General features: G+C 71.3%; 131 protein-coding genes, 6 tRNA genes, 4 pseudogenes and 2 riboswitches. Of the genes and pseudogenes, 79 read left to right on the top strand and 62 right to left on the bottom strand.

The window, feature by feature from the left end; translation table 11 throughout:
* Positions 1 to 107, bottom strand: a 107-nt coding sequence (locus BLV01_RS26885) for an HNH endonuclease (RefSeq protein ID WP_254782667.1), incomplete at its 3' end; no start/stop codon positions are given.
* A gap of 552 nt (positions 108 to 659) precedes the next feature.
* A tRNA-Arg gene (locus tag BLV01_RS16675) sits at positions 660 to 736 on the bottom strand.
* Positions 737 to 1014: 278 nt separating this feature from the next.
* Between BLV01_RS16675 and ubiA the strand changes: the two genes are divergently transcribed.
* A complete protein-coding gene (gene ubiA, locus BLV01_RS16670) occupies positions 1015 to 1926 on the top strand; it encodes a 4-hydroxybenzoate octaprenyltransferase (protein WP_091802152.1) in 912 nt (303 codons plus the stop codon).
* 7 nt (positions 1927 to 1933) lie between these two features.
* Here the strand turns inward: ubiA and BLV01_RS25595 are convergent, their stop codons facing one another.
* Positions 1934 to 2290: a hypothetical protein gene (locus tag BLV01_RS25595; RefSeq protein ID WP_139178785.1), complete on the bottom strand. Its 357-nt coding sequence runs from the start codon at positions 2288 to 2290 to the stop codon at positions 1934 to 1936.
* Here BLV01_RS25595 and BLV01_RS16665 point away from each other — a divergent pair.
* The 3 genes from BLV01_RS16665 (at position 2289) to BLV01_RS16655 (ending at position 5927) form a co-directional block, all read left to right on the top strand.
* Positions 2289 to 3614, top strand: coding sequence for a GEVED domain-containing protein (locus BLV01_RS16665; RefSeq protein ID WP_139178783.1), 1326 nt, complete (start codon positions 2289 to 2291; stop codon positions 3612 to 3614). The two genes, BLV01_RS25595 and BLV01_RS16665, sit on opposite strands and share 2 nt — an antisense overlap.
* 166 nt (positions 3615 to 3780) lie before the next feature.
* The gene (locus tag BLV01_RS16660) at positions 3781 to 4290 is read left to right on the top strand and encodes a Rid family hydrolase (RefSeq protein WP_091802146.1); all 510 of its coding nucleotides are present in this window, start codon (positions 3781 to 3783) and stop codon (positions 4288 to 4290) included.
* Positions 4291 to 4487: 197 nt separating this feature from the next.
* A complete protein-coding gene (locus BLV01_RS16655) occupies positions 4488 to 5927 on the top strand; it encodes a short-chain fatty acid transporter (RefSeq protein WP_091802143.1) in 1440 nt (479 codons plus the stop codon).
* A 903-nt stretch (positions 5928 to 6830) separates the two neighbouring features.
* Here BLV01_RS16655 and BLV01_RS16650 read toward each other — a convergent pair.
* Together BLV01_RS16650 and BLV01_RS26880 are read right to left on the bottom strand one after the other, a co-directional pair.
* Positions 6831 to 7403, bottom strand: a pseudogene (locus tag BLV01_RS16650) (phosphoribosyltransferase family protein); the annotation flags it as partial.
* A 291-nt stretch (positions 7404 to 7694) separates the two neighbouring features.
* Positions 7695 to 7871, bottom strand: a pseudogene (locus BLV01_RS26880) (hypothetical protein); the annotation flags it as partial.
* Between the two features lie 585 nt (positions 7872 to 8456).
* On the opposite strand from BLV01_RS26880, the pseudogene bioB reads away from it, so the two are divergent.
* The 8 genes and pseudogenes from bioB to folE form a co-directional block, all read left to right on the top strand.
* Positions 8457 to 9422: pseudogene (gene bioB, locus BLV01_RS16645) on the top strand (biotin synthase BioB); the annotation flags it as partial.
* Positions 9423 to 9515: 93 nt separating this feature from the next.
* Positions 9516 to 10748, top strand: coding sequence for an 8-amino-7-oxononanoate synthase (gene bioF, locus BLV01_RS16640; protein ID WP_091802138.1), 1233 nt, complete (start codon positions 9516 to 9518; stop codon positions 10746 to 10748).
* 471 nt (positions 10749 to 11219) lie between these two features.
* A complete protein-coding gene (bioH, locus tag BLV01_RS16635) occupies positions 11220 to 12017 on the top strand; it encodes a pimeloyl-ACP methyl ester esterase BioH (RefSeq protein ID WP_091802134.1) in 798 nt (265 codons plus the stop codon).
* Between the two features lie 175 nt (positions 12018 to 12192).
* Positions 12193 to 13104, top strand: coding sequence for a malonyl-ACP O-methyltransferase BioC (gene bioC / locus BLV01_RS16630; protein WP_091802131.1), 912 nt, complete (start codon positions 12193 to 12195; stop codon positions 13102 to 13104).
* On the top strand, positions 13101 to 14093 hold the full coding sequence (locus BLV01_RS16625; RefSeq protein ID WP_254782664.1) for a multidrug resistance efflux transporter family protein: 993 nt from the start codon (positions 13101 to 13103) through the stop codon (positions 14091 to 14093). The genes bioC and BLV01_RS16625 overlap by 4 nt, the downstream gene beginning before the upstream one ends.
* 197 nt (positions 14094 to 14290) lie before the next feature.
* Positions 14291 to 15991: a sensor domain-containing diguanylate cyclase gene (locus tag BLV01_RS16620; RefSeq protein WP_091802128.1), complete on the top strand. Its 1701-nt coding sequence runs from the start codon at positions 14291 to 14293 to the stop codon at positions 15989 to 15991.
* 200 nt (positions 15992 to 16191) lie between these two features.
* Positions 16192 to 16536: a hypothetical protein gene (locus tag BLV01_RS16615; RefSeq protein ID WP_139178781.1), complete on the top strand. Its 345-nt coding sequence runs from the start codon at positions 16192 to 16194 to the stop codon at positions 16534 to 16536.
* A 283-nt stretch (positions 16537 to 16819) separates the two neighbouring features.
* Complete coding sequence (folE, locus tag BLV01_RS16610) at positions 16820 to 17413, top strand: GTP cyclohydrolase I FolE (RefSeq protein ID WP_091802121.1); 594 nt, start codon at positions 16820 to 16822, stop codon at positions 17411 to 17413.
* A 236-nt stretch (positions 17414 to 17649) separates the two neighbouring features.
* Here the strand turns inward: folE and BLV01_RS16605 are convergent, their stop codons facing one another.
* The 3 genes from BLV01_RS16605 to gltB form a co-directional block, all read right to left on the bottom strand.
* Positions 17650 to 18000, bottom strand: a complete 351-nt coding sequence (locus BLV01_RS16605) for a hypothetical protein (protein WP_091802174.1) — start codon at positions 17998 to 18000, stop codon at positions 17650 to 17652.
* 124 nt (positions 18001 to 18124) lie between these two features.
* Positions 18125 to 19657, bottom strand: coding sequence for an FAD-dependent oxidoreductase (locus BLV01_RS16600; protein WP_091802119.1), 1533 nt, complete (start codon positions 19655 to 19657; stop codon positions 18125 to 18127).
* A gap of 184 nt (positions 19658 to 19841) precedes the next feature.
* The gene (gene gltB / locus BLV01_RS16595) at positions 19842 to 24335 is read right to left on the bottom strand and encodes a glutamate synthase large subunit (protein WP_091802116.1); all 4494 of its coding nucleotides are present in this window, start codon (positions 24333 to 24335) and stop codon (positions 19842 to 19844) included.
* Positions 24336 to 24878: 543 nt separating this feature from the next.
* On the opposite strand from gltB, the gene BLV01_RS16590 reads away from it, so the two are divergent.
* Both BLV01_RS16590 and BLV01_RS16585 read left to right on the top strand, forming a co-directional pair.
* The gene (locus BLV01_RS16590) at positions 24879 to 26162 is read left to right on the top strand and encodes a TCR/Tet family MFS transporter (protein WP_091802113.1); all 1284 of its coding nucleotides are present in this window, start codon (positions 24879 to 24881) and stop codon (positions 26160 to 26162) included.
* Between the two features lie 89 nt (positions 26163 to 26251).
* Positions 26252 to 26488 carry a hypothetical protein gene (locus tag BLV01_RS16585; protein ID WP_091802110.1) on the top strand — a complete coding sequence of 79 codons (237 nt, stop codon included), beginning with the start codon at positions 26252 to 26254 and terminating at the stop codon, positions 26486 to 26488.
* A 210-nt stretch (positions 26489 to 26698) separates the two neighbouring features.
* On the opposite strand, the gene BLV01_RS16580 is transcribed toward BLV01_RS16585, so the two are convergent.
* From BLV01_RS16580 to BLV01_RS16555, 6 genes are all read right to left on the bottom strand, one after another.
* Positions 26699 to 27136, bottom strand: a complete 438-nt coding sequence (locus tag BLV01_RS16580) for a barstar family protein (protein WP_091802107.1) — start codon at positions 27134 to 27136, stop codon at positions 26699 to 26701.
* Positions 27133 to 27576, bottom strand: coding sequence for a guanyl-specific ribonuclease (locus BLV01_RS16575; RefSeq protein ID WP_091802104.1), 444 nt, complete (start codon positions 27574 to 27576; stop codon positions 27133 to 27135). The genes BLV01_RS16580 and BLV01_RS16575 overlap by 4 nt, the downstream gene beginning before the upstream one ends.
* A gap of 112 nt (positions 27577 to 27688) precedes the next feature.
* A complete protein-coding gene (locus BLV01_RS16570; protein WP_175486022.1) occupies positions 27689 to 28093 on the bottom strand; it encodes an I78 family peptidase inhibitor in 405 nt (134 codons plus the stop codon).
* 432 nt (positions 28094 to 28525) lie between these two features.
* Positions 28526 to 28828 (bottom strand): I78 family peptidase inhibitor, encoded by a 303-nt coding sequence (locus BLV01_RS16565; RefSeq protein ID WP_091802101.1) that lies wholly within the window; start codon positions 28826 to 28828, stop codon positions 28526 to 28528.
* 329 nt (positions 28829 to 29157) lie between these two features.
* Positions 29158 to 30360 (bottom strand): ribonuclease H-like domain-containing protein, encoded by a 1203-nt coding sequence (locus BLV01_RS16560; RefSeq protein WP_091802097.1) that lies wholly within the window; start codon positions 30358 to 30360, stop codon positions 29158 to 29160.
* Positions 30357 to 32831, bottom strand: a complete 2475-nt coding sequence (locus tag BLV01_RS16555) for a DEAD/DEAH box helicase (protein WP_091802093.1) — start codon at positions 32829 to 32831, stop codon at positions 30357 to 30359. Before BLV01_RS16555 ends, BLV01_RS16560 begins: the two co-directional genes overlap by 4 nt.
* A gap of 284 nt (positions 32832 to 33115) precedes the next feature.
* Between BLV01_RS16555 and BLV01_RS16550 the strand changes: the two genes are divergently transcribed.
* The 3 genes from BLV01_RS16550 (at position 33116) to BLV01_RS16540 (ending at position 36851) form a co-directional block, all read left to right on the top strand.
* The gene (locus BLV01_RS16550; protein WP_091802090.1) at positions 33116 to 34486 is read left to right on the top strand and encodes an Hsp70 family protein; all 1371 of its coding nucleotides are present in this window, start codon (positions 33116 to 33118) and stop codon (positions 34484 to 34486) included.
* Positions 34487 to 34680: 194 nt separating this feature from the next.
* Positions 34681 to 35322: a DUF938 domain-containing protein gene (locus tag BLV01_RS16545; protein ID WP_091802086.1), complete on the top strand. Its 642-nt coding sequence runs from the start codon at positions 34681 to 34683 to the stop codon at positions 35320 to 35322.
* A 104-nt stretch (positions 35323 to 35426) separates the two neighbouring features.
* Positions 35427 to 36851, top strand: coding sequence for a sialidase family protein (locus BLV01_RS16540; RefSeq protein ID WP_091802083.1), 1425 nt, complete (start codon positions 35427 to 35429; stop codon positions 36849 to 36851).
* On the opposite strand, the gene BLV01_RS16535 is transcribed toward BLV01_RS16540, so the two are convergent.
* On the bottom strand, positions 36761 to 37375 hold the full coding sequence (locus BLV01_RS16535) for a YiiX family permuted papain-like enzyme (RefSeq protein WP_091802082.1): 615 nt from the start codon (positions 37373 to 37375) through the stop codon (positions 36761 to 36763). The two genes, BLV01_RS16540 and BLV01_RS16535, sit on opposite strands and share 91 nt — an antisense overlap.
* The gene (locus tag BLV01_RS16530; protein ID WP_091802080.1) at positions 37372 to 37911 is read right to left on the bottom strand and encodes a GNAT family N-acetyltransferase; all 540 of its coding nucleotides are present in this window, start codon (positions 37909 to 37911) and stop codon (positions 37372 to 37374) included. The genes BLV01_RS16535 and BLV01_RS16530 overlap by 4 nt, the downstream gene beginning before the upstream one ends.
* A gap of 137 nt (positions 37912 to 38048) precedes the next feature.
* Between BLV01_RS16530 and BLV01_RS16525 the strand changes: the two genes are divergently transcribed.
* Positions 38049 to 38864 carry a nucleotidyltransferase domain-containing protein gene (locus tag BLV01_RS16525; protein ID WP_091802169.1) on the top strand — a complete coding sequence of 272 codons (816 nt, stop codon included), beginning with the start codon at positions 38049 to 38051 and terminating at the stop codon, positions 38862 to 38864.
* A gap of 135 nt (positions 38865 to 38999) precedes the next feature.
* On the opposite strand, the gene BLV01_RS16520 is transcribed toward BLV01_RS16525, so the two are convergent.
* A complete protein-coding gene (locus BLV01_RS16520) occupies positions 39000 to 39626 on the bottom strand; it encodes a thymidine kinase (protein WP_091802077.1) in 627 nt (208 codons plus the stop codon).
* Between the two features lie 273 nt (positions 39627 to 39899).
* Between BLV01_RS16520 and BLV01_RS16515 the strand changes: the two genes are divergently transcribed.
* The 12 genes from BLV01_RS16515 to BLV01_RS16460 all read left to right on the top strand — a co-directional run bounded on the left by BLV01_RS16515 (position 39900) and on the right by BLV01_RS16460 (position 47587).
* On the top strand, positions 39900 to 41882 hold the full coding sequence (locus BLV01_RS16515) for a UvrD-helicase domain-containing protein (protein WP_091802073.1): 1983 nt from the start codon (positions 39900 to 39902) through the stop codon (positions 41880 to 41882).
* A gap of 196 nt (positions 41883 to 42078) precedes the next feature.
* On the top strand, positions 42079 to 43104 hold the full coding sequence (locus BLV01_RS16510; protein ID WP_091802070.1) for a DUF4272 domain-containing protein: 1026 nt from the start codon (positions 42079 to 42081) through the stop codon (positions 43102 to 43104).
* A 59-nt stretch (positions 43105 to 43163) separates the two neighbouring features.
* Positions 43164 to 43664: a GNAT family N-acetyltransferase gene (locus tag BLV01_RS16505; protein ID WP_091802067.1), complete on the top strand. Its 501-nt coding sequence runs from the start codon at positions 43164 to 43166 to the stop codon at positions 43662 to 43664.
* Positions 43665 to 44003: 339 nt separating this feature from the next.
* Positions 44004 to 44089: transfer RNA gene (locus BLV01_RS16500), tRNA-Leu, on the top strand.
* 17 nt (positions 44090 to 44106) lie between these two features.
* A tRNA-Leu gene (locus BLV01_RS16495) sits at positions 44107 to 44192 on the top strand.
* Positions 44193 to 44209: 17 nt separating this feature from the next.
* Positions 44210 to 44296 (top strand) — tRNA-Leu (locus tag BLV01_RS16490).
* 24 nt (positions 44297 to 44320) lie between these two features.
* Positions 44321 to 44405 (top strand) — tRNA-Leu (locus BLV01_RS16485).
* Positions 44406 to 44422: 17 nt separating this feature from the next.
* Positions 44423 to 44509, top strand: a tRNA-Leu gene (locus BLV01_RS16480).
* A gap of 122 nt (positions 44510 to 44631) precedes the next feature.
* Positions 44632 to 45147 (top strand): GNAT family N-acetyltransferase, encoded by a 516-nt coding sequence (locus BLV01_RS16475; protein WP_091802064.1) that lies wholly within the window; start codon positions 44632 to 44634, stop codon positions 45145 to 45147.
* A gap of 92 nt (positions 45148 to 45239) precedes the next feature.
* Complete coding sequence (locus BLV01_RS16470; protein ID WP_217633526.1) at positions 45240 to 45713, top strand: RidA family protein; 474 nt, start codon at positions 45240 to 45242, stop codon at positions 45711 to 45713.
* A complete protein-coding gene (locus BLV01_RS16465) occupies positions 45710 to 46300 on the top strand; it encodes a hypothetical protein (protein ID WP_091802058.1) in 591 nt (196 codons plus the stop codon). The genes BLV01_RS16470 and BLV01_RS16465 overlap by 4 nt, the downstream gene beginning before the upstream one ends.
* A gap of 345 nt (positions 46301 to 46645) precedes the next feature.
* Positions 46646 to 47587 carry a 5'-nucleotidase, lipoprotein e(P4) family gene (locus tag BLV01_RS16460; RefSeq protein ID WP_091802055.1) on the top strand — a complete coding sequence of 314 codons (942 nt, stop codon included), beginning with the start codon at positions 46646 to 46648 and terminating at the stop codon, positions 47585 to 47587.
* A gap of 417 nt (positions 47588 to 48004) precedes the next feature.
* Here the strand turns inward: BLV01_RS16460 and BLV01_RS16455 are convergent, their stop codons facing one another.
* From BLV01_RS16455 to BLV01_RS16440, 4 genes are all read right to left on the bottom strand, one after another.
* A complete protein-coding gene (locus BLV01_RS16455; RefSeq protein WP_091802167.1) occupies positions 48005 to 49024 on the bottom strand; it encodes a Csu type fimbrial protein in 1020 nt (339 codons plus the stop codon).
* Positions 49021 to 51276: a fimbria/pilus outer membrane usher protein gene (locus BLV01_RS16450; RefSeq protein WP_175486021.1), complete on the bottom strand. Its 2256-nt coding sequence runs from the start codon at positions 51274 to 51276 to the stop codon at positions 49021 to 49023. The genes BLV01_RS16455 and BLV01_RS16450 overlap by 4 nt, the downstream gene beginning before the upstream one ends.
* A 118-nt stretch (positions 51277 to 51394) precedes the next feature.
* Positions 51395 to 52138, bottom strand: coding sequence for a fimbrial biogenesis chaperone (locus BLV01_RS16445; RefSeq protein ID WP_254782663.1), 744 nt, complete (start codon positions 52136 to 52138; stop codon positions 51395 to 51397).
* Between the two features lie 25 nt (positions 52139 to 52163).
* Positions 52164 to 52667, bottom strand: coding sequence for a Csu type fimbrial protein (locus BLV01_RS16440; RefSeq protein WP_091802046.1), 504 nt, complete (start codon positions 52665 to 52667; stop codon positions 52164 to 52166).
* A gap of 380 nt (positions 52668 to 53047) precedes the next feature.
* Between BLV01_RS16440 and BLV01_RS26345 the strand changes: the two genes are divergently transcribed.
* Positions 53048 to 54385, top strand: coding sequence for a hypothetical protein (locus BLV01_RS26345; protein ID WP_175486019.1), 1338 nt, complete (start codon positions 53048 to 53050; stop codon positions 54383 to 54385).
* 413 nt (positions 54386 to 54798) lie between these two features.
* Positions 54799 to 57501 carry a glycerol-3-phosphate 1-O-acyltransferase PlsB gene (gene plsB / locus BLV01_RS16430; RefSeq protein WP_091802043.1) on the top strand — a complete coding sequence of 901 codons (2703 nt, stop codon included), beginning with the start codon at positions 54799 to 54801 and terminating at the stop codon, positions 57499 to 57501.
* Between the two features lie 60 nt (positions 57502 to 57561).
* Here plsB and BLV01_RS16425 read toward each other — a convergent pair whose 3' ends face one another.
* Positions 57562 to 58170: a hypothetical protein gene (locus BLV01_RS16425; RefSeq protein ID WP_139178779.1), complete on the bottom strand. Its 609-nt coding sequence runs from the start codon at positions 58168 to 58170 to the stop codon at positions 57562 to 57564.
* Between the two features lie 139 nt (positions 58171 to 58309).
* On the opposite strand from BLV01_RS16425, the gene BLV01_RS16420 reads away from it, so the two are divergent.
* Both BLV01_RS16420 and BLV01_RS16415 read left to right on the top strand, forming a co-directional pair.
* Positions 58310 to 59410 carry a helix-turn-helix transcriptional regulator gene (locus tag BLV01_RS16420; protein ID WP_091802037.1) on the top strand — a complete coding sequence of 367 codons (1101 nt, stop codon included), beginning with the start codon at positions 58310 to 58312 and terminating at the stop codon, positions 59408 to 59410.
* 135 nt (positions 59411 to 59545) lie between these two features.
* The gene (locus tag BLV01_RS16415) at positions 59546 to 60847 is read left to right on the top strand and encodes a hypothetical protein (protein WP_091802034.1); all 1302 of its coding nucleotides are present in this window, start codon (positions 59546 to 59548) and stop codon (positions 60845 to 60847) included.
* A gap of 465 nt (positions 60848 to 61312) precedes the next feature.
* Here the strand turns inward: BLV01_RS16415 and BLV01_RS16410 are convergent, their stop codons facing one another.
* From BLV01_RS16410 to BLV01_RS16395, 4 genes are all read right to left on the bottom strand, one after another.
* Positions 61313 to 61936, bottom strand: a complete 624-nt coding sequence (locus BLV01_RS16410; protein WP_091802031.1) for a hypothetical protein — start codon at positions 61934 to 61936, stop codon at positions 61313 to 61315.
* 11 nt (positions 61937 to 61947) lie between these two features.
* Positions 61948 to 62592, bottom strand: coding sequence for a hypothetical protein (locus BLV01_RS16405; protein ID WP_091802028.1), 645 nt, complete (start codon positions 62590 to 62592; stop codon positions 61948 to 61950).
* Entirely contained in the window at positions 62589 to 63203 is a 615-nt protein-coding gene (locus tag BLV01_RS16400; protein WP_091802025.1) for a hypothetical protein, read from the bottom strand. Before BLV01_RS16400 ends, BLV01_RS16405 begins: the two co-directional genes overlap by 4 nt.
* A gap of 109 nt (positions 63204 to 63312) precedes the next feature.
* Positions 63313 to 63522 (bottom strand): YdcH family protein, encoded by a 210-nt coding sequence (locus BLV01_RS16395; RefSeq protein ID WP_091802022.1) that lies wholly within the window; start codon positions 63520 to 63522, stop codon positions 63313 to 63315.
* A gap of 130 nt (positions 63523 to 63652) precedes the next feature.
* On the opposite strand from BLV01_RS16395, the gene ttcA reads away from it, so the two are divergent.
* The 3 genes from ttcA to BLV01_RS16380 all read left to right on the top strand — a co-directional run bounded on the left by ttcA (position 63653) and on the right by BLV01_RS16380 (position 66658).
* Complete coding sequence (ttcA, locus tag BLV01_RS16390; RefSeq protein WP_091802020.1) at positions 63653 to 64555, top strand: tRNA 2-thiocytidine(32) synthetase TtcA; 903 nt, start codon at positions 63653 to 63655, stop codon at positions 64553 to 64555.
* Positions 64556 to 64725: 170 nt separating this feature from the next.
* Positions 64726 to 65637, top strand: coding sequence for a recombination-associated protein RdgC (locus BLV01_RS16385; RefSeq protein ID WP_091802018.1), 912 nt, complete (start codon positions 64726 to 64728; stop codon positions 65635 to 65637).
* 226 nt (positions 65638 to 65863) lie between these two features.
* Positions 65864 to 66658 carry a M48 family metallopeptidase gene (locus tag BLV01_RS16380; RefSeq protein ID WP_091802015.1) on the top strand — a complete coding sequence of 265 codons (795 nt, stop codon included), beginning with the start codon at positions 65864 to 65866 and terminating at the stop codon, positions 66656 to 66658.
* 132 nt (positions 66659 to 66790) lie between these two features.
* Here the strand turns inward: BLV01_RS16380 and BLV01_RS16375 are convergent, their stop codons facing one another.
* Together BLV01_RS16375 and hemH are read right to left on the bottom strand one after the other, a co-directional pair.
* Positions 66791 to 67657 (bottom strand): alpha/beta fold hydrolase, encoded by an 867-nt coding sequence (locus tag BLV01_RS16375; RefSeq protein ID WP_091802012.1) that lies wholly within the window; start codon positions 67655 to 67657, stop codon positions 66791 to 66793.
* Between the two features lie 360 nt (positions 67658 to 68017).
* Positions 68018 to 69010, bottom strand: coding sequence for a ferrochelatase (gene hemH, locus BLV01_RS16370; RefSeq protein ID WP_091802164.1), 993 nt, complete (start codon positions 69008 to 69010; stop codon positions 68018 to 68020).
* 467 nt (positions 69011 to 69477) lie between these two features.
* Here hemH and BLV01_RS16365 point away from each other — a divergent pair.
* The 5 genes and pseudogenes from BLV01_RS16365 to BLV01_RS16345 form a co-directional block, all read left to right on the top strand.
* Positions 69478 to 70185: pseudogene (locus tag BLV01_RS16365) on the top strand (lipid-binding SYLF domain-containing protein); the annotation flags it as partial.
* 457 nt (positions 70186 to 70642) lie between these two features.
* Entirely contained in the window at positions 70643 to 70873 is a 231-nt protein-coding gene (tatA, locus tag BLV01_RS16360; RefSeq protein ID WP_091802006.1) for a Sec-independent protein translocase subunit TatA, read from the top strand.
* Between the two features lie 38 nt (positions 70874 to 70911).
* Entirely contained in the window at positions 70912 to 71451 is a 540-nt protein-coding gene (tatB, locus tag BLV01_RS16355; protein ID WP_091802003.1) for a Sec-independent protein translocase protein TatB, read from the top strand.
* Positions 71438 to 72223, top strand: a complete 786-nt coding sequence (tatC, locus tag BLV01_RS16350; protein WP_091802000.1) for a twin-arginine translocase subunit TatC — start codon at positions 71438 to 71440, stop codon at positions 72221 to 72223. The genes tatB and tatC overlap by 14 nt, the downstream gene beginning before the upstream one ends.
* Positions 72220 to 72915: an RDD family protein gene (locus BLV01_RS16345; protein WP_175486015.1), complete on the top strand. Its 696-nt coding sequence runs from the start codon at positions 72220 to 72222 to the stop codon at positions 72913 to 72915. Before tatC ends, BLV01_RS16345 begins: the two co-directional genes overlap by 4 nt.
* Before the next feature lie 34 nt (positions 72916 to 72949).
* Here the strand turns inward: BLV01_RS16345 and BLV01_RS16340 are convergent, their stop codons facing one another.
* Both BLV01_RS16340 and BLV01_RS16335 read right to left on the bottom strand, forming a co-directional pair.
* The gene (locus tag BLV01_RS16340; RefSeq protein WP_139178777.1) at positions 72950 to 73882 is read right to left on the bottom strand and encodes a hypothetical protein; all 933 of its coding nucleotides are present in this window, start codon (positions 73880 to 73882) and stop codon (positions 72950 to 72952) included.
* A 70-nt stretch (positions 73883 to 73952) separates the two neighbouring features.
* Positions 73953 to 74678: a glutamine amidotransferase gene (locus tag BLV01_RS16335; RefSeq protein WP_256375608.1), complete on the bottom strand. Its 726-nt coding sequence runs from the start codon at positions 74676 to 74678 to the stop codon at positions 73953 to 73955.
* 117 nt (positions 74679 to 74795) lie between these two features.
* Here BLV01_RS16335 and glyQ point away from each other — a divergent pair, with 117 nt between their 5' ends.
* Both glyQ and glyS read left to right on the top strand, forming a co-directional pair.
* Entirely contained in the window at positions 74796 to 75728 is a 933-nt protein-coding gene (glyQ, locus tag BLV01_RS16330) for a glycine--tRNA ligase subunit alpha (protein ID WP_091801991.1), read from the top strand.
* Between the two features lie 120 nt (positions 75729 to 75848).
* Positions 75849 to 78032, top strand: coding sequence for a glycine--tRNA ligase subunit beta (glyS, locus tag BLV01_RS16325; RefSeq protein ID WP_091801988.1), 2184 nt, complete (start codon positions 75849 to 75851; stop codon positions 78030 to 78032).
* A 216-nt stretch (positions 78033 to 78248) separates the two neighbouring features.
* Here the strand turns inward: glyS and BLV01_RS16320 are convergent, their stop codons facing one another.
* Positions 78249 to 80984 (bottom strand): TonB-dependent receptor plug domain-containing protein, encoded by a 2736-nt coding sequence (locus tag BLV01_RS16320; RefSeq protein ID WP_254782665.1) that lies wholly within the window; start codon positions 80982 to 80984, stop codon positions 78249 to 78251.
* A gap of 548 nt (positions 80985 to 81532) precedes the next feature.
* On the opposite strand from BLV01_RS16320, the gene BLV01_RS16315 reads away from it, so the two are divergent.
* From BLV01_RS16315 to BLV01_RS16300, 4 genes are all read left to right on the top strand, one after another.
* Positions 81533 to 83497: an autotransporter assembly complex protein TamA gene (locus tag BLV01_RS16315; RefSeq protein ID WP_343124246.1), complete on the top strand. Its 1965-nt coding sequence runs from the start codon at positions 81533 to 81535 to the stop codon at positions 83495 to 83497.
* Positions 83498 to 83524: 27 nt separating this feature from the next.
* Positions 83525 to 87421 (top strand): translocation/assembly module TamB domain-containing protein, encoded by a 3897-nt coding sequence (locus BLV01_RS16310; RefSeq protein WP_091801976.1) that lies wholly within the window; start codon positions 83525 to 83527, stop codon positions 87419 to 87421.
* A 284-nt stretch (positions 87422 to 87705) separates the two neighbouring features.
* Positions 87706 to 87954, top strand: a complete 249-nt coding sequence (locus BLV01_RS16305) for a hypothetical protein (protein WP_139178775.1) — start codon at positions 87706 to 87708, stop codon at positions 87952 to 87954.
* A gap of 52 nt (positions 87955 to 88006) precedes the next feature.
* A complete protein-coding gene (locus tag BLV01_RS16300; RefSeq protein WP_091801970.1) occupies positions 88007 to 88561 on the top strand; it encodes a DinB family protein in 555 nt (184 codons plus the stop codon).
* A 1-nt stretch (position 88562) separates the two neighbouring features.
* Here BLV01_RS16300 and BLV01_RS16295 read toward each other — a convergent pair whose 3' ends face one another.
* The 3 genes from BLV01_RS16295 to mutM all read right to left on the bottom strand — a co-directional run bounded on the left by BLV01_RS16295 (position 88563) and on the right by mutM (position 93148).
* A complete protein-coding gene (locus BLV01_RS16295) occupies positions 88563 to 91385 on the bottom strand; it encodes a serine/threonine-protein kinase (RefSeq protein ID WP_091801967.1) in 2823 nt (940 codons plus the stop codon).
* Between the two features lie 126 nt (positions 91386 to 91511).
* On the bottom strand, positions 91512 to 92084 hold the full coding sequence (locus tag BLV01_RS16290) for an ECF-type sigma factor (RefSeq protein WP_091801964.1): 573 nt from the start codon (positions 92082 to 92084) through the stop codon (positions 91512 to 91514).
* 251 nt (positions 92085 to 92335) lie between these two features.
* Entirely contained in the window at positions 92336 to 93148 is an 813-nt protein-coding gene (mutM, locus tag BLV01_RS16285; RefSeq protein WP_091801960.1) for a bifunctional DNA-formamidopyrimidine glycosylase/DNA-(apurinic or apyrimidinic site) lyase, read from the bottom strand.
* An 86-nt stretch (positions 93149 to 93234) separates the two neighbouring features.
* On the opposite strand from mutM, the gene BLV01_RS16280 reads away from it, so the two are divergent.
* From BLV01_RS16280 to BLV01_RS16255, 9 genes are all read left to right on the top strand, one after another.
* Complete coding sequence (locus BLV01_RS16280; RefSeq protein ID WP_091801957.1) at positions 93235 to 94266, top strand: CHAD domain-containing protein; 1032 nt, start codon at positions 93235 to 93237, stop codon at positions 94264 to 94266.
* Between the two features lie 381 nt (positions 94267 to 94647).
* Positions 94648 to 95844 (top strand): DesA family fatty acid desaturase, encoded by a 1197-nt coding sequence (locus BLV01_RS16275; protein WP_091801954.1) that lies wholly within the window; start codon positions 94648 to 94650, stop codon positions 95842 to 95844.
* Positions 95845 to 96171: 327 nt separating this feature from the next.
* Entirely contained in the window at positions 96172 to 96336 is a 165-nt protein-coding gene (locus BLV01_RS26340; protein WP_175486013.1) for a hypothetical protein, read from the top strand.
* Between the two features lie 95 nt (positions 96337 to 96431).
* Positions 96432 to 96605: a hypothetical protein gene (locus tag BLV01_RS26335; protein ID WP_175486011.1), complete on the top strand. Its 174-nt coding sequence runs from the start codon at positions 96432 to 96434 to the stop codon at positions 96603 to 96605.
* A gap of 95 nt (positions 96606 to 96700) precedes the next feature.
* Entirely contained in the window at positions 96701 to 97084 is a 384-nt protein-coding gene (locus tag BLV01_RS16270) for an EF-hand domain-containing protein (RefSeq protein WP_091801950.1), read from the top strand.
* A gap of 227 nt (positions 97085 to 97311) precedes the next feature.
* A complete protein-coding gene (locus tag BLV01_RS16265) occupies positions 97312 to 98130 on the top strand; it encodes a kanamycin nucleotidyltransferase C-terminal domain-containing protein (protein WP_091801947.1) in 819 nt (272 codons plus the stop codon).
* Positions 98131 to 98352: 222 nt separating this feature from the next.
* Positions 98353 to 99339, top strand: coding sequence for a hypothetical protein (locus BLV01_RS26330; RefSeq protein ID WP_175486009.1), 987 nt, complete (start codon positions 98353 to 98355; stop codon positions 99337 to 99339).
* Positions 99336 to 100076 (top strand): ABC transporter ATP-binding protein, encoded by a 741-nt coding sequence (locus BLV01_RS26325; protein WP_175486007.1) that lies wholly within the window; start codon positions 99336 to 99338, stop codon positions 100074 to 100076. The genes BLV01_RS26330 and BLV01_RS26325 overlap by 4 nt, the downstream gene beginning before the upstream one ends.
* 165 nt (positions 100077 to 100241) lie before the next feature.
* Positions 100242 to 100342, top strand: a riboswitch (glycine riboswitch).
* A gap of 5 nt (positions 100343 to 100347) precedes the next feature.
* Positions 100348 to 100452: riboswitch (glycine riboswitch) on the top strand.
* Positions 100453 to 100615: 163 nt separating this feature from the next.
* Positions 100616 to 101221: a trimeric intracellular cation channel family protein gene (locus BLV01_RS16255; protein ID WP_091801944.1), complete on the top strand. Its 606-nt coding sequence runs from the start codon at positions 100616 to 100618 to the stop codon at positions 101219 to 101221.
* 1 nt (position 101222) lies between these two features.
* On the opposite strand, the gene BLV01_RS16250 is transcribed toward BLV01_RS16255, so the two are convergent.
* The 3 genes from BLV01_RS16250 to BLV01_RS16240 form a co-directional block, all read right to left on the bottom strand.
* On the bottom strand, positions 101223 to 101801 hold the full coding sequence (locus tag BLV01_RS16250; RefSeq protein WP_091801941.1) for a uracil-DNA glycosylase family protein: 579 nt from the start codon (positions 101799 to 101801) through the stop codon (positions 101223 to 101225).
* Between the two features lie 250 nt (positions 101802 to 102051).
* Positions 102052 to 103716, bottom strand: a complete 1665-nt coding sequence (locus BLV01_RS16245) for an MFS transporter (RefSeq protein ID WP_091801938.1) — start codon at positions 103714 to 103716, stop codon at positions 102052 to 102054.
* A gap of 232 nt (positions 103717 to 103948) precedes the next feature.
* A complete protein-coding gene (locus BLV01_RS16240) occupies positions 103949 to 105298 on the bottom strand; it encodes a DcaP family trimeric outer membrane transporter (protein ID WP_091801936.1) in 1350 nt (449 codons plus the stop codon).
* A gap of 368 nt (positions 105299 to 105666) precedes the next feature.
* On the opposite strand from BLV01_RS16240, the gene acs reads away from it, so the two are divergent.
* Both acs and BLV01_RS16230 read left to right on the top strand, forming a co-directional pair.
* Complete coding sequence (gene acs / locus BLV01_RS16235; RefSeq protein ID WP_091801931.1) at positions 105667 to 107619, top strand: acetate--CoA ligase; 1953 nt, start codon at positions 105667 to 105669, stop codon at positions 107617 to 107619.
* 343 nt (positions 107620 to 107962) lie between these two features.
* Positions 107963 to 108631, top strand: a complete 669-nt coding sequence (locus BLV01_RS16230; RefSeq protein WP_057945836.1) for a response regulator transcription factor — start codon at positions 107963 to 107965, stop codon at positions 108629 to 108631.
* Between the two features lie 127 nt (positions 108632 to 108758).
* Here BLV01_RS16230 and BLV01_RS16225 read toward each other — a convergent pair whose 3' ends face one another.
* Together BLV01_RS16225 and BLV01_RS16220 are read right to left on the bottom strand one after the other, a co-directional pair.
* A complete protein-coding gene (locus tag BLV01_RS16225) occupies positions 108759 to 109106 on the bottom strand; it encodes a hypothetical protein (protein ID WP_139178773.1) in 348 nt (115 codons plus the stop codon).
* A 61-nt stretch (positions 109107 to 109167) separates the two neighbouring features.
* Positions 109168 to 109566 carry a hypothetical protein gene (locus tag BLV01_RS16220; RefSeq protein WP_217633525.1) on the bottom strand — a complete coding sequence of 133 codons (399 nt, stop codon included), beginning with the start codon at positions 109564 to 109566 and terminating at the stop codon, positions 109168 to 109170.
* A 463-nt stretch (positions 109567 to 110029) separates the two neighbouring features.
* Here BLV01_RS16220 and BLV01_RS16215 point away from each other — a divergent pair, with 463 nt between their 5' ends.
* The gene (locus BLV01_RS16215; RefSeq protein WP_091801922.1) at positions 110030 to 110737 is read left to right on the top strand and encodes a 3-keto-disaccharide hydrolase; all 708 of its coding nucleotides are present in this window, start codon (positions 110030 to 110032) and stop codon (positions 110735 to 110737) included.
* Positions 110738 to 110779: 42 nt separating this feature from the next.
* Here BLV01_RS16215 and BLV01_RS16210 read toward each other — a convergent pair whose 3' ends face one another.
* Complete coding sequence (locus tag BLV01_RS16210) at positions 110780 to 114253, bottom strand: hybrid sensor histidine kinase/response regulator (RefSeq protein WP_091801919.1); 3474 nt, start codon at positions 114251 to 114253, stop codon at positions 110780 to 110782.
* Between the two features lie 761 nt (positions 114254 to 115014).
* Here BLV01_RS16210 and BLV01_RS16205 point away from each other — a divergent pair.
* Both BLV01_RS16205 and BLV01_RS16200 read left to right on the top strand, forming a co-directional pair.
* The gene (locus BLV01_RS16205) at positions 115015 to 116241 is read left to right on the top strand and encodes a trypsin-like serine peptidase (RefSeq protein WP_139178771.1); all 1227 of its coding nucleotides are present in this window, start codon (positions 115015 to 115017) and stop codon (positions 116239 to 116241) included.
* A 294-nt stretch (positions 116242 to 116535) separates the two neighbouring features.
* The gene (locus tag BLV01_RS16200) at positions 116536 to 117774 is read left to right on the top strand and encodes a trypsin-like serine peptidase (protein WP_175486006.1); all 1239 of its coding nucleotides are present in this window, start codon (positions 116536 to 116538) and stop codon (positions 117772 to 117774) included.
* A 707-nt stretch (positions 117775 to 118481) separates the two neighbouring features.
* Here the strand turns inward: BLV01_RS16200 and rpmG are convergent.
* The 11 genes from rpmG to BLV01_RS16145 all read right to left on the bottom strand — a co-directional run bounded on the left by rpmG (position 118482) and on the right by BLV01_RS16145 (position 126525).
* Complete coding sequence (gene rpmG / locus BLV01_RS16195) at positions 118482 to 118646, bottom strand: 50S ribosomal protein L33 (protein ID WP_057945843.1); 165 nt, start codon at positions 118644 to 118646, stop codon at positions 118482 to 118484.
* Positions 118647 to 118658: 12 nt separating this feature from the next.
* Positions 118659 to 118895, bottom strand: coding sequence for a 50S ribosomal protein L28 (rpmB, locus tag BLV01_RS16190; protein ID WP_057945844.1), 237 nt, complete (start codon positions 118893 to 118895; stop codon positions 118659 to 118661).
* A gap of 265 nt (positions 118896 to 119160) precedes the next feature.
* Positions 119161 to 119496 (bottom strand): lipid-A-disaccharide synthase N-terminal domain-containing protein, encoded by a 336-nt coding sequence (locus BLV01_RS16185; RefSeq protein WP_091801910.1) that lies wholly within the window; start codon positions 119494 to 119496, stop codon positions 119161 to 119163.
* Positions 119497 to 119509: 13 nt separating this feature from the next.
* Positions 119510 to 120235, bottom strand: coding sequence for a glycosyltransferase family 2 protein (locus BLV01_RS16180; protein ID WP_091801908.1), 726 nt, complete (start codon positions 120233 to 120235; stop codon positions 119510 to 119512).
* Between the two features lie 232 nt (positions 120236 to 120467).
* A complete protein-coding gene (locus BLV01_RS16175) occupies positions 120468 to 121433 on the bottom strand; it encodes an NAD-dependent epimerase/dehydratase family protein (RefSeq protein WP_091801904.1) in 966 nt (321 codons plus the stop codon).
* A complete protein-coding gene (locus BLV01_RS16170) occupies positions 121430 to 122215 on the bottom strand; it encodes a hypothetical protein (RefSeq protein WP_091801901.1) in 786 nt (261 codons plus the stop codon). The genes BLV01_RS16175 and BLV01_RS16170 overlap by 4 nt, the downstream gene beginning before the upstream one ends.
* 69 nt (positions 122216 to 122284) lie before the next feature.
* Positions 122285 to 122716, bottom strand: a complete 432-nt coding sequence (locus BLV01_RS16165; RefSeq protein WP_091801898.1) for a hypothetical protein — start codon at positions 122714 to 122716, stop codon at positions 122285 to 122287.
* 346 nt (positions 122717 to 123062) lie between these two features.
* Entirely contained in the window at positions 123063 to 123980 is a 918-nt protein-coding gene (locus tag BLV01_RS16160) for a ParB/RepB/Spo0J family partition protein (RefSeq protein WP_091801895.1), read from the bottom strand.
* A complete protein-coding gene (locus BLV01_RS16155; RefSeq protein ID WP_091801892.1) occupies positions 123977 to 124795 on the bottom strand; it encodes a ParA family protein in 819 nt (272 codons plus the stop codon). The genes BLV01_RS16160 and BLV01_RS16155 overlap by 4 nt, the downstream gene beginning before the upstream one ends.
* A 284-nt stretch (positions 124796 to 125079) precedes the next feature.
* Positions 125080 to 125745, bottom strand: coding sequence for a 16S rRNA (guanine(527)-N(7))-methyltransferase RsmG (gene rsmG / locus BLV01_RS16150; protein WP_091801889.1), 666 nt, complete (start codon positions 125743 to 125745; stop codon positions 125080 to 125082).
* Between the two features lie 195 nt (positions 125746 to 125940).
* Entirely contained in the window at positions 125941 to 126525 is a 585-nt protein-coding gene (locus BLV01_RS16145) for a 4'-phosphopantetheinyl transferase family protein (protein WP_091801886.1), read from the bottom strand.
* A 207-nt stretch (positions 126526 to 126732) separates the two neighbouring features.
* On the opposite strand from BLV01_RS16145, the gene BLV01_RS16140 reads away from it, so the two are divergent.
* The 9 genes from BLV01_RS16140 (at position 126733) to BLV01_RS16100 (ending at position 140036) form a co-directional block, all read left to right on the top strand.
* The gene (locus BLV01_RS16140; RefSeq protein ID WP_091801883.1) at positions 126733 to 128136 is read left to right on the top strand and encodes an AMP-binding protein; all 1404 of its coding nucleotides are present in this window, start codon (positions 126733 to 126735) and stop codon (positions 128134 to 128136) included.
* 204 nt (positions 128137 to 128340) lie between these two features.
* Positions 128341 to 129048 carry a hypothetical protein gene (locus BLV01_RS16135; RefSeq protein WP_139178769.1) on the top strand — a complete coding sequence of 236 codons (708 nt, stop codon included), beginning with the start codon at positions 128341 to 128343 and terminating at the stop codon, positions 129046 to 129048.
* A 100-nt stretch (positions 129049 to 129148) separates the two neighbouring features.
* On the top strand, positions 129149 to 129394 hold the full coding sequence (locus BLV01_RS16130) for a hypothetical protein (RefSeq protein ID WP_091801876.1): 246 nt from the start codon (positions 129149 to 129151) through the stop codon (positions 129392 to 129394).
* A gap of 212 nt (positions 129395 to 129606) precedes the next feature.
* The gene (locus tag BLV01_RS16125) at positions 129607 to 130230 is read left to right on the top strand and encodes a biofilm formation regulator BacA (protein WP_091801870.1); all 624 of its coding nucleotides are present in this window, start codon (positions 129607 to 129609) and stop codon (positions 130228 to 130230) included.
* Positions 130230 to 130934: a PspA/IM30 family protein gene (locus BLV01_RS16120; protein WP_091801866.1), complete on the top strand. Its 705-nt coding sequence runs from the start codon at positions 130230 to 130232 to the stop codon at positions 130932 to 130934. The genes BLV01_RS16125 and BLV01_RS16120 overlap by 1 nt, the downstream gene beginning before the upstream one ends.
* 91 nt (positions 130935 to 131025) lie before the next feature.
* On the top strand, positions 131026 to 131709 hold the full coding sequence (locus BLV01_RS16115) for a hypothetical protein (protein ID WP_091801860.1): 684 nt from the start codon (positions 131026 to 131028) through the stop codon (positions 131707 to 131709).
* Positions 131710 to 131782: 73 nt separating this feature from the next.
* The gene (locus tag BLV01_RS16110) at positions 131783 to 133831 is read left to right on the top strand and encodes a flotillin family protein (RefSeq protein ID WP_091801855.1); all 2049 of its coding nucleotides are present in this window, start codon (positions 131783 to 131785) and stop codon (positions 133829 to 133831) included.
* 102 nt (positions 133832 to 133933) lie between these two features.
* Complete coding sequence (locus BLV01_RS16105) at positions 133934 to 139279, top strand: DNA repair ATPase (protein WP_091801849.1); 5346 nt, start codon at positions 133934 to 133936, stop codon at positions 139277 to 139279.
* 10 nt (positions 139280 to 139289) lie between these two features.
* Positions 139290 to 140036 carry a phospholipase D-like domain-containing protein gene (locus BLV01_RS16100; RefSeq protein ID WP_091801844.1) on the top strand — a complete coding sequence of 249 codons (747 nt, stop codon included), beginning with the start codon at positions 139290 to 139292 and terminating at the stop codon, positions 140034 to 140036.
* Positions 140037 to 140169: 133 nt separating this feature from the next.
* Here BLV01_RS16100 and BLV01_RS16095 read toward each other — a convergent pair whose 3' ends face one another.
* The 9 genes from BLV01_RS16095 to BLV01_RS16055 form a co-directional block, all read right to left on the bottom strand.
* Positions 140170 to 141369, bottom strand: a complete 1200-nt coding sequence (locus tag BLV01_RS16095) for a CaiB/BaiF CoA transferase family protein (RefSeq protein WP_091801837.1) — start codon at positions 141367 to 141369, stop codon at positions 140170 to 140172.
* Positions 141370 to 141464: 95 nt separating this feature from the next.
* The gene (locus BLV01_RS16090) at positions 141465 to 143375 is read right to left on the bottom strand and encodes a glycoside hydrolase family 127 protein (RefSeq protein WP_254782662.1); all 1911 of its coding nucleotides are present in this window, start codon (positions 143373 to 143375) and stop codon (positions 141465 to 141467) included.
* A gap of 4 nt (positions 143376 to 143379) precedes the next feature.
* Positions 143380 to 145560, bottom strand: a complete 2181-nt coding sequence (locus tag BLV01_RS16085) for an SUMF1/EgtB/PvdO family nonheme iron enzyme (protein WP_091801832.1) — start codon at positions 145558 to 145560, stop codon at positions 143380 to 143382.
* Positions 145561 to 145629: 69 nt separating this feature from the next.
* Complete coding sequence (locus BLV01_RS16080) at positions 145630 to 146589, bottom strand: ribokinase (protein WP_091801824.1); 960 nt, start codon at positions 146587 to 146589, stop codon at positions 145630 to 145632.
* 28 nt (positions 146590 to 146617) lie between these two features.
* The gene (locus BLV01_RS16075) at positions 146618 to 147832 is read right to left on the bottom strand and encodes a serine hydrolase domain-containing protein (RefSeq protein ID WP_175486004.1); all 1215 of its coding nucleotides are present in this window, start codon (positions 147830 to 147832) and stop codon (positions 146618 to 146620) included.
* A gap of 329 nt (positions 147833 to 148161) precedes the next feature.
* The gene (locus BLV01_RS16070) at positions 148162 to 150444 is read right to left on the bottom strand and encodes a TonB-dependent receptor (RefSeq protein ID WP_091801818.1); all 2283 of its coding nucleotides are present in this window, start codon (positions 150442 to 150444) and stop codon (positions 148162 to 148164) included.
* Between the two features lie 346 nt (positions 150445 to 150790).
* Positions 150791 to 151684, bottom strand: coding sequence for a LysR family transcriptional regulator (locus BLV01_RS16065; RefSeq protein ID WP_091801815.1), 894 nt, complete (start codon positions 151682 to 151684; stop codon positions 150791 to 150793).
* A 117-nt stretch (positions 151685 to 151801) separates the two neighbouring features.
* Positions 151802 to 154228: a sodium:solute symporter family protein gene (locus BLV01_RS16060; protein WP_254782661.1), complete on the bottom strand. Its 2427-nt coding sequence runs from the start codon at positions 154226 to 154228 to the stop codon at positions 151802 to 151804.
* A gap of 199 nt (positions 154229 to 154427) precedes the next feature.
* A complete protein-coding gene (locus BLV01_RS16055; protein ID WP_254782660.1) occupies positions 154428 to 155300 on the bottom strand; it encodes an HpcH/HpaI aldolase/citrate lyase family protein in 873 nt (290 codons plus the stop codon).
* A 427-nt stretch (positions 155301 to 155727) separates the two neighbouring features.
* Between BLV01_RS16055 and BLV01_RS16050 the strand changes: the two genes are divergently transcribed.
* From BLV01_RS16050 to ubiB, 5 genes are all read left to right on the top strand, one after another.
* Positions 155728 to 156630, top strand: coding sequence for an alpha/beta fold hydrolase (locus tag BLV01_RS16050; protein WP_091801806.1), 903 nt, complete (start codon positions 155728 to 155730; stop codon positions 156628 to 156630).
* A gap of 8 nt (positions 156631 to 156638) precedes the next feature.
* The gene (oleC, locus tag BLV01_RS16045) at positions 156639 to 158294 is read left to right on the top strand and encodes an olefin beta-lactone synthetase (RefSeq protein ID WP_091801803.1); all 1656 of its coding nucleotides are present in this window, start codon (positions 156639 to 156641) and stop codon (positions 158292 to 158294) included.
* Positions 158295 to 158486: 192 nt separating this feature from the next.
* Positions 158487 to 159473 (top strand): 2-alkyl-3-oxoalkanoate reductase, encoded by a 987-nt coding sequence (gene oleD / locus BLV01_RS16040; protein ID WP_091801801.1) that lies wholly within the window; start codon positions 158487 to 158489, stop codon positions 159471 to 159473.
* 233 nt (positions 159474 to 159706) lie between these two features.
* A complete protein-coding gene (locus BLV01_RS16035; protein ID WP_091801798.1) occupies positions 159707 to 160366 on the top strand; it encodes a ubiquinone biosynthesis accessory factor UbiJ in 660 nt (219 codons plus the stop codon).
* A 169-nt stretch (positions 160367 to 160535) separates the two neighbouring features.
* Positions 160536 to 162227, top strand: a complete 1692-nt coding sequence (gene ubiB / locus BLV01_RS16030; RefSeq protein WP_091801794.1) for a ubiquinone biosynthesis regulatory protein kinase UbiB — start codon at positions 160536 to 160538, stop codon at positions 162225 to 162227.
* A gap of 1139 nt (positions 162228 to 163366) precedes the next feature.
* Here the strand turns inward: ubiB and BLV01_RS16025 are convergent.
* On the bottom strand, positions 163367 to 166180 hold the full coding sequence (locus tag BLV01_RS16025) for a M16 family metallopeptidase (RefSeq protein WP_175486002.1): 2814 nt from the start codon (positions 166178 to 166180) through the stop codon (positions 163367 to 163369).
* A 132-nt stretch (positions 166181 to 166312) separates the two neighbouring features.
* On the opposite strand from BLV01_RS16025, the gene BLV01_RS16020 reads away from it, so the two are divergent.
* Positions 166313 to 167065 carry a pseudouridine synthase gene (locus tag BLV01_RS16020; RefSeq protein ID WP_091801788.1) on the top strand — a complete coding sequence of 251 codons (753 nt, stop codon included), beginning with the start codon at positions 166313 to 166315 and terminating at the stop codon, positions 167063 to 167065.
* A gap of 137 nt (positions 167066 to 167202) precedes the next feature.
* Here BLV01_RS16020 and BLV01_RS16015 read toward each other — a convergent pair whose 3' ends face one another.
* Positions 167203 to 167940 carry a hypothetical protein gene (locus BLV01_RS16015; RefSeq protein WP_091801785.1) on the bottom strand — a complete coding sequence of 246 codons (738 nt, stop codon included), beginning with the start codon at positions 167938 to 167940 and terminating at the stop codon, positions 167203 to 167205.
* Between the two features lie 221 nt (positions 167941 to 168161).
* Here BLV01_RS16015 and arfB point away from each other — a divergent pair, with 221 nt between their 5' ends.
* Both arfB and BLV01_RS16005 read left to right on the top strand, forming a co-directional pair.
* Positions 168162 to 168566 carry an alternative ribosome rescue aminoacyl-tRNA hydrolase ArfB gene (gene arfB, locus BLV01_RS16010; protein ID WP_091801782.1) on the top strand — a complete coding sequence of 135 codons (405 nt, stop codon included), beginning with the start codon at positions 168162 to 168164 and terminating at the stop codon, positions 168564 to 168566.
* 22 nt (positions 168567 to 168588) lie between these two features.
* On the top strand, positions 168589 to 169263 hold the full coding sequence (locus BLV01_RS16005) for a 1-acyl-sn-glycerol-3-phosphate acyltransferase (protein WP_091801779.1): 675 nt from the start codon (positions 168589 to 168591) through the stop codon (positions 169261 to 169263).
* Positions 169264 to 169419 lie beyond the last annotated feature (156 nt).

Here is a 169419-nt window from a genome sequence, read left to right as displayed (position 1 = left end):
TGCCGACGCTGATTGCAGAGCCAGCAAGCGGCAGCTATGTTTTCCCTTCTGTTACGACCGCCTTCGTGACGAGCGATCAAGTGCTCCGCTGTGCATCGCCGCGACATCGCCCTGGACGGCCGCAGATCAAGTTCGGATGGAGATTGCAGCCACATGGCACGACCGCAATAGCAGCAGCGGCCTTGTTGGGCTACGAAGGCACGTTCGCGAAGACTTTGAAGGTTGGGCATAGCGGCTCCGTGAGGTAGGCAATCCTGTCTCCGCCATAGCGGAAGAGCAGGCACCTGGAGCCGATTGGCAATGCAGGCAAAACACCGGGGCGCGCAGCCGAGCCGGCACAGCACTTATAGTCCTGGTCTGAGGATCTCGCAAGCACGCATGGGCAGATGGTTTGATCCCGATTCTGAGGGGCATATATGCCATCAAACCGCCCTATTTGTACCAACGCTAAGTCATTGAAAAAAAAGAAAACGCGGAGTCGCGCGTTGGACTAAAAAACCAACGCCCTGAGAAAAGAGAGAGAAAAGTGGGGTTGATCTGCCCCGTTTCGGCCGAAATCGCGCCGACCTTGGTCCAACGCCAAAACGCGAAAACCGCCGAAAACAAGGCGTTTTCGACGGTCGCTGCTCTCGAAATAGAGAGGTTCGAACTGGGGAAGTTGGCGCGCCTGGAGGGATTCGAACCCCCGACCAATGGCTTCGGAAGCCACTACTCTATCCGGCTGAGCTACAGGCGCTTAGAGATCGCGGACGCCGGGTCGCGGCGTGCGGCCGTGCATCATAGCGGAATCCGCCGGTTTGGGTGAATCCGGCCGGTCGGCCGGCCACGACGGCCCGGGGCCCATGCGAAAGCGCTGAAGTCGCCAGCCGAGCCGAGGCCCAAACCCGCGCCGGGCCGACCGGTCCAGCGCCCATCAACCATCCGATCCAGCGCGCCAATCCGACAAGCCCGGCACGCCTTCAACCCCTCTGCAGGGGCAAGCACCCCGCCCCCGCCGCGCTACTCTATGCGGCTATGGATCGCGCCCAATCCCACCTGCCCGCGCCGGACTGGCGGCGGCGCCTGTCGCTGTATTGGAAGCTGACCCGCGGCGACCGCCCGATCGGGTGGCTGCTGTTGTTGTGGCCGACCTGGTGGGGGCTGTGGATCGCGGCCGGCGGGATGCCGTCGCTGTGGGTGCTGTTCGTGTTCTCGGCCGGGGTCTGGCTGACCCGGGCGGCGGGGTGCGTGATCAACGATTACGCCGACCGCTGGCTGGATCCGCACGTGGAGCGCACCCGGCACCGGCCGCTGGCCACCGGCGAGGTGCGCGGGCGCGAGGCGCTGGCGGTGTTCGCGGCCTTGATGCTGGCGGCGTTCGCGCTGGTGCTGACCCTCAACCGGCTGACCGTGCTGATGAGCGCGGTCGGCGTGGTGCTGGCGGCCAGCTACCCCTACCTCAAGCGCTACACCCATCTGCCGCAGGTCTACCTGGGCATGGCCTTCGGCTGGGGCATCCCGATGGCGTTCGCGGCGGTGCGCGGCGAAGTGCCGGCGGTGGCGTGGCTGTTGTACGTGGCCAACATCCTGTGGTCGACCGCATACGACACCTGGTACGCCATGGTCGATCGCGAGGACGATCTGAAGATGGGCTCGAAGTCGACCGCGATCCTGTTCGGCGAACTCGATCTGGTCGCCATCGGCGTGCTCTATGCGCTGATGTTCGCCGCGCTGGGCCTGGTCGGCCAGCGCGCCGGGCTGGGGCTGTGGTACTACGCCGGCCTCGCGGCGGCGGCGGGGTTGGTGGCGTATGAGTTCGTCATCGCGCGCGGACGCGAGCGCGAGCGCTGCTTCCGCGCGTTCCTGCACAACCACTGGGTCGGCCTGACGATCTTTGCCGGTCTGGCCCTGGACTACCTGCTGCGCAGCGCCACAACGGTTGCCTGAACATCGTTCAGGTTGGGACAGCGGGCGCGCGTCCCTGGACTGCGTACTTCAAGTGATGTTGACAGCCCGATTGGCACACTCGCGGCACGCCTAGGCAGGGGACAGGGCGCCGGACCTGCTCCTGCGCGCGGCCCGGCCGCACGGCGTTGTCCGTCCGCCGTTCGAACCGGAAGTCCGCATGACCCTCGTCCTCTCCGCGCGCCGCCCGCGCGCCCGTCTGGCTGCGCACGCCGCCGTGATCGCCGCCCTCGGCCTGGCCGCCCTGCTGTCGCCGCTGGTCGCGCAGGCCCAGTTCGCCACCGGCGGCGCCGGCCGCTTCCGGCAGAACATCTTGCGCGTCCGGCCCGATGGGCGTGGCGTTCATGGAGAACGCGACCCGCGCCAGCGTGCAGTTCCACGGCGGCGGCGGCTCGGCGGTGGCGGTCGGCGTGGTGGTGGTGGACTCCACCGACCACGGCGACGCGCCGGCCAGCTACGGCGACGCGGTCCACCTCGCCCAGTTCACCTGGACCGGCGGCACCCTGGCCGCGGGCACCACCACCGACATCCACGCCAGCGGTTTCGCCCTGGCCAACCTGGTGCCGCCGAGCACGCGCCTGGGCACCGCGCTGGACTCCGAATCGGTCGCCCAGTTCTCGGCCAACGCCGACGGCGACGATCTGCTCGGCAGCGACGACGAGGACGCCTTCGCCGCGCCGCTGGGCACGATCGCGGCGCTGCCGAGCACGACCTACACCTCGCCGGCGATCGCCTGCACCGGGCCCGGCACGGTGCGCGGCTGGATCGACTTCAACCGCGACGGCGACTTCAACGACGCCGGCGAAGCCTCCAGCAACAGCCCGACCTGCTCCGGCACGAGCACAGTCAACCTCAACTGGACCGTGCCGGCCGGCGTGCAGACCGGGCGCAGCTACCTGCGCCTGCGCATCGCCAGCAACGCCGCGCAGATCGCCACGCCGACCGGCAGCGCCAGCGACGGCGAGGTCGAGGACCACGTGCTGACCCTGGCCAACGCGCGGGTGACCTTGAACAAGCAGGTGGCCGCGCGCGCCAACGCCGCCGACCAGTTCACCGTGAGCCTGCTGCAGGGCGCCAGCGTGATTGCCAGCGCCGCCACCAGCGGCGCCGGCACCAGCGCCGGCACCGGCGCGCAACTGCTGGCGTCGGGCACCGGCTACACCCTGCGCGATGCGCTCAGCGCCGGCAGCACGCCGTTCTCGCGTTACCAGAAGAGCATCGCCTGTGTCGCCAACGCCGGCAGCGCGGGCGCAGTGCCGGTGCCCGGCGGGCCGACCGGCACCGGCCCGGTGGACTGGACGCTGACCCCGAACGCCGGCAACGACCTCACCTGCACCATCACCAACCGCGCGCTGGTGACCGCGTTGCGGATCAGCAAGAGCGACAACCAGGCCACCTACACGCCGGGCGACGCGCGCACCTACACGATCACCGTCAACAACGACGGCAGCGACGCGGCGACCGGCGCCCAGGTCAGCGACACCTTGCCGGCCGGCATGAGCCTGGCCGCGGTGTGGCAGTGCACCGCCAGCCCCGGTTCGGCCTGCGGCGCGGCCAGCGGCGGCACGGTCGGCGGCAACGCCGTGGCGTTGACGGTGGACCTGGCGCCGGGCGGCAGCGCGACGATCCAGGTGCCGGTGCGTTACAGCCCGAATCCGGGCGATTACTGATCCGCCTGGGCCGGGCGCGCGTTCGCGGCGGCGGCGCCCGCGGTGCGCTGCCGGCCGATGCGCGCTCGCGCATTCGCGCGCGCTGCACAACCTAATCGCGACGCCGGGCAAAGACGGTGCCGCCGCGCTGGTGCGCAATGGCCGCACCCGTTGCCGGAGCGCCGCCATGCCCAGATCCCTGCTGCCCGTGTCTTTGTTGTTCGCCTGCGGCGCCGCGCTCGCGGCGCCCGCCGGGTCCGACGCCGCCGCTGCGACCCGCGAACACTTCGCGCCGCCGGGCTGGGAAGGTTCGTACCGCGAGCTGCATTACTCGCCGGTGGTGCGCATCGGCGACCGGGTCATCGTGTCCGGCATTCCCACGCCGGACGGCGCGGACGACGAAGCCCGGGCGCGCGCGCTGTTCGTCGAGCTGCGCAAGCACCTGCGCAGCGCCGGCGCCGACCTGGACGACGTGGTCGAGCTGCAGAGCTTCCACGTCGCCCGCGACCAGGCCGAGTTCCGCGAGCGGATCGCGCCGGTGCTGAAGGTGCATCGCGAGTTCTTCAAGGACCACTACCCCGCGTGGACGGCGGTGGCGGTCAGCGCGCTGTATTCGAAAGGCGCGACGTTCGAGCTGCGGGCCGAGGCGGTGATCGGTTCCGGCAAGTCGCCGCGCGCCACCATCGGCACGCCCTGACGGTTCCCGCATGGCCTGCCTGTAGCAGCGGCGCAAGCCGCGACCGCGAACCCGCAACCGCGGCGCCGGCGCGCAATCGCCGCCGTCGCCCATGGCCCGCGCGCGCCGCCGCAGCCGGCGATTCCGACTAAAGTCCAAGTGGCCCGGGCCCGCAGCGCTCGGACAATCCCCAGGCCACCGCAGGACTTCGCACCGCCATGACCGCAGCCGCTCCCGTCGCCGACGGCCCGCTCGCCCGCTTCGCCCTGCGCAGCGCCGCCTGGGCCGAACGCTGGTTCCCCGATGCCTATGTGTTCGCCGCGCTCGGCGTGGTCGTGGTCGCGCTCGCCGCGCTGGCCTTCGGCGCCACGCCGACCGCCACCGCGGCCGCGTTCGGCGACGGCTACTGGAGCCTGATTCCCTTCACCATGCAGATGGCGTTCGTGGTCATCGGCGGCTATGTCGTGGCGACCGCGCCGGCGGTGGCGCGGCTGATCGACGCGCTGGCGCGTTTCCCGCGCAGCGGCCGCGGCGCGATCTGCTACGTCGCCCTGGTCAGCATGCTGACCTCGCTGCTGAGCTGGGGGTTTTCGCTGGTGTTCGGCGGCCTGCTGGTGCGCGCGCTGGCGCGGCGCGAGGACCTGGACATGGACTACCGCGCCGCCGGCGCCGCGGCCTACCTCGGCCTGGGCGCGGTGTGGGCGATGGGCCTGAGCTCCTCGGCCGCGCAGCTGCAGGCCAACCCGGCGAGCATGCCGCCCGGCCTGCTTGCGATCACCGGCGTGCTGCCTTTCAGCGAAACCATCTTCCTGTGGCAGTCGATCGCGCTGACCGCGGCGCTGATCGCGGTCTCGCTGCTGGTGTGCTTCGTCACCGCGCCGCGCGGCGCTTCGGTCAAGCGCGCGCGCGAGTTCGAAGGCGCCGACCGCCTAGCCGCCGACGAGCGCCACGCCGCGGCCTTGCCGCCGCGCACGCGCCCGGGCGAATGGCTCGAATACAGCCCGCTGATCACCGTGCTGCTGGCCGCGCTGAGCCTGGGCTGGCTGGCCTACGAGTTCGGCCACAAGCCGCTGGTCACCGCGATCGCCAGCCTCAATACCTACAACTTCCTGTTTCTCACCGTAGGCCTGTTGCTGCACTGGCGCCCGCGCAGTTTCCTCAACGCGGTCGCGCGCGCGGTGCCCAGCACCGGCGGCGTGCTGATCCAGTTCCCGCTCTACGGCGGCATCGCCAGCCTGCTGACCGCGGCCAAGGGCGCCGACGGCCAGACTCTGGCGCATCACCTGTCGAGCGTGTTCGTGCACATCGCCAGCACCGACACCTTCACCCTGGTGATGGGCGTGTACTCGGCGGTGCTCGGCTTCTTCGTGCCCTCCGGCGGCGGCAAGTGGATCATCGAGGCGCCGTACGTGATGCAGGCCGCCAACGACCTGCAGGTGCACCTGGGCTGGGCGGTGCAGGTGTACAACGCGGCCGAGGCACTGCCGAACCTGATCAACCCGTTCTGGATGCTGCCGCTGCTGGGCGTGCTGGGCTTGAAGGCGCGCGACATCGTCGGCTTCACCTTCATCCAGTTGCTGGTGCACATCCCGCTGGTGCTGGGCTTGCTGTGGCTGCTCGGCCTGACCCTGACCTACCACCCGCCGGTCATGCCCTAAGCGCAACGCGCGCGTTTGCGCAAGCGGAAAAATCCTACCCGCACGCGCGCCGACCGCCGACTGACGCGGCCGGCCGCGGCGCGCGATGCTGTGCGCCGTGGAGACGCCGCCGCGCTTGCGGCGGTGCGGGCAGGCAAGGACGCCGCGTCCGTTTCCACGCCGCGTTCCGGCCGATGCAGGCCGTCGCTGCGCCCTCAGGTCTCAATGTAGGAGACCTGTGTTGGCGACAATGGCGGCCTGCGGCGGGGAAGGGACATCCCGCCGGCAGCACACGCTCAAGGAGGGAGCGGATCGGGGGCCAGGGAACGCATCGCAAGCGACAAAGCATCCTCGTCGGTGGAGAACTTGCGATGCCGGGCCCCGACCACGGCAGGGAACGTCGGCCAAACGAACCCGCTCGATTCGATCAGGCGCGCCAGCAGGCGCGGCGCAGGGAGCATCGCCAGGGATGGCGGGCGATCGCGATCGGGGTTGCGCCCAGGACGGCGCGCGTGACGGCAGGGACGCCGTCACCGGGGTGGGGCCATGCAGGGCCCGGTTGGTGCGAGGCCATGGAGGGCATGGGGGCCGCGCGTCGCGCAGGAAGCGCGACGCGCGGAGCAGGGAGGCTCTTGAGTCCCGACGTTTTCGGCTCCGCGTGGGTCGAAGCCGCGCTGCGGTCGATTGAAGGCGTCGGGCCTGAAGGGCTTCGCTCAGGGATGAGGGCGTTGGCGGCGTCGGCCGGGTCGGTCGACGCGTTTCGCGCGCTATCGGTCGCGATAAGGGGTGCCGCGTCGCTGCGGCGCGGAAAGCGTCGGGCCCGAAGGTCCTTCCACGGCGCAGTGGGAGGGCCTTCGGGCCCGATGCTTTTGTTTCGGGTCGCTGCGAAAAGCGCCGGCCCCCGGACTTTTGCGCAGCCCGCACCTAGAGCGTCCGCGCGCACACCCAGGCATCCACGCGCTGCGCGCCGGCGCGTCGCAGCGCCCGCGCGGCGGCGTGCAGGGTGGCGCCGGTGGTCATCACGTCGTCGATGAGGATCGCGTGCGTCGGCGGCGCGGCGTTGCCGGTCCAGGCGAAGGCGTCGCGCAGGTTGCGCCGGCGCCGGGCGGCGTCCAGGCGCGATTGCGGCGCGGTGGCGCGGACGCGATGCAGGCCGCTGGCGGATAAAGCCAGGCCCAGGCGTCGCGACAGCGGGCGGGCCAGTTCCAGCGACTGGTCGTAGCCGCGTTCGCGCAGGCGCGCGCGGTGCAGGGGGATCGGTACCAAGGTCGGCGTATCGCCCGCGGCGGCTGCGGTTCGGCGCTCAGGTTCGCCGGCGGTATCGCGCGCCTGCGGGCGGTCGTCGGGCCACGCGCTGGGCTGCCGCGGCGCTGCGGTCGCGGCGTTCGCGATCAGTTCCGCCGCCCGCGATGCGAACGCCGCCGCCATGGTCGCCGCCAGCAAGCGGCCGGCGGCGAGGTCGCGATGGAACTTGAAGCGCGGCAGCAGGCGGTCGAGCGGCGCGCGATAGAAGGCCGCAGCGCGCACTTCGTGCAAGGGCGAGGCGCGGTCGTCGCGGCAGGCGTTGCAGCGGTCGTGAAGCGCGTCGGCGCCTGGGCGGGCGCGATCGTCTGGATACGCGCGATCGGCCTTGGGACCGGTATCGAGACCCGCATCGAAAATGGCATCGACAGCGGTCTTGCGGCTGCGATTGTCGCCACCGCCACCGCCACCGCCACCGCTGTAGCTGTAGCTGTCGAAGGTCCCGGCCCCGTCGTTCCCTCCGGCCGAATCCACGCGCAGCGGCATCGCGCATCCCAGGCAACTGCGTCCGCTGCGCGGCCATTGCGCCCAGCAGGCCGCGCACAGGTCGCAGCCGGGCAGGCCGGGTTCGGCGCAGGCCAGGCAGCGCGCGGGCCACAGCGACCAGCCCAGGCGCGACCAGAAGCCGGCCGGGGAGGCGAGGGCGAACGTGTCCGGGCTCATCGCCGCAGTGTTCGCGATGACGAAGCTGCGGGTTATCGGCGAGGCGGCGACGCGCGGGTCGGGAAACGCCGGGTGGGAGGGGCGGGGAAGTCCTGTGGGCGTGCGCCGGCGCGGCGCGGGCGTGCGGGTGGAGGTGCGTCTGCGCGCGAGGCCTCGGGACTAAGGCCCTTCGCGCTGACACGGGCTCGCTTCCAGGTCGTGGTGTTCCGCCCCGCTTCGCTCAAGCGACCGCCCTCGGCCGCGCTCGCCCAGGCGGCGTTGCCTTGCCCAATCGGTCCGTCGGTCGCGAAAACGCCACCGGGGACACGCTTGCGCTGCCGGTCGCTGCACTCCGCTACCCGTCCGCCTGCCGCCCGCGCCCCCACAACGCGCCCCATCGCGCCGCGAACTGGCCCCGAACGCCCCCAACCCGCCGACAACACCCGGCAAGATGCGCTCATCTGCCACTCCGAGCGCCGTCAACCATCCACGTGCTTCATCGGTTGACAGCCTCCCGGCCACTTCCCAGACTGCCCGCTCCGGTCGCGTTGCCTGCGTCCGGTTCCCTTTCGCCCGCCGTCAGTGCAGTCCGCTGGAGCCAGCCCGGTGCCCAACACGTCCCCCGAATCCACTCTCCGATACGACTGGTCCCGCGCCGAGGTCCGCGCGCTGTTCGACCTGCCGTTCCCCGAGCTGCTGCACCGCGCCGCCGGCGTGCACCGCGAGAATTTCGACCCGACCGAGGTCCAGGTCAGCACCCTGCTGTCGGTCAAGACCGGCGGCTGTCCGGAAGACTGCGCCTACTGCCCGCAGGCCCAGCGCTACCACACCGGCGTCGACGCGACCAAGCTGATGAGCACCGAGGCGGTGCTGGAGAAGGCCAGGCAGGCCAAGGCCGCCGGCGCCTCGCGCTTCTGCATGGGCGCGGCCTGGCGCTCGCCGAAGGACCGCGACATCCCCAAGGTCGCGGCGATGATCCGCGAGGTGAAGTCGCTGGGCCTGGAGACCTGCGCCACCCTGGGCATGCTGTCCGGCGAGCAGGCGCAGAAGCTCAAGGACGCCGGTCTGGACTACTACAACCACAACCTCGACACCGCGCCGGAGTTCTACAACGAGATCATCCGCACCCGCGAGTTCCAGGACCGCCTGGACACGCTGGAGCATGTGCGCGACGCCGGCATGAAGACCTGCTGCGGCGGCATCGTCGGCATGGGCGAGTCGCGCGAGCAGCGCGCCGGCCTGTTGCAGACCCTGGCCAACCTGCCCGCGCACCCGGATTCGGTGCCGATCAACCGCCTGGTCCAGGTCGAGGGCACGCCGCTGGCCGGGACCACCGAACTGGACCCGTTCGAATTCGTGCGCACCATCGCGGTTGCGCGGCTGATGATGCCCAAGTCGATGGTCCGTCTCTCCGCCGGTCGAGAATCGATGAGCGACGAGCTGCAGGCGCTGTGCTTCCTGGCCGGCGCCAACTCGATCTTCTACGGCGAGAAGCTGCTGACCACCGGCAACCCGGACACCGAGCGCGACCTGGCCCTGTTCGCGCGCCTGGGGCTGCGGCCGATGCAGGTCGTGGAGACCGCGGGCACCGTCCATGCGAGTATTGAAGACCACGAGGCACTTCCCGCCCACACCTGCGCCGCCTGAGCGGCGGAGCCACCTGCCATGAGCAGCCAGCGAATCCTTTGGCGCGACCGCGTCCATGCCGCACAAGCCCAGCGCGTGGCGGCCGCGCGCAGCCGCACGCACCGCGCGGTGACCCACCGCGACGGCGCGCGCTGCGAAGTCGAGGGGCGTTCGCTGGTCAATTTCTGCGGCAACGACTACCTCGGCCTGTCGCAGCACTTCGCGGTGATCAACGCGTTCCAGGACGCGGCCTCGCGCGAGGGCACCGGCGGCATCGCCTCGCATCTGGTCTGCGGCCACCACGCCCAGCACGAGGCGCTCGAGCGCGAGCTGGCCGACTGGCTGGAATCGCCGCGCGCGCTGCTGATGGGCAGCGGCTTCATGGCCAACCTGGCCGCGGTGCAGGGCCTGCTCGGCGAAGAAGACGTGTGCGTGCAGGACCGGCTCAACCACGCCAGCCTGATCGACGCCGCGCGCCTGGCCGGCTGCCGCCTGCGCCGCTATCCGCACGCCGATCCGGAAGGCGCGATCCGCCAGCTGCGCAACGTGCCCGACGGTCTGGCGATGCTGGCCACCGACGGCGTCTTCAGCATGGACGGCGACATCGCCCCGCTGCGCGACCTGGCCCTGGTGGCGCGCGCGCAGAAGGCGGTGCTGTACGTCGACGACGCCCACGGCATCGGCGTCACCGGCCCCGACGGGCGCGGCACCGTGGCCGCGGCGCGCTTGTCGGTGCAGGAAGTGCCGCTGCAGCTGGCGACCTTCGGCAAGGCCCTGGGCAGCTACGGCGCGGCGCTGCACGGCGACGCCGAACTGATCGGACACTTGGCCGAGACCGCGCGCAGCCACCTGTACACCACCGCGCTGCCGCCGGCGCAGGCCGCGGCGACGCGTGCGGCGATCAAGCTGGCGCGCAACGACCATTGGCGGCGCGAGAAGCTGGCCGACCTGACCGCGCACTTCCGCGAGCGCGCGACCCAGCTCGGCCTGGAGCTGCTGGCCTCGGGCACGCCGATCCAGCCGGTGATGTGCGGCGACGACCGCCGCGCGCTGGCGATGGCGCAGGCGCTGGAGCAGCAGGGTTACTGGGTCGCGGCGATCCGCCCGCCGACCGTGCCGGAAGGGCGCGCGCGGCTGCGGGTGACGTTTTCGGCGCTGCACACGCGCGAACAGGTCGACGGCCTGATCGAGGCGCTGGCGCGCGCGGCCGAGCGGGTGGCGATCGAACGCGCCGACGAGGCCGCGCTGGCGACGGCGGGAGCTGCGCGGTAAGGCTCGCGTCGGAAGCCGAGGATTCGATGGCGGCAGCGGGCGGCACAAGCGGCAACCCGTTGGCGACATAAGCATCGCCCCGTCATTCCCGCGAACGCGGGAAGCCAGGGCTTCACCGAGGCATGACGCTGAAGTCTCTGGATTTCCGCCTTCGCGGGGATGACGAGCAAAAGCGAAAGCGCCGAGTCGAGTAGAGACAGCGATACGAGCAACACCAGCGACGCAAGCGACAAGGCGACAAGGCGACAAGGCGACATAAGCGGCCCCGGCAAAACAGGCGAAGCCCCCACGGCGTCATTCCCGCGAACGCGGGAATCCAGGGCTTCACCCAGGCAGCACTCCAGGCTTCATCAAGACAGAACCGCAACGTCCCGAATCGCGCCGCATCAGCACGACGAAACCCCGCACCATCCGTCCCGCAGCGCCCCGCGCCGCGCCGGCGGCAACGCAACGCAGCAACACGGACCTTCCATGTACATCCAAACCGCCGGCGCTCCCGCCGGCAGCGGCCGCCCGGCGCTGGCGCTGATCCACGGCTGGGCCATGCACGCCGGCCTGTTCGCGCCGCTGGTCGAGCGCCTGGGCGATGCCTTCACCCTGCATTTGATCGATCTGCCCGGCCACGGCTACGCCCGCGACGACGCCACGCCGCTGGAGCCGAAAGCGCTCGCCGCCGAACTGGTGCGGCGCATCCCCGATGCCTACTGGCTGGGCTGGTCGCTCGGCGGCCAGGTCGCGCTGCGCGCCGGCCTGGACCACGCCGACCGGGTGCGCGGCCTGATCCTGATCGCGTCCTCGCCGCGCTTCGTGGTCGGCGACGACTGGCCGCACGGGGTGCAGCCGAGCCTGTTCCGCAATTTCGGCGAAGCGCTCGGGCGCGATTTCCGCGGCACCCTCGAGGGTTTCCTCGCGTTGGAAGCGCTGGGCTCGGCCAAGGCCCAGGAAGAACTGCGCCACCTGCGCCAGCTCGCCTTCGAGCGCGGCGACCCGGCGCCGCGCGCGCTGCAGGAAGGGCTGGTGCTGCTGGACGAATTCGACGTGCGCGCGCAGTTGCCGGGGCTGCGGGTGCCGAGCCTGTGGATCTCCGGCCGCCGCGACCGCCTGGTGCCGGCCGGGGCGATGCCGGCCGCAGCCGCGCTGGCGCCGCGGGGCCGCAGCGAGGTCATCGCCAGCGCCGGCCACGCCCCGTTCCTCGGCGCGACCGACGAAGTCGCCGCCGCGATCGAGGCGTTCGTGGCGCAAGCGCCGTCGCCGGCCGTCGCCGTTTGAACCCGCCGTGAGCCCTCGCCCGCTCCCGTCCGCCACCTCGGCCGCCGGCGCCGCGCGCCACGGCTCCGGGCGATCCTGCCGCCCCGGGCGCTTCCGCATCCTGCGTCCGTGAACCACCCGCTCCGGACCGGCCGCACTGCGCCGGTTGCGCGAGCCCGCCGCATTGAGTCCCGTCATGACCGATCTGTTCGACCACCGCCAAGTCCGCCGCTCGTTCTCGCGCGCCGCGCACGGCTACGACCAGGCCGCCGCGCTGCAGCGCGAAGTCGGCGCGCGCCTGAGCGAAACCCTGGATTACCTCGACGAGCGCGTGCCCGACGTGGTCGTCGACGTGGGCTGCGGCCCCGGCCACCTCAGCGCGTCGATGCAGCAGCGCTGGCCGCGTGCGCAGGTGATCGCGCTCGACCTGGCCCTGCCGATGCTGCGCGAGGCGCGCGGCCGCTTCGGCGAAGGCGGCTGGCGCCCGCGCCTGCTCGGCGGCGCGCGCCGGCCCGACGCGGTCTGCGCCGACGCGCGCGCGCTGCCGCTGCGCGACGCCAGCGTCGATGTGCTGTTCTCCAACCTGTGCCTGCAATGGGTCGAGGACCTGCCGGCGGTGTTCGCCGGATTCCGCCGCGTGCTCAAGCCCGGCGGCCTGCTGCTGGTGTCGACCTTCGGCCCGGACACCCTGTTCGAGCTGCGCGGCGCCTTCGCGCAGGCCGACGCCGCGCCGCACGTCAGCCCGTTCGCCTCGATCGCCCAGTTCGGCGACGCGCTGATCGCGGCCGGCTTCAAGAACCCGGTGCTGGACCGCGACGAATTCGTGCTCGGCCACGACGACCTCGGCCACCTGATGCGCGAGCTGCGCACGCTCGGCGCCACCAACGCCAGCGTCGACCGCCGCCGCAGCCTCACCGGCCGCGCCCGCTTCGCCCGCGCCGCCCAGGCCTACGAGCCGCTGCGCGGCGCCGACGGCAAGCTGCCGGCGACCTGGGAAGTGGTCTACGCCCACGCCTGGGGCCCGGAGCCGGGCACGCCGATCCGGGTCGGCGGGGTCGACGAAGTGCAGGTACCGGCGTCGAGCATCCGCGTGCGCCAGCGGCCGTGAACGCGCGCCGGCACGCGCTGTACGCGGTGCTGATCGCGCTGGCCTCGGCGCTGTTCTTCACCTGCACCTACGTGCTCAACCGCGCCGCCGCCAACAGCGGTGGCCATTGGGCCTGGACCGCGTCGCTGCGCTACCTGCTGACCCTGCCGATGCTGCTGGCGGTGATGCCGCTGCAGGGCGGGATCGGGCCGGTGTGGCGCGCGATCCGCGCCCATCCGGGGCCGTGGCTGGCCTGGAGCGCGGTCGGCTTCGGCCTGTTCTACCTGTGCCTGAGCTACGCCGCCGCCAGCGGGCCGTCGTGGCTGGTCGCCGCGACCTTCCAGCTGACCGTGATCGCCGGGATGCTGTGCGCGCCGTTCCTGTACCGCGACGAACGCGCGCGGGTGCCGCTGCCGGCGCTGCTGGTCGGCGCGGCCATCGTCGTCGGCGTGCTGCTGATGCAGCTCGGCCACGGCGGCGGCCGGCTCGACCGCGCCGGCTGGATCGCGCTGGCGTGCGTGGCGGTGGCCGCGGTCGCCTATCCGCTCGGCAACCGCGGCCTGCTGCTGCACCTGGAGCGGGCCGGGATCGAACTCAACGCCACCCAGCGCGTGTTCGGCATGACCCTGGCGAGCCAGCCGCTGTGGTGGGCGACCGCGCTCTACGCCGGCGTCGAGGCCGGCGCGCCGACCGCCGCGCAGGCGTGGCTGGCCGCGGGCGTGGCGCTGGGCGCCGGGGTGATCGCCACGATCCTGTTCTTCCAGGCCACCGGCATGGTCCGCAACGACCCCACCGCGCTGGCCGCGGCCGAAGCGATGCAGGCGGCGGAGATCGTGTTCGCCACCGCGATCGGCGCGCTGTGGCTGGGCGAGGCCTGGCCGCAGGGCCAGGCGCTGGCCGGGGCCGGGATCGTGGTGCTGGGCATCGTCGCCTTCAGCGCGGTGGCCGCGCGCGCCGCCGCCGGCAACGAGCGGCGGCTGCGGCGGTTGCGCAGCGATCGCGGCGGCTGAGCCGCCGATCCGCCAACGTTGATCGCGCCAGGCGGCACGTTCGCGGACGTTCGCCGCCGCTGGCGCCGCCGCGCCGCGCCGATGAACCGGGCGCGATGCGTTTACGCAGCGCGCGCCGGATGCGCGAACGCCGCCCCGCCTGCGCGCGCAGCGGCTAGACTTCGACGTTCTCTTCGCAGGCGGGAGCGGGCCGGGACATGCGCAAGGCGGTGTGGGCGCTGACGATCGCGTTGCTGTGCGCGCTGCTGGCGGGCATGCCGGCGGCCGCGCAATCGCTCAAGGTCGACGTGCTGCTCACCGAGACCGACCTGCAGACCCCGCCGATCGGCGCGCCGGTGCTGCGCAGCCTGGTCGCCGAGCGCCCGACCGACGCCATCCGCTTCAGCCTGCCGCGGCGCGAGGAAGGCTATTGGCTGCGCCTGACCAGCCAGCGCACGATCAAGCCCGGCGACGGCCAGATCCTGGTGGTGCGCGGGCTGCGCGCGTCCGGGCCGCTGCTGTACTACCCGCCCGGGGTCAGCACCGCGCGCGAGATCGAGGACGCCGAACACGGCGGCGTGCCGCTGATGCGGCGCGGCTGGGTGCTGCCACTGCCGAACGGCTGGCCGACCTCCTCGGTGGCCTACGTGCGCATCCAGGGCCGCGCGGCGATGAGCGAGATGCGCCTGAGCTTCGCCAGCATTCCCGAACTGGCGCGGCAGGAGCGCGGCGACGCGCGCTTCATGGCCGCCGCGTTCACCGCGATGATGCTGATGGCGGTGGCCATGGTCGGGGTGTGGGTGGCGTTCCGCGACTTCGTCTACCTCGGCTACGGCGCCTACCTGGCGTGCATGGCCACCTACCTGCTGCTGCGCTCCGGCGACGCCTCGGAAATGTGGGGCCTGGCCGGGATGGCCAACGAACCGGCGGTGGGCTGGGCGCTGGCGACCCTGGCGACGATCTTCCAGCTCGGCTTCAGCGTGCGCTTCCTCGACCTGCCGCGGCTGATGCCGCGCACGACCTGGGTGCTGCGCATCGTGCAGTGGGCCAACATCGTCTGGCTGCTGGTGTTGCTGCTGCTGCGCGAACACGTCTACGGCTGGTGGTACATCGGCGGCAACGCGCTGTTGCTGCTGGGCGTGCCGCTGATGCTGGTGATCGCGGTCGCGGCCTGGCGCAAGGGCGCGCCGTACGCGGGCTATTACCTGCTGGGCTGGACGCCGATGCTGGTGCTGGCGGCGGCGCTGGCGGCCAACATCCTCGGCCTGCAGGACGCCGAGTGGGCCGAGCGCGGGCTGGCGCTGACCGCGGTGCTGGAATCGGCGGTGCTGGCGCTGGCGTTGAGCCAGCACGCCGCCAACCGCCACCGCATCGTGCTGCTGGCGCGGCAGTCGGTCGAGCGCGATCCGCTCACCGGCGCGCTCAACGCCCAGGTGCTGGAGCAGATGCTGCAGGCCTGGTCGTCGCCGGGCAGCCTCAACGTCAACAACTACGCGCTGCTGCTGGTCGACCTGGACGGCTTCGCCGAAGTCAACGCGCGCTACGGCCGCGCGGTCGGCGACGCGCTGCTGCAACAGGCGCTCTCGCGCATGCGCGGGGTGCTGCGTCCGGACGACACCATCGCGCGCATGGAAGGCGATTGCTTCGGCATCGTCAGCGAATGCGAGCGCGCCGAAAGCGAGATGCTGGCGCGGCGCATCGGCGAGACCTTCGCCCAGCGCCCGTTCCGCATCGACAGCCACGAGATCGTGATGAGCGTGAGCATCGGCCTGGCCATGTCGCAACGCGGCGAGAGCGTGCCGGCGCTGTTCGAGCGCGCGCGGCTGGCCTTGCGCCACGCCGCGGCGGCCGGACGCAACGCGGTCAGCACCGCCCAGGGCGGCGGCCGCGACGTGGCGGTGGTGCTGCAGGCCGAATGAGCGCGCGCGGTCGCGGCGGCTGCGACGGCCGCAGCGCAATCTTCCTCACGTGGAACTAACGCAATGCAGGCCTTGAGCCGATCTCGGGCGGCTTGGCGGCATCCAGGCTGAACGTCTTAAGCCGCATCGCCGATCTTCACCTGCATTGCATCGGTCAGGGCCTAGCTTGGTCCACGGAGATGAGCAAGTCGATGCGAGCCATGAGCAATCACGACGAAACGGAGGTCGGCGCGGCGGCGTTCGTGCAGGCGATAGACCCGGGCGAATACCGCGAGCATTTCCATCGCGAATTCCGCTTCGCCCCGTACTACAGCGCCGGCCGGGAATGGCCCGATTACGAACCGGCGTATCGCTACGGATACGACCGTTACCTGCATTGCGGCGGGCGGCGCTTCGAGGAAGTCGAAGAAGCGCTGGGCCGCGAATGGAACCACTGCCGCGCCGCCTCGCGGTTGCACTGGACCGAAGCGCGCGAGGCGGTACGCGACGGTTGGCACCACATCGAACGCAACCTGCCCCACGCGCTCGATCGGCCCCTGCGCTGACATCACGCGCACCGGCCCACCGCTCCCCCGGCGCTCTCTCCCCCGGGGAGCCGACTGGTCGCCCGTAGTGGGGCGACCTTTTTTTTGAGCGGGGGAAACCAGCGACGAGGCGAGGCAAAGGCGTCGGCGGAGCGTGGCTGCGCAGCGAGCGTGCCCGGCGAAGCCCGTCCCCGGTTCCCGACGGTCCTGGCCTCCTGGGCTTGCCGATCCTGCCCGAGCCCCCACCGGCTTTGCCGGGCTTGATAGCATTCGGGTCCCCCCAAGCACACACAAGGCCCATCCCATGGCCGACACCCCCGACAAGCCCAGCCGCGAGCAAGCCGAGGCCGCGGTCCGCACCCTGCTGGCCTGGGCCGGCGAAGACCCGCGCCGCGAAGGCCTGCTCGACACGCCCAAGCGTGTGGTCACCGCCTACGGCGACTGGTTCAGCGGCTACGACGACGATCCGCGCGAGTACCTGGCGCGCACCTTCGAGGAAGTGGCCGGCTACGACGAGATGATCGTGCTGCGCGACATCGAGTTCGAGAGCCATTGCGAGCACCACATGGCGCCGATCATCGGCAAGGCGCACGTGGGCTACCTGCCCAACGGCAAGGTCGTCGGCATCAGCAAGCTCGCCCGCGTAGTCGAGACCTACGCGCGCCGCTTCCAGGTGCAGGAGAAGATGACCGCGCAGATCGCCCAGTCGATCCAGGACGTGCTGCAGCCGCTCGGCGTCGGCGTGGTGGTCGAAGGCGCGCACGAGTGCATGACCACGCGCGGCGTGCACAAGCGCGGCGTCAGCATGATCACCTCGAAGATGCTCGGCATGTTCCGCGACGACGCGCGCACCCGCGCCGAGTTCCTGCGCTTCATCGATGTGGGCCCCGGGCGCTGAAGCCGCCCGGAGTTACCCGCAGCGCTGAAGGCGCCTGGATTTAACCGCAGCGCTGAAGGCGCCCGGATTCACCCGCAGCGCTGAAGCCGCCCGGAGTTATCCGCGGCGCTGAAGCCGTGCGGATCTACCTGCGGCGCTGAAGTCGCCGGGCTCTGCCCACGATGCCGAAAGCGCCCGGTTCGATTCCCGGCGCCGGGCGCCGAAGGCGTTGCGCGTCGCCGCATCGGCCCTGGGCCTCATTTCAGCTTCGGATCCGGGAACGGCAGCTTGTCCTGGGATTGGCTCGGCATCGCGACCCAGCGTTCGCCGTTCCAGTAGAAGTCCGCCTGGGTCTCCGACGAGCCGGCGCCGGTCTGCACTTTGACGGTGCAGGCGGTCTGGCCGGCGTGCGTGGCTTCCAGCGCCGCAACGCAGGTGCCCAGGATCACGCTGGCGCCTTCGAGCAGGGAAGGGTCGCCGAACATATCGGCCAGGGCCGCGTGAGCCTGCGCCGCATCGGGCAGTTTCGACGGGGCGGGGCGCTCGTCGCGCGCGCAGGCGCCGAGCATGGCCAGGCACAGCGCGGCAACGGGTAAGGCGGTTCGCATCGGACGTTCCTTGTAGGTGAGCACCGCGCCGCATCCTTCGGCGTCCAGCGGCGCGCCGCCTGCGGCCGCGCGAGTGTAGCGCGGCCCAGGGCGGTGCCGGGACGAAGCGACGACGGCGCTGCGCTCAGCCGGTCCTGGCCAGCGCGGCGTCGCGCGTCGCCGCCAGCGGCGCGCGCTCGCGCAGCAGCGACACGATCCCCGCCGCCGCCTCGCGGCCTTCGAACGCGGCGGTGACCACCAGGTCGGCGCCGCGCACCGCGTCGCCGCCGGCGAACACCTTCGGGTTGGCGGTCTGGTACGGCAGCCCGGCCGCGGCCTTGCGCCGGGTCGCGCAGCTTTCGCTGGTCGCCAGCACCTTGATCCGGCCGTTGTCGGCCAACTCGATGCCCTGCTGCGCCAGCCACGCCGGCGGGTCGGGCTGGAAGCCGAAGGCGATCACCACCACGTCGGCGTCCAGGGTTTCCTCGCTGCCTTCGACGATCTCGGCGCGCTGGCGGCCGCGCGCGTCCGGCGCGCCCAGGCGGGTCTGGGCCACGCGCACGCCGCGTACCGCCTCGCCGTCGCCGAGCAGTTCCAGCGGCTGGCGGTTGAACAGGAACTGCACGCCTTCCTCGCGCGCGTTGGCGACTTCGCGCGCCGAGCCGGGCATGTTGGCCTCGTCGCGGCGGTACACGCAGCTCACCTGCGCCGCGCCGAGCCGCACCGCGCTGCGCACGCAGTCCATGCCGGTGTCGCCGCCGCCGAGCACGATCACCCGCTTGCCGCGCAGGTCGGGCAGTTCGATGTGGTCTTCCCAGCCGGCGATCGGCGCCGAACGCGCGCTGTCGCCTTCGCCGTGCACCAGCCGCCCGTTCTGGACCAGGAACGGCAGCGCCGGCAGCACCTGGCGCAGGTCCTGTCCCGGCAGGCCGCCATCGGTGTAGCGGTACGTGCCCAGGCCCAGGAACACCGCGTCGAATTCGGCGATGAGCGCATCGAAGCCGATGTCGCGGCCGATCTCGACGCCGAGGCGGAACTGCACGCCCATGCCTTCGAGCACTTCGCGGCGCGTGGCCATGACCGACTTTTCCAGCTTGAAGCTGGGGATGCCGAAGTGCAGCAGCCCGCCGATGTGCTCGTAGCGGTCGAACACCACCGCCTGGATGCCGGCGCGGGCGAGGCGGTCGGCGCAGGCGAGCCCGGCCGGGCCGGCGCCGACGATCGCGACGCGATGGCCGCTGGCGGTCACCGCCGACAGGTCGGGCCGCCAGCCGTCGGCGAGCGCGTTGTCGACGATGTACTTCTCCACCGCGCCGATGGTGACCGCGCCGAAACCGTCGTTGAGCGTGCAGCTGCCTTCGCACAGCCGGTCCTGCGGGCACACGCGGCCGCAGACTTCGGGCAGCGGATTGGTCTCGTGGCACAGCGCGGCGGCCTCGTGCAGGCGGCCTTCGCGCGCGAGTTCGAGCCAGTTGGGAATGTAGTTGTGCAGCGGGCAGGCCCAGCCGCAGTAGGGGTTGCCGCAATCCAGGCAACGGCCGGCCTGCTTCTTGGCCTCGACCTCGGCGAAGCGGCCGTACAACTCGCCCCAGTCGCCGTCCAGGCGCAGCTGCAGCGGGATGCGCGAGGGCATCTCGCGCGGGGCGTCGCGGAATTGGAAGACTTGCTTCTTGCTCATGCTTGTTGGACTCGATGGCGTTGTCGACACACGGCGGCGGAGGCGTCGAATACCGGCGACGCAAGCGGTTTTACCGAAGCGGTGCCGCGTTCGCTGGTAATTCGGATCATCGTCGTCGCCTCGGTGGGTGTCGTCGTCGTCCGCGTCGCCGACGCGGTGCGAAGCAAAACGGCCGCGCGCGCCATCACGCCGCGCTCCGCAGGGTTTCGGCCAGCGATTCCAGGCTCGCCGCCTTCGGCTTGACCAGCCAGAACTTGCCCAGGTAGTCGCGCATCTCGTCGAGGATGCGCCGCGCCCAGGCGCTGCCGGTCAGCGCCGCGTGCGTCTCCAGCAGGTCGTGCAGGTGCGAGCGGTGGTGCTCGAAGCCGTCGGCGGAGATGCGCAGGATGTCGATCAGCTCGTGGTTGTAGCGGTCGACGAAATCTCGTTCGACGTCGAGCACGTAGGCCATGCCGCCGGTGAAGCCGGCGCCGAAGTTCAACCCCGTGCGGCCGAGCACCGCGACCACGCCGCCGGTCATGTACTCGCAGCAGTGATCGCCGGCGCCTTCCACGACCGCGGTGGCGCCGGAGTTGCGCACGCCGAAGCGTTCGCCGGCGCGGCCGGCGGCGTAGAGTTCGCCGCCGGTGGCGCCGTACAGGCAGGTGTTGCCGAGGATCGGGGTTTCGTGCGCGGCATAGCGCACGCCCGCGGGCGGACGCAGCACGATGCGGCCGCCGGCCATGCCCTTGCCGACGTAGTCGTTGGCCTCGCCGGTGAGTTCGAACTGCAGCCCGCCGGCCTGGAACGCGCCGAAGCTCTGGCCGGCGGTGCCCTGGAAGCGCAGGGTCAGCGGCGCGTCGTTCATGCCGCGGTCGCCGTGGGCGCGGGCGATGCGTCCGGACAGGCGCGCGCCGATGCTGCGGTCGGTGTTGCGGATCTTGTAGCTGTACTCGCCGCCGGCCTTGTCGGCGATCGCCGCGGCCAGGTCGGTGTCGAGCTGCAGCGCCAGGCCCTCGGGACCGGCCGGCGGCGCCGGCATCCCGCAATGGCCGCCGTGGGCCAGGCCGGAACCGGCCAGCAGCGGCGACAGGTCCAGGCGTTGCTGGCGCACGCTGTCGCCGTCGCGCTGGCGCAGCAGGTCGGTGCGGCCGACGATTTCGCCGAGCGTGCGCACGCCCAGCGCGGCCAGCCAATGGCGCACTTCCTCGGCGAGCAGGCGGAAGAAGTTCTCGACCCGCTCGGGCAGGCCGGTGAAGTGGTCGCGGCGCAGCGCGTTGTCCTGCGTGGCCACGCCGGTGGCGCAGTTGTTGAGGTGGCAGATGCGCAGGTACTTGCAGCCCAGCGCGATCATCGGCGCGGTGCCGAAGCCGAAGCTCTCCGCGCCCAGCAGCGCCGCCTTGACCACGTCCAGGCCGCTCTTGAGCCCGCCGTCGGTCTGCAGGATCACGCGTTCGCGCAGGTCGTTGCCGATCAGCGCCTGGCGCGCCTCGGCCAGGCCCAGCTCCCACGGCGTGCCGGCGTAGCGGATCGACGACAGCGGGCTGGCGCCGGTGCCGCCGTCGTGGCCGGACACGGTGATCAGGTCGGCGCCGGCCTTGGCCACGCCGGTGGCGATGGTGCCCACGCCCGCGTGCGAGACCAGCTTGACCGAGATCAGCGCTTCGGGGTTGACCTGGCGCAAGTCGTGGATCAGCTGCGCCAGGTCCTCGATCGAATAGATGTCGTGGTGCGGCGGCGGCGAGATCAGGCCGATGCCCGGCATCGCATAGCGCAGCCGCGCGATCAGTTCGTTGACCTTGTGCCCCGGCAGCTGGCCGCCTTCGCCGGGCTTGGCGCCCTGGGCGACCTTGATCTGCAGCACTTCGGCGTTGACCAGGTATTCCGGGGTCACGCCGAAGCGGCCGGACGCGATCTGCTTGATCTTCGAGACCTTGTCGCTGCGGTAGCGCGCCGGGTCTTCGCCGCCTTCGCCCGAGTTCGAGCGCCCGCCGAGCCGGTTCATCGCGATCGCCAGCGCCTCGTGCGCTTCCGGCGACAGCGCGCCCAGGCTCATCGCGGCCGAGTCGAAGCGGCGCACGATCGCTTCGACCGGCTCGACGTCGTCGAGCGCGATCGCGCGCGACGGATCGGCTTGGAGTTCCAGCAGGTCGCGCAGCGCCGCGGTCGGGCGCTCGTTGACCGCTTCGGCGTAGTGCTGCCAATCGCTCCACTGCCCGCTGCCGACCGCGCGCTGCAGGCGGGTGACGACGTCGGGATTGAACAGGTGGTACTCGCCGCCGGGCGTGTACTTGAGCAGGCCGCCGATCTCCGGCAGCCGGTTCGGGTTCCAGGCGATGTCGGCCAGGGTTTCGTCGTCGCCCTGCAGCAGTTCGAAGCCGGCGCCGCTGATGCGCGAGGGCGTGCCGGCGAAGCACAGGTCCACGACGTCCCTGTCCAGGCCGATGATCTCGAACAGCTGCGCGCCGCGGTAGCTGCCGATGGTGGCGATGCCCATCTTGGAGATGATCTTGAGCAGGCCCTTCTTGATCGCGCGGCGGTAGCTGCGGCCGATCTGCGCGACCTCGCCGTGCTTGGTGCGCAGGATGCCGCGCGCGCCCAGGTCGTGCAGGGTCTGGTAGGCCAGGTACGGATACACCGCGGTCGCGCCGAAGCCGATCAGGCAGGCGAAGTGGTGCGGGTCGCGCGCGGTGCCGGTCTCGATGATCAGGTTCGCCTCGCAGCGCAGGCCGATCCGCACCAGGTGCTGGTGGATCGCGCCGGTGGCCAGCAGCGCGTGCATCATCAGCGCGTCGCGGCGCGGGCGGCGGTCGCTGACGATCAGCAGCACGATGCCTTCGCGGGTCGCGTCCTCGGCCTCGCGGCACAGCCGCAACAGCGCCGCCTGCAGCCCTTCCTCGGCGGTGTAGTTGAGGTCGATGTAGCGGTGCGACTGGTCGTAGGGCGCCATCGCCAGCAGCTGGCGCAGCTTGCGCTGGGCCAGCACCGGCGAGTTGAGATGGATGTGGCCGACGTTGTTCGGCCCGTCGACGAAGATGTTGCCTTCGCGCCCGATCTGGGTCGCCAGCGACATCACGCAATCCTCGCGCAGCGGGTCGATCGGCGGGTTGGTGACCTGGGCGAAGGCCTGGCGGAAGTGGTCGTACAGCGGCCGCACCTGCTGCGAAAGCACCGCCATCGGCACGTCGTCGCCCATCGAGCCGGTGGCTTCCTGTTCGATCTCGGCCAGCGGGCGCAGCACCTGCTCGCGCTCTTCGCGGGTCAGCTGGAACAGCTTCTGGAAACCGGCCAGGGTCTCGTGGTCGAACGGCTCGGCGGCCAGGTTCGGATCGATCAGCTCGCTGTGCAGGTAGGTCATGCCCTGCTTGAGCCAGCGCTTGTACGGCGCGCGCGCGCGGTTGACCCGGTCGATGGCTTCCGAATCCAGCAGCTCGCCTTGATACAGATCCGCGGCGATCATCTCGCCGGGGCCGAGCTTGCCCTTGGCTTCGATTTCCTCGGCCGGCAGTTCCCACACGCCGGCTTCCGAGGCGATCAGGAAATGGCGGTCGCGCGAGCGCAGCCAGCGCGCCGGGCGCAGGCCGTTGCGGTCGAGCGTGCACGCGGCGTAGCGGCCGTCGCAGGTGACGATGCCGGCCGGGCCGTCCCACGGCTCGGTGTTGAGCGCGTAGTACTCGTAGAACGCGGCGAGGTCGGCGTCCTTGTACTCAAGTGATTGAGTAGCAGGCGGGATCAGGATGCGCATCGCCTTGAGCAGGTCCATGCCGCCGGCCTGCAGCACTTCCAGCATGTTGTCGAGGCTTTGCGAATCCGAGCCGTCGACGCTGACGATGTGCTCGAACTCGCGCAGGTCCAGGTTCGGCGTGCGCCAGGCGTGCGCGCGCGCCTGCGCCCAGGCGCGGTTGCCGGCGATGGTGTTGATCTCGCCGTTGTGGGCGAGCAGGCGGAACGGCTGCGCCAGCGGCCAGCGCGGGGTGGTGTTGGTGGAGAAGCGCTGGTGGAACACCACCGCGCTGGCGGCCAGCTCGGCGCGCTGCAGGTCGGGATACAGCTGCATCAGCCGGTCGGGCAGGACCATGCCCTTGTAGCCGATGCTGGCCGAGGACAGGCTCACCACGTAGAAGTCGCGCTCCTCGTGCAGGCGTTGTTCGGCGCGGCGCCGGGCCAGGAACAGCGAGCGCTGGAACGCGGCCGGATCGAACGGCGCGGCGGCGTCGACGAACACCTGCTCGATCCGCGGCATGGTCTTGCCCGCGAGTTCGCCGCAGGCCTCCAAGTTGGTCGGCACCGCCCGCCAGCCGGTCACCCGCATGCCTTCATTGCGCAGGGTGTCGTTGAGGGTGTCGCGCGCGCGCGCGGCGGCGTCGGCGTCGTGCGGCAGGAACACCAGGCCGGCGGCGAAGTGCGCGCCCGGGCGGATGTTGGCTTCGCGCGCGATCAGGCGCAAGAACGCGTCGGGATGGCGGATCAGCAGGCCGCAGCCGTCGCCGCTGAGGCCGTCGGCGGCGACGCCGCCGCGGTGGGTCATGCGCGACAGCGCTTCCAGGGCGCGGTCGACCAGGGCGCGGCTGGGACGATCGTCGAGCTGCGCGATCAGCCCGAAGCCGCAGCTGTCGCGCTCGTCGCGAGGATCGTAGAGCCCATGCGATTCCGCGCGAGCGGCGTTCGGATGGCTCGGACTTTCTTGCCTGGCTTGCATCGCATCTCCGGGACGAAAGGTGTTCCGTGGATCGCTAGCTCGCTACCGCAGCGCGTTGTGTCGGCTCGTCCTGCCTCGGTCGGGACGCTGCCGCGCGCTGCGCGGCATGGCGTCGGGTTCCGGCGTCGGCTGTGTCCTGGAGTTCGCTTCCTGTGGGGTCCGCAACGCGCGTCGCGTTGGCGACGTCGCTAAAGTCTGGTGGCGTTTCGCGCGGAGACCGTCCACCGCTGGCGAAGACTTTCGTCCGCACCGCAGCGTTGGAAACCGAGCGTGTCCCGACTAAAGCACAAATTGTGCGATGCGGCAATTCGTCTGCGGGCGCGGAAATTCCAAGATTTGCGCGGCGTCGCGCTTGTGAGCGCACGCGCTCACAAGCGATTTCGTAAGTAATTCATCGTCAAGGAAAAATCGTCGATTCGTGACGGCATTAGTAACGTCAGAAACCATCCCGCGATGACATTCGTCCATGGCCGCGCCAGGGCCGCGCGCTAAACTGCGCGACGAGCATCCCACGCACTGTCTCCAGGCCGGCCGCCGAACCCCATGACCTCCGCTTCCGCTCCCGCACCGGGCGCGCGCCGCGCTGCGCTCGTCTTCATCTTCGTCACCGTGCTGATCGACGTGCTGTCGTTCGGCCTGATCATTCCGGTGCTGCCGCACCTGATCGAGAAGTTCGTCGACGGCGACACTGCGCGCGCGGCGTATTGGGTCGGCCTGTTCGGCACCGTGTTCGCGCTGGTGCAGTTCCTGGCCTCGCCGATCCAGGGCAGCCTGTCGGACCGCTACGGCCGGCGCCCGGTGATCCTGCTGTCGTGCCTGGGGCTGGGCCTGGACTTCCTGCTGATGGCGCTCGCCAACAGCCTGCCGCTGCTGCTGATCGGGCGGATCATCTCCGGCATCACCGCGGCCAGCTTCACCACCGCCAACGCGTACATCGCCGACATCACCGCGCCGGAACAGCGCGCCAAGAGCTTCGGCATGATCGGCGCGGCGTTCGGCGTGGGCTTCGTGATCGGGCCGCTGATCGGCGCCTACCTGGGCGAGGTCGACCTGCGCCTGCCGTTCTGGTTCGCCGCGGGGCTGGCGCTGCTGAATTTCTTCTACGGCCTGTTCGTGCTGCCCGAATCGCTGCCGCCGCAGCGGCGCAGCGCGCGCTTGGACTGGGCGCACGCCAATCCGTTCGGCTCGCTGCTGCTGCTCAAGCGCTATCCGCAGGTGTTCGGCCTGGCCGCGGTGGTGTTCGTCGCCAACGTTGCCCACTACGTCTATCCGAGCATCTTCGTGCTGTTCGCCGACTACCAGTACCACTGGGGCCTGCGCGAGGTCGGCTGGACGCTGCTGGTGGTGGGCGTGTTCAACGTCGTCGTCAACGTCGCCCTGATCGGACGCGCGGTGGCGCGCCTGGGCGAACGCCGCACCCTGCTGCTGGGCCTGGCCTGCGGCGTGGTCGGCTTCGTGATCTACGGCTTGGCCGACCACGGCTGGCTGTTCCTGCTCGGCCTGCCGATCAGCGCGCTGTGGGCGATAGCCACGCCGGCGACCCAGGCGCTGCTGACCCGCCAGGTCGACGCCGACGCGCAGGGCCGCATCCAGGGCGCGCTGATGAGCCTGATCGCGCTGGCCGGGGTGGTCGGGCCGGGGCTGTACGCCGGCAGCTTCGGCTACTTCATCGGCCCGCACGCGCCGGTGCACCTGCCGGGCGTGCCGTGGTTCATCGCCGCCGGCCTGCTGGCGCTGGGCTGGTTGATCGCCTGGCGCTATGCGCGGGTGCCGCCGGCGTCGGCCGAGCCGCCCGCCGTGGCCGGCACCGCCGAGGCGGCCGCCTGAACCGCGCCGCTCCCCACCTGACCGATGGCACAGGCCGGCCGGCGGCGCGCGGCGGCATCGTCGCGTTCGGTCCTCCAGGAGAAACCCCGATGCAGATCGTGCCCGCCTTGGCCGTTGCCGTCCTCGCCGCCGCGCTGAGCGCCTGCGGCGGGGTGTCGTATCGCGATACCAACGCCGCGGTCGACGCCCGGCCCGAATGCGCCAGCGGCCCGCTGCGCCCCGGCGAGACGCCGCCGACGTGGTGCGAGCGCAAGGTGCAGACGGAGTGGAAGTCCGACGGCGGCGGCGAGAAGGTCGACTTCAAGAAGAAGGACGACGAGCGCTGAGCGTTCGGGGCGTCGCGTTCGTTGTTGTCGCGGCGATCCGGAACAAGCGCGTCGGGCCTGAAGGCCCTCCCGCCAGAGCGCAGCGCCGGGCCGTAGCGGTGGCCGGGCCCTCGCGCTTGCGGGGCCGGCCGATGCCGCGTCGCTTTTCGGCACTTGTGGGAGGGGCTTGAGCCCCGACGCCTTCCGCTCAGCTCCCCGCGCAACTCCGGGCTACGGCGCCATCTGCGCCAGTTCCGCTTCCGGCAGCGGCAGCAGCGCCCAGAACGGCACCCGCGTCTTGGCCCAGTCCTGCGCGGCGTCGCCGAGGATCTCGACCAGGGTCGCCGCGTCGTCGGCATGGGCGGCCTGCCAGGCGCCGGCGCGCTCGATCAGCAGCAGGTAGCCCGGCGCCGGCCACCACGACAGGTCGTTGACGCTGTCGTCGAGCGCATCCCAGTTGCCGCCGAACCACGCCGGAAAACGCAGGCCCGCGGCGATGCGGGCGAGGGCGTCGTCCTTGTCGCGGCAGCCGGCGAAGTCGACCCGCGCCAGCGCGAAGCCCAGCTCGGTCGCGGCGTCGGCCAGCGCCTGGCCGTCGCGCGCGTCGATGAAGTAGGCGCCGGCCTGGGCCGGATCGGCGAGCAGTTCGCGCGGGTCGGTGGCGCTCATCGCGCGGCTCCTTGGGCGGGGGCTTCGAAGCGGCGGAAGCTGCGGTAGTGATCGTCGCTGTAGTAGTACTGCGACGGCGGATCGCCGCCGGTGACGATGCGGCGCGCGCCGCGATCGCCGGAGCCGGGCGTCTCCACGGTGTACTCGCGGTAATAGCCGCGCGGTTGCGGCGGCAGCCGGCGCTCGCGGTTCTGGAAGGTGCTGCCGTCCTGGCGATGCTCGAACGGGCCGCCGGCGGCGATCCGGCGCAGCACGTCGTGGGCTTCGGCGGGCAGGAAGGCGGGGTAGGCGGACTCGCCGCGCGCGGACGGCGCGGTGCGGGCGCCGTCGGCCACCGCGACCGGGCCGGACACGTCCGCGCTCGGGCGGTGGCCGAACTGGTTCCAGGCCCACAGGCCGATCAAGGCGATAACGGCGATCGGCCACAGATTGCGGCGCATGGCGAGGCTCCCGGGAAAGCCGCGAGTTTAGGCGAGTGGCCCGCGATTCGACATGAGCGGACGCGGCGCTTCGCTTGTGGCCGCAGCGGCGGCGCCCCGACGCGGCGGACGCTCAGCCGCAGCCGACATCGACGACGACGTTGCTCTCGTCCACGCGCACGTTGACGCGGCCGTCGAGGTATTCCTTGGTGATCGCCTGCCCGGGCTTGAGCACACGCACGGTGCGGCCGCCGGCCGCGGTGCGGGCGCGTTCGACCGTGGCGGCGTCGGCGTGCTTGCCGATCGCGCCGGCCTTGGCGGCCTCGGCGTTGCAGCTCGGACGCGGCGGCAGCGGCGCGGGCTGGGCCGGCGCGGCGGGTTCGGCGGGTGTCTGGCCGGCGGCGGCGGATTGTTCGGCGGAGCTGGGCATCTCGGCGGCCGGGCGCGCGCCGGCGCAGGCGCTCATCGCCAGCGGCAGTGCGGCGGCCAGGCACAGGGCGGGAAGAATGCGGCGGGCGGCGACGGTCGGTGCGGACATGGCGGACTCCTTCGCGAGGCGCGCGGGGCGCGCGATCAGGCGAGCCTGCGCCAGGGTGGCTGTGTCGCGAGTTAACGCATCAAGTCGCGTTGGCCGATCCGCGACTGCGCGCACAGCGCGGTGGATTGGCCGGGCAGGGCCTTGGGACCGGCTGCGTTTCGATTAGAGCGAGACGAAACGCAGCCGGTCCCAAGGCCCTGCCTCCTCCGCGGGTTTGCGCCATCGAAGGCGATCGTGGCTTGCGGGCCGATGCCTCAGATGGCGAGCGCCGGTTTGCGATCTTGTGTAACAGCAGCGTCAGGCGCCGCCGCGGGAGGGCCTCAGGGCCCGCTGCGTTTCGATTAGAGCGAGACGAAACGCAGCGGGCCCTGAGGCCCTCCCACCGTGGGCTCGAAGTCTTGGGCGACGAGCCGCGATTTTTGCGGGCGCGGCTCAGCCGCAGCGCAGGCCGGTGATCGCGCCGCGGTCGTTGACGTCGACGTTGATGCGGTCCTGGCGGTAGTCCATGGTCGCGGCCGAACCCGGGGTCAGCACGCGCACGTCGCGGCTGTGGGTCTCGGTGCGGATGCGGTCGACCGTGGCGGCGTCGGGCGAGCGGCCGATGGCCCAGCGCGCGGCCTCGGCGTTGCAGGTCGGGCTGACGTTGGTCGGCGGGATCGGGGTGGCGCAGGCGGACAGGATCAGGCCCAGCGCGGCGACCGGCAGCGCAAGGCGGAGGGAGATCGGAGAGGACATGGCGAGGCTCCTGCGTGAAGCATGGACGGGAGTGCCGCGAGCCTGGGGCCGGCGGCGTGTGCGGCGCATGAAGGCCGGCATCGCGGCAACGGCGCGGCGGCGAAGGCCATGTCTGGCGCGTTGCCGCGATGCGTCGCGACCGTGCCGTCGCTGCGAGGCAGGGCGAGTCTATACAAGCGCGATGAATACTCGTGTATCGATTGTTTACCGCGCGGTCGGCGTCTCGGTCGGGCCGTGCGGGAGAGGCTTCAGTGCCGAGGCTTTCGTTTCCGCCGCGATCGAAAAGCGTCGCGACTGAAGTCCCTCCCACGACAGCGCAACGCGCGGGCTCAGGATTCGGGCAGCGCCGTTTCGGCTTGCGCCTGCGCATACGCCTGCACCAGCCGCTGCATCAGTTCGGCCAGGGTGACCACGTCCTGGTGGTTGTGCGCGGCCACCCGCCGCAGCAGCGCGGACGAGCCGCCGCGCAGGAACTGCAGCCACGCCGCTGGCGCTTGCGAACCGGGCAGGTCGTCCTCGCGCAGGATCCGCAGCAGTTCGCGTTCCAGGGTCGCGAGCTTGCAGTTCTCCCACACGCCGCGGTACAGCCGCCGCGCCGGGAACAACAGGTCGACGTGATCCAGCCCGCTCAGCGGATTGGCGATGCGCGCCAGGCGATAGCGGGTGTTGAGCAGCGGGGCGTCGTAGCAGCGGCCGTTGTAGCTCGACAGCACCGTGTCCGGCGCCAGCCAGCGCGCGAACTCGCGCAACATCGCGGCTTCGGCCGAGAGCGTGGAGATCATCAGCTGGCGGATGCGCAGGCCGTCGCCGAGCACGGGATCGTCGTGCCAGTCGGCCGCGCCGATCATGAAGGCGCGGGTGCCGGTGCCGCCGGCCAGGCCGGTGGTCTCGGTGTCGAAGAACAGCAGCCGGCGCGGGTCGAGGCGGTCGTCGGGACGCTTGGCGAAGGCCAGCGACAGCGCCTCGCGCGGGCCGGGCAGGGGCAGGTGGGACTGGATCAAGTGCAGGCCGGGGGCGATTTCTTCGCCGGGCAGGCTGCGGTCGGCCGTCACCGCGCCCAGGCCGTGCGCGGGCGCGGCGTCGCGTGCGGTCGCGCGCGGCCGCGCCGCCGGATTGCGTTCGAGCGTCTGTGCGGCGCCGGCCGCGGCCGCGTTCGACGCGCCCGGATTCGCCGGCTTGCGTTCGCGCAATGCGATCAGGCGGCGCAGCGCGTCGAGGTCGGTGCGTTGCGGGCGGCTCGGTACGAGGCCGTCGGGGCCGAAAACGCCGTCGGCGCCGAGGACGCTGGAGGCGGCGTCGGCCGCAGCGTTGGCTGGGCCTGTCGCCGGCGAGACGGCGCCGACGACGATGGCCGGCGCGATCGCCGTCGGCGCGACAGCCGTCGTCGTCGCGGCCGCGGCTGGATAGGCGCGGCGCCGGTCGGCAATCGCCGCGCCCGCGTCGCGTCCCGCCGCCGGATCGTCCCGGGCCGGCGCATCGCTGCGCCCGGCTTGCCGTTGCAGCGCGCGCAGCCTGGCCAGGTCCAGGCTCATGCCTCGGCGTCCTCGAGCAGGCGCAGCACCTGCAAGGCCAGCGTGCGCGGCGTGGCGCCGACGCCGTCCTCGTCGCTGGCCAGGATCGGGCCGACGCAGGCCGGGCAGCCGGCGCGGCAGTCGCAGCCTTGCACCAGTTCGCGCGCCCGCGTCACCAGCTCGGCCTGGCGCAGCCACAGCGGTTCGCTCAGGCCGACGCCGCCGGGGAAATTGTCGTACAGGTACACCGTCGGCACGAACTGCTGCACTTCGCCGACCAGCGCCAGCGCCGCGCCGCCTTCGCCGCCGCCGTCGCCCGCGCGGATCTGCCCGCGCCCGTCCTTGTCCTGGGTCGCGAACCAGGCGCCGTCGCCGTTGCCGACCGACTTCTGCAGGTCGCGCGCGTCGGCCATCACCGCCACCGTGGCGACGATGTGCAGCGCGTGCGCGGCGCCGAGGAAACCGTCGAGCGCGTCCTGGCGCGAGTCGAAGCGCGACAGCAGCACGCCTTGCGGCAGCTGCCACCACAGCGCGGTGGTGTGCAGCTCCTGATCGGGCAGGTTGACCGGGCCGTAGCCGATGCTTTCGTGGGTGTAATAGCGGATCTTCTTGTAGCCGGCCACGCGCCGGACCACGTGCACTTCGCCGTGGTGGCTGTCGCCGCGGCCGGCGTCGCCGCCGTCGAAGCGTTCGAGCACCTTGAGCTTGGTGTAGTCGATCGAGTCGGTGTAGTAGTCGACGTGGGTGCGGGTGACGTAGGCCTTGCGGCCGTCCCAGTCCAGCCGCTCGACCTGGTACGGCACCGACTGGATCATGTGGATCGCGCCTTCGTACAGGGTCAGCGCCGCGGCCGAGTAATCGACCTCGGCGATGATGGCCTGGCGCCCGTCGCTGCGGTCGACCACGACGAAGTTGCCGTCGGCGACCGAGCGCAGGCTGACCGCGTTGGCCGGATAGCTGTCGGCGATCCACTCCCAGCGCTCGCCCTCGCGGTGGACCACGCCGGTCTCGGCCAGCGCTTCCAGGAACACCTCCGGATCGACCGGACCGAACGGCTCGCCCTGCTGGAACGGCAGCTCGAACGCGGCGCAGCGGATGTGGTCGAACAGGATCAGCGGCTGGTCGGGGGCGATGCGCGCGTGTTCGGGCGAAGCGTCGGCGAAGAAGTCCGGATGGCGCACGACGTACTGGTCCAGCGGCTGTGAGCTGGCGACCATCACCCCCAGCGAGGGCTGCTGGCGGCGGCCGGCGCGGCCGAAGCGCTGCCAGGTCGCGGCGACCGAGCCGGGATAGCCGTTGAGCACGACCACGTCGAGGCTGCCGATGTCCACGCCCAGCTCCAGCGCCGAGGTCGCGACGATGCCGTCGATGCGGCCGTCGCGCATCGCCCGCTCGGCCTCGCGCCGCTCCGTGGGCAGATAGCCGCCGCGGTAGGCGCGGATGCGCGCGGGCTTGCGCGGGTCGGAATCGAATACGTCCTTGAGGTACTTGGTCAGCACCTCGACCATCAGGCGCGTCTGCGCGAACACCAGGGTCTTGAGCCCGGCCTTGATCGCGATGCGGGCGATGCGGTTGCTCTGCGAACGCGCCGAGGCGCGCAGGCCGAGATCGGCGTTGATCACCGGCGGGTTCCACAGCAGCACGTGTTTGTCGCCGGTCGGCGCGCCGGAGTCGAGGATCGCGCGCACGGGTTGCTCGATCAGCGCCTCGGCGTGCGCCTGCGGGTTGCCGATGGTGGCCGAGCACAGGATGAACTGCGGGCGCACGCCGTAGAACGCGCAGATGCGCTTGAGCCGGCGCAGCACCCCGGCGACGTGGCTGCCGAACACGCCGCGGTAGGTGTGGACCTCGTCGATCACCACATAGCGCAGGTTCTCGAAGAACTGCGCCCACTTGGTGTGATGCGGCAGGATCGCCTGGTGCAGCATGTCCGGGTTGGACACGACGATGTCGCCGTGCAGGCGGATCGCCTGGCGCGCATCGCCGGGGGTGTCGCCGTCGAAGGTGAAGGCTTTCACGCCCAGGTCGCCGGCGCGGTTGAGCTCCAGCAGCTCGGCCACCTGGTCCTGGGCCAGCGCCTTGGTCGGGAACAGGTACAGCGCCTTGGCCCCGCAGGTCATCGCCGCGCTGACCACCGGCAGGGTGTAGCACAGCGACTTGCCCGAAGCGGTGGGGGTGACCACGGCGACGTGCTCGCCGGCCTGCGCCGCCTGCCAGGCTTGCGCCTGGTGGCTGTAGAGCCGGTCGATCCCGCGCGCGCGCAGCGCCTGCTTGAGCGGTTCGGGCAGGTCGTCGGGCAGCGGCGCGTAGCGGCCTTCGCGGCCCGGAATCGTGAAGTGCCCGGTGATGCGGCTGCGGTAGCGGCGCTGTAGGCGCTCGGCCAGGGCGGCGCCGTGGCGCGCCGGCAGCGGCGCGTCCTCGCCCTCGGGCTTGCGCGCGTTGGGGTGGGCGGGGACGAGGTCGTGGTGCGCGGGATCGATGAGGGCGGACATGGCGGGCTTGGTCGGAAGCGTGAGCGCGGGCGGGTGCAGTCTCGTTGTACGCGACCGGGGTCTCAGCGTGTGAGACGGCGGCGTGGCGGGCGCAGCGACTTTGCCGCTTGTGGCGGCGAGTTTTTGTGCGAGGGCCTTCAGGCCCGACGCTTTTCTGTCAGGTCGCCGCGACACGAGCGAAAGCGTCGGGCCCGAAGGCCCTCCCACAAAAGCGGAACCCTGCGGTTCACTCATGCCCCGGCCGCAGCCTGTATCCTTGCGCGCCGCGAATTCCAGGCCTTCCCATGAAGATCGGCATCGACTTCGGCACCAGCTATTCGGCCGCCGCCGCCGTCATCGACGGCCAGGTCCGCACCGTGCGCTTCGGCGAGGAGCGCCAATTCCGCACCACGGTGTATTTCCCCGAGGCCGTGCCCGACCTCGACAAGTTCGAACTCGACGACGCGATGGAGGCGGACGTCGAGGCGCTGGTGCGCAGCGCGCGCGCCGAGCAGAACCGCAACCCCGGCCAGGCCCGGCGCAGCGACCTCGAACTGCGCCGCGACGCGGTGCGCGCGGTGCGCCGGCAATGGCTGGAGCGGCAGGTGCGCGAGGCGCGCGCTTCGGCCGCGTCGCTGCAGAACGCGGTGTACGGCGAGGAAGCGGTCGAGGCCTACCTGATCGAAGGCTTCGGCAACCTGGTGCAATCGCCCAAGTCGATGCTCGGCTACCAGCTGGCGCCGCACGTGCGCCAGACCATCGTCGGCATCGCCGGCTACATCCTCGAACACATCCGCCTCAACGCCAGCCAGCAGTTCGGCGCCAACGTGCGCGCGGCGGTGCTCGGCCGGCCGGTGCAGTTCCGCAGCTCGATGGGCGCGGCCGGCGGCGACCAGGCGCTGGAGATCCTGCGCGAGGCCGCGGCCGGCGCCGGCTTCGACGAAGTCGACTTCCTCGAAGAACCGGTGGCCGCCGCGCTCGGCCACCATGCCCAAAGCGCGCAGCGCCACCGCGCGCTGGTGGTCGACATCGGCGGCGGCACCAGCGACATCACCCTGGCCGAAGTCGGCGGCGCGCAGCCGCCGCAGGTGCTGGGCTCGTGGGGCATCGCCCGCGGCGGCGTCGACGTCGACCTGGCGCTGAGCCTGTCGCGGTTCATGCCGCTGTTCGGCAAGGGCGCCACGCGCGTGCCGGCGCACCATTTCGTCGAAGCCGCGACCGTGCACGACGTGATCCGCCAACGCGACTTCCAGCGCCGCGACGCCTACCGCGACGTGCCCGATCCGTTCGGCCCGCGCCTGATCGCGCTGCAGGACACCGGCAACACCACCCGCCTGAGCCGCGCGGTGGAGGCGGCCAAGGTCGAGCTGAGCTCGCGCGAACGCAACCGCGCCGCGCTGGACTACATCGAGACTGGACTGTTCCAGGAAGTGCTGGCGCCGGACCTGAGCGCGGCGGCCGAAGGCTTCCTGGGCTTTTTGACCGAACTGCTCGGCGAGGTATCGGCGCAGATCGACGCGCCGCCGCAGGTGGTGTTCCTCACCGGCGGTATGTCGCGCGCGCCGTACGTGCGCGAAGCGGTGCAGCGCTGCTTCCCGCAGGCGCAGCTGGTCGCCGGCGATCCGTCGCTGGGGGTGGTATCGGGGCTGGCGTTCGCGGCGCGGGGCGAGGGCTGAGCGCGCAGCGGCCTTGGTGGTGAATCGAGCGCCTGCGACCTGATCGAAAGGCGTCGGGCCTGAAGGCCCTCCCACAACGGCGAACCACGCATGCGTTTGTGGGAGGGCCTTCAGGCCCGACGCTTTCCGCCCGGATCGCCGCGAACCGCGCCCGGTCCTGCTAGCGTGAGCGCTCCGCCGCCTTCCCCACCCCAATGACCGACCGCCCGTACTCGCCCTCCTGCGACCGCAACCGCGACCCCATCCTCGCGGTCCTGCGCGAACGCTTCGCCGAGCGCCGCGAGGTGCTGGAAATCGGCAGCGGCACCGGCCAGCACGCGGTGCATTTCGCCGCGGCGATGCCGTGGCTGCGCTGGCAGTGCTCCGACGCGGCCGCGTATCTGCCGGGCATCCGCGCCTGGCTCGACGCGGCGGCATTGCCGAACGCGCCGCCGCCGCTGGAGCTGCAGGCGGTCGTCGAGCCCGCGCCGGGCTTCGCCCCCGCGCCGCCGCTGCCGCACGGCCGCGACGGCGGCACGCGCGGTTTCGACGCCGCGTTCAGCGCCAACACCCTGCACATCATGGGTTGGCCGCAGGTCGAGGCGTTCTTCGCCGGGCTGGCGACGGTGCTGGCCGAGCGCGCCAGCGTGGTCGTGTACGGGCCGTTCAACTACGAAGGCCGCTACACCAGCGACAGCAACCGCGAGTTCGACGCGTGGCTGAAGGCGCGCGACCCGGTCTCGGGCATCCGCGATTTCGAAGCGGTCGATGCGCTTGCCGCCGCCATCGGCCTGCGCCTGGACGAGGACATCGCGATGCCCGCCAACAACCGCTGCCTGGTCTGGCGCCGCGACTGAACTGCGAGGTAGGCCACACGCGCCGCGGCTGCGACGCGGCGGCGCTTGACCGCGGCGGTGGCGCAGTCCGCACAATGACCCCGGTTCCGAACCGGCCCTGGCCCATGCATCCGTCGCTTCCGTCCGCGCTGTCGTGCGCGCTCGTCCTGGCCGTGGCGGCCTGCCAGCCGGCCGCGCCGCCGCCCGCGGCGGCGGTCCAGGGCGGGGCCGCCGTGGCTCCAGTTCCGCCGGCGCCGGCGCCGCAATGGCGCGTGTCCGACTGGCCGCTGCCGGCCGCCGGCGCGGCTGCGCAGCCGGATCTGATCGCCGCGCCCGACGGCGGCTGGCTGCTGTCGTGGATCGAGCCCGGCGAACGCGGCGGGCATGCGCTCAAGTTCGCCCGCGCCGGCCGCGACGGCGCCTGGGGCGCGACCCGCACCATCGCCCAGGGCCGCGACTGGTTCGTCAACTGGGCCGACACCCCGCATATCGCGCTGGCCGCCGACGGCGCGCTGTGGGCGCACTGGCTGCGCAAGTCGGCGCCGGCGACCTACGCCTACGACGTGGCCTTGAGCCGTTCGGCCGATGGCGGCGCCAGCTGGTCCGATCCGATCGAGGTCAACGACGACGGCACCGCGACCGAGCACGGCTTCGTATCGCTGTGGCCCGACGGCGCCGACGGCATCGGCGTGGCCTGGCTCGACGGCCGCCGCACCGGCGGCGGCGAAGGCCACGATGCCGCCGGCCATGCCGGCCATGCCGGCCATGCCGGCCATGCCGGCCATGCCGGCCACCGCGGCGCGATGACCCTGCGCGCCGCGCGTTTCGACGCGCGCCTGCGACGCTCGCTCGACACCGAACTCGACCCGATGACCTGCGACTGCTGCCAGACCGATGCCGCGCTCACCGCGCGCGGCCCGCTGCTGGTCTATCGCGACCGCGACGCGCAGGACATCCGCGACATCGCCGCGACCCGCCGCGAGGCCGGCGGCTGGACCGCGCCGCGGCACGTCTACGCCGACCGCTGGACCATGCCGGCCTGCCCGGTCAACGGCCCGTCGGTGGCGGCGCAAGGCGAGGACGCGATCGTCGCCTGGTACACCGCCGCCGGCGGCGAATCCAAGGTCCAGGTGGCGCGCAGCCGCGACGCGGGCGCTAGCTTCGGCGCGCCGGTCGTGCTCGACCGCGGCGAGCCGGTGCAGGGCCGGGTCGAGGCCGCGCTCGGCGCCGACGCCGCCTGGGTGCTGTGGCTGCGCGAGGACCGGCAAGACGGCCAGACGCTGTGGTTGGCGCGGCTGGCGCCGGACCTGTCGCGCGAACTGCAGCGGTTGCGGGTGGCGCGGCTGCAGGGCCGCGGCCGCGGCACCGGCTTCGCCCAACTGGCGGTCGGCGACGGCGCGGTCTACGTGGTCTGGACCGAACTGGCCGGCGGCGCCGCGCGCCTGCGCGGCGCCCGGCTTCAGCCCGAGGCCACCGTCTCCAGCAACGGCGAGTCGAACATCGACGCCGGCGAGACCACCGGCTCGTCCAGCGGCACCCGCGCGCCGTAGCGCTCGCGCAGCTTGGCCCGCACCGCCGGGTCGTCGAGTTCGAACTCGCGCAAGCGCTGCAAGCGGCCGATGCGCACGCCCATGGCGCGGTCGTAGAGCTTGTAGACCAGCTCGCTGCAGTAGATGCGCTGGTCCGACCAACCGAAGGCGAGGTCGTAATGTTTGCCGAGCAGCCGCTCGGCCTGCGCGCGCAGGCGCCGCACCTGTGCGGCGTCCGGCGGCGCGCGCAGGCGCTTGGCGACGTAGTGCCCGCCCTGGCCGCGCGCGATCCAGTCGGCGAGCGGCGTATAGCGCACCGGTTCCACCGCCTCGAACACATAGGCCCGGCCGCCGCGGTGCAGGACCACGCCCATATGGCTGTAGCGCGAGCCGGTCGCGCGCTGGATCGCCAGGCTCTGGGCCGAGCGCGAGGCGTGGAAGATCACGTCTCCGTCGCGCAGCGCCGGCGGCGCGGCGCGCGCGCAGGCCGCGCACGCAGCGAGCGCGGCGGACAAGGCCAGGCCGCGGGCGAGGGCGCCGATCATGCCGGCGCGGCGTCCGCGCCCGCGGCGACTTCGGCGGTCGCGTACAGGCGCACGTCGCGGTTCTCGGTGCCGTGCCGGATCGTGCCCTGCGCCTGCATGCCCAGGCGTTCGAGCACCTTGATCGAAGCGGCGTTGTCGGGATTGACGATCGCCAGCACCCGCGGCAGCGCCAGCGCCTCGCGGGCGTGGCGCAGCACCGCCTCGCCGGCCTCGACCGCATAGCCGCGCTGCCAGTGGCGCTGCAGGAAGGCGTAGCCCAGGTCGGGGTCGGGCAGGGTATCGCGGCGCAGCAGGCCGCAGATGCCGATGGGTTCGCCGCCGTCGCGCAGTTCCACCCGCCACAGGCCGAAGCCGTGGCGCGCGTAGCTGGCGGCGGGGCCGTCGTGGATGTAGCGCAGCGCGCCGTCGCGGTCGCGCACGCCGCGGTCGCCGATGCCGCCGAGGAAACCCGGCTCGTTGAGCAGTTCGAGGATGAAGCCGGCGTCGCCGTCGGCGAGCTCGCGCAGGGTCAGGCGGTCGGTGTGGATCGTCGGCATGGGCGGCGGCGCGCGGAAGGGTCGGGCAACGATACGACAGTGGCGGGGCCGGGTGAGGCGAGGATGAAGCCGCGCCGCGGCTACACTGGCCGGCCGTTGCCGCCGCCGTCCGCATCGCCATGGCCGAACCCGACCGCCTGCACGAGATCCACCCCATCGCCGAGGACAAGCGCCGCGCCGTGCTCGACGCGCTGGCGGCGATCGAGCGCGAGCACGACGTGCGCGTGCTCTACGCCTGCGAATCGGGCAGCCGCGGCTGGGGCTTTTCCTCGCCCGACAGCGACTACGACGCGCGCTTCGTCTACGTGCACCGGCAGCCGTGGTACCTGACCGTCAACGAACGCACCGGCCCGGGCGAGCCGCAGCGCGACGTGATCGAGCTGCCGATCGAAACCGACCTCGACGTCGCCGGCTGGGACCTGCGCAAGGCCTTGCGGCTGGTGTCCAAGTCCAACCCGACGCTGCTGGAGTGGTTGCGCTCGCCGGTGGTCTACCGCGAGGACGCGGCGATGAGCGCGGGGTTGCGCCGGTTGGCGGAAACGTTCTATTCGCCGGTGGCGACCTGGCACCACTACCTGAGTATGGCCCGGGGCAACTTCCGCGGCTACCTGCGCGGCGAGCAGGTGCGGACCAAGAAATACCTGTACGTGCTGCGGCCGGTGCTGGCCTGCCGCTGGATCGAATGCGGGCACGGCGCGCCGCCGATGGAGTTCGAACGGTTGCTGGAGCGCATCGTGCCGCACGGGCCGGTGCGCGAAGCGGTCGACGCCCTGCTGGTACGCAAGCGCCGCAGCGCCGAGATCGAGGCCGGGCCGCGGATCGCCGCGATCAGCGACTACCTGGAGGCCGAACTGGAGCGGATGCAGGCGCAGCCGCCGCAACTGGCGCCGGGGCACGGTTGCGGCGAGGAACTGGACGAATTCTTCCGCGCGGCGTTGCGGCAGGCAGGGTGATTGCGGGGAGCGGATCCGTTGTGGGAGGGCCTTCAGGCCCGACGCCCTTGTCCCAGTCCGCGACGGCCCGACCGAAAATCATCGGGCCTGAAGGCCCCGCCACAGAAGGCCTTCCCACGACCGCGCGACCGGCGCTCAGTTCGACAACGGCAACGGTTGCTGCAGCGGTTCGATCGTGCCTTCCCCGCGCATGACCTTCTTGTATTCCTTGCGCGAGACCGAGATGTAGCGGTCGTTGCCGCCGATCTCCACCTGCGGGCCGTCGAGCACGGCGCGGCCGGCCTCGTCCACGCGCACGTTCATGGTCGCCTTCTTGCCGCTGTGGCAGATGGTCTTGATCTCGCTGATCTCGTCCGCCCACGCCAGCAGGTACTGGCTGCCTTCGAACAGTTCGCCGCGGAAATCGGTGCGCAGGCCGTAGCACAGCACCGGGATGCGCAGCGCGTCGACCACCTCGCTGAGCTGCCAGACCTGGGCGCGGCTGAGGAACTGCGATTCGTCGACCAGCACGCAGTGCAGCGCGCCGCGCGCGGCGATGTCGGCGCGGATCAACGCCTCCAGGTCCTGGTCGCGTTCGAACGCCACGCCCTCGGAGCGCAGGCCGATGCGCGAGGCGACCACGCCGGTGCCGGCGCGGTCGTCCAGGCGCGGGGTCAGGATCGCGGTGCGCATGCCGCGCTCGCGGTAGTTGTGCGCCGACTGCAGCAGCGTCGTGGTCTTGCCGGCGTTCATCGCCGAATAGTAGAAATAGAGCTTGGCCATGCGCGCAGTGTAGGCCGCGCGGCGGCGCGGCTACAGACTTGACGCGGCGGGCCGGCGCGCTGCGGGGCGCGTACGGGCGCCGGTGCGGCCGCGCCTGCGCGTTCGGCGCGACGCGGCGCCGAGGCGGGTCCGGCGTCGCCCGTCCGCGATGGATGCCGCGTCCGGCGCCCGTAGCGTCTCAAGCGGCAGCGCGCCGTCGGCCGAGCCGCCGCCGCTGCCGGCGGCGGGTAGACTATCCGGCCAGCCCGGCCCCCGCCGGCGATGCGGCGTCCCATGCACGGTCTCAATCCCCCCCAACGCGCCGCCGTCCTGAACACCGACGGCCCCTTGCTCGTGCTCGCCGGCGCGGGCAGCGGCAAGACCCGCGTGATCGTGGAGAAGATCGCCCACCTGATCGCCACCGGCCGGATGCCGGCCAAGCGCATCGCCGCGATCACCTTCACCAACAAGTCGGCCAAGGAAATGCGCGAGCGCGTGGCCAAGCGCATCCGCGGCGACGCGGCCGACGGGCTGACCATCTGCACCTTCCACGCGCTGGGCCTGAAGTTGCTGCAGATCGAGCACGCCAAGCTCGGCCTGCGCCGCGGCTTCAGCGTGTTCGACAGCGACGACAGCAACGCCCAGATCAAGGACCTGCTGCCGGCCGGGACCAAGCCCGACGTGCTCGACGACATGCGCAACCTGATCTCGCGCGCCAAGAACGCGGGCCTGTCGCCGGAGCAGGCGATGGCCGAATCGCGCAGCCCGCGCGAGATCGAGGCGGCGACGCTGTACGAGCTGTACCAAAAGCGCCTGACCACGTTCAACGCGGTCGACTTCGACGACCTGATCCGGCTGCCGGTGCAGTTGCTGGAAGCCGACCGCGATGCGCAGCTGGCCTGGCGCGAGCGCATCGGCTACCTGTTGGTGGACGAGTGCCAGGACACCAACGACGCCCAGTACCGCCTGCTCAAGGCGCTGGCCGGGCCGGCCGGACTGTTCACCTGCGTGGGCGACGACGACCAGTCGATCTACGCCTGGCGCGGCGCCAATCCGGACAACCTGCTGGAGCTGGGCAAGGACTATCCGACGCTGGAGATCGTCAAGCTCGAACAGAACTACCGTTGCAGCAACCGCGTGCTGCGCGCGGCCAACGCGCTGATCGCGCACAACCCGCACGAACACCCCAAGACCCTGTGGAGCGACCAGGCCGACGGCGAGCGCATCCGGGTGTGGGAATGCCGCGACAGCGCGCACGAGGCGGAGAAGGTCGCCGCCGAGATCCACTTCCAGCAGCAGAAGCACAATGCGCCGTGGAGCGACTTCTGCATCCTGTTCCGCGGCAACCACCAGAGCCGCGCGCTGGAGAAGGCGCTGCAGCTGCTGCGCGTGCCGTACCACTTGAGCGGCGGCACCGCGTTCCTGGAGCGCGGCGAAGTCAAGGACGCGCTGGCCTGGCTGCGGCTGGTGGCCAATCCCGACGACGACGCGGCGTTCCTGCGCGCGGTCACCGCGCCCAAGCGCGAGGTCGGCGCGACCTCGCTGGCCAAGCTGGCGGAGATGTCGCGCCATGCGCAGCTGCCGATGTCGCGCATGGCCGAGTCGATCCACGCGATCAAGCAGCTCACCCCGCGCGCCGGCAACGCGCTCGACGGCTTCGTCAACATCGTGCGCTTCCTGCGCGACGAGGCCCAGCGCATCAGCCCCGGCGAGCTGGTCGGGGTGCTGGCCGAACGCAGCGGCCTGCTCGCCTCGATCCGCGCCCAGTGCAAGGACGAGGCCAGCTACCAGCGGCGCAAGGAGAACCTGGCCGAACTGTCGGGCTGGTTCGACGGCGGCCGCGGTTCGGGGCCGGGCGAGCTGGCCGCGCAGCTGGCGCTGCTGTCGCACGCCGACAAGGGCGAGGCCGGCAACCAGGTGCGGCTGATGAGCCTGCACGCGGCCAAGGGCCTGGAGTTCCGCTTCGTCTTCATCGTCGGCGTCGAGGACGGCAACCTGCCGCACGACGCCAGCCTCGACGAAGGCCGACTGGACGAAGAGCGGCGGCTGATGTACGTCGGCATCACCCGCGCCAAGGAGCAGCTGTACCTGTCGCACTCGCGCGAAACCCAGCGCTGGGGCGAGCGCATCCGGCTCAAGCCCAGCCGCTTCATCGAGGAACTGCCGCCGGGCGAGCTGCAGCGCGACGGCGCGGACCCGGTCGCCGACGCCGAACGCAAGCGCGAACGCTCGCTGGCCGGCTTCGCCGCGATCAAGGCCTTGCTGGAAGAAGGCTGAGTCTTGCCGGGCCGACAGGCCCGGCCGTGCCGCAGTGACGGGGCCTTCGGGCCCGATGGCTTGCGCTCGGCTCGCCGCGCACTCCCGGCGTCGCCCGCGCACCGATCCGAACCCGTCGCCGGAAGGCGCAACCGCGCACGCGACCGCGTCGCGCGAACACGCTAGGCTGGCGCGACTTCCCCCGAAGGCCGCGCCCATGCCCCTGCTGATCAACGCCTATTCCACGCTCGCCTCGCCGCCGCCGCCCGCGTTCCTGGCCCAGCCGCCGGCGCGCCGCGACCGCAGCGATCCGGAACTGGTGCCGCACCTGCAGGGCTTCGTCGGCTACGTGATGAGCACGGTCGAGGACGGCATGGACGCGCGCACCTTCGGCGTGTTGCGCCATCTGCAGCGGGTCCAGACCCAGTTCTGGTTCGAGGTGGACGAACGCGACTTCGACGCGCTCGCCGCCTGGGGCGAGGCCGCCAACGTGCTGTGCTTCCTGCCCGACGGCAGCGTGCGCGACGCCGCCGGCAACGTGCTGGCCAGCCGCGGCGAACCGCCGGTGGAGGCCGACGCCGCGCTGCCGTATCCGCCCGACGCGCGCGAACGCAAGCGCCGCAGCGAGGCCGAGCTGCAGCAGCTCGGCGCGGCGCCGCCCGCGCACCTGCCGCCGGTGCTCGGCGCCGGCGAAGTGCGCCTGCGCGAGGCCGGCGAGACGATGCGCCGCATGCTGGCCTTGTGCGCGGTGGCGGTGCGGGCCGAGTCGCTGAGTTCGCAGCCGCTGTCGGTCGAGGAAATCCGCGCCAAGCTCGGCCCCGGCGTGGCCGAGCTGAGCCCGGCCGAGCGCGCGTTCGTCGCCGCCGACAAACCCGATGAGGAAAGCTGGGCCAACCAGGGCTGGCGCTACGAAAGCGCCGCGTTGTTGCAATGGGCGCTGGGCCTGAGCGAGGCGTTGCCGGCGCCGACCGCGATCTGCGACGCGGGCCGGGTCGCGCGCATCGCCATCGACCACGCCGACGACGACGCCATCGCGCGCGCGCGCCTGCGGCCGCTGCCGGAACTGCTCGATGCGCTCGACGCGACCTATCGCCGGCACTGGCTGGTGCGCCAGGCGCGGTTGGACGACAAGCCCGCGCCGGCCGGCCTGCATCCCAGCGTCGTCTACGAACGCCACTACGCGCTGAACTGGCTGCTGCGTTTCGATGAGCAGGATTGGGACGAAGTCGGCACGCCGACCTGACGCCGCCGTCGCGCCCTTCCCACGTTTCCGCCGCGTTGCCCGCCGGACCTTCCCGCCGCATGGACCTGTCCGTCCGTCCCGCCACGCCCGCCGACCACGCGGCCGTGCTCGCGCTCAACCTGGAAGCCGAAGCGCTGATGAGCCCGATGGATTCGGCGCGCCTGCGCGCGCTGGATGCGCAGTCGGTCTATCACCGCGTGGTCTGCGACGGCGAGGCCGCGATCGCGTTCCTGCTCGCGTTCGACGAGCGCGCCGACTACGACAGCCCGAATTACCTGTGGTATCGCCAGCGCTATCCGCGCTTCGTCTACATCGATCGCATCGCGGTCGCCGCGAGCCACCGCAACCGCCGGATCGGCGGCTTGCTCTACGACGACCTGTTCGCGTTCGCGCGCGGCCGCGGTTTCGATACGGTCGCGGCGGAGTTCTACATCGTTCCGTTCAACGAGGCTTCGAGCCGTTTCCATGCGCGATACGGTTTCGGCGAAGTCGGGACGCAGTGGCTGGCGGGCGGCGCCAAGCAGGTGTCGTTGCAGGTCGCGCGCATCGCCTCGCGGTGATGCGATGCGCGCAGAAAAAAATCGCGCCGGCACTTGATTGCGCGATTTTGGTTTTGCTATGTTGCGCGCATGGACATCATCTCTCACCGCCGACTACGCCTGAGCGCGCGACTGCATCGTCGCGACGCTGGCGTGCGTTCGAGCGGAATCCGACTACGTTGAGCCCATCGTCCGATCCCAAGCGGATCGGCCGGGGCCGCTAGCGGTACGACTCGAAGGCGCCGAAAGGCGCCTTCGTCGTTTCCGCCTTCCGGCATCGCACCCACCTCCGACTTCGCTGCGCCTTCGCCGGCGCGGCGCGGGACGCTGCGCGCCTGCGTCCGCAGCCGCGGTATCCACGCCCGAATGACGTAATGGCAAACGTGCAGCCCTGAGATGGCTGTGGCCGCGAGGCCGTGCGGGTTCGAGTCCCGCTTCGGGCACCACTTCGCAACATCCATCCGCCCGGATGGCGAAACGGAAGACGCGCCGGCCTCAGAAGCCGGTGGCCGCAAGGCCATGTGGGTTCGATCCCCACTCCGGGCACCAACATCGCTACACGCTTCGCCCAAGTGACGTAACTGGCAACCGTGCCGGCCTCAGATGCCGGTGGCCGCGAGGCCGTGCGGGTTCGACTCCCGCCTTGGGCACCAACCCGATCGAAACGCGATCCATCCGCCCGGATGGCGAAACGGCAAACGCAACGGTCTTAAAAACCGTGGCCGCAAGGCGGTGCGGGTTCGAGTCCCGCTCCGGGCACCAACATCGCCACACGCTTCGCCCAAGTGACGTAACTGGCAACCGTGCCGGCCTCAGATGCCGGTGGCCGCAAGGCCGTGCGGGTTCGACTCCCGCCTTGGGCACCAACCCCCGCCGGCGCGCGCGGCGATGCCGCGCGGCGGCAAAGCTGCGATGATCGCGGTCGGTCCTGGTGTATCGGTTCGCGCATGATCGTGCGGCATCCTCCTTCGTCGACCGCAGCGCCGCGATGATGCCGGTCCTGGCCCGCGTCGGCCTGCACCTGCGCCCGATGGCCATGGCCGACGCGCCGGCGTGGTTCGCCTATCTGTCGCGGCCCGATGCGGTCGAGCACACCAGCTGGCGCCTGGACGGGATCGGCGCGCTGTATCCGCAGATCGCCGCGTCCAATCCGTTCCGCGCCGACGCGCCGGCGCTGTTCGCCATCGTCGACGACCTCGACGAACTGGTCGGCACGGTCGGCTTCCACACCGTGCTCGACGCGCCGCGCGGCGGCGAGATCGCCTACAACCTGCATCCGGCGCAGTGGGGCCGCGGCATCGCCAGCGAGGCGTGCGCGGCGGTGGCGCAGTGGGGGTTCGAGCGGCGCGGTTACCGGCGGGTGGAGGCGTATGCGCTGGACAGCAACGCGGCCAGCCAGCGCGTGCTGGACAAATGCGGGTTCCGGCGCGTGCGGCTGGAGCCGGGCCTGCGCGCGGTGCGCGGGCAGCCGCGCGATTTCTGGCTGTACCGGCGCGAGGCCTGACCGCGCCGCTGCCGCACGGCGACGCGCGCGGCTTGCCAGCGGCGCGGCGGCGGACGATGATCCGGCCACTTCATCGGACGAGGTCGACGATCATGCGCTGCTGCGTTTCCGCGATGGGCTTGAGCCTGTGTTTCGCCGCCGCCGCCGCGTGCGCCGGCGAGCGCCCCGAATTCCTCGCCTCGCCCGATCCGGCGGCGGCCGGGCTGCCGTTCTCCGAAGCGGTGCGCAGCGGCGAGCTGCTGTTCCTGTCGGGCCAGATCGGCACCGTGCCGGGCGCCGACAACGCGTTGGCGAAGGGCGGGATCGGGCCGCAGGCCGAGCAGACGTTGAGCAACATCCGCGCCGTGCTCGAACGCCACGGCGCGTCGATGCGCGATGTGGTCAAGTGCACGGTGTTCCTGGCCGACATCGGCGATTGGCCGGCGTTCAATGCGGTCTATCGCAAGCACTTCAGCGCGCCGTTCCCGGCGCGCAGCGCACTGGCGGCCTCGGGGCTGGCGATGGGGGCCAAGGTCGAGGTCGAGTGCATCGCGCAGGCGCCGCGCACGGCGGGCAAGCCGCGATGACGGCCGGATTCGTTCCGCGCGCGCGCCGCGCCGCGCAAGCGCCGTCGCGCGCGGCCTGGCTGCGCGCGGCCGCGCTGTCGCTGGCGTTGCTGCCGCTGGCGCCGTGCGCCCTGGCCGACGAGGCGGAGCGCTACGCGCCGCCCGGCGCCGCGCTGTCCGAGCCGCGCGCGCATCCGGACTGGCCGTGCCTGGCCTCGTTGCTGCAACAGATCGTCGACGACCAGGGCGCGCGCGGCGTCAACGCCCTGCATATCGGCCGGGTGGTGCGCGAGGACGACGACGGCAACGACTTCGTACGCGTGTACTGGCCGCAGCGGCGGGCGATCTTGCTGGTGTCGCTGAACCGCAACGGCTGCGCCGATCCGGGCTATCGCTACGATTCGCTCGGACTGGGCTGGTACCGGACCAAGGCGCGCATCGACCTGGACAGCCACGTGCGCGAAACCCAGGCCGAAATCAGCGGCAGCAGCTTCCTCGTCACCCGCGCGTGGGCGGACGCGGTGATCGCCGAGTGCACGGCGCACGGTACCGAACTGAAGCTGCGGCGCGCGCGCCAGCGGCGCAAGGACGAGGACGACGCGCTGTAGCGGCGCCTGCGACGGTCGCGGCGCGTCGGCCGCGACCGCGGCGTCGGGTTGCCCGCCGGGATTCCCGCCGACGCCTGCGGCGGGCCGCGCGAGGCCGGGGAATGGCGTCCTGACTGACCTGTCCGCACAAAGCTTGCCGAAACCGGGCATCGGCTTGGCCGAGCCTGTTGCCAGGCTGCAACGATCGGCTTTTCGCCACGCGGGGCGCTGTGCCGCTGCGCGACGCTCAGCCGGCACAGCTGCGCCCCGGGGCGCCCGACCGCAACCCTCGCGCCGCCCCGCGCATTCGACACGCTTTCGCGCCGCGGCCTACACTCCCCGCACTTTCCCAGGGGATTCCAGCGCATGCAGATCCGCGCCTCTCTCGCCCGCGTTCCCGTCGCCGCGCTCGCTTGCGCGCTGGCGCTGGCCGCGTGCAAGCCGCAGCCGGGACCGTCGGCCGATGCCGACGCGCCCGCGGCCGCCGCCCAGCCCGCCGCCGCGACGGCGCCGGCCGCCGTCGCCAAGCCGACCGGCGCCGACGACAACCTCAACGCGGTGCTGTGGATGCAGCGCTCGGTCGAGTACCGCGCCAGCGCCGAGACGATCTATCGCGCCGCCGCCGACAAGCTCGAGGTCGCGCTCAAGCAGCCCAACTGGGACGCGCTGGTGCCGGAAGAGCGCGGCAACGCCGCCAAGGGCCTCAAGCCCGCGGTGGTGATGGACGTGGACGAGACCGTGCTCGACAACTCGCCGTACCAGGCGCGGCTGGTGCGCGACGGCAAGGAATACGACGAAGTCACCTGGGACGCGTGGGTGGCGGAGAAGAAGGCCAAGCCGGTGCCCGGCGTGGTCGAGTTCGCCAAGGCCGCGCAGGCCAAGGGCGTGACGATCCTGTACCTGTCCAATCGCGCCGTGCACCTCAAGGACGCGACCCTCGCCAACCTGCGCAGCGCCGGCCTGCCGGTCGCCGACGACTCGGTGTTCCTCGGCCTCGGCACGGTGGTCGACGGCTGCGAACAGAACGGCAGCGAGAAGAACTGCCGGCGCCTGCTGGCCGGCAAGCAGTACCGCGTGCTGATGCAGTTCGGCGACCAGATCGGCGACTTCGTGCAGGTGGTGGCGAACACGCCCGAAGGCCGCGACGGCCTGCTGGAGCAGTACCACGACTGGTTCGGCGAACGCTGGTGGATGCTGCCGAACCCGAGCTACGGTTCGTGGGAAGCGATGACCTTCAACAACGACTACAGCCAGTCGCGCGACGCGCGGCGCGAGGCCAAGCGCAAGGCGCTGGACCTGGCGCCCTGACGCGTCTCAGGCTTCCGTGTGATTGTATTTCAAGGTAAATCAAATACTTACATCGCAATACTTCAGGTATTGCATTAACTCGGCTGCGGCGTTAGTCTGCCCGCATCCCGGCACGGCCGGGGCCATGCCACAACTCGTACTCTTCGGCGCAAGCCGGATTTGAAGGAGGCCTCGCGCCTCCTTTTTCTTTTTCGCGGTGTCTGCATCCCCTGCGGCAACGGCGCGAGCCGCGACCGCGGCGCACCGACGACGACGAACGCTGGATAAACAGTCGCCGCCCGCATGCGTGGGTTTTTCGATCGCTGTTGCGGCGCGGCGTCTTTCGGGCGGTTTCGTCGTCGTGCGATTGGCGCGGTCGCGGCTTGCGCCGCGCCTGTGGCCAGGCCATGCGGGTTACCGCGGTACGCGAAGGCCGCTTCAGTAGGTGACGGTCACCACGACGGTGTCGCTGTAGCTGCCTGGCGTGGCTACTTGCGGCGCCACCCGCCCATACACGGTTTGCGATTGCGCCGCGCCGGTGCCGGTGCCGGCGACCGTGTCGGTGCCCAGGGTCGTGCCCCAGCGTTGGCTGCGGCCGCTGTCGCGGTACAGCTCGTACGGCACGAACTGGCCGCCGGCGCTGCGCATGCGGCGGATGCTGCCGCTGGCGTTGAGACCGTTGCCGATGCCCAGCTGCCATGCGGTGCGGCCGGTGCAGGTCAGGCCGATCGCGGTGGTGCGGTCGAGGTTGGCGATGACGCGGCCGGGGACGCTGCCGAAGGCGAGGGTGGGCACCGGCTTGGGGCTCAGCGCGCAGCTGTTGGGGACCGAGCCGGTGACGGTGAAGGGGAAGCCGACCGGCGTACCGGTGCTGCCGCCGCTGATGCACGACGCCGGCATCGGCGGCGCGCCGATCAGCGATTCGGCGAACTGGAACTCGATCCGGGTGTCGGCCGCGCCGGTGAAGCGATTGGTATAGGTCCCCGCGTTGAGCGCGGCCTGGGCGGGGATGCGGCCGTACAGGGTCGCGGTGAGGGTCTGGCTGCCGCCGAGCAGCGGCACGTCGTAGTCGAACAGCAGCGGCAGGAAGTTGGGCACGGTGGCATTGCCGCGCGCGCCCCAGATCTGGCTGCGCGCGCTGTCGGTGTAGAGCTGCATCTGCATCGCATCGCCGGGCACGTTGATCATCCGCCGCGGCGCCAGGGTGCCGCCGCCGTCGGTGCCGCTGAAGATGCTCACGCACATGTTGACCCGCGCCTTGGCCAGCAGCGACAGCGCGCCGGTGGTGCAGGTGACGGTGAGGGTGGCGGTGGCGTCGACGACCGCGCCGGTGGTCGCGGCGAAGGCGAGGTTGGTCATGCCCGCGGTGCACGAGGTCGCCGCCTGCGCCGGCGCGGTCCAGGCCAGCGCGGCCAGCAGCGCCAGCGCGCAGCGCAGCAGCGCGGCGCGCGCGCTCACGGCGCGGCCTCGCGCACGCACGGCAACGGGCCGAGCCGGGCGATGCCGCGCGCGTCGGCGGGGTAGTCGAAGCGCACCACGCAGGCGCCGGCCGGCGTCAGCACGCGCAGCTGGTTGTGCGCTTGCAACTGTTCCAGGTAGGTCTCGCCGTCGTAGCCGACCACGGCCTGTTCGCCGTTGCCGGCGCGCACCGCGCTGCCCAGCGGCAGCGGCGCGCCGGCGTCGTCGCGCAGCGCCAGCACCGCGGCGCGGATGGTGTCGATCGCGAAGTGCACCACGGTGCCGGAACGGTCGCGCGGGGTGGCGTCGGTCTCGACCCGGTCCAGGCGGGTGTCGGCCGGCAGTTCCATCGGATCGATGCCGATGCGGTTGCGCTGCCAGGCGTTGAGCGGCGTCACCAGCAGCATGCCGTCGGCGTCGGTGCGGCCGAACGGGCGGTTCTCCAGCAGCACCGGCACGCCGGGCACGCCGGTGGAGACCACCGCGAACGCGTCGCTGACGTTGCGCGCGGCGAACACGTGCCCGCCCATCCACACCAGCGCGCCGCTGGCGCTGGCGTAGCCGTAGTCGCGCGAACCCTGGCGCGCGTAGCCGAGGTTGAAGCGGCCGGTTTCGGTCAGCCACGCCGCTTCGGCCAGCGCGCCTTCCTCGCTGTCGCCGCCGCGCGCCTGCAGGCGCCAGCCGAAGCCGCCGTCGCCGGGCACCGGGCGGGTCAGGTCGATCGCGGCCTGGTCGAGGCCGCCGGCGCGCTGCGCCGAGACGCTGAGCTGGGTGCCGGGGCGTCCCGGGTCGGGCTGCAGGTTGAGGTTGAAGCCCAGGTACACGGTGCGGTCTGCGCTGCGGTCCAGGTTCTGGTTGTAGGACAGGCTCAACAAGGCGCGGGTGCCCAGGTTGCGGCTCCAGGTGGCGCCGGCGTAGCGCGCCGGTTCCTCGCCGCGGTAGAGCAGGCGCACGTAGCTCAGGCCCAGGCTGCCCAGGCGCGCATCGCTCCAGCCGACCACCGCGCGCTCGCTGACCCGCGGCGCGCCCAGGCCGTAGCGCGAGGCGAGGTCGCGATAGTCGCCGTGGCTGCGCTGGGTGTCGGCGGCGAAGTTGAAACGGCCGTTGCTCCAGTTGTAGGCGGCGCTGTACTGCCAGCCGGCGGCGTCGCCGTCGCGGCCGTGGCTCAGCGAGGCGCCGAACACGCCGGCCTGGCCCAGCAGCCAGGCCGCGCCGACGCCCGCAGCGCTCACGCCGTCGCCGCCTTCGCCGTGGGCCTGCACGGTCAGCCGGTCGCTGAGGCCGTAGCGCAGGTCGGCGCTGGCCAGCGGCGCGCTGGCGTATTCGAACGAGCGCAGCGCGTAGTCCTGGCGCGCCACGCCCAGGCTCACCGACCAGTCCGACAAGCCTTTGGCCAGCAGTTGCTGCGCGGCGTAGAACGGGAAGTCGAGGGTGCGGGTGCGGCCGAACGCATCGGTGACCACCAGTTGCGCGCTGCCGGCGCCGGTGATGCCGGGAACGGTGGTCAGCTGGAACGGGCCGGGCTGGACCTCGCCGCTGTACTGGCGGATGCCGTTGACGTACAGGTCCACCGCCGAGGGCACCGCGACTTCGCCGGCCAGGGTCGGCAGCGGCGTGGTGATGCGGTAGGGCTGCAGGCCGAAGTCGCGGCCGAAGCGCACCCCGCCCAGGCGCAGCGGCCGGGTCCAGTCGAGTTGGCCGCTGATCACGTCGCCGACGGTGACGGCGAACATCGATTCGGGCTGCGACCAGCGCCAGCTGGTGTCCAGGCGGATCGAATCGGTGCGCCGCGGCGCGCCGTCTTCGCGGTAGTGGCGGATCACCCCAGTCTGGCTCAGCACGCTGTCGGCGAACGCGCCGCCGCCCAGGCCGAACGCACGCGCTTCGACGAAGGCGGTGGCGTTGTCGCTGCGGTCGTCGCGGCTGGCATAAAGGTCGTAGTTGAGCAGCAGGCCGGGCGAGGCGGTGGCGCGCGGCGCCTCGGCGTCGGGCGCGTTGAGGCGGCGCGTGCGCAGGTCGAGCAGCGACAGCGGCGCGTCGATGGCGACCCGCTGCTGGGCGGCGTCGAAGCGCACCGTGGTGCCGGCGAGTTGGTCCGGCGCGAGCGTTTCGGCGCCGTCGCGGCCGGGCAGGGCGAAGCCGATCGCGCGCAGGGTGGCGACGCTGGCGTAGAGCCGGCCGGCGCGCAGCTCGAACGGCTGCGGCGGGCCGAACGCGGTCTGGTTGAGGCTGACTTCCAGGTAGAGGTTCATGCTGGTCGCCTGCGCCGCCCCGGCCTGGGCCGCGCCCGCCTGGGCCAGCGGCGGCCGCGGCGGCGGCTCGGCCGGGAGGCCCGGCGGGGACGCCAGGAGCAGGCCGGCCGGCATGGCTTCAGCGAGCCGGCGGGTCCAGCGCCAGCGCCTGCGCGTCGGGTTCGCCATTGATCCTCGCTTCCAGGGTGCCCGGTCCGCGCAGCAGCGCGGCCGGCGCCTGCAGCGCCCAGCGCATGCGCTGGCCGGCGTGGGCGTAGCCGAGCAGGCCGGCGGCGATGGCGTGGCGCTGGCCTTGCGCGTCGACGAAGCTCAGGTCGGCCAGTTGCGCGTGCTGGTCGCCGCGGTTGTCCACCGCCAGGAACGGCCGCTCGCCCTCGAACTGCAGCTGCGCGCGCAGTCGCGGTGCGATCGGCGCGGCCGCGGCGGGGGCCAGGAACACCGGCACCGAATAGCGCAGCACGAACTGCAGGCCCGGGGCCTGGGCGGCTTCGGCCGGCGGCAGTTCGTCGACGATCAGGCGGTAGCCGGTTTCCTGCGCCGGCGGCGCGCCCAGCCGGATCACCCGCACCAGCTGGCGCGCGCCGGGCGCCAGTTCCAGCATCGGCGGGCTGACCGCCAAGCCGGGATCGGGGTCGAGCCGCTCCTGGCCGTCTTGCTGGACCCAGCGGAACACCCGCACCTGCGCGCGCAGCGTGGCCGGGCCGGTGTTGCTGAGCCACAGCGCGTCGGCCGGGCGGTCGCGGGCGAGGGTCAGCTGGGTCGGGGTGACCTGCAGGCCGGCGGCGGACGCCGGGCAGGCCGGCGCCGCCAGCGCCGCGCCCAGCGCCAGCCGGATCGCGAAGGTGCGGACTGCCTGTCGCAACCGGCCGCCGCCCATGCCGGGGCGGTCAGTAGGTGACCGTGGCGATCACCACGTCATTGTAAGTACCAGCGGGAAAGTTGGCGCTGGGCGTGCGCCCATACACCGGCAGGTTGACCGCCGCGCCGGTGCCGCTGCCGGCCAGCACGTTGCCGCCGGCGCCGACGGTGCTGCCCCACACGTCGGTGGGGCCGCGCGCGGCGGCGCGGTAGAGCTGGTAAGGCACCAGGTTGGCGCCGTTGGCCATCTTGCGGCTGTTCACGTCGGTGCCGTTCTGGCCGTTGTCCAGGCCGATGGTGTAGGCCGTACCCGGGGTGCAGTTGACGGTCAGCTGGCCCTGCTGGTCGACGTTGGTGGCGCTGGAGGACACGCTGCCGAAGTTGACCGGCAGCGGCGCGGTGGTGTGGATGTCGCAGACGCTGGTGATGGTGATGGTGACGTTGAGGTTGGCGGTGTCGGTCGCCGCGAACGCGGGACCGGCGGCGGCCAGGGCCAAGGCAGCGAGGACGCTACGGCTCGATACGGAACGCATGGTTCGTTCTCCTGCGCGCGGGGCGCGATGGTCGGGCGAGCTTTTGTGCCGGGTTTGCCCGTTTAGAACGCATAAAACATGCCAGCGCGGGCAACTTAGCCATGCCGTCGGGCCGCTGCGGGTGACCCCCTTCACAAGACGGCGGGCCGTACCCGTTCAGCCGCATATCTGGACGATCGCGCACAAACGCGCAGTGACGCGCTGCGTCTTCACGCTTCGACCCATGCCGTCGCTAACTGTGCGGTGGGGTCGCAAAGGTGAGCCAGGGTGAGCCCGCGGCTTGTGCCCCGCCGGAGCCGGGGCCAAGATGCCGGTCCGCGGATGCGCTCCGCGCCAGAGCCTCCGCCCGTATGTCTCTCGTTCGACGCGCCAGCGCCGCCGTGCTGACGACCGCCGTCCTGTTGGCGGCGGCCGGCTGCGGCCCGGATCCGGCCCCGGTCGAGACCGTGCCGACCCTGCCGGCGCAGGCGGTGACCCAGCTGGTGTCCGACCTGCGCCGCAACGACCTGGCCGGCTACGCCCGCCACGCGGTGCCGCCGGAGTTGCACCAGCGCCTGGAGCAGGCCTGGAGCCAGGGCCGCACGGTGTGGCCGCTGACCGAGCTGCCGCTGGACGACCGCTTTCCTTCCTTCATCTCGGCCCTGGCCGAGCAGGACGCCGAGCGCAAGCTGGTGGCGACCTACCGCCGCCAGTTCGCCGGCGCCGACGCCGAACTGCAGTCCGCGGCCAAGACCCTGGGCCTGTTCGCCAGCCAGTACGTGCGCAGCGAGCCGGGCTACAGCGAGACCGAGCGCGACCACCACGCCCAGTTGATCGAGGCGCTCAGCGGCTGGGCGCAGACCGCGCCGCTGGGGGACTCCAGGCGCGCGCGCGAGGCGATCCCGCAGCTGGTCTCGGCCGCGCGTGCGACCGGGCTGGCCGGCCCGGACGGGTTCGCCAAGGCCGGCATGGACCGCAGCCTGCGCCGGCTCGGCCCGTTCGTGGAGCGGCTCAAGCAGGTGCTCGGCGACTACGGCCTGGGCCTGGACGCGGCGCTGGACAGCGTCGACGCCAGCCTGGCCGAACAGACCGGCGACACCGCGCGGGTGCGGGTGCGCTACCAACTGGCCGGGCAGCCGGTCGACGCCTATGTGCTGGTCGAGCGCATCGACGGCCGCTGGTACCTCAGCGACGTGCTGCGCCACGCCCGCGCCGAGACCGAGGCGGCGAGCAAGCCGGCGCCGTCGGCGACGATGGCGCAGCGGCTGGCGGCGTTGGCCAAGGTCCAGGCGCGGGCGCCGTCGGCGCTGGCGGCCAAGCCGGCGGCGGCGCCTGCCGCGCCGGTCGCGGCGCCGGCCCCGCCTGCCGGCGGCCAGGCCGATGCGGGGCCGGCGGCCGTGCCGGGCGCGGCGATCGAAGAGGCCAAACAGGTGGGCGCGGCCCATTCGACGGCGGCTGAGGCCCGGTCCGACGCTGCGGGCAAGGCGACCGCGGCGCGGCCCGACGCTGTCGGCAAGCCGGCCGGGTCCCAACCTGGAGAGAGCAAGCCGGTGGACGGCAAACCCGCCGAGGCCAGGCCCGCCACCGTGGGCGGCCGCCCCGCGGCGGGCGCGAAACCCGCTGCGAGCGAGGCAAAACCTGCCGCCGCGGGCAAATCGTTCCCGGCCGATGTCAAGCCCGGCAACCGGCCCGCGGCCAAGCCGGCCGCGGCCGCGGTCGAGCCGCCGAAACCGCGCTGAGCGGGCTCGCCCGGAGCCGGTACCGCTGCTGTGGCAGGGCCTTCAAGCCCGACGCCGTTCGGTCGGATCGCGATGACTTGGCGCAACCGCGTCGGGCCTGAAGGCCCTCCCCCAACAGCGGCCGACCGCCGCGGCAACCGCCGCCGGCGCGGTGACGCCGGCGTCGCCACCCAGGGCACACATGCGTCCCGTCGCCGGCCGCCGCGCCGCGGCCCGCCGTCCGGGGCCCGGCCTGGGGCCGAATAGGCATAATGCCGGCAATGCCGAAACAGACGCCCCTGCCGTTCCCCGACGCCGTGCCGGCCGATGCCGCGCCTGCACCGGGCGACGCCGCGCCGGCCGCGACGGATCGACCCGATCCCGCCGCCGACCCGGAGCAGGGCCGCGCCAGCGCCACGCCAGCCCCATCGAACATGCCCCAAGCGTCCGACCCGAATCCTTCCGATCGTCCCGGCCCCGTGGCCGCCGAGCGCGGCGAAGCCGCGCCCGGCCGCACCGACCCGCCCGCCGCACCCGATCACGACCCGGAACAAGCCGAGTTGCCGATCGCGCCCGCCGCGGCGGCCGCGCCTGCCGCCGACCCGGCCGCGCCCGCGCCGCGCCCGTGGTGGGCGCGCCTGCTCGGCCAGCTGATGGCGCCGTGGGTCTCGCTGACCATCGAGCCGAAGAACCCACAGCAGCACATCGCCGAGCAATGGCACGGCCGCCCGGTCTGCTACGTGCTCGAGGACTACGGCCTGTCCAACGCGCTGATCCTGGAGCGCGCCTGCCGCGAGAGCGGCCTGCCCTCGCCGCTGCAGCCGCTGCCGGGCGATCCGCTCGGGCGCAAGCGCGCCTACGTCGCGCTGTCGCGGCGCAACGCCGGCACCCTGGCGCCGGCCGGGCCGCCGTCGGCCAAGACCCATTCGGGCTCGCTGGCGCGGCTGCTCGACGCGCACCGCGGCGACCGCGCCCTGGACGTGCAGCTGGTGCCGGTGTCGATCTTCGTCGGCCGCGCGCCGGACCGCACCAGCGGCTGGTTCTCGGTGCTGTTCTCGGAAAACTGGACCCTGGTCGGCCGCTTCCGCCGGCTGCTGGCGATCGCGCTCAACGGCCGCCACACCACGGTGCGGTTCTCGCCGCCGGTGTCGCTGCGCGGCATCGTCGACGAAGGGCTGGAGCCCGAACGCACGGTGCGCAAGCTCTCGCGCGTGCTGCGCACCCACTTCCGCCGCATCCGCGCGGCGGTGATCGGGCCGGACCTGTCGACCCGGCGCATGCTGATCGACCGCGTGCTCGCCAGCGACCCGGTCAAGGAAGCCATCGCCGACCAGGCCCGCCGCGACAGCACCGATGTCGCCGAGGCGTGGAAGAAAGCGCATGCGATGGCCTACGAGATCGCCGCCGACTATTCGCACCCGGTGGTGCGCTCGGCCAGCTTCCTGCTGACCCCGGTGTGGAACCGCATCTACCGCGGCGTGCTGGTCCATCACCTGGACAAGCTCAAGCAGGAAGCGCCCGGCTTCGAAGTGGTGTACGTGCCCTGCCACCGCAGCCACCTCGACTACCTGCTGCTGAGCTACCTGCTGTACACCAAGGGCATCGTGCCGCCGCACATCGCCGCCGGCGTGAACCTCAACCTGCCGGTAGTCGGCACGATCCTGCGCAAGGGCGGCGCGTTCTTCCTGCGCCGCAGCATCCGCGGCAGCGCGCTGTACTCGGCGGTGTTCTCCGAATACGTGGCGCAGCTGGTCGCCGGCGGCTACTCGATCGAGTACTTCATCGAAGGCGGGCGCTCGCGCACCGGCCGGCTGCTGCCGCCCAAGGGCGGCATGATCGTGATGACCGTGCGCGGCTTCCTGCGCCAGCCCACCCGTCCGGTGCTGTTCCAGCCGGTCTACATCGGCTACGAGAAGCTGATGGAGGGCAACAGCTACCTCGACGAACTGTCGGGCAAGCCGAAAGAGAAGGAATCGATCTGGCAGCTGCTGTGGGGCATTCCCAAGGTGCTGCGCTCCAACTACGGCCAGGTGGTGGTGAACTTCGGCGAGCCGATCAAGCTCGGCGACATGCTCGCCGAGCACGCGCCGCAGTGGGACGGCCGCCCGCTGGAGGAAGACGACAAGCCGCAGTGGCTGTCCGACACCGTCGATGCGCTGGCGCAGCGGATCCAGGTCAACGTCAACCGCGCCGCCGACGTCAACCCGATCAACCTGCTGGCGCTGGCGCTGCTGTCCACGCCCAAGCACGCGATGGGCGAGGCCGACCTGCTCGCGCAGATCGCGCTGAGCAAGACCCTGCTGGCCGAACTGCCGTACTCCGACCGCGTCACCGTGACCCCGCACACGCCGCAGGAAATCGTCGCCCACGGCGAAGAGATCAACGTGCTCGAGCGCATCGCCCATCCGCTCGGCGACGTGCTCGGCGTGGACGAGGACAAGGCGGTGTTGCTGAGCTACTTCCGCAACAACGTCCTGCACCTGTTCACCGCCGCCTCGTGGATCGCCTGCTGCTTCCAGCACAACCGGCGCATGAGCCTGGCCGGCGTGCTGCGCCTGGGCCGCAGCGTGTACCCGTTCCTGCAGGCCGAGCTGTTCCTGCCGTGGAGCGAGGACGAATTCGCCCAGCGCCTGGCGCGCACGGTCGAGGTGTTCATCCGCGAAGGCCTGCTGGAGAAAGTCAGCGACGACGACGGCGGCATCCTCGCCCGCAACGCCGGCCAGACCGACGAAGTGTTCCGTCTGCGTGCCATCGGCCACTCGCTGCAACAGGCGTTCGAGCGCTACTACATCGCCATTTCGGTGCTGGTGAAGAACGGCCCGGGCACCTTGTCGGCGGCGGAACTGGAGAGCCTGTGCCAGCTCGCGGCACAACGGCTGTCGCTGCTGTACGCCCCGGCCGCGCCGGAATTCTTCGACAAGACCTTGTTCCGCGGCTTCATCCAGAAGCTGCGCGAGCTGCGCCTGGTGTGGCCCGACAGCGAAAACAAGCTGGCCTTCGACCAACGCCTGGACACCTGGGCCAAGGACGCCAAGGTCATCCTCGGCCGCGAACTGCGGCATACGATCGAGAAGATCAGTCCGGAGATGGCGGCCAAGCCGGCGGCCGAGGGTACGCGGCCGGCATCCGGCGAGTAAGCGGGACCTGCAGGCGAGCCGTTGCCGCGACTCGCCTGTCAGGCGGAGTAGTGCCCGGCTTCAGTCTTCCTTGAGCCCGCACGCGGGCATGCCTTTGTTGACGCCGCGGGCGCCGCGGCAGCTGATCAGCTCGCCGCCGATCGGGCGGCACGCGCCTTGCGCGCGCTTGCGCTCGGCGAGGTCGTCGCGCACGCCGTAGACCGTGTACTCCGCTTCGACCCAACTTCTGCCATCGCCGAACTTCCCCTTCGGCGTCCAGGTGTACACGCCGACTCCACGCGGATTCGACGTCGCGCCCATCACCGAGGCGCGGTCGCCGCTCGCGGGCACGACCGAGATCGTGCGGATCGACGAGCGACAGTACTGATAACCGGTCGGAAGCTCGATGGAAATCCACGACTCCTCGCCCGCGCGCCTGGGCGCGGGCACCCGCGCCAGCGCCGCCGAGATCTCGCCAGGCTGCATGCCCAGATAACTGCCGCCGGCGTCGGCCAGCCCGCGGCAGGTAGCGTTGTTGGCGCATTCGACGAAAACGTCGATCGGGGTTTTGGGCGCCATCACCGAGTCGATGGTCTGACGAACCACGACGAACGGCGTGCTCGCCGCATGGCTGGTTCCAGCGCACACAAAAAGCACAAAAACGCTGAGTGAAAACATCGGCCTGAACATGGTCCTTTCCTCCTGAATCGACCGCGTTGGGGTGTCGGGACGGCGCGGGCGGTCGGAACTGCGCGCCGGCTTGCCGCGGTTGTAGGCCGGTGGCAGCATGGGCGCAGCTGGCGTTTGCTACTTGACAGGACGCACAGGCATGGCTTCGGACGGCGACTACGACAGACTGCTCGGCGATCTCTACGGCGCCATCGCAGACCCCGAACGCTGGCAGGATTTCCTGCGCGGCCTGTGCGCGGCTACCGGCAGCCACATCGCGCTGGTGCTGCAGCAGGATTTCAGCGCCGGAACCGCATCCATTCCCCTGATCTCCGGCGCCGGTGCGCAGGAGCTGTTGCGCTACGAAACCGAATTCGCGAGCGAGAACATCTGGTTCGAACGCGCGCTGCCGCATATCCGCACCGGCTCGGTCAATTTCAGCGACGACCATTGCCCCAAGCGCGATTTCAAGCGCTCGCGCTACTACGCCGATTTCCTGCGTCATGCCGATGTCTGCCACAGCGTCGGCATGTGCGCGCAACTTGAACGCGATCACGGCGCCTTCCTTACCTTCTGCCGATCCGAGCGCGCCGGCGCCTATGCGCACGAGCAACGCGCGCTGTGCGAGCGCCTGGCAGGGCATTGGGTCAACGCCCATGCCTTGTTCCGCCGGGTCGAAGGATTGCGCTTGCGTTCGCACTGGGCCGAGCAAGGCCGCAACGGTGCATTCGTGCTGGACCGGGACTTCCGCGTGGTCGACCGCAATCACGCCGCGGAGATCATGCACTCGATCGGGTGGTGGCGAAGCCGCGGATCGTCGGAACTGATGCCGGTGTGCGCGACCACTTGCGGGTACTGGCGCGCAGCCAAGAAGCAGGTCGGCGCCGGCGACACCGGTTGCTCGGCGCTGTTTCCGGTTCACGATGCGAGCCGGTGCGTGGTCGCATTCGCGAGCTTGCGCGCGTTCATCGGTGCCGGCGACACCGGCGTGCACTACCTGCTGATCGTCGCGCCCTTGCGCAGTGCCGAACCTTCGGTATCGGCGGCGCGCTTGAAGGCCTTGTTCATGCTGACCGATGCCGAAACCCGGCTGGCGCTGGCATTACGCGAACACGGCGACCTGCATGCCGCGGCCGACGCGGTCGGCATCGCCAAGGCCAGTGCCCGCGCGCGGCTGCAATCGATCTTCGACAAGACCGGGCAGCACAAGCAGGCCGATCTGGTGAGGATGATGGATGCGCTCTCGGCCATGCCGGACTGAACCTGGCCGCGCGCTGCGACGCCCATGGGGTGCGGGATTGGGTGAACCGCCGGCGGCGGCGCCTGATACTCGTCACTGCGGTGGCGCCCGCCAGTCGCGTTACCATCGCCGGAACCCGTTCGCCGCCCTCGCCGAATGACCTCCAGCCCGAGTTCCGCCGCCCTGCCGGCCTCCGCGTCCGGCGCAGCCAGTTCCATACAGGACGACGCCCCCCACGCCTGGCGCGAAATCCCGCTGCTGTCCGCGCGCCTGCTGTGGCGGCACTGGCCGGCGCTGGCGTTCTGGTTCTTCGCCCAGCGGGTCTGTTACGACCTGTTGATGGAACTGGCGGTCAAGCTCGGCGAGCGTTCGCTGTTGCTGTCGTTCGCGGCGCTGTCGGTGCTGATCGTGACCCAGCTGGCCGGCACCATCTTCATGTTCCAGTCGCTGCGGCCGTCGCTGCCGATGCTGGCCGGCGGCGCGGTCACGCCCGACACCCGGCCCGATTCGCGCGCGGTGCGCAGGCAATGGATCACCGCGCTGGCGATCGCGCTGCTGCCGTTCTTCGCGTACTACGTCGGCTGGGGCTTGATGGAGAGCCTGCGCCGCTATTTCGCCACCGCCTACATCTTCGGCGTGTGGGAGCGCGAGGACCTGCGCCACGTGCTGACGCTCAAGGGCCTGTGGATCGCGCTGGCGGTGGCCTGGGCGGTGCGCTGGTTCAGCAAGCGTCGCGCCAGCGCGTCCGGCCACGCCGCGTGGAGCGTGCTGGCGACGGTCTGCGAGGCCTATTGGGTGTTCGTCGGCGTGGCCGCGATCGGGCAGATGGCGAAGGCCGGGCAGGACTGGTGGCACCAGCGCGCGGTGTACGTGGCGGTGGGCGAGTGGTGGGAGAGCCCGACCGCGCTGTTCAAGTTGCTGGCGCCGGCCAAGCGGTTGCTGGCGCCGGTATGGGAGTTCGTCGCCACCGCCGGCGGCGCGGTGGCGTTGCCGCTGATCTGGCTGGCGATCACCGCGATTATCTACGGCATCGACTTGCGCAAGGCCCAGCGCATCGACGAAGCCGACGCGCCGCTGGAGCGCGCGGTGGCGCGCTTCAAGGCCATGCACTTCACCCTGCGCATGCTCGCCGACAAGGCCAGCGCAGGCTGGACCAGCAAGGGCGTGCCGGTAGTCAACAGCCTGCGCCTGGTGCTGCGCGCGGGCCTGCCGGCGCTGCTGACGCTGTGCGTGTGCTGGCAGCTGCTGGCGTACCTGGATTCGTGGTCGTGGCGCTGGATGCAGCAGTGGGTCGGGCCGACGGATCCGGGCTGGCAGCGGGTGCAGGGGCAGCTCTACGCCGTGTTCCTCAATACGCCGCTGTCGTTCCGCACTTCGCTGCTGACCGATGTGTTGCGCGTGGTGCTGCTGGCGGCGACCTTCGACCGGGCGATCGCGCGGCTGCCTCGGGTGCGGTGACGCGCAGGCGCTGGCGCGGCTTCGCGGCCGTGTCGCGATAAAGCCCTGGATCCCCGCGTTCGCGGGGATGACGGCTTGGTGGCGGCGGGGCGAAAACCCACATGTCGGCGTGCCTGCGAAGGCGGGCCTTCGGGGCGTCGCCCAGGCATGGCGCTCAAGTCTCTGGATCCCCGCGTTCGCGGGGATGACGGCTTGGTGGCGGCGCGGCGAAAACCCACATGTCGGCGTGCCTGCGAAGGCGAGCATTCGGAGCTTCGCCCAGGCATGGCGCTGAAGTCTCTGGATCCCCGCCTGCGCGGGGGCGACGGTTTGGTAGCGGCGCGGCGAAACCCGCCTATCGTCATGCCCGCGAACGCGGGCATCCGGGGCTTCACCGAGGCATGGAGCCGAAGCCTCTGCAACCCCGCCCGCGCGAGGACGACGGTGCGGACGAGCCGCTGCGAAACTCGGCTGCCGCCGCCGCGGCTACAGCGCGAACTCCAGATAACGCCCGCCGACTTTTTCCGAATTCTTCATCTCGATGCGCGCGCGCAACTCGCCCAGGCGCTGCCCGCGCGGCAGCACGAAGGCGTGCTGGAACGCGAACGGCCGGCCCGGCACCGCCAGCACCTGCTTGAAGGCGTCGTCGTAGCCGCTGCCGCAGGTTTCCGGCAGGCGCGGGCCGGACAGGCGCGGCAGGGCGGCGCCGCCGGTTTCCCAGCGCCGGCCCTGGGCGTCGACGATCGCGCCGCGGCAGGTGTCGAGATCGGCGGTCTTGGTGCCCGAGTCGGGGATCACTTCATAGCGCAGCAGGATCACCTCGGCGTCCTTGCGCAGCGGGCCGCGCAGGCGCGGGTCGCGCGCCGGCACCGATTCGGCCGCGACCAGCTTCCAGCGCGCGCCGGCGAAGGCGGTCCAGTCGTGCCGGTCCGCGGCCACCGCGATGCTGGGGTTGAACAGGCGGTACTGCCGCAGCGCGTCGCGGTACGGCAGCCACAAGGCCAGCGCGCCGAGCACGGCGGTGCCGGCCAGCCAGCCGGCGTTGCGTCGCCACCAGCCGGCCGCGGGCGTGGCGGTCGAAGCGGCGGCGGTGTCGTCGGTGCTCGTCATCGGCGTGGCGCTCACATGCGCAGGTCCAGGACCGGCTTGGCGTCGGCGAGCAGCTTGCCGGCCGCGGCCTTGTCCAGTTTCAGGTCGACATCGACCAGGCTGTCGCCGCCTTCGGGCAGCAGCAGGCCCCAGTAGAACTGCAGGTGCGCGCCTTCGAGCTTGTCCGGCGGCAGTTCGAAGAACCAGGCGCCGGTCTCGGCCAGGCCCGGCGCCAGCTCGCGCTCGCTGAGGTTGATGCCTTTGAGTTTCGGCCGCTCCTTGTTGGAGGCGACATACACCAGCCCGTCGCGGGTGCGGATCTGCGCGGTCAGGTAACCCGGGCGCTCGAGCGCCTCGACCTTGGCCAGCACCGACAGCCACACGCCGGGGCTGCGCAACACGCGGTCTTCGGGATGGCTGAAGTCGCCCTTGAGCAGGTAGGCCTGGGCGACCTTGAGCTTGCCGACCTCGACCGCGAAGTTGCGCCCGGCCGCGCGCGCGGCCGGCGCCGGTTGCAGCAGCGGCGCGTCGCGTTGTTCGTAGCTGGACTGGCCGTTGCGCAGCGCCACCACCGCCGCCAGCGCCAGCGCGATCCACAGCGCGTCGCGCCAGCGCCAACGCGGCAGGCGCCAGCGCGCGGGGGCCGGCGGCGCCGGGGCGGGCGAGGGCGCGCTCACGGCGCCACCAGCCGGTCGCGCAGGTCCTGCACGGGCAACACGAACTTGGCCTTGGGCTTGTCCTGCATCCAGCCGCCTGCGTCGTTGAGGTAGGCCTTGCTCTTGTAGTCGCGGCCGAACAGGCCGAACGCCTGGGTCGGCGCGTAGGCATAGCCCGGCGGCAGCTTCCACACCAGGTCCACGCGCTGTTTCAGGCGCGGGTGCAGGTCGCCCACGATGGTGTGGTCGTCCGCCGCCAGCGGCAGGTCGGCCTTCACCGCCTCCAGCGTGGGTCCGACCAGGATCAGGTCCTTGATCAGGTAGTCGTAGCTGCCGAAGCTGCGCCCGGTACGGTTCTCGATGTCGGCCTGCAGCACCAGGTACAGCTGGTTCGGCTCGATCCGTCCGCCGGGACGGTAGCGCGCCACCCAGGCGCGCAGCGGCGTCACCGCCATCGCCCCGGACTGCGCGCGCTGGCCGGCCGCGTACTTCGTCAGCGGCTTGGTCTTGCTCGGGGCCGGCTTGAATCCGCCCAGGGCGACGGTCGCCGCCAGCGCGATCGCGGCGACGGCCGCGGCGGCCTGCCACCACGGGTTGCGCGCTGCGCCGATCAGTTCGTCCTTGTTCGCCATGCCGGGGCCCGTTGCGAGTGCGCGCACCGTAGCACAGGGGCTGCGGCCGGCTGCACCCGGGGACGTCACCCGGCGCGCATGACAGCTGCCATGCGCGCGCCGCCGGCGCTCAGGCCGGTTCGTCGGGAATCAGCGCGCTTTCGAGCCGGGCGATGCAGTCCTTGAGCCACAGCTTGCGCTTCTTGAGCCGCTTGACGGTGAGCTCGTCGGCCTGCGGGTCCAGGCCGAGCCGGTCGATGGCCGCATCCAGGTCGCGATGCTCCAGGCGCAGGTCGGCCAGCTGGTGGGCGATTTCGGCGGCATCGGCGCTGACGGTCATGGCCTGAGCTTAAACCGCCGCCGTGTCCGCCGTCATCGCCCGTCGCGCCTCGCGCTGAAACCCGCGCGCGGCGGGCCTGGGCGCGGTGCGGGCCGTGTTCACCGACCCTTGGCGTAGAATCGGCGGCCTGATGAGCACCGTCCTGCCCCTAGCCGAACCCGTCCGCCGCGCCCGCGCCGACGCCGTCCCCGCCGACCTCGAACGCCTGGGCGCGCGCCTGCGCCACCAGGTCGGCCGCGCCATCGCCGATTTCGGCATGATCGAGGATGGCGACAAGGTCATGGTCTGCCTGTCCGGCGGCAAGGACAGCTACACCCTGCTCGACATCCTGCTGCAACTGCAGAAGAAGGCGCCGGTGAAGTTCGAGCTGGTCGCGGTCAACCTCGACCAGAAGCAGCCGGACTTTCCCGAACACGTGCTGCCGCAGTACCTGGACTCGGTCGGCGTGGCGTACAAGGTCCTCGAGCAGGACACTTACTCGGTGGTCACCCGGGTCGTGCCGGAAGGCAAGACCATGTGCTCGCTGTGTTCGCGCCTGCGTCGCGGCGCGCTGTACACCTACGCGGCCGAGCAGGGCTTCACCAAGATCGCGCTCGGCCACCACCGCGACGACCTCGTCGCCACGTTCTTCCTGAACCTGTTCTTCCACGCCAAGCTCAGCGGCATGCCGCCCAAGCTGCTGTCCGACGATGGCCGCCACGTGGTGATCCGGCCGCTGGCCTACGTGCGCGAGGACGACATCGTCGAATACGCGGCCGCGCGCCGGTTCCCGATCATCCCGTGCAACCTGTGCGGCTCGCAGGAGAACCTGCAGCGCAAGCAGGTCAAGCGGATGATGGACGCCTGGGAACGCGAGACGCCCGGGCGGCTGGAGATCATCGCGCGCGCGCTCGGCGACATCCGGCCGTCGCAGCTCAGCGATCCCAAGCTGTTCGATTTCCTCGGCCTGGGGCCGGCCGGCGGCGCGGCGTCGAAGGCGCCGGTGTGGCTGGACGAGGCCGGCTCCGACGATCCGGTCGCGCGGATCGGATGATTCCCCATCGCATCACCCCGTCGTTCCCGCGAAAGCGGGAACCCAGGGCTTTACGTGCGGGGACGCACGAGGTCTCTGGATTGCCGCTTTCGCGGCAATGACCGCACGCGGCAGGCGCGGCATCCGCGACGCCGATTCCCTACTTCCCATTCCCTATTCCCGGCCTCTGAATGTTCTTTCGCAACCTTACGTTCTTCCGCTTCCCCACCACCCACGACCTGACCGAACTCGACAAGGGTTTGGAGGAATGCCGGCTCAAGCCGGTCGGCCCGTTGGAGCTGTCCTCGCGCGGGTTCATCTCGCCGTTCGGGCGCGCCGATGAAGAAGCGGCCATCAGCAACCGCATCGGCAGCGCGATCTGGCTGACCGTCGGCGGCGAAGACCGCCTGCTGCCCGGCGCGGTCGTCAACGACATGCTGGCCAAGAAGCTGGCCGAGATCGAGCAGAAGGAAGGGCGCAAGCCCGGCGGCCGCACCCGCAAGCGGCTCAAGGACGAACTGATCACCGACTTGATGCCGCGCGCCTTCATCAAGCCCAGCCGCACCGACGCGATCATTGACCTTGAACACGGGCTGGTGATCGTCGACAGCTCCAGCCGCAAGAGCGCCGAGAACGTCATCAGCGAAATCCGCCGCGCGGTCGGCAGCTTCCCGGCGCTGCCGCTGAACGCCGAAATCGCGCCGCGTTCGATCCTGACCGGCTGGGTCGCCGGCGAACCGCTGCCGGACGGGATCATGCTCGGCGACGAGTGCGAGTTGCGCGACCCGGTCGACCAGGGCGCGGTGGTCAAGTGCCAGCGCCAGGAGCTGGAGAGCGACGAGATCGCCAAGCACCTGGAAACCGGCAAGCAGGTCACCCGCCTGGCGCTGAGCCTGGACGACCACGTCTCGTTCGTGATCGGCGAAGACCTGATCGTGCGCAAGTTCAAGCTGCTCGACGGCGCGGTGGACCAGCTCGAACACAGCGACGGCGACGGCCTGCGCGCCGAGCTGGACGCGCGCTTCGCGCTGATGAGCGCGGAGGTCAAGCGCCTGTTCGTGGTGATGGAAAAAGCGTTGAAGCTGTCGAAGGTCGAGGCCTGAGTTCGGCGCGGGTCGCGGTTGCCCCGCGACCTGCGCCAACGCGGTCGCGGCTCGCGCCGCTCCTACAGGGCGAGACGCCGGCCTCGGCTGCTCCCTGTAGGAGCGGCGCAAGCCGCGACCGCGACACCGCAACCACGGCCAAACCCATCGCACCGCCCGAGCCCGCGAGCCGTCGCCTAAGCCTCGCGCCATCGCGCTATGCTTCGCCCATGGCGGTCCCCCACCCATGACGAGCCTTCTGCGCCTGCTGACCGGCACCCCGCAGGCCGCGCCGCGCACGATCTCGCGCGAGACCGTCGCCATCGTCCTGGCCAACGGCCAACGCGTCGAAGTGCTGCGCGTGCGCGACCCGCGCGCGCGCCGGATCAAGCTCAGCGTCGACGAGCGCGGCCCGCGCCTGACCCTGCCGCTGCGCGCCAGCGAGATCGCCGGGCAGCGTTTCGTGATCGAGCACGGCGACTGGCTGCTGGCGCAGATCGCCCGCGCCGGCACCGACGCGCCGGGCCTGCGGCCGCACGCCACCGACACCCTGCCGCTGCGCGGCGGGGAGGTGCCGCTGCGCTGGCAAGAAGCGCGCTACCTGCGCATCCAGCCGGGCGAGGACGCCATCGACATCGCCGCGCCGCAGGCCGTCGCGCTGAAGTCGCTGCAGCGCGCGCTGCGCGACTTCTACGAAGGCCAGGCCCGCGCCGACGTCGGCCGCTGGCTGCCCAAGTACCTGCCGGAACTGCCGCGGGCGCCGACGCGGCTGCGTTACCGGGTGATGTCCTCGCAGTGGGGTTCGCTGGCGCCGGACGGCGCGCTGTCGCTGGACCTGTCGCTGGTGCTGGCGCCGCCGGCCGCGTTCGAATACGTGCTGGTGCACGAGCTGTGCCACCTGATCCACGCCGACCACTCGCGCGCGTTCTGGCGCGAGGTCGAGCGGCGCTGCCCGGATTGGCGGCTGCAGCGCGAATACTTCCGCGACTGCGGCCGCGCGCTCAAGGCGCGCTTGCGCAAGCTGATCGCCGCCGAGGATTGACGTGGGCGCAGCGATTCGGACGGCGGCGTTCGCGGCCTGCCGATTCGCCCACGGTTTGCGCGGCTCGAACCAGCCAACCCGATGCGGGCAAGCCGGCCTGCGCTGGCCGGCGTCGCGACCGCGGCGCGCCGCTCAGCCGGCGAGGAAGCCGCGGAACAGTTCGCCGACCACCGCCGGCTGTTCCATGTGCAGGTGATGCGTGCCCGCGCGCGTGTGCAACTCGCCGTTGCGCAGCAGGCCCGCGCGCTCGCGCCGCAGCGCGTCGGGCATGTAACTCTGCGCGGGGTCGGCCCAGATCATGCAGGTCGGGCTGTCGATCGCGCGGATCAGCGAACGCATCTGGCCTTCGCTCATGCGTTGCGCGCTGGTGAGGGTCAGGCGCGGGTCGCTGCGCCAGACGAAGCCGGCCGCGCCGGAATCGCCGCGCACCGGGGCGACGCCGCGCTCGACCAGCAACCGCGCCGCCGGTTCGCTGAGGTCGTTGGCCATCATCCGCGCCTTGATCGCGGTGGCGATGTCGTCGAACACGCGCAACTGCTTGGCGCCGGCCGCGGCCATGCCGGCGAAGGCCTCGCGCAGGCGGGTGCCGACGCGTTCCTCGGGTTCGGACAGCGAGCCCAGCGCCTCGATCAGCAGCAGCTTGTCCACGCGTTGCGGCACCGCCGCGGCGAGCACGCTGGCGGTGGCGCCGCCGAGCGAATGGCCGAGCAGGTGGAAGCGCTCCCAACCCAGCGCGTCGGCCACCGCCAGCGCGGCGCGCGCGCCGGCGATGAGGGTGTATTCGGCGGCCGCCGGCAGGTGCGCGCTGGCGCCGTGGCCGGGCAGGTCCGGCGCGACCAGGTCGTAGCCGTCGAGCCACGGCGCCATCGGCGCGTAGCTGGCGGCATTGTCGAGCCAGCCGTGCAGCGCCAGCAGCTTGGGCGCGTGGCTGCGGCCGTTGCGCAAGCCGGCGAGGCGGCCGAACACGGTATCGACGACGAATTCCTGCGGTGCGGCCATCGCGGCATCCTGTAGCGGAACGGCGCCCGGACGCGGGCGCTTGAGCGAAAAATCGGGGGCGTGGAGCGTCGGTCCGGCCGAGCTTGGCCGGATCGATTCGATTAAAGCAGCCCCGGTTAGAGCAGGCTCACCAGCGGGCGCCGACGGCGCTCATGAGAACACGCGCCGGTGACAGCGCGCACCGGCCGCGGCCGCGGAACGTGCCGGCGTGCGCAGTCCCGGTCGGCGCTGCCGCGCGGCGTCGGGCCGGCATCGAGCCGGCCGGTTCGGATCGACCGGCGTCGAGGCCGCCGGTTGCGGCAGCGGCCGATTCGGTTCGAATCGAACGGCTCGGCAGCGGCCGAAGCCCGCTCGACCGGCTCACCTGCCGGACGCCACCCACTCGGCCAACTCGCGCCGCACGATCCCGGCCAGCGCCTGCGCATGCGCCGGCGACTCGTTGAGGCAGGGCACGTAGCGCAGCGTGCCGCCGCGCGCGGCGAAATCCTCGGCCAGCATCATCGCCACTTCTTCCAGCGTCTCCAGGCAGTCCACCGCGAAGCCCGGCGCGACCACGTCGACCTGGCGCACCCCGCGCGCGGCCAGCGCCGCCAGGGTGTCGACGGTGGCCGGCTCCAGCCAGCGCTCGCGGCCGAAGCGCGATTGATAGCTCAGCGTCCAGGCGTCCTCGGCCAGGCCCAGCGCCTGCGCGATCGCGCGCGCGCTGGCCTCGCACTGGCGCGGATACGGGTCGCCGGCGGCGGCCAGCCGCTGCGGCAGGCCGTGGAAGGAAAACAGCAGGTGCTCGCCGGGGCCGTTGGCGGCGCGGTGGCGGCGGACCGACTCGGCCACCGCGGCGACCCAGTCCGGATCGGCGTGGTAATCGTGGACCAGGCGCTTGTCCAGGCCCTGCGCCGCATCGAGCACGTCGCCGACCGAGGCGGTGGTGGTGGTCGAATATTGCGGATACAGCGGCAGCGCCAGCACCCGCTTCACGCCTTGCTCGCGCAGTTGCTGCAGGGTCTTGCGCCACGACGGCTGGCCGTAGCGCATCGCGTGCAGCACGCGCAGTTGCGGCAGCTCGCGCTGCAGCGCTTCGGTCAGGCGCCGGGTGTGCACCGCCAGCGGCGAGCCCTCCGGCAGCCAGACGCTGGCGTATTTGTGCGCGACCTTGCCGCTGCGCAGCGGCAGGATCGCGAAATGCAGCAGCGGGCACCACAGCCAGCGGCTCATGTCGACCACGCGGCGGTCGTGCAGGAATTCGGACAGGAAGCGGCGCACGGCCGCGGTGTTGGCGGCGTCGGGCGTGCCGAGGTTGACCAGCACCACGGCGGTGTCGGCGGCGGGAGCGTCGGTGCTTGCGGTAGCGGGCATGGGCATAGGATGACATCCATGCGCGGGCGAGGGGCATCGTTTGTTCGGATCGCCGGCATCGACGGTGTCGATGGACGGCTTGGCGGTCCGGCGTCGGCGCGGTCCGAGCGGCCGCGAAATCTTGGCAACGCTCGCAGAAATCGCACCGTCGCGGCCGCCGGGCGCGGCTCGCGCCGCAGTCGCGCGACAGATCGTCGCGGCGCAACTCGCCGTCGTCGGGTTCGCACGGGCAGAAACCGGGGATTTTCCCCGAGGCCACGCGGATCGGCGCGTGATCGCGCCGCCGCGGCCTACAATGCCGCCATCGCGCGCTCGCGCGCGGCCGCCCGTACAGCGCCAGTTCGGTGGCGATTCATCGCCGCCGCACTAGCTTGAACCGATCGCCGCCGCCGCGGTCTGTACGTCCGGTCGCCCGCGCAGGCGTCCTTCATCCGCGAATCGCTCGCACCACACCGCCGGAGCCGTCCATGTCCCGTCCGCAGTCCCGCCTCCTGAGTCTGAGCCTGGCCCTGAGCCTGGGCCTGTCCGCCACCGCCGCCGTGGCCGGTCCCGATGAGGACAAGCGCGCCCGCGACGCGGTGCGCGTGCTCGGCGACATCCAGCAGATTCCCGAATCGGCGATTCCCGACAAGCTGTTCGACGAGGCCCGCGCCATCGTCGTGGTGCCCGACACGCTCAAGGTCGGCCTGGTGTTCGGCGGCCGCCGCGGCCACGGCCTGGTGTCGGTGAAGAACCCCGACGGCACTTGGTCCAACCCCAGCTTCATCAAGCTCACCGGCGGCAGCGTCGGCTTCCAGGCCGGCGTGCAGTCCTCCGACATCGTGCTCGTGTTCCGCGGCGCGCGCGGCCTGGATTCGATCGTCAACGGCAAGCTGACCCTCGGCGGCGACGCCAGCGTCGCCGCCGGCCCGGTCGGGCGCACCGCCGCGGCGGCCACCGACGGCCAGCTCAAGGCCGAGATCTGGTCGTGGTCGCGCGCGCGCGGCCTGTTCGCCGGCATCGCCCTCGACGGCGCGGTGCTGTCGATCGACGACGACGCCAACCAGGCCGCCTACGGCGCCGGCAACACCCCGCGGATGATCTTCGAAGGCCGCGCCAGCGGCCCGCCGTCCAGTGCCGTGGTCGATTTCCGCGATCGCCTGGAAGAGGCCAGCGCGACCGCGCGGGCCAAGCGCGTGGCCGAGGACCAGCGCCCGGAGCTGGGCACCACGGTCTATCCCGCGCCCGGCGTGACCGTGGCCCCGCCGGCCGCCGCGCCGGGGCAGCCGCAGCAGGCGCCGGCCTACCAGCGCCTGGCGCCGGCCCAGCCGGCGCAACCGCAGCCGGTGCAGGGCCAGCCGGCGCCGTTCGAGAACGTCCCGGCGCAGCCCAACCCGGCCAAGGTCGAGCCGCTGCCCTGAGCGGCCCCGCGGCAGGCCGGTTTCCCGATTCAGGCGGGAAACCGCGCCGTGCGGGCGGCGTCCGCCCGCTTGGCGCGCGGGCCGCCGTCGCGGCCCCGGCGCATTCGCCGGCGCACGCGCGTGCGCCGCACCTTGCCGGTTCCGGCCGGTGGCGCAGCAGGACTTCTGCCACATCGGCTTAAGGACGGTTGCGGTATCCTTGCCCCTTCATCATTGAGTAGCGAGCATCGTCATGGGCGCCTGGGGCATCGGTCATTGGATCATCGTCCTTGTGATTGTTCTGCTGGTGTTCGGGACCAAGCGCCTGGGCAGCGTGGGCAAGGACCTCGGCGATGCGGTGAAGGGCTTCAAGAAGGGCATGGCCGACGAAGACGACAAGCAGCCCGGCCAGCTCAAGGACGAAACCCGCAACAGCAGCGACAGCACGACGTCCGCGCGCAACGACGAGCGCAACCAGCGCTGATCCGGCGCCGCCCCGCCTCTTCCGCATAGCCCGCAAGCATGTTCGACATCGGCTTCTCGGAAGTCTTCGTGATCGCGATCGTGGCCCTGATCGTGCTCGGGCCCGAACGCCTGCCCAAGGCGGCGCGCTTCGCCGGGCTGTGGGTGCGGCGCGCGCGCGCGCAGTGGTATTCGGTCAAGTCCGAGCTCGAACGCGAGCTGGCCGACGAGGAACTCAAGCGCAGCCTGCGCCAGGCCCAGGACGAATTGCGTTCGGCGCAGCAGCAATTGCGCGACGGCGACCGCGCCCTGCGCGACGGCGTGGACGATCTGAACCGCCGCGTCGCCGGCACCGGCGCCGCATCGGCGGCCGCCGACGATGCCGCCGCCGCGCCGCGCGATCCGGCCGCGCCGGCGGATTCGGCCCAGCACGACGCCGCCCCGAACGACACGGCGTCCGAGCGCCTGGCCCCGCACGGCATCGCCGCGGCCGACATCGCCGCCGCGCACGCCGAGCCGGCGCACCTGGACTACTCCGGCGCCAGCCAGCCCGACTACCGCCCCTCCACCGCGCAGACGCCGAACGATGAGCGACGCTGATTCCCGCTCCGGCGATCCCAACGACTACACGCCCGAACCGCGCCTGCTCGATCACCTGATCGAACTGCGCGCGCGCCTGCTGCGCGGCGTGGCCGGCCTGATGATCGTGTTCCTGGCCCTGCTGCCGTTCGCCAACAAGCTCTACCACTACTTGGCCACGCCGCTGCTGGCCAAGCTGCCGGCCGGCAGCCAGCTGATCGCGGTGGAGGTGGCCTCGCCGTTCGCCGCGCCGTTGAAGCTGGCGTTCTTCGCCGCGCTGATGATCTCGATGCCGTGGCTGCTGTACCAGGCCTGGGCCTTCGTCGCCCCGGGCCTGTACAAGCGCGAGAAGCGCCTGGCCCTGCCGCTGCTGGTCTCGGCGCTGGCGCTGTTCTACACCGGTTGCGCGTTCGCGTTCTTCCTGGTGCTGCCGTCGGTGTTCGGCTTCCTGGTCAAGGTCACCCCGGCGGGGGTGTCGATGATGACCGACATCAACGCCTACCTCGACTTCGTGCTGATCCTGTTCCTGGCCTTCGGCATCAGCTTCGAGGTGCCGGTGGCGCTGGTGATCCTGGCGCTGCTGGGCTGGGTGACGCCGGCCCAGCTCAAGGAGGCGCGCGGCTACGCCATCGTCGGCATCTTCATCGTCGCCGCGGTGATCACCCCGCCCGACGTGGTCTCGCAGCTGATGCTGGCGATCCCGATGTGCGTGCTGTACGAGCTGGGCATCATCGCCGCCAAGTGGGTCGCCTCCGAGCGCACGCAGCCGGCCGACGACGCGCGCGATCCGTGAGCGCGCCCGGCGCGCCCGCCGGGTTCTGGCCGCGCTACCTGGCCTGGTCGCTGGACGCGGCCCTGGTCGCCCTCGCCACCTGCCTGCTCGGCGCCGCCCATTGGCGGTTGCTGGCCGCGCGCGCCGCGGATGCATGGGCCGCGGTCAACCAGCGCGTGGCCGACGCGATGGCCGCCTCCGCGCTCGACGACCTCGCCTTCGGCGGCTTCCTCGGCCGCCTCGGCGCCGACCCGCAGGTGCACGCCGCGGCCGGCGCGGCCAGCGCGGCGCTGCTGTGGCTGGTGCTGGGCTGGCTGATGGTCTACGCCGTGCTCGGCTTCGCGCTCGAAGTCGGCTGCATTGCCTTCACGTCGTGGCGCGCCACCCCGGGCAAGCGCGCGCTGGGCCTGTACGTGGCCGCGCGCGACGGCGGCGAACTCGGCGCCGGGCGCGCGGCGCTGCGCTACCTGGGCGGGGCGCTGTCGTGGCTGAGCTTCAACATCGGCCACCTGGTGGCGATGGCCAAGCCCGAGCACCTGGCCCTGCACGACCGCCTCGCCGGCGCCAGCGTGCGCAACCGCAGCGGCGGCGGCCTGCCGCTGTGGGGCTGGGCATGGCTGTTGCTGCAGTTGGCGGCGGCGCTGGCCGCGTGCGTGTGGCTGGCGTGGGCGTTGCAGGCGAGCCTGGACGAAGCGCTGTACGCCGCGCTGTAAGCCGCCGCCCGCGAAGGCGCGCGGCGGGCCGCGCTCAGGCCTCGAAGCGGTCCTGCCGCGCCGGCGGCTGCGGGGGCGTGCCGCCGCCCGCCGCGACATCGCCGTCCTGGGCGAACACATCGCGCCAGGCGTAGTAGCAGGTGCCGCACATCACCACCAGGAAGACCATGCCGTAGGCGGTGAACAGCACCCAGGCCAGCAGGTGGCCGAGCATCGGCGTGACCGAGGCGCCCAGCACCATCACCACCAACGCGGCGACGCTGACCAGCAGGCCGGCGAGCATCGCGCCGAGCATGAACAGCATGGTCGCGAACAGGTACGAGCCCAGGTTCCACAGCGAGGCGCCGAAGCTGCGCTTGACCGCGTCCGACAGGCCCAGCCCGGAGAACATGATCTGCGGCACCGACACCAGCACCACCGCGGTGCTGAAGTAATAGAACAGCAGCTGCGCCAGCGCGACCAGCGCCGGCTGCTCGGCGGTCGGCACGGTGCTGATGCGGCCGGTGATCGCGCCGCGCACCATCTCCTGGTACTGCGCCCAGAAATCCTCGCCGGTGGCCCACAGCAGCAGCGAGCCGCAGATCAGCGCCAGCGCGATCTGGATCAGCCCCAGCAGCGCCAGCGGCAGGGTGCGGTGCAGGCGCAGCGGCGCGAACAGGTCGCGCGCGCGCACCGGGCGGCCGCTCTCGGCCTCGCGGATCACGTGCATCAGCCCGCCCAGCAGCACCGGCAGGACCAGCGCCGCGGCCAGCATCGCGATCGCCAGGATCCGGAACAGGCCTTCCAGGTCGAGCTCGCTTTGCATCCGCAGCGGCATCGTGAACACGTACATCACCAGGTACAGCACCGCGATCAGCAGCAACGCGGCGCCGAAGATCGCGCGCGGATTGCGCGTACCCAGGTTGATCGCGCGCAGCAGCCATTGCGCGCCGCGGGTCAGCGGCACCTTGCGTATCGGCGGGGTCATCGGATCGGTTCCGGGCATGGCGAAGCGGGCGGGCGTGACGGATGCGGCGGCGCCGGCGCGGCGGGCACGGTCAGCGGCCGTGCAGCGCGCGGGCGTGGCCGACGAAGCGGCGCAGCACCCGGCGCGCGTGCGGCGCCGCGCTGATCTCGCGCGTCACCGTGCGCGGGCACAGGCCCTCGTTGCGCAGCGCGTCCTGGCGCGCGCGCACGTAGCCGCGCATGTGGCCGGCGCTGAATTCGGGATGGAACTGCACGCCCCAGGCGCGCTCGCCCCAGCGGAAGGCGTGGCAGGCGTCGTGGGCCGAGCGCGCCAGCACCGTCGCGCCTTCGGGCGCGCGCAGCACCGTCTGCAAGTGGGTGGCCTGGGCCGGGAAGCGCGCCGGCAGGCCGGCGAACAGCGGGTCGGCCGCGGCGGCGGGGTGCAGTTCCAGGTGCACCGTGCCCATCTCGCGCCCGCCCGGGTGGTTGCCGACTTCGCCGCCGAGCGCATGCGCCAGCAACTGGTGGCCGTAGCAGATGCCGAACAGCGGCAGCCCGGCGTGGGCGGCCTCGCCCAGCCACTGCGCGCTGCGCTCGCTCCACTGGGCGCGGTCGGTGACCATCGCGCCGGAGCCGGTGACGATGGCCCCGGCGAAGCCGTCGCGGCCGGGCAGCGCGTCGCCGCCCGCGACGTTGACCACCACCGCCTCGTCCCGGCCCAGGCCGGCGGCGACGCGGATCCAATGCGGGAAGCCGCGATGGCGGCGCATGGAGGGGACCGGCTGGCCGGTCTCGAGGATCAGGAAGGGCGGCTTCACGGGGCGCTGGCGGGTACGGCGGGGGAGGGCCAATAATGGCCCGGCTCGGGGCAAAAGTCCTGAAATTTCAGGGCTCGCCGCTATACTAACCCGCTTTGCCGCAGCGCAGACGAGACCATGAGCGCGACCGACGCACCGACCACCGCGATCACCTTCCAAAGCATGATCCAGCGCCTGAACGCCTACTGGGCCGAGCGCGGATGCGTGTTGATCCAGCCGCTGGACCTGGAAGTCGGCGCCGGCACCTTCCACCCGGCCACCTTCCTGCGCGCGCTCGGCCCGGAGCCGTGGAACGCCGCCTACGTCCAGCCCAGCCGCCGCCCCACCGACGGCCGCTACGGCGAGAACCCCAACCGCCTGCAGCGCTACTACCAGTACCAGGTGGCGATGAAGCCCAGCCCCGACAACATCGTCGAGCTGTACTTCGACTCGCTCAAGGCGCTGGGCGTGGACCCGCGCGTGCACGACCTGCGCCTGGTCGAGGACAACTGGGAATCGCCGACCCTCGGCGCCTGGGGCCTGGGCTGGGAAGTCTGGCTCAACGGCATGGAAGTGACCCAGTTCACCTACTTCCAGCAGGCCGGCGGCATCGAGTGCCGGCCGGTGCTCGGCGAGATCACCTACGGCCTCGAGCGCCTGTGCATGTACCTGCAGAACGTCGACAACGTCTACGACCTGATCTGGACCTACGGCCCGGACGGCACGCCGGTGACCTACGGCGACGTCTACCACCAGAACGAAGTCGAGCAGAGCGCGTACAACTTCGAGCACGCCGACGTGGACGAACTGTTCCACCGCTTCGACGCCTGCGAGAAGGAAGCGCAGAAGCTGATCGACCTCGGCTTGCCGCTGCCCGCCTACGACCAGGTGTGCAAGGCCAGCCACAGCTTCAACCTGCTCGACGCGCGCCGCGCGATCAGCGTGACCGAGCGCCAGCGCTACATCCTGCGCGTGCGCCGCATCGCTCAGGGCGTGGCCGAGGCCTACTTCGCCCAGCGCGAGAAGCTCGGTTTCCCGGCGCTCAAGCAAGCGAACGCAGAAGCCGCCTGACCTCATGAAGCCCCTCTCCCGCTCGCGGGAGAGGGGTTGGGGTGAGGGTTCTACCCCGCATCGTCGAAACATTCCCGGCGCCGTCCGCAGGACGCGCGGCGACACCGCAAAGGCCACCGCATGAGCACGACCCAACCCCTCCTGATCGAACTGGGCACCGAAGAACTGCCGGTCAAGGCGCTGCCGGGCCTGGCCCAGGCCTTCTTCGACGGCGTGCTCGACGGCCTGCACAAGCGCGGCGTCGGCTTCGACCGCAACGGCGCCAAGCCGCTGTACACCCCGCGCCGCCTGGCCGTGCTGCTGGGCGCGGTCGACACGCAGCAGCCCGAACAGCGCAGCGAAGTGCTCGGGCCGTATCTCAACATCGCCCTCGACGGCGACGGCCAGCCGACCAAGGCGCTGCAGGGTTTCGCGGCCAAGGCCGGGGTCGAGTGGACGGCGCTGGAGAAGACCAGCGACAACAAGGGCGAGCGTTTCGTCCACCGCGCGGTCAAGCCCGGCGCCGACACCGCCAGCCTGCTCGGCGAGGTCGTGCGCGAGGCGATCGCGGCGATGCCGATTCCCAAGCCGATGCGCTGGGGCGACCACGACTACGGCTTCGCCCGTCCGGTGCACTGGCTGGTGGCGCTGCTGGGCAAGGACGTGGTGCCGGCGCAGGCGCTGGGCGTGAGCAGCGACCGCATGAGCCGCGGCCACCGCTTCATGCACGACAAGCCGGTGTGGTTCAGCGCGCCGCAGGACTACGTCGAATCGCTGCGCGCCGCGTTCGTGCTGGTCGATCCGGACGAGCGCCGCGAGCGCATCGTGCGCGAAGTCGAAGCCGCCGCCAGCGCCGACGGCGGCCGCGCGCGCATCGACGAGGGCATCCTGGAAGAAGTCAACGGCCTCACCGAATGGCCGGTGGCGGTGGCCTGCAGCTTCGAACGCGAGTTCCTGGCGGTGCCGCAGGAAGCGCTGATCGCGACGATGGAAGCGAACCAGAAGTTCTTCCCGGTGCTCGACGCCTCGGGCCAGCTGACCGAGCGCTTCGTCGGCGTGGCCAACATCGAGAGCCGCGACGCGGCCGAGGTGCGCAAGGGCTACGAGCGCGTCATTCGCCCGCGCTTCGCCGATGCGAAGTTCTTCTTCGACGAGGACCTGAAGCAGGGGCTGGCGTCGATGGGCGACGGGCTGAAGACGGTCAAGTATCAGGACAAGCTGGGGAGCGTGGCCGATAAGGTGGCGCGGGTCGCTTGGTTGTCTGTAGAAGTTGCGAAAGAATGTGGCGCCGATCCAGTACAAGCGAAGCGCGCGGCAGAACTTTCAAAAAATGACCTCCAGTCTCGAATGGTTAACGAATTTCCCGAGCTGCAAGGCATCGCTGGGCGCTATTACGCTAGTGCAAGGAAAGAAGATGCGGCCGTCGCTGATGCTATTGATTACGCATACATGCCGAGATTTTCCAGCGATTCGATCGCGCCATCTAAGCTTGGTCAGGTCGTCGCCATTGCAGAGCGGCTTTATACCCTGGCTGGTGGTTTTAAGGCGGGCTTAAAGCCAACGGGGAACAAGGACCCCTTCTCTCTTCGGCGCAATGCTCTTGGTTTGGCGAGAACGCTGATCGAAGGTGATGTGGACATCGACTTCGTTCATTCAATTCGTAAGGCTCAAATTTGCGTCATTGTTGCTGAGCTCGATTCCGAGCAAAAGCGCAAGCAAATGGCTGCTGAGTTGGCGCAGTTTGCAGGTATTGACGTTGGTGCCGAGCAAAGCGCACAGATAGTTTTGAATCGCGAAGAATTTTTGGCTGAAACCAGCGAAATTTATGATTTTGTTATAGATCGTTTGAGGAGCTACTACGCAGATCGTGGAGTTCCTGCGCAGCAATTTGAAACCGTGGTTGCGTTGCGTGTTTCGAATCTGGCCGACTTCGATCGCCGCCTCACTGCCATCGCCGAATTCGCCAAGCTCCCCGAAGCCGAGGCCCTCGCCGCCGCCAACAAGCGCAGCCGCAACATCCTCAAGAAGGTCGAGGGCGAGGTTCCCGAAGCCATCGACCCGGCGCTGTTCGCCGAGCCGGCCGAGCGCGAGCTGGCCGAGGCGGTGGACGCCGCCGTCGCCGACACCGATCCGCTGCTGGCCCAGCGCGACTACGTCGCCGTGCTCGGCCGCCTGGCGCGGTTGCGGCCGCAGGTGGATGCGTTCTTCGACAAGGTCATGGTCAACGTCGACGACGCGGCGGTGCGCAACAACCGGCTGGCCTTGCTCAAGCGCCTGTCCGACCGCCTGGGCAGCGTGGCGGCGATCGAGCATCTGTCGATCTGACCCATCGCCGCGCCTGCGTCGCGCCCTCCTGTAGGAGCGGCGCGAGCCGCGACCGCGGCAGTCGGGATGCGGCGAAGGGCCGAAGCGTGGAATGGCGTCGCGACCTGAGCGAAGGGCGTCGAGCCTGAAGGCCCTCCCACAGGCAAGGAAGGGACTTCCCACGCCAAAGAAAAAGCCGGCTTTCGCCGGCTTTTTCTTTTATCGCGACGCGCCCGCTTACTGCGAGCTGGCCCCGAACTTCCAGTTCACCTCGACCATGTACGAGCGGCCGTAGATGTTGTAGTTCAGCGAGTTGTAGTACGGGTAGACGTCGAAGGTCTTGTCGCGCTGCGGCATCTTGTTGAACAGGTTGTTGACGGTGAAGCTCAGCGACAGGTCGTCGCCGAACTCGTAGCTGGCGCTGCCGTTGAAGCTCAGGTGCGCGCGCATGCGGCCGCCGTTCTCGGCCGAGTAGCCGGACGGGTCGACCTGGGCGGCGTAGTTCGGGGTGCTGCCGTAGCGCACGCCGTACAGGGTCGTGGTCCACGGGCCCTTGTTCCAGCTCAGCGAGGCGCTGCCGATGCTCTTGAACTCGGAGGAGTAGAACGGGTCGCGCAAGTAGTCGATGGTCGGGTCGCCCGGGTACTGCTGGTTCTCGTGCTTGAGGGTCACGTTGTAGTTCGCGCCCAGCGCGAACGAGCCCCAGCTGTCGGTCTGCCAGCGGTAGTTGAGCTTGGCGGTCAGGCCGCGCACTTCTTCCTTGGACACGTTGATCGGGTTGGTGCGCACGCTGTCGAGCTGCAGCGGCACCGGCGCGTCCGCGGGCAGGCGGGTGATGCGCGCCAGCGCGTCCGCGCAGGTCGGCGACGACGGGTCGATCTGGCCCAGGCGGCAGGCCGATTCGTTGCGCAGCACCGCGTCGATGTTGAGGTCGTTGACTTCGTCGTCGATCTTGATGCTGTAGTAATCGACGCTGACGTCGAAGTTGCCGCTGGGCGCCCACAGCACGCCGGCGCCCCAGGACTTGGCGGTGATCGACTTGAGGTCCTTGGCGCCGCTGCGGCGGCCGGACACCGATTCGGCGTTGTAGGTGCAGTTGCCGATGCTTTCGTCGGGCTCTTCGGTCGCGCAGCGGTAGTAGTCGACCACGCTGGTGTAGTAGCCGCTGTCGCCGGCGAACACGTAGGCCATGTCCGGGGCCTTGAACGCGGTGGCGTAGTTGGCGCGCAGCAGCAGCGACTCGACCGGGCGGTATTCCAGGCCGATCTTGTAGGTGCCGTCGGAATCGGTGCCGGCGCCGACGTTCTTGTACTTGTCGTAGCGGCCCGACAGGCTGGCGGTGAGCTGGCTGAAGATCGGCACGCGGAACTCGACGCCGATCGCCTGGTTGCGGCGCTTGCCCTGGCCCTGGGTGCCGGTGAGGCTGAAGAAGTCGCCGGCGACCACGCGCGGGTCGGTCGGGTTCTTCCACGACTGTTCGCCGGCCTGCAGCACGGTGGCGAAGCCGACCGCGCCCGCCGGCAGGTGGAACAGCTCGGTGTTGGTCAGCTGCAGGTTGAAGTTCTGGGTCCAGGTCTCGGACTTGGTGCGGATGATGTCGGTGATGCTGTTGAACTCGGCCGGGGTCAGCGCGCGGTAGAAGCCGCTGTCGTCGGTCGGCGCGTACACCGGATAGGGGCCGACGTGGTCGATCACCGGGCCGAGGAAGCGGCGCTCGAAGAAGTCGTCGGCGGCCGCGCTGAGCAGCCAGCGCTGCTTGCTGTCGACCTTGTACTGCGAGCGGGCGAAGTAGGCGTCGTAGTTCCAGTTCGATTCGCCCAGGCTGCCGCGGCCGCCGAAGGCGAGGTTGTAGGAGTCGCTGGTCTGGCGCTCGTTGGTGGCGTCGACGTCGCCGGTTTCCTCCGGCGCGAACACGCGCTGGTAGGTCTCGTAGCGGCCGCTGGTGTCGTTGTAGAAGATGCCGTTGGTGTCCACCGAGGTGGTCCAGAAACGGGTGCCGGGGTTGGCTTCGGACTTGTTGTGGCCGACCAGCAGCGTGCCGTACAGCTCGGTGCGGTCGTTGAGCGCGTAGGACGCGTTGAAGTAGCCGCTGAGGTCGCGCTTGCGGTTCATGATCGTGAGGTAGCCGACGTCTTCGCGGCTGCCGCAGTAGTAGCCGCGGCCGGGGCGGAAGTCGCGGGTCAGGGTGCCGTTGAACAGGTTGCCCAGGGCGCCGCAGGCCGCGCCCGGGTCGATGTATTCGTTGGGCAGCACGTCGGCGTTGATGCGCACGAAGTTGCGCGAGCCGTAGCGCGCGTCCGGATCGGGATTGTCGTTGGTCGAGTCGATGCGGCGGCGGTCGTAGCCGTAGATCGGGTCCTGCATGCTGTACTGCAGGCCGTAGGTCAGGCTGAAGGCGCCGACTTCCTTGCCGCCGATCAGCTGCAGGCGCGCGTTCTCGCCGCCGCCGCCGTCGTAGCCGCCGAAGCGGAAGTTCAGGTGGGTGCCGTCGACGCGCTTCTTGAGGATGATGTTGACCACGCCGGCGATGGCGCTGGAGCCGTAGATCGCCGACTGGTTGCCCGGCGCGATGTCGATGCGCTCGACCATCGCGGTGGGGATGCTGGCCAGGTCGGTGAAGTTGCTCTGGCCGTTGTAGAGCAGCGGGTAGTCGGCCATCGGCCGGCCGTCGATCAGCACCAGGGTGAAGCCCGGGTCCAGGCCGAGCAGGCTGATCGGCTCGGCGTTGGTGGTGAAGCCGCCGGTGTACTGGCTGTCCTGCACCGCGCCGGTGGCCAGCGGCTGCGCGCGCAGCACGTCGTAGACGTCCTTGAAGCCCTGGCGCTTGATGTTCTCGGCGCTGATGGAAATCACCGGCGTGGCGGTCTCGATCTCGCTGCGCGGGATCAGCGAGCCGGTGACGGTAACCTTGTCGATCTCGGTCGGCGCCGAAGCGGGCGGCGCGGCGTCCTGGGCGCGGGCGGGGGCGGCGATCGCGGCGGCGGTCAGCGCGGCGCCGATGGCGGCGGTCAGCAGATGGCGGTGCACGGTGTCGGAACTCCTGGGTTCTGGGCGGCGCCGCAGCGGCGGCGCACACCTGGGGGACGATTCCATCGCATGGGAAATCGCCTGGCCCGCGCGGCGCGGGCATGGCGCGGCGGTGCCGAAAAGCAGAAGTAAGCGAGTCCCCGACACGGAAATTACGCGTTGCGAACGGTCGTGCGCAATACATCGGCGCGTAATGCGACCCGTGTCCGCAATCGATGCACAACGGGTAGGGAGATGGCCTTCGCTTGCGTTGTGTGCCGGCGTTGGATGGGGCGGCCGGGCGTGGAGGGCGGACGATGGATTCGGCGCCGGCCGTTCGCTGCCCGGCGCGGCGCGCCGTCGAGGCGCAGGACGCGTCCGCAGCGCCTTGCCGCAATGGCATCACGCATCGTTGACGCGTCCTCGTGTTGTTAAAAATTCTTAAGCAATACAAGCCGTTACCGGTTATCCTCCGTGCCATGCGATCGATTCCCCGTCTCTTCCTCGCCGGTGCCTTGGGCCTCGGAGCCGCCGGTGCGGCCCAGGCGGCCAAGGTCGAAAAAGTCGACATCCACGGCCTGGACGAGGCGATGACCAACAATGTCCGGGTCTCGCTGTCGCTGGTGGACAGCATCGGCAAGGAGCTGTCCGGGCGGCGCCTGGGCTACCTGCTGCGCGAGGCCGAGAACGAGACCCGCGAAGCGCTGGAGCCGTTCGGCTATTACTCGCCGACGATCAAGGTCGAGGACTCGCGCGGCACTCGCTTGATCGCGACGCCCTCGACCGACACCGCGGCCCAGGCCCGCAGCGACGATTCCGGCGCGCCGGGCGAGCGTGGCGGCGCGGCCGGCGCGGATGCGGGCGAGGGCGATAAAAACGCCGCCGATGGCGGCAACGCAGGCGGCGCCGACGACGGCGCCACCGATGCGCCCGCCGCGGCGCCGGCTCGCGCCGGTGCGTCCTCGCCGCCGATCCGGGTCACCATCACCGTCGACAAGGGCGAGCCGGTCAAGGTGCGGCGCTCCGACGTCGCCATCCTCGGCGCCGGCAGCGACGACCGTTATCTCAACCAGGACCTCGCCGCGTTCCGGCCCGGCCCCGAGCAGGTGTTCGACCACGCGGCCTACGAGGCCAGCAAGACCAAGATCAGCCGCAGGCTCGCCGAGCGCGGCTACTTCGACGCGGATTTCACTTCGCGCCGGGTCGAGGTGACGCGCGCGCAGCACGCGGCCGACATCGACCTGGTCTGGACCAGCGGCCAGCGCTACGACATGGGCGCGATCGGCTTCGAGCAGACGCCCAAGCGCATCATCCGCGACAGCCTGCTGCAGAAGCTGGTGTATTGGGAGCAGGGCAGCTACTACCACCAGGGCAAGCTCGACCGCTTCCGCGAATCGCTGGCGCGGCTGGATTATTTCTCCAGCATCGACATCGAGCCGCAGCCGGACAAGGCCGTGGACGGGCAGGTGCCGGTGCAGGTGACCCTGACCCCGGCCAAGCGCAGCATCTACACCGCCGGCGTCAGCTACGGCACCGACAGCGGCGCCGGCGTGCGCCTGGGCGTGGAGCGGCGCTACGTCAACGACCGCGGCCACAAGGCGCTGGCGCAGATCGACTTCGCCCAGCGGCGCAAGACCGCGACCTTGCAATACCGCATTCCCGCGTTCGCCTGGCTCGACGGCTGGTACACCTTCAGCCTGCAGGGCAGCGACGAGCAGACCGACTACATCGATTCGCGCCGGATCGAACTGGTCGCCAGCCGCAGCGGCAAGATCAACCAGCACTGGACCGCGACCGCCTCGCTGCACGGCCTGCGCGAGCGCTGGGCCTACTACGACGAACTCGACGACGACCCGAGTACGCAAGAGGTCTACCGCACCGCGACCTTCGTCTATCCCTCGCTGCGCGCCGAGTACGTCGACGTCGACGACAAGCTGTATCCGCGCAAGGGCATCAGCGCCACCGGCCTGATCCGCGGCGGCCTGGAAGCGCTGGGCTCGGACGCGAACTTCATCCAGGCGCAACTCACCGGCCGCTGGTTCAAGGGCCTGGGCGAGCGCAGCCGGCTGATCGCGCGCGGCGAGATCGGCCACACCTTCACCAACTCGCTGACCGACATGCCGCCGTCGCTGCGCTTCTACGCCGGCGGCGACCGCAGCATCCGCGGCTACGAGTGGCGCGAGGTCGGCCCGCGCATCCCGGCGGGCGACGGCCGCAAGGCGTATGCGCTGGGCGCCAAGAACGTGGTCACCAGCAGCGTGGAGTACGAGCGGTACTTCAACGAAAGCTGGGGCGGCGCGGTGTTCGTCGACAGCGGCAGCGCCTTCGACGACCAGAAAGACCTGAAGATGCGTACCGGCGTGGGTGTCGGCGTGCGCTGGCGTTCGCCGGTGGGCCCGCTGCGCATCGACATCGCGCGCGGCCTCGACGACCCGGATTCGGGTTTCCAGATCTATCTCAATATCGGCGCCGACCTGTAAGGCGCGCACAGGACCTTTCCGCAGCTGATGAGCGACACGCCCCCGCCGCCGCCGACCCCCACCGCGCAGGAGCTGCTGCTCGAACGCCGCCGTCGCCGCCGCGCCGCGGCCCGACGCTGGGCCTGGCGCACCAGCATCGCCGCGGCGGTGCTGACCCTGCTGATCGCGTTCGCCGCGTACTGGCTGATCTCCACCATCGCCGGCCGCGACGTGCTGCTGGCGCAGATCGTCTCGCGCCTGCCGGCCGATTCCAGCTTCACCTGGCAATCGGCCGAAGGCCCGCTTTCGGGCCCGCTGACCCTGCACGGGGTGCGCTTCGCCTACAAGAAGACGGTGTTCACGGCGCAGCGGATCTACCTCGATCCGGCGCTGCGTCCGCTGCTGGGCCGCAAGCTGCGGCTGGACGCGATCCAGGTCGAGGGCGCCACGCTCGACATCGAGAAGAGCGAGGAACCCTTCGAACTGCCGCGCTGGCCCGACGTGCTGCCGCAGATCGAACCGCCGCTGGCGCTGCAGGCCGACGATGTGCGCATCGACGGTTTCAAGATCGCCCAGGGCGGCGAGCACCTCATCGACATCCGCCAGCTGCGCGCCGGGCTCGACGCGCAGTCCGGCAAGCTGCACGTGGAGAAGCTCGTCGCCGACACCGACCGCGGCCGCTTCACCGCGCACGGCGATTACCAGCCCAGCCGCGATTTCAAATCCGACCTCACCGTCACCGCGGTGCTGCCGAGCGCGCCGGGCCGCACGCCGCCGCGCCTGGGCCTGGTCGCGCGCGGCGACCTGTCGCGCATGGACGTGGCCCTCGCCGGCGCCGCGCCGGGGCCGCTGCGTCTGACCCTGACCCTGCGCGGCAACGAAGACGCGCCGGACTGGCGCCTGCACGCCAAGGCCGACGCGCTCGACATCGGCCTGCTGACCGCGCCCGACGCCAAGCCCAGCGACACGCCGATGGCGCTGCGCTTCGACGCCCAGGGCAGCGGCGGCGTCGCCGCGCTGGAAGGCGAGTTCCGGCAGGGCGAGCTCGCGGTCGAGGTGCTGCCGTCGAAGGTGTCGTTGAAGGAGCAGGTGCTCGACGTGCAGCCGCTGGCGCTGCGGTTGTTCGACGGTACCGCGACGCTGCGCGGCCACGCCGATTTCACCGACGCCGACAACGGCCGGTTCAAGTTCTCGATCAACGCGCGCGGCCTGAGCTGGGGCGGCCAGGCGCCGCCGACCACGCTCAAGTCGGTGGCCAAGCCCGCGCAGGCGGCGCAGGCGCCGGCCACGCCGGCGGTGACGCTGGAAAGCGCCGACTTCGGTTTCGCCGGCACGGTCAAGGACTGGGCGGCGATCGGCAACGCCAGGCTGCTGCGCGACAAGCAGGCGGCGACGGTGGAATTCGACGGCCGCGGCAACGACCAGCGCATGAGCCTGAAGTCGCTCAAGGCCAAGATGCCGACCGGCCTGCTCGACGCCAACGGCGAAGTGGCGTGGGCGCCGAAGCTGGGCTGGGACCTCAAGGCCACCTTGTCGGGCTTCGATCCGGGCTATTTCGTGCCGGAGTTCAAGGGCGCCGTCGACGGCCAGCTCGCCAGCACCGGCGGCGTGCGCGACGACGGCGGGCTGGAGATCCAGGCCAGCGCCGAAAAGCTCGGCGGCCGCCTGCGCGAGCGTCCGCTCGGCGGCCGCGGCAATTTCCTCATGCACGGCGCCGCCACCGGCGGCAGCGGCGACGCCTACGAAGGCGAAGTCGCGCTGAGCCTGGGCGGCAGCAAGCTCGAGGCCAAGGGCAAGTACGCGCAGAGCATCGACGTCGACGCCAGGTTCGCGCCGTTGCAGTTGAACGATCTGCTGCCCAGCGCCACCGGCAGCCTCAACGGCACGCTCAAGCTGACCGGTGCGGCCGATGCGCCCGACGTGGATGCCGACCTGACCGGCAGCGCGCTCAAGTACGGCGATTACCAGGCCGCCAGTTTCAGCGCCAAGGGCAAGCTGCCCTGGCGCGGCCGCGGCGGCCAGTTGGCGCTGCGCGCCAGCGAACTCAACGCCGGCATCGCGCTGTCGTCGCTGAGCGTGGACGCGCAGGGCGCGGTCGAAGCGCTGCAACTGCAGGCGCAGGCGCGCAGCGAGGTCGCCAACCTGGATCTGTCCGGCCACGCCGACAAGCGCGGCAATGTGTGGTCGGGCGCGCTTGCGTCGCTGCAGCTGACGCCGAGCAAGGGCGCCAGCTGGCGCCTGCAGCAGTCCACCGCGTTCCGCTGGGACGGCGACAGCGGCGGCTTCAACGACGCCTGCCTGGTCTCCAGCAGCGGCGGTTCGCTGTGCGCGGCCGCCGACTGGCCGCGCCGCGGCGTCGAGCTCAAGGGCCACGGCCTGCCGCTGCTGCTGGCGCAGCCCTACCTGCCCGAGCGCAGCGACAAGCGGCCGTGGATCCTGCGCGGCGAGATCGCGCTGGACGGCGAACTGCGCCCGGCCGGCAAGGGCTGGCGCGGCAACTTCAACCTCAGCTCCGCCGGCGGCGGCCTGAAGTTCAGCGAGCGCGCGCGGCGCGAGCTGGTGCGCTACAACGCGCTCTCGCTCAAGGCCAGCTTCGACACCCAGAAGCTCAGCGCCGAACTCAGGTCCGGTTTCAACGACGACGGCCGCATCGAAGCCACCGTCGACACCGGCTGGGACGCGTACGCGCCGCTGTCGGGCAATGTCGCGGTGGACACCGACGAGCTGACCTGGATCGAGCTGTTCTCGCCCGACATCGTCGAGCCCAAGGGCAAGCTGGAAGGCCGCATCGGCCTGGCCGGCACGCGCAGCAAGCCGCTGCTGAGCGGACAGGCGCGGCTGTCGCAGTTCACCACCGAGGTGCCGTCGCTGGGCATCGTGCTGCAGCAGGGCGACGTGCGCCTGGACGCGCAGCCCGACGGCAGCGCGCGCATCGCCGGCAGCGTGCGCTCGGGCGAGGGCACGCTCAACGTCGACGGCACGCTCGGCTGGCAGGGCGACGACACCCCGCTGGTGTTGAACATCCGCGGCACCAACGTGCTCGCCTCCGACACCCGCGACCTGCGCGCGGTGGCCAATCCCGAACTCACCGTGCGCTACGCGGCCAAGCAGCCGCTCAACGTCACCGGCAAGGTCACCATTCCGTCGGCGCGCGTCGATCTGGAGCGCCTGGACCAGGGCGTGTCGGTGTCCGAGGACGTGGTCGTGCTCGATCCGGTGAATCCCGAGGACACCGGTTCTTCGCCGCTGGAGCTCGACCTCACCCTGGCCGTCGGCGACGACGTCAAGCTCAAGGGCTTCGGCCTGGACGGCAAGCTCGGCGGGCAGATGCGGGTGCGCTCGCGGCCGGGCCGCGAGATGACCGCGAGCGGCGCGCTGAGCGTCGAGGGGCGTTACGAGGCGTACGGACAGAAATTGCAGATCACGCGCGGCAACCTGGCCTGGAACAACGGCCCGGTGTCCGATCCGATCCTGGACCTGCGCGCCGAGCGCGAAGTCGGCGCGGTCAAGGCCGGCGTCGACATCGGCGGGCGGGTCAGCGCGCCGCAGGTCAACGTCTGGTCCGATCCGGCCAGCTCGCAGTCCGAAGCGCTGGCCTACCTCACCCTCGGCCGTCCGCTGTCGAACCTGACCGGCGACGAGAGCAAGCAGCTCAACGCCGCCAGCGCCGCGCTGTCGGCCGGCGGCGGTTTGCTGGCGTCGCAGCTCGGCGCCAAGATCGGCCTCGACGACGCCGGCGTGATGGAAAGCCGCGCGCTTGGCGGCTCGGTGCTTGGCGTCGGCAAGTACCTCTCGCCGCGCCTGTACGTCGGCTACGGCGTGTCGCTGCTCGGCACCGGCCAGGTGCTGACGCTGAAGTACCTGCTGCGCAAGGGCTTCGACATCGAGATCGAATCGAGCACGCTGGAGAACCGCGCGTCGGTGAACTGGCGCAAGGAGAAGTGAGGCCGCGGCGGAGCGGGCGCTTCGCCTGCGGGTCCGATCGCGCCTGAGCGAAAGGCGTCGGGCCTGAAGGCCCTCCCACAACGGCCGAGTCGGCCCCGCTGTTGTGGGAGGGCCTTCAGGCCCGACGCCGTCGTATCGGCCGCTATCGAGCTGCGCGCATCGCCCGCCCAGGCGCCATCACCAAGGACCGTATTGTGTCGTTGCAACCTGGCTACCGGCGACGCTTGCGGCGCCGATCTCGAATACGCCGCCGCGCCGGCCGCGCGACCGATGGCGCTGGCGCGATGGAGCCGGCGCACGGCGGCCGCAGGCGCCGCGCGGGGCTGACGGTCGTGGCCTGCGTCGTATCGGCAGTGGCCATTGCATTCCTGGCGCGGGAGCTGGCCGACCGGCTGGCGCTCGCATACCCGCTGTTCGCCGCGGAAATCCGCTCGCTCATCGGACTCGCCCTGGTGCTGTGCGTCGGCGTGTTCTGCCTGCGGCCGGTGTTCGCCGCTTACGCCGACCCGCACGCGGACAAGCCACGGCGCTGATGCGACAATCGCCCGCGAGCGATCGGCCCGGCCGGCCGCACGGGAGCCACGCATGAACCTGCTAGCCCACGCCCGCCTGATGGCCGAGTACAACCGCTGGATGAACCAGCGCGTCTACGCCGCCGCCGCGCGCCTGCCGGCCGAGGCCGTGGCTCAGGACCGCGGCGCGTTCTTCGGCTCGATCCTGGGCACGCTCAACCACCTGATGACGGCCGACCGGATCTGGCTGCGCCGCTTCGCCGAGCACCCGGCCCGCTTCGCCGCGCTGCAGCCGCTGCGCGCGCAACCGGCCCAGACCGACCTGCGCGCGATCGCGTACGCCACGCTGCCGGCGCTGCGCGCCGCGCGCGAGGAACTCGACGCGCGGATCGTGGACTGGGTCGGCGAAACCGCCGAGGCCGATCTCGACCAGGCGCTGGTCTACGCCAACACCCGCGGCGTGGTCTCGCGCCGGCGCTTCGGCCTGCTGTTGCTGCACTTCTTCAACCACCAGACCCATCACCGCGGCCAAGTCACCACGCTGCTGACCCAGGCCGGCGAAGACGTCGGCGGCACCGACTTGCTGGAGCTGGTTCCGACGCTGGCGGAGGAAGCGGCCGGCGATTGACTCAGCCCGCGCAGGTCGCGCGGATCGCCTGCACCTCGCGCAGCACCTCGCTGCCGTCGGGCCGCGCTTCGCCGATGCTGCGCAGCAGGCCGTCGAGCCGCGCGCGCGCCTGGCCGCGTTGCGGGCCGGCGCAGCGCAGTTGCGCGGCGTAGGCCTGGGCGCGCCAGCCGAGTTTGCGCAGGGCTTCGTCGTTGATCGGCAGTTCCGCCAGCGCGTCCAGGTGCGCCAGCGCGGCGGCGTCGCCGCCGGCGGCCTGGGCGCGCGACAGCGACAGTTCGGCCGCGCGCGCTCGCGGGTCGCGCTCGCCGTAGGCCGCGCGGGTCAGCGCGCGGGCGCGTTGCAGGCGCTGCAGCGCGGTCTCGCGCGCGCCCTGGGCGAGGTCGATCTCGCCGAGCAGGCGCTCGCTCTCGCCGACCGTGCCGGCCTGCGCGCCGTCCTGGCGGATGCGCAGGCGCCGCACCTGCTCCAGCAGCTCGCGCGCCTGCGCGTCGCGGCCGCCTTCGTGCAGCACCAGGGCCTGTTCGGACATCAGCTCGGCCAGGCGACCGGCCTGCGGATGGCGGCGCGCGATCTGCAGCGCGCGTTCGAGTTCGGCCATCGCCCGTTCGAGATCGCCGCGCTCCCACGCGATCACCCCGAGCGCGCTGTGCACGCCGGCGAGGTCCGCGTGCTCCGGGCCCAGGCGCTGGGCCAGCAGGTTGCGGATCAGCTCCAGGTCCTTCTGCGCCAGCGCGAACTGGCCCTGGTCGATGTGCAGCGCGGCGAGTTGCCGGCGCACTTCCAGGGTGGCCGGATGCTGCGCGCCGTTGACTTCCAGCGCGATCGCCAAGGCTTCGCTGGCGTCGCGCTCGGCATCGTCGAGCCGGCCCAGCCCGCGCCGCAACACGGCCAGGTTGCGGCCGATCTCGACCTGCAGCGGATGGCGGTCGCCGACGCTCTGTTGCAGTTTGCGCCGCGCCTGTTCGAAGCCGAGCAGCGCTTCGCGGCCCTGGCCGGCGTCGGCCTGCAGGCCGGCCAGGTCCATCAGGTTCTCGACCTCGCCCACGTCGGTGTTCTCGCGCATCTCGCGGCGGATCGCCAGCGAGCGCTCGAACAGCTGGCGCGCGCCCTGGCGCTCGCCGTTGGCGCGGCGGCAGCGGCCGAGTTCGGAATAGAACTCGCTGGATTGCAGCGGCAGCTGCGCCTGCTCGCGCCGGGCCAGGTCGAGCGCGGGCTGCATCAGCGCGGCGCAGTCGCGCGGCTGCGCCAGCAGGCGCAGCACCTTGCCGCGCTGGGTCAGCGATTCCAGGCGCAGGCTGTCGGGGATGTCGTCGGTGGCGGCGATGATCTGCGACTGGCGCTGCAGCAGCGCGCGCGCCTCGCTGTAGTCGCCCAGGCCGGTGCGCATGCGCGCGATCACCCCGAACAGTTCGGCGCGCGCGCGCGGCTGCCGCGCCAGCTCGCGGTTGCCGCGTGCGACCGAGGCGTCGAGCAGGCCGCGCAGGTCCAGCGCCTCGCCCTCGGGGGTGCCGCGCGCGCTTTCGAACAGGCCGACCATGAAGTCCTGCATCGCTTGCGCGCGCGCCGCCTCGACCACCGCCTCGCGCGCCTGCCAGGCGACCACGCCGAGCGAGGCGCTGAGCACCACCGCCACCAGCGCCGCGGTCGCCAGCGCCCAGCGGTGGCGCGCCATGTACTTGTTGACCCGGTAGCGCACGCTCTGCGCGCGCGCCAGCACCGGCCGGCCCGATTCGAAGCGCTGCAGGTCCAGCGACAGCGCTTCCACCGAGGGGTAGCGCTGCTCCGGGCGCTTGGCCAGGGTCTTGAGCACGATGTTGTCGAGATCGCCGGCGAGCTGCCGGCCGAGCCGGCGCAGCGAACCCGGATCCAGGTCGGGATCGTTGGCGTCGGCGTAGCGCAGCACCGCCTGCGAGGGCCGCAGCGGATCGGCGGCGAGGATCGCCTCTTCCCATTCCGCGTCGGTCTGGCGCTTGAGCTTGTACGGCTTGGAATCGGTGAGCAGTTCGTACAGCACCACGCCGAGCGAGTACACGTCGGTCATGGTGGTGACCGGCTCGCCGCGCACCTGCTCGGGCGCGGCGTAGTGCAGGGTGAAGGCGCGCGCGCCGGTGCGGGTCTGCTCGGGCAGCGGCACGTCGTTGCTGTCGAGCAACTTGGCGATGCCGAAGTCGAGCAGGCGCACGTCGCCGGCCGGGGTCACCAGGATGTTGGACGGCTTGAGGTCGCGGTGGACGATCAGGTTGGCGTGGGCGTGGCTGACCGCGTCGCAGATCTGCTGGAACATGCGCAGGCGCTTGTCCAGCGGCGTGCGTTGGTTGCGGCAGTAGTCGGTGATCGGCTCGCCTTCGACGTACTCCAGCGCCAGGTACGGCAGGCCGTCGCGGGTCACGCCGGCGTCGAGCAGGCGGGCGATGTAGGGATGCGCCAGGCGCGCGAGGATCTGCCGTTCGCGGGTGAAGCGGGTGCGCAGGTTGGTGTCGGTCAGGCCCGGCCGCAGCAGCTTGAGCGCGACCCGGCGCTGGTACAGCCCGTCGGCGCGCGAGGCCAGCCAGACCTGGCCCATGCCGCCTTCGCCGAGCAGGCTTTCCAGCCGGTACGTGCCGACTTCCACGCCCGGGCGCATGCCCGACTGCTGCGGCGTCACCAGCGGTTCGGACAGGAAGTCCTCGTGGCCGTCTTCCAGGCCAATAAGCTCAGTCAACTCCGCCGCCAGCGACGGATCGTCCGCGCCTAATTCGCGAAGACGTTCGGCGCGCGCATCGGGTTCCAACTCGAGCAATGCATCGAGCAGCGGCGAAAGTCGCAACCAGCGTTCGGCGTCCATCGAGTCAGCCGCGCACCCGCGCGCGCAGGGCGGCGAACAAGAGCAGCGGAGCGACGGCGATGTCGATCATGGCGTTGCGCATTCCTTGCAGGCGCGCAGCGCGCGCGGACCGCGGCGCGGGCGCGCTCAGCGGCCGGGTTCGTCCTGCAGCGACGCCAGCAGGAACAGCCGCGCCTTTTGCCAGTCGCGACGGATGCTGCGCTCGGAACGTTGCAGCAGCGCGGCGATTTCCAGCTCCGACAGGCCGGCGAAGTAGCGCAGCTCCACCACCTGGGCCAGGCGCTGGTCGACGCCGGCGAGCTTGGTCAGCGCCGAATCCAGGCCGAGGGTGTCCTCGTCCAGGCGCAGGCCGCCTTCGACGTCGTCGGGCAGTTCGGTGACGCGGTGCAGGTCGCCGCCGCGCTTCTGCGCCAGGCGCTGGCGCGCGTAGTCGACCACCACGCTGCGCATCGCGGATGCGGCGTAGGCGAAGAAATGCGCGCGATCGTCGAACTGCGCTTCGCGCCGGCCGACCAGCTTGAGATAGGCCTCGTGCACCAGCGCGGTGGCGTCCAGGGTCTGTCCGTGCTGGCCGGCGAGCTGGCGCCGGGCCATGGTGTGCAGTTCCTGGTAGAGCGTGGCGAGCACGCGGTCGAGCGCGCCGCGATCGCCCTCGCGGGCGGCGTCCAGCAGGATCGTGATGTCAGCGCTTTCGGCCATGTCGCCCCCAATTCGGTCCAGACTATAGCGCGTTCAGCTTGGCTTGGAAGCGACACAGGTGGCAGCAAACCTGCGCTGGAACGCTGCAATCGGCTGCCCTGAGGCGGCACCCTGGATGCACACGAATTGCCCCGCCGCGCTAACGCACGAAGCGCCGTCGCGATGACACGCCGGCGCACCGCAGCGATCAACGGCAAGCACGCGCCGATCCGGACACGCGTCGCGGCGCGGCGAGCGCGCCGCAGCCGCATTCAGCGTTGGCAATGGCCGCACCAGACCGTGGTGCGCTGGCCGATGCTGGCCTGCTTGAGCGGCCGCCCGCAGCGCGGGCAGGGCTCGCCGCCGCGGCCGTAGGCGGCCAGTTCCTGCTCGAAATAGCCCGGCGCGCCGTCGGGGCTGATGAAGTCGCGCAAGGTGGTGCCGCCGCGCTGGATCGCGTAGCCCAGGATCGCCTTGATCGCCCCGGCCAGCTCGGCGTAGCGCTCGCGCGAGACCTTGCCGGCCGCGCGCAGCGGCGACACGCCGGCGGCGAACAGCGCTTCGGCGGCGTAGATGTTGCCGACGCCGACCACGATTTTCTGATCCATCAAAAACGTTTTCACCGGCGCCTTGCGCCCGCGGCTGAGCGCGAACAGGTAGTCGCCGTCGAAGTCGTCCGACAGCGGCTCCGGGCCGAGATCGCGCAGCAGTTCGTGGGTCTCGCCGGGCGGCTGCCACAGCAGGCAGCCGAACCGGCGCGGGTCGTTGAAGCGCAGCACCCGGTCGTCGTCGAGCAGCAGGTCGACGTGGTCGTGGTCGCGCACCGGCGTGTCGGCCGGCAGCACGCGCAGGCTGCCGGACATGCCCAGGTGGAGCAGGGCGCTGCCGGCGGCGGTGTCGACCAGCAGGTACTTGGCGCGCCGGCGCACCGCGTCGATGCGCTGGCCGGGCAGGGTTTCCTCGATCGCCTCCGGGATCGGCCAGCGCAGGTCGGGCCGGCGCAGGATCGCGGTGACGACGTGACGGCCTTCCAGGTGCGGCGCGAGGCCGCGACGGGTGGTTTCGACTTCAGGCAATTCAGGCATGGTCCCAGCGTACTATCCCGTCCGGGCCGGCGCGCGCAGCGTCGGCGCGAAACGCTCTACGAATCCATGCGAAGCGGGAGTCCGCCATGCCGCAGGCCGAGGTCGAGGCAGTCGCCGAGGGAGCCGAATCCGCCGCGCCGTCCGCTGCGCCGCGCGCGCGGCCGCGCGGCTCGGACAGGCCGGGCGCGCAGGCCCGCCGGGCCGCGTCGCCGGCGCCGGCCGAATCGGGGCGCGCCGCCGCCGCGCGCACACCGCCGCAGCGCACCGGATCGCCCGACCGCCGCGGCGACACCGATGCGGCCAAGGCCGCGCGGCCGCCCGGCCAGCGCCTGCGCGCCCACGCCACGCGCGAGATCGACCAGGCCCTGGACGCGCTCGGCTGGGGCGGCAACCGCATCCACGCCGGCGTGCACCTGGCGCGCAAGAACCTGCGCCGCGCCCGCGCCACCCTGGCGCTGGGCGCGAACGGGCTGGGGCCGGGCGCGGCCCTGGTCGACCGCGAACTGCGCGCGCTCAACCGCGACCTGTCGCCGCTGCGCGATGCGCACGCGCTGGTCGAGACCCTCGACCGGCTGCTGCGCGGCGAACTCGCGCCGCAGGCGCGGACCTTGCTGGCGCGCGCGCGCCGCGCCGCCGCCGCCGCGCGCGCCGCGGCGGCGCGCCGTTCGCGCGAGGACGACCCGGGGCTGGGCCGTCGCCGCGCCCTGCTGCAGGTGCTGCGCGCCGCGTTGCGCGCGATGCCGTGGGCGCAACTGCAGCCCGGACACTGGCGCGAGGCGGTCGCGGCGAGCCTGCAACGCGTGGCCCGCGCCGGCGAACGCGCCCGCGCCAGCGGCGGCGACGAGGACTGGCACGACTGGCGCCGGCGCGCGCGGCGACTGTCGCAGCAACAGCGCGCGCTCAAGAGCGCCGGGCTCGGCGCGGACGCGCCGAAGTTCGACAAGCGCCAGATCGAGCGGCTCGGCGAGGCGCAGGACCTGAACCTGCTGCTGGACCACTGCGGCAAGGGTTCGCCGTTCGCCAAGGCCGAGCGCGGCGCGCTCAAGGCGTTCGCGCGCGGCGAGCTGGCCGCGGCGCGCGAGCGCATCCAGGGCGGCGGGGCGCCCGCGCAGGCATAGCCGGCGGCGACGCCTTCGCGGGGGCGCGGTCGCGGCTGGCGCCGCTCCTGCAGAGCGGCCGCGCAGCTTCGCTTCCGACTGGAGGAGCGGCGCCAGCCGCGACCGCGGAGCCGCCCGCTCGCGGCGCAATTCCGGCCTCCACGCCACCGCCGTCACCCGGTTTTCTGAACCGTACAGGCCCCCGTCGTCCGCCTGAACCGCCGCGTCCTGCCCGGTCCGCCGAGGCTTGCCCGTTGGAATTCACGACCCCATCACAGCCTTCGGCCGGCCGTACCGGCGCGAACGGTGGAGCCGAAGTGGCATCATCGGCTATACAACTGTCCTTTAATTGCCCCGCCACCCCAACGGCTGCCGCCAGCCATCGCTGCCCCGGAGTTCGCAATGCCCGCGTCCCTGATCGATTTCCTCGCCGGCGGCCTGGTCCAGGCCCGCTTTTGGGAATTGGCCGTGTATTTCCTGGTGGTGACCCAGCTCACCATCTTGTCGGTCACCTTGTACCTGCACCGCTCGATGGCGCACCGCTCGGTCGACTTCCACCCGGTGCTGGCGCACTTGTTCCGCTTCTGGACCTGGCTGACCACCTCGATGATCACCAAGGAGTGGGCGGCGATCCATCGCAAGCACCACGCCAAGTGCGAGACCGAGGACGACCCGCACAGCCCGCAGTTCAAGGGCATCGACACGGTGATGTGGCGCGGCGTGGAGCTGTACCGCCAGGCCCGCAGCGAGCGCGAGGACATCGAGAAGTACGGCAAGGGCTGCCCGGACGACTGGATCGAACGCAAGCTCTACACCCCGCACGCGACCATGGGCCCGGTGCTGCTGCTGTTCCTGAGCTTCGCCCTGTTCGGTTTCGCCGGCGTGGCGATCTGGGCGCTGCAGATGGTGTGGATCCCGTTCTGGGCCGCCGGCGTAGTCAACGGCCTGGGCCATTGGTGGGGCTACCGCAACTTCGAGACCACCGACACCGCGACCAACCTGACCCCGTGGGGCTTCTGGATCGGCGGCGAGGAACTGCACAACAACCACCACGCGTTCCCGAGCTCGGCCAAGTTCGCTCTGCGCAAGTGGGAGTTCGACATCGGCTGGACCGCGATCCGCGGCCTCGCCGCGCTGCGCCTGGCCAAGGTGCTGCGGGTCGCGCCGACGCTCGACGTGCGCCCCAACATCGCCATGCCCGACGGCGAAACGCTCAAGGCGCTGCTGGCGATCCGCTTCCAGGCCATGACCGACTTCTACCGCAACGTGACCCTGCCGACCCTGCGCGAAGACGCCGGCGACCGCATGCGCGCGCTGCCGCGGCGCCTGCGCAAGGGCCTGGCCGACGGCGGCCGCTGGCTCGACGACGGCGCCCGCGCGCGCCTGCAGACCTGGGTGGCCGAGCGTCCGCGCATGGCCCAGCTGGCCGATTTCCGCCAGCGCCTGGCGCAGGTGCTCGACGACCGCTCGCACGACGCCCAGGCCACCCTGCAGCGCCTGCACGCCTGGTGCCTGGAAGCCGAGGCCAGCGGCATCCACACCCTGCAGGCGTTCTCCGAACGGCTCAAGGGCTACGCCCTGGCGCCCGTGCGGCACTGACCGTCGCGCAGCGCCAGGCGATACCGACCAACCCGCGCTCCGGCGCGGGTTTGTTTTTGTGCGGACGAGACGCCGGTCCGTCCGCGCCGACGCGGCGCGGATAGCGTCGTGGGCTTGGGAATTCCGGCGCCGCTGTCCGGCCGCGCCGCACACGGAGGTGGCGCATGCCCGCGGATCGACCGTCCACGCCCCGCCGCCTCCCCTGCGCCCGCGCGCGCCGCGCGCCGCCCGCCTCCGGCTTGAGCCTCCAGGGACGAACCCACCATCCGTGACCGCGCCCGCGCCACGGACCGGCGCCCGCGATCGCACGCGCAAGGAGAGAGCACGATGAAACTGTTCCGCAGCAAGCGCTTCAAACTGCTGGCCGTGTCGGCGCTGTTCGCCGCCGGCCTGGGCTTCGGCGCCGCGCAGGCCGGTGCGACGCAGGAATGCTTCCCCTCCGACAACTGCCCGCACGGCGCCTGGGTCGGCGGCTGCTGCGATCCGGCCTGAGCCGCCGGCGAACCGCCGCGGGCCGCCCGCATCCGGCGCCGCCGGTGCGACGGCGCGCGGTCTTTCCCGCCAACGCCCCTTTCCAGGAGAACGCCATGAAGCACCTGCGTACCCGCCGCGCCCGCGCCTTGTTGCTGGCCGTGCTGTTCGCCGCCGGCATCGGTTTCGGCGCCGCCCAGGCCGACACCAAATACGCCGAGGGCTGCGCGCCCAAGTCCGGCTGCCAGTTCGGCGGCACCCGCTTCGGCTGCTGCGTCGACGACAGCTGACGCGGCCGCGGCCGGCGCCGCGCGCGCCGGCCGCACCCTTGCCGGCCGCGCCCGCGCGCGGCAGGCTGCGCGCTCCCCCCTACGCGGATGCGCGCATGCGCCTGCCCACGTTCCGCCTGCCGGCCTCGGCGCCGTCGCTTTCCGCGTTGCTCGCGCTCGCGCTGTGCGCCCTGCCGGCGGCGGCGCCGGCGCAGGAAGTGGCCTCTACCGGCGACTACCTCGCGCGCATGGACGCCGACCGCGACGGCCGGGTGTCGCTGCTGGAGTACCAGGACTGGCTCAGCTACGCCTTCGACGCGATGGACGCCAACCGCGACGGCGTCCTCGACGCGTCCGAGCAACCGGCCAGCGGCCGCGGCGCGCGCGCCCCGCTGACCCGCGAAGCGCACCGCAAGACCCTGGCCGAGCGCTTCGCCCGCCAGGACCGCAACCGCGACGGTTTCCTCGACGCGCGCGAGCTGGCTTCGCCGCCGCAGTGACCGCGTGGCCGCGCCCGCGCGTGTAAGCGCGGCGCGCGCTGCGGCCGTGGGGTAACCGGTCGCGGCGCGCATGCGCTTTCGCGCTCGCGCCGCTTTTGCAGGCACCACCGATGCGGCCGCGCCGCGGCGAGCGGATGCGCCGTCTATCCCACCGCAAGCGCCGTGCGCGTCGCAACGCCCGCATTGCGCAATTGCCGCGCGCGCGATGCGCGTGGTAACTAGTCGCGATGGATTACGCACTGCCCCAGGGCGAACTCGACACCCTGTTCGCCGGACCGCAATCGGTCGCTTCCGAGCAACGCCGCGACCTCGTCGCCCTCATCCTCGAACGCCTGCGCCAGCGCTTCGGCGAACGCCTGCTGGCGGTGGCGCTGTACGGCTCCACCGCGCGCGACAGCGACGGGCCGTATTCCGACCTGGAGCTGTGGGCGGTGCTCGACGACGCCGCGTTCGGCGCCGACTTCGACGAATCGCTGGAGTGGGTGCACGGCCGCGGCAAGGCCGAGGTCAACCTGATGTCGCGCAGCGCGGTGGAAGCGTTCGCGCGCGACGTCGAGGAGACCTGGCCGATCAGCCACGGCCAGTTCGTGCATGCGCGCGCGCTGTGGATCGCGCCGGACCACGGCGCGCTGTTCGAGACCCTGCGCTCGCTGGCCGCGCACCCCGACGACGCGGCGGTGGAGCGGGCCATGGCCGAGATCGTCGTCGGCGAGCTGTACGAACTGGTCGGCAAGCTGCGCAACCGCTATGCGCGCAAGCCGCTGGCGCTGCTGGCCGGCGACTTCGCCGTGCACCTGGCCTGCCTGGTCGGCCTGGCCGAGCGCCATGTCTATGCCAGCGCCGGCACGATGTTCGACGAAGCCGCCGACCTGCCGGGGCCGGACGGCGCGGTGGAGCTGTACCGGCTGGTCGCGCGCGGCGAACTCGGCGACGAGGCGGTGCTGGTCGCGGCGCTGGAGCGGGCCTGGGCCGGGGTCGAGGCGTGGGCGCGCGAGGTCGCGCTGGTTGACGCGCTGCAGCGGCGCTGCGTGGCGGGCGAGCGCTGAGGCGTCGCCGGGGCCGACAGGACAGCGTCGGGCCTGAAGGCCCTCCCACAGCAGCCCGGGCTTGGGCTGTTGTGGGAGGGCCTTTTCGTAGGAGCCTTTTTGGAAGGGCCTGTGTTTCGGAAGGGCCTGTGTGGGAGGGCCTTCAGGCCCGACGCTTCCGGCTCCGGTCGCCGCGCCCGCCCGAGCGCCGCCGCGCCCACCCATCCGCGCTACCCTCGCCGCATGCCGCCCCTGTTCCATCCTTGGCTGCGCGAAGCCCGCCTCGCCGCCCTGCGCGGCGGCGGTTGGCGGCGTTGGCGCGGCGGCCTGGCGATGCTGGCGGCGGTCGCCGCGGCCGGCCCGCTGCTGCGCGCGTTCGGCGGCGAAGCCGCCGCCCTGTCGGCCGCCGTGCCGCGGCTGGTCGCGCAGTTGCCGCTGCCGTTCGTACTGCTCGCGCTGGCCTGCGCCTACGCCAGCGCCCGCGCGCGCCTGGGCGCGCTCGACGACACCCTGCGCCACGGCTGGTGGGCGGCCGCGCCAGTGGCGCCGGCGCGGGTCACCCGCACCCTGGTGCTGCTGGCCGCGCTCGGCGCCGCGGCGGCGCTGTCGGCGACGGCGGCGTTGCTGCTCGCGCTCGGCGGCGACGGCGCGCGCCTGCGCACCGCGTTCGCGGTGCTCGCCGCCGGTCTCGTCCCTGGCGTCGCGCTCGGCCTGGCGGCCGCGCTGCGCCAGCGCCGGCGGCCGGCCCAGCGGGTGCGCGAAGGCGCGCGCGAGCCGCTGTTCGGCCTGCGCTGGCTCGACGACGCGCGCCTGCCGCACCTGTGCGACTGGCAGCGGCGCGAGGCGCTGCTGCGCTGGCGCCGCGGCGGCCACGCCTGGATGCTCGGCGCGGTGCTGATGGCGATGCCGGGCTCGACCGCGCTGGCCAGCGGCGCCGGGGTGTTGCTGATCGCCACCGCGCTGGCCTGGTTCAGCCTGCTCGCGCAGGCCTGCGCCGCGGCGAGCGCCGCCGCCGCGCGCGCGCTGGCGGCGCTGCCGGTGCCGCGCCGCGGCTTCGCCCGCGCGGCCTGGCGCTATCCGGCCTTCGCTTTCGCCTGCGCCTGCGCGCTGGCGGCGGCCGGTGCGGGCCTGCTCGGCCTGGGCTGGCGCGCCGCGCCGGCGTTGCTGGCCGCCGCCGCGTTGCTGTGCGCGCCGGCGCTGGCGGCCCTGCGCGCGGAGCGGCGGCCGTGAGCCCGGCCCTGCAACTGCAAGGCCTGCACCACCGCTACGACGAACACGCGGTGCTGCACGGCATCGACCTGAGCCTGGCGCCGGGCGACTTCACCGCCCTGATCGGCCCCAACGGCTCGGGCAAGACCACCTTGCTGCACTGCCTGGCCGGCCTGTTGCGGCCGAGCGCGGGACGGGTGCTGATCGGCGGCCACGACCTCGCCCGCGAGCCGCTCGCGGCCAAGCGCGCGCTCGGCTTCGCGGTCGATCCGGCGCGGCTGCCGCCGCTGCTGAGCGGCCGCGAATGCCTGCGCCTGTTCGCCGGCGCGCGCGGCCTGGACGCGATTCCCGAACCGACCCTGGCGCTGTGCGCGACGCTGTCGCTGCAGCCGATGCTGGAGCGCCGCATCGGCCAGTACTCGCTGGGCACGCGGCAGAAACTGGCGATCGCGCTGGGTCTGCTCGGCGAGCCGCCGCTGCTGGTGCTGGACGAACCGCTCAACGGCCTCGACCCGCTCAGCGCCTACGCGCTCAAGCGCCACCTGCAGCGACTGGCGCGCGAGCGCGGCGTGGCGGTGTTGCTGGCCACGCATTCGCTGGACGTGGCCGAGCGCTTCATCACCCGCGCCGCGTTGCTGGTCGAAGGACGCCTGCGGCGGCAGTGGGACGCGGGCGAACTGGATGCGATCCGCGCCGATCCGGCGGGTTCGCTGGAGCAGTCGATGATCGACGCGCTGGCGGGCGATCGCGCCGAGTAGCGCGGGGCCGGGGCGGCGGCGCGCGCTGCGGTCCGCGGACGTCCCGCCTGCGTCGTCGGCGCGGGGTCGCGGCTCGCGCCGCGCCTGCGGGCCGATCGCGAAGCCGGCGCGCGCGCAACGGACCGATCCGGACGCGCGGCGTCCGCGGCGCCGCTGTTACCATGCCGCCCGTTCGCAGAAGAGAGGCGCCGGCCCATGGCCGCCGCCCGCCGAAGGCGCAGGCTCCCATAATCGCTCAGGCCCGGTTTTTAGAACCGGAACACTGCAACGACATCGCCGATCTGGAGAGAGGCCGCAACGACGGCCCACCGAAGGGGCAAGCGGCCCGGCCATGCCGGCGCCGCGCAAACTCTCAGGTAAAAGGACAGCGGGAGCGGCGCCGCGGCCGAGGCTGCGGAAACCGATGCGCATCGCTGCGCGCGCCTTCGCGCGCGCGCAGTCCCGCCGTCCGCCTGCGTCCGCCCCGCGACGCGGCGCCCTGCGCGCGCATCCGTCTCCGCCGCCGCCGCGGTTTCCCGACCTTCGCCGGAGACCCGCCCGTGTTGCTGCAGATCATCTACCTCATCGCCATCAGCGCCGAAGCCATGACCGGCGCGCTCGCCGCCGGGCGCCGGCGCATGGACCTGTTCGGCGTGGTCATCATCGCCTGCGTCACCGCGCTCGGCGGCGGCTCGCTGCGCGACATCGTGCTCGGCCACTATCCGCTGGGCTGGGTCCGCCATCCCGAATACCTGGGCTACACCGTCGGCGCCGCGTTCGCGGCGACCTTCCTGGCCAAGAAGCTGCACTACCTGCGCCGCACCTTCCTGTGGCTGGACGCGCTGGGCCTGATCGCCTTCACCCTGATCGGCTGCGCGGTGGCGCGCGAAGGCGGCCACCAGCCGGCGATCGTGGTCGTCGCCGGCATGCTCACCGGCGCGTTCGGCGGGGTGCTGCGCGACGTGCTGTGCAACGAGATCCCGCTGGTGTTCCAGCGCGAACTGTATGCGGTGATTTCGCTGCTGACCGGCGTGGCCTATCTGGCGTTGCTGCGCTGGGGCGTGGCCGAGAACGTCGCGGTGCTGGCCTGCCTCGGCGGCGGATTCGCCGTGCGCCTGATGGCGATCCGCTACGAATGGGAAATGCCGAAGTTCGTCTACCAGTGACTCACCCGGCCAGCGCCTGCGCGACGCGGTCGCGTAGCGCCGGCACCAGCTCGCGTTCGAACCATGGATTGCGCTTGAGCCACAGGTTGTTGCGCGGGCTCGGATGCGGCAGCGCGACCAACCGCGGCCACTGCGCGCGCCAATCCAGCACCGCCTCGGTCAGCGAGGCCGCACCCGGCAGATGCCAGGCCTGCGCGTACTGGCCGACCGCGAGGGTCAGGCGCACGCCATGCAGCTGCGGCAGCAGCTGCGGCAGCCACGCCGGCGCGCATTCCGGCCGCGGCGGCAGATCGCCGGACTTGCCTTTGCCGGGATAGCAGAACCCCATCGGCACGATCGCCACGCGCGCGGCGTCGTAGAAGGTGTCGCGGTCCAGCCCGAGCCAGGCGCGCAAGCGCTCGCCGCTGGCGTCGTCGAACGGAATGCCGGATTCGTGCACCTTGCGCCCCGGCGCCTGCCCCGCGATCAGCAGCCGCGCGGTGGCGCTGGCCTGCAGCACCGGCCGCACGCCGTGCGGCAGGTGCGCGGCGCACAGGGTGCAGGCGCGGACCTCGCGCAGCAGGGCGGGGAGGGAGGGCATGGGCTTTATGGTAGTTCGGACTTGGGCCCTGGAACGGCGACAAGCAGCGGTGCCTGCGCGTTGTCGTCGTCCCCGCGAAGGCGGGGATCCAGAGACTCCACAGATATGTCGCGATGAAGCCCTGGATCCCCGCCTTCGCGGGGACGACGGCATGTAGCAGGCGCAGCGGCTCGTAGCCTTCCCGATTCCCGATTCCCCAAAAAACTGCGCCGGCCCGAAGGCCGGCGCAGTCGTGCGAAGCGACGCCCGATCACTCGGTGATATCGCGATCCTTCGTTTCCGGCAGGAACAGCGCGCCGATCACCACCGTCAGCGCCGCCACGATCACCGGGTACCACAGGCCACTGTAGATGTTGCCGGTGGCCGCCACGATCGCGAACGCGGTGAACGGCAGGAAGCCGCCGAACCAGCCGTTGCCGATGTGGTACGGCAGCGACATCGAGGTGTAGCGGATGCGGGTCGGGAACAGTTCCACCAGCCATGCGGCGATCGGGCCGTAGACCATGGTCACCAGCAGCACCAGGAAGGTCAGCAGCGCGATCACCGCCGGCTTGTTGATCTGCGCCGGATCGGCCTTGGCCGGGTAGCCGGCCTTGGCCAGGGCGTCGGTCAACTGCTTGCCGAACGCATCCGACTGGGCCTTGAACGCGGCGCTGTCCAGCGCTTCGCCTTCGAAGCTGCTCAGCGCGGTGCCGCCGATGCTCACCGTGGCCACGCTGCCGGCCGGGCCGGGCGCGTTCTGGTAGGGAATGCCCTTCTTCGCCAGCGCCGACTTGATCACGTCGCAGGACTGCTTGAACGTGGCCTTGCCGACCGGATCGAACTGGAACGCGCAGCGCGCCGGATCGGCGGTGACGGTGACCGGCGAAGCGGCGACCGCGGCTTCCAGCGCCGGGTTGACGTTGTGGGTGATCGCCTTGAACACCGGGAAGTAGGTGACCACCGCGAGCAGGCAGCCGCCGAGCACGATCACCTTGCGTCCGATCTTGTCCGACAGCCAGCCGAAGAACACGAAGCCGCCGGTGGCCAGGGCCAGCGCGATGGCGATGAAGATGTCGGCCTGGTTGGGGTCCATGCCGAGCGTCTTGGTCAGGAAGAACAGCGAATAGAACTGGCCGCCGTACCACACCACCGCCTGGCCCGCGGTCGCGCCGAGCAGGGCCAGCAACGCGATCTTGCCGTTCTTGGAGAAGAAGCTCTCGGTGATCGGCGCCTTGGAGGTCTTGCCCTCGGCCTTCATCTGCTGGAACAGCGGCGATTCGGCCAGCTGCATGCGGATCCACACCGACACGCCGAGCAGGATCACCGACACCCAGAACGGAATGCGCCAGCCCCAGGACTCGAATTCTTCCTTGCCCAGGTAGTTGCGGCAGCCCCAGATCACCAGCAGCGACAGGAACAGGCCGATGGTCGCGGTGGTCTGGATGAAGCTGGTGTACAGGCCGCGCTTGCCGTTGGGCGCGTGCTCGGCCACATACGTGGCCGCGCCGCCGTACTCGCCGCCCAGGGCCAGGCCCTGCAGCAGGCGCAGCACGATCAGGATGATCGGCGCGAGGATGCCGAGCGTGGCGTAGCTGGGCAGGATGCCGACCAGGAACGTCGACAGGCCCATCAGCACGATGGTGACCAGGAAGGTGTACTTGCGCCCGATCATGTCGCCCAGGCGGCCGAACACCAGCGCGCCGAACGGCCGCACCGCGAAGCCGGCGGCGAAGGCGAGCAGGGCGAAGATGAACTGGCTGGTCTCGTTGAGGCCGCCGAAGAACTGCTTGCCGATGATCACGGCGAGCGAGCCGTACAGATAGAAGTCGTACCACTCGAACACGGTGCCGAGGCTGGAGGCGAAGATCACCTTGCGGTGGTCCTTGGTCAGCGGCGCCGAGGGCGAGGCGGAACTGGCGGTGGTGCTGGACATGGGCTGTTCCCCCGAACAGTGGATGGAAGCGGGCCGGAGCCCGCCGGGGCGTTTTTCTTTTCGTCTTGCCGCGCGGTGTCGTGCCGGCCGCGTCGAATCCTTCATCCCGTCGTCCCCGCGAACGCGGGGATCCAGGGCGTTTCGTGCGAGAGCGCTTGAGGTTCCTGGATCCCCGCCTTCGCGGGGATGACGATTCCGGGACGATGCGGTCGCCGCCCCGGCGTCGCTTCGATCAGAAGCTGTACTTCACGTGCGTCTGCAAGCGATTGAGCTCGCCCTTCTCGCCGGTCTCGATCTCGCGCTGGCCCCAGATGTACTCCGCGCCGATGTCGAGCTTCGGGATCGGCGTGTAGATCAGGTTGACGTGCGCGGACTGCGCCGACTTGGTGATGCCCAATCCGGTCAGCGCGGTCTGGTTGTCGTACTGCGCGCGCGAATAGAACAGGTTGCCGCGCAGCTTCGGGCTGAACACATGGCGCCAGCCGACGAAGCCGGCGACTAGGTCGATGTTCTCCAGGTCGCCAGTGGCGTCGAGCACCGCGTCGTTGTTGAGCGCCAGGCCGACGTAGCGGCCGATGCCGCTGCCGGCGGTGACCATGTAGCGCAGGTCGTCGCTGGCGCCGACGTTCCACTTGCCCGACACGCTCAGGCCGTAGCCGGTGGCGCTGTCGTTGATCCGGCCGGACTGGTACTTGAGCTGCCGCGCCAGCGCGCCGACGCTGAAGTGGCCCCAGTCGCCCTTGGCGGTGTAGCGCGCGGTCACGTCGGGCACCGCGCCGTCGTCGCCGGCGACCTGGGCCATGTTGCCGCGGTAGGGCGTGTACACGGTCTCGGGGTTCTCCACCGAGAACGACCACGGCCCGCTGGTGTAGCGCAACTGCGCCTGGCGCACGAACACCGTGCCTTCGGTCGGGCCGAGGAAGTCGACCGTGTCCGGCAGCGCGTTGGCGTCCTGGAAGTTCGACCAGGTCTGGCCGGCCAGCCACTTGTTCCAGGTCACGTAGGCGTGGCGCAGGGTCAGCGCGTAGGTGTTGGTGGCGACTTCGTTGCCGGTGAAGGCGGTCGAGCCGCCGCCGAACAGGTCGAATTCCAGATAGCCCTTGAGCTTGTCGCCGCTGTCCAGGTCGGTGTCGGCGGCGAACCAGAAGCGCGAGAAGTTCGCGCCCATGTCGGTATCGCTGCCGCCTTCGCGGGTGGCCTTGCCGCCCACAGGGATCGCCTTGGGCACGTAGAACAGGCGTCCGACCGAACCGTCGGCGATATCGCCGGCGTCGGTCGAGGTGACCGAGGCGTCGAGCTTGATGAAGCCGCCGTAGCTGAAGCGCGTGCCCGGGTTGGCCGAAGGGCTGATCGTGGTCGACTGGATCGGATTCTTGGCCGCGGGCGCCGCCGTCGCCGCCAGCGCGGGCGCGGGCGACGCGGCCTGCGCGGCCTTGACCTCGGTGACCTGGGTCTGCACTTGCTGTTGCTGCGAGGCCAGTTGCTGGACCATGCGTTCCAGTTCGGCCACCCGCGCTTCGAGCGCTTTCTCCCTGGCGGTCTGGGCCAGGACGTGGCCGGGCGCCAACAGCGCCAGCAGCACGCAGGCTGCCAGCAGCGAGCGGCCGCGTCCGGCATGGTTTCCGGCGTGCGCCCCCGCGCCGCGTGTGAGCAGGCTAGACAACATCGCGATTCCCTCCCGAGGAATGCCGCCCGGAACGAGCGGCCGCGGCCAGCCTGCGCGCCGCGGCCGCGACGCCACCATTCGCCATTGGTCGAAAAAAGACGCCTGTCTGCGCGGCTTACGACCATCGTCTAAGAGCGCGGCGCTGCGTGGCATGTTGCGCTGCGGCACACTGAGGGCAGGTCGGGCGAGGCCGGATGCGGCGCTCGTCCGCTATCCTCTTCGGTCTCGCGTTCCACCCCCTCGCGTCGTCCCCACGCAGCCACGGCATCTCGCACGGAGCCCCCATGAGCAACCCCGCCAGCGTCCATCCCGTCGATCCGGCCTTCGCCGCGAACTCGCGCTACACGCGCGAGGAGTACGAGCGCCAGTACGCCGAGTCGGTGCGCGACCCGGACGCCTTCTGGGGCCGCATCGCCCAGCGCCTGGACTGGTTCAAGCCGCCGAGCAAGATCAAGAACGTCAGCTACGACCTGGGCGATTTCCGCATCAAGTGGTACGAGGACGGCGAGCTCAACGTCAGCGTCAATTGCCTCGACCGCCACCTCGCCGCGCGCGGCGACAAGACCGCGCTGTTGTTCGAGCGCGACGATCCGGACCAGCCGGCCGAGCGCATCACCTACCGCGACCTGCACGCGCGCGTGTGCCGCCTGGCCAATGCGCTGCGCAACCTCGGCGTTGGCAAGGGCGACCGCGTCACCATCTACCTGCCGATGATTCCCGAGGCGGTGGTGGCGATGTTGGCCTGCGCGCGCATCGGCGCGATCCACACCGTGGTGTTCGGCGGCTTCGCGCCGAACTCCATCGCCGACCGCATCGCCGACAGCGCCAGCAAGCTGGTGATCACCTCCGACGAAGGCCTGCGCGGCGGCAAGAAGATCGCGCTCAAGGCAAACGTCGACGCCGCGCTGAAGCTGCCGGGCACCAACTCGGTCGAGACGGTGATCGTGGTGCGCCACACCGGCGCCGCGGTCGAGATGCAGATGCCGCGCGACCGCTGGTACGACGCGGTGGTCGAAGGCCAGAGCGAGGACTGCGAACCCGAGCGCATGAACGCGGAAGACCCGTTGTTCATCCTCTACACCTCCGGCAGCACCGGCAAGCCCAAGGGCGTGCTGCACACCAGCGCCGGCTACCTGGTCTATGCCGCCTTCACCCACGAGGCGGTGTTCGACCTGCGCGAGGACGACATCTACTGGTGCACCGCCGACGTCGGCTGGGTCACCGGCCACAGCTACATCGTCTACGGCCCGCTCGCCAACGGCGCCACCGCGCTGGTGTTCGAGGGCGTGCCGAACTATCCGGACGTGTCGCGCTTCTGGAACGTCATCGACAAGCACCAGGTGACGATCTTCTACACCGCGCCGACCGCGATCCGCGCGCTGATGCGCGACGGCGAGGAGCCGGTCAAGAAGACCTCGCGGCAATCGCTGCGCCTGCTCGGCACGGTCGGCGAACCGATCAATCCCGAGGCCTGGCGCTGGTACTTTGACGTGGTCGGCGACGGCCGCTGCCCGATCGTGGATACCTGGTGGCAGACCGAAACTGGCGGCATCCTGATCACCCCGCTGGCCGGCGCCATCGACCTCAAGCCCGGCTCGGCGAGCAAGCCGTTCTTCGGCGTGCAGCCGGCGCTGGTCGACGCCAACGGCCAGATACTGGAAGGCGAGGCCGAGGGCAACCTGGTGCTGACCGCGTCGTGGCCGGGGCAGATGCGCACCGTCTACGGCGACCATCAGCGCTTCATCGAGACCTACTTCAAGACCTATCCCGGCAACTACTTCACCGGCGACGGCTGCCGCCGCGACGCCGACGGTTATTACTGGATCACCGGCCGCGTCGACGACGTGATCAACGTCAGCGGCCACCGCATCGGCACGGCCGAGGTCGAAAGCGCGCTGGTGCTGCACCCGAAGGTGGCCGAAGCGGCCGTGGTCGGCTTCCCGCACGATCTCAAGGGCCAGGGCATCTACGCCTACGTGACCCTGATCGCCGGCGAGTCGCCGAGCGAGGAGCTGCGCAAGGAACTGGTGGCGTGGGTGCGCAAGGAGATCGGCCCGATCGCCACGCCCGACCACCTGCAGTGGGCGCCGGGCCTGCCGAAGACCCGCTCGGGCAAGATCATGCGCCGGATCCTGCGCAAGATCGCCGAGAACGCGCCGGACCAGTTGGGCGACACCTCGACCCTGGCCGATCCGTCGGTGGTCGAAAGCCTGGTCAACGAGCGTCTGGGCAAGTAAGCCGGCCGCGCGCGTGGTGGGGGCGATCCCCGCCGCGCGTGCGCGTCGCGACCGCGGATTTGCGCTGCGAATCCGCAGATCGCGGTCGCGGCTCTCGCCGCTCCTGCATGGGCTTCCTGTAGGAGCGGCGCGAGCCGCGACCGCGCCACCACGCCAACCGCGCCACCTGAACGACGCCGCTGAACCCCACGCACTCACCCGCGTTCTGCGACGCGGTTCCGCCCAGCGTGCGTCCGGCGCCGCCCACCTTCACCCATCGTCCAATAGCCGGCAGCGCCCCGCCTGGACGTAAGATCGTCCCATCCCCGTCGTTCGCAGCGGACCCACCTGCCGAGGCCGCCCCATGCCCACCTTGCTGATCGCCGACGACCATCCGCTGTTCCGCGAAGCCTTGCGCGGCGCGGTCGCGCGGGTGCTGCCCGACGCGGCCCTGCGCGAGGCCGACAGCGTCGATGCGCTGTACGCCCTGGTCGAGGCCGAATCCGACGCCGACCTGCTGCTGCTCGATCTGAACATGCCCGGCGCGCAGGGATTCAGCGCCTTGGTGCACCTGCGCGCGCTGCACCCGCAGTTGCCGATCGTGGTGGTGTCCGCGCGCGAGGAGCCGTCGACGATGCGGCGCGCGCTCGACCACGGCGCGGTCGGCTTCATTCCCAAGTCCGCCGACGCGGCCACGCTCGGCGAGGCCATCACCACGGTGCTCGACGGCGACCGCTGGGCGCCGCCGGCCGCGGTCGCCGCGCCGGCCGCCAACGCCGACGAACACGAAGCCGCGCAGCGCCTGCGCGAACTCACCCCGCAACAGTTCCGGGTCCTGCAGATGCTCGGTGCGGGCCTGCTCAACAAACAGATCGGCTACGAACTGGGCGTGTCGGAAGCCACGGTCAAGGCGCACGTGACCGCGATCCTGCGCAAGCTCGGCGCCAACAACCGCACCCAGGCGGTGCTGATCGCCGGACGCCTGGCGCTGGACCCCGGCGCGATCGTGCCGCCGCCGGAAGAGGCCGAGTAGGCCCAGCGATTCCGGGCCGTTGTGGGAGGGCCTTCAGGCCCGATGCCTTCCGCTCAGATCGCCGCGACCTGAAACAAAAGCATCGGGCCTGAAGGCCCTCCCACAACGGCCGCCGCCGCGAACCGGCTCAATCCGACCGGTCGCGGCCCAGCCCCAGCTCGCGCATCGCCGCCGCATACGCGCGGTCGATCTGCATCAACCGCCATTGCGCCTGTTGCCGCGCCCGCGCGCCCAGGCGGGCGACGCGTTCGGGCAGGTGCTCCTCGCGCCGGGCTTGGTGCGCGGCCTCGATCGCGGCGCGGTCCGCGTCGGCGTCCACGCCCAGCACCTCGTGCCACGGCGGGTCGGCCTGGAACGGCAGTTCGCCCGGCGCGGAGGATTCGCCGCCGCCCGCGCGCCGCCGCCAGGCCTTGGCGGCAAGCCAGCACAGCAGCGCCACGCCGAGCGCGGCGGCCAGCCATTGTGTAAAGGTCATCGCGGCCACTCCCGTGTCCGCCTCGGTTCCGGCCAACGCGCGCAGGGGTTGCAGTGGCGGCTCAAGTCCGGTCCTGGCGCGGCTCCAGGGCCGAAAGATCCTCATCCATGCGCAGGAAGGCGCGCAGGTCCGGCGCCACATCCGCGCCGTGGGCCAGCAGTTTTTCCCGCAGCAGCAGATACAGCGCGTTCTTGTCCGCGCCGTGCCAATACGAATACGAGAGCAGCGATTCGCGCCGCGCACGCGTGCGCAGCACCAGCGCATCGATGCCCCCCTCGGCGGCGAGGATGTCGCGCCAGGCGATGTGCAACCGCTTGTGCGGACGCATCACGGTGAGGCCGTCCTCGTCGCCTTGTATGGGCGCGGCTATCAGCAGCAGCGCCGCCCCGGAGCCGCCGAACAGCGTGGACAGGATCAGCACGGCGGTCCAGGCCTGTTGCCAAGCGGCGATGGCGACCATGACCACGGTCGCAGTGCACACCAAGGCGCCGAAGCCGGATAGCAGCGGCATGCGGACAAGACAGCGACGCGGTTCGCGCTGCGCGGACGGGAGAGATTGTGTGGGCGGCATGGCCGGCCAATCCGTGGCGGTGTGGACGGGGATCCATCGTAAACGCTGCCGGGGTCGGCGACGCATCGCGACCGCGAGGCGGGCGCAACTGGGGGGAGTGGACGCCGGCGCTTGAGGTCCTTGCGGTCGATTCGTCGCGATCCGTCGCAACGCGAAGTGGCCAGGCATCCAGGGCTTATGGTGTCGGCGACGCGGGCCGATCTCAAGCCGCAAAACGTACGAAAAACCGCTTCGTTCAGCGGGAAAAGTTAACGATTCAGGCTCGCGCGCGGGAACCGGCGCTTGAGCGGCTCGCGCCGCGCGGCGAGGATGCGCAGGCGCCTTCCTCGTTCATCTTTTTGCGAGCATCCCCATGCCCACGATCCCGGTCTTGCGTCCGATCTGCGCCGCGCTGGTTATGTGCGTCCTCGCCAGCGGCGCGGCGCCTGCGGGCGGGCGCGACGCCGCCGCGCCGGAGGGGTTCATCGCCCTGTTCGACGGCCGCAGCACCCAGGGCTGGCATCTGTACGGCCGGCGCGGACAGCCGGTCGCCGGCTGGAGCGTGCGCGACGGCGCGCTGCTGCGCAGCGGCGCGGGCGGCGACCTGGTCAGCGACGCGCGATTCGGCGATTTCGAACTGCGCCTGGAATGGAAGATCGCGCCCGGCGGCAACAGCGGCGTGTTCTACCGCGTGCGCGAGGACGACGCGCCGATCTACCACAGCGCGCTCGAGTACCAGGTGCTCGACGACCGCCGCCATCCCGACGCGCGCAACGGCGCCGACCGCCGCGCCGGCGCGCTGTACGGTCTGTATCCGCCCGCGGGCGCCGCGGCCAGGCCGGCCGGGCAATGGAACGCCGCGCGCATCGTCGCGCGCGGCGACCGCGTCGAGCATTGGTTGAACGGCGTGCGCGTGGCCGCGTTCGAGATCGGTTCGCAGGACTGGAACGCGCGGCTCGCGCGCAGCAAGTTCAAGGACTGGCCCGGTTTCGCCGGCGCCCGCCGCGGCGCGATCGCGTTGCAGGACCACGGCGACGAGGTCGCCTATCGCAACATCGCGATCCGCGCGCTGGATCGCTGACGCCGGAGCGCCGGCCGCACTCTTCCGGCTGCGCCGCCGGCCTCACGCCGCCGGCCGCTGCGCCGCCAGGAACGCGCGCAACGAGGCCGGCTTGATCGGCTTGGTCAGCACCCGGCAGCCGCGTTCGCGCGCGGCGTGCTTGAGCGCGTCGCTGCCGTCGCCGGTCAGCAGCGCGGCCGGCAGGTCGCGGCCCAGGCGCGCGCGCAGCGCGTCGATGGTGGCCAGGCCGTCGAGCCGGTCGTGCAGGTGGTAGTCCACCAGCGCCACGTCCGGGGCTTCGTCCAGCAACGCCAGCGCGTCGTCGACCGTGGCCGCGAGCAGCGCGCCGGCGCCCCAGCGGTCGAGCAGGGCGCGCATGCCGTCGAGGATCTCGCGGTCGTTGTCGATGCACAGCACGCGCAGGCCGGCCAGCGAATCGGCCAGTCCGGGGTGGGCGGCATCGGCCGGTATGGGTTCGCGCGGCGGCTGCCCGCACGGCACGCTGATCGAGAACACGCTGCCGCGGCCGATCTGCGAGCGCACCCGCAGCGGGTGGTCGAGGGTGCGGGCGATGCGCTGGCAGATCGACAGGCCCAGGCCGAGGCCGCGTTCGCCGCCGCTGCCGGGTTGGTCGAAGCGGCGGAACTCGTCGAAGATCTGGTCCAGGTGGTGCTCGGGAATGCCGGGGCCGGTGTCCCACACCTGCAGTTCGATCCGATGCAAATGCGGCCGCGCGCGCGCCGCCAGCAACACTCCGCCCTCGCGGGTGTAGCGCAGCGCGTTGGCGAGGAAGTTCTGCAGCGCGCGGCGCAGCAGGCGGCGGTCGCTGCGCACCGGCATCGCCCCCAGCGGCGCGCGCACGCGCAGTTCCAGGCCGCGGCCGCCGGCGCTGGGCGCGTACTGCGCGGCCAGCTCGCGCAGCAGTTCGCCGGCGTCGAAGTCGCTCGGCTCCGGGCGCAGCGCGCCGGCGTCCAGGCGCGAGATGTCGAGCAGGCCGTCGAGCAGGTCTTCGGCCGCGCGCAGCGAGGCGTCCACGCGCTCGGCCAGGCGCCGTTGTTCGTCGAAACTGTCGCTCTCGCGCAGCGCGGTGGTGAACAGGCGCGCGGCGTTGAGCGGCTGCAGCACGTCGTGGCTCACCGCGGCCAGGAAGCGGGTCTTGGACTGCTGCGCCGATTCGGCTTCCTGGGTGCGCTGCTCCACGCGCTGCTCCAGGTTCTCGTTGGCCTCGCGCAGCGCCTGTTCGACGCGCTTGTAGTCGGTGACGTCGCTGTAGCTGGTGACGTACCCGCCGCCGATCAGCGGCCGGCCGACCATCTCGATCACCTGGCCGTTCGGGCGCACGCGCTCGAACACGTGCGGCGCGCCCGCGCGCAGGTGGGCCAGGCGCCGGCGCACCAGTTCGTCGATGCTGGGCTCGTCGAGCCGGCCCGGGCCCATCTCGCCGCGCTCGGCGTTCCAGCGCAGCAGGTCGGCGACCGGCCGGCCGACGTAGAGCATGCCGTCGGGATAGTCGAACAGTTCCTGGTAGCGCCGGTTCCAGGCCACCAGCCGCATCTGCGGATCGACCACGCTGACGCCCTGGCTGATGTTCTCCATCGTGGTCGACAGCACCTGGCGGTTGAAGCGCAGCTCCTGGTTGGCCTCGTCGAGCAGCGCGACCACTTCGCCCAGTTCCATGCCCGAGCCGCGCAGCGCGCTGGTCAGGGTCAGGCGCGCGGAGGCCGCGCCGATCGCCGCGGCCAGCAGGCGTTCGGTGAACTGGGCCAGGGCGCGGTCGGCCGGCTGTTCGGGCTGCCATTCGCGGCCTTGCTGGCGCGCGTAGTCCTCGAACGCGCGGCGCGCGTGGCGCTCGCCGACGATGCGTTCGGCCAGCGCCAGCAGTTCGCCGCCGCGCACGCTGCCGGCCCAGCCGCCGGGGCCGAGCGCGGGGCGGCGCACGTACGGGTCGAGGAACGGCGCGGCCAGCAGTTGTTCCTGCAGGCGCGGGCGCTGGCGCGCGGACACGAACAGGAAGGTGCCGACGTTGAACAGCAGCGACCAGAACGTGCCGTGGGTCAGCGGGTCCCAGCCGACCAGCCCGAACAACTGTTCCGGACGCAGCCAGTCGAGGGCGAGCGGGCCGGTGTCGAGCCAGCGCTGGTCGATCCAGCCGATCCGGCTCAGCGCCGGCAGCAGCAGGGTGTAGGCCCACACCACGGTGCCGGCGAACAGGCCGGCGAGCGCGCCGACGCGGCTGGCGCCGCGCCAGTACAGGCCGCCGATCAGCGCCGGGGCGAACTGGGCGACCGCGGCGAACGCGAGCAGGCCGTGCTGGGCCAGCCCGTTGGCGCCGAGCGAGGCGCGGTGGTAGCCATAGGCCATCAGCGCCAGCAGCACGATGGTGACCCGGCGCACCCACAGCACCTGGCGGTCGATGCCCGGACTTTGGTGCGGGGCTTCGTGCAGCAGCCCGCTGCGCAGCAGCAGCGGCATCACCAGGTCGTTGCTGACCATGGTCGACAGCGCCACCGAGGACACGATCACCATGCCGGTGGCGGCGGAGAAGCCGCCGATGTAGACCATCAGCGCCAGCGCTTGCTGGTCCAGCTGCAGCGGCAGCGCCAGCACGTAGGTGTCCGGCGACACCCCGGAGCCGCCGAGCACGGCCTGCCCGGCCAGGGTGATCGGCACCACCAGCAGGCTGATCAGCGCCAGGTAGCCGCCGAACAGCCAGCGCGCCGAGCGCAGGTCGTTGGGGTCCTGGCATTCGACCACGGCGACATGGAACTGGCGCGGCAGGCAGACGATCGCGGTGAACGCCAGCAGGGTCTGGGTGATGAAGCCGTCGGGCAGGCCCGGCTGCATGACCACGCGCGCGGCCTGCTGCATGCGCGCGCCGTAGTCGCCCAGGCCGGGCAGGTGGACCAAGGCGAACACGCCGATGGCGACGAAGGCGATCAGCTTGACCAGCGATTCCAGCGCCACCGCCAGGACCATGCCGTGGTGGTGTTCGGTGGCGTCGACCCGGCGGGTGCCGAACAGGATCGCGAACACCGCCAGCATCATCGCCACGTAGAACGCCGGATCGGCGAGCAGGCCGGCGTCGGCGGGCACCCCGGCCAGCACCTGCACGCTCATCGCCACCGCCTTGAACTGCAGCGCCACGTACGGCACCGCCGCGGTCAGCGCGACCGCCGCGACCAGCGCCGCCAGGCCCGGCGCGCGGCCGTAGCGCGAGGACAGGAAGTCGGCGATGGAGACGATGCGGTGTTCGCCGGAGATCAGCACTAGGCGTTCGAGGATGCGCCAGCCGAACGCCAGCATCAGCAGCGGGCCGAGGTAGATCGGCAGGAAGCCCAGCCCGGTGCGCGCGGCGGTGCCGACCGCGCCGTAGAACGTCCACGACGAGCAGTACACCGCCAGCGCCAGCGAATACACGGCCGTGCGCAGCCAGCGCGCGCGCGGCGAGCGCTCGCGCTGGTCGCCGTAGTAGGCGACCGCGAACAACAGGCCGACGTAGCCGGCCGAGACCAGCAGCAGGATCCAGCCGGGGATCAAGGGCGCGGGTGCCGGGTGGTGAGGTCGCTCGAGTGTACGGCCTGGCCGCCTGGGCCGGGCCGGGGAGCGGATGCGACTTTGGGAGAAGCGCTTTCGGCGCGCCGGGCCGTCGGGCGACGCGGGCGGAAGGCGTCGGGCCTGAAGGCTCTCCCACGACCGCCGGCGCTGCTGCCAGGACGCCATCCCGCAGCAGCCGACGCTGCTGCCACGGCGCCATCCCCCAACAACCGACGCTGCTGCCAGGACGTCATCCACGCGAAGGCGGGGATCCAGAGACTTCAGAGCCATGCCGCGATGCGGCCCTGGCCCCCGCTTTCGCGGGGATGACGGCAAAGACGCCCCCGCGCCGTTGCACGAACGACTTCCAACAACCCTCGCGAATCCGAATCCGAGCCCCACTCCCACCCGTTCAAGCATTGCTGTCCTGCCGCAACGCGCACCCCTTCACCCACAACGCCCTGAACGCCCTCCACCCGCGCCACAGTCGCGCTGAGCGGCCTATCAAGGTTCGGTCACGCGCGCGCCCGCGCGCGCCGCGGACCCCACCGCGATCACGGTTTGCCGCGGCGGCATTTGCCAAGGTCGCCCGCGCACGGCGGGGACCCCTGCCGTGCGCCACCTCAACCGCCCCGGCGCCAGCACTCGCCACGCCGTCCGCCGCGCTCGCCGCGCGGCGCGGCCGCGTGCGCCTGTCCGCTACATCGCCTCGTGTCGTGTTCGCGCCGCCACATCCCAGGAGGGACCAGCGAATGAACCACGCAATGCCCAAACTGCTCGCGCCCGCGCTGCTCGCCAGCGCACTGTGCCTGTCGCTGCCGGCCGCGGCGCAGACCGCGCCCGGCGCGCCGGCGCCGATCAAGATCGCCGACGTGCGCGCCGCCGACCTGCAACTGGGCGCGCAGCCCGGCCGGGTCGGCCGCGCCGGCGTCGAGGCAGGCGCCAAGGCGGTGGAAATCCGCACGCCCGACGCGTCCTTCATCAAGGTCAACTTCGAGCACTTCTCGCTGCCGGCCGGCGTGACCCTGGAAGTCGCCAGCCCCGACGGCCGCGAGGTCTATCGCTACAGCGCCGACCACCGCGACGGCCACACCGTCGCCGCCGACCTCGGCGAAGACGGCAAGACCCGCTTCTCGGCGATGTCGATCTCCGGGCCCGTGGCGGTGCTGCGCCTGGTCGGCACCGCGCGCGAGCCGTGGCGCAAGGATCACGGAGTGAAGGTCTCGCGCTACCTGGAAGGCTATCCGGAAGACATGCTGCCGGAGCTGCAGAACCAAGGCCTGCTGAGCACCGACGTCGGCGCCAAGTCGATCTGCGGCACCGACAACAAGCAGGCCGCGGCCTGCTACGCGACCAGCGACACCCAGGCCTTCAACGCCTCCAAGCCGGTGGCGCGCGCGGTCATGAGCGGCGGCAGCCTGTGCACCGCGTGGCGGGTGAGCTCGCAGAACCGCATGTTCACCAACAACCACTGCATCAACAGCGCCGCCGGCGTGGCCGGCGCCGAGTTCTGGTTCAACTACCAGCGCAGCAGCTGCACCGGTGCGCAGGCGACGGTGACCAAGGTCGCCGGCGACCAGATGCTCAAGACCGACACCACGCTCGACTACACCCTGTTCACGGTGAAGAACTTCGCCACCATTTCCAGCTTCGGCTCGCTGGGCCTGGATCCGCGCGCGGCGACCGCGAACGAAGGCCTGTTCATCGCCGGCCACCCGGGCGGGCGGATGAAGGAGCTGAGCGTCGCCGACACCCAGAACAGCACCGGCAAGTGCCGCGTCGACGCGCCCAGCGTCACCGGCAACGCCGCCAACAGCGACGTGGGCTACTACTGCGACACCGAGGGCGGCAGCTCGGGTTCGCCGGTGATCGCGCGTTCCAGCGGCAAGGTGCTGGCGCTGCACCACTTCGGCGGCTGCTTCAATTCGGGCGCGAAGATCTCGCTGATCTGGCCGCAGGTGTCGACTTATTTCGGCGGCGTGATTCCCTGAGCGCAGCGCGTTCGCGCGTGCGTACGAACGGTCGGAAAAACCCGCGCGATCGCGCGGGTTTTTCTTTGCCGCATCGTCGCTTCGCGTTAACACCGCGCGCACAGCGCTGGCATGCGCTGGATTCAAGTTCGCGACATCCGCCGGTCGAATCCGATGCCGATCACGCTTCGACGCGGTTCGCGCCGCGCGCGCGGCGTCCGTGCGCGCTCGCCGCTGTGCAAGCTCGTTCGCGACGCCTGCAAGTCCATCGTGGAGCTGCGGAGAGCGTCGATTCGCAACACGGAGATGACGACGATGAATCTTTCGAATGCCGCACCGCGCGCGCTGGCCGTCGCGCTGCTGGGCTGGATGCTGGCGACGCCGGCGCTGGCCGCCGATGCGACGCCGGGGCCGTCGCTGGCCGGCCAGTCGCGCGCGGCCGACCTGCGCCTGGGCGCGCACTCGGGCCTGTCCAAGTCCGCGTGGTCGGCGCCGGTGAAGATCCACGCCGCCGACGCGGCCTACATCAAGGTGCATTTCGCCGGCTTCGACCTGCCCGCCGGCGTAGTGCTGGAAGTGTCCGATCCGCAGCGCCGCGAGGTCCACCGCTATCGCAAGGGCGACCTGGGCCGCTACACGGTCGACGCCGCGCTCGGCGAAGACGGCAAGACCCGCTTCGGCGCGATGTCGGTGGCCGGCGACACCGCGGTGCTGCGCCTGACCGGCACGCCGACCGAGCCGTGGGCGCCGCATCACGGCGTGCGCATCGAGCGTTACGACGAAGGCTTTCCGCAGGCCATGATGGGCGAGCTCAGCGATGCCGGATTGCTCAATGCCGCCGGCTCGGCCAAGTCGATCTGCGGCGCCAAGGACAGCCGCCCGGTGGCCTGCTACGCCAGCACCGACGCCACCGCGGTGGCGCGTTCCAAGCCGGTCGCGCTGATCCTGCTCAACGGCACCAAGTGGTGCACCGCGTGGCGGGTCGGGCCGGACAACCGCATCTTCACCAACAACCACTGCCTGGACAGCGCCGCCGACGTGGCCGGCTCGGAGTTCTGGTTCAACTACCAGGCCACCACCTGCGCCGGCACCGCCAGCGGCGCGCTGACCAAGGTCGCCGGCGACCAGATGCTCAAGACCAACCAGACCCTGGACTACACCCTGCTGACGGTGAAGAACTTCGCCAGCATTTCCAGCTTCGGCTACCTGGGCCTGGACGTGCGCAAGCCGGTGGTCGGCGAGGAGATCTACATCAGCGGCCATCCCGACACGCGCATGAAGGAACTGTCGGTGGTCAGCGACCGCGACGGCGGCGGCCGTTGCAAGGTCATCGACGCCGATGCCGACGGCTACGGCACCGATACCGACGCCGGCTATTACTGCGACACCGAAGGCGGCAACTCCGGCTCGCCGGTGCTGGCGCGCTCGTCGCACAAGGTGGTGGCGCTGCACCACTTCGGCGGCAACTGCAACGCGGCGGCGCCCAACCGCGGGGTGAAGATGCAGCTGATCTGGCCGCAGGTGTCGAGCTACTTCGGCGGCGTGGTGCCGTGACGGGGTGAATCGGAATCCATGGGAGGGGCTTCGGCGGCGACGCACTTTGGTCGGGTCGCATCGCCGCGAGGGGCGAGCGCGGGCGACAGCGTCGGGGCTGAAGTCCCTCCCACGGTCGTTGCGGTAGCGGCTTGCGTCGCGGTTGCGGTGTCGCGGTCGCGGCTTGCGCCGCTCCTACAGGAGCAACCCGTTTGCCGCGCAGGCTCCCGTAGGAGCGGCGCAAGCCGCGACCGCGAAGCGGCAGATCGCGCCGTAAGCGCGATGCCGACGGACGCATGCCGCCACGCCAAAAAAACCGCCGTGCAGGCGGGTTCGTCGTCAGGCCCCGATCGCCGCGAAGCGGGATAGGCTCCCTGTAGGAGCGGCGCAAGCCGCGACCGCGAAGCGACCGATCGCGCCGCAGGCAGGATGTCCTGCCGATAAGCGCACGCCCTCGGGCCAAAAAGAAAACCCGCCGTGCAGGCGGGTTCGTCTTCAGGCCCCGAACGCCGCGAAGCGGGCTGGGCTCCCTGTAGGAGCGGCGCGAGCCGCGACCGCGGAGCGACAGATCGCGCCGCAGGCACGATGCCCTGCCGATGGGCTGATGCGTTCGCGCAAAAGAAAACCCGCCGGGTAGGCGGGTTCTCTCTGAAGGCTCTGGATCCCCGCGTTCGCGGGGATGACGCGATGGCAAAGGCGTCCGCGCTATGCGCGAACGCGCCATTGCGTCACTTGATCTTGCCTTCCTTGTAGATCACGTGCTTGCGGACGACGGGATCGTACTTCTTGATCTCCATCTTGCCCGGGGTGTTCTTCTTGTTCTTGTCGGTCGTGTAGAAGTGACCGGTGTTCGCCGTCGAGATCAGGCGGATCTTGTCGCGCTTGGAAGCCATGGTCGATCCTCCTTAGATCTTTTCGCCGCGGGCGCGCAGCTCGGCGAGGACGGCGTCGATGCCGTTCTTGTCGATGGTGCGCAGGGCGTGGGCGGAAACGCGCAGCTTCACCCAACGGTTCTCACTGGCGACCCAGAAACGGCGCTCGTGCAGGTTGGGGAGGAAACGGCGGCGGGTCTTGTTCATGGCATGCGAGACGTTGTTGCCGGTCGTCGTTCGCTTGCCCGTTACTTGGCATACGCGGGACATTGCGCACCTCTAAAGGTTGGTTGCTTCCCTTAGCCAGGGAGGCGGCGGCCCCGATGCCGCGAAGGCACCGCGCGATACGGGTGGACACCTCGTCTGCACCTTGGCGGCCGGAATCGCGCTTCCGGGACCGCCCGGGCACCCGCGAGGGATGCGCCGGACACAGCGAGCCGCGCATTATGGGGGTTATCCACAGCCCTGGCAAGCCGCCGGCGGCGGCGATGGCGAGTGGGTTCGCAGGCGGGACTGAGATCCTGGCCCGCCGGCCTCAGTGCGTGGCCCGGTCCCGCTTCCAGCCGCGGTGCTTGATGTCCAGGTACAGGCTGTAGGCGGCGGTGAACGCCGGGAACAGGTTCTGGATCACGCCGACCGAGTCCTGCTTCTGCGAGAACAGGAAATAGCTCAGGGTCATCGCGCTGCCGACCAGGCTCATGTACCAGAACACCCGCGGGATCACCGGCCTGCCCATGCGCTTGCTGGCGACGAACTGGACCAGCCAGCGGCCGCCGAACATGACCGCGCCGACCAAGCCGATCAGCTTCCACGGCGACATATGCAGGCCGGTCCAGTTCAGCCATTCGATCGGCGAATTCATGAAGTCCATGGCGGGGGTCCGGTCAGCGCTCGACGATCTGGGTCAGCTTGCCGCGGCGGATCAGCCAGGCCACCCCGCGCAGGTCGCTGATGCCGACCAGGGCGCGATTGAGGTTGTTGTACTTGGACACGCCGGCGCCGCGCGCGCGGTGGTTCACCGGCACGCTCACGGTCTGGTAGCCGGCCCGCTGCATCAGCGCCGGCAGGTAGCGGTGCATGTGGTCGAAGTACGGCAGTTCCAGGAACGCGGCGCGCTCGAACAGCTTGATGCCGCAGCCGGTGTCGGGGGTGTCGTCGCGCAGCATGCGGCTGCGGATCGCGTTGGCCCACTTCGAGGCCCAGCGCTTGCTGCCCGAGTCCTGGCGGTTGACCCGCCAGCCGGCGAACAGCTTGAACTGCGGCGCCGATTCGGCGCGCTTGGCCAGCAGCTTGGGGATGTCGGCCGGGTCGTTCTGGCCGTCGCCGTCGAGGGTCGCGATCCAGGCGCCGCGCGCGGCCCGGACCCCGCTGCGCACCGCGGTGCTCTGCCCGCTCTGGGTCACGTGGTGCAGCACGCGCAGCTCGGGTACGCCGGCCTTGAGCGCTTCCAGCGCCGCCAGGGTGCCGTCGCGGGAGTGATCGTCCACGTAGACGATCTCGAAATCGGTCACCCCGCGCAGCGCGGCGGTGATTTCCTGGACCAGGGGCGCGACGTTGTCCTGTTCGTTGAACACCGGGACGACGACCGACAGTTGTGGGGTTTGGGTCATGGATGACGCTCGAGGAAATTCTGGGGACGTCCGGCGCGCAGCGGCCGCATGCCGGGAGCGTGCGCAAAGCGCATAGCAGACTGCAGAGGCTTTAAGTATTTATTGTCCGCGCCCGCGCCGTCGGCGCAAACCGCGGAGCTTACGCCGGCCGTTGTTCAGGCTCGGTCGGAATCCGGGGGCGGCGGCGAACGTCGGTCAAATCTTGCCTAACGCCGCTGAACGCGGGCCAATGTCAGGCATTGTCGCCGAAATAGTCGCGGCACCAGGCGACCACGCCGGGCAGGCCGGCCTCGATCGAGGTGGCCGGCTCGAAGCCGAAGGCGGCGCGGGCGCGGGCGGTGTCGGCCATGGTCTCGACCATGTCGCCGGGCTGCATCGGCTTGTAGACCTTCTGCGCCGGGCGGCCGGCGGCGTCCTCGATGACCTGGATGAAGCGCTCCAGCTCGACCGGGGTGTGGTTGCCCAGGTTGAACACCCGGTGCGGCGGGGCGTCCTGCGGCGGGTGGTCCAGGGCGCCGATCACCCCGGCGACGATGTCGTCGATGTAGGTGAAGTCGCGGCGCATCCGGCCGTGGTTGAACACCTCGATCGGGCGTCCGGCCAGGACCGCGCGCGAGAACAGCAGCGGCGCCATGTCCGGCCGGCCCCACGGGCCGTACACGGTGAAGAAGCGCAGGCCGGTGGCGCGCAGGCCGTAGAGCTGGGCGTAGGTGTAGGCCATCAGCTCGTTGGCGGCCTTGGTCGCCGCGTACAGCGAGCGCGGCTGGTCGATGCGCTGGTCCTCGGAGAACGGCGGCGTGGCCGAATCGCCGTACACCGACGAGGACGAGGCATAGGCCAAGTGCTGCACGCCGCGGTGGCGGCACAGTTCCAGCAGGTTGACGAAGCCGACCAGGTTGCTGTCGACGTAGGCGTGCGGGTTGCTCAGCGAATAGCGCACGCCGGCCTGCGCGGCCAGGTGGACCACGCGCTCGATCCCGGCCTGGTCGAACAGCGCGGCCAGGCCGTCGCGGTCGGTCAGGTCGAGCGCGTGGATGTCCACGTCCGGGCACAGCGCGGCGACCCGGTCGCGCTTGATCTGCGGGTCGTAGTAGTCGTTGTAGTTGTCCAGGCCGATCACGGCGCGGCCCTGGGCGCGCAGCGCGCGGCAGACGTTGGCGCCGATGAAGCCGGCGGCGCCGGTGACGAGGATGGTCATTCGAAGGACAGGCGGCTGACGAGGCGCAAAGTGTCGCTCAATTCCTGTTCCGATTTCGCGACGATCCAGACGTGGAAGACCCGGCCGTAGCGGCCGCCATGGGCGGCGAACAGGGTTTCGCGGGCGAACTCGCCGCCGCCGCTGGCGCGGAACCAGCGCACCGGGCGGCCGCGCAGGCGGGTGCGGGCGAGGACCGTGCGCGAGGCGGGCTCGAAGTCCGGCCAGTTGCCGACATACATCGCCAGGCGCGGCGTGTCGGCGCCGCCGCGAGCCGGCGCGGCGCGGCAGACGTCGAAGTCCGGGCCGCGCTGGTGGCGCCAGCGCAGGCCCGATCCGGCCGGCAGCGGTGGGCAATGGACGTCGTACTCGTCCGGCGACGGCAGCGGCGGCAACTGCGGCGGCCCTTCGTGCACGGCGGCGATGCCGGCGGGCAGGTCGATCGGCGTGAGCGGATCGGCCCAGCGCAGCGGGTGGCCCTGCGGCGGCGGCGACGGGATCGGCTGCGGGTCGGCCGTCATCGGCGCCCAGGCGATGCTGACCCACCGGTCGCCCGGCGGTGGCCGGGCGTCGAGCGGCCAGGCCGGCGCGGCCGCGCCCGGCAGCCTCGGCTGCGCCCACAGCGCGAGCGGATCGGCGATCGGCAGGGTCGGCTCGCGGGTCGGCGCCAGCGGCGCATACCAGCCGACCGGACCGCGCAGCGGCGGTTCCGGCGGCGCGGGCGCCAACGCGGGCAACGGCGGTACCAGCAGCAACGGCGCGGCAAGCAGGTACAGCGGGATCACGACGACATCCTTGCCTCGGTCGCCAGGCGCGCTACCAGGCAGGTCGCCCGGTAGCGCCGCGACGGAGCCTTACTGTACCGCCACCTGCCGGGCGATCGCGAAGGCCTGGTTGAGCTGCTCGGCGCTGCTCGCGTCGATCCAGGCGTAGACCTTGAGCTTGCTCTTGGGCTTGGCGCCGGGGACCACGATCATCGCCTCGCGCGAGTACGGACGCGCGTTGCCGGGGGTGGCCTTGGTGTACCACTGCACCTGCTGGGCGCCGACCGTGCCCTTCTCGGCCTTGGCCTTCTTGTCCGGCTTGAAGGTGCGATGGCCCAGGTAGATGCCGAAGCCGGTGCTGGCGCCGAGGGTGCCGGGCAGCTCGGCATAGCACAGGGTGTAGTTGTCGCCCTGGCGCTGGTTCCACTTCAGCTCCGGGTTCTTGAACTCGGGGCAGGTACCGGTCTGCGCCCAGGCCAGGACCGGGGCCAGCATCAGCGCTGCAGCGGCCATCCATTTCATCGTTGCGTCTCCTTGCTCGGTGGATTGTTGGTGCGTGTTCGTGCCGTACCGACGACGCCCAGCGCCCGGCCGGACGGGATCCGGCAAGGCAGGCAGCGGGGAACGGAGACACAAGTTTAGTGGATTACCCCACGCAATCCGGTCTTGCTTGCACAAGAAACCGCGGCTGCGGCCGCGAGGGCGGCGCGCTCAGGCTAGGGATAAACGGTCGAGCCGGTACTCGGTTCAGCGAGCTGAAGGAGATGGGGCGCAGACGGCGGCGCGGGCTGTCGGGCCGGGCGTTGCGGGTGGGGCTCAGGTGGGGCGGGCGGGCTTCGGGGCGAGGCGCTTTCGGTGCGGCGCTTCGTCAGGCCTCGACCTTGCCGCGCAGCTTTTCCAGCACGCCGTCCAGCGAGTCCAGGTCGGTGTAGTGGATCACCAGCCGGCCCTTGCCGCCGCGGCCGTGCAGCACGTTGACCTTGGTGTTGAGCGATTCCGACAGCTCGCGCTCCAGGGTGACGATGTCGGCCTGCGGCTTGAGCTTGGCCGGCTTGGGCTTGCCGGCCACCGGGATCTTGCCGGCGGCGAGCTGCTGCACGCGGTGTTCGACGTCGCGCACCGACCAGCCCAGCTCGGCGGCCTGGCGGGCCAGGGCGATTGCGGCCTGCGGCGCCAGGGTCAGCAGCGCGCGGGCGTGGCCCATTTCCAGCGAACGGGTCTCCACCAGCACCCGGATCTCGCCCGGCAGCTCGAGCAGGCGCAGCAGGTTGGACACCGCCGCGCGCGAGCGGCCCACGGCCTCGGCGGCCTGGGCGTGGGTGAGGTCGAATTCGTCGATCAGGCGGGTCAGCGCCTGCGCTTCTTCCAGCGGGTTGAGGTCTTCGCGCTGGATGTTCTCGATCAGCGCCATCGCGACCACGGTGCGGTCGTCGACTTCGCGGATGACCACCGGGATCTCGGCCAGCCCGGCCAGGCGCGAGGCGCGCCAGCGGCGTTCGCCGGCGATGATTTCGTAGGTCTTGCCGCCGCGTTCGCCGATCTCGCGCACGACGATGGGCTGGATCACGCCCTGGGCCTTGATCGACTCGGCCAGCTCGGCGAGCTTTTCCTCGTCCCAGTGCTTGCGCGGCTGGTACTTGCCGGCGCTCAGCGAATCCACCGGCAGGTGCCGCAGCAGGTCGCCGGGCTGGGCCTCGACCAGGGTCGGCGCTTCGGCGGCGGCCTTGGGGCCGAGCAACGCTTCCAGGCCGCGGCCCAGGCCGCGTTTCTTGGCGGGATGGCTCATGCCGGGGTCTCCGCGGTGGCGGTGCGCGCGGTCTTGGCGGCGGCCTGGTCGCGCTCGCGCTGGCGGCGCAGCACTTCGCCGGCCAGGCCCAGGTAGGCGATGCCGCCGCGGCTGGCGCGGTCGTAGCCGACGATGCTCTGGCCGTAGCTCGGCGCCTCGGCCAGGCGCACGTTGCGCGGCACGATGGTGCGGAAGACCCGCTCGCCGAAGTGGGCGGTGAGGTCGGCGGAGACGGCGTTGGCGAGGTTGTTGCGCACGTCGAACATGGTGCGCAACACCCCTTCGATTTCCAGTGAAGGGTTCAGCTGGGCCTTGAGCGCGTCGATGGTCTCCATCAGCGCGCTGAGGCCTTCCAGGGCGTAGTACTCGCACTGCATCGGCACGATCACCGAATCGGCCGCGGTCAGCGCGTTCAAGGTCAGCAGCGACAGCGCCGGCGGGCAGTCGACGATGATGAAGTCGTAGTTGCCGCGCAGCGGGCCGAGCGCGCGCTTGAGCCGCTGCTCGCGCGCATCTTCGCTCATCAGGCGGATTTCGGCCGCGGTGAGGTCGATATTGCCCGGCAACAGGTCGAAGCCCTCCGGCGCCTGGACGATCGTGGCGGCGGCGTCGGCCTCGCCGAGCAGCACGTCGCAGATCGAGTCCTCGAGCTGGCGCTTGTCGATGCCGCTGCCCATCGTGGCGTTGCCCTGCGGGTCCAGGTCGACCAGCAGCACGCGCTTGGGCGTGCCGGCCAGCGCGGCGGCCAGGTTGACCGCGGTGGTGGTCTTGCCGACCCCGCCTTTCTGATTGGCGACGGCGATGATGCGGGCCATGCGGCTCGTCCCCTGCTGTTCCGGAGTGATGAAGAAGAAATGCGCTGCGGGCGGCGTCGGGCGCCGACCGGACAGGGGATTATGCCCGCCCGGGCCGCCGCGCGCTTGAAGCGGCCTGGGCGCGGCCCGCGTCGCGGGTCAACAGACGCATCGGCAAGAAGGCGTATGGAGCCGGCCGCCGCGCTTTGTTGCGGCGGCGCCGGCCGCGACCGCGTCGCCTGCGCCGGCCGCTGCGGGCGGCGATACCGACGAACCCGTCCGCGCCCGCGCCCGCCGGCGCCGGATCAGGCTTCGCCGACCCGCCCCACCACCACCATGTGCCGCTCCGCCGTCAGCCCCGGCACCGCCATCGGCTCGACCGCGCGCACTTCCCAGCCCTGCGGCAGGGCCGCGATCTCTTCGTCCGGGCGCACGCCCTTCATCGCCAGCAGCGCGCCGCCGGGCTTGAGCAGGTGCCCGCCCAGTTCCAGGATCAGCGGCAGCGTGGCCAGGGCGCGCGCGGTGATCGCGTCGTAGGCGCCCGGCTCGGCGAAGGCCTCGATCCGCGACTCGGCCACGCGCGCGTCCTTCAGGCCGAGCTGGCGCAGCGCCTCGCGCATGAAGCGGGCCTTCTTGCCGTTGCTCTCGACCAGGGTCACGCGCAGGCCCGGCTGGACGATCGCCAGCGGGATGCCGGGCAGGCCGGCGCCGGTGCCCAGGTCGGCCAGGGCGCCGCCGCGCGCGGCCAGCGGCGCGACGTAGCGGTGCATGGCCAGCGAATCGAGCAGGTGCTTGCCGACCATCTCGCGCGGATCGCGCACGGCGGTGAGGTTGTAGGTGCGGTTCCAGCGCGCCAGCAGGGCCAGGTAGTCCAGCAGCGGCGCGGCCAGCGCCGGGTCGAGCGCGAGCGCGGACAGGCCGGCCTCGAGCTCGCCGCGCAGGCCGGGCGGTAGGGAAGTGGGGGCGTTCATCGCGGCGATTATCGCCGAAGGCGGTGCGCTGGCCGAAGCCCTTGCGGGAGTGGGCGCCCGCCGCGTCCAGGCGCCGCTGCGAAATGTCGCCCGCGGTCCGAAGTCGCGCCTCTTCCCGCCGCAATCGCCGGCCGCCCTGGTTTCGGCCGCCGCGCTTGTGTAGGTCGCTGCGGTGGGGCCCGGCTCGCGCCGCGCCTACGGCGCCTGCGGCCGCCAGGCGAGGGCGCCGAGGTAGCCCGGGCCGGGCGCGATCTCCTGCAGCCGCCATGCCTGCGCCGCGCCGAGTTCGGCGTCGCATTCGACCAGCCGCAGGCCGCCGTCGTCGGCCTCGAACCGCAGCCGGTCCAGCCCGAACGACAGCCCGTGGCCGTGGGCCTTGAGCACGGCTTCCTTGGCGCACCACAGGCGCAGGAACGCGAGGTCGCGGTCGGCCTGGAGCGCCAGCCAGTCGGCCTCGCGCGCGGTGAAGTAGCGCCGTGCGATCTCCAGCGCGCGCGGCCGCCGCTGCAGCCGCTCCAGGTCGACGCCGACCCGGCCGCCGCGCGCCAGCGCCACCAGCAGGCGCTCGCCGCTGTGGCTCCAGTTGCAGTCCCAACCCTGGTACGGCGGCCGCAGGTGCGGGCGCTGGCGGGCGTCGCGCTCGACCTGCAGGCCGGCGTCGCCGAGTTCGGCCGCCAGCCAGGCGCGCGCCAGCGGCTCGGCGGCCTCGCCGTGCGGGTGCGGCAGCCAGGTCCAGCGCGGCGCGGCGGCAGGCGGGGTTGAACCAGCGGACAGGGACATGAACGGGCGCGGGCTTGGCGTGCGGCGGGCCGGTCAGCGTAAGCTAAACCCCAGGGGATCGGGTTCCAGCCACGATGGCCGCGCGGGGGCGCGGCGTCGTGCGCGCGGGCCGCCGGCGGGGCCACGGCCGCGCGACGGCGCCGCGTCAGCCTGCGATCAGGCGGCGCCCGGCAAGTTTCAGGCAATACAGCGGAACCAACACACCGAATGTCAGCGGTCATCGATCCGAGCCAGGACGGCCACGCTTCTTCGCCCAGCGGCGAGGCTTCGCCGCGGCTGCGGCCCTTGCTTGCGGGCACGCCGCTCGCCGACGGCGCTTCGCGCGCGCTCGCCTTCGGCGCGCACGGCGCGGTGCGCTGCGAACGCTTCGAGCGCGAAGTGCGCGCCCTGGCCGCGCGCCTGCCGCAAGCGCGCTACGCGGTGAACCTGTGCGAGAACCGCTACCGCTTTCTGGTCGCGCTGTGCGCGGCCGCGGTGCGCGGGCAGGTCAACCTGTTGCCGTCCTCGCGCGCGCCGGCGACCGTGGACGACGTGCTCGGCCGCTATCCCGACAGCTACTGCATCGGCGATCTCGACCTCACGCCGTTGCCGCCGCGCTACCTGCGCATGGACGAAGAACTCGCCCAGCTCGACGGCGAGCCGCTGGCGGTCGACGACGCCGCGCTGGTGGCGATCGGCTTCACGTCCGGCAGCACCGGCCAGCCCAAGCCCAACCCCAAGACCTGGGGCGCGTTCCGCACCAGCACCGCGCAGAACCTGGCCGCGCTGCACGACCTGCTGCGCGCCGACGGCGTCACCGAAGTGGTGGCCACGGTGCCGCCGCAGCATATGTACGGGATGGAGATGTCGGTGATGCTGCCGCTGCTCGGCGCCATCGCCGTGCACGCGCAGCGCCCGTTCTTCCCCGGCGATGTGGCCCGCGCGCTGGCCGACGCGTCGGCGCCGCCGCTGCTGGTGACCACGCCGGTGCACCTGCGCGCGCTGGTGGAATCGCAGGTCGCGCTGCCGGCGCTGGCCGGCATCGTCTCGGCCACCGCGCCGCTGCCGCAGGAACTGGCGCTGGAGGCCGAGCGCCGCTACGGTTGCGAAGTGCGCGAAGTGTTCGGCTCCACCGAGACCTGCGTGTTCGCCCGCCGCCGCACCGCGCGCGAGCAGGCGTGGACACCGCTGCCGGGCGTGCGCGTGTGCCCGCAGCCCGACGGCACCGCGATCCACGCCCCGCACCTGCCCGAGCCGGTGGCGCTGGCCGACTTGATGGAAGTCGAGGCCGACGGCCGTTTCCACCTGCGCGGCCGCGCCGCCGACCTGCTGGAGATCGCCGGCAAGCGCGCCTCGCTCGGCGACTTGACCCGCAAACTGCTGGCGATCGACGGCGTGCGCGACGGCGCGGTGTTCCAGCTCGACGAGGCCGATGCCTTCGGCGTGCGCCGGATCGCCGCGCTGGCGGTGGCGCCGGACCTCGACGAAGCGCAGATCCTCGCCGCGCTGCGCCGCAGCGTCGACCCGGTGTTCCTGCCGCGGCCGCTGCGCAAGGTCGCGGCGCTGCCGCGCAACGAGACCGGCAAGCTGCCGCGGCACGCGCTGCAAGCGTTGCTGCGCGGGCAGGACTGAAGCGCGCCGCGCCGCGGCGGCCGCGCCGGATCGCGGCCGCGCTCGCTGCGCCCAGTTCGTCTCTTCTGCGGCGCCGGCCCGTCGCGCTGGCTCCACCGCTTCCTTCGCCGCCCGTCGTTGCGATCGCGCTGAGCGCGTCCGCGGCGGCTGAATGCGCGCGCTCCGCCCCGGTGACGCCTGGACCCCTCGGGTCAGCCCTGGGTAGTGGCGATCGCGGCCGCGACCTATGGTCGCGATGCAACGGCCGCATCGGGCCGCAGGACAAGGAGAAGGTCCATGTCGGTAGGAGGCGTAGGAGGCGGCAACCAGGCCGGCAATTCCGGCGCGGCGAACGGCAGCGACAGCGCCGCGGGCCGGGCCGCCGCGGCCGAGGGCCGCGCCGCGGCCGCCCAGAGCGATGCCGAGGCTGCGGCCGAGCGCGCCGACCGCGCCGCGTCGTATGCGGGCAAGGCGCCGCCCGGCAGCGAGGCGGCCGAAAGCCAGGCGCAAGCGGCGGAAGACGCCGCGGCCGTAGCGCAGCAGGCCGCCGACGACGCGGCGGCGGCGGCCAAGGCCGCGGCGGAGGCGGCGCGCGAGGACGCCTCGCCGGCCAATGTCGAGGCGCGCGACAACGCCAGGGCCGCGGCCGACGCAGCCGCAGCGGCCGCGGACACGGCGCAGACGCGCGCCGAAGCGGCGCGCGCGTCGGCCAAGGGCACTGGCGCCTGGTCGCAAACGACCATGGATCGGCTCAACAGCGTCGGCGCCACCGCGACGCCGTCGCTGATGCGCGATGAGCCCGCGCCCGGCCGCGCGCCCGCGGTCGATCCGATGGGTACCGACGCCGTCGCGCAGAACACGGTGAATCAGCTCGGCGCGATGACGGTCGAGGGCAGCGTGCGCACGTACGCGGACGTCGCGCGCCGGTCGTAAACGGCCGAAGCGCGCGCCGGGCTTGCTATAGTCGGAGCCATTACGCGCAGGCCGCGACGGCCGCCGCACCAGGATTCCTTACCCGCAACGGAGTTGCCGCATGGCCCAGCCCAAGAGCCACCTCGAGATCGCGCTCGCCTCGATCCCGGTGTTCACCAACGACGGCACGCTCGATGTGAGCGAACTGCAGAAGCTGCTCGACCTCGCCCTGCGCGACGCCACCGTCGACGAGGACGAGAAGCGCGTGCTCGGCAACATCTTCAAGCAGGCCGAACTCGGCGTCCTCGACCCCGAGGTCCAGCGCCGCATCGACGAAGCCCGCCGCCAGCACGGCATCCCGGCCTGACCGCCGGCCCGCGCCGCTCCCCTGCAGGAGCGGCGCAAGCCGCAAACGCGAACCCGCCCATACCGGCGCGACCTCCCGGCCGCGCCTGAGCCATGCCTAAGCCCTTGACTGTAAAGACGCCCGAGCGAGCCGAGCCGCCGTGCTCCGCCGTTCGTCGGCTCTCACATGTCACAGCTTGCCAGTGTCACATGTGATGAATTAACGTGGCCGACATGGAACGCCGATCCTCCGCCTACTACCAGCGCCGCCACCGCGAACGCCTGCGCGAGAAAGGGCTGGTCAAGAAAGAGCTGTGGGTGCTGCCCGAGTTCGCCGACGAACTGCTGGCGGTGGAGAAGCGGATGCGGCAGCCGCGCGGTGCGGCGGCGGGGCGCGGACAGGTGGAGAGGGACATGAACGACGGCAAGGTCTGGACCGCCAGCGGGCTCTACGACGCGCTGTGCCAGGTCGAGGAATTCGTCTACGGCGACTCGCAGATCGAGCTGATCGACGGCGCCGAGCCGAGCCTGCACCTGGTGATGGCCGAATACGGCGACCTGCCGCTGTTCGTGGCCGTGGTCGGCGAGCAGATCGTGGTCGAGGCGCTGCTGTGGCCGGTCGCGCACGTGCGCGACGCCGCCGCCTTCAACGAGGAAGTGCTGCGCACCCACAAGGTGTTTCCGCTGTCGACCATCGGCATCGAGACCCTCGCCGACGGCGAGGCGGTGTACATGATGTTCGGCGCGCTGAGCGCGTCCTCGTCGCTGTCGAACGTGCTCTACGAGATCGAGACCCTGGCCGACAACGTCATCAAGGCCACCGAAGCCTACGAGACGCAGTTGCTGGAGGCGGCGTGATGGCCAAGCACAACGGCATCTGGAGCAAGCTGCTGACCTCGGTGCGCGCCGGCGCGCAGGAACTGGGCGAAGCCTGGGCCGACAGCCAGGCGCTGCGCATCCTCGACCAGGAGATCCGCGACTGCGACGTCGAGCTGCGCCAGTCGCGCGAGTCGCTGGCCCACCTGATGGCGCGCCATACCCTGGCCGAGCGCGCGCTGGCCGAGCGCGCGGACAAGATCGACGAATACGAAGGCTACGCGCTCAAGGCGCTGGAATCCGACGAGCAAGGCCTGGCGCTGGAAGTGGCCGACAAGATCGCCGCGCTGGAAACCGCGCGCGGACAGGAACAGGCGCACCTGGGCCAGCTCGCCGCCAGCGTCGCCGAACTGCGCAAGTCGGTGGCGATGGCCGAGGGCAACATCCGCCGGCTCAAGCAGCAGCTCGACACGGTCAAGGCCACCGAAAGCATGCAGCGCGCCCAGGCCGCGGTTGCGCAGCGCTACGCCGGGCCGCAGAACCGCCTGCAGACCGCGGTGGATTCGCTGGCCCGGATCAAGCTCAAGCAGGCCGAGCGCGGCGCGCGGATCGAGGCGGCGGCGGAACTGGCGCGCCACGAAGAAGGCGGCGCGCTGGAACGCAAATTGCGCGACGCGGGGATCATGCCCGACGGCGCCGGCGCCGAAGCGGTGCTGGCGCGGTTGCGGCAGAAGCTGCCGGGCTGACTCAGACGGATCGACACGGCCGGTCGACATGGGGTCGGCCGGTTTCATGCAGGCGCCGCGGGCGATGCGGCAAGCGGGGGAGAAACACGACATGGGCGAATTCTTCAGCACGATCCTGACGTTGCCGACGGCGTTCTACACCGTCCTGCTCGGCGTGGTCGTGGGCTACTGGCTGCTGTCGGCGGTGGGGCTGGCCGGCGGCGAAATGATCGACGGCTGGATCGGCGGCGATGGCCACGGCCACGGCGCGCACGGCTTCGGCGACCACACCCTGGTCGACGGCGCCCACCATCCGCAGCACGGCATCTTCGACCCGCTGATGCGGCTGGGCCTGGGCGGCATCCCGATCACCGTGGTCGTCAGCGTGATCGTGCTGGTCGGCTGGGTGCTGACCTACTACGCCGACATCTACCTGCTGCGCCTGGTGCCCGGCACGCCGCTGCGCATCGCCGCCGGCGCGGCGATCATCTTCGTCAACTTCTGCATCTCACTGCCGGTCGCCGCGCTGGCGCTGCGCCCGCTGCGCAAGTTGCTGCGCAAGATGCAGCCGGGCCCGCCGCGGCCGATCCTCGGCCAGGTCGCGACCATCCGCAGCCCGGTCAACCGCGCCACCGGCACCGCCAGCGTCGAGGACGGCGGCGCCGGGCTGATCCTGCAGATCCGCGACGAGGACCCGCAGCGCTTCAGGCGCGGCGACCGGGTCGTGCTGATCGAATACATCGAAGACCAGAACGCCTACCGCGTGGTCAGCGAAGACGAATTCCGCGGCGGCTGAAGCCCGCCGTCCGCCATCGAACCGTCGCCGCCTTCTCGGCCGCGACATGCAGTCGTGTCATAGGGAGATGCAAATGGAAAACTTGATGATCATCGGCGCCGTGATCGTTGTCGTCGTACTGATGATTTTCGTCATGCTGTTGATGTTCAAGGCCTTCTACATCAAGGTGCCGCAAGGCACGGCCTTGATCGTCAACGACATGTCCTCCACGCCGAAGGTGCACTTCACCGGCGCGCTGGTGTATCCGGTGATCTACAAGAAGGAGTTCATGAAGATCTCCTTGATCACCCTGGAAGTGGACCGCCGGGCCAAGGACGGCTTGATCTGCCGCGACAACATGCGCGCCGACATCACCGTGGCCTTCTACCTGCGCGTCAACGAGACCCAGCAGGACGTGCTCAAGGTCGCCAAGGCCATCGGCGTGGATCGCGCGTCCGACCGCACCGCGGTCAACGAGCTGTTCAACGCCAAGTTCTCCGAGGCGCTGAAGACGGTCGGCAAGCAGATCGACTTCGTCAAGCTGTTCGAGAACCGCCAGGAATTCCGCGACCGCATCATCGAGGTGATCGGCAACGACCTCAACGGCTACATCCTGGAAGACGTCGCCATCGACTACCTGGAGCAGACCCCGAAGGCGTCGCTGGATCCGACCAACATCCTCGACGCCGAGGGCATCCGCAAGATCACCGAGCTGACCGCGGCGCAGAACGTCATCACCAACGAGCTCGAGCGCAACGAGCAGCTGGCGATCACCAAGAAGAACGTCGAGACCCGCGAGGCGATGCTGGCGCTGGAACGCCAGCAGGCCGACGCCGAGGCGCGGCAGAAGCGCGAGATCCAGACCATCCAGGCGCGCGAGCAGGCCGAGACCTCCAAGGTCCAGGAAGAGGAGCGGCTGAAGGCCGAGCAGGCGCGCATCGCCGCGCAGGAGCAGATCGACATCCGCGAGCAGAACCGCCAGCGCGAAGTCGAAGTGGCGCAGCAGAACCGCCAGCGCGCGGTGGTGATCGAGGTCGAGAAGGTCACCCGCGCCAAGGACCTGGAAGTGGTCTCGCGCGAGCGCGAGGTCGAGCTGAACCGGATCGAGAAGGAACGCGCGCTGGAAGAGCAGCGCAAGGAAATCGCCAACGTCATCCGCGAGCGCATCGCGGTCGAGAAGACCGTGGCGCAGGAAGAGGAACGCATCAAGGAAGTGCGCCAGGTGTCCGAGGCCGACCGCGCCAAGCAGGTCGCCGTGCTCGCCGCGCAGGCGCTGGCCGAGGAAGAGCTGGTGCGCCAGGTCAAGCAGGCCGAGGCCGACGAGACCGCGTCCAAGCACAAGGCGGTGGAGATGACCACGCTGGCCCAGGCCGAGTTCGAGGCCGCCGGCAAGACCGCCGAGGCCAAGAAGAAGCTCGCCGAGGGCATCGAGGCCGAGCGCGCCGCGCCCGGCCTGGCCGACGCGCGGGTGCGCGAGGTCACCGCGGCCGCGGCCGAGAAGGAAGGCCTGGCCAAGGCGCGGGTGATCGCCGAGACCCTCGGCGCGGAAGCCAAGGGCGAGCAGGAGAAGGGTCTGGCGCAGGCGCGGGTGATCGAGGCGCAGGCCGACGCCAAGCAGAAGCAGGGTTTGTCCGACGCCAAGGTGCTGGAAGAGAACCTGTTCGCGCAGGCGCGCGGCGAGGAGCAGCTCGGTGCGGCCAAGGCCAAGGCGACCCAGGCCCTGGGCCTGTCGGAAGCCGAAGTGTTGCTGCAGAAGTTCAAGTCCGAGGCCGAAGGCCTGGCGCAGAAGTTCGGCGCGCTGGATTCGCTCAGCGACCAGGCCCGCGCGCACGAAGAGTTCCGCATGCAGCTGGAGAAGAGCTTCGAGCAGGCCATCGCCGGCATCGAGGCCAACAAGGAGATCGCCAAGGAGCAGTCCGAGGTGCTGTCGGCCGCGCTCAGCAAAGCCAACATCGACATCGTCGGCGGCGAGGGCGCGTTCTTCGATTCCTTCGCCAAGGCGCTGTCGGTGGGCAAGGCGATCGAGGGCGTGGCCGGCAAGAGCCCGATCGTGCAGGACGTGCTGCAGCGGATCCTGGCCAAGGCCGAGACCAAGCCCGCCGGCGACAAGGCGGCCGACGGCGCGGCCGCGCTGGACTCCTGAGCGCGGCGCGGGACCAAGCAACGCGCCGTCGCTGACGGCGGCGCGTCGGTGTGACGCCGGCGGCGCGGATTCGCGCCGCCGGCCCGATCGGTAGGACGGAACATGGCGGACACCAAGCCCGCCGCGGCATCGGCCGCGGGCGCTCATGCGGCTGGCGAGACCAGCGCAGTCGATCAAGCCGTCGCCCAGGGCGGCGCCTACGAGGTGCTGAGCAAGCGCCTGGGCGAACAGGGCCAGAAGCTGCGCGCGCTGGCCGATGCGCTGAACAAGCAGCGGCTGGCCGAATTCGGCAGCAGCCAGATGGAAGTGATCGGCCGCTTCCGCATCCGCACCGAGAACAACTGCGTCGCCCGCGACATCGTCCAGGTCGGCGAGTACCTGGTGTTCGGCTACAACGTGTTCATGGGGCTCAAGAAAGAGACCGTCGTCGCCGACGTGTTCTCGTTGTACAAGCTGGTGCAGGGGGCGGAGGGCTACGACGTCACCCCGGTCGAGCTCAAGGGCAGCTTCCTCGGCGCCGACAGCTTCGCCCACGACTTCCGCGAGCTGTACGCGTACTACAAGCACACCCGGCTGATCCAGCTGATCGTGCGCGACGGCAAGCTGCTGGCCGCGTTCCAGATCGGCGAGCGCATCACCGACCTGCGCGTGTTCCGCTGGTCGGTCTCGCCCGACGGCGAGGTGCGCTACATCGACAACCGCGGCGAGCGCGACATCGCGCTGCCGGCGCCGTACGACTTCGAGTGGATCCGCGCCGGCCGCGACATGGTCGTCAACGGCCGCCACCCGCACCTGAACATCCTCGACAGCGTGTTCGTCGAGACGGTGGGCGGCGATCTGACCATCAAGATCGAGAACAACACCGAGGACGGCCAGGGCATCTACCGCGAGCCGGTCCACGACAAGACCCAGTCGCTCGACGACGCCCAGGTCGACTACGCCCGGGTCGGCAGCCTGATCCTGCTCAAGATCCTGCCGTACCGCGAGGAGCAGTGGCGCTACCTGGTGTTCAACACCCTCACCCGCAAGGTGGTGCGGCTGGACGAGATCGGCCTGGCCTGCATCCAGCTGCCGGAAGACCACGGCATCATCTTCCCCGGCGGCTATTACCTGCAGAACGGCGAGCACAAGCGATTCGACCAGTCGATGGAGGGCATGCGCTACAAGCGCAACATCCGCTCGCCCAACGGCGAGGACGTGATGTACCTGTTCTACGAGCCCGAGCAGGGCCGCACCGCGATGTTCACCTACAATCTGATCGAGCGGCGCCTGCAGACGCCGATCTTCGGCCACGGCTACGCGCGCCTGGAAGACGGGCGCATGGTGATCTTCGCCACCGAGAGCGACGAGCCGACCCGCGTGCACCCGATGCAGGTGTGGCAGACGCCGTACGCCAGCGACGAATACGCAGCAAAGCAGCCGGCCGGCAACACCTTCATGGGCAAGATCGGCAACGCCGAGCTGGTGCGCGGCATGTCCGAGCTGATCAGCCTGAGCCGCGAGATCGAGGCCAGCGAAGTCTCGGCGCAGCGCTACGGCCTGCTGGCGCAGAACACCCGGCGCCTGTTCGACGCCCACCACTGGCTCAGCGACCCGCAGTGCGGCGAGGTGGCGCCGCTGTTGCGCGAGATCGCCGCCACCGCCGAGTCGGTGCTCGACGAGTACGAGAAGGTCGAGGGCATCCGCAGCCAGTCCGAGCGCGCGATGCGCGAGGCGCAGAGCCGGCAGAAGGCGCTGCTCGACGGCCTGCAGCCGGAGAACTGGGAACAGGTGCAGCCCTTCGTCGAGGCGCTCAACGGCCTGACCGCGCAGCGCGGCCACCTGTTGACCATCCGCGAGTACCGCTACATCGACGTGGCGGCGATCGATGCGATGGAGCAGGCCCTGGTCGCCGCGCACGAGCGCATCGGCGCGGCCACCGGCGCGTTCCTGGCCGGCGACAAGGCGCTGGCGCCGCTGGGCGAGACGCTCGCCGCGCTCGACGCGCAGGCCCAGGCCGCGACCACGGTGGCGCAGCTGGCGCAGCCGCTGGCGCAGATGCAGGCGATGTCCGGCGACCTGGACATGCTGTCGGGCCTGATGGCCACGCTCAAGGTCGACGACGCCACCCAGCGCACCCGCGTGGTCGAGGCGATCTCGGAGATCTACGCCAAGCTCAACCAGGCCAAGGCGCGCGCCGACCAGCGCCGCAAGCAGCTGGGCTCGGCCGAATCGGTGGCCCAGTTCGGCGCCCAGTTCACCCTGTTCGGGCAGAGCATCGCCAGCGCGCTGGCATTGGCGCAGGACCCGGAAAAGGCCGACGAACAACTCTCGCGCCTGCTGGTGCAGCTGGAGGAACTGGAAAGCCAGTTCGGCGAACACGAAGCCTTCCTCGGCGACATCCTGTCCAAGCGCGAGGAGTTGCTGGAGACCTTCGAGGCGCACAAGCAGACCCTGCTGGACGAGCGCCAGCGCAAGGCCCAGGCGGTGATGGACGCGGCCGTGCGCATCCTCGAAGGCCTGGGCCGGCGCACCGCGCGCTTCGCCAACAACGACGAGCTCAACGCCTTCTTCGCCGGCGACGCGTTGATCCTGAAATTGCGCGAATTGGCCGAGCGCCTGCGCGCGCTCAAGGACAACGTCAAGGCCGACGACGTCGAGGCGCGGCTCAAGGGCGCGCGCGACCAGGCCGTGCGCGCGCTGCGCGACCGCAGCGAGCTGTTCGAAGACGGCGGCGGCGTGATCAAGCTCGGCCCGCGCCACCGCTTCAGCGTCAACACCCAGGAACTCGACCTGACCCTGATGCCGCGCGGCGACGCGCTGAACCTGCATCTGACCGGCACCGACTTCTTCGAGCCCATCGCCGATGCCGGCCTGGAGGCGTCGCGCGACTACTGGGGCGTGTCGATGGACTCCGAATCGCCGCAGCTGTACCGCGGCGAATACCTGGCCGGGCTGGCGCTGGAAGCGGCCGAAGCCGGGCGCGAGAACCTCAGCATGGACCTGCTGCGCGGGCAGCTGGCGCAGCCGGACACGCTGGCGCGCACGATCCGCGACTTCGCCGCGCCGCGCTATCGCGAGGGCTACGAGAAAGGCATCCACGACCACGACGCGGCGTTGATCCTGCAGGCGTTGCTGCCGCTGCGCGACAGCGCCGGCAGCCTCAGCTTCGAGCCGGCGGCGCGCGCCTGGGCGGCGTACTACTGGTCGCTGCAGGGCGCGGCGGCCGAGCCGGCATCGTGGCCCGAGCGCGCGCGCACCGCGGCCGACATCCAGCGCCTGTTCGGCAGCGCCGACGGCCTGGCCGGGCTGCGCGGCGAAGTCGCCGCGGCGATGCAAGCGTGGGCGCAAGCCCAGGCCATGCCGGTCGATCCGGCGCTGACCCCGCGCGCGGCCGAGTACCTGGTGCTGGAATTGTCGGTGCCGCAGCCGCGGTTCGCGTTCAGCCGCTACGCCGGGCAACTGCTCAAGGCGCTGCGCGAGAAAATGGACGCCGCGCGGATGTGGGAGGGCTTCGCCGCCGCGCTGGAATCGCTGCGCGAGCGTCCGGCCGCGCGCTGGGCATTGGCGATGAACTGGATCGAGGCGCTGGCGCGTTCGCCCGAGCTCGCCGAGCAGGCCGCCTACGCGGCCGAGGCCGCGGCGCTGCTGCTGCTCGACGAGGCCTTCCCCAAGGCCGTCAGCGAGACCGAACTGGGCGCGCAGCTGCAAGGCCTGCTCGGCGAGCACCCGCGCATCCGCGAGGGCCGCATGCGCGTGGCCGTGGACGACTGGTCGGCGCGGCTGCGCCGGCATCGCGAACAGTTCGTGCCGGGCTTCCAGCAGTACCAGGCGCTGCGCCAGCAGATCGTCGCGCGCGAGCGCGCGGCGCTGCGCCTGGAGGAATTCAAGCCGCGGCCGCTGAGCTCGTTCGTGCGCAACAAGCTGATCAACGACGTCTACCTGGGCGTGATCGGCGACAACCTGGCCAAGCAGATGGGCACGGTCGGCGAGAGCAAGCGCTCGGACCTGATGGGCCTGTTGATGATGATCTCGCCGCCGGGCTACGGCAAAACCACGCTGATGGAGTACGTGGCGCACCGGCTCGGCCTGATCTTCATGAAGATCAACGGCCCCGCGCTCGGCCACGAGGTGCGTTCGCTCGACCCGGCGCAGGCGCCGGACGCGACCTCGCGCCAGGAGCTGGAGAAGCTCAATCTGGCGCTGGAGATGGGCAACAACGTGATGCTGTACGTCGACGACATCCAGCACACCCATCCCGAGTTCCTGCAGAAGTTCATCTCGCTGTGCGACGGCACCCGCCGCATCGAGGGCGTGTGGAAGGGGCGCACCCGCACCTACGACATGCGCGGCAAGAAGTTCTGCGTGGTCATGGCCGGCAACCCGTATACCGAGTCCGGCGAGGTGTTCAAGATTCCGGACATGCTCGCCAACCGCGCCGACATCTACAACCTCGGCGACGTGCTCGGCGGCATGGAACAGGCCTTCCTGCTGAGCTACATCGAGAACAGCCTGACCTCCAACCCGGTGCTGGCGCCGCTGGCCACGCGCGAGATGGGCGATCTGTACAAGCTGGTCGACAAGGCCCAGGGCAAGGAGTTCTCCGCCAACGAACTGAGCCACGCCTACAGCGGCGCGGAGATCAACGAGATCGTCGCCACCCTGGAACGGCTGGTGCAGGTGCGCGACGTGGTCTACCGGGTCAACCAGCAGTACATCGCCAGCGCCGCCCAGGCCGAGACCTACCGCACCGAGCCGCCGTTCAAGCTGCAGGGCAGCTATCGCAACATGAACAAGCTGGCGGAGAAGATCTCGCCGGTGATGAACGCGGCCGAGCTGCAGCAGCTGATCGGCGACCACTACCTCGGCGAGGCGCAGTTGCTGACCACCGGCGCCGAAGAGAACCTGCTCAAGCTCGGCGAGCTGCGCGGCGTGCACAGCCAGGAACAGGCCGCGCGTTGGGCCCAGATCAAGCGCGATTTCCTGCGCAACAAGGCCATGGGCGCGGGCGAGGCCGACGTCGGCGGGCGCGTGGTGGCGCAGCTCAACGACCTGGTCGAGAGCGTGCGCGCGCTGGACTCGGCCGCCGACCGCGCCAATGCGGCGGCGCAGGCCAAGCCGGCCGACCCGGCGCCGTGGCCGCAACTGCTGGCGGCGCTGGAGCGCATCGCCGCGGCCCAGGTCGAGGACACGCCGCCGCCGGTCGACACCGGCGCGGCGCTGGCCGATGCGCTGGGCGGTCTCGGCCCGCAGCTGCAACAGGCGTTCGTGCCGCTGGTCGAGCGCCTGCACGACAGCGACGAACGCCAGGGCCGGGTCAACGAGGCGCTGATCGCGCTGTTCAAGCAACTGGGCGAACGCGACATCCAGGACGCGCCGACCCGGGCGGAAATGACCGAGCAGCAGCGCGAGCTGCAGCGCGCGCTCAACGAATTCGCCGACCGGCTCAACGGCCGCACCCAACGCTGAGGGACCGCGCATGAACACCGCTGTGCACACGGACGCGAATGCGGCCATCCACGCCACCGCCGCGTCGGCGACGGACTTCGCCGCGCTCGACCGCACTCTGCGCGAAAGCGTCGCCGACCTGGTGCTGGACAACGAAGAGAAGTTCGAACTGCGCGAACTCGGCGCGCTGCTGCCGCCCGACCGGGTGCGCTACCTGCGCAACCGCGCCTTCGACCTGGCCCGCGAGCTGATGCTGGCGCAGCCGACGCGTACGCTCGACGCGCTGCGCTGGCTGGAACAGGTGGTCAAGACCCTGGACGCGGTCGCCGAGCCGCCGACGCTGGTGTCCAGCGCCTTCTTCGCCCCCGGCGACGCCTGCCTGCGCAAGCTGCGCGAGCTGTGCCGCTCGGCCAAGCGCAGCCTGGAGGTGTGCGTCTACACCATTTCCGACGATCGCCTGACCGAGGAAATCCTGGCCTGCCACAAGCGCGGCATCGCGGTGCGGGTGATCAGCGACAACGACAAGCAGTTCGACGAGGGCAGCGACGTGCTGCGCCTGGAGGAACTCGGCGTGCCGGTGCGGATCGACGACAGCCCGTTCCACATGCACCACAAGTTCGCGCTGTTCGACGGGCGGGTGCTGGCGAACGGCAGCTTCAACTGGACCCGCAGCGCGACCACCAGCAACGAGGAGAACCTGGTGGTGACCGACGACGCCAACCTGGTGCGCAGCTTCTCCGGGCATTTCGAGACGCTGTGGGACAAGTTCGCGGGCTGAGGCGGGCGTCGTAGTGGTGTTGTCGCGGTCGCGGCTCGCGCCGCTGCTATCGTCGGGATCGAAGTGTCCGCGGCCCCTGTAGCAGCGGCGCGAGCCGCGACCGCGAAATTCCAGCCGCGACGAAAGCGCCGATTCAATCGCGCCTGCGAGCGGCCACCGTCCCGGATTCGTCCAGCTCGCGCTTCACCGCCTCGGTGTCCTGGCCCAGCTGCGGCGCGGCGAACGCGGCCGGCCCCGGGGTGCGTCCGAACTTGATCGACTGCGCCACCGCGCGATAACGCCCCACGCCGGGATGCTCGATCGGCGCGACGATGCCCTCGGCCAGCACCTGCGGGTGGTCGAACATGTCCTCGATCCGCCGCGCCGCCGCGCACGGGACTTCGTCGCCGAACAGCGCCTCCCATTCCAGCGCGCTGCGCGCGGCCAGCGCCGCATGCAGCTGCGGCACGATCTGCGCCGCGGCCTGGGCGCGCTTGCGCACGCTGTCGTAGCGCGGGTCGGCGGCCAGCTCGCGCAGGCCGGTCTTCTCGCACAGCGCCTGCCAGAACCGCGGCGTGTTGGCGGAAATGTAGATGTGGCCCTCGCGGGTCGGGTGGATGCCGGTGACCCCGCCCGAGCGCATGTCGCGGCCGATGTCCAGGCCCTCGCCGTCGGCCCAGATCATGCGCGCCGATTGCATGGTCAGCGCGCTGCGCAGCAGCGACACGCCGACGAACTGGCCCAGGCCGCTGCGCTCGCGCTCGTACAGCGCCGAGGCCACGCCGCCGCTGAGCAGCGCGGCGGCGTAATAGTCGACCACCGAGCCGTAGATGATCTCCGGCGGGCCGCCGCGCTTGCCCTGCAGCGCGCACATGCCGGTCAGGGTCTGCAGCACCTGGTCGTAGCCGGCCTTGTCCTTCATCGGCCCGTCCTCGCCGTAGCCGCTGACCGCGCAATAGATCAGGCGCGGGTTGATCAGCTGCAGGCGCTCGAAATCGATGCCCAGGCGCTTGGGCACGCTGGGGCGGAAGTTGTGCACCAGCACGTCGGCCTCGCGCACCAGCCGAAGCAGGGCGGTGTGGTCCTGCGCGCGCTTGAGGTCGAGCACGATGCCGCGCTTGCTGCGGTTGACGCCGAGGAAGGCGCGGCTTTCGCTGGCCAGGGTGGACGGATACTGGCGCAGGTTGTCGCCGTCGGGCGGCTCGATCTTGATCACGTCCGCGCCCTGGTCGGCGAGCAGCGCGCAGCCGTAGGGGCCGGCGATATAGGCGCTCAGGTCGAGCACGCGCACGCCGGCCAGCGGGCCGCGGCCGGGGCGCCGGGAATCGGGCGGAAGGGAAGGGCGGGAATCCATGCGTGGGGCGGAACCTGGGCGTTCGTCGGTGCGGGGCGGTCCAACTGTGCGCGCGCGGCGCGCGCGCTAACAGCCGTGCGGCATATGTTCTGGCGTTACGAATTCTTGCTTGGCGGGTGTGGATCGTGCGCGAAATCGCCGGGCGCGGCGGCCGCGGGCGGCGCCAGCGACAGCCAGGTCAGGCGCCAGGCGCCGTCGACGCGGCCGCCGGCGCGGTAGTACGGCTCGAACGCCAGCGGCGCGCGATGGTCCAGGCGCAGTTCCAGGCGCGGCGGCGCGCCGTCGGCGCCGGGCGGCGACCAGTGCAGCCAGTCGGCGACGGGCGCGTCGGGCAGGCGCACGGTCTCGTGGGTCTTGAAGCCGTCGATCAGGCCGGTGGCGTAGACCAGCGGGCCGCAGGTGAAGCCGATGTAGTCGTGGCGCAGCACTTCCTGCGCGACCGCGCTGCCGTCGGGCGCGCGCGATTCCTGCACGTTGCGGTCGAGCGCGCGGTGCGCGACCGGGCGCATCGGCAAGTGCAGGACGACCTCATCGCCGTCGCGCCATTCGCGTTCGATCGCGAAGTAATCGCCAGGCATGGCGACGCCGGCGGCGGGCGCGCCGTTGATGGCGACGCGCGCGCCGTGCGCCCACGACGGAATCCGCAGCCGCAGCGCGAACCGCGCCGCGTGTCGCGGCGCCACGCGCAGGCGGATTCCGCCATCGAACGGATACGCGGTGTCCTGCGCCAGCGCCAGTTCGCCGGCGAGCGGGTGGGCGATGCGCGCGGAACCCGCGCCGTACAGGTTCACCGTCGTCGCGCCGTCTTCGCCCAGCGCGTAGGCCACGCCGGGCAGTTCCTCCACCGCCATCGCGCCGCTGGACTTGCAGCAGCGCCAGTAGGTGGTGTGCACGCGCCGGCCGTTGGGGAACACGTAGTAGCACCAGTCCTCGCCGTCCGGCGCCTGCGCGGCGAGCAGGTCGTTGTAGGCCGAGCGCTCGATCTCCTCGGCGTAGCGCGCATCGCCGGTGATCGCCAGCAGCTCGCGGTTGAGCTGGATCCAGGCCAGGGTCGAGCAGGTCTCGACATAGGCCTGCGGGCTGAACGCGCCGGGCGCGTTGAACACTTCGCGCGAACGGTGGGCGACGCCGCCCCACGGCCCGCCGCCGAGGGTGAGGTGGCGCTCGCGGATGCTGCGCCACAACGATTCGACCGCGCGCAGGTAGTCGACGTGGCCGCTGGCGCGATGCAGCTTGGCCAGGCCGACCAGGTTCCAGGCCAGCTGGTAGGCCTTGCCGGTGGCGATCTCGGCCGCATCGAAGCCGGCCAGCGCGCGGGTCAGCAGTGCCAGCGGCGGATGCGCGTCGGCCTGGCCGAGCACGGTCAGGGCGAGGTCGAGGAACGCCTGCTCGCCGGTGGCGAAGTACAGCTCCACCGCCGGATCGAGCAACACCGTCGCCGACAGGCCGAAGTGGTTGCCCAGGTCGGTGATGTCGATGTCGCCGGCGCTGAGCGTGCGCAGGCACAACTGGCCGATGCGGCGCGCGGCGTCGAGGTAGCGCGGCTCGGGGAAGTGCTTGTGCGTCTCCAGCAGGCCCAGGATCAGGTAGGCGTGGGTCCAGATGTCCCAGGTGCGCACGCTCGGCGCGCCGTCCCAGCTCGCCGGCTTGGGCGCCTGCTTGCGCATGAAACGGCGCTGCGGCGCGTAGGTGCCGAGGTAGCCGTCGGGTTCCTGCACGCCGACCAGGAAGTCGGCGACCCGGCGCACGCTGGCCAGCAGGCGCGCATCGCCGCTGCGCGCCGCCGCCTTGGCCGAGGCGCTGAGCCACTTGCCGGCGTGTTCGCCGTACCAGTCGCCTTCCTCGTTGCGGGCGCGGCGTTCGGGCGCGAACAAGGCGATCGCCGGGCTGGTTTCGTCCTGGATGAAGTGCGACAGGCGGCCGGCGAGGTTGGCGTCGAGCGCCTCGCCGAGCGGGCCGCGCAGGACGATGCCGGCCGGGTCGAGCGCGGGGGCGTAAGGCTGCATGCGCCTACTCCGCGTCCGCGACGCAGCGGAAACCGATGCAGGCCGAGCGGTCCTTGCTCGGCGCCATCAGCAGCAGCTTGCCGTGCTGGTCGAGGCGGTACGCCTGCGGGAAGTACCAGTGCGAGGTCTGCGGCTGGTACGAGCTGCCGCCGCGCAGGATCGCCGCGCGGGTGTGCTCGTCGTGGTATTCGTCGGTCCATTGCCAGACGTTGCCGACCAGATCGAGCACGCCGAACGGGCTGGCGCCGGCCGGGTGCGCGTCGACCGGGTCCGGCGCGCGCACGCGGCGGTTGCGGTTGGGCGCGGGCACGGCGTCGTCGCGCCAGTCCTCGCCCCACGGGTAGCGGCGGCCGTCGCCGCCTTGCGCGGCGTATTGCCACTCCCACTCGCGCGGCAGGCGCTTGCCGGCCCAGTGCGCATAGGCGCGCGCGTCTTCGAGCGCGACCCAGGTCACCGGGCGGTCGTCCCAGCCCGCGCGCGGCGCGCCGTCGACCCAGTCGCGCAGGTAGTTGTGCGCATCGCCCGGGACATAGCCGCTGGCGCGCACGAACGCGAGGTACTGCGCGTTGGTGACCGGGGTGCGGTCGATGAAATAGCGCGGCAGGCGCAGGCGCCGGCGGTGATTGCGGCGCGCGCTGTTCTCCCACGGGTACTGCACGTCCACGCCTTCCCAGGTCTGGCCTTCGATCTCGACGCCGCCGACGACGAAGTCGAACTCGGCGGCGGGAATCTCGACCATGCCCGCGGGCGCGGCCGCCGCCGGCGCGGTCGCGGCGATCTCCACCAGGGTCTGCTTGAGCGACGTCCACTGCGCGCTGTACTCGCGCAGCGGTTTGGCCGACGACGCGCGCATGGTCGCCAGGAATGCATCCAGCCCGTCGTGCACAGCGCCGGCCGGCAGCGCCAGCAGCGCGCCGAAGCCGCGGCCTTCCAGCGCGAACTCCAGCACCGCGCGGCCGGCATCCAGGCGCGGCGCCAGTTCGGCGCCGTTCCACAGGTCGTAGTAGCGCTGGCCGTCGGCGTGCGCGACCGCGATCAGTTCGCCGTCGACATCGAACTCGTTGCGGTTGATCACCGTCCACAGCGTCGCGCCCGCGTGCGGGAAGCGGCTGGCGAACACGCCGTGCTGCAGGGTGCGCGCATACGGCCGCCAGTCCTGGCCGACCAAGTGCGCGGCGAACTCGCGCGCGATGGCGGCGATGCGGCGCAGCGATTCGGCGTCGCGGTCGGTCAGCTGGTTCCACAGGCCCCAGACGTTCTCCCAGGCGTTGTAGCCGACGCCGTTGAAGAAGATGTACTGCAGGTCGTGGTTGCGGTCGCGGCCCCAGCGGTTCTCGTAGTTGATCATGTGGCGCGGTTCCAGCCACTTGAACTTGGCCACCGGCGGCACCGGTTCGTTCGGCGCCTTCTTGCCCCAGCTCTGCACGTTCCAGATCAGCGCTTCCTCGGCGCTGATGGTCGATTCGGGCTGCAGCACCACCGGATGGCCGGCGGCGTCGCAGGCGTCGAAGAACGCGCGCGGAACGCCGTTGTAAGTGTCGCCGTTGACGCCGTCGGCACCGACCGCGGCGACCAGTTCGGCCACCGACTCCCAATCGCGCCGGCCGCTGTCGCGGGTGCCGTGGTCCCAGGGCATGGTCGGCAGGAACACGCGCACGCCGCGGCGGTGGAAGTCGGCGACGGCGCCGCGCAGGCCGTCGAGGCCGCCGGGCAGGTCGCGGGCGAGATCGAACTGGTTGCGGTCGTCGACGCCGATGTTCGGATACACCGGCCAGATCAGCACGCTGTCGATGCCGCCGTAGCGACGTTTCAGGTCGTCGAGGTAGCGGTCCACGGTGTAGCGGCCCGCGACGGGATCGTAGAAGTAGCGGTCCTCGACCATCATCTGCGCGTGGACGAAATTGCGCTGCGCCCATTGCAGTTCCGGGCGGCGATAGTGCGCGTCGTCGTAGCCGATGCGCACCAGGTGTTCGCGGCGCCAGTCCTTGAGTTCCTCGATCCAGTCGTCGAGGGCGCCGTCCACGTCGGTCTTCCAGTGGCCGATCTCGGCGAACGGCCAGCCCGGCGCCTTGCCCGGCAGCGGCAGGTAGCGCTGGGTGGTGACGTGGGAGAACTTGTACTCGTTGCGCACGCGCGGACGTTCGTCTTCGGGGGCGGCGTCGGCGGCGGAATCGTAGTCGGACATGGGCAGGCTGATGTTCGGAAGGGGGGGCGAGGCGGCTGTGGGAGGGACTTCAGTCCCGACGCTGTTGTCTCAGATCGCAGGGACCTGGTCGGAAGGCGCCGGGACTGAAGTCCCTCCCGCAAAATCGGGGTCTGCGGCAGTGTGCAACAGCGCTTCGACCTCGACATGACTCGGGATGCTGGTTTGCGCGCCCGGCCGCGTGCAGGCCAGCGCCGAGGCCGCGCAGGCGCGGCGCAGCGCGGTTTCGAAGCCGTCGCCCTGGGCCAGCGCCGCGACCAGTACGCCGCAGAAGGTGTCGCCGGCCGCGGTGGTGTCGACCGCCGCGACCGCGAACCCGTGCTGGCGCAGGCGCGCGCCGTCGGCGCGGGCGAGGCAGCCGCGCGCGCCGAGCGTCACCACCACCCGCGGCGCGCGCACCGCGGCGAGCGCGGCGTCGAGATCGGCTAGGCCGGTCAGCGCGGCCAGTTCGCCCTCGTTGACGATCAACAGGTCGATCTGCTCCAGCAGCGCGGCCGGCAGCGCCTGCGCGGGTGCGGCATTGAGCGCCACGGCGACGCCGGCGACGCGTGCGCGCTGCGCCCACGCGGCGACCGCGTCCAGCGGCGATTCGAGTTGCAGCAACAGCCATGCGACGCCATCGAGCGCGGGCAGGTCGTCGCCGCGCAGCGCGGCGTTGGCGCCGGGCGCGACCACGATCGCGTTCTCGCCGTCGTCGGCCACGCAGACGAAGGCGCTGCCGGTCGCGCGCTCGCGCACGCGGCGCAGGTGCAGCCGCACGCCGCCTTCGCGCAGCGAGCGCTCGATCGGCTCGGCGTGCGCGTCTTCGCCCAGCGCCAGCAGCATCCGCGTCGGCGCGCCGCCGGCGCGGGCGCAGGCCAACGCCTGGTTGGCGCCCTTGCCGCCGGGGTAGGTCGCCAGTTCGCGGCCGAGCACGGTTTCGCCGGGCGCGGGCGCGTGCGCGGCGCGGACGACGAAGTCGAGGTTGGCCGAGCCGGCGACGAGGACGCTGCGGGGCGTGTTCGCAGTCATGCGCTGGATTCGTTGGCGGGCGATGGCGTCATGGCGACCTCTGCGCAGCCGCGCCGGCGGCATCGGCCGCGGCGAACGCGAGCCGGTAGAACTGCTGGCTCAGGCGCGGCGGATCGCCGGCGACGCCGGTGCGCGGCAGGTGTTGCAGCAGCGCCAGCGCGACGGTTTTGCGCTGCGGATCGATGGCGTAGGTGGTCGAGGCGGCGCCGGGCCAGCCGAATTGGCCCGGCGACGCCGGCGCGCTGCGCTTGGCCGGATCGATCACCACCGCGCCGCCGAAGCCGAAGCCTTCGCCCGGATCGAACTGATGCACCGGCGGATCGAGCATGGTCAGTTGGTTGCGCAGCATCGCCGCGACGGTGTCGGCGCGCAGCACGCGCGGGCCGGGGCCTTCGTGGCGTTGGCCGTCGCACTCGGCGAAACCCGATTCGTCGGCGATGCGGCCGCCGTCGAGCAGCATCTGGGCGAAGCGCGCGTAGTCGCAGGCGGTGGAATACAGGCCGCCGGCGCCGCTAGCGTAAGCGTTCAGCGGCGCGCCGGGCTCGCGCTGGGAAGGACCGTCGTCCAGGCGCAGGCGGCCGTCGTCGCCGGTGGTGGTCAGCTCGGCGATGCGGCCGCGCGCGCTTGCGGGCACCGCGAAGCCGGTGTCGCGCATGCGCAGCGGCGCGAACACGCGTTCGCGCAGGTAGGCGTCGAAGGGTTGTCCGGAGACGGCTTCGACCAGCCGCGCCAGCGTTTCGGTGGCGGCGCCGTCGTAGCCGAAGCGGGTGCCCGGGTCGGCGGCCAGCGGCGCCTGCGCGAGGCGGACGACGAAGCCGGCGAGATCCTGCGCGGCGTGCGGATCGTGGCGCCGGGTCAGCGCCGCCGCGGCGTCGTCGCCGGGCAGGCCGGCGGCGAAACCGGCGGTGTGGGTGAGCAGATGGCGCACCGTGATCGCGCGTCGCGCGGGACGCAGCGTCGGCGCCCGCGCGTCGCCGCCGGCGACCTGGCGGTCCGCGAGTTCGGGCAGGTAGCGTTGCACCGGCGCGTCGACGTCGATCGAGCCGCGTTCGACCAACTGCATGACCGCGGCCGAGGCGATGGTCTTGCTCATCGAATAGATGCGGAACACGGTGTCGCGGCGCATCGGGGCGCGGCGGGCGAGATCGCGGTGGCCGTAGGCCTGGAAGTCGACGATGCGGCCCTCGCGCAGGATCAGGGTGACCGCGCCGGGGTAGCCGCCGGGCTGGGTGGCGTCGCGCATGAACTGGTGCAGCGGTTGGAACGGCGAGGCAGCCGGTGCGGGCGTCGCCGAGGGTTGAGCGGAAGGCGTCGGGACTGAAGTCCCGTCCACCGTGTGCGCCGATGCGGGCGCCGCAGCGGCTGTTGTGGAAGGATCTTCAGGCCCGACGCTTGCATGCCCGACCCCGGCGCAGGCCGCGCTCACCGCCATCAGCCCCACGATCGGGACCGGCCAGCGGCAGCGGCGGAAAGCACGAAGGGGCACGTCGATTCCCATGGCGAAGAAAGCGCCGCCGCGGCAGTGTTTGCCGCGGCGATGAGGCAGGTCCGGTCCGGCTTGCGCCTTGGCAGTCAGAACTTGAAGGTGTGGGTCAGCGAGATCGTGCGCCCGCGGCCGGCCCAATAGTTCTGGAACCCGCCCGGCGGCTGCGACCAGCTCAGGATGTATTGCTTGTCCAGCAGGTTCTCGATGCCGAGCGAGAGCTTGCCGTAGCGCTGGGTGTCGTAGTTGAAGCCCAGGTCGAACAGGGTGTAGCCCTTGGTGCTTTCGGTGAAGCTGAAGGCGCGGTTGTCGAACGCGCGCACGTCGTTGCCGGACAGGTTGCGCGAGAACAGCGTGGTCGCGCCCAGGCTCACGTCGGCGTTGGGCAGGAAGCTCCAGGTCAGGGTCCAGGCGAGCTTGTCGGGGTTGATGTCGAGCACGCCCATCGGCTTGTCGAGCCCGCCGGCGCCGAAGCGGCCGGCGGCGTCGGCCGACCAGAACGAGGTCTTGCCGCGGGTGTGCGAATAGACCGCGCTGATCCGCCAGGCATCGTCGAAGCGCCAGTCGGCCGACAGTTCGTAGCCCTTGATCCGCACCGGCGCGCGCAGCAGCACCAGGTCGTTGGTGACCGGGTCGATCGCCAGCGACTGGCCGTAGTCGGATTTGGAATCGTAGTGCGAGGCGCTCAGCGAGCCGCGCTCGCCGCGCCAGTTGAAGCCGAATTCGGTGTTCTTGACCACGATGGCGTTGAGGTCGAGCAGGTCGCCGACGTTGATCGGCGGATCGTTCGGACAGCCGTCGGTCTGCACGCTGCCGGCGTCGCCCGAGCACTGCACGTTGCGCAGCGGGATGCCGACGTTGGCCAGGGTGAAGCCTTCGCCGTAGGAGCCGAACACCGACCACTGCTCGTTGACGCGCCACACCGCGCCGAAGTTGGTCAGGTTCTCCTGATAATCCAGGGTGCCGCCGCCGACGTTGCGGCGGTCGCGGTACCAGGTGGTGGTGTAGTCGTCCACGTGCAGTTCGCCGTCCTCGCGGCGGATGCCGCCGGACAGGGTCACCGGGCCGATGTCCCAGGACAGCTGCATCCACGGCGCGCGGCTCTTGTAGTCCATCGGCGGCACCCACAGCCGGTCGGTCAGCGCCAGGCGCTGCTGCGCGGTGTCCTCGACCAGGTCCAGGCCGACGCGCAGTTCCAGGCCGTCGACCGCGAACAGCGACGGCCGCGCCCACGAGGTGCGCAGGCCCTTCTTGTTGGTGACGATCTCCGACTGGTCCCAGACCGTGCCGACCGGGCCGAGCCGCGGGTCCTGGCGGTCGATGGTGTTCTCCGGCAGGTAGCGCATCTCCTGGTCGGCCTTGTAGCCGTTCACGGTCAGGGTGCCGCCGAAGAAATCGCTGTTCGTGTAGGTCAGCTGGTATTGCTTGAAGTCGTTGATCGCGGCCTTGGAGCCGAAGATCGTGCCGCGCTCGGAGGTGTTGGTGCGGGTCTGCCCGCACAGCGCGCGCTCGTCGGGGCGGCAGCCCAGCACCTGGATGTAGTTGGCCTTGCCTTCGACGTTGAAGTGGCTGACCGAGCCTTCGATGCGCTGGGTGCCGTCCTCGCCGAAGTCGTAGCCGGCCTTGAGGAACAGGTTGCGCGACTGCGTGTCGGCCAGCGAACCGCTGGTGTTCATGCCGATGCGGCGGCCGTCGCCGTCGTAGGTGATGCCGCGGTCCAGGAACGAGACGCTGGCGAGCATGTCGAAGTTGCCGGCCTTGCGGGCGAAGTTGAGGCCGAGCTTCCAGCCGGCGCTGTCGTCCTTGAACTGGGTGGTGTAGCGGCTGATCAGGGTGAACTCGTTGCCTTCCTTGGTCGGCGCGGCGGAAAGATAGTTGATGATGCCGCCGGCCGCGCCGATGCCCTCGGACGCGGATGGGCCGTTGATGACTTCGATGCGGCCGACGATGCCCATGTCGGTGAAGGTGCCGTTGCGGGTGCCCTCGCGCAGCGGCGAGCCCTGCGGCACGCCGTCGAACAGGCGCAGGGCGACGCGGCCGCGCAGGTTCTCGCCGGTGTTGCTCATCGCCTGCGAGGACTCGGCGTAGCCGGGCACGGTGCGCGCCAGCACCGCGGTCGCGTCCTCGGTCAGCACCAGGCTGCGCGCGAGTTCGGCCTTCGACACCAGGGTGATGGCGCCGGGAATCTTGTCCACCGCCTTGGGGCTGCGCGTGCCGGTGACCACGACGTTGTCGAGGTTGACCGCGGCGCGGCTGGCTTGCGCGGTGTCGGTCTCGGCCGGCGCGGCGGCCGCGTCCTGGGCGGCGGCGGTGCCGGCGGCGAAGGACAGCAGCAGGGCGCTGCCGATCGCGGCGGAAAGTGGCTTGAGCATGTTCGGTTCCGTCGTGGTGGTGCGAAGGCCGGCGCGCGCCGCGGACGGCCTCGCGCATCTGTCCGGCATTGGCCCGACGGCAGCGTGGCCGCGTCCCTGTGGCGACGTCCCCGACATCGCGCGATCTCCGGATGCTGGCGAGACTATGCGTTCGCCTGCAGGCGTAGAACCGCTGCGCGCTATGTTCACAGGCTAGGTTTTGTTGGGTGACGCGTCAGGTTTTCTTGTTGCGCTGCGGCAAAACGACGGAGTTTCGTTTCCGAGTGTGGGAGCTGCGCAAGCTGCGACCGAGGGCTCGCACGGTTGCGTCGTAAGCGCGGTTTCGCGGTCGCGGCTCGCGCCGCTCCTACAGGGGCTTGGGGCCGTTTCGCTGTTGCATGGCTTTCTTGCTCTCCTGCAGCAGCACGGTCACCAGGCGCACGCGCACGCTGGAGCGCGACCAGACGATGCCGATGCAGCGCTTGGCCGAGGCGTCGGGCAGCGCGATGCGCGCGAGCTTGAGGCCTTCGGGCCAGGGCTGCGCCCAGTCGGGTACCAGCGACACGCCCAGGCCGCGGTCGACCATCACCGCGATGGCGTTGAGCGCGTTGAGCTCGAAGCGCTCGCGCGGGACGATGCGCTGCGCTCGCAGGTATTCCTCGGCCTGGCGGCCGCCCCACTGGTGGCGGTCGTAGCGGATCAGCGGCTGGGTGGCGAGCAGTTCGTGCGGATCGCGGTCGGCCAGGTGCGCCGGCGCCAGCACGATCAGCGGCTCTTCGCGCAGCAGCTGCCATTCGCAGGTCTTGGGCAGCGGGAACGGCGCCTGCAGCACGATCGCCGCGTCCAGGTCGCCTTGCTCGACCGCATGGTAGAGATCGGCCGAATAGCCCGGCTTGATGAAGACGTTGATCTGCGGGAAGGTCTCGACCATGCGCGCGAGCACGTCGGGCAGGATGCCGGCGAGCGCGGTCGGGCAGGCGCCCAGGCGGAGTTCGCCGGCGATTTCGCTTTCGGTGGCGACGCTGCGCAGGTCGGCGACGTTGCGCAGCAGCTCGCGCGTGCGCGGCAGGATCCGCGCGCCTTCCTCGGTGACGCTGACGGTGCGGCCGACGCGCGCGATCAGCGGCGCGCCGATCTCGCGTTCCAGGGTGCGGATCTGCTGCGCGACCGCGGCCGGGGTGATGCCGAGCACGCGCGCGGCGGCGGCCATCGAGCCTTGGTCGACGATGGTGACGAAGGTGTTGAGGAACTGGGTTTCCACGGCGGCTCGCGTTCGTTGTCGGGCAACGCTACCTCAGGCGGGTGGGTGGGGCTACGTCCATTGGTCACCGTTGGGGGCAGGGGGCGGCCCTGACGCTTGCGCAAGCGAAAGAAGGCTTCACACCTGTTCATTGCCCGCTGTTCCTTCTCCCGCTTGCGGGAGAGGGCGCCCCGCAGGGGCGGACGAGGGCTTGTCGCGATAAATCGTCAGGCCGTCCAGCGATTGCGTCGGCGCCGGGAAGAACAGGCTCGCCACGTAGCCGATCGCGATGCACAGCGCGATCGAGATCGCCAGGTAGTAATACGGATGCACCGCCCGCAGCGTCCAGATTGCCAACGTCAGCACCACGCTCGCGCCGATCCCGATCGCCACGCCCTGCCAGTTGGCGCGGCGGGTGAACATGCCCAGGGTGTAGGCGCCGGCGAAGCCGCCGCCGAGCAGGCCGGCCAGCTCGATCGACACGTCGAACAGCGAGTGGATGTCGAACTTCGACAGCAGCAGCGCCGCGCCGATGCCGATCAGCCCCACCACCACGGTCATCAGTTCGGCGAAGCGCACGCTCTGCTGCGGCGTGTGGCCCTTGTGCAGCTTCTCGTAGAAGTCCACCGAGATCAGCGTCGCCACCGAGTTCATGATCCCCGACAGCGTCGCCATCGCCGCGGCGAAGATGCCGGCGATGATGAGCCCGGTCACGCCCACCGGCAGTTCGGCGGCGATGAACATCGGGAAGGTCGCATCGATCGGCAGCAAAGGGTTCATGCGCTCGGGATGCTCGCGGTAGTACACGAACATCGCGGTGCCGATGGTGTAGAAGACGATGCCGCCGGGAATCATGATCGCCGCGAACGCCCAGATCGAGCGCCCGGCCTCCTTGTCGGAGCGGGTCGACAAGGTGCGCTGCATCAGCACCTGGTCCTTGGGGAAGGTCAGCACCACTTCGAACAGGACCAGGAACACGAAGCCCCACACGGTGGCGCGGGTCAGGTCGAAGCTGAAGTCGAAGGTGTGCATCTTGCCTTCGGCCATCGCCGTGGACCAGAACTGATCGAAGCCGCCGCGCAGGCCCCAGATCATGAAGCCGATGGCGAAGATCGCGCCGCCCATCTTGACGATGACCTGGACGAAGTCGGTCCAGATCACCGCCTTCATCCCGCCCATCGCGGTGTAGACGATGGTGAAGCCGCCCATCAGCAGCACGCTCCAGAACACGCTGATGCCGGTGATGGTGGCGATCGCCAGCGCCGGCAGGAACAGGATCACGCTCATGCGGCTGCCGATCTGCACGAACACGCACAAGGCGCTGGCGAGCATGCGGATGGCCGGGTGGAAGCGGGTTTCCAGGTACGAGAACACCGACATCAGGTCGAGCCGGCGCAGCAAGGGCACCACCCAGATCGCCACGAACACCAGCCCGAACACGGCGATGACGTTGTTGGCCATGTACTGCCAGTTGGTCTCGAAGGCCTTGGCCGGGATGGCGATGAAGCTGATCGAGCTGGTGTTGGCCGCGTACAGGCTGATGCCGGCGGCCCAGAACGGGATGCTGCGGCCGCCGACGAAGAAGCTGTCGGTGTTGCCGCGCTTCTCGCGCAGGTAGAAATACAGGCCGATGCCGATCATGCCGGCGAGGTAGACCACGATCACCACCCAGTCCAGCCAGTGCAGGCGCAGCTTGCTGGACTGGATCTGCGCGGCGGCGAAGTGGGTCCGCGCGCCGTCGGCGCGCGCCCACATCAGGCCGTCGGGCCAGACGGCGGTGGCGAGCGCGTCGGCCGGGACCTGCGCGCCGGGCAGTTCGGCCCAGGCGGCGGTGATGGTCTGGTAGGTCATCAGCCGCGCCGGCGCGTGCGCGCTCGGCTGCACCGGCATCAGCAGGTGGGCCTGGCCGGTGGCGCGGCCGGCGCCGGCGGGCACCTGGCCCGGCACCGGGCCGGCGTCGCTCCAGGCCGGTTGGCCCGGCGTCCAGCGCAGCAGGCGGTCGCCGCCGCCGGCGGGATCGGCGAGCACCAGGAACAGCGACCGGGTCTGGAACAGCAGGCTGCGCGGTGCGCCGGCCCCGTTCCAGGCATGGGCCGCGGCCCAGCCGACGCGGTCGTCGGCGAGCGGGCGCTGGTACAGCCGCGGCGCGCCGTCGGCGCCGAGGCCGGCGAGGTAGAAGGTGTCGGCCGACCACGCCGCGACGGCGTTGCGCAAGGCTTCGGGCAGGGCCGGCAACGCCAGCGCCTGCAGGCGCTGCGGGTCGGCCTGCAGCCGCGCCACCGCGCCGCCGGCGGACAGCGCGAACGCGCGCTGGCCGTCGCCGACGATGCTGCGCGGCGGCGTCTTCGCATCGGTGCGCAGTGCGCGCCATCGGCTCGCGCCCGGATCCAGGCGCCAGGCGCCGTTGGCGGCGATGGCGACGGTGGCGCCGTCGAGCTGGGCCGCGCCGATCAGCGTATCGGCCGGCAGCGCCGGCAAGGCGACGCTGCGCAGCGGCGTCAGCGGTTCGGCCTGCAGCGGCGCGGCCAACGCCAGCAGCACGGCCCACAGCGCCAGTGCGCACACCCGCCGCGCGATCGCCCACCGCGCACTCGCGTGCCGCGCAATCCTGCGCGGCGAGCCCGCGATCGCTGCGCGCACGGTCTGCGCGCGTTGTTCCCCTACCACCGACTGCGACTGCTGCGACATCCGCTCCCGTCCCCTCAACGCTGCGCGGCGCCGCATGCGCCGCGCCATGGTGCCGCGGCGCCCGCGCCGCGGCCGCTCACGGCCGTTCCGCGGTCGCGAGCAGGGCCTGCGCGCGCTTGAGGAACGGCCGGTCGATCATGCGCCCATCGACCACGAACACGCCGCGGCCGCCGTCGGCGGCGGTCTGCGCCGCGTCGACGATCCGCCGCGCGCGCTCGAGTTCGTCGGCGCCGGCGGCGAAGGCGCGGTTGGCCAGCCCGACCTGGCGCGGGTGCAGGCAGGTCTTGCCGAGGAAGCCCAGGCGCTTGGCGGCCAGCGCTTCGTCGAAGTAGCCGGCCTCGTCGTGCAGCTCGGCGTAGGCGCCGTCGAGCGCGAACACCCCGGCCTCGGCCGCGGCCATGCGCACGGCGAACAGCGCGGCGTGGACGTTGGCGCGGTCGTCGCGGGCGATGCCCTGGGCCTCGAACAGGTCGGCCAGGCCGAGCTGCAGCCCGGCCACGCGCGGGTGCGCGGCGGCGATCGCGGCGGCGGCGCGCAGCGCGCGCGGGGTCTCGATGTTGACCAGCAGGCCGATCGGCCGGACCACGCCGTTGCGCGCCTCGGCCCGTTCCAGCGCCGCGACCGCGTCGTGCAGGGCGTCGGCCGATTCGATCTTGGGCAGGTTGATCAGGTCGGCGCCCTCGCGCGCGACCGCGGCCAGGTCGGCGGCGAAGTGTTCGCTGCCGGGCGCGTTGACCCGCACGATCATCAGCTTGGGCGAGGCCGCGGCGGCCGGGGAGGCCAGGAACGCGGCCACCGCCACGCGCGCGGCGGCCTTGCGCTCGGGCGCGACCGCGTCCTCCAGGTCGAAGGACAGGGCGTCGGCGGCGCCGGCCAGGGCCTTGTCGAACAGCTCCGGCCGCGCGCCCGGGACGAACAGCTTGCTACGCATGGCGGGACGGGGCGGCATTCATGGTCCGGCGAGTGTGCGGCAAGCGTTCGCGGGCATCGGCACAGGGGCGGCATGTTCAAACGATAGGTTTTGTTGCGATCGCGGCTGGATTCGCGCGGGCTGGTTGAAGAGGCGGGGCGAGACCGGCGCGCCGCGGTCGCGGCTCGCGCAGCTCCTGCAGAAGCTGCGGGCCGCTTCGCCAGCGCCGGCGGTCCTGCAAGGGCTGTCTGCAGGAGCGGCGCGAGCCGCGACCGCGGGGCATCGGTCTCGCGCCGGGCGCCGGAGTTCGCGGTCGCGGCTTGCGCCGCTCCTACAGGGGGCCAGGGGCCGGCGCGGAGGATTTGGCCGCCGCAGGCCGCAAAAATTCCCCATCCGGCCCCGGCACCCGATAATGGCGGCCTGTCCGCCAGGCCCGCCCGCGAGGCGCGCCGCCACCGAGCCCCCGATGACGTCCAGCTCCCGCTTCCCCGACTACCCGTTCCAGCCGCAGCGTTTCCAGGTCCGCCCGGGCATCGGCCTGAGCTATCTCGACCAGGGCCCGCGCGACGGCGAAGTCGTGGTGATGCTGCACGGCAACCCGTCGTGGAGCTATTACTGGCGCAAGCTGGTGCTGGGCCTGCACGACCGCTACCGCTGCATCGTCCCCGACCACGTCGGCATGGGCCTGTCCGACAAGCCCGACGACGCCGGCTACGAATACACCCTGCAATCGCGCGTCGACGACGTCGAGACGCTGCTCAGGCACTTGGGCATCGACGGCCCGATGACGCTGGCCGTGCACGACTGGGGCGGCGGCATCGGCTTCGGCTGGGGCCTGAAGCACTCCGACCAGATCAAGCGGCTGGTGATCACCAACACCGGCGCGTTCCCGCTGCCGGCGGCCAAGCCGTTGCCCAAGCGCCTGCGCCTGGGCCGCGATTCCTCGCTCGGCACCGGCCTGATCCGCGGCCTCAACGCTTTCGCCGGCGGTGCCGCGCGCCTGGGCGTGAGCAAGCCGATGCCGGCCGAGGTGCGCCGCGCCTATGTCGCGCCGTACGACTCGTGGGCCAACCGCATCGCCACCTCGCGCTTCGTCCAGGACATCCCGCTGGGCGAGGGCGACAAGGCCTGGCCGCTGGTGCAGGCGATGGGCCGCAAGCTGCCCGAGTACGCCGACCGCCCGGCCTTCATCGGCTGGGGCCTGGGCGATTTCGTCTTCGACCACCACTTCCTCAAGGGCTTCACCGACGCGCTGCCGCAGGCCGAAGTGCACGCGTTCAAGGACGCCGGCCACTACGTGCTGGAAGACAAGGCCGACGAACTGGTGCCGGCGATCCGCGCCTTCCTCGACCGCCACCCGCTCGGCTGAGGCGGCTCATGAACGCTGCCGCCACCGACGCCCCGTGCAACATCGCCGCCTCGCTGCCGCGGCTGGCCGCGCAATCGCCGCAGCGCGTGGCCATGCGCTGCCCCGGCACGCGCGGGCCCGACGGCCTGGCGCGCTACGACATCGAGCTGACCTACGCCGAACTCGACCGCCGCAGCGACGCCATCGCCGCCGGGCTGGCGAAGCGCGGCATCGTCCGCGGCACCCGCACCGCGATCATGGTGCGGCCCTCGCCCGAGTTCTTCCTGCTGATGTTCGCCCTGTTCAAGGCCGGCGCGGTGCCGGTGCTGATCGATCCGGGCATCGACAAGCGCGCCCTGCGCCAGTGCCTGGACGAAGCCGCGCCGGAGGCGTTCATCGGCATTCCGCTGGCGCACGTCGCGCGCGTGGCGCTGGGCTGGGCCAAGTCGGCGCGGATCCGCATCACCACCGGTAAGCGTGCGTTCCTCGCCGACGACACGCTCGCGCGCGTCGAGCGCGCGGGCGAGGGCGCCGGTTCGCAGCTGGCCGATACACGCGCCGAGGAAGTCGCGGCGATCGTGTTCACCAGCGGCTCGACCGGCGTGCCCAAGGGCGTGGTGTTCCGCCATCGCCACTTCGTCGCCCAGATCGAGATGATGGGCGAGGCCTTCGGCATCGCGCCCGGCGGCGTCGACTTGCCGACGTTCCCGCCGTTCGCCTTGTTCGACCCGGCGCTGGGCCTGACCTCGGTGATTCCGGACATGGACCCGACCCGGCCGGCCCAGGCCGATCCGCGCAAGCTGCACGACGCGCTGCGCCGGTTCGGCTGCGACCAGCTGTTCGGCTCGCCGGCGCTGATGAAGGTGCTGGCCGACCACGGCCAGCCGCTGCCGACGCTGCGCCGGGTCACCTCGGCCGGCGCGCCGGTGCCGCCGGACACGGTGGCGAAGCTGCGCGAGCTGATGCACGAGGACGCCCAGTTCTGGACCCCGTACGGCGCCACCGAATGCCTGCCGGTGGCGGTGATCGAGGGCCGCGAGCTGCAGTCCACGCGCGCGGCCACCGAGGCCGGCGCCGGCACCTGCGTCGGCCGCGCGGTCGCGCGCAACGACGTGCGCATCATCCGGGTCAGCGACGAGGCCATCGAGCGGTGGTCGGACGAACTGCTGGTCGCGGCCGGCACCGTCGGCGAAATCACCGTGGCCGGGCCGACCGCGACCGATACCTATTTCAATCGCGACCACATGACCCGGCTGGCCAAGATCCGCGAGGGCGGGCGCGTGGTCCACCGCATGGGCGATGTGGGTTATCTGGACGAACACGGCCGGCTGTGGTTCTGCGGCCGCAAGAGCCACCGGGTCGAGACCGCGACCGGGCCGCTGTACACCGAGCAGGTCGAACCGGTGTTCAACACCCATCCCAAGGTGCGCCGCAGCGCCCTGGTCGGCACCGGCGAGAAAGGCGCGCAGCGGCCGCTGCTGTGGGTGGAACTGCACCAGCCGCGCATCGGCAACCGCGAGCGCGAACGCATCGTCGATCAACTGCGCGAGATCGGCGCGCAGCACGCGCACACCGCCGGCATCGAGCGCTTCCGCTTCCACCCGGGCTTTCCGGTCGACATCCGCCACAACGCCAAGATCGGCCGCGAGAAACTGACCCTGCAGGCGCGCGCGATCGGCGATTGATGCCGTGGGAGGGCCTGATGGCCCGATGCCTGCTGTTGTGGGAGGGCCTTCAGGCCCGATGCTCTTGTCTCGGATCGCAGCGACCTGAAAGAAAAGCATCGGGCCTGAAGGCCCTCCCACAGTCGCCCAGCCGACACTCCGCGCGCGCCGCAAGGCCTATCATCTGCTTCCACATGCACGGACCCCAACGCGATGAAGATCCTCGTTACCGGCGGCGGCGGTTTTCTCGGCCAGGCGCTGTGCCGCGGCCTGGTGGCGCGCGGCCATGAGGTGGTCAGCTTCAACCGCGGCCACTACCCGGCGCTGGAGCCGCTCGGGGTGACCCAGGTCCAGGGCGACCTCGCCGACCGCGACGCGGTGGTCGCCGCCGCGCAGGGGTGCGGCGCGATCTTCCACAACGCCGCCAAGGCCGGCGCCTGGGGCAGCTACGAGAGCTACCACCAGGCCAACGTGGTCGGCACGCAGAACGTCCTGGCCGCCTGCCGGGCGCACGGCATCGGCAAGCTGGTCTATACCTCCACGCCCAGCGTCACCCACCGCGCGACCCATCCGGTGGAAGGCGGCACCGCGCAAACCGTGCCCTACGGCGAAGGCTTCAAGGCCGCCTACGCCACCACCAAGACCATCGCCGAAAAAGCCGTGCTCGCGGCGAACTCGCCGCAGCTGGCGACCGTCGCGCTGCGTCCGCGCCTGATCTGGGGCGTCGGCGACAACCAGTTGCTGCCGCGGCTGGTCCAGCGCGCCAACGCCGGCCGCCTGCGTTTCGTCGGCACCGGCGAGAACCGCATCGACACCACCTACATCGACAACGCCGCGCAGGCCCACTTCGACGCCTTCGACCACCTGGCGCCGGGCGCGGCCTGCGCCGGCAAGGCCTACTTCATCAGCAACGGCGACCCGCGCACGGTGCGCGAGACCCTCAACGGCCTGCTCGGCGCGGTCGGCGCGCCGACCGTGGACAAGACCCTGCCGTTCCGCGCCGCCTATGTCGTCGGCGCGATCTGCGAAGCCCTGTGGACGGTCCTGCCGCTCAAGGGCGAACCGCCGATGACGCGGTTCCTGGCCGAGCAACTCTCGACCACCCACTGGTACGACATGGGCCCGGCCCGGCGCGACTTCGGCTACGTGCCGCAGGTGGGCTTCGACGAGGGCCTGGCGCGGATCAAGGCGGCGCAGTAACCGCCCGAAGTCCCTGTAGGAGCGGCGCGAGCCGCGACCGCGGGGCTTCAGGCTTGCGCCGGACGCCTGGGGTCCGCGGTCGCGGCTCCCGCCGCTCCTACAAGGGGCCCAGGCGGGATTCGCGCGCGTCCCGGCGGACCGCCCGCCACCGCCGCCACACCGCGACCCCAAACCGCACCGCCCTTGCACAAAGCGCTAACAGCCGCCCGCGCGGGCCCGGATAGAATGGACGCATGAACGATTCCGCCTCGCCCCTGGATGCGCTCAAGCCGCTCGCCGGCCGCGCCCTGGAAGCCGCGCTCAACCGCGCGCTCGCGCTCGATCCCGACACCCGCGCCGGCCTGTCCGCGCTCGACGGCCGCAGCATCGCCCTGCACCTGGCCGAGCCGCCGCTGGCCGCGCGCATCGTGGTCGCCGGCGAGCGGCTGGAAGTCGGCCCGGTGCGCAGCAGCGACGAGCCCGACCTGTCGGTGCGCAGCACCCTCGGCGCGATCTTCGCGCAACTGCCGAATTTGCTCGGCGCCGCGCGCAACGAGCAGGCCGCGCCGGTCGGCAAGCTGCGCATCGAAGGCGACGCCGACCTGGCCCGGCGCCTGCAGCGGCTGGCCGAGCGTTTCGATCCGGACTGGCAGCAGCCGTTCACCGCGGTGTTCGGCGACATCGTCGGCGTGCAGATCGCCAACGCCGTGGCCGGCGCGCTGCGCCACGCCCGCGACGCCGCCGGCGCCCTCGCCAGCAACGCCGCCGACTACCTCACCGAAGAAAGCCGCGACCTGGTGCCGCGCGCCGAGCTCGACGCCTTCCACGACGACGTCGATGCGCTGCGCGACGACGTCGAGCGCGCGGCCGCGCGGGTCGCGCGCCTGCGTTCGCGCACGGGCGGCGGCGCATGAGCATGCCGCCGCGGCGCCGCAGGCTCTTGTGGGAGGGCCTTCAGGCCCGACGCTGTTCGGTCAGCGGCGGGGTTTCTTCCACCTCTGAAACAAGAGCATCGGGCCTGAAGGCCCTCCCACAAGAGCGGGCCCTGCAACAAAGGCAGGCCCTACAGGCGGGGATGCGCGCATGAAGTCCGCCGCCCGCGCCTGGCGCATCGGCCGCGTGCTGCTGCGCTACCGCCTCGATGCGCTGCTCGACGACACGCCCGCCGAGCGCTGGCTCAAGCTGGCGCGGCCGTTCGTGCCGCGCGCCTCGGCCGAGGTCGCGGCGATGTCGCGCGGCGCGCGCCTGCGTTTGGCGCTGCAGGAACTCGGGCCGATCTTCGTCAAGTTCGGCCAGATCCTGTCGACCCGCCGCGACCTGGTGCCGCCGGACATCGCCGCCGAGCTGACCCTGCTGCAGGACCGGGTCAAGCCGTTCGACGGCGAGACCGCGCGGCGCATCGTCGAGAGCGCGCTGGAGCGCCGCATCGACGAGGCCTTCGATCGTTTCGACATCGAGCCGCTGGCCTCGGCCTCGATCGCCCAGGTCCACGCCGCGCGCCTGCCCGCGCAGGGCGGCCGGCCCGCGCGCGAGGTCGTGGTCAAGGTGCTGCGCCCGGACATCGAGGGCAAGATCGCCGGCGACATCGCCCTGCTCAACGCGATGGCCGCGCTGGTCGAGCGCGCCCATCCCAACGCCGACAAGATCCGCCCGCGCGCGATCGTGGCCGAGATCGAAAGCACCCTGGCCGCCGAGCTGGACCTGCAGCGCGAAGGCGCCAACGCCAGCGTGCTGCGTCGGTTCTGGGCCGACAGCGACGACATGTACGTGCCCGAGGTGATCTGGACCCACACATCCGAGCGCGCGCTGACGCTGGAGCGCGTCTACGGCATCCCCTCCGACGACATCGCCGCGCTCGACGCCGCCGGCATCGACCGCCGCGCGCTCGCCGCCAAGGGCGTGCGGGTGTTCTACACCCAGGTGTTCCGCGACAACTTCTTCCACGCCGACGCCCACGCCGGCAACATCTGGGTCGACAGCGACCCGGCGCGGCGCAGCAACCCGCGCTTCATCGCCCTGGACTTCGGCATCATGGGCCAGTTGTCGGACGAGGATCAGTACTACCTCGCCGAGAACTTCATGGCGATCTTCAACCGCGACTACCGCCGCATCGCCGAACTGCACGTGCAGGCCGGCTGGATGCCGGCGCACATCCGCATCGACGAACTCGAAGCGGCCACGCGCGCGGTGTGCGAGCCGTACTTCACCCGCCCGCTCAGCGAGATTTCGCTGGCCGAGGTGCTGCTCAAGCTGTTCCGCACCGCGCAGCGCTACGAACTGACCCTGCAGCCGCAGCTGATCCTGCTGCAGAAGACCCTGCTCAACATCGAAGGCGTCGGCCGCCTGCTCGACCCCAAGCTCGACATCTGGGCGGTAGCGCGGCCGGTGCTGCAGCGCATTCTGCTCGACCGTTACAGCCCGCAGCGGCTGGCCGGCGAGTTTCGCAAGCGCCTGCCGGAACTGGTGACGCGCGCGCCGGAAATGCCGCGCCTGCTGCACGCCTGGCTGAGCCAGCAGGTGGCCGGGCAGCACGAACTGAAGATGCGCTCGGCCGACATCACCGACCTCAACCACACGATCAAGGACGCGGTGCGGCGCACGGTGTCGGCGATCCTGGGCACCGGGCTGCTGATCGTGGCGGCGGTGCTGTACGGCCTGGAATCGGGCGGGCCGCGGTTCTGGTCGATCCCGGCGTCGTCGTGGATCGCGGGGCTGGGCGGCGTGTGGGCGTTGCTGGCGGCGTGGCCGCGGCGACGGGGGCGTGGGTCGAAGTAGGGCGGTCGCGCGGGGCGCGGTGTCGCTTCGGGTGCGCTGAGGGTTCGCGGTCTTTGGTTCAGCGATGCCTGCGCTGCGGGCTTTCGTCGTAGCCGGATTTTCGCGGTCGCGGCTTGCGCCGCTTCTACAGGGGCTTCGGCCGATTCGTATCCGATTGTGGGAGCGGTGTTAATCGCGACCGCGACAACTCATCTAGGTCGAGTCCCACCCGCCGTGATTCCGACTAGCTGCGGAATCTACAAGAATCTGTCTTTGCCGTTGCCGTTGCCGTTGCCGTTGTCGTTCGCTCGGACGGAACTCCATGCGAAGCATACGTTCCGCAGCCCCGGAGGGTGCGCGCATGGATGCGCGCGCGCGCCATGGGGCAGGATGCCCCTTATGGCGCGGCCCCGCGCAAGGTGCTGGACCCAGTGGCTTTTGATTCGAAAAAGACAAGGCCTTTTCTTTGGTTACTTTCTTTGTGGCTTAAGACAAAGAAAGTGACCCGGCCGCTTGCGGACGGAAGCTTTGGATGTTCGCTTGTCGTCACTCGTAGCTGCGACAAAGGCTGACCTTCCCGCGACACGCCCCCTGTAGGAGCGGCGCAAGCCGCGACCGCGCCATCGCGGATGCGGTGAAAGTTTCGTCGTAGTTGTGTCGTCGCGGTCGCGGCTCGCGCCGCTCCTACAGTCGGATACGCAACGCCACTGGCGTCGTTGACGAGCGACGACAAGCGGCAATCAAGAGCTTTCGTCCGCAAGCGGCCGAGTTACTTTCTTTTGGCAGCGCGCCAAAAGAAAGTAACCAAAGAAAAACGCTGGTCTAAAGTCACCAGCCACTAAGTCCAGCACCGGGCGCGGGGCTGCGCCATAAGGGACATCCTGTCCCATGGCGCACGCGCGCATCCATGCGCGCGCCCTTCGGGGCTGCGGAACATGGGCCTCGGGCGAGGTTGCGTCCGAGCCAACAGCAACAGCGAAAGCAACGGCAAAGGCAACGATCGAGGTCGCCGACGTAGCCAACCAAACCGGCGTTGCCGCCACAGTCTTCGCCGCAACAGCCGCCGCAACAGCAACAACAACGACAGCAACGACAGCAACGACAGCAACAGCGAACGGCTTTCGCGACGGCGATTCCCGCCGTCGCGAAAGCCGCCGGACTCACTGGCCGGCCGGCGCCTTGGCCTGCGCGGCGAAATCCCCCGACAGGTAGACGCTGAAGTCCGCGGGCTTGAGGTGCCGCCGGATCGCCGCATTCACCGCGTCCGCCGTCAGCGCCTGGAACTTCGCGTCCAGTTCGGCGCTGAACTGCATGGTGCGGTCGAAGAACAGGTTGCGGCCGAGCAGGCCGGCGACCGTGCCGTCGGAGGCGCGCGCCTGTTGGCGCTGGGTCAGCAGGCCGGACACGGCGTCGCGCAGTTCCTCGGCGTCCACGCCGCCGGCGATCAGGCGCGCGAATTCCTCGCGCATCGCCGCCTCGACCTTGGCCAGGTTCTGCGGCGCGGCGATCGCCTGCACGCTCCAGGCGCCGGCGTCGTCGCGGCCGTCGCGGCTGGCGTCGGCATCCAGGTCGCTGCCCACGCCGTAGCTCAGGCCGTCCTTCTGCCGGATGCGGTCGCCCAGGCGCGACTTCATGCCGCCGCCGCCGAGGATGTAGTTGGCCACCACCAGCGCCGGGTAGTCGGCGTCGGTCTCCTTCAGCGACACGTTGGCGCGCGCCAGCAGCACGCCGTTGGCCTTGTCCGGCGCTTCCAGCGTGCGCCGTTCGGGCGCGACCGCGGTGTAGCGCGTGGCGATGGGCGCGAACGCGTGGCCCGGTTTCCACGTCGCGAACAGGGCCTCGACCTGGCGCTTCACCGCCTCGGGATCGAAGTCGCCGACGACCGCGATCTCGCCCTCGGCGCTGCCGTAGAACTCGCGATGGAACGCGCGCAGCTCGTCGAGCTTGGCGCTTTTGAGCGCCGCCAGCGATTCGTCCAGGCTGCGGTAGCGCAGCGGGTGGCCGGCCGGCCATGGGTCGAAGTGCTGGGCCATGGCCTGTCCGGCCAGGGTGCCGGGTTCCTGGCGCGAGGCTTCCAGGCCGGTGATGGCCTGGCGCCGGTATTGCTCGAATTCGCCGTCGGGGAAGGCCGGTTCGCGCAGCAGTTTCGCCGCCAGCGCCAGCGCCTCGGCGAACTGGTCGCGGCGCGTGGTCAGGCCGATCGAGGCCGATTGCAGGCCGCCGCCGACGCGCGCGGCGGTCTTGAGTTGCTGGAAGCGCGCGTCGATCTGTTCGCGGCTGAGCCCGCCGCCGCCGCGCATCAGCATCGCCCCGGCCAGGGTCGCGGCGACTTCGCGGCCGCGCAGCGCGTCGGCGTCGGCGAAGCGGAAGTTGGCCGAGAACGTCACCGTGTTGCCGCGGTTCTTCTTCGGCAGCAGCGCCAGCCGCAGGCCGCGGCCGACGCCGGTGTCGATGACGACGGTCCGGGTGCGCGCCTGGATGTTGGCCGGGCTGGGGTCGAACTGTTCGCCGGCCTCGACCGCGGCCTTGCCGACATAGCCCAGCAGCGCGGCGGCCGCATCCGGCGCCTGCGGCACCTCCACGCGCTCGGGCGCGTCGGTGGGCTCGAACCGGCCCAGGGTGCGGTTGCTGGCGCGCAGGTAGGTGCGCGCGACCCGGTTGACCGCGTCGGCGTCGACCTTCTCCAACGCGTCGCGGCGCTGGAAGTACAGCCGCCAGTCGCCGACCGCGATCGGGTCCGACAGGCCCAGGGCGACGCCGGACACGTTGGTATAGGCCAACTCGTAACCGTTGCGCAGGCGCTGCTTGGCCGCATCGACCTCGGCCGCGGTCACCGGACGCTGGGCGATGCCTTCCAACTGGGCGAGCAGGGCCTGCTGCGCCTTGGCCGCATCGCCGCCCTTGGCCAGCGCGATCTGCGCGCCGAACAGGCCGGGGTCGCGCAGCGAATCGCTGTCCGAGCCGATGCTCTCGGCCAGCCCGGATTCCACCAGCGCCTTGTGCAGGCGCCCGCCGGGCACGTGGCCGAGCACTTCGTCGAGCACCTGCAACGCGGCGGCGTCGGCGTGGGTCGCGGCGGGCGTGTGGTAGGCGGCCATCAGCAGGCGCACGTCGCCGACCCGGCGCACGGTGACGTCGCGCTCGCCGTCCTGGGCCGGCTCGCGGGTGTAGAACACCGGCAGCGGCTGCGCCGGCTTGGCCACGCCGGCGAAGCGGCGCGCGACCGCGTCGAGCGTGCGCTGCGGATCGATGCGGCCGGCGATCACCAAGGTGGCGTTGTCGGGCCGGTACCAGCTGCGGTAATAGCCGCGCAGGCGCTCGATCGGCACGTGCTCGACGTCGCTGCGCGCGCCGATCGTGCTCTGGCCGTAGTGGTGCCACAGATAGGCGGTGGCGCGCACGCGTTCGTACAGGGCGCGGAACGGGCTGTTCTCGCCGGCCTCCATTTCGTTGCGCACCACGGTCATCTCGCTGTCGAGGTCGGCCTTGGCGATGGTCGAGTTGACCATGCGGTCGGCTTCCAGGCCCAGCAGCCAGTCCAGGGTGGCCTCGTCGGCGGGGAAGGAGGCGTAGTAGTTGGTGCGGTCCAGCGCGGTGGTGGCGTTGTAGTCGATGCCGCGCTTCTTCATCTGCGCGGGGATGTCGCGCTGGGTCGCGGTGCCCTTGAACAGCATGTGTTCGAGCAGGTGGGCCATGCCGGTCTCGCCGTAGTTCTCCTGCGCCGAGCCGACCGCGTAGACCAGGTTCACGGTCACCGTCGGCCGGCTGGCGTCGGGGAACAGCAGCACGCGCAGGCCGTTGCCCAGGCGGTACTCGCAGATGCCTTCCACGCAAGGGCCGGCGCTCGCGCCCTGCGGCGGTCGCGCGCTGTCGGCGTGGGCCTGGGCGTGGGCGCCGAGGCCGGCCAGGCCCAGCGCGAGGGCGAGCGGCAGGGCGAGGCGGCGGTGCGTGCGGCGGGACGGTGCGACGGGCATGGACACTCCTGGCGGAAAAGCCGTCCCGAGGCAACGCCGGGCCGGCGAAAAAGATCGGGGCTGCGGCGCCCCCAGGCATAGACGACAATGAGAACAGACCACCCCAGCCGGCGTCCGCCGCGAATGCATCCGATGTTCAGTTCAGACCCTTCGCACGCCGACGCGACCGCCGCCGCCGTGGGCGCCGGCGGCCTGCCGGTGCTGTACGCCGACCAGGCCCTGGCCATCATCGACAAGCCGGCGGGGCTGATGGTTCACGACAGCGCGCTGGCGCGCGGCGAGACCGACTTCGCCGCCGACCGCCTGCGCGAGCAGTTCGGCCGGCCGATCTTCCTGGTCCATCGCCTGGACCGCGCCACCAGCGGCTGCCTGTTGCTGGCCTTCGACCGCGACACGGCCTCGGCGCTGGGCAAGGTGCTGATGTCGCGCGAGGTCGAGAAGGATTACTTGGCGGTGTGCCGCGGCTGGCCGGCCGACGATGCGTTCGAGGTCGACCACGCGCTCGACGGCGGCCCCGGCAAGCCGCTGAAGAAGCCGGCGCAGACCCGCTTCGCGGTGCTGGCGCGCACCGAGCTGGCGATCGCGTCCGCGGGCTTCGACACCTCGCGCTACGCGCTGCTGCGGGCGCAGCCGCTGACCGGGCGGTTCCGCCAGATCCGCCGCCACCTCAAGCACCTGTCGCATCACCTGATCGGCGACACCAGCCACGGCGACGGCCGCCACAACCGCAGCTTCCGCATGCTCGGCATCCACCGCATGCTGCTGCACGCGCAGCGGCTGGCGTTCGTGCACCCGCACAGCGGCGAGCGGATCCAGGCGCGGGCGCCGGCGGATGCGGAGTTGGCCAAGGCGCTGGCCCTGTTCGAGGGCGTCGAGGGCGCATAGCGCCGGGGCGAACGGCATCGGGCCTGAAGGGCCTGCCACGAGTCTGCGTCCGGCCCGAAGGCCGTGCCCGCGACTCGTGGCAGGCCCCTCAGGCCCGATGCTTTGCGCTCAGCCGCGGCGGCGCGCCGCGGCCGATCTCAGGGCCGGCGGCCCTGCGGCTGTTGGTAGTAGTACGGGTTGCCCTGCACCTGCACCCGCGGCCCGATCGAGCGCTGGATCGCGGCGTTGGTGATGTCCTGCAGCAGCGCGCCGCCCAGCGAGCGGCCGGTCGAGGACTGCGGCTGGCTGTAGCCGTTGCGGCTCTGGCCCGGGCCCTGCAGCCCGTCCGGGTAGGCCTGCTGGTACAGCCGGTCGTAGTCGCTCTGCGCCTGCGGCGCGCGCTGGTACTGCTGCGGGTACGGCGCCTGCGACTGCGGATACTGCGTCGCGCCGCCGCCGCGGCGGCGTTCGGCCATGACCTGCTCGAGCACGTAGCGGCCTTCCGGCGTCTGCTGCATCTGCTGGATCGTGCGCGCGTCGAGCTCCTGCTCGCCGGGCTGGCCGTAGCGCGGATCGGGCTGCGGCATGCGGTCCAGGGCGTTCTGCATCTGGTTCAGGGCCTGGCTCTGGACCTGGTCGAACTGGCCCAGGATGCGCTGGTCGGTGGCGTTGGCCGAGCGGCCGACCAGGCTTTCGGCGACCGACTGCGCCGACTGGCGCATCTGCCGCTGGAAGACCGGGTTGTTGATCCGGCTGTTGACGTTGGCCGGGTCGTAGCGTTGGTCGACCTGGGCGCCGGCGACGGGCGCGGCGGCGGCCAGGACCGCCAGGGCGAACAACTTCAGGGCCGGCGCGGCGGCGCGGCGCGGGGCGAACGGACGGGATGGGCGCTTCATGCGGGGTCCTCCTTGGATCGCACTGAGGGGGTCGCACACATCGGGTGTGGACCGCCATGGTCCCCCCGCGGCGGCGGCCGAGTCAACGACGCGGGGACGACATGGCGCCATCGCGCCGGCAACGTCGCCCAATCCGCGCACAGCGGCGAGCGATGGGCGCCGTCGACGTCCTGTCATGGACGAACGGCCGCCGCCGACTACAATCGCCGGGGGAGGAACGCATGGCCATCAGCATTCCCGAGACGGAACTGGTCGAACGCTTCGTGCGCTCGACCGGTCCGGGCGGGCAGAACGTCAACAAGGTCGCCACCGCGGTGGAATTGCGCTTCGACGTCGCCCAGTCGCCGTCGTTGCCCGATGCCGTGCGCGAGCGCCTGCTGTCCAAGCGCGACCGGCGGGTGACCAACGACGGCGTGCTGGTGATCAGCGCCCAGCGTTTCCGCACCCAGGAACGCAACCGCGAGGACGCGCGCGAGCGCCTGGCCGCGTTCGTCGACAGCGGCCTGCGCGCGCCCAAGCCGCGCGTGGCCACCAAGCCCAGCCGCGCCGCCAAGGAACGCCGCCTCGGCGCCAAGCGCGAGCGCGGCCAGACCAAGCGCGGGCGCTCGCAGCGCGAGTGGGACTGACCCGCGAGACCACGGAGACTGCATGTCAGCCGAACCCGACACCCACACCGACGGCACGCCGCACGGCGCGCCCAAACTCCAGCATCCGCCGGGCGCGCCCGACGGCTCGGCGGTGCTGCCGTTGCCGCCCAACGTGCCGCGGGTCAAGCCGAGCCGGCTGGCGCGCTGGCTCGGCCGCGCGATCCTGCGCCTGGGCGGCTGGCGCATGGTCGGCCAGTTCCCCGACATCCCGCGCGCGGTGTTGATCGGCATCCCGCACTCGTCCAACTGGGACGGGGTGTGGGCGTTCGCGGCCAAGGCGGCGATGGGCCTGAACGTCAACATCATCGCCAAGGAATCGCTGTTCAAGGTGCCGGTGGTGGGCTTCATGCTGCGCCGGTTCGGGGTGATCCCGATCAACCGCAGCGCCGCCCACGGGGTGATCGACCAGGCCGTGGCGATGATCAAGGGCGCGGAGAAGTTCTGGCTCGGCATCGCGCCGGAAGGCACGCGCAAGCGGGTGGAGAAGTGGAAGGCCGGGTTCTGGAAGATCGCCAAGAGCGCGGATGTGCCGGTGGTGCTGGCGTATTTCCATTATCCCGACAAGGTGATCGGGATCGGGCCGGCGTTCCATCTGGGCGAGGATATGGACGCGGATATGCTTCGGATCCGGGAGTATTGCCGGCCGTTTATCGGGAAGAATCGCGGGACGGTGTGAGGGGGATCGCGGCGTTGGCGGCTGCGAGGTTGCGTAGCCGACTGTAGGAGCGGCGCGAGCCGCGACCGCGACAACGCAACTACGACGAAACCTTCGCAATCGCCGCGATGGCGCGGTCGCGGCTTGCGCCGCTCCTACAGGGGGCGTGCCGCGGTG

This window comes from Lysobacter sp. yr284 (assembly GCF_900107375.1).
In the GTDB taxonomy this organism is placed as follows: Bacteria; Pseudomonadota; Gammaproteobacteria; order Xanthomonadales; family Xanthomonadaceae; genus Lysobacter.
The sequence above is the reverse complement of the archived record's forward strand: the minus strand, read 5'-3'. Positions and strand labels throughout refer to the sequence as shown.

What these genes read in the sequence shown, in the direction of transcription:
- BLV01_RS16175 (WP_091801904.1), bottom strand. Translation starts at nt 121,433, where the DNA reads ATGACCATCCTCGTCACCGGCGCCGCCGGCTTCATCGGCGCCAACGTC.
- rsmG (WP_091801889.1), bottom strand. Translation starts at nt 125,745, where the DNA reads ATGAACGCCCCCACTTCCCTACCGCCCGGCCTGCGCGGCGAGCTCGAG.
- BLV01_RS16475 (WP_091802064.1), top strand. Translation starts at nt 44,632, where the DNA reads ATGATGCCGGTCCTGGCCCGCGTCGGCCTGCACCTGCGCCCGATGGCC.
- BLV01_RS16545 (WP_091802086.1), top strand. Translation starts at nt 34,681, where the DNA reads ATGACCGACCGCCCGTACTCGCCCTCCTGCGACCGCAACCGCGACCCC.
- BLV01_RS16530 (WP_091802080.1), bottom strand. Translation starts at nt 37,911, where the DNA reads ATGCCGACGATCCACACCGACCGCCTGACCCTGCGCGAGCTCGCCGAC.
- gltB (WP_091802116.1), bottom strand. Translation starts at nt 24,335, where the DNA reads ATGCAAGCCAGGCAAGAAAGTCCGAGCCATCCGAACGCCGCTCGCGCG.
- BLV01_RS16605 (WP_091802174.1), bottom strand. Translation starts at nt 18,000, where the DNA reads ATGCGAACCGCCTTACCCGTTGCCGCGCTGTGCCTGGCCATGCTCGGC.
- arfB (WP_091801782.1), top strand. Translation starts at nt 168,162, where the DNA reads ATGGCCATCAGCATTCCCGAGACGGAACTGGTCGAACGCTTCGTGCGC.
- bioF (WP_091802138.1), top strand. Translation starts at nt 9,516, where the DNA reads ATGAGCAGCCAGCGAATCCTTTGGCGCGACCGCGTCCATGCCGCACAA.
- BLV01_RS16615 (WP_139178781.1), top strand. Translation starts at nt 16,192, where the DNA reads ATGAGCAATCACGACGAAACGGAGGTCGGCGCGGCGGCGTTCGTGCAG.
- BLV01_RS16410 (WP_091802031.1), bottom strand. Translation starts at nt 61,936, where the DNA reads ATGACGAGCACCGACGACACCGCCGCCGCTTCGACCGCCACGCCCGCG.
- BLV01_RS16180 (WP_091801908.1), bottom strand. Translation starts at nt 120,235, where the DNA reads ATGACCCAAACCCCACAACTGTCGGTCGTCGTCCCGGTGTTCAACGAA.
- hemH (WP_091802164.1), bottom strand. Translation starts at nt 69,010, where the DNA reads ATGCCCGCTACCGCAAGCACCGACGCTCCCGCCGCCGACACCGCCGTG.
- BLV01_RS16310 (WP_091801976.1), top strand. Translation starts at nt 83,525, where the DNA reads ATGAGCGACACGCCCCCGCCGCCGCCGACCCCCACCGCGCAGGAGCTG.
- glyQ (WP_091801991.1), top strand. Translation starts at nt 74,796, where the DNA reads ATGAGCGCGACCGACGCACCGACCACCGCGATCACCTTCCAAAGCATG.
- BLV01_RS16100 (WP_091801844.1), top strand. Translation starts at nt 139,290, where the DNA reads ATGAACACCGCTGTGCACACGGACGCGAATGCGGCCATCCACGCCACC.
- BLV01_RS16520 (WP_091802077.1), bottom strand. Translation starts at nt 39,626, where the DNA reads ATGGCCAAGCTCTATTTCTACTATTCGGCGATGAACGCCGGCAAGACC.
- BLV01_RS16560 (WP_091802097.1), bottom strand. Translation starts at nt 30,360, where the DNA reads ATGAGCCTGGACCTGGCCAGGCTGCGCGCGCTGCAACGGCAAGCCGGG.
- BLV01_RS16655 (WP_091802143.1), top strand. Translation starts at nt 4,488, where the DNA reads ATGACCGCAGCCGCTCCCGTCGCCGACGGCCCGCTCGCCCGCTTCGCC.
- BLV01_RS16115 (WP_091801860.1), top strand. Translation starts at nt 131,026, where the DNA reads ATGGGCGAATTCTTCAGCACGATCCTGACGTTGCCGACGGCGTTCTAC.
- bioC (WP_091802131.1), top strand. Translation starts at nt 12,193, where the DNA reads ATGACCGATCTGTTCGACCACCGCCAAGTCCGCCGCTCGTTCTCGCGC.
- ttcA (WP_091802020.1), top strand. Translation starts at nt 63,653, where the DNA reads ATGAGCACCGTCCTGCCCCTAGCCGAACCCGTCCGCCGCGCCCGCGCC.
- BLV01_RS16070 (WP_091801818.1), bottom strand. Translation starts at nt 150,444, where the DNA reads ATGCTCAAGCCACTTTCCGCCGCGATCGGCAGCGCCCTGCTGCTGTCC.
- BLV01_RS16015 (WP_091801785.1), bottom strand. Translation starts at nt 167,940, where the DNA reads ATGAAGCGCCCATCCCGTCCGTTCGCCCCGCGCCGCGCCGCCGCGCCG.
- BLV01_RS16340 (WP_139178777.1), bottom strand. Translation starts at nt 73,882, where the DNA reads ATGACCCCGCCGATACGCAAGGTGCCGCTGACCCGCGGCGCGCAATGG.
- BLV01_RS16660 (WP_091802146.1), top strand. Translation starts at nt 3,781, where the DNA reads ATGCCCAGATCCCTGCTGCCCGTGTCTTTGTTGTTCGCCTGCGGCGCC.
- BLV01_RS26335 (WP_175486011.1), top strand. Translation starts at nt 96,432, where the DNA reads ATGAAGCACCTGCGTACCCGCCGCGCCCGCGCCTTGTTGCTGGCCGTG.
- BLV01_RS16620 (WP_091802128.1), top strand. Translation starts at nt 14,291, where the DNA reads ATGCGCAAGGCGGTGTGGGCGCTGACGATCGCGTTGCTGTGCGCGCTG.
- BLV01_RS16295 (WP_091801967.1), bottom strand. Translation starts at nt 91,385, where the DNA reads ATGGACGCCGAACGCTGGTTGCGACTTTCGCCGCTGCTCGATGCATTG.
- BLV01_RS16265 (WP_091801947.1), top strand. Translation starts at nt 97,312, where the DNA reads ATGGATTACGCACTGCCCCAGGGCGAACTCGACACCCTGTTCGCCGGA.
- BLV01_RS16395 (WP_091802022.1), bottom strand. Translation starts at nt 63,522, where the DNA reads ATGACCGTCAGCGCCGATGCCGCCGAAATCGCCCACCAGCTGGCCGAC.
- BLV01_RS16275 (WP_091801954.1), top strand. Translation starts at nt 94,648, where the DNA reads ATGCCCGCGTCCCTGATCGATTTCCTCGCCGGCGGCCTGGTCCAGGCC.
- BLV01_RS16075 (WP_175486004.1), bottom strand. Translation starts at nt 147,832, where the DNA reads ATGCGCGACGCCACCCAGCCCGGCGGCTACCCCGGCGCGGTCACCCTG.
- BLV01_RS16415 (WP_091802034.1), top strand. Translation starts at nt 59,546, where the DNA reads ATGACCTCCAGCCCGAGTTCCGCCGCCCTGCCGGCCTCCGCGTCCGGC.
- BLV01_RS16420 (WP_091802037.1), top strand. Translation starts at nt 58,310, where the DNA reads ATGGCTTCGGACGGCGACTACGACAGACTGCTCGGCGATCTCTACGGC.
- BLV01_RS16165 (WP_091801898.1), bottom strand. Translation starts at nt 122,716, where the DNA reads ATGAAATGGATGGCCGCTGCAGCGCTGATGCTGGCCCCGGTCCTGGCC.
- BLV01_RS16590 (WP_091802113.1), top strand. Translation starts at nt 24,879, where the DNA reads ATGACCTCCGCTTCCGCTCCCGCACCGGGCGCGCGCCGCGCTGCGCTC.
- BLV01_RS16125 (WP_091801870.1), top strand. Translation starts at nt 129,607, where the DNA reads ATGGAACGCCGATCCTCCGCCTACTACCAGCGCCGCCACCGCGAACGC.
- BLV01_RS16460 (WP_091802055.1), top strand. Translation starts at nt 46,646, where the DNA reads ATGCAGATCCGCGCCTCTCTCGCCCGCGTTCCCGTCGCCGCGCTCGCT.
- BLV01_RS16470 (WP_217633526.1), top strand. Translation starts at nt 45,240, where the DNA reads ATGCGCTGCTGCGTTTCCGCGATGGGCTTGAGCCTGTGTTTCGCCGCC.
- BLV01_RS16025 (WP_175486002.1), bottom strand. Translation starts at nt 166,180, where the DNA reads ATGCCCGTCGCACCGTCCCGCCGCACGCACCGCCGCCTCGCCCTGCCG.
- BLV01_RS16465 (WP_091802058.1), top strand. Translation starts at nt 45,710, where the DNA reads ATGACGGCCGGATTCGTTCCGCGCGCGCGCCGCGCCGCGCAAGCGCCG.
- BLV01_RS16505 (WP_091802067.1), top strand. Translation starts at nt 43,164, where the DNA reads ATGGACCTGTCCGTCCGTCCCGCCACGCCCGCCGACCACGCGGCCGTG.
- tatB (WP_091802003.1), top strand. Translation starts at nt 70,912, where the DNA reads ATGTTCGACATCGGCTTCTCGGAAGTCTTCGTGATCGCGATCGTGGCC.
- BLV01_RS16160 (WP_091801895.1), bottom strand. Translation starts at nt 123,980, where the DNA reads ATGAGCCATCCCGCCAAGAAACGCGGCCTGGGCCGCGGCCTGGAAGCG.
- BLV01_RS16540 (WP_091802083.1), top strand. Translation starts at nt 35,427, where the DNA reads ATGCATCCGTCGCTTCCGTCCGCGCTGTCGTGCGCGCTCGTCCTGGCC.
- BLV01_RS16515 (WP_091802073.1), top strand. Translation starts at nt 39,900, where the DNA reads ATGCACGGTCTCAATCCCCCCCAACGCGCCGCCGTCCTGAACACCGAC.
- BLV01_RS16200 (WP_175486006.1), top strand. Translation starts at nt 116,536, where the DNA reads ATGAATCTTTCGAATGCCGCACCGCGCGCGCTGGCCGTCGCGCTGCTG.
- BLV01_RS16375 (WP_091802012.1), bottom strand. Translation starts at nt 67,657, where the DNA reads ATGGCCGCACCGCAGGAATTCGTCGTCGATACCGTGTTCGGCCGCCTC.
- BLV01_RS16580 (WP_091802107.1), bottom strand. Translation starts at nt 27,136, where the DNA reads ATGAGCGCCACCGACCCGCGCGAACTGCTCGCCGATCCGGCCCAGGCC.
- BLV01_RS16300 (WP_091801970.1), top strand. Translation starts at nt 88,007, where the DNA reads ATGAACCTGCTAGCCCACGCCCGCCTGATGGCCGAGTACAACCGCTGG.
- plsB (WP_091802043.1), top strand. Translation starts at nt 54,799, where the DNA reads ATGCCCCAAGCGTCCGACCCGAATCCTTCCGATCGTCCCGGCCCCGTG.
- BLV01_RS16570 (WP_175486022.1), bottom strand. Translation starts at nt 28,093, where the DNA reads ATGTCCGCACCGACCGTCGCCGCCCGCCGCATTCTTCCCGCCCTGTGC.
- BLV01_RS16575 (WP_091802104.1), bottom strand. Translation starts at nt 27,576, where the DNA reads ATGCGCCGCAATCTGTGGCCGATCGCCGTTATCGCCTTGATCGGCCTG.
- glyS (WP_091801988.1), top strand. Translation starts at nt 75,849, where the DNA reads ATGAGCACGACCCAACCCCTCCTGATCGAACTGGGCACCGAAGAACTG.
- BLV01_RS16600 (WP_091802119.1), bottom strand. Translation starts at nt 19,657, where the DNA reads ATGAGCAAGAAGCAAGTCTTCCAATTCCGCGACGCCCCGCGCGAGATG.
- BLV01_RS16535 (WP_091802082.1), bottom strand. Translation starts at nt 37,375, where the DNA reads ATGATCGGCGCCCTCGCCCGCGGCCTGGCCTTGTCCGCCGCGCTCGCT.
- BLV01_RS16550 (WP_091802090.1), top strand. Translation starts at nt 33,116, where the DNA reads ATGAAGATCGGCATCGACTTCGGCACCAGCTATTCGGCCGCCGCCGCC.
- BLV01_RS16510 (WP_091802070.1), top strand. Translation starts at nt 42,079, where the DNA reads ATGCCCCTGCTGATCAACGCCTATTCCACGCTCGCCTCGCCGCCGCCG.
- BLV01_RS16050 (WP_091801806.1), top strand. Translation starts at nt 155,728, where the DNA reads ATGACGTCCAGCTCCCGCTTCCCCGACTACCCGTTCCAGCCGCAGCGT.
- BLV01_RS16130 (WP_091801876.1), top strand. Translation starts at nt 129,149, where the DNA reads ATGGCCCAGCCCAAGAGCCACCTCGAGATCGCGCTCGCCTCGATCCCG.
- oleC (WP_091801803.1), top strand. Translation starts at nt 156,639, where the DNA reads ATGAACGCTGCCGCCACCGACGCCCCGTGCAACATCGCCGCCTCGCTG.
- BLV01_RS16225 (WP_139178773.1), bottom strand. Translation starts at nt 109,106, where the DNA reads ATGACCTTTACACAATGGCTGGCCGCCGCGCTCGGCGTGGCGCTGCTG.
- BLV01_RS16245 (WP_091801938.1), bottom strand. Translation starts at nt 103,716, where the DNA reads ATGTCCAGCACCACCGCCAGTTCCGCCTCGCCCTCGGCGCCGCTGACC.
- BLV01_RS16080 (WP_091801824.1), bottom strand. Translation starts at nt 146,589, where the DNA reads ATGACTGCGAACACGCCCCGCAGCGTCCTCGTCGCCGGCTCGGCCAAC.
- BLV01_RS16290 (WP_091801964.1), bottom strand. Translation starts at nt 92,084, where the DNA reads ATGGCCGAAAGCGCTGACATCACGATCCTGCTGGACGCCGCCCGCGAG.
- BLV01_RS16110 (WP_091801855.1), top strand. Translation starts at nt 131,783, where the DNA reads ATGGAAAACTTGATGATCATCGGCGCCGTGATCGTTGTCGTCGTACTG.
- BLV01_RS16085 (WP_091801832.1), bottom strand. Translation starts at nt 145,560, where the DNA reads ATGTCCGACTACGATTCCGCCGCCGACGCCGCCCCCGAAGACGAACGT.
- BLV01_RS16450 (WP_175486021.1), bottom strand. Translation starts at nt 51,276, where the DNA reads ATGAACCTCTACCTGGAAGTCAGCCTCAACCAGACCGCGTTCGGCCCG.
- BLV01_RS16440 (WP_091802046.1), bottom strand. Translation starts at nt 52,667, where the DNA reads ATGCGTTCCGTATCGAGCCGTAGCGTCCTCGCTGCCTTGGCCCTGGCC.
- BLV01_RS16230 (WP_057945836.1), top strand. Translation starts at nt 107,963, where the DNA reads ATGCCCACCTTGCTGATCGCCGACGACCATCCGCTGTTCCGCGAAGCC.
- BLV01_RS16425 (WP_139178779.1), bottom strand. Translation starts at nt 58,170, where the DNA reads ATGTTCAGGCCGATGTTTTCACTCAGCGTTTTTGTGCTTTTTGTGTGC.
- BLV01_RS16205 (WP_139178771.1), top strand. Translation starts at nt 115,015, where the DNA reads ATGCCCAAACTGCTCGCGCCCGCGCTGCTCGCCAGCGCACTGTGCCTG.
- BLV01_RS26340 (WP_175486013.1), top strand. Translation starts at nt 96,172, where the DNA reads ATGAAACTGTTCCGCAGCAAGCGCTTCAAACTGCTGGCCGTGTCGGCG.
- BLV01_RS16120 (WP_091801866.1), top strand. Translation starts at nt 130,230, where the DNA reads ATGGCCAAGCACAACGGCATCTGGAGCAAGCTGCTGACCTCGGTGCGC.
- BLV01_RS16090 (WP_254782662.1), bottom strand. Translation starts at nt 143,375, where the DNA reads ATGCAGCCTTACGCCCCCGCGCTCGACCCGGCCGGCATCGTCCTGCGC.
- oleD (WP_091801801.1), top strand. Translation starts at nt 158,487, where the DNA reads ATGAAGATCCTCGTTACCGGCGGCGGCGGTTTTCTCGGCCAGGCGCTG.
- BLV01_RS16105 (WP_091801849.1), top strand. Translation starts at nt 133,934, where the DNA reads ATGGCGGACACCAAGCCCGCCGCGGCATCGGCCGCGGGCGCTCATGCG.
- BLV01_RS16565 (WP_091802101.1), bottom strand. Translation starts at nt 28,828, where the DNA reads ATGTCCTCTCCGATCTCCCTCCGCCTTGCGCTGCCGGTCGCCGCGCTG.
- bioH (WP_091802134.1), top strand. Translation starts at nt 11,220, where the DNA reads ATGTACATCCAAACCGCCGGCGCTCCCGCCGGCAGCGGCCGCCCGGCG.
- ubiB (WP_091801794.1), top strand. Translation starts at nt 160,536, where the DNA reads ATGAAGTCCGCCGCCCGCGCCTGGCGCATCGGCCGCGTGCTGCTGCGC.
- BLV01_RS16665 (WP_139178783.1), top strand. Translation starts at nt 2,289, where the DNA reads ATGGAGAACGCGACCCGCGCCAGCGTGCAGTTCCACGGCGGCGGCGGC.
- BLV01_RS16305 (WP_139178775.1), top strand. Translation starts at nt 87,706, where the DNA reads ATGGAGCCGGCGCACGGCGGCCGCAGGCGCCGCGCGGGGCTGACGGTC.
- BLV01_RS16140 (WP_091801883.1), top strand. Translation starts at nt 126,733, where the DNA reads ATGTCAGCGGTCATCGATCCGAGCCAGGACGGCCACGCTTCTTCGCCC.
- BLV01_RS16270 (WP_091801950.1), top strand. Translation starts at nt 96,701, where the DNA reads ATGCGCCTGCCCACGTTCCGCCTGCCGGCCTCGGCGCCGTCGCTTTCC.
- BLV01_RS16215 (WP_091801922.1), top strand. Translation starts at nt 110,030, where the DNA reads ATGCCCACGATCCCGGTCTTGCGTCCGATCTGCGCCGCGCTGGTTATG.
- tatA (WP_091802006.1), top strand. Translation starts at nt 70,643, where the DNA reads ATGGGCGCCTGGGGCATCGGTCATTGGATCATCGTCCTTGTGATTGTT.
- BLV01_RS16220 (WP_217633525.1), bottom strand. Translation starts at nt 109,566, where the DNA reads ATGGTCGCCATCGCCGCTTGGCAACAGGCCTGGACCGCCGTGCTGATC.
- BLV01_RS16400 (WP_091802025.1), bottom strand. Translation starts at nt 63,203, where the DNA reads ATGGCGAACAAGGACGAACTGATCGGCGCAGCGCGCAACCCGTGGTGG.
- acs (WP_091801931.1), top strand. Translation starts at nt 105,667, where the DNA reads ATGAGCAACCCCGCCAGCGTCCATCCCGTCGATCCGGCCTTCGCCGCG.
- BLV01_RS16250 (WP_091801941.1), bottom strand. Translation starts at nt 101,801, where the DNA reads ATGCCCTCCCTCCCCGCCCTGCTGCGCGAGGTCCGCGCCTGCACCCTG.
- BLV01_RS16035 (WP_091801798.1), top strand. Translation starts at nt 159,707, where the DNA reads ATGAACGATTCCGCCTCGCCCCTGGATGCGCTCAAGCCGCTCGCCGGC.
- BLV01_RS25595 (WP_139178785.1), bottom strand. Translation starts at nt 2,290, where the DNA reads ATGAACGCCACGCCCATCGGGCCGGACGCGCAAGATGTTCTGCCGGAA.
- BLV01_RS26330 (WP_175486009.1), top strand. Translation starts at nt 98,353, where the DNA reads ATGCCGCCCCTGTTCCATCCTTGGCTGCGCGAAGCCCGCCTCGCCGCC.
- ubiA (WP_091802152.1), top strand. Translation starts at nt 1,015, where the DNA reads ATGGATCGCGCCCAATCCCACCTGCCCGCGCCGGACTGGCGGCGGCGC.
- folE (WP_091802121.1), top strand. Translation starts at nt 16,820, where the DNA reads ATGGCCGACACCCCCGACAAGCCCAGCCGCGAGCAAGCCGAGGCCGCG.
- BLV01_RS16095 (WP_091801837.1), bottom strand. Translation starts at nt 141,369, where the DNA reads ATGGATTCCCGCCCTTCCCTTCCGCCCGATTCCCGGCGCCCCGGCCGC.
- rpmB (WP_057945844.1), bottom strand. Translation starts at nt 118,895, where the DNA reads ATGTCCCGCGTATGCCAAGTAACGGGCAAGCGAACGACGACCGGCAAC.
- BLV01_RS16155 (WP_091801892.1), bottom strand. Translation starts at nt 124,795, where the DNA reads ATGGCCCGCATCATCGCCGTCGCCAATCAGAAAGGCGGGGTCGGCAAG.
- BLV01_RS16145 (WP_091801886.1), bottom strand. Translation starts at nt 126,525, where the DNA reads ATGTCCCTGTCCGCTGGTTCAACCCCGCCTGCCGCCGCGCCGCGCTGG.
- BLV01_RS16185 (WP_091801910.1), bottom strand. Translation starts at nt 119,496, where the DNA reads ATGGACTTCATGAATTCGCCGATCGAATGGCTGAACTGGACCGGCCTG.
- rpmG (WP_057945843.1), bottom strand. Translation starts at nt 118,646, where the DNA reads ATGGCTTCCAAGCGCGACAAGATCCGCCTGATCTCGACGGCGAACACC.
- mutM (WP_091801960.1), bottom strand. Translation starts at nt 93,148, where the DNA reads ATGCCTGAATTGCCTGAAGTCGAAACCACCCGTCGCGGCCTCGCGCCG.
- BLV01_RS16020 (WP_091801788.1), top strand. Translation starts at nt 166,313, where the DNA reads ATGTTCAGTTCAGACCCTTCGCACGCCGACGCGACCGCCGCCGCCGTG.
- BLV01_RS16555 (WP_091802093.1), bottom strand. Translation starts at nt 32,831, where the DNA reads ATGTCCGCCCTCATCGATCCCGCGCACCACGACCTCGTCCCCGCCCAC.
- BLV01_RS16585 (WP_091802110.1), top strand. Translation starts at nt 26,252, where the DNA reads ATGCAGATCGTGCCCGCCTTGGCCGTTGCCGTCCTCGCCGCCGCGCTG.
- BLV01_RS16380 (WP_091802015.1), top strand. Translation starts at nt 65,864, where the DNA reads ATGACGAGCCTTCTGCGCCTGCTGACCGGCACCCCGCAGGCCGCGCCG.
- BLV01_RS16005 (WP_091801779.1), top strand. Translation starts at nt 168,589, where the DNA reads ATGTCAGCCGAACCCGACACCCACACCGACGGCACGCCGCACGGCGCG.
- BLV01_RS16280 (WP_091801957.1), top strand. Translation starts at nt 93,235, where the DNA reads ATGCCGCAGGCCGAGGTCGAGGCAGTCGCCGAGGGAGCCGAATCCGCC.
- BLV01_RS16055 (WP_254782660.1), bottom strand. Translation starts at nt 155,300, where the DNA reads ATGCCGCCCCGTCCCGCCATGCGTAGCAAGCTGTTCGTCCCGGGCGCG.
- BLV01_RS16385 (WP_091802018.1), top strand. Translation starts at nt 64,726, where the DNA reads ATGTTCTTTCGCAACCTTACGTTCTTCCGCTTCCCCACCACCCACGAC.
- tatC (WP_091802000.1), top strand. Translation starts at nt 71,438, where the DNA reads ATGAGCGACGCTGATTCCCGCTCCGGCGATCCCAACGACTACACGCCC.